General features: G+C 39.0%; 211 protein-coding genes, 2 tRNA genes and 1 pseudogene. 94 read left to right on the plus strand and 120 right to left on the minus strand.

Going from position 1 to position 230,686, the window contains the following annotated elements; translation table 11 throughout:
* Positions 1-68: 68 nt before the first annotated feature.
* The 7 genes from fusA to ACNARN_RS12340 all read right to left on the minus strand — a co-directional run bounded on the left by fusA (position 69) and on the right by ACNARN_RS12340 (position 5,136).
* Positions 69-2,183: an elongation factor G gene (gene fusA / locus ACNARN_RS12310; RefSeq protein WP_198620034.1), complete on the minus strand. Its 2,115-nt coding sequence runs from the start codon at positions 2,181-2,183 to the stop codon at positions 69-71.
* Between the two features lie 78 nt (positions 2,184-2,261).
* Complete coding sequence (gene rpsG / locus ACNARN_RS12315) at positions 2,262-2,732, minus strand: 30S ribosomal protein S7 (protein ID WP_004246897.1); 471 nt, start codon at positions 2,730-2,732, stop codon at positions 2,262-2,264.
* 99 nt (positions 2,733-2,831) lie between these two features.
* Entirely contained in the window at positions 2,832-3,206 is a 375-nt protein-coding gene (gene rpsL / locus ACNARN_RS12320) for a 30S ribosomal protein S12 (protein WP_004236497.1), read from the minus strand.
* A 127-nt stretch (positions 3,207-3,333) separates the two neighbouring features.
* Positions 3,334-3,627, minus strand: a complete 294-nt coding sequence (gene tusB / locus ACNARN_RS12325; protein WP_198626323.1) for a sulfurtransferase complex subunit TusB — start codon at positions 3,625-3,627, stop codon at positions 3,334-3,336.
* Between the two features lie 31 nt (positions 3,628-3,658).
* Positions 3,659-4,027, minus strand: a complete 369-nt coding sequence (gene tusC, locus ACNARN_RS12330) for a sulfurtransferase complex subunit TusC (protein ID WP_198620036.1) — start codon at positions 4,025-4,027, stop codon at positions 3,659-3,661.
* Complete coding sequence (tusD, locus tag ACNARN_RS12335) at positions 4,027-4,422, minus strand: sulfurtransferase complex subunit TusD (RefSeq protein ID WP_109374252.1); 396 nt, start codon at positions 4,420-4,422, stop codon at positions 4,027-4,029. The genes tusC and tusD overlap by 1 nt, the downstream gene beginning before the upstream one ends.
* A 9-nt stretch (positions 4,423-4,431) precedes the next feature.
* Complete coding sequence (locus tag ACNARN_RS12340) at positions 4,432-5,136, minus strand: helix-turn-helix transcriptional regulator (RefSeq protein WP_069369616.1); 705 nt, start codon at positions 5,134-5,136, stop codon at positions 4,432-4,434.
* 347 nt (positions 5,137-5,483) lie between these two features.
* Here ACNARN_RS12340 and ACNARN_RS12345 point away from each other — a divergent pair, with 347 nt between their 5' ends.
* Positions 5,484-5,642, plus strand: a complete 159-nt coding sequence (locus ACNARN_RS12345) for a hypothetical protein (RefSeq protein WP_198620037.1) — start codon at positions 5,484-5,486, stop codon at positions 5,640-5,642.
* A gap of 146 nt (positions 5,643-5,788) precedes the next feature.
* Positions 5,789-6,670 carry a DMT family transporter gene (locus tag ACNARN_RS12350; protein WP_416304512.1) on the plus strand — a complete coding sequence of 294 codons (882 nt, stop codon included), beginning with the start codon at positions 5,789-5,791 and terminating at the stop codon, positions 6,668-6,670.
* Positions 6,671-6,773: 103 nt separating this feature from the next.
* Here the strand turns inward: ACNARN_RS12350 and fkpA are convergent, their stop codons facing one another.
* Positions 6,774-7,526 carry an FKBP-type peptidyl-prolyl cis-trans isomerase gene (gene fkpA / locus ACNARN_RS12355; RefSeq protein WP_198626321.1) on the minus strand — a complete coding sequence of 251 codons (753 nt, stop codon included), beginning with the start codon at positions 7,524-7,526 and terminating at the stop codon, positions 6,774-6,776.
* A gap of 333 nt (positions 7,527-7,859) precedes the next feature.
* Here fkpA and ACNARN_RS12360 point away from each other — a divergent pair, with 333 nt between their 5' ends.
* Positions 7,860-8,078 (plus strand): SlyX family protein, encoded by a 219-nt coding sequence (locus tag ACNARN_RS12360; protein ID WP_023583298.1) that lies wholly within the window; start codon positions 7,860-7,862, stop codon positions 8,076-8,078.
* Positions 8,079-8,158: 80 nt separating this feature from the next.
* Here ACNARN_RS12360 and slyD read toward each other — a convergent pair whose 3' ends face one another.
* From slyD to kefG, 4 genes are all read right to left on the minus strand, one after another.
* Positions 8,159-8,797, minus strand: a complete 639-nt coding sequence (slyD, locus tag ACNARN_RS12365) for a peptidylprolyl isomerase (RefSeq protein ID WP_069369613.1) — start codon at positions 8,795-8,797, stop codon at positions 8,159-8,161.
* 88 nt (positions 8,798-8,885) lie between these two features.
* Positions 8,886-9,089 carry a YheV family putative zinc ribbon protein gene (locus ACNARN_RS12370; RefSeq protein WP_416304513.1) on the minus strand — a complete coding sequence of 68 codons (204 nt, stop codon included), beginning with the start codon at positions 9,087-9,089 and terminating at the stop codon, positions 8,886-8,888.
* A gap of 13 nt (positions 9,090-9,102) precedes the next feature.
* Entirely contained in the window at positions 9,103-10,956 is a 1,854-nt protein-coding gene (gene kefB, locus ACNARN_RS12375) for a glutathione-regulated potassium-efflux system protein KefB (RefSeq protein ID WP_198620040.1), read from the minus strand.
* Positions 10,956-11,507, minus strand: coding sequence for a glutathione-regulated potassium-efflux system ancillary protein KefG (gene kefG, locus ACNARN_RS12380; protein ID WP_109374247.1), 552 nt, complete (start codon positions 11,505-11,507; stop codon positions 10,956-10,958). Before kefG ends, kefB begins: the two co-directional genes overlap by 1 nt.
* A gap of 121 nt (positions 11,508-11,628) precedes the next feature.
* On the opposite strand from kefG, the gene ACNARN_RS12385 reads away from it, so the two are divergent.
* The 3 genes from ACNARN_RS12385 to ACNARN_RS12395 all read left to right on the plus strand — a co-directional run bounded on the left by ACNARN_RS12385 (position 11,629) and on the right by ACNARN_RS12395 (position 17,869).
* The gene (locus ACNARN_RS12385) at positions 11,629-13,563 is read left to right on the plus strand and encodes an ABC transporter ATP-binding protein (RefSeq protein WP_196534030.1); all 1,935 of its coding nucleotides are present in this window, start codon (positions 11,629-11,631) and stop codon (positions 13,561-13,563) included.
* Between the two features lie 331 nt (positions 13,564-13,894).
* Entirely contained in the window at positions 13,895-15,583 is a 1,689-nt protein-coding gene (locus tag ACNARN_RS12390) for a methyl-accepting chemotaxis protein (RefSeq protein WP_198620041.1), read from the plus strand.
* Between the two features lie 540 nt (positions 15,584-16,123).
* Positions 16,124-17,869: a methyl-accepting chemotaxis protein gene (locus ACNARN_RS12395; RefSeq protein WP_416304514.1), complete on the plus strand. Its 1,746-nt coding sequence runs from the start codon at positions 16,124-16,126 to the stop codon at positions 17,867-17,869.
* A gap of 99 nt (positions 17,870-17,968) precedes the next feature.
* Here ACNARN_RS12395 and ACNARN_RS12400 read toward each other — a convergent pair whose 3' ends face one another.
* The 3 genes from ACNARN_RS12400 to ACNARN_RS12410 form a co-directional block, all read right to left on the minus strand.
* The gene (locus ACNARN_RS12400) at positions 17,969-19,513 is read right to left on the minus strand and encodes a methyl-accepting chemotaxis protein (RefSeq protein ID WP_198626320.1); all 1,545 of its coding nucleotides are present in this window, start codon (positions 19,511-19,513) and stop codon (positions 17,969-17,971) included.
* 149 nt (positions 19,514-19,662) lie between these two features.
* On the minus strand, positions 19,663-20,523 hold the full coding sequence (locus ACNARN_RS12405) for an SIS domain-containing protein (protein WP_416304515.1): 861 nt from the start codon (positions 20,521-20,523) through the stop codon (positions 19,663-19,665).
* 716 nt (positions 20,524-21,239) lie between these two features.
* Positions 21,240-21,845 (minus strand): LysE family translocator, encoded by a 606-nt coding sequence (locus ACNARN_RS12410; RefSeq protein ID WP_416304516.1) that lies wholly within the window; start codon positions 21,843-21,845, stop codon positions 21,240-21,242.
* A gap of 99 nt (positions 21,846-21,944) precedes the next feature.
* On the opposite strand from ACNARN_RS12410, the gene ACNARN_RS12415 reads away from it, so the two are divergent.
* From ACNARN_RS12415 to ACNARN_RS12425, 3 genes are all read left to right on the plus strand, one after another.
* Positions 21,945-22,925: a hydrolase gene (locus ACNARN_RS12415; protein ID WP_109374240.1), complete on the plus strand. Its 981-nt coding sequence runs from the start codon at positions 21,945-21,947 to the stop codon at positions 22,923-22,925.
* Positions 22,922-23,143, plus strand: coding sequence for a YheU family protein (locus tag ACNARN_RS12420; RefSeq protein ID WP_023583288.1), 222 nt, complete (start codon positions 22,922-22,924; stop codon positions 23,141-23,143). The genes ACNARN_RS12415 and ACNARN_RS12420 overlap by 4 nt, the downstream gene beginning before the upstream one ends.
* A 65-nt stretch (positions 23,144-23,208) precedes the next feature.
* Positions 23,209-24,078, plus strand: a complete 870-nt coding sequence (locus ACNARN_RS12425) for a phosphoribulokinase (protein WP_198620045.1) — start codon at positions 23,209-23,211, stop codon at positions 24,076-24,078.
* 89 nt (positions 24,079-24,167) lie between these two features.
* Here the strand turns inward: ACNARN_RS12425 and ACNARN_RS12430 are convergent, their stop codons facing one another.
* A complete protein-coding gene (locus tag ACNARN_RS12430) occupies positions 24,168-24,575 on the minus strand; it encodes an OsmC family protein (protein ID WP_023583286.1) in 408 nt (135 codons plus the stop codon).
* A gap of 312 nt (positions 24,576-24,887) precedes the next feature.
* Between ACNARN_RS12430 and crp the strand changes: the two genes are divergently transcribed.
* Positions 24,888-25,520 carry a cAMP-activated global transcriptional regulator CRP gene (gene crp / locus ACNARN_RS12435; protein ID WP_004246872.1) on the plus strand — a complete coding sequence of 211 codons (633 nt, stop codon included), beginning with the start codon at positions 24,888-24,890 and terminating at the stop codon, positions 25,518-25,520.
* A gap of 97 nt (positions 25,521-25,617) precedes the next feature.
* On the opposite strand, the gene argD is transcribed toward crp, so the two are convergent.
* From argD to ppiA, 3 genes are all read right to left on the minus strand, one after another.
* Entirely contained in the window at positions 25,618-26,832 is a 1,215-nt protein-coding gene (gene argD, locus ACNARN_RS12440; RefSeq protein WP_198632398.1) for a bifunctional acetylornithine/succinyldiaminopimelate transaminase, read from the minus strand.
* Between the two features lie 117 nt (positions 26,833-26,949).
* Positions 26,950-27,525 (minus strand): aminodeoxychorismate synthase component II, encoded by a 576-nt coding sequence (locus ACNARN_RS12445; protein ID WP_100159719.1) that lies wholly within the window; start codon positions 27,523-27,525, stop codon positions 26,950-26,952.
* 373 nt (positions 27,526-27,898) lie between these two features.
* Positions 27,899-28,468: a peptidylprolyl isomerase A gene (gene ppiA, locus ACNARN_RS12450; protein ID WP_069369599.1), complete on the minus strand. Its 570-nt coding sequence runs from the start codon at positions 28,466-28,468 to the stop codon at positions 27,899-27,901.
* Positions 28,469-28,738: 270 nt separating this feature from the next.
* Between ppiA and yihA the strand changes: the two genes are divergently transcribed.
* On the plus strand, positions 28,739-29,371 hold the full coding sequence (gene yihA, locus ACNARN_RS12455; RefSeq protein ID WP_099075959.1) for a ribosome biogenesis GTP-binding protein YihA/YsxC: 633 nt from the start codon (positions 28,739-28,741) through the stop codon (positions 29,369-29,371).
* A gap of 485 nt (positions 29,372-29,856) precedes the next feature.
* Complete coding sequence (def, locus tag ACNARN_RS12460) at positions 29,857-30,375, plus strand: peptide deformylase (RefSeq protein ID WP_198630385.1); 519 nt, start codon at positions 29,857-29,859, stop codon at positions 30,373-30,375.
* A gap of 107 nt (positions 30,376-30,482) precedes the next feature.
* Here def and polA read toward each other — a convergent pair whose 3' ends face one another.
* From polA to ACNARN_RS12480, 4 genes are all read right to left on the minus strand, one after another.
* A complete protein-coding gene (polA, locus tag ACNARN_RS12465; protein ID WP_198632399.1) occupies positions 30,483-33,281 on the minus strand; it encodes a DNA polymerase I in 2,799 nt (932 codons plus the stop codon).
* Positions 33,282-33,918: 637 nt separating this feature from the next.
* Positions 33,919-34,542: a thiol:disulfide interchange protein DsbA gene (gene dsbA / locus ACNARN_RS12470; RefSeq protein ID WP_109374234.1), complete on the minus strand. Its 624-nt coding sequence runs from the start codon at positions 34,540-34,542 to the stop codon at positions 33,919-33,921.
* A 20-nt stretch (positions 34,543-34,562) separates the two neighbouring features.
* Complete coding sequence (locus ACNARN_RS12475; RefSeq protein ID WP_198626317.1) at positions 34,563-35,558, minus strand: serine/threonine protein kinase; 996 nt, start codon at positions 35,556-35,558, stop codon at positions 34,563-34,565.
* 14 nt (positions 35,559-35,572) lie between these two features.
* Positions 35,573-35,842, minus strand: a complete 270-nt coding sequence (locus ACNARN_RS12480; protein ID WP_023583277.1) for a YihD family protein — start codon at positions 35,840-35,842, stop codon at positions 35,573-35,575.
* 220 nt (positions 35,843-36,062) lie between these two features.
* Here ACNARN_RS12480 and mobA point away from each other — a divergent pair, with 220 nt between their 5' ends.
* Positions 36,063-36,647 carry a molybdenum cofactor guanylyltransferase MobA gene (gene mobA / locus ACNARN_RS12485; protein WP_198620050.1) on the plus strand — a complete coding sequence of 195 codons (585 nt, stop codon included), beginning with the start codon at positions 36,063-36,065 and terminating at the stop codon, positions 36,645-36,647.
* A gap of 11 nt (positions 36,648-36,658) precedes the next feature.
* Positions 36,659-37,177, plus strand: coding sequence for a molybdopterin-guanine dinucleotide biosynthesis protein MobB (mobB, locus tag ACNARN_RS12490; protein ID WP_198632400.1), 519 nt, complete (start codon positions 36,659-36,661; stop codon positions 37,175-37,177).
* 59 nt (positions 37,178-37,236) lie between these two features.
* On the opposite strand, the gene ACNARN_RS12495 is transcribed toward mobB, so the two are convergent.
* Positions 37,237-38,895 (minus strand): alpha-glucosidase, encoded by a 1,659-nt coding sequence (locus tag ACNARN_RS12495; RefSeq protein WP_416304517.1) that lies wholly within the window; start codon positions 38,893-38,895, stop codon positions 37,237-37,239.
* A gap of 216 nt (positions 38,896-39,111) precedes the next feature.
* Between ACNARN_RS12495 and ACNARN_RS12500 the strand changes: the two genes are divergently transcribed.
* Complete coding sequence (locus tag ACNARN_RS12500) at positions 39,112-40,092, plus strand: LacI family DNA-binding transcriptional regulator (protein WP_198632402.1); 981 nt, start codon at positions 39,112-39,114, stop codon at positions 40,090-40,092.
* A 285-nt stretch (positions 40,093-40,377) separates the two neighbouring features.
* Here the strand turns inward: ACNARN_RS12500 and ACNARN_RS12505 are convergent, their stop codons facing one another.
* From ACNARN_RS12505 to ACNARN_RS12520, 4 genes are all read right to left on the minus strand, one after another.
* Positions 40,378-40,872, minus strand: a complete 495-nt coding sequence (locus ACNARN_RS12505; protein ID WP_198620055.1) for a RidA family protein — start codon at positions 40,870-40,872, stop codon at positions 40,378-40,380.
* Between the two features lie 45 nt (positions 40,873-40,917).
* Positions 40,918-42,339, minus strand: a complete 1,422-nt coding sequence (locus ACNARN_RS12510) for an NAD(P)/FAD-dependent oxidoreductase (protein WP_416304518.1) — start codon at positions 42,337-42,339, stop codon at positions 40,918-40,920.
* Between the two features lie 619 nt (positions 42,340-42,958).
* A complete protein-coding gene (gorA, locus tag ACNARN_RS12515; RefSeq protein WP_416304519.1) occupies positions 42,959-44,314 on the minus strand; it encodes a glutathione-disulfide reductase in 1,356 nt (451 codons plus the stop codon).
* A 144-nt stretch (positions 44,315-44,458) separates the two neighbouring features.
* Positions 44,459-45,301, minus strand: coding sequence for a 23S rRNA (adenine(2030)-N(6))-methyltransferase RlmJ (locus ACNARN_RS12520; RefSeq protein ID WP_109374314.1), 843 nt, complete (start codon positions 45,299-45,301; stop codon positions 44,459-44,461).
* 180 nt (positions 45,302-45,481) lie between these two features.
* Here ACNARN_RS12520 and ACNARN_RS12525 point away from each other — a divergent pair, with 180 nt between their 5' ends.
* The 4 genes from ACNARN_RS12525 (at position 45,482) to ACNARN_RS12540 (ending at position 48,590) form a co-directional block, all read left to right on the plus strand.
* Positions 45,482-45,871 carry a DUF1090 domain-containing protein gene (locus tag ACNARN_RS12525; RefSeq protein WP_198620057.1) on the plus strand — a complete coding sequence of 130 codons (390 nt, stop codon included), beginning with the start codon at positions 45,482-45,484 and terminating at the stop codon, positions 45,869-45,871.
* A 330-nt stretch (positions 45,872-46,201) separates the two neighbouring features.
* Positions 46,202-47,221: an inner membrane protein YhjD gene (gene yhjD, locus ACNARN_RS12530; RefSeq protein WP_196534050.1), complete on the plus strand. Its 1,020-nt coding sequence runs from the start codon at positions 46,202-46,204 to the stop codon at positions 47,219-47,221.
* 69 nt (positions 47,222-47,290) lie between these two features.
* Entirely contained in the window at positions 47,291-47,500 is a 210-nt protein-coding gene (locus ACNARN_RS12535) for a 2-hydroxymuconate tautomerase family protein (RefSeq protein WP_006534633.1), read from the plus strand.
* A gap of 79 nt (positions 47,501-47,579) precedes the next feature.
* Positions 47,580-48,590, plus strand: a complete 1,011-nt coding sequence (locus ACNARN_RS12540; protein ID WP_198620058.1) for a serine hydrolase domain-containing protein — start codon at positions 47,580-47,582, stop codon at positions 48,588-48,590.
* Positions 48,591-48,703: 113 nt separating this feature from the next.
* On the opposite strand, the gene ACNARN_RS12545 is transcribed toward ACNARN_RS12540, so the two are convergent.
* From ACNARN_RS12545 to ACNARN_RS12580, 8 genes are all read right to left on the minus strand, one after another.
* Positions 48,704-50,239 carry an insulinase family protein gene (locus tag ACNARN_RS12545; protein ID WP_232799436.1) on the minus strand — a complete coding sequence of 512 codons (1,536 nt, stop codon included), beginning with the start codon at positions 50,237-50,239 and terminating at the stop codon, positions 48,704-48,706.
* A gap of 173 nt (positions 50,240-50,412) precedes the next feature.
* Positions 50,413-51,123, minus strand: a complete 711-nt coding sequence (locus ACNARN_RS12550; protein WP_416304520.1) for a HAMP domain-containing protein — start codon at positions 51,121-51,123, stop codon at positions 50,413-50,415.
* A gap of 518 nt (positions 51,124-51,641) precedes the next feature.
* Positions 51,642-52,643 carry a dipeptide ABC transporter ATP-binding subunit DppF gene (gene dppF / locus ACNARN_RS12555; protein WP_416304521.1) on the minus strand — a complete coding sequence of 334 codons (1,002 nt, stop codon included), beginning with the start codon at positions 52,641-52,643 and terminating at the stop codon, positions 51,642-51,644.
* The gene (gene dppD / locus ACNARN_RS12560; protein ID WP_196534054.1) at positions 52,636-53,619 is read right to left on the minus strand and encodes a dipeptide ABC transporter ATP-binding protein; all 984 of its coding nucleotides are present in this window, start codon (positions 53,617-53,619) and stop codon (positions 52,636-52,638) included. The genes dppF and dppD overlap by 8 nt, the downstream gene beginning before the upstream one ends.
* Before the next feature lie 12 nt (positions 53,620-53,631).
* Positions 53,632-54,534, minus strand: coding sequence for a dipeptide ABC transporter permease DppC (dppC, locus tag ACNARN_RS12565; RefSeq protein WP_160230778.1), 903 nt, complete (start codon positions 54,532-54,534; stop codon positions 53,632-53,634).
* A 10-nt stretch (positions 54,535-54,544) separates the two neighbouring features.
* Positions 54,545-55,564 carry a dipeptide ABC transporter permease DppB gene (dppB, locus tag ACNARN_RS12570; protein WP_196534055.1) on the minus strand — a complete coding sequence of 340 codons (1,020 nt, stop codon included), beginning with the start codon at positions 55,562-55,564 and terminating at the stop codon, positions 54,545-54,547.
* Between the two features lie 165 nt (positions 55,565-55,729).
* On the minus strand, positions 55,730-57,337 hold the full coding sequence (gene dppA, locus ACNARN_RS12575; RefSeq protein ID WP_100159698.1) for a dipeptide ABC transporter periplasmic-binding protein DppA: 1,608 nt from the start codon (positions 57,335-57,337) through the stop codon (positions 55,730-55,732).
* An 862-nt stretch (positions 57,338-58,199) separates the two neighbouring features.
* Positions 58,200-58,276: transfer RNA gene (locus tag ACNARN_RS12580), tRNA-Pro, on the minus strand.
* A gap of 299 nt (positions 58,277-58,575) precedes the next feature.
* Between ACNARN_RS12580 and ACNARN_RS12585 the strand changes: the two genes are divergently transcribed.
* Complete coding sequence (locus tag ACNARN_RS12585) at positions 58,576-58,881, plus strand: DUF5339 family protein (protein ID WP_198620060.1); 306 nt, start codon at positions 58,576-58,578, stop codon at positions 58,879-58,881.
* 62 nt (positions 58,882-58,943) lie between these two features.
* Here ACNARN_RS12585 and ACNARN_RS12590 read toward each other — a convergent pair whose 3' ends face one another.
* Entirely contained in the window at positions 58,944-59,267 is a 324-nt protein-coding gene (locus ACNARN_RS12590; RefSeq protein ID WP_198630380.1) for a YceK/YidQ family lipoprotein, read from the minus strand.
* A gap of 402 nt (positions 59,268-59,669) precedes the next feature.
* Between ACNARN_RS12590 and ACNARN_RS12595 the strand changes: the two genes are divergently transcribed.
* Positions 59,670-61,328: a putative transporter gene (locus ACNARN_RS12595; RefSeq protein ID WP_416304522.1), complete on the plus strand. Its 1,659-nt coding sequence runs from the start codon at positions 59,670-59,672 to the stop codon at positions 61,326-61,328.
* Between the two features lie 265 nt (positions 61,329-61,593).
* Here the strand turns inward: ACNARN_RS12595 and ACNARN_RS12600 are convergent, their stop codons facing one another.
* Together ACNARN_RS12600 and ACNARN_RS12605 are read right to left on the minus strand one after the other, a co-directional pair.
* Positions 61,594-62,853: a valine--pyruvate transaminase gene (locus ACNARN_RS12600; RefSeq protein ID WP_198630379.1), complete on the minus strand. Its 1,260-nt coding sequence runs from the start codon at positions 62,851-62,853 to the stop codon at positions 61,594-61,596.
* Between the two features lie 170 nt (positions 62,854-63,023).
* Positions 63,024-63,608: a DNA-3-methyladenine glycosylase I gene (locus tag ACNARN_RS12605; protein WP_198620064.1), complete on the minus strand. Its 585-nt coding sequence runs from the start codon at positions 63,606-63,608 to the stop codon at positions 63,024-63,026.
* A gap of 238 nt (positions 63,609-63,846) precedes the next feature.
* Here ACNARN_RS12605 and glyQ point away from each other — a divergent pair, with 238 nt between their 5' ends.
* Both glyQ and glyS read left to right on the plus strand, forming a co-directional pair.
* Positions 63,847-64,752 carry a glycine--tRNA ligase subunit alpha gene (glyQ, locus tag ACNARN_RS12610; RefSeq protein ID WP_004246832.1) on the plus strand — a complete coding sequence of 302 codons (906 nt, stop codon included), beginning with the start codon at positions 63,847-63,849 and terminating at the stop codon, positions 64,750-64,752.
* Between the two features lie 9 nt (positions 64,753-64,761).
* Entirely contained in the window at positions 64,762-66,834 is a 2,073-nt protein-coding gene (gene glyS, locus ACNARN_RS12615; protein ID WP_416304523.1) for a glycine--tRNA ligase subunit beta, read from the plus strand.
* A 56-nt stretch (positions 66,835-66,890) separates the two neighbouring features.
* On the opposite strand, the gene ACNARN_RS12620 is transcribed toward glyS, so the two are convergent.
* The 3 genes from ACNARN_RS12620 to ACNARN_RS12630 form a co-directional block, all read right to left on the minus strand.
* Complete coding sequence (locus tag ACNARN_RS12620) at positions 66,891-67,331, minus strand: hypothetical protein (RefSeq protein ID WP_198620068.1); 441 nt, start codon at positions 67,329-67,331, stop codon at positions 66,891-66,893.
* Entirely contained in the window at positions 67,321-68,208 is an 888-nt protein-coding gene (locus ACNARN_RS12625) for an endonuclease/exonuclease/phosphatase family protein (protein WP_198620069.1), read from the minus strand. The genes ACNARN_RS12620 and ACNARN_RS12625 overlap by 11 nt, the downstream gene beginning before the upstream one ends.
* 216 nt (positions 68,209-68,424) lie before the next feature.
* Positions 68,425-69,711 (minus strand): DUF3748 domain-containing protein, encoded by a 1,287-nt coding sequence (locus ACNARN_RS12630; RefSeq protein WP_416304524.1) that lies wholly within the window; start codon positions 69,709-69,711, stop codon positions 68,425-68,427.
* A 136-nt stretch (positions 69,712-69,847) separates the two neighbouring features.
* Between ACNARN_RS12630 and ACNARN_RS12635 the strand changes: the two genes are divergently transcribed.
* The 6 genes from ACNARN_RS12635 to recG all read left to right on the plus strand — a co-directional run bounded on the left by ACNARN_RS12635 (position 69,848) and on the right by recG (position 76,697).
* Positions 69,848-70,465 carry a trimeric intracellular cation channel family protein gene (locus ACNARN_RS12635; RefSeq protein WP_088494339.1) on the plus strand — a complete coding sequence of 206 codons (618 nt, stop codon included), beginning with the start codon at positions 69,848-69,850 and terminating at the stop codon, positions 70,463-70,465.
* A 305-nt stretch (positions 70,466-70,770) separates the two neighbouring features.
* A complete protein-coding gene (gene gmk, locus ACNARN_RS12640) occupies positions 70,771-71,394 on the plus strand; it encodes a guanylate kinase (protein WP_006534608.1) in 624 nt (207 codons plus the stop codon).
* A gap of 54 nt (positions 71,395-71,448) precedes the next feature.
* Positions 71,449-71,724 carry a DNA-directed RNA polymerase subunit omega gene (rpoZ, locus tag ACNARN_RS12645; RefSeq protein ID WP_006534607.1) on the plus strand — a complete coding sequence of 92 codons (276 nt, stop codon included), beginning with the start codon at positions 71,449-71,451 and terminating at the stop codon, positions 71,722-71,724.
* 29 nt (positions 71,725-71,753) lie between these two features.
* The gene (spoT, locus tag ACNARN_RS12650; protein ID WP_196534064.1) at positions 71,754-73,880 is read left to right on the plus strand and encodes a bifunctional GTP diphosphokinase/guanosine-3',5'-bis pyrophosphate 3'-pyrophosphohydrolase; all 2,127 of its coding nucleotides are present in this window, start codon (positions 71,754-71,756) and stop codon (positions 73,878-73,880) included.
* Between the two features lie 2 nt (positions 73,881-73,882).
* Positions 73,883-74,605 carry a tRNA (guanosine(18)-2'-O)-methyltransferase TrmH gene (trmH, locus tag ACNARN_RS12655; RefSeq protein WP_198626304.1) on the plus strand — a complete coding sequence of 241 codons (723 nt, stop codon included), beginning with the start codon at positions 73,883-73,885 and terminating at the stop codon, positions 74,603-74,605.
* Between the two features lie 4 nt (positions 74,606-74,609).
* Positions 74,610-76,697: an ATP-dependent DNA helicase RecG gene (gene recG, locus ACNARN_RS12660; RefSeq protein ID WP_416304525.1), complete on the plus strand. Its 2,088-nt coding sequence runs from the start codon at positions 74,610-74,612 to the stop codon at positions 76,695-76,697.
* Positions 76,698-76,858: 161 nt separating this feature from the next.
* On the opposite strand, the gene gltS is transcribed toward recG, so the two are convergent.
* Entirely contained in the window at positions 76,859-78,076 is a 1,218-nt protein-coding gene (gltS, locus tag ACNARN_RS12665) for a sodium/glutamate symporter (RefSeq protein WP_109374336.1), read from the minus strand.
* 241 nt (positions 78,077-78,317) lie between these two features.
* On the opposite strand from gltS, the gene ACNARN_RS12670 reads away from it, so the two are divergent.
* From ACNARN_RS12670 to ACNARN_RS12685, 4 genes are all read left to right on the plus strand, one after another.
* Positions 78,318-79,709, plus strand: coding sequence for a uracil-xanthine permease family protein (locus ACNARN_RS12670; RefSeq protein ID WP_198620073.1), 1,392 nt, complete (start codon positions 78,318-78,320; stop codon positions 79,707-79,709).
* A gap of 157 nt (positions 79,710-79,866) precedes the next feature.
* Positions 79,867-80,421: a hypothetical protein gene (locus ACNARN_RS12675; RefSeq protein ID WP_198620074.1), complete on the plus strand. Its 555-nt coding sequence runs from the start codon at positions 79,867-79,869 to the stop codon at positions 80,419-80,421.
* 100 nt (positions 80,422-80,521) lie between these two features.
* Positions 80,522-82,198, plus strand: coding sequence for an AsmA family protein (locus tag ACNARN_RS12680; RefSeq protein WP_198626302.1), 1,677 nt, complete (start codon positions 80,522-80,524; stop codon positions 82,196-82,198).
* Between the two features lie 87 nt (positions 82,199-82,285).
* Entirely contained in the window at positions 82,286-82,525 is a 240-nt protein-coding gene (locus ACNARN_RS12685) for a hypothetical protein (protein ID WP_198620076.1), read from the plus strand.
* Positions 82,526-82,613: 88 nt separating this feature from the next.
* On the opposite strand, the gene rluF is transcribed toward ACNARN_RS12685, so the two are convergent.
* From rluF to typA, 7 genes are all read right to left on the minus strand, one after another.
* A complete protein-coding gene (gene rluF / locus ACNARN_RS12690; RefSeq protein WP_416304526.1) occupies positions 82,614-83,495 on the minus strand; it encodes a 23S rRNA pseudouridine(2604) synthase RluF in 882 nt (293 codons plus the stop codon).
* A gap of 183 nt (positions 83,496-83,678) precedes the next feature.
* Positions 83,679-84,593 carry a fatty acid biosynthesis protein FabY gene (fabY, locus tag ACNARN_RS12695; RefSeq protein ID WP_100159682.1) on the minus strand — a complete coding sequence of 305 codons (915 nt, stop codon included), beginning with the start codon at positions 84,591-84,593 and terminating at the stop codon, positions 83,679-83,681.
* A 36-nt stretch (positions 84,594-84,629) separates the two neighbouring features.
* Positions 84,630-85,067: a D-aminoacyl-tRNA deacylase gene (gene dtd, locus ACNARN_RS12700; RefSeq protein ID WP_072064855.1), complete on the minus strand. Its 438-nt coding sequence runs from the start codon at positions 85,065-85,067 to the stop codon at positions 84,630-84,632.
* A gap of 67 nt (positions 85,068-85,134) precedes the next feature.
* Positions 85,135-85,752 carry a glucose-1-phosphatase gene (gene yihX, locus ACNARN_RS12705; protein ID WP_109373676.1) on the minus strand — a complete coding sequence of 206 codons (618 nt, stop codon included), beginning with the start codon at positions 85,750-85,752 and terminating at the stop codon, positions 85,135-85,137.
* A gap of 210 nt (positions 85,753-85,962) precedes the next feature.
* A complete protein-coding gene (locus ACNARN_RS12710; RefSeq protein ID WP_311747435.1) occupies positions 85,963-87,096 on the minus strand; it encodes a type II toxin-antitoxin system HipA family toxin in 1,134 nt (377 codons plus the stop codon).
* A 119-nt stretch (positions 87,097-87,215) separates the two neighbouring features.
* Entirely contained in the window at positions 87,216-87,524 is a 309-nt protein-coding gene (locus ACNARN_RS12715; protein WP_198626301.1) for a helix-turn-helix domain-containing protein, read from the minus strand.
* A 389-nt stretch (positions 87,525-87,913) separates the two neighbouring features.
* Complete coding sequence (typA, locus tag ACNARN_RS12720) at positions 87,914-89,749, minus strand: ribosome-dependent GTPase TypA (RefSeq protein ID WP_198620077.1); 1,836 nt, start codon at positions 89,747-89,749, stop codon at positions 87,914-87,916.
* A 360-nt stretch (positions 89,750-90,109) separates the two neighbouring features.
* On the opposite strand from typA, the gene glnA reads away from it, so the two are divergent.
* From glnA to glnG, 3 genes are all read left to right on the plus strand, one after another.
* The gene (gene glnA / locus ACNARN_RS12725; RefSeq protein WP_088494326.1) at positions 90,110-91,519 is read left to right on the plus strand and encodes a glutamate--ammonia ligase; all 1,410 of its coding nucleotides are present in this window, start codon (positions 90,110-90,112) and stop codon (positions 91,517-91,519) included.
* Positions 91,520-91,702: 183 nt separating this feature from the next.
* Positions 91,703-92,749: a nitrogen regulation protein NR(II) gene (gene glnL, locus ACNARN_RS12730; protein WP_416304527.1), complete on the plus strand. Its 1,047-nt coding sequence runs from the start codon at positions 91,703-91,705 to the stop codon at positions 92,747-92,749.
* Between the two features lie 10 nt (positions 92,750-92,759).
* Positions 92,760-94,184 carry a nitrogen regulation protein NR(I) gene (glnG, locus tag ACNARN_RS12735; protein ID WP_196534075.1) on the plus strand — a complete coding sequence of 475 codons (1,425 nt, stop codon included), beginning with the start codon at positions 92,760-92,762 and terminating at the stop codon, positions 94,182-94,184.
* Between the two features lie 19 nt (positions 94,185-94,203).
* On the opposite strand, the gene hemN is transcribed toward glnG, so the two are convergent.
* The 5 genes from hemN to ACNARN_RS12760 all read right to left on the minus strand — a co-directional run bounded on the left by hemN (position 94,204) and on the right by ACNARN_RS12760 (position 100,962).
* Positions 94,204-95,577, minus strand: a complete 1,374-nt coding sequence (hemN, locus tag ACNARN_RS12740) for an oxygen-independent coproporphyrinogen III oxidase (protein WP_198626298.1) — start codon at positions 95,575-95,577, stop codon at positions 94,204-94,206.
* 853 nt (positions 95,578-96,430) lie between these two features.
* Positions 96,431-97,087 (minus strand): DUF799 domain-containing protein, encoded by a 657-nt coding sequence (locus ACNARN_RS12745; protein ID WP_416304528.1) that lies wholly within the window; start codon positions 97,085-97,087, stop codon positions 96,431-96,433.
* Positions 97,084-97,437, minus strand: coding sequence for a DUF4810 domain-containing protein (locus tag ACNARN_RS12750; RefSeq protein ID WP_198620082.1), 354 nt, complete (start codon positions 97,435-97,437; stop codon positions 97,084-97,086). The genes ACNARN_RS12745 and ACNARN_RS12750 overlap by 4 nt, the downstream gene beginning before the upstream one ends.
* Before the next feature lie 23 nt (positions 97,438-97,460).
* The gene (locus tag ACNARN_RS12755; RefSeq protein ID WP_100159734.1) at positions 97,461-98,135 is read right to left on the minus strand and encodes a CsgG/HfaB family protein; all 675 of its coding nucleotides are present in this window, start codon (positions 98,133-98,135) and stop codon (positions 97,461-97,463) included.
* Between the two features lie 487 nt (positions 98,136-98,622).
* Positions 98,623-100,962 carry a Tex family protein gene (locus ACNARN_RS12760; RefSeq protein ID WP_416304529.1) on the minus strand — a complete coding sequence of 780 codons (2,340 nt, stop codon included), beginning with the start codon at positions 100,960-100,962 and terminating at the stop codon, positions 98,623-98,625.
* Positions 100,963-101,143: 181 nt separating this feature from the next.
* Between ACNARN_RS12760 and greB the strand changes: the two genes are divergently transcribed.
* The 13 genes from greB to ACNARN_RS12825 all read left to right on the plus strand — a co-directional run bounded on the left by greB (position 101,144) and on the right by ACNARN_RS12825 (position 113,113).
* Positions 101,144-101,623, plus strand: coding sequence for a transcription elongation factor GreB (greB, locus tag ACNARN_RS12765; RefSeq protein ID WP_109373684.1), 480 nt, complete (start codon positions 101,144-101,146; stop codon positions 101,621-101,623).
* 149 nt (positions 101,624-101,772) lie between these two features.
* On the plus strand, positions 101,773-102,495 hold the full coding sequence (ompR, locus tag ACNARN_RS12770; protein ID WP_198620084.1) for a two-component system response regulator OmpR: 723 nt from the start codon (positions 101,773-101,775) through the stop codon (positions 102,493-102,495).
* Complete coding sequence (gene envZ / locus ACNARN_RS12775; protein ID WP_198626295.1) at positions 102,492-103,832, plus strand: two-component system sensor histidine kinase EnvZ; 1,341 nt, start codon at positions 102,492-102,494, stop codon at positions 103,830-103,832. Before ompR ends, envZ begins: the two co-directional genes overlap by 4 nt.
* 213 nt (positions 103,833-104,045) lie before the next feature.
* A complete protein-coding gene (pstS, locus tag ACNARN_RS12780; RefSeq protein WP_109373686.1) occupies positions 104,046-105,086 on the plus strand; it encodes a phosphate ABC transporter substrate-binding protein PstS in 1,041 nt (346 codons plus the stop codon).
* A gap of 76 nt (positions 105,087-105,162) precedes the next feature.
* Complete coding sequence (gene pstC / locus ACNARN_RS12785) at positions 105,163-106,122, plus strand: phosphate ABC transporter permease PstC (protein ID WP_109373687.1); 960 nt, start codon at positions 105,163-105,165, stop codon at positions 106,120-106,122.
* Between the two features lies 1 nt (position 106,123).
* Positions 106,124-107,026 carry a phosphate ABC transporter permease PstA gene (gene pstA / locus ACNARN_RS12790; RefSeq protein ID WP_109373688.1) on the plus strand — a complete coding sequence of 301 codons (903 nt, stop codon included), beginning with the start codon at positions 106,124-106,126 and terminating at the stop codon, positions 107,024-107,026.
* 29 nt (positions 107,027-107,055) lie between these two features.
* The gene (pstB, locus tag ACNARN_RS12795; protein ID WP_006534565.1) at positions 107,056-107,832 is read left to right on the plus strand and encodes a phosphate ABC transporter ATP-binding protein PstB; all 777 of its coding nucleotides are present in this window, start codon (positions 107,056-107,058) and stop codon (positions 107,830-107,832) included.
* A gap of 14 nt (positions 107,833-107,846) precedes the next feature.
* Positions 107,847-108,581 carry a phosphate signaling complex protein PhoU gene (gene phoU, locus ACNARN_RS12800; RefSeq protein WP_198620087.1) on the plus strand — a complete coding sequence of 245 codons (735 nt, stop codon included), beginning with the start codon at positions 107,847-107,849 and terminating at the stop codon, positions 108,579-108,581.
* Positions 108,582-108,795: 214 nt separating this feature from the next.
* The gene (locus tag ACNARN_RS12805) at positions 108,796-109,635 is read left to right on the plus strand and encodes an ABC transporter substrate-binding protein (protein WP_198620088.1); all 840 of its coding nucleotides are present in this window, start codon (positions 108,796-108,798) and stop codon (positions 109,633-109,635) included.
* A 107-nt stretch (positions 109,636-109,742) separates the two neighbouring features.
* On the plus strand, positions 109,743-110,480 hold the full coding sequence (locus ACNARN_RS12810) for an amino acid ABC transporter permease (protein ID WP_198620089.1): 738 nt from the start codon (positions 109,743-109,745) through the stop codon (positions 110,478-110,480).
* Between the two features lie 2 nt (positions 110,481-110,482).
* Complete coding sequence (locus tag ACNARN_RS12815; RefSeq protein ID WP_198632411.1) at positions 110,483-111,235, plus strand: amino acid ABC transporter permease; 753 nt, start codon at positions 110,483-110,485, stop codon at positions 111,233-111,235.
* A gap of 127 nt (positions 111,236-111,362) precedes the next feature.
* The gene (locus ACNARN_RS12820) at positions 111,363-112,721 is read left to right on the plus strand and encodes an NCS2 family permease (RefSeq protein WP_196534089.1); all 1,359 of its coding nucleotides are present in this window, start codon (positions 111,363-111,365) and stop codon (positions 112,719-112,721) included.
* Positions 112,722-112,801: 80 nt separating this feature from the next.
* Positions 112,802-113,113, plus strand: coding sequence for a monooxygenase (locus ACNARN_RS12825; protein ID WP_198620091.1), 312 nt, complete (start codon positions 112,802-112,804; stop codon positions 113,111-113,113).
* 49 nt (positions 113,114-113,162) lie between these two features.
* On the opposite strand, the gene ACNARN_RS12830 is transcribed toward ACNARN_RS12825, so the two are convergent.
* Both ACNARN_RS12830 and ACNARN_RS12835 read right to left on the minus strand, forming a co-directional pair.
* Complete coding sequence (locus ACNARN_RS12830) at positions 113,163-113,711, minus strand: GNAT family N-acetyltransferase (protein ID WP_416304530.1); 549 nt, start codon at positions 113,709-113,711, stop codon at positions 113,163-113,165.
* Between the two features lie 2 nt (positions 113,712-113,713).
* Entirely contained in the window at positions 113,714-115,186 is a 1,473-nt protein-coding gene (locus tag ACNARN_RS12835) for a glycosyltransferase family 39 protein (RefSeq protein ID WP_198632413.1), read from the minus strand.
* Positions 115,187-115,374: 188 nt separating this feature from the next.
* On the opposite strand from ACNARN_RS12835, the gene yihI reads away from it, so the two are divergent.
* From yihI to ACNARN_RS12860, 5 genes are all read left to right on the plus strand, one after another.
* Positions 115,375-115,872 carry a Der GTPase-activating protein YihI gene (gene yihI, locus ACNARN_RS12840; RefSeq protein ID WP_196534093.1) on the plus strand — a complete coding sequence of 166 codons (498 nt, stop codon included), beginning with the start codon at positions 115,375-115,377 and terminating at the stop codon, positions 115,870-115,872.
* A gap of 225 nt (positions 115,873-116,097) precedes the next feature.
* Entirely contained in the window at positions 116,098-117,537 is a 1,440-nt protein-coding gene (locus ACNARN_RS12845; RefSeq protein WP_416304531.1) for a DUF4026 domain-containing protein, read from the plus strand.
* Positions 117,538-117,947: 410 nt separating this feature from the next.
* Positions 117,948-118,184: a ferrous iron transporter A gene (gene feoA / locus ACNARN_RS12850; protein WP_036914344.1), complete on the plus strand. Its 237-nt coding sequence runs from the start codon at positions 117,948-117,950 to the stop codon at positions 118,182-118,184.
* 48 nt (positions 118,185-118,232) lie between these two features.
* Positions 118,233-120,560: a Fe(2+) transporter permease subunit FeoB gene (feoB, locus tag ACNARN_RS12855; RefSeq protein ID WP_198620095.1), complete on the plus strand. Its 2,328-nt coding sequence runs from the start codon at positions 118,233-118,235 to the stop codon at positions 120,558-120,560.
* Positions 120,561-120,579: 19 nt separating this feature from the next.
* A complete protein-coding gene (locus ACNARN_RS12860; RefSeq protein ID WP_100159654.1) occupies positions 120,580-120,810 on the plus strand; it encodes a FeoC-like transcriptional regulator in 231 nt (76 codons plus the stop codon).
* Positions 120,811-120,904: 94 nt separating this feature from the next.
* On the opposite strand, the gene bioH is transcribed toward ACNARN_RS12860, so the two are convergent.
* On the minus strand, positions 120,905-121,672 hold the full coding sequence (bioH, locus tag ACNARN_RS12865) for a pimeloyl-ACP methyl ester esterase BioH (protein ID WP_198620096.1): 768 nt from the start codon (positions 121,670-121,672) through the stop codon (positions 120,905-120,907).
* A 36-nt stretch (positions 121,673-121,708) separates the two neighbouring features.
* On the opposite strand from bioH, the gene gntX reads away from it, so the two are divergent.
* The 6 genes from gntX to glpD all read left to right on the plus strand — a co-directional run bounded on the left by gntX (position 121,709) and on the right by glpD (position 126,986).
* On the plus strand, positions 121,709-122,401 hold the full coding sequence (gene gntX, locus ACNARN_RS12870) for a DNA utilization protein GntX (RefSeq protein ID WP_198626290.1): 693 nt from the start codon (positions 121,709-121,711) through the stop codon (positions 122,399-122,401).
* A gap of 60 nt (positions 122,402-122,461) precedes the next feature.
* The gene (nfuA, locus tag ACNARN_RS12875; RefSeq protein WP_109373704.1) at positions 122,462-123,040 is read left to right on the plus strand and encodes a Fe-S biogenesis protein NfuA; all 579 of its coding nucleotides are present in this window, start codon (positions 122,462-122,464) and stop codon (positions 123,038-123,040) included.
* A 181-nt stretch (positions 123,041-123,221) separates the two neighbouring features.
* Positions 123,222-123,548: a thiosulfate sulfurtransferase GlpE gene (gene glpE / locus ACNARN_RS12880; protein WP_069369522.1), complete on the plus strand. Its 327-nt coding sequence runs from the start codon at positions 123,222-123,224 to the stop codon at positions 123,546-123,548.
* A 19-nt stretch (positions 123,549-123,567) separates the two neighbouring features.
* Entirely contained in the window at positions 123,568-124,407 is an 840-nt protein-coding gene (gene glpG / locus ACNARN_RS12885; protein ID WP_196533936.1) for a rhomboid family intramembrane serine protease GlpG, read from the plus strand.
* Between the two features lie 38 nt (positions 124,408-124,445).
* Complete coding sequence (locus ACNARN_RS12890; protein WP_006534541.1) at positions 124,446-125,204, plus strand: DeoR/GlpR family transcriptional regulator; 759 nt, start codon at positions 124,446-124,448, stop codon at positions 125,202-125,204.
* Between the two features lie 288 nt (positions 125,205-125,492).
* Positions 125,493-126,986 (plus strand): glycerol-3-phosphate dehydrogenase, encoded by a 1,494-nt coding sequence (gene glpD, locus ACNARN_RS12895; protein ID WP_198620098.1) that lies wholly within the window; start codon positions 125,493-125,495, stop codon positions 126,984-126,986.
* A gap of 126 nt (positions 126,987-127,112) precedes the next feature.
* Here the strand turns inward: glpD and ACNARN_RS12900 are convergent, their stop codons facing one another.
* Positions 127,113-127,466 (minus strand): DUF488 domain-containing protein, encoded by a 354-nt coding sequence (locus ACNARN_RS12900; protein WP_198795024.1) that lies wholly within the window; start codon positions 127,464-127,466, stop codon positions 127,113-127,115.
* A gap of 278 nt (positions 127,467-127,744) precedes the next feature.
* On the opposite strand from ACNARN_RS12900, the gene metF reads away from it, so the two are divergent.
* The gene (metF, locus tag ACNARN_RS12905; protein WP_416304532.1) at positions 127,745-128,644 is read left to right on the plus strand and encodes a methylenetetrahydrofolate reductase; all 900 of its coding nucleotides are present in this window, start codon (positions 127,745-127,747) and stop codon (positions 128,642-128,644) included.
* A 50-nt stretch (positions 128,645-128,694) separates the two neighbouring features.
* Here the strand turns inward: metF and ACNARN_RS12910 are convergent, their stop codons facing one another.
* The 10 genes from ACNARN_RS12910 to ACNARN_RS12955 all read right to left on the minus strand — a co-directional run bounded on the left by ACNARN_RS12910 (position 128,695) and on the right by ACNARN_RS12955 (position 140,093).
* Positions 128,695-129,285: a DUF4291 domain-containing protein gene (locus ACNARN_RS12910; RefSeq protein ID WP_198620099.1), complete on the minus strand. Its 591-nt coding sequence runs from the start codon at positions 129,283-129,285 to the stop codon at positions 128,695-128,697.
* A 196-nt stretch (positions 129,286-129,481) separates the two neighbouring features.
* Positions 129,482-130,579, minus strand: coding sequence for a Fic family protein (locus ACNARN_RS12915; protein ID WP_416304533.1), 1,098 nt, complete (start codon positions 130,577-130,579; stop codon positions 129,482-129,484).
* A gap of 108 nt (positions 130,580-130,687) precedes the next feature.
* Positions 130,688-131,689 (minus strand): LacI family DNA-binding transcriptional regulator, encoded by a 1,002-nt coding sequence (locus ACNARN_RS12920; protein ID WP_109373712.1) that lies wholly within the window; start codon positions 131,687-131,689, stop codon positions 130,688-130,690.
* A 54-nt stretch (positions 131,690-131,743) separates the two neighbouring features.
* Entirely contained in the window at positions 131,744-133,261 is a 1,518-nt protein-coding gene (locus tag ACNARN_RS12925; protein WP_109373713.1) for a tripartite tricarboxylate transporter permease, read from the minus strand.
* Positions 133,262-133,280: 19 nt separating this feature from the next.
* Positions 133,281-133,742, minus strand: coding sequence for a tripartite tricarboxylate transporter TctB family protein (locus ACNARN_RS12930; protein WP_109373714.1), 462 nt, complete (start codon positions 133,740-133,742; stop codon positions 133,281-133,283).
* A 57-nt stretch (positions 133,743-133,799) separates the two neighbouring features.
* On the minus strand, positions 133,800-134,774 hold the full coding sequence (locus ACNARN_RS12935; protein ID WP_232797607.1) for a tripartite tricarboxylate transporter substrate binding protein: 975 nt from the start codon (positions 134,772-134,774) through the stop codon (positions 133,800-133,802).
* A gap of 20 nt (positions 134,775-134,794) precedes the next feature.
* Positions 134,795-135,847, minus strand: a complete 1,053-nt coding sequence (locus ACNARN_RS12940; RefSeq protein WP_198620100.1) for a sialidase family protein — start codon at positions 135,845-135,847, stop codon at positions 134,795-134,797.
* Between the two features lie 22 nt (positions 135,848-135,869).
* Positions 135,870-136,799 carry a dihydrodipicolinate synthase family protein gene (locus ACNARN_RS12945; RefSeq protein ID WP_416304534.1) on the minus strand — a complete coding sequence of 310 codons (930 nt, stop codon included), beginning with the start codon at positions 136,797-136,799 and terminating at the stop codon, positions 135,870-135,872.
* Positions 136,800-136,809: 10 nt separating this feature from the next.
* A complete protein-coding gene (locus ACNARN_RS12950; protein WP_198629972.1) occupies positions 136,810-138,456 on the minus strand; it encodes a signal transduction protein in 1,647 nt (548 codons plus the stop codon).
* A gap of 50 nt (positions 138,457-138,506) precedes the next feature.
* On the minus strand, positions 138,507-140,093 hold the full coding sequence (locus ACNARN_RS12955; RefSeq protein WP_109373719.1) for an FGGY-family carbohydrate kinase: 1,587 nt from the start codon (positions 140,091-140,093) through the stop codon (positions 138,507-138,509).
* Positions 140,094-140,533: 440 nt separating this feature from the next.
* On the opposite strand from ACNARN_RS12955, the gene ACNARN_RS12960 reads away from it, so the two are divergent.
* A complete protein-coding gene (locus tag ACNARN_RS12960) occupies positions 140,534-140,962 on the plus strand; it encodes a hypothetical protein (protein ID WP_349443214.1) in 429 nt (142 codons plus the stop codon).
* A gap of 57 nt (positions 140,963-141,019) precedes the next feature.
* Here the strand turns inward: ACNARN_RS12960 and ACNARN_RS12965 are convergent, their stop codons facing one another.
* The 6 genes from ACNARN_RS12965 to ACNARN_RS12990 form a co-directional block, all read right to left on the minus strand.
* Positions 141,020-141,772 (minus strand): ABC transporter ATP-binding protein, encoded by a 753-nt coding sequence (locus tag ACNARN_RS12965; RefSeq protein ID WP_349443215.1) that lies wholly within the window; start codon positions 141,770-141,772, stop codon positions 141,020-141,022.
* Positions 141,773-141,801: 29 nt separating this feature from the next.
* On the minus strand, positions 141,802-142,611 hold the full coding sequence (locus tag ACNARN_RS12970) for an ABC transporter ATP-binding protein (protein WP_198620104.1): 810 nt from the start codon (positions 142,609-142,611) through the stop codon (positions 141,802-141,804).
* Entirely contained in the window at positions 142,589-143,458 is an 870-nt protein-coding gene (gene opp1C, locus ACNARN_RS12975; RefSeq protein ID WP_198620105.1) for a nickel/cobalt ABC transporter permease, read from the minus strand. Before opp1C ends, ACNARN_RS12970 begins: the two co-directional genes overlap by 23 nt.
* A gap of 2 nt (positions 143,459-143,460) precedes the next feature.
* Positions 143,461-144,387: a nickel/cobalt ABC transporter permease gene (gene opp1B, locus ACNARN_RS12980; protein ID WP_416304535.1), complete on the minus strand. Its 927-nt coding sequence runs from the start codon at positions 144,385-144,387 to the stop codon at positions 143,461-143,463.
* Positions 144,388-144,458: 71 nt separating this feature from the next.
* The gene (gene nikA, locus ACNARN_RS12985; protein WP_160230794.1) at positions 144,459-146,033 is read right to left on the minus strand and encodes a nickel ABC transporter substrate-binding protein; all 1,575 of its coding nucleotides are present in this window, start codon (positions 146,031-146,033) and stop codon (positions 144,459-144,461) included.
* 11 nt (positions 146,034-146,044) lie between these two features.
* The gene (locus tag ACNARN_RS12990; protein WP_109373726.1) at positions 146,045-146,830 is read right to left on the minus strand and encodes a class I SAM-dependent methyltransferase; all 786 of its coding nucleotides are present in this window, start codon (positions 146,828-146,830) and stop codon (positions 146,045-146,047) included.
* A gap of 411 nt (positions 146,831-147,241) precedes the next feature.
* Between ACNARN_RS12990 and ACNARN_RS12995 the strand changes: the two genes are divergently transcribed.
* The 12 genes from ACNARN_RS12995 (at position 147,242) to ACNARN_RS13050 (ending at position 165,025) form a co-directional block, all read left to right on the plus strand.
* On the plus strand, positions 147,242-148,747 hold the full coding sequence (locus tag ACNARN_RS12995) for a VWA domain-containing protein (RefSeq protein ID WP_416304536.1): 1,506 nt from the start codon (positions 147,242-147,244) through the stop codon (positions 148,745-148,747).
* Between the two features lie 581 nt (positions 148,748-149,328).
* Positions 149,329-150,804 carry an SrfA family protein gene (locus ACNARN_RS13000; protein ID WP_198626281.1) on the plus strand — a complete coding sequence of 492 codons (1,476 nt, stop codon included), beginning with the start codon at positions 149,329-149,331 and terminating at the stop codon, positions 150,802-150,804.
* A 3-nt stretch (positions 150,805-150,807) separates the two neighbouring features.
* Entirely contained in the window at positions 150,808-153,792 is a 2,985-nt protein-coding gene (locus tag ACNARN_RS13005; protein WP_198626280.1) for a virulence factor SrfB, read from the plus strand.
* A 2-nt stretch (positions 153,793-153,794) separates the two neighbouring features.
* A complete protein-coding gene (locus tag ACNARN_RS13010; protein ID WP_232799437.1) occupies positions 153,795-156,503 on the plus strand; it encodes a putative virulence factor in 2,709 nt (902 codons plus the stop codon).
* 3 nt (positions 156,504-156,506) lie between these two features.
* Positions 156,507-157,523 (plus strand): hypothetical protein, encoded by a 1,017-nt coding sequence (locus tag ACNARN_RS13015; RefSeq protein WP_416304537.1) that lies wholly within the window; start codon positions 156,507-156,509, stop codon positions 157,521-157,523.
* Between the two features lie 9 nt (positions 157,524-157,532).
* Positions 157,533-159,536: a vWA domain-containing protein gene (locus ACNARN_RS13020; protein WP_416304538.1), complete on the plus strand. Its 2,004-nt coding sequence runs from the start codon at positions 157,533-157,535 to the stop codon at positions 159,534-159,536.
* Entirely contained in the window at positions 159,536-160,228 is a 693-nt protein-coding gene (locus ACNARN_RS13025; protein WP_198620112.1) for an ABC transporter ATP-binding protein, read from the plus strand. The genes ACNARN_RS13020 and ACNARN_RS13025 overlap by 1 nt, the downstream gene beginning before the upstream one ends.
* A complete protein-coding gene (locus ACNARN_RS13030) occupies positions 160,209-161,444 on the plus strand; it encodes an ABC transporter permease (protein ID WP_349443219.1) in 1,236 nt (411 codons plus the stop codon). The genes ACNARN_RS13025 and ACNARN_RS13030 overlap by 20 nt, the downstream gene beginning before the upstream one ends.
* The gene (locus ACNARN_RS13035; RefSeq protein ID WP_198620114.1) at positions 161,434-162,990 is read left to right on the plus strand and encodes a formylglycine-generating enzyme family protein; all 1,557 of its coding nucleotides are present in this window, start codon (positions 161,434-161,436) and stop codon (positions 162,988-162,990) included. The genes ACNARN_RS13030 and ACNARN_RS13035 overlap by 11 nt, the downstream gene beginning before the upstream one ends.
* 26 nt (positions 162,991-163,016) lie before the next feature.
* Complete coding sequence (locus ACNARN_RS13040) at positions 163,017-163,700, plus strand: hypothetical protein (RefSeq protein ID WP_109373735.1); 684 nt, start codon at positions 163,017-163,019, stop codon at positions 163,698-163,700.
* 17 nt (positions 163,701-163,717) lie between these two features.
* A complete protein-coding gene (locus ACNARN_RS13045; RefSeq protein ID WP_232797604.1) occupies positions 163,718-164,206 on the plus strand; it encodes a hypothetical protein in 489 nt (162 codons plus the stop codon).
* Positions 164,207-164,461: 255 nt separating this feature from the next.
* Positions 164,462-165,025, plus strand: a complete 564-nt coding sequence (locus ACNARN_RS13050; RefSeq protein WP_198620115.1) for an Ail/Lom family outer membrane beta-barrel protein — start codon at positions 164,462-164,464, stop codon at positions 165,023-165,025.
* Positions 165,026-165,159: 134 nt separating this feature from the next.
* Here ACNARN_RS13050 and chbG read toward each other — a convergent pair whose 3' ends face one another.
* The 6 genes from chbG to ACNARN_RS13080 form a co-directional block, all read right to left on the minus strand.
* Positions 165,160-165,924, minus strand: a complete 765-nt coding sequence (chbG, locus tag ACNARN_RS13055; protein ID WP_349443220.1) for a chitin disaccharide deacetylase — start codon at positions 165,922-165,924, stop codon at positions 165,160-165,162.
* A gap of 36 nt (positions 165,925-165,960) precedes the next feature.
* A complete protein-coding gene (locus ACNARN_RS13060; RefSeq protein WP_198620117.1) occupies positions 165,961-167,316 on the minus strand; it encodes a 6-phospho-beta-glucosidase in 1,356 nt (451 codons plus the stop codon).
* Positions 167,317-167,476: 160 nt separating this feature from the next.
* On the minus strand, positions 167,477-168,334 hold the full coding sequence (chbR, locus tag ACNARN_RS13065) for a transcriptional regulator ChbR (protein ID WP_198620118.1): 858 nt from the start codon (positions 168,332-168,334) through the stop codon (positions 167,477-167,479).
* Between the two features lies 1 nt (position 168,335).
* The gene (gene chbA / locus ACNARN_RS13070; protein ID WP_088494268.1) at positions 168,336-168,683 is read right to left on the minus strand and encodes a PTS N,N'-diacetylchitobiose transporter subunit IIA; all 348 of its coding nucleotides are present in this window, start codon (positions 168,681-168,683) and stop codon (positions 168,336-168,338) included.
* 60 nt (positions 168,684-168,743) lie between these two features.
* Complete coding sequence (gene chbC / locus ACNARN_RS13075) at positions 168,744-170,102, minus strand: PTS N,N'-diacetylchitobiose transporter subunit IIC (RefSeq protein ID WP_416304539.1); 1,359 nt, start codon at positions 170,100-170,102, stop codon at positions 168,744-168,746.
* A gap of 94 nt (positions 170,103-170,196) precedes the next feature.
* Positions 170,197-170,523, minus strand: coding sequence for a PTS sugar transporter subunit IIB (locus ACNARN_RS13080; RefSeq protein ID WP_069369489.1), 327 nt, complete (start codon positions 170,521-170,523; stop codon positions 170,197-170,199).
* A 453-nt stretch (positions 170,524-170,976) separates the two neighbouring features.
* Here ACNARN_RS13080 and ACNARN_RS13085 point away from each other — a divergent pair, with 453 nt between their 5' ends.
* The 4 genes from ACNARN_RS13085 to ACNARN_RS13100 are packed head-to-tail and all read left to right on the plus strand — an operon-like array spanning position 170,977 to position 174,659.
* Positions 170,977-171,936, plus strand: a complete 960-nt coding sequence (locus ACNARN_RS13085; protein ID WP_198620120.1) for a siderophore ABC transporter substrate-binding protein — start codon at positions 170,977-170,979, stop codon at positions 171,934-171,936.
* Positions 171,937-171,945: 9 nt separating this feature from the next.
* On the plus strand, positions 171,946-172,908 hold the full coding sequence (locus tag ACNARN_RS13090; RefSeq protein ID WP_198632427.1) for an ABC transporter permease: 963 nt from the start codon (positions 171,946-171,948) through the stop codon (positions 172,906-172,908).
* Positions 172,895-173,902 carry an iron chelate uptake ABC transporter family permease subunit gene (locus ACNARN_RS13095; protein ID WP_198626275.1) on the plus strand — a complete coding sequence of 336 codons (1,008 nt, stop codon included), beginning with the start codon at positions 172,895-172,897 and terminating at the stop codon, positions 173,900-173,902. The genes ACNARN_RS13090 and ACNARN_RS13095 overlap by 14 nt, the downstream gene beginning before the upstream one ends.
* Position 173,903: 1 nt before the next feature.
* Complete coding sequence (locus ACNARN_RS13100; protein ID WP_196533912.1) at positions 173,904-174,659, plus strand: ABC transporter ATP-binding protein; 756 nt, start codon at positions 173,904-173,906, stop codon at positions 174,657-174,659.
* A gap of 64 nt (positions 174,660-174,723) precedes the next feature.
* Here the strand turns inward: ACNARN_RS13100 and ACNARN_RS13105 are convergent, their stop codons facing one another.
* Positions 174,724-175,278: a TetR/AcrR family transcriptional regulator gene (locus ACNARN_RS13105; protein ID WP_198620121.1), complete on the minus strand. Its 555-nt coding sequence runs from the start codon at positions 175,276-175,278 to the stop codon at positions 174,724-174,726.
* A gap of 87 nt (positions 175,279-175,365) precedes the next feature.
* On the opposite strand from ACNARN_RS13105, the gene ACNARN_RS13110 reads away from it, so the two are divergent.
* Entirely contained in the window at positions 175,366-176,856 is a 1,491-nt protein-coding gene (locus tag ACNARN_RS13110; RefSeq protein ID WP_416304540.1) for an MFS transporter, read from the plus strand.
* A 38-nt stretch (positions 176,857-176,894) separates the two neighbouring features.
* Here the strand turns inward: ACNARN_RS13110 and ACNARN_RS13115 are convergent.
* Together ACNARN_RS13115 and ACNARN_RS13120 are read right to left on the minus strand one after the other, a co-directional pair.
* A pseudogene (locus tag ACNARN_RS13115) lies at positions 176,895-177,095 on the minus strand (hypothetical protein); the annotation flags it as partial.
* Positions 177,096-177,298: 203 nt separating this feature from the next.
* The gene (locus ACNARN_RS13120; RefSeq protein ID WP_198620123.1) at positions 177,299-178,084 is read right to left on the minus strand and encodes an AraC family transcriptional regulator; all 786 of its coding nucleotides are present in this window, start codon (positions 178,082-178,084) and stop codon (positions 177,299-177,301) included.
* Between the two features lie 446 nt (positions 178,085-178,530).
* On the opposite strand from ACNARN_RS13120, the gene ACNARN_RS13125 reads away from it, so the two are divergent.
* The 4 genes from ACNARN_RS13125 (at position 178,531) to ACNARN_RS13140 (ending at position 183,133) form a co-directional block, all read left to right on the plus strand.
* The gene (locus tag ACNARN_RS13125) at positions 178,531-180,951 is read left to right on the plus strand and encodes a DMSO/selenate family reductase complex A subunit (protein ID WP_349443223.1); all 2,421 of its coding nucleotides are present in this window, start codon (positions 178,531-178,533) and stop codon (positions 180,949-180,951) included.
* Entirely contained in the window at positions 180,948-181,589 is a 642-nt protein-coding gene (locus tag ACNARN_RS13130; RefSeq protein ID WP_109406736.1) for a DMSO/selenate family reductase complex B subunit, read from the plus strand. The genes ACNARN_RS13125 and ACNARN_RS13130 overlap by 4 nt, the downstream gene beginning before the upstream one ends.
* The gene (locus ACNARN_RS13135) at positions 181,586-182,485 is read left to right on the plus strand and encodes a dimethyl sulfoxide reductase anchor subunit family protein (RefSeq protein ID WP_416304541.1); all 900 of its coding nucleotides are present in this window, start codon (positions 181,586-181,588) and stop codon (positions 182,483-182,485) included. The genes ACNARN_RS13130 and ACNARN_RS13135 overlap by 4 nt, the downstream gene beginning before the upstream one ends.
* A 78-nt stretch (positions 182,486-182,563) precedes the next feature.
* On the plus strand, positions 182,564-183,133 hold the full coding sequence (locus tag ACNARN_RS13140; RefSeq protein ID WP_198629963.1) for a molecular chaperone TorD family protein: 570 nt from the start codon (positions 182,564-182,566) through the stop codon (positions 183,131-183,133).
* Between the two features lie 98 nt (positions 183,134-183,231).
* On the opposite strand, the gene norR is transcribed toward ACNARN_RS13140, so the two are convergent.
* Positions 183,232-184,749 (minus strand): nitric oxide reductase transcriptional regulator NorR, encoded by a 1,518-nt coding sequence (gene norR / locus ACNARN_RS13145; RefSeq protein ID WP_416304542.1) that lies wholly within the window; start codon positions 184,747-184,749, stop codon positions 183,232-183,234.
* Positions 184,750-184,939: 190 nt separating this feature from the next.
* Here norR and norV point away from each other — a divergent pair, with 190 nt between their 5' ends.
* Together norV and norW are read left to right on the plus strand one after the other, a co-directional pair.
* Entirely contained in the window at positions 184,940-186,388 is a 1,449-nt protein-coding gene (gene norV, locus ACNARN_RS13150) for an anaerobic nitric oxide reductase flavorubredoxin (protein WP_416304543.1), read from the plus strand.
* On the plus strand, positions 186,385-187,539 hold the full coding sequence (gene norW, locus ACNARN_RS13155; RefSeq protein WP_416304544.1) for an NADH:flavorubredoxin reductase NorW: 1,155 nt from the start codon (positions 186,385-186,387) through the stop codon (positions 187,537-187,539). The genes norV and norW overlap by 4 nt, the downstream gene beginning before the upstream one ends.
* 285 nt (positions 187,540-187,824) lie before the next feature.
* Here the strand turns inward: norW and ACNARN_RS13160 are convergent, their stop codons facing one another.
* A complete protein-coding gene (locus ACNARN_RS13160; RefSeq protein WP_416304545.1) occupies positions 187,825-190,032 on the minus strand; it encodes an extracellular solute-binding protein in 2,208 nt (735 codons plus the stop codon).
* A gap of 346 nt (positions 190,033-190,378) precedes the next feature.
* On the opposite strand from ACNARN_RS13160, the gene ACNARN_RS13165 reads away from it, so the two are divergent.
* The 3 genes from ACNARN_RS13165 to ACNARN_RS13175 are packed head-to-tail and all read left to right on the plus strand — an operon-like array spanning position 190,379 to position 193,214.
* Entirely contained in the window at positions 190,379-191,200 is an 822-nt protein-coding gene (locus ACNARN_RS13165) for an MBL fold metallo-hydrolase (protein ID WP_099076083.1), read from the plus strand.
* 13 nt (positions 191,201-191,213) lie between these two features.
* On the plus strand, positions 191,214-192,461 hold the full coding sequence (locus tag ACNARN_RS13170) for an MFS transporter (protein ID WP_198620132.1): 1,248 nt from the start codon (positions 191,214-191,216) through the stop codon (positions 192,459-192,461).
* Positions 192,462-192,500: 39 nt separating this feature from the next.
* Positions 192,501-193,214 carry an MgtC/SapB family protein gene (locus ACNARN_RS13175; protein ID WP_151436438.1) on the plus strand — a complete coding sequence of 238 codons (714 nt, stop codon included), beginning with the start codon at positions 192,501-192,503 and terminating at the stop codon, positions 193,212-193,214.
* Between the two features lie 78 nt (positions 193,215-193,292).
* Here ACNARN_RS13175 and ACNARN_RS13180 read toward each other — a convergent pair whose 3' ends face one another.
* The 12 genes from ACNARN_RS13180 to ACNARN_RS13235 all read right to left on the minus strand — a co-directional run bounded on the left by ACNARN_RS13180 (position 193,293) and on the right by ACNARN_RS13235 (position 203,051).
* Positions 193,293-193,508, minus strand: a complete 216-nt coding sequence (locus tag ACNARN_RS13180; protein ID WP_416304546.1) for an SGNH hydrolase domain-containing protein — start codon at positions 193,506-193,508, stop codon at positions 193,293-193,295.
* Complete coding sequence (locus ACNARN_RS13185; RefSeq protein WP_416304547.1) at positions 193,509-193,790, minus strand: hypothetical protein; 282 nt, start codon at positions 193,788-193,790, stop codon at positions 193,509-193,511. It abuts the gene before it with no gap.
* Complete coding sequence (locus ACNARN_RS13190) at positions 193,787-194,182, minus strand: SGNH hydrolase domain-containing protein (RefSeq protein ID WP_416304548.1); 396 nt, start codon at positions 194,180-194,182, stop codon at positions 193,787-193,789. The genes ACNARN_RS13185 and ACNARN_RS13190 overlap by 4 nt, the downstream gene beginning before the upstream one ends.
* Before the next feature lie 101 nt (positions 194,183-194,283).
* On the minus strand, positions 194,284-195,000 hold the full coding sequence (locus tag ACNARN_RS13195; RefSeq protein WP_416304549.1) for a hypothetical protein: 717 nt from the start codon (positions 194,998-195,000) through the stop codon (positions 194,284-194,286).
* A 175-nt stretch (positions 195,001-195,175) separates the two neighbouring features.
* Positions 195,176-196,066, minus strand: coding sequence for a dihydrodipicolinate synthase family protein (locus ACNARN_RS13200; RefSeq protein WP_100158564.1), 891 nt, complete (start codon positions 196,064-196,066; stop codon positions 195,176-195,178).
* Between the two features lie 172 nt (positions 196,067-196,238).
* Complete coding sequence (locus ACNARN_RS13205; RefSeq protein ID WP_416304550.1) at positions 196,239-197,126, minus strand: MurR/RpiR family transcriptional regulator; 888 nt, start codon at positions 197,124-197,126, stop codon at positions 196,239-196,241.
* A gap of 187 nt (positions 197,127-197,313) precedes the next feature.
* Entirely contained in the window at positions 197,314-197,787 is a 474-nt protein-coding gene (gene nanQ / locus ACNARN_RS13210) for an N-acetylneuraminate anomerase (protein WP_416304551.1), read from the minus strand.
* A gap of 13 nt (positions 197,788-197,800) precedes the next feature.
* Positions 197,801-199,291, minus strand: coding sequence for a sodium:solute symporter (locus ACNARN_RS13215; protein WP_198620137.1), 1,491 nt, complete (start codon positions 199,289-199,291; stop codon positions 197,801-197,803).
* Positions 199,292-199,341: 50 nt separating this feature from the next.
* Positions 199,342-200,211 carry an N-acetylmannosamine kinase gene (nanK, locus tag ACNARN_RS13220; protein ID WP_109373763.1) on the minus strand — a complete coding sequence of 290 codons (870 nt, stop codon included), beginning with the start codon at positions 200,209-200,211 and terminating at the stop codon, positions 199,342-199,344.
* Positions 200,208-200,906 carry an N-acetylmannosamine-6-phosphate 2-epimerase gene (locus ACNARN_RS13225; RefSeq protein WP_109373764.1) on the minus strand — a complete coding sequence of 233 codons (699 nt, stop codon included), beginning with the start codon at positions 200,904-200,906 and terminating at the stop codon, positions 200,208-200,210. Before ACNARN_RS13225 ends, nanK begins: the two co-directional genes overlap by 4 nt.
* 211 nt (positions 200,907-201,117) lie before the next feature.
* Positions 201,118-201,813 carry an oligogalacturonate-specific porin KdgM family protein gene (locus ACNARN_RS13230; RefSeq protein ID WP_109373765.1) on the minus strand — a complete coding sequence of 232 codons (696 nt, stop codon included), beginning with the start codon at positions 201,811-201,813 and terminating at the stop codon, positions 201,118-201,120.
* Between the two features lie 80 nt (positions 201,814-201,893).
* Positions 201,894-203,051, minus strand: coding sequence for an N-acetylneuraminate epimerase (locus ACNARN_RS13235; RefSeq protein ID WP_416304552.1), 1,158 nt, complete (start codon positions 203,049-203,051; stop codon positions 201,894-201,896).
* Between the two features lie 953 nt (positions 203,052-204,004).
* Between ACNARN_RS13235 and ACNARN_RS13240 the strand changes: the two genes are divergently transcribed.
* Positions 204,005-205,321: a sodium-dependent transporter gene (locus ACNARN_RS13240; RefSeq protein ID WP_198620140.1), complete on the plus strand. Its 1,317-nt coding sequence runs from the start codon at positions 204,005-204,007 to the stop codon at positions 205,319-205,321.
* 87 nt (positions 205,322-205,408) lie between these two features.
* On the opposite strand, the gene ACNARN_RS13245 is transcribed toward ACNARN_RS13240, so the two are convergent.
* The 4 genes from ACNARN_RS13245 to ACNARN_RS13260 form a co-directional block, all read right to left on the minus strand.
* Positions 205,409-206,779, minus strand: coding sequence for a class-II fumarase/aspartase family protein (locus ACNARN_RS13245; protein WP_198620141.1), 1,371 nt, complete (start codon positions 206,777-206,779; stop codon positions 205,409-205,411).
* An 11-nt stretch (positions 206,780-206,790) separates the two neighbouring features.
* Positions 206,791-208,347: a PTS transporter subunit EIIC gene (locus ACNARN_RS13250; RefSeq protein ID WP_109374183.1), complete on the minus strand. Its 1,557-nt coding sequence runs from the start codon at positions 208,345-208,347 to the stop codon at positions 206,791-206,793.
* Positions 208,348-208,681: 334 nt separating this feature from the next.
* Positions 208,682-209,422, minus strand: coding sequence for a MurR/RpiR family transcriptional regulator (locus ACNARN_RS13255; protein WP_109374182.1), 741 nt, complete (start codon positions 209,420-209,422; stop codon positions 208,682-208,684).
* 198 nt (positions 209,423-209,620) lie between these two features.
* Positions 209,621-209,866 (minus strand): DUF2543 family protein, encoded by a 246-nt coding sequence (locus ACNARN_RS13260; RefSeq protein ID WP_198620143.1) that lies wholly within the window; start codon positions 209,864-209,866, stop codon positions 209,621-209,623.
* A 125-nt stretch (positions 209,867-209,991) separates the two neighbouring features.
* Between ACNARN_RS13260 and ACNARN_RS13265 the strand changes: the two genes are divergently transcribed.
* The gene (locus ACNARN_RS13265; RefSeq protein ID WP_416304553.1) at positions 209,992-210,708 is read left to right on the plus strand and encodes an RluA family pseudouridine synthase; all 717 of its coding nucleotides are present in this window, start codon (positions 209,992-209,994) and stop codon (positions 210,706-210,708) included.
* 10 nt (positions 210,709-210,718) lie between these two features.
* Here the strand turns inward: ACNARN_RS13265 and ACNARN_RS13270 are convergent, their stop codons facing one another.
* Both ACNARN_RS13270 and ACNARN_RS13275 read right to left on the minus strand, forming a co-directional pair.
* Positions 210,719-211,201, minus strand: coding sequence for a cold-shock protein (locus ACNARN_RS13270; protein WP_109374180.1), 483 nt, complete (start codon positions 211,199-211,201; stop codon positions 210,719-210,721).
* 101 nt (positions 211,202-211,302) lie between these two features.
* Entirely contained in the window at positions 211,303-211,836 is a 534-nt protein-coding gene (locus tag ACNARN_RS13275) for a DUF2058 domain-containing protein (protein ID WP_198626260.1), read from the minus strand.
* A gap of 182 nt (positions 211,837-212,018) precedes the next feature.
* Between ACNARN_RS13275 and yajD the strand changes: the two genes are divergently transcribed.
* Both yajD and ACNARN_RS13285 read left to right on the plus strand, forming a co-directional pair.
* Complete coding sequence (gene yajD, locus ACNARN_RS13280; protein ID WP_006534437.1) at positions 212,019-212,366, plus strand: HNH nuclease YajD; 348 nt, start codon at positions 212,019-212,021, stop codon at positions 212,364-212,366.
* Between the two features lie 97 nt (positions 212,367-212,463).
* Entirely contained in the window at positions 212,464-212,826 is a 363-nt protein-coding gene (locus tag ACNARN_RS13285; RefSeq protein ID WP_198620146.1) for a YibL family ribosome-associated protein, read from the plus strand.
* Between the two features lie 184 nt (positions 212,827-213,010).
* Here ACNARN_RS13285 and ACNARN_RS13290 read toward each other — a convergent pair whose 3' ends face one another.
* The 14 genes from ACNARN_RS13290 to ACNARN_RS13355 form a co-directional block, all read right to left on the minus strand.
* Positions 213,011-214,045 carry a virulence RhuM family protein gene (locus tag ACNARN_RS13290; RefSeq protein WP_416304554.1) on the minus strand — a complete coding sequence of 345 codons (1,035 nt, stop codon included), beginning with the start codon at positions 214,043-214,045 and terminating at the stop codon, positions 213,011-213,013.
* An 816-nt stretch (positions 214,046-214,861) separates the two neighbouring features.
* Positions 214,862-215,080, minus strand: coding sequence for a hypothetical protein (locus ACNARN_RS13295; protein ID WP_135092165.1), 219 nt, complete (start codon positions 215,078-215,080; stop codon positions 214,862-214,864).
* 530 nt (positions 215,081-215,610) lie between these two features.
* Positions 215,611-215,766, minus strand: coding sequence for a hypothetical protein (locus ACNARN_RS13300; RefSeq protein WP_167755263.1), 156 nt, complete (start codon positions 215,764-215,766; stop codon positions 215,611-215,613).
* A complete protein-coding gene (locus ACNARN_RS13305; protein WP_062814241.1) occupies positions 215,756-215,983 on the minus strand; it encodes an ogr/Delta-like zinc finger family protein in 228 nt (75 codons plus the stop codon). Before ACNARN_RS13305 ends, ACNARN_RS13300 begins: the two co-directional genes overlap by 11 nt.
* A 287-nt stretch (positions 215,984-216,270) precedes the next feature.
* Positions 216,271-218,973, minus strand: a complete 2,703-nt coding sequence (locus ACNARN_RS13310) for a DUF927 domain-containing protein (RefSeq protein ID WP_416304555.1) — start codon at positions 218,971-218,973, stop codon at positions 216,271-216,273.
* Complete coding sequence (locus ACNARN_RS13315; protein ID WP_135092161.1) at positions 218,970-219,200, minus strand: hypothetical protein; 231 nt, start codon at positions 219,198-219,200, stop codon at positions 218,970-218,972. Before ACNARN_RS13315 ends, ACNARN_RS13310 begins: the two co-directional genes overlap by 4 nt.
* Positions 219,197-219,706 (minus strand): host cell division inhibitor Icd-like protein, encoded by a 510-nt coding sequence (locus ACNARN_RS13320; RefSeq protein WP_223672666.1) that lies wholly within the window; start codon positions 219,704-219,706, stop codon positions 219,197-219,199. The genes ACNARN_RS13315 and ACNARN_RS13320 overlap by 4 nt, the downstream gene beginning before the upstream one ends.
* A gap of 70 nt (positions 219,707-219,776) precedes the next feature.
* Positions 219,777-220,310 carry a GPO family capsid scaffolding protein gene (locus ACNARN_RS13325; protein ID WP_109849708.1) on the minus strand — a complete coding sequence of 178 codons (534 nt, stop codon included), beginning with the start codon at positions 220,308-220,310 and terminating at the stop codon, positions 219,777-219,779.
* Positions 220,307-221,323, minus strand: coding sequence for a P2 family phage major capsid protein (locus ACNARN_RS13330; RefSeq protein WP_072068656.1), 1,017 nt, complete (start codon positions 221,321-221,323; stop codon positions 220,307-220,309). Before ACNARN_RS13330 ends, ACNARN_RS13325 begins: the two co-directional genes overlap by 4 nt.
* 17 nt (positions 221,324-221,340) lie before the next feature.
* Complete coding sequence (locus ACNARN_RS13335) at positions 221,341-222,207, minus strand: hypothetical protein (protein ID WP_223672668.1); 867 nt, start codon at positions 222,205-222,207, stop codon at positions 221,341-221,343.
* 50 nt (positions 222,208-222,257) lie between these two features.
* Positions 222,258-222,467 (minus strand): helix-turn-helix transcriptional regulator, encoded by a 210-nt coding sequence (locus ACNARN_RS13340; protein ID WP_135092153.1) that lies wholly within the window; start codon positions 222,465-222,467, stop codon positions 222,258-222,260.
* Between the two features lie 115 nt (positions 222,468-222,582).
* On the minus strand, positions 222,583-223,503 hold the full coding sequence (locus tag ACNARN_RS13345) for a hypothetical protein (protein ID WP_198629954.1): 921 nt from the start codon (positions 223,501-223,503) through the stop codon (positions 222,583-222,585).
* 163 nt (positions 223,504-223,666) lie between these two features.
* Positions 223,667-224,878 (minus strand): tyrosine-type recombinase/integrase, encoded by a 1,212-nt coding sequence (locus ACNARN_RS13350; protein ID WP_198620151.1) that lies wholly within the window; start codon positions 224,876-224,878, stop codon positions 223,667-223,669.
* Positions 224,879-225,052: 174 nt separating this feature from the next.
* Positions 225,053-225,147: transfer RNA gene (locus ACNARN_RS13355), tRNA-Sec, on the minus strand.
* 241 nt (positions 225,148-225,388) lie between these two features.
* Here ACNARN_RS13355 and prlC point away from each other — a divergent pair.
* A complete protein-coding gene (gene prlC, locus ACNARN_RS13360) occupies positions 225,389-227,431 on the plus strand; it encodes an oligopeptidase A (protein WP_416304556.1) in 2,043 nt (680 codons plus the stop codon).
* Between the two features lie 3 nt (positions 227,432-227,434).
* Complete coding sequence (rsmJ, locus tag ACNARN_RS13365; protein ID WP_198626259.1) at positions 227,435-228,181, plus strand: 16S rRNA (guanine(1516)-N(2))-methyltransferase RsmJ; 747 nt, start codon at positions 227,435-227,437, stop codon at positions 228,179-228,181.
* Between the two features lie 76 nt (positions 228,182-228,257).
* Here the strand turns inward: rsmJ and gdhA are convergent, their stop codons facing one another.
* On the minus strand, positions 228,258-229,598 hold the full coding sequence (gene gdhA / locus ACNARN_RS13370) for an NADP-specific glutamate dehydrogenase (RefSeq protein ID WP_196533884.1): 1,341 nt from the start codon (positions 229,596-229,598) through the stop codon (positions 228,258-228,260).
* Positions 229,599-229,853: 255 nt separating this feature from the next.
* Complete coding sequence (gene uspA, locus ACNARN_RS13375; protein ID WP_023583131.1) at positions 229,854-230,285, minus strand: universal stress protein UspA; 432 nt, start codon at positions 230,283-230,285, stop codon at positions 229,854-229,856.
* Positions 230,286-230,686: the final 401 nt, after the last annotated feature.

Here is a 230,686-nt window from a genome sequence, read left to right on the forward strand (position 1 = left end):
CGACTATATTCCTTAATATCGCTCCCTCAAATAGAGGGAGCGTAAACTAAATTGAACTCGAAAGGATCTTATTTCGCTTTACGAGCTTCGATAATAGCCTGAGCGACGTTGCTAGGCGCTTCGTTGTACTTCAAGAACTCCATAGAGTAAGAAGCACGACCCTGAGTTTGTGAACGCAGGTCAGTTGCATAACCGAACATCTCAGCCAGTGGTACTTGAGCACGGATGATCTTACCGGTAGGCAGATCGTCCATACCTTCAACCATACCACGACGACGGTTTAAGTCACCGATAACGTCGCCCATGTAATCTTCTGGCGTTTCAATCTCAACTTTCATGACTGGCTCAAGCAGAATTGGCTTAGCTTTCATGAAGCCGTCTTTAAATGCCATTGATGCGGCAATTTTAAACGCGATTTCTGAGGAGTCAACATCATGGTAAGAACCATAATGTAAACGAGCCTGAATATCCACAACAGGGTAACCTGCTAATGGACCAGATTTCAGCTGTTCTTGAATACCTTTATCAACAGCTGGGATGAATTCTTTAGGAATTACACCACCAACGATATCGTTGATAAATACGTAGTTCTCTTCACCACCTGCTGGTAATGGAGACAGGTCGATAACAACATGACCATACTGACCACGACCACCAGATTGTTTCGCGTGCTTACCTTCGATATCAGTTACTGTATCACGAATAGTTTCACGGTAAGCAACCTGTGGTTTACCTACGTTCGCTTCAACTTTAAATTCACGACGCATACGGTCAACTAACACGTCTAAGTGCAGTTCACCCATACCAGCAATGATAGTTTGACCAGTTTCTTCGTCGCTTGATACGCGGAAAGATGGATCTTCTTGAGCCAGACGGTTCAGAGCGATACCCATTTTTTCTTGGTCAACTTTAGTCTTAGGTTCGATAGCAACAGAGATTACTGGCTCTGGGAATTCCATACGTTCTAAGATGATTGGTGCATCAATCGCACACAGAGTATCACCAGTAGTTACGTCTTTCAGACCGATAGCAGCAGCGATGTCGCCCGCACGAACTTCTTTAATTTCTTCACGCTTATTAGCATGCATCTGAACAATACGGCCAAAACGTTCTTTTTTGTCTTTAACCGGGTTCAGAACTGTGTCACCTGAGTTAATCACACCAGAGTACACACGGAAGAATGTTAAGTTACCAACAAATGGGTCAGTTGCGATTTTGAATGCCAGAGATGAGAATGGCTCTTCGTCGCTTGAATGACGTTCTGCTGGAGTATCTTTACCGTCTGGTAAGATACCCTTGATTGCAGGTACATCTGTTGGTGCTGGCAGGTATTCAATTACCGCATCCAGCATTGCCTGAACACCTTTGTTCTTAAATGCAGAACCACAGGTAACCAGGATAATTTCGTTATCTAGAACGCGTTTACGCAGAGCAGCTTTAATTTCTGCTTCTGTCAGTTCTTCACCGCCCAGATATTTGTCCATCAGTTCTTCTGATGCTTCAGCAGCAGATTCAACCAGGTTGTTGTGCCATTCTTCAGCTAAATCTTGCAGATTTGCAGGAATGTCTTCGTATTCGAAAGTAACACCTTGGTCTTCTTCATTCCAACGGATTGCTTTCATTTTAATTAAGTCAACAACACCGGTGAAATCTTCTTCAGCGCCTACTGGGATTTGCAGTGGAACTGGGTTTGCTGCCAGACGTGTTTTGATTTGTTCAACAACACGCAGGAAGTTTGCACCCATACGGTCCATTTTGTTAACGAACGCGATACGTGGTACATGATATTTGTTAGCCTGGCGCCATACTGTTTCTGACTGAGGCTGAACACCACCAACTGCACAGTAAACCATAACCGCGCCATCAAGAACACGCATAGAACGTTCTACTTCGATTGTGAAGTCAACGTGACCTGGGGTGTCGATGATGTTTACACGGTGAGGCTCGAACTGTTTAGCCATACCAGACCAGAATGCAGTAGTTGCTGCGGATGTGATAGTAATACCACGTTCCTGCTCCTGCTCCATCCAGTCCATTGTTGCTGAACCTTCGTGAGTTTCACCAATTTTATGGTTTACACCGGTATAAAACAGAATACGTTCACTTGTAGTGGTTTTACCGGCATCGATGTGCGCACTGATACCGATATTACGGTAGCGTGCTATGGGGGTTTGACGAGCCATTTTTTCCTCTCTCGTGGGCGTTCAATTCAGGTAAAGGACAGCAGAGCTGTCCTGAAAAGAGTTGCAATACTCCGTGGATTACCAACGGTAGTGTGCGAACGCCTTGTTTGCATCTGCCATACGGTGAACGTCTTCACGTTTCTTAACAGCAGCGCCTTTGTTTTCAGCCGCATCAGATAATTCATTTGCCAGGCGAAGAGCCATGGATTTATCACCGCGTTTACGAGCAGCTTCAACAATCCAACGCATTGCTAATGCATTACGACGAACTGGGCGTACTTCAACTGGAACTTGGTAAGTTGAACCACCAACACGGCGGGATTTAACTTCCACAGTAGGACGTACGTTATCTAATGCGATTTCGAACGCTTCCAGTTCAGTTTTGCCTGAACGCTGAGCCAGGGTCTCAAGCGCATTATATACGATAGATTCTGCAGTAGATTTTTTACCGTCTACCATCAGAATGTTTACAAATTTAGCCAGCAGTTCTGATCCGAACTTAGGATCTGGCAGAATTTTACGTTGACCAATTACACGACGACGTGGCATGGAAATACTCCGTTTAAAATTCAGGGTTGTCCAAAACTCAATGAGTTTATTTTGACATTATTTGTGAAAAAATGTTTGGCCTTACTTAACGGAGAACCATTAAGCCTTTGGCTTCTTCACACCGTACTTAGAACGAGCTTGTTTACGGTCTTTAACACCAGAACAGTCCAGCGCGCCGCGAACAGTGTGGTAACGCACACCTGGTAAGTCTTTAACACGACCACCACGGATTAAGATTACGGAGTGCTCCTGCAAGTTGTGGCCTTCACCACCGATGTAGGAAGAAACTTCGAAACCGTTAGTCAAACGCACACGGCATACTTTACGCAGTGCTGAGTTTGGTTTTTTTGGAGTGGTAGTATATACACGAGTACATACGCCACGTTTTTGCGGGCAAGCTTCCAGAGCTGGAACGTTGCTTTTAACAACTTTCGAGCTACGAGATTTGCGTACCAGCTGATTAATAGTTGCCATTTAAAAAAAGCTCCTGGTTTTTGCTTCGTAAACACGGATTTGAACTCTGTCTTGTCAACAAGACAAAACATGAGGACGCAGAATTTTATTGCTGACGGGCTCATGTGTCAAGAATTATACAGCAATTCTACGCTCCCCAATGAATTTGTTGGGGGTGTTTTACCGTTAAATCGACAAAATCACTATAATTGATGAGTTTAATATGATGAGATACTTGATCTTTTAAGCCTCTTGCCAAAACATCTTCAATTAATGCGTAAACTGAAATTTGCTGTTGAAGACAATGTTTTAATAAGGGATTGTCTTCAAGGACTGCCAGTACACCATCTTGTATTAACAAAACATCATCTTCTTTTGTCAATAAAGATAAAAAAGCCTCTAAATCACTTTGATAAATAGAGACAGAATAAGTATACAACATAACCGTTCAACCTTCCTGACTAACTTCTGTATTAAAAGCGCAATACCACATCATATTCACTCAATTTTTGAGTAATATCTTGTTGGGATATCACCTGTGCATCCAACACAAAAGAAGTTTGAGAGGATAATCCACGATGAGCCATGTCTTTCTGTGATATATAGACGTTTGTCACATCATACAAGGGTAGCACTTTAAATGTTGCAGCATGATGACGTGACAAAATCCCTTCAGGCTGTTGATTTTCAACGAGTTGAAACACACCATCAGAGATAAAAAAAACACCAATATCTTCTGTTAATGCAGAGGTTGCGAGTAATGCATCTAAACCTTCTCGCCCTGCACTATTGCCATGAGGTGCTTGAGTAAAAAGGAATGCGATCGAATTCATTTTCTTCATTAAAATTGCACCACACGGGAACAGGTCAACATCGCTTGAGCCAGTGAACCCAAACCACTTAACTCAAATTCGGGCGCCATGTTATAGCTATCCATTTCCTGCTCTTTGGCCTGCTGCTCATCGATAATTCCTCTACGTAATGCGGCAGCAACACAAACATGCAAGGGGATTTGATGTTTTTTCGCCAAGGTAACCCACGCTTTAGGAAGATCAAATTCATCATTTGCAGGCGATACCAATTTATTAGCGTTCACAACACCTTCCCGATAGAAGAAGATTTGTGCAATCTGATGTCCTTTTTCAATAAGGGCATTGGCGAATAAATAGGCACTTGAAGCTTGTTCAGTTCCGTAATGAGGCCCTGTAACCACTAAACAATATGTCAAGGAACTCATAATGTTGCCTTATTCTCCATTTTTAAACTGGCGAATATAGAGATACACAGTATGTTTTGAGATATTTAAGCGGTCTGCAACCTGATTAATGGCATCTTTAATATCAAAAATACCTTTCTCATAAAGGCTTAACACGACTTGTTTATTCTTGGCATTATTCGCGACTTCACGATCATTATTTACTTCTTCAATCGTGAACTCTAATGTTTGAGCCACTAAATCATCAACAGATGAGGCAAAGTTAACATCCGATGCAACTTCATGTGTTTCTTCAGGAATAAAGGTTTTGATTATTTCAGAGAATGGAACATCAAGGTTCATATTAATACACAATAAACCAATGACACGACGTTCACGATTACGAATGGCAATCGTGATTGACTTCATCAATGCACCACTTTTTGCCCTAGTAAAATAAGCCTTTGAAAAACTTGAATCTTCATCTGTGATGTCATGTAACATTTGTAATGCCAAATCGGTAATTGGAGAACCAATCTTACGACCAGTATGTTCTCCATTCGCGATTTTAACCGCTGAACATTTCAAATCTTCCAGAGAGTGCAATACGATTTCGCAATGATTGCCGATGAGCATTGCCAAACCATCCACGGCAGCTTCATAGGACTTTAGTACTTCGTGATCAGTTTGAGTAAAAGGTCGGCTATCTAGTTTTTCAAACTCGCTGCTGTCACCATTAAATAACGGGCTAGACATTTGATTATATAATCCTTAAAGGCTTTAATTATGATAATGACTTGAGGTTCTATTTTTTATAACGATTCGTCATTGCGGATCAATTCAATATTAAAAAAATTTAAATATAAAAACAGAATTAAGAACAATTCTGACGTTAGATCGCCAGAAGATCTACGTCAAGTGACTTAGAATAAGAGCTTTGTGATAGGTCACAGCTTTTTTCATTTTTCTTTATATTTTGTACTCATTCCCACCTTTTATTTTTGCAAACTTCCCTTCTTAGGTGTGGTTAGGATAAAAATTGACACTATTGAATAGATTACCTATATTCCAAATCATTATTATTTTAACGAGTGATTAATCCCATGAATATACTGATGATATGCCAATCTCAGCAAACTTCATCAATAATAGGATTAATTTCTGTTGCTTCTATACCTATTGAGATCCTCGCTTCACCACCTCCGCCTGTGAAAGTGGTTGTAGTCAATACAACGGTTGTTGTTGCAACTCACATCGCTTGATTAACTTGCTTAGCTTAAGAACCTACTTAACCAACATCTATATAATGATATGTTATTTACGTTTATTCATTGATACTTTATCAATTCGCTAATAATCATTAAAAATAATCAAGCTCTCTTATTGCTTGTTTTACAGGTATATCATCATGTACTTAGGTCAATATTGGGCAAAATTCGGCCCGACGACATTATTCGTTTTATTATGGAGCAGTGGTGCTATTTTTTCTCGCTGGGGATTAGATAATGGTAGCTCATTTGCTATTTTAACTTGGCGCTTTATTATCGCTTTAGCATTTCTCTCTTTTTTGTGTATTCAACGCCATCGCTTTTTGCCACCAAAAGGAAGTCGTTTAAAAACGGCATGGATCGGCTTATTGATTATTGGTGGTTATTCCATCTGTTATCTTTTAGCACTCGCTAATAGCATTACACCAGGAATGTTAGCCACAATTATGGGCGTTCAGCCGATTATTACACTATGGATAATAGAACGTAATTTTACCGCGACACGGCTATTAGGGCTTTTAATCGCCCTGGCAGGATTAGTGTTAGTGGTTGCCCAAAGTCTATTTAATACAGCCCTTTCATTAACGGGAATGATTTACGCGTTAGTTGCACTACTTTGTATGAGCTTCGGTGCAATCTCACAGAAAAAACTGCAATTAGCACCAATGGATGCCCTACCGCTACAATATGTTGTTAGCCTTGTATTGTGCTTGTTATTTGTGCCATTCCAGCCTTTTCACGCCTCATTCGACATTGGCTTTGTCATTCCTGTGCTTTGGCTTGCCGTGATTATTTCTGTTGTTGCTCAACTACTACTATACCGCTTACTCACAACAGGTAATTTAGTTAACGTCACGAGCTTATTTTATTTAGTCCCTGGCGTGACAGCATTGATGGATTACATCTTCTTAGGTAATAAAATGTCTTGGCTGAGTTTAGCGGGAATGGGTGCAATCATTGTGGGCTTACTGTTTGTTTTTAAAAAGCCCAAAACCATTATTATAGAAGAGACAGTAGACTAACTCTATGTTCACTATGCATTAATAAGTGGTGAGCTATACATTAGAAATAAAAATGCTGACATCAATGTCAGCATTTTTTTAGTGATATTTAGAGATAAGTAAATTACTTATCGCTTTCAACACTCAGTAATTCAACTTCAAAGACTAATGTTGAGTTAGCTGGAATACCACTTGTTGCACGTTGTCCGTAGCCTAATTCTGGTGGAATAACTAACTTGATTTTACCGCCTTCTTTGATGTACTTCATACCTTCAGTCCAGCCAGGAATAACGCTTTTCAGGCTAATTGTCAGAGGTTCGTTACGATCATAAGAGCTATCAAATTGTTTACCATCAATCAGCATGCCTTTGTAGTTTACAGTAACGCGATCAGCATCTGTTGGTGTCTTACCTTTACCAGGATTTTCAACTAAATACAGTAAACCTGATTTGGTTTTTACCACACCTTTTTCCGCAGCAAACTCTGTACGGAATTTATCACCCGCAGTTTTATTCTCAGTCGCTTCTTTTTCCATTTTTGCTGTTGCAGCAGTACGGACTTGATCTTCAAAAGCAGCTAACGTTAATTCAATTTCAGAGTCTGATAATTTTGATTTACTATTAAATGCATCCTGAACACCTGCTAACAGTTGTTTAGAATCTAAAGTAATACCAATATTTTTTTGTTCTTGTAATGCAGCTTCCATATAGCGACCCATCGACGCGCCTAACGCATAGGCATTTTGCTCATTTTGAGTTTTAAATGCGCTATTTAGTGTTGGCACTTTAGCTGCTGCTTCTTCAGCGAATGCATGAGGTGCACTGAATGCGAAAGCTAAACTGGTTGCCAGCAACGTCGTTTTTAATAAAGATTTCATCCCATTCTCCAGTATATGTTAGTGAGTCGCTACGTTTTGCAAACGATCATCATAGATCTTCGCCAAAACATTTTGCATCACTTCTTGCTGTCGTTGCGGTATATACTCATCCGCGGGTAGCAATTTTATATGAATTTAAAAAATTTGCCGACACTCTTAACAGTTAATGTTAGGATTTTTGTCAGCACAGAGTGTTATCACATTAGCAAAATAGTCTTTTATCTCAAACCAGATTTATGTCTTCCTGTGTATATATCAGTAAATAAGATTAAATTTTACGAGTTTGTTAATCATATTCGTCGTAATAAGACATTTTAAAGGAGGAAAAACACAATGGATATTAAGGAAGTAGAGCGATTGCTCATTCAATTAGAAAGCAAAGTTGCTTTCCAAGACGCGACTATTGAAGAATTAAATCAGGTGGTCACACAGCAGCAAATTGAAATCAGCCGCTTTAAAGAAGCCTTAAAAATTGTTTCTGAGCGCCTAAAAAATTCTCAAACCTCAATACTTGCTAGACCCGAGGATGAAACGCCCCCACCTCACTATTAAGTCGCCATTCGCTGTTAATATCAAAAATGAAAACAAAAAAGGAGCGCTTAAACGCTCCTTTTGATCTTTTCAAAAAAAGATTAGTGCTGGCAACCACAACCGCCATTGCCGTGACCGTGACCACCGTGACCATGACCGCCACCACCGCAGCATCCACCTTCTTCACCGTGTGAATGACCATGACCGTGACCACCGCCACAGCATCCGCCTTCTTCACCGTGACCGTGGCCACCACAACATTCGTGCTCTTCTTCTTCACCGTGTACGTGACCGTGAGCTAATTCTTCTTCAGTCGCTTCACGAATTGCAACGATTTCAACATGAAACTTCAGGTTTTGACCTGCTAACATGTGGTTACCATCAACGATAACTTCGTCACCTTCAATACCTGTGATTTCTACTGGTACTGGACCTTGATCGGTATCAGCAAGAAAACGCATGCCAACTTCTAACTCATCAACACCCACAAAAACATCTTTCGGTACGCGTTGAACTAAGTTTTCGTCGTATTGACCATATGCATCATCAGAAGCAACTTCTACGTCGAATTTTTCACCGACTTCGCGACCTGTTAATGCATTTTCTAAACCACTGATTAAAGAACCACGGCCATGCAGATAGTCTAACGGTGCGCTCACCGTGGACTCATCAACTAAAACACCGTCTTCTGATCTTACTTGATAAGCCAGACTAACTACCAAGTCGTTTGCTACTTTCATGACATCTCCTACATACCCGTGGGCAAAATTTTCCCGATTGTAACGAAAAATAAATCTTATGTATCGGGTTATATCAAAAAACCTACAATTATTGTGGTGTAAAGATCCCAATGACTTGTTCATTTTCACGAACAAATGAGTTAACTTCACCCTCTGTTTGCCGTTGCTGGTGGCCACATTTTGCACATTCCACAATATCCACTTTATCTTCACGCCACATTTTGAGTGTATCTTGAGCTTTACAGTGTGGACACACGGCTCCTGCGATAAAGCGTTTACGGGTTGCAGACATGGGGTCAATTCTCCTATTTATCAATAGATTTTTTTTCTTTATGCATTTGAGGAATATCTTCTGTTAAAGATTCATCCCAAATATCAGGCTGATGGTGCTCTTGACGAATTTCTTCACTAAAGAGCTCCTCAAGTTCTCGTCTCGCTTCTTTCACTCGTGAAACGTTAGAGACTTCTTCAGGAGATTCATCCACCAGCTTTCTCAATAAGTTAATATCCAGACGACGGAAATGCTGTTGTGCCCGATAAGCTTGATGAGGATGCATGCCTAATTCAATTAACGTTTTACGTCCTAATTCTAAGGCGCTAGAAAATGTTTCACGACTAAAATCTGTCACACCCGCTTTGAGCAACTCATGAGCTTCAACACGCCCTCTTGCCCTTGCAATAATATGCAAATTAGGAAAATGGTGTTGGCAAAGATGAACGATTTCCATCGTAGCTTCGGGCTCATTGCAGGTGATAACAATAGTTTTAGCATGCTCAGCACCAGCAGCGCGCAATAGATTGAGATCAGTTGCATCACCGTAATAAACTTTATAGCCATATTTACGCATGGTGCTTATGCTTCCGACATCATGCTCTAATACCGTGACATTAATCTTATTCGCCATTAATAAGCGCCCTACAACCTGCCCCATTCGACCAAATCCAACAAGAATGACCTCTGGGTGGTTATTTTCAACAAAGGGCTGTTCGTCCGTTTTAGCTTCATTATAACGACGAGCAAACACAGCGTCTGTCATTTGCATCACAAGAGGTGTTGTCATCATAGAAAGTGTGACAACAACCAACAATAACGCCATTTGCTGACTATCTAATACGCCCATTGCCATAGATGTTGAGAAAACAACAAACGCAAATTCCCCACCTTGGCTTAACACCGCTGAGAATTGTAAACGCGTGGAAAAGCGCAATCTAGCTAACCAAGCAATACTATAAAGTATCAACGCTTTCACAATAACCAGAACTAAGACGCCCAATAATACTTGTGGAAGATAACGCCATAATATGCCGATATCTAAAGACATACCAACAGAGATAAAAAAGAGTCCTAAAAGTAGACCTTTAAAAGGTTCAATGGAGATCTCTAATTCATGTCGATATTCTGAATCTGCCAATAACACTCCCGCAATAAAGGTTCCCATAGCCATTGAAAAGCCTAGGGTTTCCATAAAAATAGCAGCACCCAATACCACAAGTAACGCAGCAGCTGTAAAAACTTCTCTTACGCCTGATTTCACAACTAAGCGTAAGAATGGGCGTAATAAATAACGACCACAAATCAGTAACCCAGCAAAAGCAGCCACCTTCACGCCAATACGATACCAATCACTGCTTGCCGTTTCTCCAGCTAACAAAGGAATAACGGCAAGGATAGGAATAACCGCCATATCTTGGAAAAGTAAAACAGCAAAACCTAATTGCCCACCTTCATTATGGTTCATTCCTTTCTCGTTCATAAGTTGCAATGCCATCGCAGTAGAAGACATCGCAATACCTAATCCACCAATAACGGCTGCCTGCCACGAGAAAGAAGTGAAAACGAGAATGAGTCCTGAAAAAATAGAGGCGGTTAATACCACCTGCATTGAACCAACACCAAAAATGGCACGCCTCAATTCCCATAATTTGGCTGGATTTAATTCCAAACCAATAAGGAACATTAAAAAGACCACACCTAATTCAGCAAAATGTAAGATGTTATCGACATCTTTAAACAGCCCTAAACCCCAAGGACCAATGGCAATACCAGCAATTAAATAACCGAGTACCGCACCAATTTTAAGGCGCTGTGCAATAGGCACCATAACCACGGCCGCACACAGGAAAAAGAGCACAGCTTTAATCATCCAATTATCTTCCATTAAGCTTGCTCCCCTTCAAGTGGCGCACTTAACCAATGGCGATAAGCTTCACTGATATGAGTCAGTGTTGTTTTAGATTGTTGTCTTGCTGAATACACAATCATTGGTGATAACCAGCGCATACCACACATTTCTGCCATTAATTCAAAGGGGCGTAATAATTCTGTGAGTGTGTAGTGATTTTTCCCATCATGTTGATAAGCCTGCTCAGGCTCTCCCGTTGTAATAACACAACGAAATGACTTACCCTTTAATTGTGCTCTACCTGCTTTGTTAGCAAATGGGCGAGTTAACACTCTATCTTGCCACTCTTTTAATAACGCAGGGCAACTATATGTTTGCAATGGAAATTGAAAAACGATCACTTGATGTTTACACAGCAAAGATTGTTCATGGTGTATATCAATAAAAAAATCAGGATAAATAGCATATAAATCATGGATAGTTATATTCTCTAAATCCCTCACCGCATTTAATAACGCTTTATTGGCGATTGATTGGCGCGGTTCGGGATGAACATACACCAGTAATACATTTGATGCGTTTGACATCATTCCTCCTTACAAAACGTGTCAGAAACCATTTTTTCCGTTACCATGCACGCATTGTGACCAACAGTTACGAACAACTTACTCTATATATTAATTTACATACTCTTAATAGACGATATTTATGATTGTTTTTTCTTCTTTGCAAATTCGCCGTGGTGTCAGAGTGTTACTGGACAATGCCAGTGCAACCATTAATCCAGGGCAAAAAATTGGTCTAGTTGGTAAAAATGGCTGTGGCAAAACCACATTACTTTCTTTATTAAAAGGTGAACTTCAAGCTGAAGCAGGCAATGTCACCTATCCTAGTACATGGTCAATGGCATGGGTTAACCAAGAAACACCTGCACTTGATGTACCAGCTATTGATTATGTTATTGATGGTGATAGAGAATACCGTCAGTTAGAACAACGATTACAAAAAGCTAACGAAATAAACGATGGTCACGCTATTGCACTGATACATGGGCAATTAGATGCAATTAATGCATGGACAATACAATCTCGTGCAGCGACCTTACTGAATGGTTTAGGTTTTAGCCAACAGCAACTTAATGAACCTGTAAAATCATTTTCAGGTGGCTGGAGGATGCGTTTAAACTTAGCACAAGCGCTGATTTGTCGATCTGATTTACTGCTACTCGATGAACCCACCAACCACTTAGATTTAGATGCTGTAATTTGGCTAGAAAAATGGCTAAAAAGCTACACAGGCACACTTATTTTAATTTCCCATGACCGTGATTTTCTTGATCCGATCGTGGATAAAATCTTGCATATTGAGCAAGAAAGAATCTTTGAATATTCAGGTAACTACTCTTCATTTGAAATGCAGCGTGCAACCAAACTCGCGCAACAACAAGCTTTGTTTGAGAATCAACAAGCCAAAATTGCACACTTACAGAGTTTTATAGATAGATTTAAAGCGAAAGCGACAAAAGCAAAACAAGCTCAAAGCCGTGTAAAAATGCTTGAACGAATGGAACGCGTTGCTCCTGCACATTCAGATAACCCATTCCAATTTAGTTTCCGCCAACCTGAAAGCTTACCTAATCCTCTTTTATCAATGGAGAAAGTCAGCGCGGGTTATGGTGAAAAAGTTATTCTTAATGACATCAAACTCAATTTAGTTCCCGGCTCACGCATTGGATTATTAGGGCGCAATGGTGCAGGTAAATCGACACTGATAAAATTACTTGCAGGCGAAATTCAACCGTTACAGGGGAAATTGGCTCTTTCTAAAGGCATTAAACTTGGTTATTTTGCCCAGCATCAATTGGAGTTTTTACGCTCTGATGAATCGGCACTACAGCATTTAGCTCGTTTGGCGCCCAAAGAAACTGAACAAAAACTACGTGATTACTTGGGCGGTTTCGGTTTTCATGGCGATAAAGTCACGGATGCTTGTGGTCAATTTTCTGGCGGTGAAAAGGCACGTTTAGTCTTATCACTCTTAGTTTGGCAACGTCCTAACTTGCTATTAATGGATGAACCAACAAACCACCTTGATTTAGATATGCGCCAAGCACTAACCCAAGCTCTAATTAGCTTTGAAGGGGCAATTGTTGTTGTATCGCATGATAGGCATTTATTACGCTCTACCACTGACGATCTCTATCTTGTACACGATGGTCAAGTTGAACCATTTGATGGCGATCTTGATGATTACCAACAATGGTTAGTTGATCAAAATCGTCAAGAGACACAGGCAAATAAAAGCCAACAAGATAACGACAATACTACGACAACCACCAATTTAAGTGCTCAAGATAAAAAAGAGCAAAAACGTAAAGAAGCTGAGTTTAGACAACAAACCCAGCCTTTACGCAAGAAACTCACAACATTAGAAAGCAAGATGGATAAATTAAGCCAAGAACTTAGTGATATCGAAACTGCTCTTTCTGATAGTGGTATTTATGATACTAGCCGTAAAAATGAGCTTTCTGATTGCTTAAGCCGACAAGGTGTTGCGAAATCTGCACTAGAAGAAGTGGAAATGGAGTGGATGGAGTTACAAGAAACACTGGAAGAAATGACAAACACATTTGAAGCCCAGTAATACAACCCGATTCATTAAAAAAGGAACTATTTTAAGCGAAATAGTTCCTTTCTTTTTGCTCTTCAATTCATTCTGAAAATTTATACAATTCATTTCACTTACAGTATTTATATCATTTTACAATAGCACGATTTACACAAAACATAATCTCACTCTATCTAAAAATAACCCAATCAAAATAATCATCTAACGTTTATTTTCTACCTATTTATATTAAGTAAGGGAAATAAATTCTTTCACGCTAAAGTTTTTAACATTCCAGCCGAATTAATCATTCTGCTAAGTGGACCTCCCACTTACCAACGAAAAGGCAAAGCTAATAGGTAGGGTTATGTTAAAACGAATTAAAATCTCTCAAGGTTTAATGTGTGTCCTGACTCTGTTTTGTATTATTCAGATCATTTCTGGAGTACAAAGCATTCACGATGCCTACCAGACTCAAAATACTCTTAAAAGAATTTCATACAGTTTCGATCAACTACGTACCATGGATAATACCTATGCGGAGTTGAATACATTACGTACTGATATTATTGCACAAGCATTTAGTTATATTTCAAACCCTCAAGCCGAGGATGCGAATATCACTGCATTTATGCAAACTATGCCTGCACGTAAAGCGCAAGTTGATGCATTGATGAATGAATATGTTGAGCTATCTGCGCAAACAGGTTTCGATCAGCAACGTATGGCGCAAATCAAACAGCTCTATCAAAAAAGCCGAGCTGATCTTGATTTACTGGCGCAGTATTTAAGTGAACGTAACACTAACGCGGTTCGTTTAATTTTAAAAAGCCCAGCAAACACTAACTTCACGAATTCCCTGTATGAAGCCACAGACTTTATTACCGATGAAGTTGTTAACCCTTCAGTCATTGAAGCAGAAGATAATTACCACAGCATGTTGTGGGTAGCATCACTCTTTATGGGTATCTTCCTCATCTTTACCACCTTAGTTCTTATTTGGATCCGCAAATACATTATTGTGCGCATTAACCAAATGATCACCTATCAAGAAACGATTGCTAAAGGTGATTTAGTCAGTCGCATTGATAGCGATATTTCAGGTAAGACTGAAATCGATCAGCTCATGCTTGGCTTACAGCAAATGCGTGCTCAATTAAAAGAGATGGTAAGCTCTATTCGCAATACTAGTGCAACTATTTACACTGGCGTACAAGAGATTGCTGCGGGTAATAATGACTTATCAAGCCGAACTGAAGAGCAAGCCAGCGCATTAGAAGAAACGGCATCCAGCATGGAGCAAATGACCGCAACTATTCGTAATAACACGGAAAGCGCTCGTGAAGTAACAGAGCTCGTTATGAGCACTGCTGATATTGCCGTACAAGGCGGTGAGCATAGTAATAAGATGGTTATGACAATGACCGACATTGCCGATCGCTCACAAAAAATTGGTGAAATCACTGCGGTTATTGATGATATTGCTTTCCAAACCAATATATTAGCCCTTAACGCTGCTGTTGAAGCGGCAAGAGCGGGCGAACAAGGTCGTGGTTTCTCTGTTGTTGCCAGTGAAGTTCGCAACTTAGCACAGCGCAGTGCAGAAGCGGCGAAAGAGATCAAAGAGCTTATTGAATCGACAATATTACGTGTTAGACAAGGTAATGATCTCGTCGAACAAGTTAGTTTATCAATGGGGGAGATTGTTACATCTGTTAATCATGTTTCAGGTTCGATGAAGGAAATTTTATCTGCATCAGAAGAGCAAACGCGTGGTATTGCACAAATCAGCCTTGCTGTTAATGAGATGGATAAAGCAACTCAGCAAAATGCGGCGATGGTTGAACAATCAACGGCTGCTTCTGCCACATTAAGTGAACAAGCGAGTATGTTGGATACGATTGTGAATACGTTTAAAGTGGAACACGAAAAAGTCGCACCCGCTAAAGCTAAATTGCCCGCATTTTCAGCTAAATCGCAAGACACTGAAACACTTAAAACCCCCACAATCAAAACCAATAATCACGAAACAGACGATAATTGGGAAAGCTTTTAATTATCTTTCTCACCCAACATCGAGAGAGATAGCGGTGTAAAAAATAGTCCAGAACATATAACAAAACCTCACCCTCCCCTACTCCCAGTCATTTTTCTGGGAGTATTTCTGATCTCACCGCACATAAACACAAAAAAACAGATCGTTTTTCATACGAAATAAAAGCATTTTTTAAGAAATATTAAGAGTATTTATGAAAGCGATAATTTTATTGTGCTTATCATAAGACAAAAAGATAAATAAAAATAAAATACTGCTTATTATCATTTTAATGCTTAATAAATCATTATTAATATTTATATTTTAACAATTAACACAAAAAATAAGTAAGTTAATATACTTATAGTTTTTTCTATTAATCATTAGAAAATTTTAGCCATTAGCTGACAATTAAAGCTAAAAAAAGAAATATAAGTCGTTTTTACTATCAAACAGAGTAGAAAAGGTAAAGTTTTTAAACATTGAGCCGAATAAGTTTAATTGATAAATAGTTATCGCTCCTTGCTGTGTGTCCTACAAACCAATTAAATAGGTAAGGCTATGCTGAAACGAATAAAAATATCTAATGGTTTAATGTTTATCTTAATACTGTTTTGCGCCATTCAACTTTTTTCTGGTGCAATGAGTATCCGTGACGCGAGTTTAACAAATAAGCGGATCTCACAATTAGCAAATGGCTTTGAACAGATAAAAACGATGGATTATGGTTATGCTGAGTTAAATAAATTACGTGAAGATATGCTAAATGTTATGTTTGACGCTCATCTCACACCCGATATTGCAGAAAATAAGATCTCTGACTTTTTTTCCTCTTATCCAAAAAGAAAACAAGAAGTTATACGTATTATTACCGAGTACTTCACTGCTACTGAAGAAGCTAATTTTGATCCCGAAAAAATAGAGGGTATGAAAAAGCTCTTTAATCGTGTGCTTTACGATCTTGACCAACTTGCATCATGTCTAGAGATACGCGATTACTACGGTTTTCAATCTCTTTATGCACATAATACCAATGAACGCTTCACTCAATCCCTTTATGAAGCAACAGATTACCTCAGTGATAACGTTGTTACTCACGCAATAAAAGCAGCTCAAGGTAATTATGAACGTACCTTGGTGTTAGCTTTTGTCTTTATGTTTGTTTTTATTCTTTTCACTGTCCTTGTTGTACTTTGGATACGTCGAAATATTGTTTTACGTATCAATCAAATTGTCGATTATATGTCGGAAATTTCACAAGGAAATTTATTAGAAAATAAAGATGTCACCGCAAAAGGAAATAATGAAATCGACCAATTAATTACAGGTATTCAATATATGCGTACCGAACTGTCATTAATTGTGAATGCGATCCGAGGAACAAGTCATCATATTTATACTGGTGTTCAAGAGTTATCCGCAGGGAATACCGATCTTTCTTGTCGTACCGAAGAGCAAGCGAGCGCATTAGAAGAAACAGCATCAAGTATGGAACAACTCACAGCAACAGTGAGAAATAATACAGAAAGTGCTCGTGAAGTTTCACACCTTATCAGCCAAACTTCCAATATTGCCAGTAAAGGGGGCGATGTCACCAATAGAATGGTGAAAACGATGACTGACATTGCTGATAGCTCACAAAAAATTGGTGAAATCACTGCTGTTATCAATAGCATCGCTTTTCAAACCAATATTTTATCATTAAATGCTGCGGTTGAAGCCGCCAGAGCAGGTGAACAAGGTCGGGGTTTCTCCGTAGTGGCAACAGAAGTAAGAGAATTAGCACAACGCAGTGCCGAAGCTGCAAAGGAAATTAAAGAGTTAATTGATGCCTCTATTAGCCGTGTTCGCCATGGTAATGATCTTGTTGAGCAAGTCAGTATTTCTATGTGCGAAATACTGACATCCGTAAAACATGTTGAAGATTCAATGACTGAAATTTTATCTGCATCAGAAGAACAAACTCGAGGCATTACTCAAGTTTCTCTTGCAGTCACTGAAATGGATAAGGCAACACAGCAAAATGCGGCGATGGTTGAGCAATCTTCCTCTGTTGCCAGCTTATTGACTGAAGAAGCCGGTAATCTTGAACAAATCGTTGAACAGTTTAAAACGGCTGAAAGTGAACAGTTCAATAAAAAGGCACAACACAAAGTCATAGAAAAACCGTTCTCGTCTGAAACATCACTACATACAAAAAATGAGAAGATAAAAAATACAGTCAAAGATGAAGTGAAAGAGAAAAAATCGGCAAAAGGAACCGCAACTGTAAATAACGATGAAGATGATGATTGGACAAGCTTTTAATCCATTGATTTGATCATGATAAAAACGTGATTTAGATAAACACAAAGACACCTATTTTTAGTAGGTGTCTTTTTCTTTTACTTCTTAAATAATGACAAATTAATGGAATACATTGATTGCACTAACTAAGTAGTTAGTTTGTACTTTCATTTCACCTGAAATCATTGAAGCTTTCGAAACATAATTCGCATTTTCATGCGTAATCGATTCCAATTTTTCAACAGCGCGACCAAGCTCTTTTAAACCTGCACTTTGCTCTGTGGATGCGAGACTGATTTCACCAATTAAATCGGTCACATTTTTAACATGTACCACAATATCTTCCATTGTTCCGACAGTTTCATTGACCTGCTTTGAACCAACTTTGATATTGCTACTTGAGGCATTGATCAATGCTTTGATCTCTTTCGCTGCTTCGGCACTACGTTGTGCCAATTCTCTTACTTCTGTTGCCACTACCGAGAAACCTCGACCTTGCTCACCCGCTCTTGCCGCTTCTACAGATGCATTAAGTGCAAGGATATTCGTTTGGAAGGCAATGCTATCAATAACACCAATGATATTACTAATACGATCAGAGCTTTTCGCAATATCATTCATTGTAGTAACGATATTATCCATTGCACTACCTCCTTTTATCGCTGCCTCACAAGTGATATTAGAAAGATTGTTTGCCTGCCCTGCCGTTTCACTATTACTGCTTACCGCCGTGGTTAATTCATTCATTGTTGAAGCGGTTGCTTCAACATTGCTGGCGGTTTGCTCTGTTCTCACATACAGATCGCGATTACCTGCGGCTAATTGATCACAAGAGATATCGACTTGATGAATTTGATGACTCACATCACTAACCAGCCAACGGAACATACGTCCTAATTGATTAACTGAACGCTGTGTCATGCCGACTTCATCGATGCGATTTATATATGTAACATTATGTTCATCGCCAGTTGCAACTCGATTCGCTTGCTCATTAAGTAGTCTAATTGGCTTAACAATTTGAAAATAGAGAACGCGTTCATTAACCATCAGTAATATCAGCAAAATCGCGATATGAATAAAAAGCGCATTACCTGATAAGCCTGCAAACCATGCACTTAACAACATAAAAGGTAAGGGTAAGAGGATAAAAAGACGGAGTCGTTTTTTTAATGAAATTGTTTGATTCCATGAGCGCCAACGTTGCCATCCTTTATAAACAAAAGCGCCTTTTAAAAACGTGTGTGAAGGATATTTACCTTGATTAAATGCGGCATAAAGTGCTGAGGCTTGTGCTATTTCCTCTTTTTTTGCCGCCGTCCTTACTGACATAAAACTTTGAATTTTACCCTGACGTATAATGGGAGTGACGTTTGCCCTTACCCAATAGTGATCCCCATTTTTACGCCGATTTTTAACGATCCCAGTCCAAACCTCGCCTTGCTTTAAAGTTCTCCACATATCCTTAAAGACTTCTGAAGGTATATCTGGATGCCGGACAATATTATGGGGTTTCCCCACCAACTCTTCGACTGAAAACCCACTGGCTTCGACGAAATCCTCGTTGGCATAAATAATATTGCCATCAAGATCTGTCGTCGACATCAGTGTTGCGTTTTCAGATACCGGGTATTCTCGCTGTGTCACCGGTTGATTGTTACGCATTAGTTACTCTCCTCGACATTGAAATTAAAATATCTCAACAAAAAAAGACTGCCTAAATAACTATCGTTTCGGCCGTTAGGAGAATAACTTTAGTAATAAGTGTAAATACCTACATTTAAATATTAGTTTTTTGAATCAGTTCAAAATTTTTAATTATCAAGGCTATTAATTAATGCCTGTGAACTTAGCACTAATGTCTTCGCACACTCATCACGTTTCTTTAATAATGCCATAAAAATAAGGTCAGTGATCGTATTTTGTGCTGTACGTGAAGAGATTGAAGCGCTTCGCCACTCACCTTCATCCGCAATTGTTTCTAATATATAATCAGAAATTCTTCCTAATGGAGAGTGTTTTTCTCCTGTAATAGCAATGATTTTTGCTCCCTGTTTTTTAGCCACAGAGGCCGCAACTAACATATCTTTTCTTTTGCCACTATAAGAAATAACTATCTGTAAATCCTTTGAACTTAACATTTGAGCAACAGATATCTGAACATGATGATCTGTTTCAATCAGAGTGGTTATTCCTATTTTCTGTAATTTATAACTTAAGTCTCTTGCGACTAACCCTGAACCACCAATACCAATAATCTGAACTCGCTGAGCTTCATCAATAAGCTGGATCACCTTTTCAAAATGAAGGTAATTAATTTGGCGAGTGGTATCACTGATAGAATTATTCTTCTCTTGAGCAAGTTTTTGAGCTATTACAACTAAGCTATCTTCAGAGCCAATCTGATTATGTAATATGCTAGGATCCTGCCCAGTATTTGCATTTTTTCGCCCAAGATCTTCGCTAATTGCAAGCTTCAAAGAAGGAAAACCTTTGAATCCAATTTTTTGGCTAAATTTAACAATAGCTGATTGACTCACACCCATTGTTTCAGCAAGTTGCTGTGATGAAAGAGTGACCGTTTTTTCTGGGTTCTCTAAAATATAATCCGCTATTTTACGTTGATTTGTCGCCATACCAAGCTTGATCCACGCAATTTTCGTTAATGTTGGCATAATGACAATATCCACTTCGAGTACAATATAGTTATATATGGAATAATTTTGATAAAACGTTTAATACCTAAAGTAATTAAGTTTTTAGAATAAAATCAATTAGAAACAAAATATGAGATACAATAAATCATAAAAAAAGTAATATTATTATCGAAATACTTGTTCTTATAATAACGTTATATTGACTCTTTTTATTCAATCTCTCACACATTAACCTCTATATTTTATAATACTTAATTTAATTTTTTCCAATTTTAAATAATAATTTATTCTTCTTAGTCAACAACACGATATAAACTGAATATACTTATATTCAGCAAAATTGCGTTTTTAAACATAATAATTAACTAAATGACAATATAAAACACATTTTAAAAACATTAACACAATAAAAAACCTTTAATTACAAACAGTAATAAGGAATAAATAATTCCTTCATAGCGGAATTATTTTTATTTTTAATGATATAAAAATAGGTTAAACGACATATTTAAATAAAAAGACGGATATTAAAACCCCAAAACCAATAAGCCTTTTATATGATTGACACTGTAACATACATAATAAAGATGGCAGATGATCGCAGATCTCTCTTTTGATAGATTAATGCTCTTTTTTTGATACACATTCAAAAAGATCATTTCAACCAAACTTAAAAAAACATCACTTTAATCAAGAAAGTTAATTTATCTATTGATTTATAAATGTTTTTTAATTTATCCTATCCAAATCAAAGGTACACAAAATGCCGTTAATAATCCCATCGAGATATTAAAAATAAACCAAGACTGTCTGCTTTGTAAAAATAGACTAATTAATGTTCCGCCTAATATCCAAACAATACCGGCAACGAAATTAACAATAACCATAACAATACTAATAGCAATAACAGAGCTAAAATAAGCATCGCCCGATAAACTGAAGCTTCCTACTGCACCTAATCCCATCATCCACGCTTTTGGATTTAGAAATTGCAATAATCCGCCCTGAAACCAGCTTACTGCTTGGGGCGTTTTTGCTGGAATATCTAAACGCTGATAAGATGATGTTGCTGTTTTCCAAGCAAGCCAAAGCAGATACGCACTCCCGACTACCTTCAATCCAATATGCAGTGCAGGATAAATTATCAATAATGCGGCAACACCAAATGCAGAACTCAGCAAAACACATTGCATACCTAGCATAATGCCAGCCATCAGCTTTAATGAGCTTTTAAAACCTACATTAGCACCTGATGAAGTAAGCAATAAGTTGTTGGGTCCAGGCGTGATAGCAGCAATAAATAGGAAAATAGCTAACGATGAAATCAGACTAATTGTCATTATAAGTGCTCAAAGATGTGACAGATGTTTTATTTTCACCGAAAATAGCAGTATGTTATTTAGCAAACAAGTGTTAATTCATTTTGATAGACGGAAAATATGTCTCAATACTTTAATCCAATGCGTTGGGCTAAAAATCCACATTTACAAACGCTCTTACCAAGAATTGTACGTAGGACGCCACAACTTACGCCACATTGGCAACGACTCAATCTCCCAGACAACGATTTTGTCGATTTAGCGTGGAGTGAAGATCCGACAACGGCACTCAATAAACCGCGCTTAGTCATTTTTCATGGCTTAGAAGGTGGATTTAGTAGCCCTTATGCTCACGGCATGTTGGCCGCAGCAAAAGAGAGAGGCTGGCTAAGCGTTGTGATGCACTTTAGAGGATGTAGTGGTGAACCCAATAGACAAAAGCGCATTTATCACTCAGGTGAAACGGAAGATGCTCGCTACTTCTTAAATTGGTTGAAAAAGGAATTTGGTGAGCAACCAACAGCCGCCGTTGGCTACTCTCTTGGTGGAAATATGCTTGCCTATTATCTCGCAGAAAGCGGTGAAAATGCGGTTGTAGATGCTGCCGTTATTGTCTCTGCACCATTAATGCTAGAACCATGCTCAACAAAAATTGAACATGGCTTTTCTCGTTTTTATCAATGGTATCTGTTAAAAGAGCTGAAAAATAACGCGACACGCAAGCTTATTCGCTATCCTGAATCATTACCAATCAGCTTATTGACGATAAAATCCATTAAAAAACTACGTCAATTTGACGATCTTATCACGTCTAAAATTCACGGGTTTAAAGATGCGTTAGATTATTATCGCCAATGCAGTGCATTACCTTTATTAAATAAAATAAAGAAAACAACACTGATTATTCACGCGAAAGATGATCCTTTTATGTCTGCGGATGTTATTCCTGATATCACAACCTTACCAAATAACATTGAATATCAACTCACCGAGTTTGGTGGGCATGTCGGTTTTGTAAGTGGAAAACTTTCTAAACCCGTGATGTGGCTTGAAAGCCGAATACCTGACTGGTTATCCGCTTATTTGGAGAAAACCAAATGATAATTCCTTGGAATGAGCTTTCTACAGAGACACTTGATAATCTTATTGAAAGTTTTGTTTTACGAGAAGGCACTGATTATGGTATCCAAGAGAAAACGCTTGAACAAAAAGTCGCCGACGTAAAAAAACAACTTAAATCCGGTGAAGCCGTATTGGTTTGGTCAGAACTTCATGAGAGCGTCAATATTATGCCGGCATCGCAGTTTCGCTCTGGTTAGTTATTCAAAGCAAGCGATGTATCGCCGTCAATAAGGGCCAACCTTATTTAGCAAAAGGATAACCTATGTCAATCAAGCATCCTATCATCGCAGTGACTGGCTCAAGTGGTGCAGGAACTACCACAACAAGCCAAGCTTTTCGTAAGATATTCCAACAACTCAATGCAAATGCTGCATTGATTGATGGAGATAGTTTCCATCGCTATACCCGTCCTGAAATGGATATGGCGATAAGAAAAGCCAGAGAACAAGGTAGACATATCAGTTATTTTGGCCCTGAAGCAAATGATTTTAGCTTACTGAGTAAGACCTTAAGTCAGTATAGTGATACAGGACAAGGTCAATCTCGCAAGTATCTACACTCTTATGATGAAGCCACTCCCTACAACCAATTACCGGGTACATTTACACCTTGGGAGCCTTTGCCAAATAATACCGATGTTCTCTTTTATGAAGGGTTACACGGGGGCGTTGTCACCAATGAGCACAATGTCGCACAACATGTTGATTTACTAGTGGGTGTTGTCCCTATCGTAAACCTAGAGTGGATACAAAAGCTTATTCGAGACACCACAGAAAGAGGACACTCACAAGAGGCGGTAAGAGATTCGGTTGTACGTTCAATGGATGATTATATTAGCTATATTATTCCTCAATTCTCACGCACTCACATTAACTTCCAACGAGTTCCAACGGTTGATACTTCAAACCCTTTTTCTGCCAAAGCAATCCCCACTCTCGATGAAAGCTTTATTGTTATTCGTTTTCGAGGCTTAACCGATATTGATTTTCCCTATTTGCTTGCGATGTTGCATGGCTCATTTATGTCAACAATAAATACTATTGTTGTACCGGGCGGGAAATTAGGATTAGCGATGGAATTAATTATGGCGCCATTAGTCAAAAAATTATTAAATGGCGAAAAGATAAGTTAACCAAAATAAAATTTATCTCTATAAAAATAATATCCCATTAATTAAGGGATATTATTTTTCGAATTAAACTTTATTTTAAAATATCAAAATTAGTCAGCATCTTTTATTTCAAATGAATGCGTAATATTGGCTGCTTTTCCTAGCATTAAAGAAACAGAACAATATTTTTCTGCGGATAATTGAACAGCTCGTTCTACGATTTTATCCGTTAATTCTTTACCTGAAACAATAAAATGTAAATTAATATCAGTAAATAGACGAGGGGCTTCTTCGCGTCTTTCTGATGTTAATTTCACTTCACAATCAGTCACTTGGTGACGACCTTTACGTAAAATGCTCACAACATCAATAGCGCTACACCCACCCGCAGCAATTAATACCATTTCCATTGGGCTTGGTGCTTTATCACCTGAATTTCCATCCATCATGATTTGATGGCCAGAAGAAGACTCACCGACAAAAGATAAATCTTCTACCCACTTAACTCTCGCTTCCATTTATTTTCCCCTAAAGATGACAGAAACTAAAAGAGTACATTCTCATAATTCAACTAGCAATTAGCAAATAGGTTTATTATGCTGACTGCGTAAAACGAGACTTAATGCACTAATTGTGTTAAAAACAATATCTGCTTGATGATAGTGGTTAAGATCAATGCATTATTTTCTCATTTATTATAATCTACTCCATATTAACTTACCGTGTTCTCAGGAAGTTAATAGGTAAAGATAGGATTTTTAAGCACGCTGTATCAAAAGGGAACCTATCCGTTTTGAAAGGCTGCATTTAACGTACAGAGGATAACGCGAATGGTTCTCGGCAAGCCGCAAACAGACCCGACTCTTGAATGGTTTTTGTCACACTGCCATATTCACAAATATCCATCCAAGAGCACGCTGATCCACCAAGGTGAGAAAGCGGAAACACTTTATTATATTGTTAAAGGTTCCGTGGCTGTTCTTATTAAAGATGAAGAAGGAAAAGAAATGATCCTCTCCTACCTAAATCAGGGGGATTTCATCGGTGAACTTGGATTATTTGAAGAAGATCAAGAACGTAGTGCATGGGTTAGAGCAAAAACAGCCTGTGAAGTAGCAGAAATTTCCTATAAAAAATTCCGTCAATTAATTCAGGTTAACCCTGATATTCTGATGCGCCTTTCTGCTCAAATGGCGAACAGATTACAAACAACATCAGAAAAAGTAGGTAACCTTGCTTTCCTTGATGTTACAGGCCGTATTGCACAAACCTTACTAAACTTAGCAAAACAACCCGATGCCATGACGCATCCTGATGGCATGCAAATTAAAATTACACGTCAGGAAATTGGTCAAATCGTTGGTTGTTCACGCGAAACTGTAGGCCGTATTCTCAAAATGCTAGAAGATCAAAACCTGATCTCAGCACACGGTAAAACTATCGTCGTTTACGGGACTCGCTAAGTTTCCCTACCCCGAACAAACAATAGCCCAATAAAAGGGCTATTGATGATACAATCTGTATAAACCCCATCCTTATAGATGGGGTTTATAGTCCGCACTACCCTTTTACAAATTCCGCAATAGCCGCTTTTAATGCCACCATTCCTTCTTGTAATTCTTCTTGGGTAATAATTAACGATGGTGTAAAACGCATCACATCTGCTCCTGCGTTTAACATCATTAAGCCATGTTTGGCCGCAAGACCGAGTAACTCTTTGGCTTTACCTTTATATTGTGGTGCCAATTGCGCACCAATCAATAAACCTTGTCCACGGATTTGCGAAAAGACATCGTACGTTTGATTAATTGCCACCAGTTCATCCACAATCCATTGATAGCGCTTTTCTACACCCTCAAGTACCTCAGGTGTATTAATTAAATCAAATGCGACATTACCCACTGCACAAGCTAATGGATTGCCACCATAAGTTGTACCATGAGTCCCTACGCCCATTACAGAAGCTATTTCATGTGTTGTTAACATCGCACTGAGTGGAAAACCACCTCCTAGCGCTTTTGCAGTGGTAATAATGTCTGGTGTCACATCATAGTTCATATAGGCGAAAAGCTTGCCTGTACGTCCCATACCTGTTTGTACTTCATCAAAGACAAGCAGAGCTTGATACTTATCGCACAATTCACGTAACCCTCTCATAAACTCAGGTGTTGCTGCCGTGACACCACCTTCACCTTGCACAGGTTCCAATACGACAGCACAAGTATGGTCGTCAATAACCGCTTTAACCGCCTCTAAATCATTGAAAGGAATATGCACGATATCTGCTGGCTTAGGGCCAAAACCATCTGCATATTTAGGTTGCCCACCAACAGATACTGTAAACAGTGTTCTGCCGTGGAATGCATGGTGAAAAGCAATAATTTTAGTTTTATAAGGACTATGGCGAGTGATGGCATAATGGCGAGCCAACTTAAATGCTGCCTCATTCGCTTCTGCGCCTGAATTGGCAAAAAAGACACGTTCTGCAAATGTGTTATCTATTAATTTTTGTGCTAAACGCAATGCTGGTTCATTAGTAAAAATATTACTAACATGCCAAAGTTGTTCGCTTTGTTCTTTCAAGGCTTGATTAAGAGCAGGATGAGCATGCCCCAGTGCTAAAACAGCAATACCACCAGCAAAATCAATATACGATTTTCCCTGCTGATCCCAAACACGGCTACCCATCCCTTTGACAGGAATAAATTCTGCGGGTGAATAAATTGGCAACATTACTTGATCGTAAGTTGCCCGGTTGATGCTTTGCTTTGTCATTACCCCACCTGATCGTTATTCATATTCAATATGAAAATATAATCACTAAATATGAATAAAAAATCAAATGTGGTTTTGTATAAAAAGGCTTTATTTCGCTATTTAAATGCTATCCATTTAATATTTAAGGAAATTATTTAATAGCTCATGTCCTTGTTCACTTAAAATACTTTCTGGGTGAAATTGAACCCCTTCAATTGGCAGAGTACGATGGCGAATTCCCATAATTTCATCAACATTTCCATCATGTTGGCTCCATGCCGTCACTTCAAAGGGAACCGGTAATGTCGTCGCATCAATCACTAAAGAGTGGTAACGCGTCACATTTAAAGGCCGATTAAGTCCCTTAAAAACACCTTGTTGATTATGATGTATTAATGAATTTTTACCATGCATCACTTCTCGTGCTCTGATAACTGATGCACCAAAAGCTTGTCCTATCGCTTGATGTCCAAGACAAACGCCAAGAATAGGAATTTCACCGGCAAACCGCTGTATAGCCTCAAGAGAGATCCCAGCTTCATCAGGAGTACAAGGTCCTGGCGAGATAACAAGATGTGCTGGCATCATCTTTTCTATCTCTTTAAGTCCGATCTCATCGTTACGCTTAACAACAACCTCAGCACCCAATTCACAGAAATACTGATAGAGGTTGTAGGTAAACGAGTCGTAATTATCAATAAGTAACAGCATATTAGCCTATCCGACTGATTTTCTTATCATTATCTATTTTATTACTATTTTAAAGCGAGTGTAGATTTGCCAAAATAGCTCGTTGTTTAACCGACTTGGGTACAACAAAGCCGATTATCATAGCACAGGTGTAAAATATGAATAGTAAGCAAGAAAACCTGCTGATTTATTGCGCAATAACAAGAATGACGGTAATTGATGATGAATAGAGTGATTAATAGCGTAGTGAATACTTATTGCAGGAGATCACACGAAAAAAGGAAGGATAAAAAAGATTTTTTTGTACTAAAAATCCCGGAATGAAAATATTCATTCCGGTTTATATGCATTTTATCTTATTAGAATAAGTAAATATCCTATCCTAATAATGCGTTTATTGTTTTACGACTTCCGCAGATAAAATAGTGACCGTTTTTACTGGCACATTTTGGTAAGGTCCAATATTACGAGTTGGAGCTTGTGAAATTTTATCAACTACATCCATTCCTTTCACAACTTTACCAAATACGGCATAGCCAAAATCACGTTGACCGTGATCTAAAAATGCATTGTCAGCCACATTAATAAAGAATTGGCTGGTTGCGCTGTCTTTATCTGATGTGCGAGCCATGGCAATAGAACCTTTTACATTGCGTAATCCATTGTCGGCTTCATTTTTAATTGGCGCTCTGGTTTGTTTTTGCTGTAAATCAGCAGTAAAACCACCACCTTGAACCATAAAGCCAGGAATAACACGATGAAAAGTGGTGCCGTTATAGTACCCATCTTCGACATACTGAATAAAATTTTTCGTTGTAATTGGGGCTTTTTTATTATCCAGTGATATTTCAATATTGCCTTCAGAGGTGACTAATTTAACGAAGGTTTCTCCCGTTGCCATTGCAAAAGTCGCTGTTGTTAAAGTGCAAGCGGTAACGAAGGTGACAAGAAAACGTTTTAACATGCAGGGATCCTTTACTTTAATAGTCTACAACTTACTTAATATGCAGCGATTCTAATTCGCTGAGGTAAATAGTGCCAATCATTTACCTTTATTTACGCTCAATAAGTCTAATTACGTTATAACAGGGTAAATTTTAATTTTTAAGCACTGTTATAAGTCATTAAATTGCGCCAAAATAGAGCAAATAAATATTTTAGATATTCATTTTCATGCAAAATTGAAATGAGTATGCATGAAAAGCCGCATTATTTCAGAGAGGTTTATACCATAATGACCCAATTTAATTACCAAAAAGCACATTTCATCATCAGTGCACCTGATATCCGTCATTTACCACCAGATACAGGAATTGAAATTGCCTTTGCGGGTCGCTCTAATGCCGGTAAATCCAGTGCTTTAAATGCGTTAACCCAACAAAATGGATTAGCCAGAACCAGTAAAACCCCAGGCCGTACGCAATTAATCAACCTTTTTCAAATTGAAGAAGGCTTACGCTTAGTCGATTTACCAGGCTACGGCTATGCCCAAGTTCCTGAAGAAATGAAGCGTAAATGGCAACGCTCTTTAGGTGAATACCTACAAAAAAGAGAGTGCTTAAAAGGTGTGGTTATTTTAATGGATATTCGTCATCCATTAAAAGATCTCGATATGCAAATGATTGACTGGGCTGTGGGCTCAGAGCTTCCTACTCTCGTTTTACTGACTAAAGCGGATAAACTCGCATCAGGCGCGCGTAAAAAGCAGTTAATGAGCGTACGTGAAGAGCTGGCAAATAAAGTAGGCGATATCCGCGTAGAATACTTTTCATCATTGAAAAAAATTGGCATTGATAAGCTACGTAACACACTTAATGAATGGTTTTCAGGCTCAGAAGAACAGCCTACAAATGATGACAACGCTTAATTATCTTCTTTTTTCTCAACGATAGCGTTCTGATCTTCTATTGATAAAAGGGAAATCACTTTTCCCTTTCACTTCTCGCACAAACCACTTCAGTGAGTTTTAGATAAAAAAATGCCCCAGTCGAAATAAAGTCGACTGGGGCAGCTAATATTCAGCTAAATCCGATTACGTGAAGTAAAAGGTCTGAAAGATAGAACATCTTACCTCTGTACCCTACGAGAGATAATGTACTCTATTTTATTGGTTAATAAAAGCCCTTTTGTAATTTTTTTTCACATGCAGACACGATTCAGCTATGTGTTTATGTATTCAAACCATAAATAAATGTAGTTTAATTACATAATTATGAGACTTTAATCACTTACGTGAATATGATTAAAAATAGAACAAATCACACAAAAGGTGCGGTTTATCCTTAATGATTTTGTGATACGCTTATTGCGAGACCGTAGTAAATATGTAATTAGCGATAAAATGAGGTATCCATGGCTGTATTAACGCTCCTGCGTTTTCCAGATGAGCGTCTGCGCAGAGTCGCAGTACCAGTGGAAAAAGTAGATGACGAAATACGCACATTAATCGATGACATGATCGAAACCATGTACGCAGAACGAGGTATTGGCTTAGCAGCACCTCAGATTAATGTATCTAAACGCATTGTTGTAATTGATGTTTCTGAAAACCGAGATCAACCGATTGCACTTATCAATCCTGAAATTATCAGCACTGAAGATGAAGTGATGGATATGATGGATGGGTGTCTATCTATTCCAGATTCTTTTGCCCCAACAGAGCGTTACCGCTTCTTAAAGGTTAAGGCATTGGATAGAAATGGTGATGAAATTGAATTTGAAGCCGCTGATTTGTTTGCAGGCTGCATTCAGCATGAGTTAGACCATCTTGATGGCAAACTTTTTATTGACCATTTATCTCCGTTAAAACGCCAACGGATTGAGAAAAAACAGAAGAAATTAAGCAAGCTGATAGACTCGCAAGTTGCTTAATTATTCACTTATCTCTTTTTCACATGTTGATAAGTTTTGACATAAAAAATAAAGGGCACAATGTATTTCATTGTGCCCTTTTAATATTTAAAAACGATACTTAAAAACTAGTGTGCTTCATCCCAGTTATTACCAATACCCACTTCCACTTTCAACGGAATAGCTAATTCCATACTGCTTTCCATCAATTTATGGATCATGATATTTGCGTTCTCTAGGTAAGACTCTCGCACTTCAAACACTAATTCATCGTGTACTTGCATAATCATATGCACATCAGCAGGACATTCATTGCAAATCCAATTATCCACAGCAATCATAGCTTTTTTGATAATATCCGCAGCGGTACCCTGCATTGGCGCATTAATCGCCTCACGCTCTGAAGCTTTACGACGAATTGCATTCTTTGAATTAATTTCTGGTAAATAGAGGCGACGACCATCTAACGTTTCAACATAGCCTTGTTCAGAAGCTTGTTTACGTGTGCGCTCCATATAGTCCAAGACACCTGGATAACGTTCAAAATAGAGATCCATATAACGCTGAGCTTCTCTTCTCTCAACACCAATCTGTTGCGATAAGCCAAATGCGCTCATGCCATAAATAAGACCAAAGTTGATCGCTTTCGCACTACGACGTTGCTCAGAGGTGACGTCTTCTAAAGGTATACCAAACACTTCAGATGCAGTTGCACGGTGAATATCTTTACCTTGAGCAAAGGCATCTAACAAACCTTTATCTTGCGATAAATGTGCCATGATCCGTAATTCAATTTGTGAATAGTCGGCAGCAACAATTTTAAAACCTTCACGCGCAATAAATGCTTGGCGAATTCGACGCCCTTCTTCATTTCTCACTGGAATATTTTGAAGATTCGGATCACGAGAAGATAAACGCCCCGTTGCCGTCACTGCTTGATGATATGAAGTATGTACACGCTTCGTCTTACTATTTACCATCAATGGTAATTTATCAGTATAGGTAGATTTCAGTTTCGCAAGACCACGATGCTCTAAGATTAAGCGAGGCAATTCATGGCTATGTGCTAATTCTTCTAATACTTCTTCATTGGTAGATGGCGCCCCTTTCGGGGTTTTCTTGATAACTGGCAATTGCAATTTATCAAATAAAATTTCTTGTAACTGCTTAGGTGAAGAGAGATTAAACTCTTGTCCAGCTAACGCAAACGTCTCTTTTTCAATTTCAGCCAAACGTTGTGTAATTTCTTGAGATTGAACAGCTAACACTTGAGCATCAATTAATACTCCCTTGCGTTCCATTCTAGAAAGCACAGGAACTAATGGCATTTCGATATCGCGGTAAACATGCTTAAGAGGCTCAATAGCGTCTATTTGAGGATATAGCGCTTGATGGAGTAATAAAGTGATATCGGCATCTTCAGCCGCATATAACGTCGCTTGCTCAACCTCAATTTGGTTAAAGGTGAGTTGACCTTTACCTTTACCCGCGATCTCTTCAAATGTCGTGGTTTTATGGTTTAAATGTTTTTCAGCCAAAGTATCCATATCATGTCGATTACTCACGCTATTTAATACGTAAGACTCCAACATCGTATCAAAATGAATACCGTTTAATTCGATACCTTCATTTTCCATAATGCCACGATCAAACTTCAAGTTTTGCCCAATTTTTAAAATATTTTTATCTTCTAAAATGGGTTTTAATGCCACTAGCACTTCATTAACAGGAAGTTGGTCTGGCGCATCTAAATACTCATGACGTAGTGGAATATAAGCGGCTTTACCCGGCTCAATAGCAAATGATAATCCCACTAAACGAGCATCAATATTATTTAAGCTATCCGTTTCTGTATCGAATGCAAATGCAGGTGCTTTTTTGAGAAGCTCAACCCATCGCGCCAGACTTTCATGCGTTAAGACAGCTTCATAATTCTCTTGTGTAATAACAGGAAAATTAGCTGATACAGGTGCTTCTTTGGGTTTAACAGCTTCTGAGGTGTAAGGCACTGCAACTTTGTGTGTACTGCGTTGTGCTAACCAGCCACCATTTTGAAGATCACTTATCCAGCGTTTAAATTCATAACGCGTGAACATCTCTAATAATTGATCTAAATTTGGCTCATTAACCACTAAATCATCAAACGTTTTATCGAGTTCAACATCAGTTTTAATCGTTGCCAGCTTATAAGAAAGTTTTGCCACTTTCTCATGCTCTGCCATTTTAGCGCCAAGTGTTTTAGCGCCACGGAAACTCAATGTTGCAATATTATCAAGCTGTTGATAGATATCATCTAAACTACCAAGCCCTTGTAGAAGACCTAGTGCGGTTTTTTCACCAACACCGGGGACACCAGGGATGTTATCCGATGAATCGCCCATCAATGCGAGGAAATCAATAATCAGTTCAGGAGGAACGCCATATTTTTCTTTAACTTCATCAGGACCCAAAATAACGTTGGTCATGGTGTTAATCAGCGTGATCTTTGGCGTCACTAATTGCGCCATATCTTTATCGCCGGTGCTTATTAGGACATCACGCCCATCAGCCGCCGCTTTTAGTGCCAATGTTCCAATAACATCATCCGCTTCCACACCTGAAATAGATAACAAGGGTAAACCCATTGCTTGCACCATCTCATGTAAAGGCGCTATTTGTTCACGCAGATCATCTGGCATTGGAGGACGATTAGATTTGTATTCCTCATACAACTCATCACGGAATGTTTTACCTTTAGCGTCAAACACAACCGCAACATGGCTTGGCTTATACTGTATTATCAAGCTACGCAACATGTTCAACACACCATACATCGCACCCGTTGGCTCACCTTGGCTATTGGTTAGCGGTGGAAAGGCATGATAGGCACGATAAAGGTATGAAGAGCCATCTACAAGGATAAAGGGGTTTTCTGCTATCTGGACCATAATCTGTTCATCATTGTTCTGAGGTTCGTTGATATGACTAGAATGCCACATCACAGCCCAATAGACGAATTTTACCTGTTCTTAAATGCAGAAATTCGGCTTAAATACTCAATTATTTATTATTAACCGAACTTAACAGAAAGAATAAGTATGAATGATAACTTAATATTAATTAAAGTACTTTTTTATCAGAAGCCATATCCATTAATCTGATTTCAATTAAAAACGAAGAATAAAAAGTAAACTTACTGTGTAAATTAGAAAGTATTTAAGATAGAGCTATTTATTCATCATAAATATTAACGTTCATATTAGTATCATCTTTTTTATTAAGGATTTATTTTTTAGACAACACCAGAACAACCTGTGGATAACTCTGTGAGTAGTTTTGTAACTCTCTCTATATTAATAAGTTAGCTTCCTTTTAAATTTATTAACACAATTAAAAAATCAATCACTTAGCGAAATCATTAAGATATTATAAATTAATCTCAATATTTTTTATTAATGTGGATAGTTATATTATGACAAAAATATGAAAGTAAAAAAAATAGCACTCCTATGTCTTGAGTGCTATTTTTCATATAAGAATCTATATACTTTTACTTAGTCTATATAGGAAAAAATTAAGCCTATATTATTTTTTCAGCAATAATTGATTCACAATATCAGAATATGTTTTTGCATACTCTTCTGGTGATTTTGCGCTGATACCATCATTTTTCATTTTATATTTACCACCAATGATCATGGCAGGAACACCATTGATTTGGAAATCAGCGACAGCATTTTGTTGTTGGCTAACTAAAGAATTCACCACAAAGCTATTCATTGCAGCATCATAATCTTCGCCTTTAACGCCAGCCTTAATAAAGGCATTACGGATATCGTCAACAGAGCGAATAGATTGCGTTTCTTGAATACCTTTAAATAAAACTGGAGAAACTTGATCTTCAACACCTAAGGCCATTGCTACAGCCCAAGAACGTGTTAAGTCTTTACCTAAAGGTCCTAAGAAATCAACGTGGTAGCGGACAATATTAGTATTTTCTGGTACATTCTTTTCAACAGTACTATTGACTTTATACACTTCAGAAAATTGATAACAATGTGGGCAATAAAAAGAGAAAAACTCAACAACATCAGGCGCTGATGCAACAGGTTTAGAAAGGTTCGTATACTGTTTTCCTTCAGAAAAATCAGCAGCAGAAACACTGAATGCTAACACCATACTTGCTAACGCCAGCCAAATCTTTTTCATTTCTCATCGTCTCCTAAGAATTAATACATTGGACTAAGTTGTAAAGGAGGCTCATTTAACTGCTCCACTTGTCCCTTGAATAAGGCTAATTGCTTAAACCAAAAATCTTGCTCTTGAAACCAAATAAAAGCACGAGGGAAAGCAGGATCATTCCAGCGTTTTAATACCCACGCGAGATAATGCACCATTCTCATTGCTCTTAGTGGTTCAATTAATGACAATTCACGTAAATCAAAATCTTGGTATTCATAATAAGACTCAAGGATCGTATCTAACTGTATAACCTGCTCTTGCCGTGAGCCATTTAATAACATCCAAAAGTCTTGTACCGCAGGTCCCATTCGGGAATCATCAAAGTCAACCATTACAACTTCATCACGCCACAATATATTACCGGGATGGCAATCACCATGTAGCCGTAATATTTGCCATGCAGAGTCCTCTATTCTAGGACGCACATCATGAATAAGTTTATCTATAACCTCTATAAATTGAGGTTTGAGGTTATTAGGAATTAACGCACTACTTTCAAATTCTAATTTTGGCGCTATCAGATATTCTGCAATAGAAACTGTCGGTCGGTACTCATAACTCTTTTTTCTGCCTATTTGATGAATGCGCCCTAATGTGCGTCCTACTTCTTCTAGCTGAAATAAATTATCAGTTTCATATGCTCTTCCCCCTATGCTAGGGAATATTGCAAAATAAAAGCCATTATCAGAAAAATGAACTGTCTCACTATTGATCATTAAAGGGGCAGCAACGGATACCTCTGCCTCCTTTAATGCTAAAACGAATTCATGTTCTTCTTTTATTTGTTCATACGACCAGCGTTGAGGGCGATAAAATTTCACCACATAACGTTGTCGATGCTCATCCATAAATTGAAAAACACGATTTTCATAGCTATTTAATTCCGTTAACCCTGACTCAGGATAAAAACCGATTTTAACTAACGCGTCCCAAATGTTATCAGGTGAAAGTCCCTGAAAATTAAATGAGGCAGACATTTCCATTTTCTATCCTGAATTTAATCTTTAATCACGCCACGAGCACGTAAAATGGCGGTTTTAAAATCTTCTTCGTAATCTTTTTTCAGTCCTGGTATCACATCTGTTGGCGCTGAACCGCGCATTTTCAGATGGTAAATCAAAATATCATCAGTCAGATCAGATAATTGACCTTTAAAACCCGCTTCATCAGCAAGTTTCTGCAATAATTGAATTAAGTTTAAATCAGAATTTTCTTCCCAAACTGGGTGCAATAATTCCATAACTTCATTAAGACGGTGACATTTCATACAAAAAATCCTTATTATTAATTACAACAACAAAGTACCAATTATTATCCGATAGAAAAAGGAAACCTCTGTCAATATGCGTAAAGATTACGCTTTTTTGATAAAAATTGCTGTCGCTTTACATGAAATCTCACTAAGTCGATATTTTTTATTAGTATATCGTCTTTCCTTGATAAAAATCGTTCGGAAAATTTAGCCAATTTATTCACAAATATTGAATATGAAAATGAAGAATATTACAGGCGGTATACTTGCGGGTGGCCAAGCAACACGAATGGGAGGGGCTGATAAAGGGCTTCAAATTCTACATGGACAGCCTTTATACCGCCATATTGCCCAAAAACTAGCACCGCAAGTTGATAGCATACTGATTAGTGCTAACCGAAATTTAGAACAATATCGCCAAAGCCAATATCCTGTTATTACAGATGAAATAGAAGGATTTTCAGGGCCTTTAGCTGGCATGCTCACGTTATTAAAGCAAGCATCAACACCTTGGGTTGCTTTTGTACCTTGCGATGTCCCCTATTTCCCTCTTAATTTAGTTGAAAAACTCTATGAGCAAAGAGGCGATGCATTAGCCGTTTATGTTGATGATGGTGAAAGAGAACATCCTACCTTAGCACTGCTAAATCGTCGTATTATTCCAATGCTAGAAACTTATTTAGCACAAGGTGATCGAAAATTAATGTTGTTTATGAAACAGATAAATGCGCATTCTGTTTTATTTGCGGATCAAGCAAGTGCTTTTATTAATTTAAATACCCCTGACGATATTGAAAAAGCCAACAAATTAAAAAAATAGGAATGAAAAATATGGCACAAGTAGATTTACCCCTTTTAGGGATCACGGCGTGGAGTGGAACGGGTAAAACGACACTACTAAAACAACTTATTCCAGAATTACGCAAAAGAGAAATTCGTGTAGGCATGATCAAGCACACTCATCATGATATGGATGTGGATAAGCCCGGAAAAGACAGTTACGAACTCAGAAAAGCAGGAGCAGATCAGACATTAGTCGCAAGCCAACAACGTTGGGCATTAATGACAGAGACGCCAGAACTACCAGAATTAGATTTGTATTACCTCGCATCTCGTTTTGATACGAGTAAGCTAGATTTAATCTTAGTCGAAGGCTTTAAAGGCGAAGCTATTCCTAAAATTGCGCTCTATCGCCATATCAACGAACGTAATTTTAATGACTTACTTGATGAGCACGTTATTGCCGTCGCCAGTGATTGTGATTTAAACGTAGATTTCCCACTACTAGATATCAATGCACCCGAGGCTATTGCAGAATTTATTGCAGATTGGCTGAAGCTGACGAAATAAAAATTGCAAAGACTAAAGCGCCTTATAAAGGCGCTTTAGTTTCAATTAAATAGAGAAAATTAAACAAAAATAATCGCTTGATAAGGTTGAAGAATAAGACCACCTTGTGCATCTTCCACTATTGGGCTGTTATGCAAATAAATATCTTTAGCTTTAATGGTAAGTGCTTTTTCTTCACCACTAAAATTACAGTAAATATTGACTGAGTTACCATCATAAGTACGCTTAAAAGCAATCACGTTTTCTGGTGAAACCAATGGCGAGAATTCACCATAGACCAAAATATCACTGATCTTTGAATGTCGTCTTAATGCAATTAATTGTTGATAATAAGCGAAAAGAGAATGTTTATCTTGTGTCTCTTGCTCTGCATTAATATCCACATAATTAGGGTTAACTTTTAGCCATGGCTTTCCAGTACTAAAACCACCATTTATTTCACTATCCCATTGAAAAGGTATTCTTGAATTATCACGGCTACGGTCATTAAAGTATTCAATTATTTGCTCGTCGCTATAACCTAATTTTTTACCCCATTCATATAATTTAAAAACATGCAAATCATCATGTTCTTCTAATGTCATTGGGCAATTAGTCATGCCAATTTCTTGCCCTTGATAAATAAAAGGAGTTCCTCGTTGAGTTAATAAAAATGTCGCTAACATTTTGGCACTAGTTACATTAATCGCCCCTTTAGGAAGAAATTTATTTAATGAACGAGGCTGATCATGATTTTCTAAATAAGGTGCTCCCCAACCTACGCGTTGAGTATCTAGCTGACTTTTAATAAATACAGGTTTTAATCTTTCACCTGTGATTGGATTAATGGTAAATGGTTTCTCATTACGAATATCTAAATCAGCGATACTAAAATCAAATACCATGGAAAAATAACCATTCTCGCCAACATAAGCGCGTAAATCTTTTTCAGGTACATCAATTTCTGCAACCGTCATACTATTTGCAGGCTTAAAAGTATTCTCGACTAATTCAGTTAAAAACTTATCAATACTAGGTTGATTTAATACCCAAGGCACTAAAGACGCTGAACCATCATCTTTATCAGGTTCAAATTGATATTCAGATAAGGCTTCAGGTGATTTTTTTAAATTACCAATCGCATCAATACGAAATCCTGCAACACCTTTTTTGATCCAGACATTTATCATGTTGATAATATCTTTACGTAATTGTGGGTTTTCCCAGTTTAAATCCGGTTGTTCAGGGCCAAAGGAATTGAAATACCAACGATTAGTTTCTCCAACGCGACTCCAAACAGAGCAATCAAAATAAGTGCGTAAATTATTAGGAGGAGTCGGTTTATCCCATTGTTTAAAAATATAATAATCGCTATATGGGCTATTAGGATCTTCAATTGCCGCTTTAAACCAAGGATGCTCATCAGAAGAGTGATTTAATACTAAATCTAATAGAATTTTAATATCACGTTTTTTAGCTTCGCTAATAAGTTTATCTAACGCGTTATTATCGCCAAAGATAGGATCGACAACAGAATAATCAGCAATATCATAACCATTGTCTTTCATTGGTGATTTAAAAATCGGACATAACCAAATAACGTTTGTACCAAGTGACTGAATATAATCTAATTTCTCCGTGATCCCAGCTAAATCGCCGACACCATCCCCGTTACTATCATAATAACTCTTGGGATAAATTTGATAGACCACGGCATCTTTCCACCAAGTATTAGACATATTCACCTCACTAAGGTAATTAGCACATATGGAACTGTTCCATAATTAATATAAGATACTATAGGCACTAAAAGAGAGGGTAAGGTAATTAACATACTAAAATGTGAAATAGCTCATACTAAAAAAACACAATTACCTCAATAAAGATGGGTTTGTCATAATCATATTAAGATATATTAGGTCATCAACTAATTGAAAGGAGCAACAGCATATTCAATGGCCGGGATCCGTGATGTCGCAAAAAAAGCCAATGTCGCAGCAAGCACTGTTTCCAGAGCATTAAATAACAGTGGCTATGTGTCTCAAGCTGCACGAGAAAAAATAAAAAAAGCGGTTGAGGAATTAGATTATATTCCAGATACTTGGCTAAGAAATTTATATCAACAAAAGAGTGCTGTTGTTGGTGTCATTATTAATAGCCTTGAATACCCTTATTTTGCGACAGTGACACGTTTTATTGAAAATAAGCTCGCTGAAAATGGCTATAGCATGATGTTATGTGCAACACAAAATAGCAAAGTACGTGAACGTATATTTTTTGATATGCTTAAACGCGGTCAGATCGACGGTATTATTGCAGAATATCTGTTATTGGATGATAGTGAATATCAGCATATTCAAAGACCAGTGGTAACGCTAGATCGTCATCTTCGTGATATTCCATTAGTGTGTTCCGATCACCATACTGGTGGTCGATTAGCAGCAGAACACCTTATTCAAAAAGGTTGCCAAAAAATCCTCTATATTGAAGATAATTCAAGTTATTTATCATCAACCCCTTCATATCAAAGCTGTTTAGCTTTTAAAGAAACGCTTATTCAGGCAGGTATTAAACCTATTCCTTGTAAAGTAAATTGGAAAGAAGAAGAGAAAGACTATTTTCACTCTTTTGCAACAAAAATACTTTCTTTGCATTCAGAGATCGATGCTATTTTTGCTGCTGATATTCCCGCCATGGCATTATTTAATGAAGCAACAAGACGAAATATTGCCATTCCAGAACAATTAAAAATAGTTGCTTACGATGGCAGTCCTTGGTTAAACCAAACACTGCGCCAATTAACCTGTATTGAACAACCCTTTGAAAAACTGGCTGAAAAAAGCGTAGAAGTGATTAGCGCATTAATTGAAAATAAAGAAACAACAGATAACATCTCTGTTATTCCAGTGAAGTTTATTCAAGGTGAAAGTAGCTAATTATTGATTCAATTCTTATGACAGTTTTGTGTTGAGATATCGCCATAACATGTCGATACCATAAACATGTCACGCGGTTATGTTTATAAAAGCTAGTTTTATCGACATATCGCCATAACATGTCGATACCATAAACATGTCTCGCTATTATGTTTATAAAAACGCATTTTATCGACATATCGCCATAATATGTCGATAAAATAAAAAAACGCCAAAGAAAGTTACCTTTCTCTAGCGTTTTATTTGATTATGTTTTACTTCAAAATTGAGTAAAAGCTATCGTTCTTATTTTGCAGGACGAACTGCGATAACTTCAATTTCTACACGCCATGCTGGATTAGCCAGTTTTGCGATTTGGAAAGTTGAACGAGCTGGCAGTTGGTCAGTTTTAGAAGCATCAAAGTACTTAGAATAACCGTTCATAAAGCCTTTAAAGTCCATCTCACCTTTAGTTTCTTCGCCACCAACTAGGAAGACTTGCATTTTCACAACGTCTTTCATATCTAGGCCAAGTTCATTTAAGTGAGTTTTGATTTGTTCTAATACACTGATAGTTTGTTCTTCAGTATTACCATAAGACGCTAATACGCCTTCTGGTGCATCTGCTGATTTCTTAGCCGGTACTTTACCGCTTAAGAAAACAAGGTTGTTACCTGCACTTACTTCAACAGACTCAGAAATAGGCATACCGTTTAATTTATGGTGTACAACACCTTCCGCATTCGCGCTTGCTACACCAAAAATAAAAGGCAGAGCAACAAGTAAACTTTTATAACGCATGAAAACTCCTTAACATGTTTAATTTACAGTAAAACAAGGGGTTATTTACTTCTTAAAGCGATCCATACTAAATGGTGTTGGATCAATAACTGGTTTCTTACCTGTAACGATATCAGCAGTCACTTCACCAGCAGCAGGGCCTTCGGTCATACCCCATACGGTTGCAGTATTGATAACTAGGCCTGGGTATTCTTTGACTTCAGAAATAATAGGTAATTCATCAAATGTTGGACTAACTACTGCGCCCCAACGTTCAACAACTTGTGATTTTTCAAATACTGGGAATTCAGCTTTCATTCTTTGGAATACAGCATCCAAGTGCTCAGTATTTTGCGTTGCTGTTGCAACACGATATTGTTCAAACGGTGTTTTTTCATCTAATTTCCAAGATGTTGCCATCTTGAATGAGTTGAATAAATCTTCACCGATAGAGAATTCTAATGGCAGCTCACCACCACCTAATAGGTGCATGAACTTAGGCCCTAACAAGAAGCTATCTTTCACGATAGAGCTTGTGAAAATACGAGGTGCGACAGCATAAGTACCATCGGCTTGCTCACGGAAATGGATACCGTTTGGTAAATGCACGTTACCACGAGGTGCACCCGAAACACCTGATACACGTTGCTGTGATAAGTAAACATTCAGCGTTGGAATATCAATGCCCATGTTACCCATAAATAAACGTGACCAAATACCACCAGCAAGAACAACGTGAGATGTTCTAATTGCACCTTTTTCTGTTACAACATCAGAAATTTTACCACCAGCAGTTTCGATGCCTCTTACCGCGCAGTTGGTATAGATTTTTACGCCAATTTGTTTAGCGTAGCGTGCTAATGCAGGTGTGCCCGTTTCTGGATCAACAGAACCTGAGTCTTCTTCAAAAGCGGCCACAGTCCATGGTGTTTGAGCACCAACAAGACGGTTTGATAACTCTTCACCTTTAATAATGCGCGTATTTAATGGTGTATCAAATCCAGCCGTTTCTTTTGCTGTTTTGATCCACGCTTGCGCTTTATCAAATGCTTTTTCATCTGCAAGGGCTTCTACTCGACCTTGTGTACGATAACTAGTATCAGCACCAATCTTTTCGTTCATTCCACGCCATAAGATTTTCCCGTAATGGTGTAATGGGAAAATTTCTGGTGATGTTTGATAACTAATAATTTGGCTGTATGCTCGGCCTGATTGTTCACCGCCAATCTCGCCTTTTTCTAAAATAGTGACACTCATGCCACGTTCTGCAAGGTTGATAGCAGTCATGATACCTTGGATACCACCACCAATAATCACTGCATCAGACTCTTTAGGCAGCGCACCCTCTGTACCTTCAACAAATGATGCTCTAGATTTAGCTTCAACGAATTTGCCATCACGGCGAACCATTGGAACTAACGCAGCACCACCGGCTAAAACACCCGCAGCACCAACACCTAAAAGCAGCTTTCTCCTTGAAATTTTCATCTTCTACCTCAGTAATGGATTTACTATTTATATTTATAATGTTGTTCATTTATTTCTTTAAAACTGAATAATACCATAGTTCATTATATTGTTAATAATTATAATTATTTGTTAACCATTTCTTAGAACAACAATATCCATAGATACAATATGGTTACTTTAACCATTTTTTTTCATAGAAAATCATCATTTAATGAGCTAGAGATGAAAATCTTGCGTTTATTATCAATTGATAAATAAGAATATATTTAGAATGGGATAAATTTTTAATAGAAAAAGCAATTGTTTAAATAATTAACATTTTGATACAAATGACGAGGAGGGCTGTAAAATATTGTTTACAAAACAAGCAAAATCTATCGCACAATTGCATAAAATAAAAAGATGATCTGACTATCTAATAGCCTTATTTTTACAAAATAAGTAATTTTACCTAGTAACTGGTTTATGGGTCAGTTAGTAGACGAATATACTTTTTGGAAAATACGTAGAAAAGAGGATATTCGAGTTCGAAATAAAACTGGGGTAAGTACAAATTCTCAATAAAAAAAGCCAGAGGGTTAACTCTAGCTTTTTACATAATAATAAAAATAAGCTTAAGCGATAAAATGAAAATAGCTTATCTCATCGTAACAAATTCTTCTGCTGCAGTTGGGTGGATTGCCACAGTATCATCAAAGTCTTTTTTCGTTGCGCCCATTTTCAGAGCCACAGCAAAACCTTGTAGTATTTCATCCATACCAAACCCAATACCATGAATACCAACAATTTTTTCGTCTGCGCCAACACAAACTAACTTCATACGACACGGTTGGCGATGACGAGTCACAGCACTATACATTGCTGTGAAAGACGATTTGTACACTTTAACTTGATCAGCACCGTACTGCTCAACCGCTTGAGGCTCTGTTAAACCAACAGTACCAATAGCTGGATGACTAAATACCACTGTTGGGATATTTGAATAGTCTAAATGTTCGTTAGGTTTGTTGTTAAATAAACGCTCTGACAAACGACGCCCTGCGGCAACAGCAACAGGCGTTAATTCAACTGCACCTGTATTATCGCCAACAGCATAAATTCCTTTTACATTGGTATTTTGGAATTTATCGACTTTGATATAGCCTTTTTCATTTAACTCGACCCCCGTTACCGCCAGATTCAGGTTATCCGTTGCTGGCTCACGACCAATTGCCCAGATTAATGTATCAACTGTCTGCTCTGTGCCGTTTTCCAGTTGTAACGTTAAACTTCCATCCGCATTCTTAATTACAGCTTTAGGAATAGCGTGTGTATGTAATTTAGGCCCTTCGGCTTCCATCACTTCTAACAGTGTTTCAACGATTAATGGGTCAAAATTACGCAGTGGCGCATGTTTACGCACAAATAGGTGCGTTTCACTACCCAAAGCATTTAACACACCAGCAAGTTCAACAGCGATATAACCAGCACCAACAACAGCAACACGTTTTGGTAAGGCTTTTAATTCAAAAAAGCCATCAGAATTAATACCATACTCAGCACCTGGAATATTAGGTTGAACAGGGCGACCGCCTGTTGCAATCAGAATATTATCAGCCGTGATCTTTTCGCCATTAACTTCAATCGTATTGGCATCAACAAAACGAGCAAACCCTTGGATAACATCAACTTTGTTATTACCTAAGACACGGTCATAAGATTGATGAATACGGTCAATATAAGCAGAACGGCTACTAATTAGCGTATCCCAATCAAAACGGTTCACTGTGGTATCAAAACCATAATCAGGACCGTATTGATGAATAGCTTCAGCAATTTGCGCTGCATGCCACATCACTTTTTTAGGTACACAACCCACGTTAACACAAGTGCCACCTAACGCTTTCGCTTCAATTAATGCACATTTTTGGCCATACATTGCCGCTCTATTAATTGATGCAATACCGCCACTACCGCCACCGATGGCGATGTAATCGTAATGTTTGCTCGTCATTTCTCTGATCCATTTATCTGTAGAAAAATAGGTAACTCACAGGCTAAGTCTTTCATATCATGATGTCTATTATGACAAAATTTAAAACATAGCACGTCAGATTTTAGCTTTTACAGTAATAGGCAAAAACAATAATAAAGATGCTTATTCTGGTACAACCCACTCAACTAATGTATGTCCAATACCCTCAGGAACTAAGGTTTTATGTAACCAAGGGAGTATTGATTTCATTTGTGATTCTAATTTCCAAGGTGGATTAATCACAATCATGCCTGATGCAGTCATCCCTAGTTGATCACTATCGGGTTTTACTGCTAATTCAATTTGTAAAATCTTACGGATCCCTGTTGCTTCAAGCTCTTTTAACATGCGTTTGATTTGCTGACGGTGAACAACGGGATACCAAATCGCATAAGTTCCTGTCGCAAAGCGCTTATGGCCTTCAACAACACCTTTAACAACAGCAGAATAGTCTTGTTTGAGTTCATAAGGTGGATCAATTAATGCGAATCCACGACGACTTGGCGGAGGTAACTTAGATTTTAATTGGCCAAAACCATCTTCACGAGAAACTCTAACTCGCTCGTCACGAGAGAATTCGGTACGTAATAAAGGAAAATCCGTTGGATGTAATTCTGTTAGCGCTAAGGAATCTTGTTCTCTTAGTAATTTGCTCGCTAATAGAGGTGATCCCGGATAATAACGCAGTTCCCCACTTGCGTTTAATTCTCCAACCGCTTCAAGGTAAGGCAAAATAAGCTCAGGCACTTCTTCTTGCTGCCATAAGCGTGCGATCCCTTCTAAATATTCGCCAGTGCGAGTCGCATGAGCATTGGTTAATTGATAACGTCCAGCGCCAGCATGAGTATCAAGATAAAGAAAAGGTTTCTCTTTCTCTTTTAAAGACTCAATGATGAGTGTTTGAACAATATGTTTTAAAACATCGGCGTGGTTGCCAGCATGGAAACTATGGCGATAGCTCAGCATTCTTTATCTTCCGTTAGAAATAAGTATAGCTTAGTAATTAATTTACTCAGAAATAGTGATTAAACTCAGTGTATCAGAAAAAGCCGAACTTCTTCATTGAAAGCGAAAGAAACGTTGTGTCTTAGTATTCAGCCGTTATGATAAGCCCATATTTCACTTAAGTTTAAATAGGATAGAAAGATGAAAAAATTACTTTTTACTGCCATAACCTTAAGCTTACTCGCAAGTAATGCTTATGCCGATAGATCAACCAATGGTTGTGAAATAAAAAAACAGAATATCCAAAAGCAGATGGAATATGCAAAAGCACATGGTAATCAATATCGTATCCAAGGCTTGGAGCGAGCATTACAAAATGTTGAACGCTATTGCACACCTGAAAAAGTGGTTGAAAACACACGCCTTGAATTACGTGAAAAACAACTTGACGTTAAAGAGCGTGAGCTCGAATTAAAAGAAGCACAACTTAAAGGTGATGCAGATAAAATTGCTAAACAAGAAAGAAAGCTAGCTGAAGAAAAAGCTGATTTAAAAGCAATTGAAGAAGAATTAAATCTACTGACAAAGTAGTTATCATCAATAATTAATGCCTACTCCTTATTTGACTGTGAAATACAGACTAAAACAATAAGTGAGTAGCCATTCTCTTATTAAACTAAACTTAATTTCAGAATTGCTGTATTGGTTTTTTATCCTTTATTAAGTACAAGATTATCTACACCTTTTAATAGAGCATCATCTACACTTAAGCCAGAACAAACAAATACATCTCCTAAATCAGTGGCTAATTACAATAAGCATAAGGTGTGTAATAGAAATTAAGCTATGATATTTTTGAGTGAAAACTATAGTAGTAACATTAATTTATTGAAAATGGACTGATCTAATTAAAGAGGATATATGTCAGAAGAGCAGCAACAAAAAACAGTAAGTGAAAAAACTCAACTGACTCAGCCACTAAAAAAAGGGCTGGAAAAAGGGCTTCATGGTGGGAAAAAAGCCATTGGAATTGGGATAAAAATCAGTAACTTCATCACCAATATCCCTTTTATTGCACACCTTATTCGTGCAGCAGAACGTTTCACTGACAGAATGGGAAATCAGTTCGGCGCAGCTATTACTTACTTTTCATTTTTATCATTAATCCCAGTATTAATGCTTTCTTTTGCCTGTGCGGGTTTTGTTTTGGCCTCAAATCCAGATTTACTCGCTAAATTAATTACAGGTGTCGCAAATAGCATTGACGATCCAACGCTTGCATCCACAGTTCAACAAAGTATTGATACCGCAGTTCGCCAGCGTACAACCGTTGGTTTAACTGGTTTAGCAATTGCACTTTATTCTGGTGTTAATTGGGTGGGTAATTTACGCCAAGCCATTTTGGCTCAATCACGCCCCGTTTGGGAAAGAAATAAAGAAGAGCAAGAGAAAATCTATTTCCGCTACTTTCGCGACTTTTTAGCGCTAATTGGCTTACTTTTTGCGTTAATTGTCACTATTACGCTAACTTCTGTGGCAGGTTCAGCCCAAAGAATGATTGTTCACACATTGGGATTAGACGGTATTGAATGGCTAACGCCAGCATGGACAACCATCGGCTTAACTATTTCCATTACTGCAAACTATTTACTCTTTTTATGGATATTGTGGATCTTACCTCGCCATCAACCAAAACGAATTTCGCTTATTAAAGGCACACTTATCGCTGCCATTGGTTTTGAAATATTGAAATCCGTTATGACATGGATGCTACCCAAAATCGCAAGCTCACCTTCAGGTGCCGCATTTGGTTCAGTGATAGGTTTAATGGCTTTCTTCTACTTTTTTGCCCGATTAACACTCTTTTGTGCCGCGTGGATCGCCACTGATGGCCCAAATATGCGCAAAGAACAGTTGTCTGAAACGCAATCAACATCTTAACTTTATGATAAAACTATATGGTTAATTCCCTGCATTAACCGCCTATAAATAACGTAATAAGGAAAAACAATGCCATACGTTAATATTAAAATTACACGCGAAGGTGCAACCGCAGAGCAAAAAGAGCAGCTCATTGCGGGAGCAACACAACTTTTGGTTGATGTATTAGGCAAAAATCCAGCAACCACGGTTGTGGTAATTGATGAAGTTGAAACAGATAACTGGGGAATAGGTGGTAAAACAGTAACAGAATTACGAGCAGCAACAAAAAGTAAATAAAAAATTTCTGCAATATAATAAAGGGTGCAAAGTACACCCTTTTTGCTGATTTATTTTCCTGACAGATAAGGAAGTAACTATGGTTCAATCAATGACTGATGCTTTTCATGCCTTACCTTCAGCAAGTGCTATCTATATTACAGGTGCAGGCATTCAGTACCCTTTTGGTATGGCGCACGGATTTGCCGATGAAAGTACCCAGAAAAAATTAACTGTAGATACACCTTTTCGAATCGCTAGTAATACAAAAACCTTTCTCGCAGCCGCTTTTTTACGTTTATGGGAACAAGATGCTCTATCCCTTGATGATGATATAACTAAATATTTAAGTGCTCATTATCAACAGACATTATTAGAGCTAGGGTATGATCTTAAAGCCATTACACTACGCCATTTATTAAGCCATAGCAGTGGTTTATTCGATCATGCAAATGAAGCTTATCTTGAAGATGTGATTAAAGATCCCTCTCATAAATGGACACGAGAAGAACAAATAGCGCGCTATGCTCAACAAGGCTTTCCCATTATTCCAGCTGGAAAACGCTTCATTTATTCAGATACAGGATACATCTTGTTAGGTGATATCCTCTCTCAGTTTATGAGAAAAAATATGGCCACCAGCGTTCGTGAATTATTGCATTTCCAAGACTTAGATTTACCACAAACGTGGTGGGAAGATTTAGAACTACAACCTAAGCATCCTAAAGCGCGTGCTAGACAGTTTACAGGTGAGCACGAAGGTACTCATATTGATGCTTCAATGGATGCTTTTGGCGGTGGCGGGCTTGTGATGACAACCCTTGAGTTAGCTAAATTTACAGCTGACCTCTTCGAAGATAGAGTTTACTTGCATCCATCAACCTTAAAAGAGATGAAATGGCAAGGATCACATACAGGTGCTGCAAATTATCGTTTAGGTTTAATGGCCGAAGAAACTGACCTAGGCACACTTTACTATCATCTTGGTTATTGGGGGTCAGTAGCTTATTACTTACCTGAAAAACAAATTGCTATTGCCGGTTTTACAACCCAAAAAAATAACCGTGAAGATCTGATAACCATTGTTAAAGAAGCATTTAAACGCCTTTAAAATCAAAAATCAAAAATCAAAAATCAAAAAGCCAAAAATGTATCAATAACACTTTTGGCTTTTTGTTTATTTTACGGCTGATAAATTTCTAATATCAGCCTATCTCTGTTTTATTACGGTTTCTTCGTCGGTGTTGTGGCTACCGCTGGAGTTGTTACAGCCGGAGTTTCAACTGCTTTATTTGGTGTAGTATTAGTTGCAACAGGCGCAGGTGTATTTGCCGTTTCTGGATGAACTTGCTTTTCAAATTGAATACGCAATTCACCTAAATTCACCGTTGGTGTTTCACCACTTTGCGTTAATACAAAAGTAATATCTTCAGATAAAACTCTTGAAAGCTCCTGATTTAATGTCTCTTTTGTTAAACCAGCTAAAAATGCTTGGCGTAAACGCTGATATTGTTCAGGTGGAATATCAATAATATTGCTTTGTTGTGATAACAGACGCTGATTAATTAAAATTGCCGTACTGGTTTTTGCATAACGGGCAAACAACTGAGTTAATTGAAGTTGTTTTTCTTGTTGAAGCTCTTGGTATAGTTCATCACTAATACCTTGATTACGTAAACGACCTAACTCTTCTCCCACCCATGATGCTAATGCAGGAATATGAGCCGTTGCAGTATCAATATTTAAAGAACAACTTGCACGCTGATATTGTACCCGGCAATCAATGTTAATTTGAGTACTGTCGTTTTCCTTACGTTGTTCAAGGCTACGACCCAAATGCACAAAAATGACTTCACGAGCTAAATCACTTAACCAATATTTATTTAATGTGTCAGAGTCTTTTACTGGCGACCAGTCTAAATCCCAAATTAAAGCAATTTGGTCTTTTGCACGCATAGGCTCTTGCACATATAACGTTTCAGGTTTCATATCGGCAAGAACAGGCACTGGAACAGGTGTTACACGCTTTCCTGATAGAGTTGAAAATGCCTGATTAATACTTTCAGTCAATACTCGATTATCAACATTACCTGCAACATAAAGTGTCATCATATCTGGGGTATACCAACGTTGTTGGTAATCTGACAGCTCTTTAGTATTTACAGATTGATTAACCGGTTTTCCTGGATTGTGGCCTTTTAGATTTGAGCCTTCAAGGCGTGTGCGCCAAATAGGATCTTCAATATTGAGAGGAAATGTTGCAATAGGAAGTGGTGATTGAACCGCATTACGAACCGCATCTTCGGTATATTCAGCAGGTTTAGCAATACCTGCTAATAATGCAAAAGCATCCTTTAATAGCTCAGGCTGGTTGTTCGGTAAACTTAGATTATAAACAGTAAAATCGTATGAAACGATCATTGGAGGTAACGGATAGTCAGGATCTAACGCATTTTTCCATAGATTATCGCGTTTCTCTGGCGTTAAGCCTGTATTTTCCAAAACGTTGAGTTTGGACACTAAGGATGAAAAACCCGTTTCACTGCTTTTTTCTGATAAAGAACCTGTATTGACTAATAAACGGATCTGTATTCTATCATTTGGGCGTTGCGGTGTTTGTAAGATTTGCCACTGAAAACCATTTGCTAGTCGCCCTTCTTGCCAAGCCGGATCAGGCTGCAAAGCTTCCGCTTGAACTTGGCAAATAACAGCGCCGAACATAACGCTTCCCAATAAAATTCGTGTCATTACACCCTGCATGTGAACCTCTGTTGTATTAATCCTTGGTATTAAACCACTTATGAGGTTTAACAATAAGTGCCAAAAGACATGTTAGATGTTGGATGTCTATTTTTTGTATTATCATCTTTATCACCACAGAAACATGAAATGAAATCACTATAGTGATTAGACTCATTATGGCGTAAGAAGGTTCAGACCTTCGGCAATTTTTGATCAGATTTTTGATGATTATATCCTTTAACCAGCAAACCAATCTCATCATCACAATGTGATTTTGGACAAGATAACGCTGAAACTTGGCTATCTTTATTGAGGGTGACGGCGATTTGGCGTAAAGGTTTTACAACAATACGATTAATACACCAGCTAATAGCAACCGTCAGAATAAGCCCCATCAACAGATATGTTGTTAGCATCAAGGCAACTGTATTACTGGCAAAACGATAAAAACGATTTGTGTCAGCCTGTAAAATGAGATGACCACTATAGGACTTATCATCTGTTGAAGTAATACCTAATGGCTGTAAAGGAATAACAGCTTCAACGGGAATACCAAAAAGCCAACTTGAGAATTCAGAGACTTCTTTCTTAGGTGCGAAATCTAAACTCATCACTTGTACATTTTCGGGTTGCATGACAATCGCTTTACCTAAAATACCCGCCGCTTTTAGTGTAACAATCTGTTGTTTAGCATCGTTCAAATCTGATCGTAACAATGCATCAGCGAGTGGTTGCTGGATACTTACACCAGCATTAAAAAGCTGATTTTGATAATCTTCACGGCGTTGATCTATCAAATAAACAAGTTGAATACTGATAAAAATAGCAATAGTCACCAACGTAACGCCCGCAACAGCGGCCATCTGTTTTATTGTTAATGAATGTTTAAGATGAGGTTTCATCGTTGCTATTTCCAATATACATGTCTGATCAGAGCGATTATACTGTATTTTTGTGATTATGTATCACTCTCAATAAAGAAAATAGCGTTATAAAAAGCGCTTATCCATTAAAATGAAAGTAGATAAATATATAACTATTATTATTTGAGTATAGTTATAAGATAAAAATAGTAAAATAAAAATTAAATATTATTTTTTCTTGGTTATCTACAATAAATCTACTTTATTTTAATAAAAAGATACAATTCACTAAAAAATATAAAATTAAATGCTATTAAAACCTTAACTTCAAGTTAAAGTGCAATGCTAACCGCAGTATATTTCTTAGTAAAAAATATTATTTTCCTTTAATATCATTGAAGTTTATATTTTAAAAAACTCATATAAATATAATATTTGATATCTATAAAATCATTATTAGATTATTTAGTTAAGATTGATTAAATATTATTAATAAAAAAATAAGAACAATATAAATCAGTATATTGTTCTTATTTTATGAGATAAATTTATTTTATTTAAACTATCGCGTTATCTTGCTCCACCGCAAAACAAGCAATAAGCTGACCATTATACTCTTTTAATGTTGGCTGTAATTGACTACATGGCCCAAATGCACGACGGCAACGAGCAGCGAAAGCACAACCCGGTGGCGGATTTAATGGGCTCGGTAATTCTCCCGTTAATTTAATACGCTCTCGTCTTAATTCAGGCGTCAATCTTGGTGTGGCTGATAATAATGCCTGTGTATAAGGATGTTGTGGATTTTCAAAAATTTGAGCTTTTGTTCCTTTTTCTACACAACGCCCTAAATACATTACAATAACTTCATCTGCAATATGCTCAACAACCGAGAGATCATGAGAAATAAAAACATAAGAGAGCCCCATATCTTGTTGTAGATCCATCATCAAATTCAGTACTTGGGCACGAACGGATACATCCAGCGCAGAAACAGGCTCATCGGCTACCACAATGTCTGGATCAAGCATCAAACCACGCGCAATAGCAATACGCTGACGTTGACCACCAGAAAACATATGAGGATATCGGCTATAGTGCTCTGTTTTTAACCCCACTTTTGCCATCATTGATAATACTTTTTCTTTACGCTCAGAGGCATTCAGTGTTGTATTAATCAATAAAGGCTCTTCTAAAATTTGCCCTACTTTTTTACGCGGATTCAATGATCCATAAGGATTTTGAAACACAATTTGGATCTTTTGGCGACGTAGCTTCTCAGCCGATTTATCTTTAATTAACAGATTTTGCCCACGATAAGCAAGCTCGCCTGAAGTAGGAACCTCAATCATCGTGAGTAATCGACCTAATGTGGATTTACCGCATCCTGACTCACCAACAACAGCCAAAGTTTTACCACGTTCTAACTCAAAAGAGACACCATCAAGGGCTTTAACTGTTCTCTCTTTTGAAAAAAACCCGCCTTTTACGCTGTAATACTTCGCTAAATTAACCGCTTTTAATAAAGGAGTTGATACATTTAGATTAACTTCAGCCATGGGTAGGTTCCCCTGCATTATCTAACGGTGTATGACACTTCACACGATGCGTTCCTAATTCTTTTAATTCAGGCTCAACCTTATAACATTCATCATGAGCATATGGGCAACGAGGATTGAGTAAGCAACCTGTTGGTCGATCATAGCGCCCTGGTACAACGCCCGGTAGCGATGCTAATCGCGCTTTATTACTCGCGAACTCAGGGAGTGCTCTTAATAATGCTTGAGTATAAGGATGACGAGGCGCTTTAAAAATTTCTGATGATTTTCCAGATTCCACCACTTGCCCCGCATACATCACAATAATGGTGTCTGCGGCTTCTGCCACTAATGCAAGATCATGGGTAATCAACACTAGCGCCATATTTTCTTGTTTTTGTAAATCGAGCAAAAGCTCTATGATTTGAGCCTGAATAGTCACATCCAGTGCTGTGGTAGGTTCATCTGCAATCAATAATTTAGGGCGACAAGCGATCGCCATTGCGATCATCACACGCTGGCTCATTCCCCCTGAAAGCTGGTGTGGATAGACATCTAAGCGAGAAGCAGGATCAGGAATACCCACCAGCGTTAAGAGATCGATAGCACGTTGTTTACGTGTTTTACGACTTCCTCCCTGATGGACTTTTAATGCTTCCATAATTTGATAGCCAACCGTAAAACAAGGATTCAAGCTTGTCATCGGATCTTGGAAAATCATTGCAACCTCTGCACCCACCAAATTTCGTCGCTCTGATTCAGAGATTTTCATCAGATCTCTGCCATCAAAATAAAGCTCTTGTGCTGTCACTCGTCCCGGAAAATCAATAAGTCCCATAATTGCCAATGAACTGACTGATTTACCAGAGCCAGACTCACCGACAATACCCACAACTTGCCCTTCTTCAACCTGATAGCTTATTCGGTCTACCGCTTTAAACGGAGTATCTTCATCACCAAAGTGAACAGATAATTGATTAATATTTAGTAATGCCATGTTCTTACTCCGTTACTGCTTTAATTTCGGATCAAGTGCATCTCGTAAACCATCACCCATTAAGTTAAAGGCTAATACGGTAAACAAAATAGCAAGACCAGGAAACGTCACAACCCACCACGCACTCTGTGTAAACTGCAATACATCAGATAACATGGTTCCCCATTCAGGTGTCGGTGGCTGCGCGCCCATTCCTAAAAAGCCTAATGCTGCCATATCTAAGATGGCATTAGAAAAACCTAAAGAGGCTTGAACAATTAAAGGGGCAAGACAGTTAGGTAAGATATTGATAAACATTTGACGCATTGAGCCCGCCCCCGCAACACGAGAAGCAATAACGTAATCGCGGTTAACTTCAATTAAAACAGCGGCTCGCGTTAATCGAACATAGTGAGGTAAAGCAACAAAGGTCAGTGCGATAGAAGCATTAACAATAGAAGGACCAAAAATAGCTACCAACACTAATGCCAATAATAAACTTGGTAATGCCAACATGATATCGACGACACGCATAATGCCGATATCTACAAGACCACCGAAATAACCCGCGGCCAATCCTAGAATAATTCCTAAGATAAGTGATAGCACGACAACAATACAGCCCACCAATAATGAAAGTCGAGCACCAAACATTAAGCGAGAAAGAATATCGCGACCAACATCATCAGTACCGAGAATAAATTGCCAGCTTCCCCCTTCTTGCCAAACAGGAGGCACTAATAAGAAATCACGAAATTGCTCATTAGGGGCATGAGGTGCAAGAAAGCCTGCCAGTAATGCAATAAGCAACATAATTACAATATAGATTAACCCAACAACAGCACCTTTATTTTGTTTAAAGTAGTGCCAAAATTCTTGGAAGGGCGTCATGGGAGCCGGTGCACTGATGACCGGTGTTACTTTATTTTCAGTCATTATGCATTCCTTATTTTTTATGGCGAATACGAGGATTCACAATGCCATAAAGAACATCAACCAACAGATTGACAAAGATAATCATCGTTGCAATTAAAAGCACACCACCTTGAACAACTGGGTAATCGCGTCGCTGTAAGGCATCAATCAACCAGCGTCCTAATCCCGGCCATGAGAAAATAGTTTCTGTTAAAATTGCACCAGCCAGCATTGTTCCAACTTGTAATCCAATAACGGTGACAACAGGCAACATCGCATTGCGTAATGCGTGGATAAGAATGACGCGAGCACGGCTCAAACCTTTTGCTCTAGCAGTACGAATATAATCTTCGCCTAATACTTCAAGCATCGAAGAACGCGTCATACGCACGATAACAGCTAAAGGAATGGTTCCTAATACAATAGCAGGTAAAATGATGTGGTGAACTGCATCTAAGAAATCCCCTTCCTCCCCCCAAATAAAGGTATCAATCAGCATAAATCCAGTGAGTGGGTTGCTGTCATCTAAAAAGACACTATCAGCCAAGCGCCCAGAGACTGGGGTTAGGTCTAATTTTACAGACACTAGCATGATTAACATGATCCCCCACCAGAAAATTGGCATGGAGTAACCTGCTAATGACACACTAATCGCGGTATGATCAAAAATAGAACCACGTTTTACCGCAGCCAAAACACCAACAGGGATCCCAACTGAAACCGCAAAAATCATGGCGCAAACGCCAAGTTCTAAAGTAGCTTTAAAGCGAGGTAAAAATTCATCCCATACAGGAATGCGGCTTTTTAATGAGATACCTAAATCACCGTGGAGAATACCATTTAGATAATTGAGATATTGTTGCCATAAAGGCTTATCCAGTCCCAATTCAGCCATTAAATAAGCATGTCGTTCTGGAGAAAGTCCACGCTCACCCGCCATAATCATTACCGGATCACCGGGAATAAGATGAACGAAAATAAACGTCAGTAATGTAATTCCGATAAACGTAGGGATCACAAGTCCCAAACGTTGAAGGATAAATTGCAGCATATCCTAATTCTCTTTTCAAACATCAGCTAAAAGATAGCGCTGATAAATCAGGGGAAAGTCCCCTGCGCCCACAGTGTACTGAATGTATTCGTTATTATTGAATAGCGGTGCCTTTCATAAAGAAAGACACCGTACTTAAGACAACCCAACGATTAGGTATTGCTATTATTTAAGAGAGACATTCTCGAAGTGATGTTTACCTAATGGGTCAACCACGTAGTTTTCTACTTTTTTACTCACAGGCTCATAAACAGTCGAGTGAGCAATAATCAGAGCAGGCGCTTGATCATGCATAACAACTTGAGCTTGTTTGTAGAGTTCAACACGTTTTTCGTGATCGGCGGCTACTCGTGCAGGCTGGATCAGATCTTCAAATGGCTTATAGCACCATTTTGAATAGTTCGATCCTTGCTCTTTTGCTGCACAACTAAATAGCGTAGCGAAGAAGTTATCAGGGTCCCCGTTATCACCAGTCCAACCCATCATGACTGCTTGGTGTTCGCCAGATTTAGCGCGCTTGAGATATTCGCCCCACTCGTAACTTACAATTTTGGTTTTAACGCCAATTTTTTCCCAATCCGCTTGTACCATTTCAGCCATACGGCGGGCATTTGGGTTATAAGGACGCTGTACTGGCATTGCCCATAAATCGATAGTAAAACCATCTGCAAGACCAGCTTCTTTTAGCAATGCTTTCGCTTTTTCAGGGTTATATTCGTAATCAACGATGTCATCGTTATAACCCCACATTGTAGGAGGGATGAGGTTTTTCGCCTTCTGACCTGCACCTTGATAAACCGCTTCAATAATGGCGTCTTTATTCACCGCCATACTTAATGCTTGGCGAACTTTTTGGTTATCCAATGGTTTTTTCTCAACGTTAAAAGAGATATAACCCACGTTTAAGCCTGGTTGTTCTAATAGATTGATATCGCTATTTTGTTTCATCTTCGCAATATCAGCAGGATTTGGGAAAGGCATTGCCTGACACTCACCTTTTTGCAGTTTTGCATATCGTACAGAGGCATCAGGTGTGATAGAGAAGACTAAACGGTCAATATCTGGTTTTTTACCCCAATATTGGTCATTGGCTTTATAAAGAATACGAGAATCTTTTTGATATTGCTGTAATTGAAAAGGCCCTGTACCGATAGGATCTAGATCCACTTTCTCAGGTGTACCTGCTTTCATCATATTATCCGCATATTCAGCAGATAATATGGATGCAAAGTCCATTGCCATATCAGCAATAAAAGGTGCTTCTGAACGAGTTAAAACAAAACGAACGGTATGATCATCAACTTTCTCGATTTTCTCGATCATGTTGTTCATATCCATGCCGGAGAAGTATTCATAACTTCCGCCAGAGACTTTATGGTAAGGATGTTTTGGATCCATTTGACGCATAAACGTGTACATCACGTCATCCGCATTAAATTCACGCGTTGGCTTAAAGGTTTTACTACTATGCCAATTCACGCCTTTACGTAAATGAAAGGTATACACTTTGCCATCATCGCTTACATCCCAGCTTTCAGCTAAGCCCGGAATAATTTCTGTTGTACCCAGTTTAAATTCAACTAAACGGTCATAGATAGGTACTGAACTTGCGTCATAGGTTGTTCCAGAGGTAAATAACTGAGGGTTAAATCCTTCAGGCGAACCTTCAGAGCAATACACCAATGTTTTGGCCTGCACACCCGCAGAAACAGCTAATGCGAGCAATCCAATTGTAGCGGTCAAAATTCCTGTCTGTTTTTTGGAGCTTTTCATCATTACTCTCCGAAATTGTTCTGTTGTGTTTTGGTTTCCTGTTTAAAAACGGAATACCTTTTTATTTTGTCATTGTTCAATTAACCAACTGTATTCCCTTACGTCAATAAGGTGTTAGAAGGTAAAAAGAACCTGTTATAAACACAAATGAAACAAATATCGAACAAACTCAGAATAAAAAAATAAGTCTCTGACTAATATCTAGTCAATAAAACCACACATTAAGAAATCCTTAAGTGAAATGACTATTTTAAAAAAAGCCATAATTTGTGATTAACCGCTTAAATATTGAACGAATATTTTGAAATGAAACAAAGAACTTGGTGCTTTATTCTGTTATGGAAGAAAAATAATCACCTTGCTAGACGATCCTGATTTTAGTTTTAATCAGGCAAATAGAGTGAAAAGTATCAATTTTTGGCTCTTAACAAACCACTTAACTAGATAAGCCGATTAGATTCAGTCTGTTATTAATGATTTTCATGCTTTTATAGTGAAAAATTTATGTTCGTTCAACATTCTCAGACGTTCCATCCTCAATAAAAAGAGAGTTAAACGAAAAACTGAGAGGTTTCTTTAGATTATTAATAGGGCTTTTATAAAATCATTTAAGGATAAAACAACTTTATTGAGCTGGATAAATCCAAAGCTATTTCTAGCCAATATTTCTCTTAATTTGGAAAATATTTCCACGGTTCTCTGCTTCTGAGCAGAATGCGTGTTTGGAATGCAAGATAGAGATGAGATAGAAGTGAGATGATCGAGAGAAAACACCATTTATGGCGAAATCAAAAATAAGAGCAAGGTATTTTGGTAAGACTAAAACGACAAAACCCCGCTTTAAAAGCGGGGTTTCTTAATATGGTCGGCGAGAGAGGATTCGAACCTCCGACCCACTGGTCCCAAACCAGTTGCGCTACCAGGCTGCGCTACTCGCCGAAAACGAGGTGCATCTTACTGCCAGAAACCCACTCCGTCAATACTTTTTTAGTATCTCCTGACTGTTCGTATGGTTTTCAACCAAAACGGTTGATTTTTAACTTTTTTATCATAAAAACGAGGTGAGTTTTAGCTTTATTGTAACAAGCTCACCTTTCTTTCCTCGTTTTACTATGGCTTTCTTTACGTTGTCCATAAAACATGAAAAAAAATAACAAATTTATTCTTAATTATTGTCGTCTAATTAGTGTGCTTTTTATATAATTACCTTATGTCAAATAAGGTAGGTAGTTTAGAGAATGAAACAATGTTGGTGGGGTGTCGCACTACTTTTATTGTCAACCACACTTCCAGCTCAAGCATCTACAGCTCATGCTTGCCGAGTGTACTTTAAAGAAGCGGATAAATTTATTCAGTACATTTCTCAAAGAGAAGATCTAAAACATAATATACCGGAGATTAAGGCTAACTTCGAGCAAAGCAAAAAGCAGATAATGACAGCGCCTTTGGCAAACCAAAAAGTAATATGTGACAAGGAAATGCAAGAGCTTAATAGTTTGAATAAGATGTTTGGCCCTAAAGAAGAAACAGTGCTAAATAAATAATTAAATAAACAGATAATGACTAAATATAACTACTTATTTATTATTTAGTCATTAACTTGATATTAATTCTTATTTTCATGACTATTATTCACAGTTGTGCTTTCCAATCTTTTTATGCGCTCTTTAGGTGAATTATCACTTTTATCATCACCCTGAGTATAATAATCATAAGGTAATAATAAAGTATCTAATACGGCACTAAAAGGGAGATCGAGAATAACCAATGGTTTCATTGCCCATCCAGTTTCATCATCTTTTAGCATTGTCATGTTATTTTTTGTCCCTGAATAAAGTTCTTTATTCGGGCCTGCATGAGTCATAACACTTGAGCAACCTGTCAGTAATGTCGTCAAAAATGTGACTAATGTTAAATTTTTACTTGTCATTCTGAATATCATAGGGCACCTATAAAACGAGATCTGTAGTCAACGCTTTTTATCATATAGTTAAACCTGTTTTCTCTTATAGGACAAGAGAAAGATGATATAAAAAAGCTTAATTTTTCAGTCATTAAATAAATAATTCTAGTATAAGAAAGTTTCACTTTATCCAATAAAAAAAAGCATAATAATATTATTAATTATTATGTTTCGATGATATTAAAATTCAACCTTCATTATTTTAAATAAATACTTTCACTCTATATTTATCTTTCTTGTTTTTTTGATCTCTATATATGTTGAATCTGTGCGATAAGACACAGCGACTTTCATCGTTTTTTGCCAAAATAGGTTTATCGTTTTAGCTCAAATTTTCTCATTTTTGTTTTTGGGTACAGGATCTTTTTTATGAGTGATATTGCATTAACAATGGTGATGTTGTCATTAGCAGGCGCTCTAGGTCTTTGGATTGGCAATATCAAAATTTATCGGGTCAGCCTAGGGATAGGTGGTGTTCTTTTCGGTGGAATTATTATTGGCCACTTTGCTCAACACTATAACTTATCTCTTAATGCACAGACCCTTCATTTTATTCAAGAATTTGGGCTTATTCTTTTCGTTTATACTATTGGTATCCAAGTCGGCCCTGGTTTTTTTTCCTCACTACGTGTTTCGGGCTTAAAACTAAACGCCTTTGCCATATTAATTATTCTTCTTGGCTCAATCATAACCGCGTCTATTTATCGTCTATTTGAGGTTCCTTTGCCTATCATTTTGGGTATTTTCTCGGGCGCTGTTACCAACACCCCTTCTTTAGGTGCAGGACAACAAATACTGACAGATCTACATGTTGACCCAACATCTGTGGGGCAAATGGGGATGGGCTATGCCATGGCTTATCCTATGGGGATCTGTGGCATTCTGCTAGTAATGTGGCTTATTCGTGTGTTCTTTAAAATCAACATTGATGAAGAAGCAAAAGCTTTTAGCAACCAACAACACAGCACTAAAGATGCACTACATACCATTAATATTGCGATTAAAAACCCCAATTTAGATGGCTTATTAATGCAAGATATTCCTCTGCTCAATGAAGACGCCATCGTCTGCTCCCGTTTAAAGCGTGGAGATAATATTATGGTACCTATGCCATCAACGATTATTCAGTTGGGAGATTTACTGCATATTGTGGGTTCAAAAGAAGATCTCAATAAAGTACGCCTAGTACTTGGTGAAGAGGTCGACGCTTCACTTTCAACATCAACAAATTTACTGCAATCAGTGCGGGTCGTTGTAACGAATGATTCTGTACTCAGTAAGCGTTTAAAAGATCTGGATCTGAAAAGAAAATACGATGTTGTAGTGACTCGATTGAACCGCGCAGGTATCGAACTTATTCCAAGCAATAATAGTATGTTGCAATTCGGGGATATTCTTAATGTCGTTGGACGTCCTGAATCTATTGAAGCTATTACAATCCTGTTAGGTAACGCTCGTCAGAAATTAGAACAAGTTCAAATGCTCCCTGTCTTTATTGGTATCGGCTTAGGGGTTTTACTTGGCTCTATTCCTATTTTTATTCCCGGCATTCCTGTGGCACTTAAACTGGGATTAGCCGGTGGTCCCCTTGTTGTTGCCTTAATTTTAGGGCGTATTGGTACATTTGGTAAGCTCTATTGGTTTATGCCTCCAAGTGCAAACTTGGCATTGCGAGAACTGGGTATTGTCATGTTTCTTGCGGTGGTAGGGCTAAACTCTGGCGGTGAATTTGTTGAAACGTTAATTAATGGTCAAGGCTTGAGTTGGATTGGCTACGGTATTTTGATTACGTTATTACCGTTATTAATTGTTGGTGTGCTCGCCAGAGTCTTCTTTAAGCTTAATTATTTAAGTCTCTGCGGAATGTTAGCAGGCTCAATGACCGATCCCCCTGCATTAGCCTTCGCAAACTCAATTCATAGCTCAAGTGGAGCTGCCGCGCTTTCCTATGCCACAGTTTACCCTTTAGCCATGTTTTTACGCATCATAACACCACAATTGATGGCACTTATCATATGGACTTTGTAGTAAAAATAATAAATATATTAAATAGTTGAGCCAAGTTTGTTATCAAAATCCACATTTAGCTTAGCAGAGGGATAATTAAGGCAATGAATGGCTCTTATTTAAGCCATAGATTTTATAAATATCTGTTTTAATAGTTCTCGTGCTAAGAAATTTAGATTGAGACGGATTGCTAAATTTTTAGTAATCAATTTCTTTCCGTCAAACTTATGCTCAAAAGTCCTCGTTATTGTCTTTGCCCCTTCTTCTCGCTGAAGGGGCATTTTTATTAGATATTCACTGGCTGATAGATATTCTCGATTTCTTCAGCCAGAATTTTTATTCCTTCCTCAATCAATTCAGGCTCAGGTACGTAATTCATTCGCATACATTGATGAGCGTGATCCCATGAATCTTCTAATCCTGGAAAGAAGTAATGTCCCGGCACCATTAATACGCCACGTTTTTTCAAACGACGATAAAGCTCTTCACAAGAAACAGGTAAGTCTTTAAACCAAAGCCATAAAAAGATTGCACCTTCAGGCTTATGAATAAGACAACGTTCTTCAGGTAAATAGCGGCGAATAATATGAATAGTTTCAAGTACTCGTTGATGATAGAAAGGCCCTATCACGTCTTGGGATAACCGCATTAAATCATCGCGTTTTAGCATTTCTAATGCCATTGCAGGCCCAATTCCACCGGGTGCGAGGCTAATAATGCCGTTAACATTTGTAATGGCTGAAATCAGCTCTTCACTGGCAATAATAATGCCACAACGCGCTCCTGGTAAGCCTAACTTAGATAGACTCATACAAAGGATAGTGTTGTCATTCCAACGAGGTGTTGCTTGAGTAAAAATAATACCTGGAAAAGGAACACCATAAGCATTATCTATAATCAGAGGGATATTGTGCCGTTTAGCTAAAGCCTCTAGCTTTTCAACTTCGTCATCTGTAATAACATTACCCGTTGGGTTTGTTGGTCTCGAAACACAAATAGCCGCAATATCATCACTGATTTCAAGATGAGCAAAATCAACATGATATTTAAATTGCCCATTCGGCAACATTTCTATTGTTGGCTTATTCGCAACAAACAGATCTTCTTCTAATCCAGAATCAGTATAACCAATGTATTCAGGGGCGATTGGGAAAAGAATTTTACGTTTTTTCCCATCCTTGGTTGTGCCACCTAATAAATTAAACAGATAGAAAAAAGCACTTTGGCTGCCATTAGTTAGTGCAATATTTTTCGCCGAAATATTCCAGCCTAGCTTCTCTTTTAAACATGCCGCCAGCGCTTGTAACATGGCATCTTTACCTTGCGGGCCATCATAGTTACAAACCGCATCACTTAATGAGCCATTTTCTGTCATCTCTTTAAGTAATTGACGAAAATAATTATCCATTTCAGGAATATGAGCAGGATTTCCCCCCCCGAGCATCACTGCGCCAGGTGTGCGAATACCTTCATTTAAGTCTTGCATCAAGCGAGCAATGCCTGAATGCTGGGCAAACTTTTGCCCAAATTGTGATAGTTGAGTCATCTTTGCAGGTATCTTCTATGTTGTTTTCTCGTTAAGAAACACCATACCGCGAGCTTTAATCTGCATCAATAGTTATAATCAAAATCATAAAACAACAATATTAATACAGATGAAAATATTGAAATATAAATCCAATTACATCTCAAATTAAAGATAACTCAACTCATATTTTACTTTTTATTGGTGTTTTTATTCTCTTCTTGGCGACAAAAACAAGAGAGAATATGGTCATTTACCATACCAACGGCTTGCATAAAAGCGTAGCAAGTTGTTGTGCCAACAAATTTGAAGCCTTTTTTCTTTAAGGCTTTAGCCATTTTATCTGAGATGTCAGTTGATGCGGGTACCTGAGAAATATCGTTCCACTGATTAATAATGGGTTTATTATCAATAAATTGCCAAATAAACTGACTAAAGTCTTCACCTTGTTCTTCCATTGCCATAAAAATACGTGCGTTGTTAATAATGGCGTTAATTTTTCCTTGATGACGAATAATTGCGGGATTTTGTAATAAGGTCTCAACATCCTTATCTGTCATTTTGGCAATTTTTTCAGGCGAAAAATCAAAAAAACAACGACGAAAACCTTCTCTTTTCTTAAGCACGGTATACCAAGATAGCCCTGCTTGTTGACCTTCAAGGCAGATCATTTCAAAAAGCTTGTACTTATCTCGTTCAGGTTTACCCCATTCTTCGTCATGATATGCCAAATATTCAGGATCACTGGTTACCCAATCGCAACGCCGCTTATTCATTTTTTCATTCCTTGTTACCAATAACTTTTAATAGTACCATTTTATATACTGTATAAATATACATGTAAATAGGTGAAAAAAAATTCAATCTAATTCTTTGAGCATAGTCATAAACTCAATTAAGGGATTATTTTTTTGATCGAGGGAAAATTGCCCGCATTCCTTGCTGTATATCTTTCGTCTAGAAGGTATACTGAAACCTTTCTTTTTATTCTATGTATCGCCATGCGGATATAACATGCAAAAGTTTGATACCAAAACCTTTCAAGGTCTTATCCTGACACTGCAGGATTACTGGGCTCGCCAGGGCTGTACCATTGTCCAACCATTAGATATGGAAGTGGGCGCAGGCACATCGCACCCAATGACTTGTTTACGAGCATTAGGTCCAGAGCCTATCGCTGCGGCTTATGTACAGCCTTCTCGTCGTCCAACAGATGGACGTTACGGTGAAAACCCTAACCGCTTACAGCACTATTACCAATTCCAAGTTATCATTAAGCCATCACCTGATAATATTCAGGAACTTTATCTTGGCTCATTAAGAGAATTAGGTTTAGACCCAACAATTCATGATATTCGTTTTGTTGAAGATAACTGGGAAAACCCAACTTTAGGTGCTTGGGGCTTAGGCTGGGAAGTTTGGCTCAACGGCATGGAAGTGACGCAGTTTACCTATTTCCAACAAGTTGGTGGATTAGAGTGCAAACCTGTTACGGGTGAAATCACTTACGGTTTAGAACGTCTTGCCATGTATATTCAAGGTGTTGATAGCGTTTATGACTTAGTTTGGTGTGATGGCCCATTAGGTAAAACCACCTATGGTGATATCTATCATCAAAACGAAGTTGAGCAATCAACCTATAACTTTGAATACGCAGACGTAGACTTCCTGTTCTCTTGCTTTGAGCAATATGAAAAAGAAGCTCGTGAGTTGTTAGAGTTAGAAAAACCTCTGCCTTTACCTGCCTATGAACGTATTTTAAAAGCAGGACACACCTTTAACCTATTGGATGCACGTAAAGCTATCTCTGTGACAGAGCGCCAGCGTTATATTTTACGTATCCGTACTTTAACCAAGGCAGTTGCTGAAGCATATTATGCTTCTCGTGAAGCGCTTGGTTTCCCTATGTGTAAAAAGTAAGAGGCTATCATGACAACTGAGACTTTCCTCGTGGAAATCGGCACAGAAGAATTACCGCCGAAAGCGCTTCGTTCTTTAGCCGAATCTTTTGCTGCTAATTTTACTGCTGAACTGGATAACGCAAATATCACTCATGGTGATGTATCTTGGTTTGCAGCTCCTCGCCGTTTAGCCATTAAAGTGGCCAATATAGCAAAATCACAAGCAGATAGAACCATTGAAAAACGTGGTCCTGCGATTGCTCAAGCATTTGATGCTGATGGTAAACCAACAAAAGCAGCTGAAGGTTGGGCAAGAGGTAATGGCATTACTGTTGATCAAGCAGAGCGCTTATCAACAGATAAAGGCGAATGGTTATTTTATCGTGCAGAAGTAAAAGGTGAAGCGGTTAACCAATTACTGATTGGCATGGTAAGCAATGCATTATCAAAATTACCAATTCCAAAATTAATGCGCTGGGGCGATAAAGAAACTCACTTTGTACGCCCTGTTCATACTGTCACCTTATTATTAGGTGATACTGTTATTGATGGTGAAATTTTAGGTATCCAAAGCGATCGCGTTATTCGTGGTCACCGCTTTATGGGTGAAGCTGAATTCACTATTGATAATGCGGATCAATATCCTGAAATTCTGTATGAGCGCGGAAAAGTGATTGCTGATTACGAAACGCGTAAATCAATTATTCTTCATGATGCTCGCCTTGCGGCTGAAAAACTTGGCGGTATTGCAGATTTAAGCGATAGCTTAGTCGAAGAAGTCACTTCATTGGTTGAATGGCCGGTTGTGTTAACAGCAAAATTTGAGGAAAAATTCCTTGAAGTTCCTGCTGAAGCACTGGTTTATACCATGAAAGGTGACCAAAAATACTTCCCTGTTTATGACAAACAAGGTGGATTATTACCAAACTTTATTTTCGTCACTAATATTGAATCTTCTGATCCACAGCAGATCATTAGCGGTAACGAAAAAGTGGTACGTCCTCGCTTAGCTGATGCCGAGTTCTTCTTTAAAACTGACCGTAAACAACGTTTAGAAGATAACTTACCACGCCTTGAAACCGTATTATTCCAAAAAGATTTAGGCACACTGCGTGATAAAACTGACCGTATTCAAGCATTAGCTGGCTTTATTGCGGGCAAAATGGGTGCTGATGTTAATAAAGCAACCCGTGCAGGTTTACTGTCAAAATGTGACTTAATGACCAATATGGTGTTCGAATTCACAGATACCCAAGGTGTTATGGGTATGCATTATGCGCGTCATGATGGTGAAGCCGAAGAAGTCGCAGTTGCATTGAAAGAACAATATCAGCCTCGTTTCGCGGGTGATGAATTACCTTCTAATCCTGTTGCTAGCGCCCTCGCTATTGCAGAGAAGATGGATACACTTGCGGGTATTTTCGGTATTGGTCAACATCCTAAAGGGGATAAAGACCCATTTGCTCTACGTCGTGCATCACTGGGTGTTTTACGTATTATCGTTGAGCAAGATTTACCGTTAGATATTGAAGAGCTGACTCAAGAAGCGGTTCGCCTTTACGGTGACAAACTGACTAATAAAAATGTGGTCAGTGATGTGGTCGAATTTATGTTAGGTCGTTTCCGTTCTTGGTATCAAGAACTGGGTTACAGCATTGACACTATTCAAGCTGTATTGGCACGTCGTCCAACACAGCCAGCTGACTTCAATGCTCGCGTTAAAGCAGTAACTTATTTCCGCACATTAGAGGAAGCCTCTGCATTAGCAGAAGCCAATAAACGGGTTTCCAATATCTTAGCTAAATCAGCTGATGTAAAACTAAATGACACCGTTTTAGCTTCCGTCTTAAAAGCACCAGAAGAAGTTCAATTAGCGGCTAATCTTTCTGTATTACAAGATAAATTGGCACCTTTATTTGCAGAACGCCAATATCAAGAAGCATTAGTTGAACTGGCCTCATTACGTGATGTGGTCAATAACTTCTTTGATAAAGTCATGGTAATGGATGAAGACGAGGCTGTTCGTATCAACCGTTTAACCATGTTAAGTCAATTGCGTGAACTGTTCTTAAAAGTCGCAGATATTTCTGTTTTACAATAAGTTGTAAAGCTCAGAAAGTGTAAACCGGCATTGTGAAAACAATGCCGGTTTTTTTATCAAATATCATTATTTTTACTTGAGTTATCTTTGAGCGGATGATGAACAAGCTCCATAATTCTTATCGATTCTCTATCAATGATATTCACAATAATATGTAATAAATCATCGATATCTTCCGCATGAAAAGATTCCATTTCAGTTTCTATTTCAATAGGAAAACCATTAATTTTACTAAAACTATAACCAAATAGTATAAATCCAGACTCATCACTTACATTTACTTTATCGATATAAATAAGCCTTTCACTATTAATAAATTTAGGGCAATAATGATGATTATCTTTAAATAATATTTTAATTTTATTATTAGTGATCATTTCTAGTTTTTCGATAACTATGCTTATTTTATTTTCTATTTGTTTTTTTATATCAATGATAGATGATGCTCTATCCAATGAAGCCTTTATCTTTTCAAAAAAATTATTTTCATCGTTCATGTGAAATCCTACAAAATATTGGATAATGATCAAACTTTTTAAAGAAAATATCATCAAGGCAGTGATTGTCATCATTGAGTATCCGATAAAAATCAATCTGCTCGAGATCTAACTTAAAACAATCTTCTTTTCCATATAAAAATGATGAAGAGAAGATCATTTGATCAAAAACATACCATCGACTCATTGAAGCTGAATTATAATAATACGTACCTAAATTATTTGTTTTCTTATCAGACAAAAGATACCAAAATGGATTAAATAATAACTCTCTTTTCTTTTTTATTATGTGGTAATCTCTCGTTGCATATAATGTATTAATCATCGAATCAGAATAAGGCTCTGTATTATAATCTCCCATACAAATAATTTGAGCATCTTTTCCTTGGTTTTCAAATAGCTTATCAATACTATTCCTCAACTCTTGGGCGGCTATACGCCTGATTTTATCATCAGCACTAAGTACTGATGGCCAGTGAGATAAAAAGAATGTGATTATTTTTTGATTTTCAATCTCTTTAAATACAACACTTACACCTACTCTTATTGTTCTATTATCAGGTTGAAGCTTAGTTAAAAATTTACTTGAGATAAACTCTAATTTACTCATCTTATACATTATAGATATATCAATAAATATACGCCCTATTCTTCCTGATAAATCAATGTATTCCATATTTAATTCACAAGCTAATTGTTTAAAATCTAGGTTTTCTTTTTTAGAAATCTCACAAAGTGCAACTATATCCAGTGCTCTTTTTTTTATCATTTTTCCAAGGTATTGTTTTGCTAATCCAATATCTTCTATATTTATTTTCTTACTTGATCTTATTGGTGGAGATAATCCCATATTCCACCAGCATAAATTCAATTCCATTTTATATATCATTCCATTAATAATAAATTACTTTTAAATATTACTAGTTATTATCTCACTAAAGTTTATTAACTTAGCACAACAAATAAAAATAGGAAAAACAATAAAATAAATCAAAACAAATAAATATTTTAATTCATGTTTAAATTATTAGTTTTTTATTAAATACGAAGGTATCTTATTATTTAAGATACCTTCTCAATATATTGTAAAGTTTTACAACCCAGTCTCTACTGTAAATATCTGACGATAACCATCAACATCACGCATAAATGCAATATATTGGTCATTTGGAGAGAATACGACAGCATCACTACTCGGTGCTTGTGCTGTTTTTTCTGTTAATCGAGTTAACTCACCCGTTTTCGCATTACATAGCATCACGCGATTATCACAAATAAAAGTGAGATATTGTCCGTTACTATTCCACGTAAAGGCAGACTGAATATCCCATGGTTGTGAGGTGATTTGTTTCACTTCCTTGGTACTTGGCGAAACAGTATATAACTGCACAATACCGTTATCATCTTTCATTAAAAAAGCAATCGCATCGCCTTGCGGCGAGCTTCTTAACCAGTGACGAGGCTGATTTAAAACACCTGCATATTTTCTATTTGCGGTATTTGTTAGGCGAACTTGGTAAATATCTTTAGCCACTGCTGGCATTGTTGTGTCGGTTCCTGCTAGTGGTTTATCACCTTCAATACTAAAAGCATGATTATCATCGGGTAAATCCACTAAGAAAATATCAGAAACTTTATCACCATTTTCACTCACGGTATCGCCGATAAATGCAATAGCCCAACGTTGTTGTGAACCATCCGCTTTTGTATAACCTTGAGTACCAATCCAACACTCTTCATAAGCTTTATTAATTTCGTCGCTTCCCTTTTGTGGATGCGCCACGGTTTGGCTTATCACTGTACAGAAGTATTCACCATCATATTCACGAGGGTGTTTCTTAATGACGTTAACCGCTTTGAGAGGCACAGCGACAGCTACATTACGTTGATCATATTCACTACCAAGTTCATGCATAATATGATCATTGTAAGTAAAACTTAAACGAGTGCCATCAGGGCTAAAAACATGAACATGCGTACCGCCACGCAATGCACCCGCTTGATAAGGTGAAGTCAATGAACACGCATCAATATTAAATGCACGATTATTTTCTGACTCATCAACAATCACACCACGACGATGATGGAAGTCATAATGCCATTCATTATCTGGATTTTCTGGCCCATGAATAAAGGCATAACGTACGGGCTCTGTTGGGCTTACTGTCGCAACCCCTGCATGTGCCCCTTGTGTTGCTGTGTAAATGATCTGTTGCTGTTTTGTTTTCGCATGAATTTTTTCTATGGTTAGACCTGTAAAAGATCCCCCATTGGGACGTACATCATAGACTAACCACTGGCTATCTGGCGTCCAAACATTTATATTAGTTAGCTGATGGTGACGGCTATCAAACGTAATCTGGTGTTCCTGAAAAGACATATTTATCCTTATCGGGAAATAAATTTCCACATTATAAAAACTAATTAATTTTACCTGGCACTAAAAAAATTCAGTCGAGACTTTTTCGCAAGGTAATTATTCTATCCTCACTAAATAGTCAGAAAATTAGAAAATCATGTTACTTAGTGTTCTCTATATTATTGGTATTACAGCAGAAGCCATGACGGGTGCACTCGCTGCTGGTCGTCGTAAAATGGATGTTTTTGGCGTAATTATTATCGCCTCTGCAACTGCCATTGGTGGTGGATCTGTCAGAGACATTCTACTCGGCCATTACCCGCTGGGTTGGGTAAAACACCCCGAATATATCGTCACTGTTGCATGTGCTGCTGTTATCACCATGTGGGTTGCACCTATGATGAAACACTTACAGCGACTCTTTCTTATCTTAGATGCCATTGGCCTAATGGTTTTCTCTATTATCGGCGCACAAATCGCACTCGATATGGACTATGGCCCAATTATTGCTGCTATTGCTGCGGTGATTACGGGTGCTTTTGGTGGTGTATTAAGAGATATGCTTTGTAATACCATTCCTCTGGTTTTCCAAAAAGAGATTTATGCCGGTATCGCTTTTGGTGCTGCGTGGCTTTATATGGGATTACTGTTTTATACACCGTTACCAAGAGACGTCATTATCATCATTACCCTAATTGCTGGGTTAACAGCTCGACTTCTCGCTATTCGTTATAAATTGGGCTTACCTGTCTTTAATTACGAGAATCAAGATTAACGAATCGCTGTTTTAACGACAGCGGTTCTTTTTGATTCTGTGGGGTATCTCAAAATATAATCTCTTTTCGCTATTGTGATAAAAGGTAATTCCTATCACTGAGCCTTTAATTGTATGTTAATATTGACATAGTTTAATTTTTCTCTTGTTTCTATATTAAGAAAATAGAATGTAATAAGAAAAAAATGGCCCTGTATTAAACATGGGCACTGTATGTCATTCATTGTATGTGTATACTATATGGGGGATTTGCTCCCTAAACATGTATTTATACTTAATTCTCCAGTCAAATTCAGAAAGTCATCATGATCCAAGGAACACTTTATATTGTTTCCGCTCCAAGCGGTGCGGGTAAATCAAGTCTTATTCAAGCGCTGTTAAAAACACAGCCTTTATATGACACGCAGGTTTCTGTCTCTCATACAACCCGCCCAATGCGACCGGGAGAGAGCCATGGTGAACATTACTTCTTTGTTACTGAAGAAGAATTTAAAAGCATGATAGACAGCGGGGATTTCCTCGAACATGCTTGTGTTTTTGGTAATTATTACGGAACTTCCGGCAAAGTTATCAAAGAAATCTTAGCCAGTGGTGTCGATGTCTTTTTAGATATTGACTGGCAAGGCGCACAGCAAGTGCGTAAAGCGATGCCTGAAGCTCGCAGTATTTTTATTCTGCCACCGTCAAAAGAAGAGCTTTACCGCCGACTTCGTGGACGTGGGCAAGATAGCGAAGAAGTGATTACAAAACGTATGTCACAAGCTGTATCGGAAATGGAACATTTTAATGAGTATGATTATTTGCTGATTAATGATGATTTCAATACCGCGCTTGCTGATTTACAATCAATTATTCGTTCAGAAAAATTACGCCTTGATCGTCAAACGCTACGACATGGTGATTTAATCAGCAAATTATTGGCAGACTGAGTTAACTTTCAGTATTATGCCCAGTCATTTCGTTAATGGTGGAGTAACACAAATATGGCACGCGTAACCGTTCAAGACGCTGTAGAGAAAATTGGTAACCGTTTTGACCTCGTTCTGGTCGCAGCACGTCGTGCGCGTCAGTTACAAGTTGGCGCTAAAGATCCTTTAGTTCCAGAAGAAAATGATAAAATGACTGTTGTCGCGCTACGTGAAATCGAAGAAGGCCTGATTAACGGTAAAATTCTTGATGCTCGTGAACGTCAAGAGCAGCAAGAGCAAGAAGCAGCAGAATTACAAGCTGTTTCAGCGATTGCGGAAGGTCGTCGTTAATCGTTTTATAAAATAGGGGTAGGTCTGCCTTGTACCTGTTTGAAAGCCTGAATCAAATCGTTCAAAAATACTTGCCATCGGAGCAAGTCGAACAACTTAAAAAAGCCTTTATCGTCGCCCGAAATGCCCACGAGGGGCAAACTCGTTCAAGTGGTGAGCCTTATATTACTCACCCTGTTGCGGTTGCGTGTATTCTTGCAGATATGCGATTAGACCACCAAACGCTGATGGCGGCGCTGTTGCATGATGTTATCGAAGATACACCTGCAACCTTCCAAGATATCGAAAGCCTCTTTGGTAGTACGGTCGCCGATCTTGTTGAAGGAGTCTCTAAACTTGATAAATTGAAGTTTAGAGATAAAAAAGAGGCTCAGGCTGAAAACTTCCGTAAGATGATTATGGCGATGGTAAAAGATATCCGCGTCATTTTGATCAAGCTGGCAGACCGAACTCACAATATGCGCACACTGGGATCATTACGCCCAGATAAACGTCGCCGTATTGCTCGAGAAACACTCGAAATTTACAGTCCTCTTGCACACCGTTTAGGTATACACCATATCAAAACAGAGCTTGAAGAGCTGGGTTTCGAGGCGCTACATCCTAATCGCTACCGTGTAATCAAAGAAGTCGTTAAAGCAGCTCGAGGTAACCGTAAAGAGATGATTAATAAAATCCTCTCTGAAATTGAAGGTCGCCTGACAGAAGCGCATATCGAATGCAAAGTTAACGGTCGCGAAAAACACCTTTACTCTATCTATCGGAAAATGTTGTTAAAAGAGCAACGTTTTCACTCGATCATGGATATTTACGCCTTTCGCGTTATCGTGAAAGAAGTCGATACCTGTTATCGCGTTTTAGGTCAAATGCACAGTCTTTATAAGCCTCGTCCCGGTCGAGTTAAAGACTATATTGCAATCCCAAAAGCCAACGGCTATCAATCTCTTCATACCTCACTAATTGGCCCTCATGGAGTGCCAGTTGAAGTACAAATTCGTACTGAAGATATGGATCAAATGGCAGAAATGGGGGTTGCAGCACATTGGGCTTATAAAGAGCAAGGTGAACAACCGGGCACAACTGCACAAGTTAGAGCCCAACGCTGGATGCAAAGTTTACTTGAATTGCAACAAAGCGCAGGTAGCTCATTTGAATTTATTGAGAACGTAAAATCAGATCTCTTTCCTGATGAAATCTACGTTTTCACGCCAGAAGGTCGCATTGTTGAATTACCAACAAGTGCAACCCCTGTCGATTTTGCTTATGCCGTACACACAGATATCGGTCATGCCTGTGTGGGTGCTAGGGTTGATAGACAACCTTATCCACTTTCACAATCGCTACGTACTGGACAAACGGTTGAAATTATTACTGCTCCGGGTGCAAGACCGAATGCAGCTTGGCTAAACTTTGTCGTCAGTTCAAGAGCTCGCTCTAAAATCCGACAACTTCTAAAAAACCTAAAACGTGAAGACTCTATTAATTTAGGTCGTCGTTTACTCAATCACGCATTAGGTGAGCACAAGCTTGCTGATATTTCAGCTGAAAATATTGAGCGCGAGTTGAAGCGTATGAAGCTTCATTCAATCGACGACTTAATGGCTGAAATTGGTTTAGGTAATACTATGAGCGTTGTTGTTGCGCGTAATTTATTGATTGATAGTCAAAATCAAGATGAGAACGCACCAACAGAAACATCTAATGATGAAACACCTAAACTCCCAATTAAAGGTGCTGATGGTGTATTGATCTCCTTCGCTAAATGTTGTCGCCCTATTCCGGGTGATCCTATCATTGCACATATTAGCCCAGGTAAAGGTTTGGTTATTCACCATGAATCTTGTCGTAATATACGTGGTTACCAAAAAGAGCCTGAAAAATTCATGCCTGTCGAGTGGGATAAAGAGATCAACAGTGATTTCATCACTGAAATTAAAGTTGATATGATTAACCACCAAGGCGCTTTAGCAAACTTAACCGCAGCTATTAATGATGCAAACTCGAGTATTCAAAGTATGAATACCGAAGAGAAAGATGGTCGCGTGTATTGTGCTTTTATTCGCTTAACCGCGAAAGACAGAATTCAATTAGCCAATATCATGCGTAAACTTCGCATCATGCCAGACGTTCTGCGCGTTAGCCGTAATAAAAACTAGTCATGAATTCAATTCGATATGCCCGCATCTGCCAAATGATGGCGATGCGGCAGCCTGATCTTACCGTTTGCCTTGAAGAAGTGCATAAATCCCATAATGTTGCTGCTGTTATAAGAACAGCTGATGCTGTGGGTATTCCTAAAATTCATGCTATTTGGCCTGAAGAAAAAATGCGGATGTTAGTTTCACCTGCGGCTGGGAGTAACAGTTGGGTCAATGTAGAAACTCATCCTACGATTACAGATGCAGTTAGCGCCTTTCGCACCCAAGGTATGCAAGTTCTTGCGACTCATCTCTCAGATAAAGCGGTTGATTTCCGTGAGATTGATTACACACGCCCGACTTGTATTATTATGGGGCAAGAAAAAACGGGTATCTCACAAGATGCTATCGCGCTTGCAGATCAAGATATTATTGTGCCGATGATGGGAATGGTACAATCCCTAAATGTTTCTGTCGCCAGTGCACTAATTTTATATGAAGCACAACGCCAACGTCAGGCTGCGGGTATGTATAATCGAACAGAAAGCACCTTAACGGAAGAAGAACAACAAATTCTTCTCTTTGAAGGCGGATACCCAGTATTGGCAGAAGTTTCTCGTCGAAAAGGACTGCCTCGCCCTTATATTAATGGTAACGGTGAGATTGAAGCACCTGAGTCATGGTGGGCAGAAATGCAAATGACGCAAAAACAACTTAGGAAATTAAAAAAGACGGAGTATTGATCCCATGAAAGGAAAACTGCTTGATGCAATCCCCTTAACCACTCTTCACGGCGTAGGTGCAAGTCAGGCAGACAAGCTGGCAAAAATAGGGCTTGTGACTATTGAGGATTTGTTACTCCACCTTCCTTTGCGTTATGAAGATCAAACACACCTCTATGCTATCAGCGATCTGCTTCCCGGCATTCCGGCCACTGTTTCAGGTGAAATTCTAAGAACCGAAGTCACTTTTGGTCGACGAAAAATGATGACCTGCCAAATTTCTGATGGCTCTGGCATTTTAACCCTTCGCTTTTTTAACTTTACTGCCGCAATGAAAAATAACCTTGCTCAAGGTAAACAAGTCACTGCTTATGGCGAAGTTAAACGGGGAAGCCGTGGACCAGAAATTATTCACCCTGAATACAAAATCAAAGTTGCAGGTTCGGAAGTTAAACTGCAAGAAACGCTCACGCCCATCTATTCAACAACAGAAGGCTTACGCCAAACATCACTACGCAAATTAATAGAGCAAGCCTTAGAATTACTCGATACCTGTGCTATTAACGAATTATTGCCCGAACAATTTATTCATGGTTTACCTCCGTTAGCCACGGCATTACGCACTCTGCATAATCCTCCACCTGATATCGCTTTTGCGGAGCTTGAGAAAGGACAGCACCCTGCGCAAAAAAGGCTAATTATTGAAGAATTACTCGCCCACAATCTAGGTATGCTCAATGCAAGAGCTGGCGCACAATCTTATCGTGCAGAGCCATTGTTTATGCCAAGTACCTCTACGTTACGCCAACAATTTCTATCATCACTCCCCTTTACCCCTACGAATGCACAACAACGTGTCGTCCATGAAATAGAAATAGATTTAGAAAAAGACTATCCGATGATGCGGTTGATCCAAGGGGATGTAGGTTCAGGTAAGACTTTAGTTGCAGCACTAAGTGCATTGCGTGCTGTTGCTAATGGCAAACAAGTGGCTTTAATGGCACCAACAGAATTGTTGGCAGAGCAACACGCATTAACCTTTAAAAAATGGTTTGAGCCTTTTGGTATTCAAGTGGGTTGGTTAGCAGGAAAACAGAAAGGAAAAGCGCGTGAAACACAGCAAAATGCCATTGCTAATGGTGACGTTTCCATCATTATTGGAACGCATGCTATATTCCAAGAACAAGTTAAGTTTCACTCTCTAGCCTTAGTGATTATTGATGAGCAACACCGCTTTGGCGTACATCAACGTCTCGCGTTGTGGAAAAAAGGCGAAGAGCAAGGCTTTCATCCCCATCAATTAGTGATGACAGCAACGCCGATCCCTCGAACATTAGCGATGACAGCCTACGCTGATATGGACACGTCTATCATCGACGAATTACCGCCGGGGCGCACACCTGTTACTACTGTCGCTATCCCTGATACTCGCCGTAATGACATTATTGAACGCATCAGGCTGTCTTGCACAGAAGAAAAGCGACAAGCCTATTGGGTATGTACCTTAATTGAAGATTCTGATGTTCTTGAAGCGCAAGCAGCTCAAGTTATCTATGATGAGCTTACAATTGCACTCCCTGAAATCAAAGTGGGATTGGTACACGGGCGAATGAAACCCGCAGAGAAACAAGCTGTAATGGCCGCATTTAAAGAAAATGAGCTTCAACTTTTAGTCGCGACAACAGTGATTGAAGTCGGTGTTGACGTACCTAATGCAAGTTTAATGATCATTGATAACCCAGAACGACTGGGACTCGCACAGTTACACCAATTACGCGGACGTGTAGGCCGAGGCGCTATCGCCTCTCATTGTGTCTTGTTATATAAAACACCACTCACTCAAACAGCACGTTTGCGATTGCAGGTATTAAGAGATAGCAATGATGGTTTTGTGATTGCACAAAAAGATCTCGAAATTCGTGGTCCTGGTGAGCTTTTAGGCACTAAGCAAACGGGTAATGCACAATTTAAAGTCGCTGACTTGTTACGCGACCAAGGACTTGTTCCTGAAGTTCAACGTATCGCTCGTTACCTGCATCAACACTACCCTAAGCATTCTCAAGCCTTAATCGAACGCTGGCTGCCTGCCAAGACACAATATAGCCAAGCTTAAGGTTACTTTTTTGCATGGCTTAGCGTGCGTTTCATCTCGCTTTGGGTTGATCTTGAAATATTCGTAAGTTAAATACACATAGAAAAACACCTCAATGTCGATATTCAACATTGAGGTGCTCTTTAACGTTTTTGAAACTCTTTTAATTTATAGCAACCAAACTACCCTGCAACTATAGGCGTAAAAAACGGTAGCATCAGATACAGTTTAATCACTATTGCATTCACAATATCAATAAAGAATGCACCGACCATAGGTACGACCAAGAACGCAAGATGAGACGGTCCAAAACGGTCTGTTACAGCTTGCATATTTGCAATCGCCGTTGGTGTAGCACCTAAACCAAAACCACAGTGACCTGCTGCTAAAATCGCGGCATCGTAGTTTTTTCCCATGACACGGAAAGTTACAAAAATGGCATACAGTGCCATTACACCTGCTTGAACACCAAGGATAACCAGCATTGGTATCGCCAGTGACGCAAGCTCCCATAATTTCAAGCTCATTAATGCCATCGCTAAGAATAACGATAAACTCACGTTACCTAAGACTGATACCGCTCTATCAAAAACACGGTAGAACCCAAGCATTGAAAGGCTATTACTTAAAATAACACCAATAAACAGAACGCACACAAAGGTCGGTAATGAGAATGCTGTACCTTCTAACAGTTGAGAAAGGAACGTACCTGCCATTAAACAGATAGAGATCATCGCAATAGTTTCTAATAAAACCATTGAAGTGATCATTCGGCCTGTTGTCGGCTTCTCAAACGCTGTTGGCATTTCATGGTCGTCAGCACCTAATCCTGGCGTTGGGATATTTTTGATTAAGTAGCGTGCAACTGGGCCACCAATCAATCCACCTAACACTAAACCAAAAGTAGCACAAGCCATCGCCACTTCAGACGCGCTCATAAAACCATAATTTTCAACAAAGGTTTTACCCCAAGCAGCCCCTGTACCATGACCACCCGATAATGTAATCGAGCCAGCAAGTAATCCCATTAATGGATCAAGACCTAACATTTCTGCTAATGCAATACCGACTGTGTTTTGTACTAACAACAGTCCAACAACAACAAAGATGAAAATAAAAAGCGCTTTTCCTCCCGCTTTTAAGCTTGCGAGGTTTGCGTTTAAACCAATTGTTGCAAAGAATGCCAGCATTAATGGATCTTTTAATGAGAGGTCAAAACTCACTTCCCAGTCCATAAAAGATTTGAATGCTAATAGAAGAACAGCAACAAGTAGCCCACCTGCAACGGGCTCTGGGATCGTATACCGTTCTAAAAAAGGAACAGATTTCACTAACTTACGTCCGATCAAGAGAACCAAAGTGGCCGCAACCAGCGTGCCATAAACATCAAGATGATACATTTATGTACCCCGTCTTATTTGTTAATTTTATATAAAAATACTACGACGCTAAGTTCATCCATAAACAACGCCAAAAGCAGGTATCCCCGATTAGAAAAAAAAACGGAGACAAACACAAGTTAAAACATATAAAAATGTGAGCACCTCTTATGCATTTTGATAACATCATTTTTACGCAAACGATTGCTTTTGTGGCGCAGATCATTAAAATACCGTTTTTGTCGAATAAGAAATTCACACCATGGTTACTTCAGAAAATCAAAATTTGCCTAAAAATAGTGACGTTTCAATTAAAAAAAATAGCGAACTTCTTTTTGCTTTAGAAGAGAAACCGCCATTACCACAAACACTTTTTGCTGCTTGCCAACATCTCTTAGCCATGTTTGTTGCGGTTATCACACCTGCGATCCTCATTTGCCAAGCATTAGGATTACCTGCACACGATACTCAACGCATTATCAGCATGTCTTTATTTGCATCAGGCATTGCCTCTCTTATTCAAATTCGGGCATGGGGACCGATAGGTTCAGGATTGTTATCAATTCAAGGTACTAGCTTTAATTTTGTCGCACCTTTGATTATGGGCGGATTAGCGCTAAAAAATGGAGGGGCGGATATTCCAACAATGATGGCGGCACTTTTTGGTACATTAATGGTTGCCTCATTAACCGAAATCGTCCTTTCTCGCGTCCTTCATTTAGCAAGACGCATCATTACACCGTTAGTTTCAGGTGTCGTAGTGATGATAATCGGTCTCTCTTTAATTCAAGTTGGATTAACCTCTATTGGTGGTGGTTATGCAGCCATTGAAAATAATACCTTCGGTTCACCACAAAACCTGTTATTAGCAGGCTCTGTACTTATTGTTATTATTTTACTTAATCGACAAAAAAATCCTTATTTACGCGTTGCTTCTTTGGTCATTGCAATGGCTGTGGGTTATGTTCTTGCTTGGGCTTTAGATATGTTGCCCACACCAGCAGAACATCAAGAAACACCTTTCATGACTATTCCTGAACCCTTTTATTATGGGTTGTCATTTGATTGGCATTTGCTTATTCCTTTAATGCTGGTGTTTATGATCACATCACTAGAAACCATTGGGGATATTACAGCAACTTCAGATGTTTCAGAGCAACCCGTTAGTGGTCCTTTGTATATGAAACGTATTAAAGGGGGCGTATTGGCTAATGGAATTAACTCTATGGTTTCGGCATTTTTCAATACCTTCCCAAATTCTTGTTTTGGTCAAAATAATGGCGTTATTCAATTAACAGGCGTTGCAAGTCGCTATGTAGGTTATGTTGTTGCCGCAATGCTCGTTATCTTAGGCTTATTTCCATTCGTTGCAGAATTTGTGCAAAGAATTCCTGAACCCGTATTAGGTGGAGCCACATTAGTTATGTTCGGTACGATAGCTGCATCTGGTGTACGTATTGTTTCCAAAGAAGCACTAAACCGCCGAGCCATCATGATCCTTGCGATTTCACTTGCAGTAGGATTGGGCGTTTCACAGCAGCCTCAAATCTTGCAGTTTGCACCGGATTGGCTAAAAACATTGCTGTCCTCAGGTATTGCTGCTGGTGGTTTAACTGCCATTATTTTAAATCTTATTTTTCCACCAGAAAAATAATCATTAATTAGCAACATAATAATAAAGCGCTATCTTCATAATAAAAAATAGCGTTTTATTTATTACTTTTAGGCTAATGGCATTTTTATAAAAGCCTTTTCCTTTTAATTACAGTAATTAATATTCATCTTCTTACTAAAATTCAAAGGAAAATAAGATGCCAATACCTCTTACCCCAATGACAAACACTGCACTTGAATACTTAAAAAATCACCCATCTACTAAAGATTTTCATATACAAACTATTGGGCAATTTTTTACTTATCTCAAAGATTCCATTCTTTCATTGTTTAATAGTGACCATAAATTTGCTTATTTAGGAAATAAGTCTGTTGCTGAATTTAACTTAAAGCATATCAACATAGATTTACACACGTTTTTAATAAATCCATGCCTGAATAATCCTGCCAATAAAGACAAAGCAGATGCCCTTCAATATTCATTTAATTACTTACAAAATCAATCCAGTACTACACCTAATCTCTACGATGTTTATCGCTCCGGAAATATCGAGCCTAATGAGTTAATATCTCAACTTATTAATTACGGTAATAAGTTACATCAAAGAAAATTAACCGTCGAAGAAACCCAGTACTCTCAATCCGTTATAGAAATACTTAAAGAAGTGAATAAGTGTTTAGAAAAATTACCTAAGCCGTCACCACATACACAAAGCTTGATCACGAGGATATCCGAGATAACTAATAAGTAGGCAAAATCTCTTTGATTTATCCGATGATGACTTGAGCATCGCTCAGTTTTCAGGCATAACTGTATACTGTTTTGATGGAGTATAAAACAGGAGAAAGGTTATGCGCTGGCTGATGAAAAGTTTGGTATCTCTGATACTTATCGTTATTTTATTTATTATTATAATTTACGCTTTTATTCAGACTCAGTGGGGCGCACAAAAAACCAGTGAATGGCTGACACAATACACTGACTATGATATTCGCTTCTCAGGTATTGAGCATGATCTTATGCAACCCGAACAAGTCATTGTTCATGATCTCCTCGTTAATCCTAAACAAGATAAAGCCACAGTATCGGCAAAATCAGCGCAAATTAGATTGAATTGGCAATTTTTTACCACACCATCTCATCTACAAAAAATCACCTTAGAAAACGGTTCAATTAAGCTCACTGGTAAATCGCCAGCCATGCCACTAAGTGCTGATATTTTGCAATTTAAAAATATGGCATTGAGCAACAATACTGTGGATATCACGTTTAATGCTGACAAAATAACAGGTGGTATTACACCTTGGAAACCAACATTAAATGATGTTATTGGTGCGGGTCATTTCCAATTTTCGATTGCAGAAGGCTCAATAAACAACAATCATTTTAGTAACTTTATTATTTCCGGTGAATACCAACCCGATAATATTCAAATAGAGAAACTAGGCACCCGCTTACTCAGTGGTTCACTTTCATTAAGTGGTCAATATCAAGATAATCAATGGAAATTTGATGAAGTTTATATGAATGGCTTGCGCTGGCAATCCTCGCAAACCTTTAACGAATTAATTCAGTCTCTCTCTGAATATCCCCGTATTAGCATAAGAGCACTCAATATTGTTGATTTTACTGCTGAAGGAAAACAGTGGGCAATCAGTGGATTTGATGGGCAATTTTCTCAGTTTAGTTGGGATAACGCTCTTTCATTTACAACTGGTGAACTCAATACAAATGACGTTGTTTTTCAAGATGAACACTTCACTGATCTTATCGCAAAACTCAACCAGCAAAACAATCAACTTAATCTAGATAACCTCAGTCTACGCTATGAAAAAGGCTTAATTAAGCTTGCTGGTCATTGGAATAAAGACAATAAAACCATCACTATCCAAGACGCCACACTATCAGGCATTTTATATACGCTACCTGAAAATTGGCTCAACTTTTTAGCTAAACCAATAGATAACAAGAGTAATATTCAAAATATCACTATCGAACAGTTATCTATCAATCAATCTATCTTGATTGATATCACACCAGAATTTCCATTCCAATTCACCAACTTAACAGGAAAACTGCGAAATTTAGTGGTTGCAAAAGAAGGTGAATGGGGATTATGGCAAGGTTCAGCCATATTAAATGCCGATAGTGGTACGTTAAATCGCATTGAATTACGTCGCCCTGATTTAAAAATTGTCACTCAACAAGATAACGCTATTGTTGAGCAATATTCAGCATTTATTGGTAATGGCATTGTTCGAGGTTCAGCAGGTTTAGTGCAATCTAACCAACAGCGCCAATTTTCACTTATTGCTAATGGTCTAAATGTACCTTTATCAACGCCTTATACATTAGGTTTAAAAACAACCTACTCTGATGAAATAGGCCAGTTCACACTAAAATTGAAAGGTGATTTACGTTCAAACCCAGTGGCATCAACACTTAATGGCACATTAACGGGAAGTAAAGATGAACAACAAATACTCAACTCAGTGATACAAAATGGCGAGATAATTAATCACCTATAATATTGATCTTTCGCAGGAGCACGGATTGCTCCCTTTATAAAAAGCGTTACAATGCGCTAATGCCCTTTTCTTTATTGTGGAGTTTTCATGTCTGACGAAGATTTTTCCCCTGAAAAAATATCTTTAAATATGTTTCAACAATCTCCTTTAACTGCACTTGAAGACAACAGCACACTGCTTGTGTGTGATGACAATAAAACTCCGTTGTTCTATTGCCTTTCTAAAGAAGACTATGATGTATTAATTGAGCGAGTTATGGATGCAGAACTTGCAGCGATCGTACTTGAACGTCGCCAAAATAAATTAAATGAGCTTAATTTAGACTAATTTTATCGATGCAATAATTTGTCTTAAATAGAACAAACAAAAAAACACCCTTTCAGGTGTTTTTTTTATCGCATTTTCACAGATAAAATTAACGTTTTTTCTTTTTACGACCAGGCTGAACAAAACGCTTACGGGAATTATTTTCCGTTTCTTTGGTTTTTGTTTGAGGAATATGAATACCCAATGCTTTCGCATTACTACTAATTTGTTTTTTCGGCTTATTTTGCTTTGGTTTTGGTGACGCTTCAGAAGTCGATTTTTCAATCGCTTCAAATAAGGTAATGAGTTCATCATCGGTCAGATCACGCCATTCGCCAACAGGTAATCCCGATAAGCTTACATTCATAATGCGAATGCGTTCAAGCTTAGTGACTTCATAACCAAAATATTCACACATACGGCGAATTTGGCGATTTAATCCTTGAACTAAGGTAATACGAAACACCATCGGCGCTTCTTTCTTGACCTTACATTTCTTGGTTTTTTGTCCCATGATAGGAACACCCGCACCCATTCCATGAATAAATTCATCTGTGATCGGCTTATTCACTGTCACAAGGTACTCTTTTTCGTGATCATTACCTGCACGTAGGATTTTATTGACTAAATCACCGTGGTTGGTCAGAAAAATCAATCCTTGTGAATCTTTATCTAAACGCCCAATTGGGAAAATACGGGTACTGTGGTTAACATAGTCAACAATATTATCTTTTTCGCCATCATCTGTGGTACTCACAATACCCACAGGCTTATTCAGCGCAATCAAAACCAGCTCAGAGTTATCCTGTGCTTCAATCAATCGACCATTGACTTTGACTTCATCGCCAGCAAATACTTGATCGCCAATACCAGCGCGTTTGCCATTAATAAGGACAAGTCCTTGCTCAATATAACGGTCAGCCTCACGACGTGAGCAGATCCCGCTTTCACTGATATATTTATTAAGACGAGTAGATAAATTGGTGTCCATGCTTCCCTCCGTAAACTGCGAAATATACATCAATTGGATAGCGATAGAAACTCTATAACACCAGCATTCAAGAATAGATTTTTTATACTCTGTTTTTTTAATAAAAAACGCAGAAAATAGAAAAGGTAACCCAAAAGAAAATAGTGATTTCCCTTTAAGTTACTCTAAAGATAGATAGCTGAATTAGCACTGCTTATTTTGTGAAGGTAAAACAATATAAGTGCCGCTAAAAACAGCACCGACACCTTCATCACCACAAATATCGACGTCCAACTTAATACGTGCCTTGCTTCCCTTCGCTAGTCGCCCTAAATCCCCACTTAAATTTTCCATATCAGCAACGGCAGCAGGACGCCCTGATACAGGTTTGCGGTAACGAATATGTGCATCCACCAGCACAATATCACCTTGCAACTTATGTTCTTGCATTAATAGCCAAATCAATCCCCAACCTGTTAATGTTGCGAGTGAAAATTGGCTACCTGCAAAAATAGTGTGATGAGGATTTTGATTTCCTGCTTCAGGGATAGTGGTATAAAAACGGGTTCCTGTGTATTGAGTAATACGTAATCCCATTTTTTCACTTAAAGGAATATGTTGATGCCATTGTTTTTGTAATTCTGCACACCAATCTGGTCGATGAAGAATATCATCCAAAGACTCAATACTTTTTTTCATAAAAAAGTGCTTAATGGGTGTCGTTTGAGGACCTGTCACTAAACCACAATTTTCATAACCTAACTTTTCAAAGAAGCTTACAGACTCTTCTCGTGCACTACACACGATCCGTTTTATACCTTCTTGGCGAGCAAGCGACTCTAGCGCCATAGCCACTAATGTGCCTAAACCTTTACCTTGTGCATCTGTACGCACCGCCATAAAGCGAATAGCACCTTCATTGTCGGCATTAATATAGAGTCGCCCAATCGCAACGGGTTGTCCTGTTTCATCAACAACCATTTGATGATGAGCAAGAGTGTCATAACCGTCTTTTTCAGAGCCTTCAGGTTGATGTAGAGGTTTACGAAGCATTTCCCAGCGAAAAGCATAATAGGCATCAAATTCTGCCTCTGTCTTTGGGGTCCGTAAATGGTACATATCTGAGCTCCTTTTAACACGACTGTACGTTTGACGTTATACTTGCAGCCAAAAGGTGACTGGGCCGTCATTAGTCAGTGTGATTTGCATATCAGCAGCAAATTGACCTGTTTGCGTTTCTAAGCCTTGTTGCTGACATTGTTCAATAAAGTAGTGATAGAGATTTTTCGCTAATTCTGGGGGCGCACCGTTCGAAAACCCTGGACGCATTCCTTTTTGTGTTTCCGCGGCAAGTGTGAATTGAGATACAACTAATAGACTACCACCTGCTTGTTGCACATTTAGGTTCATTTTGTCGTTTTCATCACTAAATATACGATAGCCGCATACTTTCTCACATAATCTTTTGGCTTTCTGTTCGTTGTCGTCTTTCTCTACACCTAATAAAACCAATAAACCTTGATTAATAGCGCCGACAGTTTCACCTGCAATATCCACTTTTGCCTGTGTCACTCGTTGAATTAACGCGATCATGCTCTCTCCAAAATAAATCAATAAAAAAGGATAACAAATTCAATCTATTGTTATCCTTACAATAGCATTATTCTTCTACTGGGAGAGAAAAATCATAATCTTTGAAGTAGTCAATGATGGTCTGTTTATCAATGACATGTACACCCTTTATACCCACAGCAATAGCAGCATCAACATTGGCTTTTACATCATCAAAGAAAACGGCATCTTGTGCTTCAACATCTTCAGATTCTAAAACATACTTAAAGAGTTCAGGATCGGGTTTTCTCATGCCAAGATCTTGCGACAAGTAGAGAAAATCAGCAGAAGCCGCGATTTCAGGATAGTGTTCTGGCCAGTAATCTTGGTGTAAACGATTAGTATTTGATAACACCACAACCCGATGTCCTTGCTCTCTTAATTTATTCATTATATCAATGACTTCAGGTCTTACTGCGATAAAAATAGCCTGCCATCCTTCAGCGAATTGCTCAAAGCTTAAGCTCATGCCAAGTTCTGAGTTAATTTCTTCAGCAAATTCGATATCTGTAATATTACCGCGCTCATGTAATTTAAAAACTTCACCGGCGGTGAAATCCTTTTTTATGCTTGCTAATGGAACACCACTCAGCTTACTCCATACTGCGAATACTCGGTTAAAATCGATATCAATAATCACATTACCCATATCAAAGATATAAAGCATAAATCCTCTCCATAATAGAAAACTCATTTTACTTTAATCATAAATCGCTTTACTGAACAGGCTTAAACACCAAAAAAGTACAATAATCACACTTAATTTTTTTGTAAAACAGAAAACCAGAAGAGGGAGAACGGAAAAATGAGACTAGAAGCATCATTATCTAGAATGGAATTATGAGGTGATGATAAAACGTTCTCTCCTCGTTTATGTTTATACAATTTTAAAATCATCATGCAACTGCGCCCAATGTAATGATAATTTTTCTTTATGCTCATCAAGCATTGGAAGCTGTTGTAATAATGAAGGCCATTGCGTTCTTGCTGTTATAACAACATCAAGTAAATGAGGCTTAATAGCGACCCAAGGTAAATCGGCTTTTTCAGCCCAACGCTCAAAATGCCCCATTGATATATCAAACCAGTGCTTTGTTCCGGCCATATTCAAAGCTAGTTTATCCTCTTTGATATAGGGTTCTGTAAATACAACATCATATAAAGGTGATAACTGAGGTGAAATACGATTGTGATAGATTAATGTCCAGTTTTTTAAATGAGCATCACCATTACCCAATAAAATATTAATGAGTAATCTTCTAGCCATTTGCTGAATATCTTTTAAACGTTCCGAGCTTGTTTCATAAATAACTTTGCCTATTTGCTCATAATTAATTTTTTGATATTTATCTGACGGAAATAACCCGAATACTTGAGCAAAATCTTCTGTATGAATACGCCCTTCTCCACTACGGTCAAAACGTTTAATGCCATAGGCATATGGCTCATTTGGTAATTGAATATCAGGTAAGTTTTTTAACTGATTTAATTCAATAAGCCTTATTTCAGGGATATCAGCACCGACACTTTCCGCTAATTTCATACAAGTATATTCATTAACAGGAACACCTTTATGAATGGTAGGCGGTGTTTTTATAATCCACATATCTTGTAAAGTATCTTCATCAATATGGTATCGACCTTTAATGAAAGATGAAGAGAATTTAACCTGTACTCCCGCTAATGAAAATTTTTTATCAACATGTTTAATATCGATTTGTAGAGGTTCTGTCGATAAACGATGCTCAAGTGCCCAATCAGGCACACCACCTGCTTTTATAGGAGTTACTAAAATGGCTCCTGGTAAATTTGCACCTAAATAAGCAAGAATAGCAAACTCATTATCAACGTGGCATTTTAATGCATTCGCGGTGTATTCCCTTAATACACCTTCAGGTAACAAATTAGATAGTACAGGCGAGATTTTCTGTGTTCGAATTTGAGGCTTATTTAAATAATCAGGATCAGATAGCTGCCTTAATGTGAAAGTCGGTCGAGTTTCTTTTGGCATCCTGACAAAATGGGGATTAAATGTCAGTATATTTTTACATAATGAGCAATAACCGCAACATCAATTCCATACAGCTGAATCTTAAGACCTTCCACTTTCTCTATCTACTTATTCATACCTTATTCCTTTGTTTTAAACCAAAAGTCGAGATCATCCCCATCATCTTTCAAATCAATTTCGCTTTTATTCGCTATTGCAGTACTTGCAATCATAGGGTTTACATGAGAATTTTTAGTTCTGATTGATAACTCTAAATCTAGTCCTTCTAATACTCTTAGTAAGGTTGATAGTTTTAAATCACTTCCTGATTCTATACGTTGGTATTGCTGCTGTTTCATACCGATACGTAAATACATATCTTTTTGTTCAATACCTAATTTTTTACGTTGCTCTGTAATTAAATTAGCAATTTCATTAATAGTTTTCATGATTAGCTCTAAACCATTTTAGTGATTACATTGGCAATGTATACAACACTCTAGTTGTATGACAACCAAAAAAACAACTCATAAATTGTATGTAGCAACAAAAACAACTTTAAAGTTGTATTTAAGGCAATAAACAATACTTAAGTTGTAAATAAAAAGAGTGGGATACAAAGGGGAAATAAAGGCGTGATTAAGAGAAAACTTATGCGGTGGCAAATTTCCCACCGCATTCGTCTGATAGTACAACTAGTACCACATACTCTAAATAATTTAAGTTACAGATAGGCGACTAGTTGAACGCAGTCAACCCTGTAACTTAAAGTATGACGAGTATAAACTCAGGGCGCTAAACGCGCCCTAAGAATTATGTTATCAGAATAAATAACGAATTAGTCTTTGCTACGGTAAGCACGACGACGATCGTTTTCTGACAGATAACGCTTACGCAGACGAATAGACTGCGGAGTTACTTCAACTAACTCATCGTCATCAATAAATTCTAATGCTTGTTCTAATGTTTGTTTCAGGTGTGGAGTCAGCGTTGTCGCCTCATCTGTACCAGAAGCACGCATGTTAGTCAGCTTTTTACCCGTTAAACAGTTTACTGTTAAGTCATTAGAGCGAGTATGAATACCAATCACTTGGCCTTCGTAAACTTCTGCACCATGAGTCACAAATAATTTACCGCGGTCTTGTAAGCTATACAGTGCGTAAGCAACGGCTTTACCTTGGCCATTAGAGATCATAACACCGTTATTACGGCGACCGATTTCACCTGGACGAACATCATCATAGTGACTGAATGTTGCATACAGTAAACCAGTACCTGATGTCATGGTCATAAATTCAGTACGGAAACCAATCAGACCACGGCTAGGGATAATGTAGTCTAAACGTACACGTCCTTTACCATCTGGTTGCATATCACGCATTTCGCCTTTACGTTCACCCATCGCTTGCATCACATCACCTTGGTGCTGTTCTTCAATATCGATAGTGACTTGTTCGAAAGGCTCTTGTTTACGGCCGTCAATATCACGGAAGATAACTTTAGGACGAGATACACCTAATTCGTAACCTTCACGACGCATATTTTCAATCAGAACTGACAGGTGAAGCTCACCACGACCTGATACACGGAATGCATCTGGATCTTCAGTTTCTTCTACACGTAATGCTACGTTATGGACTAACTCTTTTTTCAGACGATCTAAAATCTGACGAGAAGTCACAAACTTACCTTCACGACCACAGAAAGGTGAAGTATTAACACAGAAATACATGCTAACAGTTGGTTCATCAACGGCTAATGCAGGTAATGCTTCAACAGCACCTGTTTCGCAGATCGTATCAGAAATATTCAGTTCGCCTAAACCTGTGATTGCGATGATATCGCCAGCTTCTGCGACTTCAACTTCAATACGTTCTAAGCCTAAGTGACCTAACACTTTACCGACTTTACCGTTACGAGTTTTACCTTCGCTATCGATGATAGTCACTTGCTGGTTAGGTTTAACCTTACCACGCTTAATACGACCGATACCGATAACACCTAGGTAGTTGTTGTAGTCCAACTGAGAAATTTGCATCTGGAATGTGCCGTCCAGATCAACTTTTGGTGGCTCTACATATTTGACAATAGCTTCATATAACGGAGTCATATCTTCAGCCATGTCATTGTAATCTGTTCCCGCAATACCGTTTAATGCAGATGCATAGATAATTGGGAAATCAAGTTGTTCGTCAGTTGCGCCTAAGTTTACGAACAGGTCAAATACCTGATCAACAACCCAGTCTGGACGCGCACCAGGGCGGTCAACTTTATTGATAACAACAATTGGTTTTAAGTTGTTAGCAAACGCTTTTTGTGTCACAAAACGAGTTTGTGGCATTGGGCCATCCATCGCGTCAACCAGCAATAGAACGCTGTCTACCATAGACATAACGCGTTCTACCTCACCACCGAAGTCGGCGTGTCCTGGGGTATCTACGATATTGATACGATAGTCATTCCATTTAATCGCTGTATTTTTCGCAAGAATAGTAATTCCGCGCTCTCTTTCGAGATCATTTGAGTCCATCACGCGCTCAGCAACGGTTTCACGTTCACCGAACGTACCAGATTGCTGTAGTAATTTATCGACGATAGTTGTTTTACCATGGTCAACGTGGGCGATGATGGCGATATTACGCAAGTTTTCGATCACAAAATTTGCCTCAGGCATTGTAGAAATAAGCGCAGTATTGTACACGCTTTAGACGAGAGACTAAACAAGATCACAATAATGATTGCTTAACAATATGCAATTAATTGAATTGTGATCCTTTTCACGCCTCAGAATTTAGTAGTATCCGTTCGCTTGCACCAAAACAGTGCAATTAATTAGGCTTAATTTGCACCAACTTTGTGCAATAATTAAAAAATCACAGGAGATATTCTACACTAAACTTCATCAATACAGTATATATCCCTTTTTAGATAAGTTGGCATGCTTTTCGCAATAGAATTTAGGTGAGCAAAAAATTCACCGAAAAAATGTGTAAGGCCACTGCACTCAATAAAACCATTCGCCAGGAGAGTTCCTATGTCCCTTGAACATGTATTATCCATGATTGAAGAACATAAAGTTAGATATATTGACTTACGTTTCACTGATACCCGCGGTAAAGAACAACATCTTACTATTCCGGCTCATCAGGTTAACGATGATTTCTTTGAAGAAGGAAAAATGTTCGATGGCTCTTCTATTGGTGGCTGGAAAGGCATTAACGAATCAGATATGGTGCTGATGCCAGATGCAACAACCGCAATGCTTGATCCATTTTTCCAAGATCCAACCCTGATTATTCGTTGTGACGTTTTAGAACCAGGCACAATGCAAGGTTATGATCGCGACCCACGCTCTATCTCAAAACGTGCTGAAGACTATTTAAAATCAAGTGGTATCGCAGACACAGTACTGTTTGGACCTGAGCCAGAGTTCTTCCTATTTGATGATATTCGTTTCAAAAACGATATTTCTGGCGCATCTTACGCTATCAACGATATTGAAGCGGCATGGAACACCAATACCAAATATGAAGACGGCAACAAAGGTCACCGCCCGATGGTTAAAGGTGGTTACTTCCCATTGCCACCCGTCGATTCATCACAAGATATTCGTTCTACTATGTGTAACATCATGGAAGAAATGGGCTTAGTCGTTGAAGCTCATCACCATGAAGTCGCAACTGCGGGTCAAAATGAAGTGGCTACTCGCTTTAATACCATGACCAAAAAAGCAGATGAAACCCAAATTTATAAATACGTGGTACAAAACGTAGCTCACGTATTTGGCAAAACAGCGACCTTTATGCCAAAACCATTAGTGGGTGATAACGGCTCAGGTATGCACTGCCATATGTCACTGTCTAAAAACGGTGTAAACCTATTTGCAGGTGACAAATACGGCGGATTATCTGAAATGGCGCTGTATTACATCGGCGGTATTATCAAACACGCTCGTGCGCTAAATGCATTTACTAACCCAACGACTAACTCTTACAAACGTTTAGTCCCAGGTTTTGAAGCACCTGTAATGCTTGCTTACTCTGCACGTAACCGCTCAGCGTCAATTCGTATTCCTGTGGTTGCCAGCATGAAAGCGCGCCGTATAGAAGTCCGTTTCCCAGATCCTTTAGCAAACCCTTATTTAGCGTTTGCGGCTCAGTTAATGGCTGGTCTTGATGGCATTATCAATAAAATTCACCCAGGTGATGCTATGGATAAAAACCTCTATGACTTACCGCCAGAAGAAGCAAAAGAGATCCCAACTGTCGCAGGTTCATTAGAAGAAGCATTAAATACATTAAATGCAGATCGTGAATTCTTAACCCGCGGTGGTGTATTTACTGATGATGCTATTGATGCTTATTTAGAATTATTACGTGCTGATGTTCAACGTGTACGTATGGCTCCGCATCCTCTTGAATTTGAAATGTATTACAGCGCTTAAGACCTTTTATTGATAAAAACTTAAGCCTAGATGTAAAACTGTTTTTTTTGCCGTGAAGCTATTTTGCCCATCTTCGGATGGGCACTTTTCTCCCCTTTAAGGAGTCAGTCTTTTCACTTACGCATTGGTTCATTAATGTAATAAAGGTAAGATGCACTAAAATGGTGCAACGGGGTATTGAATATGGAAACGGCAGACTTACCTGACAACACATTAATTTTAAACTCATTGATACACTCTGTATTGGTTATCAACAAAGAGTTTATTATTTGCTACGCAAATCATTCCGCGTTACAGGTTTTAGCACAAAGCCGTCGAAAATTATTTGAAACGCCTTTCACTGCCCTTTTCAGCTATTACTCTTTTGATGCTGATTTAATGCGTGAAACATTAGCGAATGGACAAAGCTTTACCGACAATGAAGTGATATTGGTTGTAAATAACCAATCACACACAATGTCGCTCAGTGCCCAACCTATTTCCGAGCAACACATTTTGCTGGAGCTGGCGCCTATGGATAGTCAACGCCGGTTAAGCCAAGAGCAGATACAACAAGCACAGCAAATGGCAGCGAGGGAATTGGTTAGGGGGCTGGCACATGAAATTAAAAATCCGTTGGGAGGATTACGGGGCGCGGCTCAATTGCTAGCAAAATCCTTACCTGATCCAGCTTTAATGGAATATACACAAGTCATTATTGAACAAGCTGATCGCCTACGTGTGCTGGTGGACAGATTACTCGGTCCCCAACATCCAGGGACAAAAATACATCAGAGTATTCACCATGTTGTTGAGCGTGTTGCTCAGCTTATTTCGCTCGAATGCCCTGAAAATGTCACCTTACTAAAAGACTACGATCCCAGCTTACCTGAGTTATCACATTACCCAGATCAAATAGAACAAGTACTCCTAAATATTACACGCAACGCCTTACAAGCCGTCGAAAAAACAGGGGGAACGATTATTTTGCGTACCCGTACAGCTTTTCAAATCACACTTCATGGCGAACGTCACCGCCTTGCTGCGCGTATAGATGTGATTGATACTGGTGATGGTATTCCTCCTCATCTACAAGATACGCTTTTTTACCCCATGGTGAGTGGTAGAGAAGGTGGTAATGGATTAGGGCTCTCTATTGCGCGTAATTTAGTAGATCAACATGCAGGTAAAATTGAATTTACCAGTTGGCCCGGAAATACTGAATTTTCTATTTATTTACCAATTAAGTAGGAGATAACCAATGCAAAAAGGAAATGTATGGGTTGTTGATGATGACAGCTCCATTCGCTGGGTACTTGAACGTGCCATTTCTCGTGAAGGTATGTCTTGTAAAGCCTTTGAACATGCGAATGATGTGCTTAATGCACTCAATACAGAACAACCTGATGTATTGTTATCAGACATTCGTATGCCTGATATCGACGGTTTATCTCTTTTAAAAATAATTAAAGAACAATATCCAACTCTGCCCGTTATTATTATGACGGCACATTCTGATCTCGACGCTGCCGTTAATGCCTATCAACAAGGGGCATTTGATTACTTACCAAAACCGTTCGATATCGACGAAACATTGGCATTAATTGACCGCGCCATTACTCATTATCGCGAACAAAAACAACCGAATACCGATGAAACCTTGCTACAATCAGTTACAGATATGATTGGTGAAGCACCTGCAATGCAAGAGGTTTACCGTATTATTGGTCGGCTTTCTCGCTCCTCAATTAGTGTACTTATTAATGGGGAATCGGGTACAGGCAAAGAGTTAGTGGCACATGCATTACATCGCCACAGTCCAAGAGCGTCCTCTCCTTTTATCGCGCTAAATATGGCGGCAATTCCTAAAGACTTGATTGAATCAGAGCTTTTTGGTCACGAAAAAGGGGCATTTACAGGCGCCTCTCAAGTACGCCAAGGTCGATTTGAACAAGCAAATGGCGGTTCACTGTTTCTTGATGAAATTGGTGATATGCCTCTTGATATTCAAACACGTTTACTGCGAGTCCTTGCTGAAGGGCAATTTTATCGAGTAGGCGGTTATGCCCCAGTAAAAGTCGATGTACGTATTATTGCCGCAACTCATCAAGACTTAGAAAGGCGAGTTCAAGCCGGTGATTTTCGTGAAGATCTCTATCATCGCCTCAATGTCATACGCATTCAGTTACCACCATTACGCGATAGAACCGAAGATATTCCTAGCTTAGCACGCTATTTTCTGCAAAAAACAGCAAAAGAATTGGGTGTCGAAGCCAAAGTTCTTCATCAGCAAAGTTTACAAATAATGATGGAATACAACTGGTCAGGTAACGTCAGACAATTAGAAAATGTGTGTCGCTGGTTAACGGTAATGACGGCAAGCCAAGAGATTATGCCTCAAGATTTACCACAAGAAATTCGCCAACCTGATGAGAAAGCAAAAAATATCAGTCGAATTGCTGCTTCTCAACATTGGTCACAGCATCTTTCATTATGGGCAGATGAAGCATTAGGAGAAGGGAAAGAAAACATCTTAACAGATGCATTACCTCAATTTGAGCGTACTCTTTTACTAAGCGCCTTAGCATATACGCAAGGGCATAAACAAGATGCAGCACGATTATTAGGTTGGGGCAGAAATACATTAACCCGTAAATTAAAAGAGTTGGGGATAGAGGAATATTGATCCCCTAACCCTTCATCAATTAAATTACACGCGAGAATTGACGTTGGCGCATTTGATTTCGTAAATACGTATCGAAACACATACAAATATTACGAATAAGCAGGCGCCCTCTTGGTGTTACTTGAATACCATCTTTTGTTATTTCAACTAAACCGTCATTCTTCATTGGCACAAGTAATTCTAAATCTTCTTTAAAATAGTCATGGAAGACAATATTGTGCATTTTTTCAATATCAGAAAAACGCAGACTAAAATTACAAATTAAGGTTTTAATCACATCGCGGCGAATACAATCATCATTAGTCAGAGATAAACCTCGCCATAGTGCATTTCCTTCACTATTAACGCGCGCATAATACTCTTTCAATACTTTTTCATTTTGCGCATAGTTATCACCTAACATACTTATTGCAGAAACTCCCATGCCTAATAAATCACACTCTTCATGAGTGGTATAGCCTTGGAAATTACGGTGTAAAATACCTTTACGCTGAGCAACCGCTAATTCATCATCCGGTTTAGCAAAGTGATCCATACCAATAAACTGATAGCCGTTTGTTGTCAGCGTAGAAATTGTCTCTTGTAATATTTCTAACTTCTCTTCTGCTAAAGGGAGATCTTCATCTTTAATTTTACGCTGAGCCGCGAATAAATTAGGTAAGTGCGCATAATTGAAAACACTCAATCTATCTGGTGATAGTTCAATAACGCGTTTTAATGTAAAGGCAAAACTCTCTTTGGTTTGCTTAGGTAAGCCGTAAATTAAGTCAATGCTGGTGGAGTGAAAACCCACTTCACGCGCACGCTCTACCAATGCAAAAATAAATGCTTCGTCTTGCTCACGATTTACTTTTTGTTGCACTTCTTTATTGAAATCTTGCACCCCCATACTTAGGCGATTAAATCCTTCATAACGTAGATGGTCGATAACATCTAGCTCAATTTCACGAGGATCAATCTCAATAGAGAGTTCTGCATTATCAACAAAATGAAAATGGTGACGTAATAGCGAAACCAATCGACTAATTTGTTGCTTATCCAGAAAAGTAGGTGTACCCCCGCCCCAATGCATTTGAGTCACTTTTCTGTCTTTAAAATAGCGTGCTCTGTTAATAATTTCTTTTTCTAAAACATCAAGATATTCATCTGCTTTATGTTTATGGCGCGTAATAATTTTATTACAGCCGCAGAAATAGCACAGCTTATGGCAGAAAGGAATATGAACATAAAGCGATAAAGGGCGCTCATGATAGCGTTGAGTCGCTTTGATAAAATCATCATCGCCATATTGCTGATTAAACTCTAATGCTGTTGGGTATGATGTATAGCGAGGACCTGAATAATTATACTTATGGATCAGGTCAAGATCCCAAATAATTGTTTGTTCTGACATGCCTCTACCTTCCAAAAGTGAACCGCTGATATCTCATACCAGCAAACAGACATTATGAATATCTGAAAGAATAGTGTAACCAATAAATCGGGAACTGAATATGATCGAAAGAGGTATCGTATAAATCCCTATCTTCTTATTGATAGGCAATAACACTCAAATATATGACGTGATGCAAATCACATTATGTAAAAATAGTCTTATCCATTAAAGATATTCATAAATAAATTAAGTTTATTCAATATGTTAGTGGTTTTAATTCATCGTGAAATATCAGAGGAGAACTTTTACGCCGAGTTTAAAACGATATATTACTCAAAATACGATTTAAATTAATTAAATATCTCGTTATATTAGTTTTATTATTCTTTTATTCCCTCTTAATTCGATGATTATAATAATAGTAACAATTATATCTTTACCTAAATTATAATATTACATATCCTAGAGACAAACATTGATTAATATCCAACTAGGTCGTGTTTTGATTTAAATTTGAGGACTATTTAAAGAATAAAGGTCGCTATATTACAAGGAAAGATAGCATCCCCCATACCTTATCTTATTCTCTTTGACGTTTCTCTTATTTAATCAGTCTCTTTTATATACCCGAATTATGGATTATTAACCACGGAAGGAAACGGACTGGCAACCAAGGATGGTTTATCTTTTCAATGACAACTCCTCTTTTTTATTTACTCTCTATTTCATACTTATTCTGTGATAAATATAGGTAGTATTACCCAACATCAAATAAGAATAATTATTATTTCGCAAATAAAATAAGGCTCTGCTTATTTTAAATTAATTAAACAGAGCCTTTTCATTCTTATGCTTATTTTATTGCATTTGCTTATTCTGCTTCTTTACCATAACTAGGAGAGCGAGGACCATATAGAATACCGTTCGCATTTCCTGCTGAAAGTAAACGTACACTTGTTATACCTGCAATTTGGTAGCTTTTGTCTGATACTGTATTCACAATTTGATTCACAACAGCTGAGACCAACATCCCTACTAAACTACCTGATGAACCGTCTGTTTCCGTACTTGATGCCGTTGCAGAACTACTCCACAACACACCACCATTACGAAGGTCAACAAGCTTAGCAGTAACGGTAACTCGCGTATCACTAGAAATAATTTGATATGTCGTTCCGAACTCTGTGATATCTAAGTATAAAACAGCATCAGCACCAAAGATTTCACGTAGTTTATTAGGACTTACTGCATGAATATCCCCAGCCATGGATAAACCATTTTGCTTAAATGTCTCTTCAACGACAGCAACAGGGAAAACATAATATCCCGCTTCTGCCAAAGGATATGTTACTTGAGATAAGAAACTGTGCCCCGCTCCAACTTCCGTTGTATGGTTTTGAGGTACTAATACAAGAATACTTTTTGGCTTACTCTGTTTAAAGACAGTGTAATCTGTTTTGATAGGTTGGGCGCAACCCGTTAATACCAACGCAAAAGCCAAGCATATTAAAGCGAATAAGCGACTCATTTTTGCATTCCTTTGTTTTTCATCAGACGATCCATAAATTCCGCTGATTCAGGGTAAAGTACTTTTTCTTCATTAAATTCGGCCATTGCTAAATCTAATGCACCCGTCGCACCATATAACATCCCTAAATGTGCATGTAATCCTGGCGGAATACCCAATGATTTAGCACGAGAAAGCTCAATACTTTTCTTCAATGCATCAATTTGCGCTTGAGGATCACTTTCACTTTGTTGGTAGTGCTGATATACCACTTGTTGATAACTGTCCCAGTTATAAAGTGGTTTAGGGCCACTTGCACAGCCCGTCAGTAATAAAGCCCCAAAAATAAGGCCTATTAATGATTTAGACATCGTTATATCCTTATAAATGCACATTATTTTGAAGGCTGCCAAGCATTGCTCTCAATACCTGCAACTAAGTTATTAACTGCTTCACGAATAGCTAAATCAAGCACTTTACCGTTCAGTGTTGAGTCATAGCTTGCTGTTCCACCAAACCCAATGATTTCACGGTTAGAAAGCTCGTATTCACCCGCACCTTGAGATGAGAACACGACTTCTGATGTATTCACATTCACAACGTTTAAATTCACTTTTGCGTAAGCAACCTGTGTTTTACCGCGACCTAAAATACCGAATAATTGACGATCACCGACTTCTTTACGACCAAATTCTGTCACATCGCCAGTGATCACATAAGTAGCGCCTTTCAATTGTTGGCTTTGCCCTTTAATGCCGGCTTCTTCTTTTAATTCAGATAAATTGGCTCTGTCTAATACATTAAAACGCCCTGTTTGTTGTAAGTGCGTCATTAAAATAGTTTTGGATTGATTTCCTAATCTATCAACTCCATCAGAGAAGATCCCATTCATATAACTAGAACGGTTATCAAACTTACCGATAGAAATCGCGCTTTTTGCACCTGTGTAAGTCGTGTTATAGGTTGCTACTTTAGCCACTTCTAAAGAGCGTGAAGATTCTGATGCACACCCTGCTAGTAATGAAGCAGAAATCATGATCAAACCAAACGATAATTTATTTAAATTCATATTAATAACCCAATAAAGGTGAAATAAACCCATAGATATTCATTCTATTAATTGAAGTAGAGTTGATATAAACAGAAATAATACTTTTCAGTTTTAGCTCAAGGAGTCACCCTTAAAAACCTCAGTAATAATAAGGTTAAAAGGCTATCAACCCTTATTTGATAATATAAAGGCAATCGGCGATGGGGAGAATAGATGATGGATGATAAAAATAATAACAAATAAATATAGAGATAAAACAGAGAATGCTTTATCTATTATTTTTTCAATATCCCTTAAGTCAGTTTAAAATTAAACCTATAAAAAAATGGAAGAGAATTTATATTACTTTGCTATTTAATTAGTTCTTATAAATATTTTCATCTAAAGAAAACATCTAAATCATATGTAATAAAAAACGCGATATAACCAATATTGATTATATCACGCTCATTATTTTCGTTCTTTTTACTCACTAATGCGATAGCAATAAATGCACTATTAGCGATTAGCGTTTTTTCCCAAAAGCTGCTGCTAAAGCATCACCCATTGCGCTATTTCCTGCATTATTACCATTATTCATTGGCTGACGGTTATTACGAGCTGGTTTTTGCCCTTTGTTATTTCTAACAGAATTCGTGGTATTTGATGATGATGGTTTTTTATCACTATCACCCGCGACTTCATCTAAACGCATAGTCAGTGCGATGCGCTTACGAGCTAAATCAACCTCAAGAACTTTAACTTTAACAATATCTCCAGTTTTCACCACAGTATGTGGATCTTCAATAAATCGATCTGCTAAAGAAGAGATATGAACCAAGCCATCTTGGTGTACACCGATATCAACGAATGCACCGAAATTAGTCACGTTGGTCACAGTCCCTTCAAGGATCATGCCACTAACTAAGTCATTCATCGTTTCGACACCTTCAGCGAAAGTCGCCGTTTTAAACTCTGGACGTGGGTCGCGCCCTGGTTTTGCTAACTCTTTTAAAATGTCATTAATCGTTGGCAGACCAAACTGCTCTGTAATAAATGCTCTTGCATCTATTTGTGAAATTAAAGCGCTATTACCCATTAAATCATCAATTTTCTGATGGGTAGATTGCAGAATATTTTCAACAATAGGATACGCTTCAGGGTGAACCGTTGAAGCATCAAGCGGGTTTTTACCATCTCGAATACGTAGGAAACCGGCACATTGTTCAAAGGCTTTCGGCCCTAAACGTGCCACTTTGAGTAACTGTTTTCTATCAACAAAACGACCGTTTTCATCGCGCCAGCTAATAATATTTTGAGCAATAGATTGGCTAAGTCCTGCAACACGCGTTAGTAACGGTACTGATGCTGTATTTAAGTCAACACCAACACCATTCACACAGTCTTCAACGACAGTATCAAGTTTTCTCGCTAATAATGTTTGGCTAACATCATGCTGATATTGACCCACACCAATTGATTTAGGATCAATTTTTACAAGTTCAGCCAGAGGATCTTGTAAACGACGCGCGATAGAAACCGCACCACGGATAGAAACATCTAAATCAGGGAATTCATTAGCAGCAAGCTCTGACGCTGAATATACCGATGCGCCCGCTTCACTAACAATCACTTTTTGCGCTTTCACTTCTGGATAGCGTTTTACTGTTTCAGCAAAAAATCGCTCTGTTTCACGAGACGCCGTACCATTACCAATCGCCACTAATTCAACATTATGCTTAATACATAACGCAGCTACACTTGCCGCCGCTTTATCCGTTTGTCCTGTATGTGGATAAATTGTATCTGTAGCAATTAATTTGCCGGTGCTATCAACAACTGCAACTTTAACACCTGTACGTAAACCTGGATCAAGCCCCATTGTGGCACGCATGCCAGCAGGCGCTGCCATCAACAAATCATTAAGATTACGTGCAAAAACATTAATTGCTTCTTCTTCCGCTTTTTCGCGTAGTTGGCTCATTAATTCGGTTTCAATATGCATTAAAACTTTTATACGCCAAGTCCAGCTTACGACAGCTTTACGCCAACTATCCGCAGGTTGATTATTTAAACGTAACCCTAAATGCTCTGTAACCAGTTGTTCACCGTAGCTCTCTTTGGGTGCTTCTTCAAATTGCGGATCTGGATTAAGTGATAATTGAAGAATACCTTCGTTACGACCACGAAACATAGCTAATGCGCGGTGAGAGGGAACATTAGCGATAGGCTCATGGTGATCAAAATAATCACTAAACTTCGCCCCTTCAGCTTCTTTACCCTCAATCACTTTGGCAACAAGATGCGCATTTTTCCATAAATATTGGCGAACTTTTGCTAATAATCCCGCATCTTCTGAAAAACGTTCCATCAAAATATAACGTGCGCCATCTAAAGCGGCTTTGGTGTCATCAACACCTTTTTCTGCGTTGATATAAGCGGTTGCCGCTTCTTCTGGATTATTTTGTGGTTCATTCCACAGTAAATCCGCTAAGGGTTCTAATCCATTTTCAATCGCTATCTGACCACGAGTACGGCGCTTAGGCTTATAAGGAAGATAGAGATCTTCCAGTTCTGTTTTACTTTGAGTTTCATTAATTGAAGAGCGCAGTTCTGGTGTCAGTTTTCCTTGTTCTTCAATTGATTTTAAAATTGTTTGGCGGCGATCGTTGAGTTCCCGTAAGTAACTGAGGCGAGTTTCTAATTGACGTAATTGCGTATCATCTAATCCGCCTGTGACCTCTTTACGATAACGGGCAACAAATGGCACCGTATTCCCTTCATCCAGTAACGTTATAGCCGAAAGGACTTGCTGGGGCTTAACAGAGAGCTCATCTGCAATAATTCGGCTTAATGATTCATTCATAAAATATTTACCTACCGAGAGGAATAGTTAAAAAAGATGGCTATTATACACGCAGAGCATTAAAAAAATTTGGCAAATTTCCTATCTAGCTCGACAATTATGAGGAAATTAACAGATTATTTTAACATTCACGCTATAGTACCTTTATGAAATTCAATGTTGATGATAGTTTTTATTCGTAATGGCAAAAAGTAACTATATTACTCGTGATGGCTGGTATGCCTTAGACAAAGAGCTAAAATATCTTTGGAAAGAAGAGCGCCCGCGTGTCACACAATCGGTTTCAGAAGCAGCGGCACAAGGTGACCGTTCAGAAAATGCTGAATATATTTATGGAAAGAAGCGATTACGTGAAATTGATAGGCGTGTTCGTTTTTTATCAAAGCGTCTTGATGAACTAAAAATTGTTGACCCAGATCCTCGCCAAGAAGGAAAAGTCTATTTCGGTGCTTGGGTCACGCTTGAAGATAATGACGAAAATGTCAAAACCTTTAGGCTTGTGGGCCCCGATGAATTTGATCCAGCAAAACAGTGGATTTCTATTGATTCCCCTGTTGCCAGAGCGCTTATTGGTAAGCAAGTTGATGATGAAATTAGCGTGCAGACACCAGGTGGTGAAGTTAATTACTGCGTATTATCTATCAAATATCATTCAGAATAAGATAAATAAATAGTTTTATCCCCTTTACTAGAGCTAATGAACAAGTTTTATCTATAAATTATTAACATTTATTCTTTGGTTTTGGTTTAATATTCTTATCAATGATAGAATTCGCTAATAAAAGCATTTGCACTTCGGGAGCTTAAAAAATGCAAGAAAGTTATAAAGTGCTAATCGTGGATGATGATTTACGTCTGCGTTCACTCTTAGAGCGCTATTTGACAGAGCAGGGTTTTCAAATCCGTACTGCTGCAAACGCCGATCAGATGGATCGTCTGCTCACTCGCGAATCTATCCATCTTATTGTGCTCGATTTAATGCTTCCTGGTGAAGATGGCCTATCTATTTGCCGCCGCTTAAGAAGCCAAAACAACCCTATTCCTATTATTATGGTTACTGCGAAAGGGGAAGAGGTTGATAGAATTGTTGGACTTGAAATCGGTGCTGATGATTACATCTCAAAACCCTTTAATCCAAGAGAACTACTAGCACGTATTCGCGCAGTTCTTCGTCGTCAAGCAAATGAATTGCCTGGCGCACCTTCACAAGATAACACCATTATCTCTTTTGGTAAGTTCAAGCTAAACCTTGGTACGCGTGAAATGTTCCACGAAGAAGAGCATATGCCTCTGACAAGTGGTGAATTCGCCGTATTGAAAGTACTGGTATCTCACCCTCGTGAACCACTTTCTCGTGATAAATTAATGAGCCTTGCTCGTGGTCGTGAATACAGTGCGATGGAGCGTTCAATCGATGTCCAAATTTCACGTTTACGTCGCATGATTGAAGAGGACCCAACACATCCTCGCTATATTCAAACAGTTTGGGGACTCGGCTACGTCTTCGTTCCTGATGGAACCAGCGTTCAATGAGAAGGCTGAGGCTTTCACCCCACAATAAACTGACACGCTCGTTATTTCTGGTTATCTCGCTACTTTTTTTTAGCTTGATAGCCAGTTATATCGTTGTGCAACACCTTATTGTTGGGCCAAGCCTTCAGCAATTTAATAAAGTTTTAGCGTATGAAATACGCACTTTAATGCCTGAAGAACTGATCCTAGTAGACGGCACCCCGCTAAAAATCTCCCCTGCTTTACGCAATAAAATCTATACCGAACTCGGTATCTCTTTTTTTGATAAAGAAGCCGCGCTTGAGGAAGGGCTCTATTGGGCCAAAATCAATGATGAATTAAGTGAACAGATGTCTGAATATCTGGGAGGAAAAACAGAGATCTGGGTTGAAAACACGCTAGAATACCCTGTGCTATGGGTTAATACGCATATGTCCCCCTCACTTTGGATCCGTGTTCCACTCACTGAATTAGGGCAAAACTTCTTACTGCCTGTTTACCGACAAGCGATTATTTTCATTATTATCGTTGTCGCTTTTTTCTGGCTTTATAATCGTTTTCAAAATCGCCCACTTAATGAAGTAGAGTACGCTGCGCGCCGTATCGGAAAAGGCGTTATTCCTCCTCCTATTCCTGAATCTGGCTCTTCTGAAATGCGCTCAATTATTCGTGCTTTTAACCAGATGTCATCAGGTATTCGCTCGCTGGATAATGATAGAACGCTTGTTATGGCAGGTGTTAGCCATGACTTACGTACACCACTGACTCGAATTCGTCTAGCAACTGAAATGATGAGTCCCGAAGATAGTTACCTCGCAGACTCTATCAATAAAGATATCGAAGATTGTGATGCCATTATTGGGCAATTCTTAGACTATATGCGCACAGGTAAAGAGATGTCTTTAGAACTGTGTGATATGAATAATCTATTACAAGAAGTCATTTCAGCTGAATCTAATTTAGGAAAAATCAGTGAAGAACATCTTCATCCTGAACCCATTAATATCACCGCCAACCCTATTGCAGTAAAACGCGCCCTTGCCAATATGATTGTCAATGCCAATCGCTATGGTAATGGTTGGGTCAGTGTTTCGAGTGGGAAAAATGAAGAATATGCATGGTTTCAAGTAGAAGATGATGGCCCTGGTATTCCACAAGAAGATAGACAACGTCTTTTCCAACCTTTTGTTCAGGGCGAACAAGCTCGAAGCTCAACGGGTGCGGGTTTAGGATTATCCATTATTCGCCGTATCATGGATGCCCACGGCGGCTATGTTGAACTTGATGATAGCGTTAAAGGCGGATTATTAATTCGAGCTAACTTCCCATTAAAAGAACGTGAAGACGAGAATGATTAGCCCACTCTATTTCAAATATTGAAGTGCATTTTATTACACCATTTCTATTCTCATTTCTCTCCTCCTATAAATATTTCATCATTTTTTCGCTTTGTCATAAAACTGTCACAATTAAGACATTTAATTGTCATCAAACTGACCTATTGTCTGTGCGTACCGTAACCGAAGTTGATAGATGTCGAAAATTATTCTACCTATCCCACAGGAGGGATTATGAAACTGATGCGTACCACCCTGACTAGTGTCATTGCCGCTGCGTTTTCAATGACCGCTCTTTCTGCACAGGCAACGACCTCACTGACTGGTGCTGGCGCAACGTTCCCTGCCCCAGTTTATGCTAAATGGGCAGATTCCTATCAGAAAGAAACGGGTAACAAAATTAACTACCAAGGCATTGGCTCCTCTGGTGGTGTTAAACAAATCATTGCAAATACCGTTGATTTTGGTGCTTCTGATGCGCCATTAGCAGACGACAAATTACAAGCTGACGGTTTATTCCAATTCCCTACCGTGATTGGTGGCGTTGTTATGGCAGTCAATATTCCTGGTATCAAATCAGGTGAACTGACCTTAGATGGCGACACTATCGGTAATATCTATCTAGGCAAGATCCAGAAATGGAATGACCCTGCCATTACAAAACTCAATCCAGGCGTAAAATTACCAGACCAAAATATCGCGGTTATTCGCCGTGCTGATGGTTCAGGTACATCATTCGTTTTCACTAGCTACTTATCAAAAGTAAATAGTGCATGGAAAGATGAAGTCGGCGCAGGCTCTACCGTAAAATGGCCGACAGGCTTAGGTGGAAAAGGGAATGATGGTATCGCGGCATTCGTTCAACGTGTACCAGGTTCAATTGGTTATGTTGAATATGCTTACGCGAAACAAAACAATCTTGCTTATACTAAATTAGTCACAGCTGATGGCGAGGCAATCGCACCAACAGCTGACAGTTTTAGTGCCGCAGCAAGAAAAATTGATTGGAGCAAAAGCTTTGCACAAGACCTGACTAACCAGAAAGGTGAAAACGCATGGCCGATTACTTCAACCACCTTTATCTTAGTGCATCAAACACAAAAAGATGCCGTAAAAGGTAAAGAAGTACTGAATTTCTTCAACTGGGCTTACGACAAAGGTAATCAGGAAGCGAAAAACCTAGATTACGCAGTATTGCCAACCGAAGTTGTAGAGCAAATTCGTGCAGCATGGAAAACAAGTATCAAAGACAGTAATGGTAAACCGATTTACTAATAAAACGGCAACCATTAAGAGATAAGTTAACGTTCACCCCCTGACAAACAGGGGGTAATAAATTAAAAGAGGCTTTATGGCCGAGCACACAACGGTAATAAAGGCCCCTAGTAAACGAGGGGACGTTATTTTCAGCGCACTAGTTCGCCTAGCTGCGTTGATTACGCTTTTGCTTTTAACAGGTATCATTGTTTCACTGATTTTCGCCTCATGGCCAAGTATTCAACAATTCGGCCTTTCATTCTTATGGTCGAAAGAGTGGGATCCTCCTGCACAGGAATTTGGTGCATTAGTGCCTATTTACGGCACCATTGTGACCTCGATAATCGCATTGGTTATTGCGGTGCCTGTCAGTTTTGGTATCGCCCTTTTCTTAACCGAATTAGCGCCTAACTGGTTAAAACGCCCATTAGGTATTGCTATCGAGTTACTCGCCGCTATTCCTAGTATTGTTTATGGTATGTGGGGGCTGTTTGTCTTCGCACCACTCTTTGCAACCTATTTCCAAGAGCCTGTAGGTAATGTGATGTCCTCCATTCCTATCGTTGGCGAGCTTTTCTCTGGCCCTGCTTTTGGTATTGGTATCTTAGCTGCAGGTGTTATCCTCGCTATCATGATCATTCCTTATATTGCTTCTGTGATGCGTGATGTGTTTGAACAGACTCCCGTTATGATGAAAGAATCTGCCTACGGCATTGGCTGTACAACATGGGAAGTGATTTGGAATATCGTTCTGCCTTATACCCGTAATGGGGTGATTGGTGGTGTTATGTTGGGATTAGGTCGCGCCTTAGGTGAAACCATGGCGGTAACCTTTATCATCGGTAATACCTACCAATTAGATTCAGCCTCACTGTTTATGCCAGGTAACAGTATTACCTCTGCATTAGCCAACGAATTTGCGGAAGCCGAAACGGGGTTACATACTGCGGCATTGATGGAATTAGGGCTTATCTTGTTTGTCATTACCTTTATCGTCCTTGCGATTTCTAAGTTTATGACATTACGTTTATCTAAGAATGAAGGAGCGCGTTAATATGTCCAAAACATCCTCTTCTTCATTACAAGTTCAAACAGAAAGTGAATTGCGTGTACGCCATAAACGCCAACTTTGGCGCCGTCAAAAAAACCGTATCGCGCTGTTTTTATCAGTCTCTACCATGGCATTTGGTCTTTTTTGGTTAACGTGGATTTTATTCTCTACGTTCACAAAAGGCTTTGATGGCATGTCGTTAGCCCTTTTTACTGAAATGACGCCTCCGCCAAATACTGATGGTGGTGGATTGGCGAACGCCATTGTCGGTAGTGGATTACTAATTTTATGGGCGACAGTTATTGGAACACCGTTAGGTATTCTTGCAGGGATTTATCTTGCTGAATATGGTCGTCGTTCATGGCTTGCTGAAACTACCCGTTTTATTAACGATATTTTGCTGTCAGCACCATCAATCGTTGTCGGACTCTTTGTCTACACCATTGTTGTTGCACAGATGCAGCACTTTTCAGGATGGGCTGGAATTATCGCATTAGCGTTACTGCAAATTCCTATTGTTATTCGTACCACTGAAAATATGTTGAAGTTAGTGCCAGATAGCTTGCGTGAAGCCGCTTACGCATTAGGCACACCAAAGTGGAAGATGATCTCTAAAATCACCTTAAAAGCCTCGGTATCAGGCATTATCACAGGTGTGTTATTAGCGATTGCACGTATTGCAGGTGAAACTGCCCCACTGTTATTTACTTCACTATCAAATCAATTCTGGAGCACAGACTTAAACGAACCGATAGCTAACTTACCTGTGACTATCTTTAAGTTCGCCATGAGTCCTTTTGCACAATGGCAAGAGCTTGCTTGGGCTGGCGTATTACTTATCACCCTCTGTGTTCTATTTATCAATATTATTGCGCGCGTGCTGTTTGCTAAACGCAAGCACGGTTAACGCAGAAAGTTAAGCAAGAGAGACGTTGAATGATTATGGCTAATGATAACGCAGGAAATAAAATTCAAGTTCGTGATTTGAACTTCTACTACGGTAAATTCCATGCGCTGAAAAATATCTCTTTAGATATTGCCAAAAATAAGGTGACGGCATTTATCGGCCCTTCTGGCTGTGGTAAATCGACCTTACTGCGTACTTTTAATAAAATGTATGAGCTTTATGGTGAACAACGTGCTGAAGGTGAAATTCTGTTAGATGGCAACAATATCCTGACAGATAAGCAAGATATCGCACTATTACGCGCCAAAGTTGGGATGGTATTCCAAAAGCCAACACCATTCCCAATGTCGATTTATGACAATATTGCCTTTGGTGTCCGCTTATTTGAAAAGCTCTCTCGTGCTGATATGGATGAGCGCGTTCAATGGGCGTTGACCAAAGCCGCATTATGGAACGAAACCAAAGATAAATTACATCAGAGTGGATATAGTCTCTCTGGTGGTCAGCAACAGCGTTTATGCATCGCTCGTGGTATCGCAATCCGTCCTGAAGTTTTATTACTGGATGAACCTTGTTCTGCTCTCGACCCTATCTCTACTGGTCGTATAGAGGAGCTGATTAGTGAACTCAAATCAGAATATACCGTGGTTATCGTGACACATAACATGCAACAAGCCGCACGTTGTTCTGATTACACTGCATTTATGTATTTAGGCGAATTAATCGAGTTTAGCGATACGGATACGTTATTTACGCGTCCTGCGAAAAAACAAACTGAAGATTACATCACTGGGCGTTATGGCTGATAACGAGGCAATTAATGGATAATTTAAATCACAATAAGCATATTTCTGGTCAATTTAATGCTGAGTTAGAGCATATCCGCACTGAGCTTATGGTTATGGGGGGGCTTGTTGAAGAGCAACTGAAAAAAGCCATTATGGCAATGCATAACCAAGATCAAGCCTTGGCAAATGAAGTGATCCAAGGTGACCATAACGTTAATATGATGGAAGTCGCCATTGATGATGCGTGTATGCGAATTATTGCTAAGCGTCAGCCAACAGCGAGTGACTTACGTTTAATTATGGCAATATCAAAAACGATCGCTGAATTAGAACGTATTGGTGATGTTGCTGAAAAAATCTGTAAAACTGCGCTTGAAAAGTTTTCACACCAGCATCAACCTCTGCTTGTGAGCTTAGAATCGTTAGGTCAACACGCCATACAAATGCTGCACGATGTTCTTGATGCTTTTGCCCGTATGGATGTCGATGAAGCAGTGCGTATCTATCGTGAAGATGAAAAAATTGATAATGAGTATGAAGGTATCGTCCGCCAGTTAATGACTTATATGATGGAAGATCCTCGCACCATTCCAAGTGTGCTAACCGCTTTATTTTGTGCTCGTTCTATTGAACGTATTGGCGATCGTTGCCAGAACATTTGTGAATTTATTTTCTATTACGTGAAAGGTCATGATTTCCGCCATCTTGGTGGTGATCAAGTAGAAAGAATGCTGACAAAAAACGACGACAACAACACCTCTAAATAAATTTCTCCCTCTTTTTCTTCTCTTCAAAACAGCGACGTTTATGTCGCTGTTTTTTTATTCTCTCATAAATTAATACCGTTCTAGCTCAACGCTTTTTCTCACCTTATTCCTTAAAAGCATATCGATATCAATTTTTATTATTTTATGAACTTAGATCAACTTGATAGCGTGATATCCAACATAACGATGATAATTCTTTTTCTTTGGGGTGAATATGAAATTACGTGTTTTGGCAACTGCATTAATTGCAGGCTCTGTGCTTTTCTCTGGTATTGCAAAAGCAGATAAACTCGATGATATAAAAAAAGCAGGTGTAGTACGTATCGCGATTTTTGATAGCAATCCTCCTTTTGGCTTTATTGATCCTCAAACCAAAAAACTCGCAGGTTATGACGCGGATATCGCCAACGAGATCGCCAAAGATTTAGGTGTAAAACTGGAACTACGTCCAACTAATCCAGCAAACCGTATTCCACTGTTAAGCTCAAAAAAAGTCGATTTGATCGCGGCTAACTTCACCATCACGGATGAACGCGCTAAACAAGTCGATTTCTCTGTACCTTACTTTGCAACAGGGCAAAAATTCATTGCACGCAAAGGTGTTTTAACCAAACCTGAACAAATCCACTCACTGCGTATTGGTGCTGATAAAGGTACCGTACAAGAAATCACTTTACGTGAACGCTATCCTGACACCAAAGTTATCTCTTATGACGATACACCACTCGCTTTCGCTGCATTACGCAATGGTAACGTACAAGCTATCACGCAAGATGATGCAAAACTCGTGGGTTTATTAGCAAATTTACCTGATGCTGTAAAAACTGACTTTGAAATCTCACCGTTTAGCATTACGCGTGAATACCAAGCGGTAGCCGCCGCTAAAGGCGAAGATCGCTTAATCAACGAAATCAACAACACGCTATTAAGATTAGAAAAAGAAGGCAAAGCAGGCGAAATCTACAATCGTTGGTTTGGCCCTGAAACAAAATCAGCGCAACCTCGTGGCGATTTCAAATTTGCTCCATTATCAGAGCAAACACCACAATCTTGATCCTTAAAGCGTAATAACTTTCTTCTCTCATTAAAAACAAAGTTATTCCTTTATTAAAACACCTACCCCGCTTCTGCGGGGTTTGGTGTCTGCAATAGGTTTATTATATGTTTGAGCAATTTCTTTCACATTACCTTCTTGAGCCACACTATTTAAGCTGGCTTTGGAACGGTTTTCTAATCACCTTGCTTATCTCTTTTTGGACTATTGTCATTGCAACATTAATGAGCTTTGCCCTCAGTGCTGCAAGAGATAGCGCTTTTGTACCATTACGCTGGTTGGCCACTGCTTATACTTCACTGTTCCGTAATACACCACTGTTAGTGCAGTTGTTCTTCTGGTATTTCGCATCAGGAGAAATTCTGCCGCAAAGTGCCATGATGTGGCTAAATACGCCTCATGAAATTTCCTTTCTAGGATTAACGCTTGCTTGGCCTTCTTTTGAGTTTTTAGCTGGCATTGTAGGTCTGACATTTTACTCAACCCCATTTATTGCCGAAGAGCTAAGAGCCGGTATTCAAGGTGTTAAACAAGGGCAAAAATATGCCTCTTTAGCACTAGGGTTAACACAGTGGCAATCTATGCGTTATGTGATTTTACCTCAAGCCTTTCGTATTGCTCTGCCTCCTTTGCTGGGTCAATACATGAATGTGATAAAAAACTCATCACTGACTATGGCTATTGGTGTTGCGGAGCTTTCTTACGCATCAAGACAAGTTGAAACCGAATCATTACGTACCTTTGAAGCCTTTGGTGTCGCAACCATTCTTTATATTGCAGCAATAGCCTTGATGGAAGCGTGGGGACAATGGCATCAGCAACGTAAATTAGCACAAGGGTATTAAATATGGACTTTACTGTTATTGCTGATAACTGGCAGTACCTACTCTTCGGCGCTTATCCTGACGGGCCTTTAGAAGGCGCAGCGCTGACCGTCTTTATCAGTATCATTGCGGGTATTGCATCTATTATTTTGGGTACATTGGGTGGTATTGCACTGGCTATGCTCAGAGGTGTATGGGTTAACCTTTTTGCGGCTTTTTTAGGCTTTTTCCGTGCTATTCCTGTGATTATGTTGATATTTTGGGTCTATTTTCTATTGCCCGTTGTATTGGGAATGGAAATTCCTGAAATCACGACCGTGATTTGTGCTCTCGCGTTGATTACATCGTCTTATATTGCGCACGGTGTCAAAGCGGGTATTTTGGCAATAGGGAAAGGGCAATGGCAGGCAGGATTATCTTTAGGATTTAATCGTTGGCAAGTCCTATGGCATATCGTATTACCGCAAGCATTGCGAATGATGGTGCCTTCATTTATAAATCAGTGGATAGCCTTAATCAAAGATACTTCATTAGCCTATGTGGTGGGTGTGGGTGAACTTTCTTTCTTAGCGACACAGGTCAATAACCGCAGTATGGTTTATCCAATGGAAGTCTTTTTATTTGTGGCCTTCGTCTATTTTGTTCTCTGTTTCTCATTAGAAATTATTGCCAATAGAGTGGCTAAATTATTCTCAACACAAAAAGAGAAACGCCCTTTTTGGCAAATAATCTTTCCTGTTAAAAAACAGAAATTCATTGAGAAACGTTTAGGTTAATCACTCAAAAGCACTCATTTTCTAGATTTCATCCCTTACAGACGCAATCGATTACTTTTTTAGGTGCGGTTCTGGTTTTATTTGTGTAGGATAAAGCGAAAAACATTTTTTTTGGGATCTTTTGTCTATGAGCATGTCATCACCAAATTCTGGTTCACAGGGTTTGCTCCAACGTGTGTTTAAGCTACAAGAACACGGTACAAACGCTCGCACTGAACTAATTGCGGGTATCACGACTTTCTTAACGATGGTTTATATTATCTTCGTTAACCCTCAAATCCTCGCTGCTGCGAATATGGATATCAAAGCCGTCTTCGTGACGACCTGCTTAATTGCAGCTTTCGGCAGTATTTTAATGGGACTCGTTGCAAATTTACCTATTGCGGTTGCCCCTGCAATGGGTCTAAACGCCTTCTTTGCCTTTGTCGTTGTTGGCGCAATGGGCTATTCATGGGAAGTCGCGATGGGTGCGATTTTCTGGGGTGCAGTAGGACTGTTTTTACTGACCCTCTTTCGTATTCGTTATTGGATAATTGCCCATATCCCATTGAGTTTACGTGTTGGTATTACGAGCGGTATCGGGCTGTTTATCGCCATGATGGGGCTAAAAAATTCGGGTATTATTATTCCGAATAATGACACCATCGTCACTATTGGTAACTTTGCCTCTCATAACGTGTTATTAGGTGCCTTAGGCTTTTTTATTATCGCCATTCTTGCCGCACGTAATATTCACGCCGCAATTCTTATCTCAATTGTTATCACCACTGTTATTGGTCTTCTCTTAGGGGATGTTCAATATCAAGGCATCTTTGCTATGCCGCCTTCTATCACCACTGTTGTTGGCAAAGTGGATATTGTCGGTGCTTTAGATATTGGTCTTTCTGGTGTTATTTTTGCCTTTATGTTGGTTAACTTATTTGACTCATCAGGCACATTAATTGGTGTAACAGATAAAGCGGGTCTAACCGATGACAAAGGCAAATTTCCACGCATGAAACAAGCGTTATACGTCGATAGCTTAAGTTCTGTTGCAGGCTCTGCAATGGGTACATCTTCTGTCACTGCCTTTATCGAAAGCACTTCAGGGGTTTCTGTTGGTGGCCGTACAGGCTTAACCGCGGTTGTTGTTGGTATTCTTTTCCTACTCGCTATCTTCCTATCACCACTTGCAGGCATGGTGCCAAGCTACGCAACGGCTGGTGCATTGATTTATGTGGGTGTGTTAATGACATCAAGTTTAACGCGCGTGAAATGGGATGATTTAACAGAATCTGTTCCTGCCTTTATCACTGCGGTAATGATGCCATTTAGCTTCTCAATCACCGAAGGTATTGCGCTTGGTTTTATTGCCTATTGTGTGATGAAAATAGGGACTTTCCGCTGGAAAGAAATTAACCTGTGTGTTGTGATTGTTTCACTACTGTTTATTTTAAAAATATTACTGATTGATACTCATGTTATTGATTTGAATAATTTATTCTAACACTCAATAAATTAAGATCATTATGATACAGACAAAACGGCACCAATAACGTGCCGTTTTTTATAAGAAAAGAGGTGATTATGCACGTGCTTCTACAAGTAGATTTCCCGTATCATGGCCCTTTCGGTGATGAAATGACACAAGCCATGGATACATTATCTGCATCAATCAACCAAGAGCCTGGCTTTATTTGGAAAATTTGGACTGAAAATAAAGAAACACAAAAAGCGGGAGGTATTTATCTTTTTGATTCAAAAGAAAACGCTCAAGCTTATTTAGATAAACACAGTGCTCGATTAAAATCTTTTGGTATTCCAGAAGTACGTGGTGATATTTTTTCAGTAAATCAGGCGTTAAGCTTAAAAAATCAAGCCTCTTTTTTGGCTAAGTAGCGACAAGCACAAGTGTTATATCTCACTTGTGCCTTTCTATTTTCTGCAATTACTCTACTTTGGTGGGCAATAACAACCCAAAAATAGCAGAATCAGACACTTCATCACCCACAATCCAACGCTGTTTAAGATACCCTTCTTGTTCAAAACCTAATTTCGCTAACAACGCAGCTGATGCTTTATTATCTGGGTGGATATCCACTTCTAAACGGCGAACAGATAGATGTGTATGGAGATACTCAATAAACGCCACCATAGCTTCTTTCATCATGCCTTTTCCTTGATAAATTGTATCAAGGCAATACCCTATTTCGCCACGTCGTGAATTAGGATAATGGTTAAAGAAAACACACATTCCCATTAATGTATGTGTTGCCTTATCAATTACCGCTAAGCGCAGATACTCTTTTCTTTCCATATGAGTGATATCTTGAATAATATCTTCCTGCGCTTCTTGCAGTGATTGCCAAGGGAGATGGCTCCAGTAGCGCGTCACTTCAGGTGAACTCATGATCTTAAACCAATCTTCAGCATCCCCCATTTCAAAGGGACGCAATATCAATCTTTCTGTTTCGACCCGAATATCAGCGTAACGCATCTCTACTTTTCCTTATGTGTTTTTGGAGCCACAAAAGCAATACAAACTGGCTCAGTAATGGCATCTGGTTCAGCACGGAACATTATCTCTTGAGTATCGGCTATTTTTAAACTCGGCCAGTGCTTTAATCCTTCATCAAAATGTGCTTTTTCACAGTAATAACCAACTTCACTCACCAATACGACACCTTTTTCTTCTAATTGTTGAAGTGTAATATGTCGATTATAAATATTAGGAGGTTGCACATTCTCTTCTAACACCCAAGGCTGTGAAGATAATGGTCTATCTTTACCATAAAAAGTCACCCATTCATGCATATACTCACCGCCCACATACGCAAGTGGCGTGTGATAATGTTGATGCCAAGCTTGTTCAACATCTTGCACAAAGTTTTTTACGCCAATAAATTTTTGTCCTGCATTACGCACATTAGCGGCTTGAACGACTGTATAACCAGAAACAACCAACATACCAAAAGCACCTAAACCATACAGTGCGCCACGTAATGAACGTTTAGGCATTACACTAATTGAGCCCACAAAAAGTGCAGTCGCAATCGACATAAAGGGTTGTAACCACTCGCTGATACGCCCCCCTTCATGAAAACTAAACCAGATAAAAATAATCGTTAATGGAAACAGAAAAATAAAATTGAGTAATTGGCTATCTTTAGAAGCAGACCAACTTACACGTCCACCATAAAAACGTAAAATTCCCCACATTAAAACCACAGGGTAAAAAACGGTCAGCGCAGCACGCGTTGTACGTAAATTAAAACGATTTTCAATTTGTGAGTCGACCCACTTAAACGCTGCAAAGTCGGTTTGCCATAACCAAATAAAATTGGGAATAACAAAAGCAAACCAAATAGCTAATGCTAAATAGAAATAAGGAGAACAATAGCTTGCTCGAACTTTAGGCACAAAAAGGCTTGATAAAAACACAGAACCGATAAAAGCTAATGATGAATACTTCCCCATTGTGGCAATGCCCATAGCGATAGCGAAGCCAATCCAATACTTTTGATTATCATTAATCGCACAAAGGAAAAAATAGAACGCCCATGCCCAACAACCAACTAGAATATAGTTATCGTTATAAGGGATAATATCAAAGTTGATAACACCAGATAAATTAAGCGCCAACATAGCAAACCAAGCTAAGTTCGTATTTTGTGTCAACTTGTAGGCTAAGTTCCAAACGCCTAGTAGCCCAACAGCAATGACAATAAAGTGGATAAAATACCAATAAAAGCTAAAATCGATACCGCCGTAAATAGCGGGTGTCATTATAAAACCCACAAACCAAGGATTTTTGGGGGAGCCCCACCCTCCGTTAGTGCCCCAATTGACAGCCTCAACGGCATCATAAGGCACGGTAGGGTCAAAGAGATAACTCACTAAGATCCAAAGAGTCGCATAACCAATAACCCACCAATATACTGGTTTACGTAATTGTGCAGATGATAATGTCATAATAAATAGAAATTTAAGTTAATTAATTTAATTTAGTCGTTAATTGACGTCACAACACAGTAAAGTATAGTGAAATGAACCGCACATTGTACGTGAGCAAAAATTAAATTGTCTTAAATTTGCGCTTTTATTGAAATTTTGTTTCTGATAGATTGCGCAACCAAGAAGATCACTATCGAGTTACCATTATGAATATGATTAAAAGAAAGCCCGCAGCTAAAGCACGTAAGAAATCGCGTGAAGAGCTGAACGCGGAAGGACGTGAACGTAAACGTCAAAAGAAACACCGTGGCAATCCTGCCGGTAACCGTCAGCAGGAAGCGGAAAATAAACAGCAAGCGAACAATACAGCGCCGAAAGATCCACGTATTGGTAGCAAAAAACCGATCCCTCTGATTGTGGGCGATGCACCAAAAGTTGCGAAGAAAAAACCTGCGCCAGTTAAAGCAGAGCCCGTTCGTTTAACGCCTGAGCAAGAGTTAGACCTATTAGAAAACGATGCACGCTTAGATGAATTACTGTCTCGTCTTGAAAACGGTGAAAAACTCAATGCAGAAGAGCAGGCTTATACTGAGAAAACCCTTGATCGCATTGATGAATTAATGGTTGAGCTAGGTATTGAGTTTGAAGATGATGACGATGAAGAAAAAACTGAAGACATCATGCAATTATTGAAAGGTAAATAATCAAAAGGCTAATCATTTGCCTTGATTAGCTTACATCTAACGGATATCAATAACTTATTGATATCCGTTATTTTTTATAGCTCGCTCTCTCTTTTACTTTTCATTAATACTCATTATTAACAATAGATTAAATAACCCTCTCAAGCTCAGATAACTCCATCTATTCCTCTCTTGTTATCCCTGATATCCTATTTTTCTATCTTTAATATACGAGTGATAAAAAATATGGATAACAGACAGCAGTACTTAGATATCGCAGCTGGGCAAGGAGAAAAAGTGCCCTCTCGTATAGTGGCCTTCCCTGCACAGCCACTAAACTATGCGCTTATTGAACAACGCTTAGAAGAACAGACCGATTACACTGATGGCGAGATAAATTATCTAAGTGAAAATATTGACGATGGTTTTTTCTATCGCTGCCAACATGGTGATGACGAGTTACATTTTTTTGTCTGTCTTTACCCTCGTGATAAAGATTACGAAATACGTCCAATGTATTCGACTGATGAACTTACACCACAACTACTCGCGCATGCGAATTCGACAACTCAAGATTTATTATTAGAAACACTTTTTACTGAAACTTTGCATCCTTTAGCAAGCTATCGCCATCAACTGAATTTTCTTAATATCATCGCACCTGAAATGGTCTTAGTATTAGATGAATCAGCGGCAGGTAAGGCATTAACACCTGAGTGGATACGCTTCCAATTAGAAACGCCCGATCTCTATCCTGAAGTAGAAAGCTTATATGTTATTCATGCTGTCTATGACACAGAAAATGATCCACCAACGATGTTCTGGTTTCATACGCATGGATTAGCGCGCTGCGGTTTAACCGAAGTCGATTTAGTTATTCCAAGTATGCTTGAATCTTACTATGGTATTCCTGAGCTCTTCCGCTGCTTTGTTAACAACAGTATTAATCATCGTCAAATTGAATTTGGTGAACCAATGCTTTGTGGTCAAACATCATCAGGTTTGGAGTATCTTGTTGCATTACCTTTTGAAGAAGGTATTCGCCATATTAATCAATCAACACCTCTCGAAAATCTTAGACCTTTAGAAGAGATGCGTTATGACACAGAAGGCGCACCAAATGGTGTTTTCTTGGGTGATTTAGCCGATCGTGATGAATATCATCAACATCCTTCCTCTATGCTATTTAGAACCAATGAAGAAAATCCGGTTTTAGAAACCTTCTTTAAAGGTTATGAAGAGCAGCAAGCGATGATGCTACTGCGTAGCAATGAAGAAACCTATGAGATGTCTGAAAAAGCCAAGCGACGCTGGGAATACTTCGTTTCTATGTTTGATAACTACAATCAACCACCTGTTGAGAAAAAAAGTGGTTTTCTCTCCAAATTATTAGGAAAAGACAAACCCGAAGAGACTGAAAACCCGTGGCAGTTTATGATCAAATTCGGTATTCCTTATGGTGAAGAGGAAGAGCTAGAGCATATGTGGTTTGTGCCACAGTCTCGTGATGGAGACACCATTTATGCAAAATTACTCAACGTGCCATTTTATGTTGAGGATATGCAAGAAGGTGAAATCTATCCTATCAACACCGCATTAATAACTGATTGGGTCGTTTCATACGAAGACAATAGTTATACCCCGAACAATATTTACCAACTTTTTAGCCACCAACAAACTCACTAATTAGCGGGTATTCACAATAACAACGCGAGCTTTTCATTTAAAAAACGATGAAGAGCTCGCCATGCTAATCGCCTTAAAATCTGCTGTCATATTGTGACCCGTTAATATTATCAATTGATTGTTATATTGTTGCTACATTGACATTTCAAATCTTCACATTCTGTTTTTGTCTAGTAACAGATAAGGTAAACAGTCTATTTTCATCTCAATATCTTTTCTCTGGTTGATTTAAATCAAGTGCAGATATGCATAGACTAGGCTAAATTATACCCAATAAGGATAATTATAATTCTCATTAGCATTAAAAATATTTATTATAATTAACCTTAATATTATTATGTGAATTCTCATACACGTTAATAATTATCAGTATCATTATTCTTTGTATCAATATTCGTGGAAGGACAATCATGTCTCTGATCCCAAATCACAGTTATAAAATCTTGAGCTACTCACCTCAGATTAGCCCAGCATACAGACAAAAATTATTATCTTTAGGTATGTTACCTGGCGCTGTGTTTAACGTTATTCGTATCGCACCACTGGGTGATCCTATTCAAATAGAAACGCACCGAGTATCCCTAATTTTGAGAAAAAAAGATCTCGCACTCATTAATCTTAGCGAAGTGGTTCATAACGAAAAATAATCGTTATTTCTCATTCAACCAGGCAAGACAACTATTGGCATCACTATTATGACTCCTCTCACTATAGGCCTTATCGGTAATCCCAATGCTGGTAAAACAACACTCTTTAATCAGTTAACAGGCTCTCGCCAGCGTGTAGGTAACTGGGCGGGTGTAACGGTCGAACGCAAAGTTGGTCGTTTCACAACTGCAAATCATAAAATTGAGCTCGTCGATTTACCCGGAACTTACTCTTTAACGACAATCTCAGAGCAGACATCGCTTGATGAGCAAATTGCCTGCCATTTCATTTTAAGTAATGAAGCAGATATGCTGATTAACGTGGTTGATGCATCAAATCTTGAGCGTAACCTCTATTTGACATTGCAACTACTTGAGCTTGGTATTCCGTGTATCGTGGCATTAAATATGCTCGACATTGCAGAACACCAAGATATGCAAATTGATATCAAGGCACTTTCAGAGCAACTGGGTTGCCCTGTTATTCCAATGGTTTCAACCAAAGCATCAGGTATTGATAAACTCAAAGAAGCCATTGATACCTTCCCTGCTGAAAAGAAAAAACCACAAGAATTACTGACGTCTTATCCGATATGGTTACTTAATGAAGTCGAGGCACTTGCTGAAAAAATTAATCACGATGAGTTTAATTTACAGCAACGTCGTTGGATGGCATTACAGTGTTTAGAGGGTGATATCTATACTCACCAACGTGCTCAAGTCACTAGTGAAGATATCAAAACCATTCGCCAACGAATTCAAGACGAACATAACAATGAACCCGAATTAGTCATTGCAGATGCCCGTTATCAAAATATTGAGCGTATCTGCCATACCGTGATTAATATGGAAGCCATTAAGCCGAATATTCTGACGCAAAATATCGATAAAGTGATATTAAACCGTTGGTTAGGTGTTCCTATCTTCCTGTTTGTTATGTACTTAATGTTTGTGCTCGCAATTAACATTGGTGGTGCTTTACAGCCTGCTTTTGAAGGTGGCTCTGAAGCTATCTTTATCCATGGTATTCAATGGATTGGTGCAACCTTTAACTTCCCTGAGTGGCTAACGATTTTCCTTGCTCAAGGTGTCGGTGGTGGTATCAATACCGTTCTGCCATTAGTGCCACAAATCGGGATGATGTACCTGTTCTTATCTATTCTTGAAGATTCAGGTTATATGGCGCGAGCTGCCTTTGTGATGGATAGATTGATGCAGGCTCTGGGTTTACCAGGTAAATCATTTGTACCACTTATTGTCGGTTTTGGCTGTAACGTACCTTCCATTATGGGTGCGCGTACACTGGATGCACCAAGAGAACGTCTGATCACTGTATTAATGGCACCGTTTATGTCCTGTGGTGCTCGCTTAGCAATCTTTGCGGTTTTTGCCGCTGCATTCTTTGGCAAAAATGGCGCGAGTGTTGTTTTCTCGCTCTACCTTCTCGGTATTGTCGTCGCCATTCTCACTGGTTTACTGTTAAAACACACCATTATGCGTGGTGAAGCCTCACCTTTCGTAATGGAACTGCCGGTTTATCACGTTCCTCACCTAAAAACGTTACTGATGCAAACATGGCAACGTCTAAAAGGCTTCGTGGTACGTGCAGGTAAAGTCATTATTATCGCCAGTATGTTTATTGGTGCGTTAAACAGCTTTACCTTCTCAGGTAAACCTGCGGATAACATCAATGATTCTGCATTAGCGTCTGTCAGTAAAGTGATCACACCATTACTTCAACCTATTGGTGTTCACAGTGATAACTGGCAAGCAACGGTTGGTTTAGTCACTGGTGCAATGGCGAAAGAAGTGGTAGTAGGAACATTAAATACCCTCTATACCGCAGAAAGTATTGTTAATGAGCCTTTTGATCCTGAAGAATTCGACCTGTGGGGCGAAATTGGTGACGCCTTTGGTGAAACATGGGATAGCTTAAAAGAAACCTTCACGCTAGCTGCGCTTTCTAACCCAATTGAAGCCAGTAAAGGTGATGGCGAAATGGATACCGGTACAATGGGCACCATGGGCGCTAAATTTGGTTCAGGCATTGCGGCATACAGCTACTTAATCTTTGTTTTACTGTATGTACCTTGCGTTTCAGTCATGGGTGCTATTGCCCGTGAAACAAGCCGTGGATGGATGACTTTCTCTATTCTTTGGGGATTAAATATTGCTTACTCATTGGCAGCCCTGTTCTATCAAGTGGCAACCTTCAGTGAACATCCACAAAGCAGTGGCATAACGATTGCTGCTGTGGTTATCTTCAACTTAATTTTATTTATCTTGTTGCGTAATGCGCGTAGTCGCCTAACAATTAACTTAAGCAATAAGCCTTCATTGTCTAAACAATGTTGTTCAAAAGGTAGTTGTCACTAAGTGACAAAGGAAAAGTAAGATGGCAAGTCTGATAGAAGTACGTGATTGTATCGCCCTTAATGGTCGAGCCGATGCCCGTCTTATCAGCCATCAACTCAATATGCCTGAACCTTTGGTGCAAGCAATGTTAGAGCGGCTCACATTGATGGGTAAGCTTGAAGAGGTGGATGTAGAAGATTGTCTCACAGGCAGTTGTAAAAGTTGCCCTGAAGCCACCGCATGCCAAACAAAGCTTTATCAATTACGCTGATACGTTATAAAAAAACTAAACCCCTATTTATTGTAGGGGTTTAGTTTTTCTCCAAGAAAAACAATATTCGGGTTCTATCTTGACGGATCTGAAATCATTTTTTACATGCGTTAATAAGTACATCACTAAATTCATCAGGGTGCGAAATAAACGGAGCATGTGCAGCATTACGGAAAATAACAGAAGGCGATTGAGGATAAATAGCATCTAATAATCCAGCCACTTTTCGAGGCACTAACCCATCTAAATAACCATAGAAACGAATAAAAGGGCAACGCAAAGCTTTCAACTCTTCTCGTAAATCTTCAGTACGCAAAATTTCTAGCCCCCCATTAAGAACCTCAACAGAAGGCAGTGGTTGATCTAATACCACGGATTTTAACGCTTTCATATCCTCACGCGCACTCTGGGTGCCTAACGTTTGTAGCGCTAAAAAGCGCTCAACGGTGCGATGAAAATTCTCATTTAATTGCTGCTCAAAGCCTTTTAAAACCTCAGGTTTGATACCTGGCCAATCATCATGGGCGCCAAAGCAAGGCGAAGATGCCACCGTAACCAAGGCTTGTACATGATTGGGATTATCTAAAACCACACGGCTCGCCACTAATCCACCTAAAGACCAACCTAACCAAATTGCATTTTCAGGGGCGTTGGCAAAAACAATCTCTGCCATCTCTTTTAATGTAAGAGCAAGAAAACCTTGGCTACGACCATATCCAGGGAGATCAACGAGATGCAGTGTAAAATGCGAGTTTAATCGCGGTATTAATGATTGCCAAACCTGTGCATTCAATCCCCATCCGTGTAATAGCACAAGATGCGTTTTTCCTTCACCTATTGTCTGCCAATACAATTTATTCATTGTTATGCTCTCTTTTCTTTTACAAGGATGTTCATTATGTGGATAACAATAGCAGGATATTGTTGGTTATGTCGTCAACCCTTACATTATGATACTAAAGGTATTTGCTCGAGTTGTATTCGCTATTTACCTAAACAGCATAATCGTTGCCCATGCTGTTTATATCCCTCATCCCACTCTATGATGCTATGTGGACGCTGCTTACAATCGCCTCCACCATGGAAACAGATGTTGACAGTCACTGACTATCAACCACCATTAAATAAATTATTACACCTTTATAAATACCAACCTCGCCCTCAAATAGCGTTATGTCTTGCACGACTTTTTCTATTGCGATGGCTTTCACATCGGCGAGAAAATTTGGTGCAGAAACCCGATAGAATTATTAGCGTTCCTTCACATCGTCATCGCCGTTGGTCTAGGGGCTTTGAGCAAGTAGAAGCTATCGCTAAGCCTTTGGCAAGGTGGCTAAATTGTGCTTATCAACCGGATACCCTGATAAGAACTCGTGCTACACTGGTGCAAACGCATCTTAATGCCAAGCAAAGGCAACAAAATTTAAAGAATGCATTTGTATTAAATAACACAGTGTCGGTATCAGGGAAAAATCTGGCACTAATTGATGATGTTATCACTACAGGTGCGACATTAAAGAGCATTATACCTTTGTTATTTCGTGCGGGAGCACGCTCTGTTGAGGTATGGGCGATTTGTCGAACCTTGTAGTTAACCGCCAATTGGGCGTATGATAACCAACCAGAACAGTCAACTATTGAGCAAGACGATATGATTATTATTACTGATGCCGCACAGGCGCATTTTGCCAAACTACTGGCTAACCAAGAACCCAACACCCAAATTCGTGTATTCGTTATCAATCCAGGCACACCTAATGCTGAATGTGGCGTTTCATATTGCCCACCTGATGCCGTAGAGCCAAACGACACTGAAATTAAATTCGAAAAACTTTCTGCGTATGTTGATAACATCAGCGCACCTTTCTTAGAAGATGCGGAAATTGACTTTGTCACTGACCAACTGGGCTCACAATTAACCCTAAAAGCACCTAACGCAAAAATGCGTAAAGTCGATGCTGATGCACCGTTAATTGAACGCGTAGAATACGTACTACAATCACAAATTAACCCGCAATTAGCGGGTCATGGTGGTCGTGTTAGTCTGATGGAAATCACTGAAGACGGTTATGCTATCTTACAATTCGGTGGTGGTTGTAACGGTTGTTCCATGATTGATGTCACCTTAAAAGATGGTATCGAAAAAGAACTGTTAAACCTGTTCCCAGAAGAGTTAAAAGGTGTGAAAGATTTAACTGAACACCAACGCGGTGAACACTCCTACTACTGATATCCCTCAGTATCACATCCCCTATGGTACTCACCTGCACTGATATCATGGGGGATTTGTTTATTAAAATAATCATTTACAAAGTGTAACGTCATCTTTACCGATTTGACGTTATGATAAATGTATCGTTCTCTCGCTCAGAACAAATAAATCAATTAACAATATAATAAATAAGACAATTATGGATAAGTTTCAATTTCTCAGCATTGAACAAGCCTATCAATTCTGGACATCTCAATCGGCGATATTAGTTGATGTAAGAGATCCCCAGAGTTATCGCATAGGTCATGCTACCGGCGCATTTCATCTCACTAATGATACGCTAAACCAATTTTTACAAGATGCTGATTTTGATGTGCCTGTTATGGTGATGTGTTATCACGGTCATAGCAGCCAAGGTGCAGCTCAATATCTGGTCAATATGGGCTTTGAAACCGTTTATAGTATTAATGGTGGTTTTGAAGCATGGCTAAGAGAGTTTCCACAAGCGATAACTTCTCTGCAATAACTACAGATGAGTTTTATTAATGATCCACATTATTACGCTTTCTAACCCTCAAGCGGCTGATTTATTTGTCAATTATATGGCAACGAAAGGTGTGCGAATTCACGCAAAAAATGAAAATCAGCAAATCTCACTTTGGTTAGAAGACCAACATCAGTTGGATATGGTTGAAAAAGAACTAAACACTTTTCTACGTGAGCCTTTTCACCCACGCTATCAAGCTGCAAGTTGGCAAACTGGTGATCCGCAAAAAACAGGCATAAAATATCGTCCTGCATTTTCGATAAAAAATATGGTGCAACGATCAGGCCCTTTAACGGTACTGGTGATTATTTTATGTATCCTCGTTTTTATCTGGCAACAAGTGGTGGGTGACTATAATGTTATGCTCCACCTCGCATGGCCTTATGAAGAGAGTCTAGACTTTGAAGTCTGGCGCTATATCACACCAGCTTTTGTTCATTTTTCATTGATGCATATCGCCTTTAATCTCGCCATGTGGTGGTATCTCGCCAGCCAAACAGAACAGCAACTCGGCACCAGTAAATTATTTGTGATTATGCTCGTTTCTGCGCTATTTAGTAATTGGGCACAATCACTGTTTACAGACTCCAACTTCGGTGGACTTTCTGGTGTTGTGTACGCATTAATCGGCTATGTAGGCTTAACGGGCATACGTAATCCAGAAAAAGGTATTGGTGCGCCAACAGGCTTAATCGTCTTTTCGATTTTGTGGATTGTAGCGGGTTATATGGGCGTTTTAGGTGACTCTATCGGAAATGCCGCACATTTTGCAGGCTTCCTTATCGGCTTATTGATGGCTTTGTGGGATAATCGACATCAATTATCTCGTGGATCATAATAAAATTAACATGATATTTTTAACATTAGGGGACACCTGTGAAGCAAACGCAACGACATGATGCCATCATTGAACTGGTACGCCTACAGGGCTATGTCAGCACTGAAGAATTGGTGGAGCATTTTGAAGTCAGCCCACAGACAATCCGACGTGATTTAAATGAATTAGCGGAAAAGAACAAAATCCAACGTCATCACGGTGGTGCAGCATTACCTTCAAGCTCCGTGAATACGGCTTATCATGATCGTAAAATTATGTGGTCTGATGAAAAATCACGTATCGCACAACGAGTAGCAAGCTTAATTCCAGATGGTGCAACACTGTTTATTGATATCGGCACAACACCTGAAGCTGTCGCACATGCATTAATTAACCACAAAAACCTACGTATCGTGACCAACAACCTCAATGTGGCAACGTTACTGATGGGCAAAGAAGACTTTCGCTTAATTCTTGCGGGTGGTGAAGTGCGTACACGAGATGGTGGTATTGTCGGTGAAGCTACGCTTGATTTTATCTCTCAATTCCGTCTTGATTACGGTATTTTGGGGATAAGCGGTATTGATATGGATGGTTCTCTACTTGAGTTTGATTACCATGAAGTTCGCACTAAACGCGCAATTATCGAAAACTCACGCTGTGTAATGTTGGTGACTGACCATTCTAAGTTTGGTCGTAATGCAATGGTTAATTTAGGTAATATGAATCTGATCGATTACTTATTTACCGATCAAGAACCACCAGCGGGGATCCAAAAAATTGTTGAGCAGCACAACGTTCAACTCGAATTATGTTAATTTAGCAATTCTCCTAAAAAGTACCTCTCGAGGTACTTTTTTTTCGTCTATTCTCAATAAAAACCTGATTAACTTATTCTATTTTCTCTCTTTTTTGTTAACACATTAACAATGTTGTTTATTTCTAATAAACACACAGTTTATGTGGATATGATAATAAATTGTTATCCATATCACGCGGTTATGTTTTTTATCAGTTATATAGTTGGCATTTTCATCAAACTTCATTACAATTATGAGCGAAAACGAACATTAAAGAATTGTTTCGCGCATTCGTAGGAGGATGTTATGAAAACTCAAGACTTGATTGTCATCGGCGGCGGAATAAACGGCGCTGGAATTGCGGCGGATGCAGCTGGCCGAGGCCTTTCAGTACTTATGCTGGAAGCTCAAGACTTAGCAAGTGCGACATCTTCCGCAAGCTCTAAACTTATTCATGGTGGTTTACGTTATCTCGAACACTACGAGTTTCGCTTAGTGAGCGAAGCACTGGCAGAGCGTGAAGTATTATTACGCTTAGCGCCACATATCGCATTTCCAATGCGCTTTCGTCTGCCACACCAACCCCATTTGCGTCCAGCTTGGATGATCCGCATTGGTTTATTCCTTTATGATCATTTAGGAAAACGCGTGAGCTTACCAAGCAGTAAAGGCATTAAATTCGGCGCAAACTCTGTTTTAAAACCTGAATTAACACGCGGTTTTGAATATTCAGACTGTTGGGTTGATGATGCACGTTTAGTGGTACTCAACGCACAAGAAATCGTTCGTCGTGGCGGTGAAGTACGCACACGAACTAAAGTCACTCGTGCTTGGCGTGAAAATAATTTATGGATGGTAGAAGCACAGGATTTACGTACTGGCGAAACCTCGCTCTATCAAGCAAAAGCACTTGTCAACGCAGCTGGCCCTTGGGTTAAAACACTGTTTGATGAAGGCTTAAAACTGAAATCACCTTATGGTATCCGTTTAATTAAAGGTAGCCATATTGTTATTCCTCGTGCTCATAACGAACCACAAGCGTACATCTTACAAAATGAAGATAATCGTATTGTCTTTGTTATTCCTTGGATGGATGAGTTCTCTATCATCGGTACTACGGATGTTGAATATAAAGGCGATCCTAAAGACGTAGCGATTGATGACAATGAAGTTCAGTACTTACTGAAAGTCTACAATGATCACTTCAAGAAACAACTGACCAAAGAAGATGTGGTTTGGGATTACTCTGGTGTGCGTCCATTATGTGATGATGAATCTGATTCACCACAAGCGATCACGCGTGACTATACCTTAGATGTTCACGATGATAATGGCCAAACTCCTCTGCTATCGGTATTTGGCGGTAAATTAACCACTTATCGTAAATTGGGTGAACACGCCGTTGATAAACTCATTGCTTATTTTCCTAATATGGGTAAAGCATGGACTAAAAATGGTCAATTACCGGGCGGTAATTTAGAAGGCTGTGATCGTGATGGTTATTCACGTTTAATTCGCCAACGTCACCCTTGGTTACCAGAAGCACTGGCACTGCGTTTTGCACGTACTTATGGTAGCAATACCGAATTACTGCTCGAAGGCATTACTGATTTAGCGGGTATGGGCGAAAACTTCGGTCATAACCTGTATGAAGCAGAATTACGTTATTTAGTGAAACATGAGTGGGTTATCGAAGTTGATGATGCAATTTGGCGTCGTACTAAACTCGGCATGTGGCTCAATGACGAACAAAAACAACGTATTACCCAATGGTTAGCAGCAAATACTCAAAATTCATAAGAGTAGTCATACTATTCTCTGACTCTGTTCGATGTTTTTATTAGCAATTTTTGTGGCGCCTAATACCGCGCCACTTTTTTTTTGCTTTTTTCATATCAAAATCATCGAAATACCCTAAATTAACCACTATTTAAGCTGTTTTTCTAGAAAGGCTTTTAACACGGTAGCATTGTTTTGTTGCTCATCTTTTCCTGAATAAAGTAATACCAAAGGCTTCTCTTTTGCTATCGCAACAAGCGATTGCCAATGTTCTGGTGCCGCCATTAATTCTTGGAGATAACGTTGTGTGAATTCAGCAAAATCACCGCTGCCTCCATGAAACCATTTTCGCAATTCGGTCGAAGGCGCAACGCCTTTATTCCACTCGTCATAATGAAAATCGGTCTTTTTCACACCTCTCGGCCACAGCCTATCGACTAATACGCGATAACCTTCATGCATTCCGTCTTTATCACCATAAACACGTTTACAAGTGATCATTTCGCCTCCCATCAATCAGTTAGTTCGTTTTATTGTAGAAGAAAAATCACCCAACTTATCAGGTGATACACTCACTTTTCTCACAAATACGTCTTACAACATGAATTTTTCTCTTATTGTGACTGAATTATCCTCATCAAAAATAGGGTGAATAGTTGTTGACTAAATAACCTAATTAAGAGAATCTACATCTAGACGTCTAAATGGTTAGATGGGCAAATAAGTAGTGATACTTAATAGAAATAACAACACAGTGACACGATTGATGAGGTACAGGTATGAGCTTTTATCACGCAAGCCAACATGAAGCGCTAAACCAAAATCTTGCTGAACTTGATGGCCAGATCCAAGTTTCCTTTGAATTTTTTCCACCTCAAACTGAGGAGATGGAAAACACCCTTTGGCAATCTCTTGCGCACTTAAATACCTTAAAACCGAGCTTTGTCTCTGTCACTTATGGCGCAAATTCAGGTGAACGTGATAGAACACACTCCATTATTAAAAGCATCAAAGAACGTACAGGACTAGAAGCGGCTCCTCATTTGACCTGTATTGATGCCAGCCGTGAAGAGTTACAGCATATCGCACAAGATTATTGGCAAAGTGGTATTCGCCACATTGTGGCATTACGGGGCGATTTACCTGATAACACTCAAAAACCTGATATGTACGCCACCGATTTAGTGCATTTACTTAAAGGGGTGGGCGATTTTGATATTTCTGTGGCGGCTTATCCTGAAGTGCATCCTGAAGCCAAAAGTGCGCAAGCAGATTTAATCAATTTAAAAAGAAAAGTCGATGCCGGAGCCAACCGTGCGATCACCCAATTTTTCTTTGATGTCGAAAGCTATTTACGTTTTCGTGACCGCTGCGTTTCAACAGGTATTGATGTTGAAATTGTGCCAGGAATTTTACCTGTCACTAATTTTAAACAGCTAAAACGCTTTGCTGGTTTAACCAATGTAAAAATTCCGGGTTGGATGCATAAAATGTTTGATGGGTTAGATAACGATCCTGAAACCCGTAGTCTAGTAGGCGCTTCTATTGCCATTGATATGGTGAAGATTTTAAGCCGTGAAGGAGTCAAAGATTTTCACTTTTATACACTTAATCGTTCAGAATTAACGTATGCTATTTGCCATACGCTGGGTGTTCGCCCTGAACTTATCAAAGCATGATCCTATAACACAATTACCCCGCCAATTAAGCGGGGTGACATTTTGATGAATTATTCACCAAAGTGATAAGGCTTTTCTACGGGTAATAGGCTGTATGCGGTGTCTAAATCACCATTAGCAATACAAGTATCTATTTTACGTACCTTATCGGTAATATCTGTAATATTCACAATCCACTCTTTGCAATATTTTTCAACGGCTTGATTACGCAAGCCAATTTGAATGGTGCGATAGCTGAGTCGATTAAGATAAATATCACGTTCAGGATCCCACTGAATGCGAATATTACTGGTTTCTGATGCCTCTTTCCACGCGTCTGCACTGGCGTAACGGTCTGGATCAAAATGACTCACAACACCTTGTGTCAGCATCTCTTGAAAACCTTCATGCGTAATATCAACCGCAAGAATAGATGCCTGATTAGCATCTTTGCGTCCCCAGCCAGAACGGTACATCATCCAAAGAAAGGAAGGTTTTACCCACGTCATGCGGGTCATACTAAAAGGGGGCGAAACAAAAGTTCCGTTTGCGACTGCGCTCTGAGCAATAGTATTAGAATAGGCTTGGTAAACACGAACAAAATCATCCGTATAATATGCCCTTACTTCGCACTCAGGACATCGGTCAACATCATCGTTCATCTTTCTTTAATATCCTTTTATATTAATAAAATGGAACTATACGCTTAAATTATGAGCCTCTGATCACAGATAATCAAGAGCCCCTATTTTTGTTAAGACTCTATAAATAGAGTAACGCGCGTTCACAAAAATAAAAAAAAGAATAACAGTAAAACAAACAGACTCATGTCGCGATTGTGGTTTAATAATAACAAACCTAGTCTTGCAAAATATATCTCACACTCCGTCCACCAGCACCGCTATCCGCTAAAAATCCGTGTTCAACCAGAAATGCTAAATGCCTTGTCGCACTGGCTCGGCTAACTTTTGCTACACTTTTATATTGGCTATTATTAATTCCATCAACAAAATCCCCACCAAGCATTCTATTAATCACTTTTGATTGCTCTGATGATAACAACGCTTGATCGTGAGTTTGCCAATATTTTGTTGCCCTTACTGTATTATCAATTTCATGGGTCGCATCCAAAATCGATAATTGAAGCATTTGTAAAAACCATTGAAGCCATAATGTAATATCGCCATCACCTTTTTGCATATTTTCGATGACGTCATAATATTCTTGGTGATGCTCATTAATCGTTTTTGACATTGCATATAGCCTTACTGTTTTATTCTCAGCTTGAGCCAATGCTAAATCCATAATTAATCTGCCTATCCGACCATTTCCATCTTCAAATGGATGAATAGTTAAAAACCAAAAATGTGCAATAGCCGCTCGAATAATTAAATCAGGTTCATAATGAGTTCTCGTTTCATTAAACCAGTCTAAAAATAAAGCCATTTCTGTTTCTATTGATTTTGGTGGTGGTGCTTCAAAATGAACAATGGGCTTATCAATTCTTTTACCCGAAACAACCTGCACAATACCTGTTCGATATTGCCCTGAAGTAATCGGATTTAAAATAGAGTGTCCCTGAGGAAATAAGAGGTTATGCCACTGAAATAACCGCTCATGCGTTAATGGCTCATCTAAATTATTAATCGCATCTAATGCCGCTTGAACAAAACCTTCTGATTTTTCATCAGTAGGATATGTTTTTTCCTCTACAATGCCTAATCGAGTTGCTAATGAAGAGCGAACAGAAAAAGCATTTAACTTTTCACCTTCAATATCACTCGAATAAATAATATTCGCCAAAATAGAATCTAATGCTGAAGTGCTATTTTCAGGCAACATTTGGCTTTGCCCATAAAGCATCCCTTGAATAAAACGGGTATCAATAAGCAACGGTATGATTGTATTGCTTTTAAATCTGAAATGAGTCCAGTTTGAATGTTGCCAAATCCACATAAATCACCCCATGAGTCAAATACAAACTCTATTCTACTCACAAAGTGAGGCGAATAGAAAGCTTAATCTACTCACAAAGTGAGGCGAATAAGTTTGCTAATTGACTCATTAGGCTGGAATGAGACGTTCAATAAGCTGTGTTTTGATAAGTGCAGGCGCTTTCACAACAGTGCCTGAAATTTTTGCCGTCATGATTTCAAAGGCTTTTTCTACCAATAACGCTTCGTCCTGCTTCATGGACCACACATTATTCGGTAAAAAGCTGAGCATCACATGATCATCGAATGTACCAATATGAAGATGAGCAGGGATACTCCCTTCACGTTGACGGATAACACTCAATAAACCTTCAAGAATAGGCAACGATGAAGCAATAAAATGAGAAGGTATTTGCTGATGTTGTTCCAAATACTGTTTCATCATCCGCTCACCATCTTTGGTCGTATTATGTTCAGCATAAGAGACAGTGACGCGGTTATCATCACCATAATGCCCTTTTATGGCTTGCACATAACCGCGCAAACGAGCGGCAATAGTTGGTAATAATGCATCACCCGCAAAAAAGTGGATTGGCGCATCTTGCTTTATCATCGCTCTTGTCAGCTGAGCACCACTGTCACAGTTATCTGAAGCGACACAAATAGCTTCACTAACAGAGAAATCTCTATCTAAAAAAACCAATGGTTTTTGACGATGCTTAACATGATGTAGCTGATTTTTGCGGCTAGACGAAACAATAAAAATGCCATCAACATTGCGCTCGTCCATTGATTTAACGAGCTTATTTTCATTTTTGATATCACCATAAGTACAGCTAATCGTTAGCTGACAACCAATTTGGTGACAATGCATCTCTAATTTTTCAGCTAAAGCGGCAAAGAATGGGTTAGAAAGGCGAGGAATAACCAATCCGTAGGTATCTGTTTTATTAAGCTTTAAGCTTCTAGCCGCATGATTGACGGTATAACCAAACACCTCAACATAGTCTGCTATCTTCTTTTGCGTTTTTGCACTGATCCGGTATTGATCACCTTTGCCATTTAATACCAATCTGACTGTGGTAATAGACAAATTCAGGTCATTTGCAATCTGTTCAACTGTTTTTGCCATTAATATTCCATCATTGATATAGCCCTCATCTTAATGATGAGGGCTGATTAACCTTTATTGAGCAGGCTTAGCTCGGTATTTCTTCCACATCGCTTTTAACGAAGGTCCAATAATGGGTAGGATCAACGTCAGTATCGCAATACCTAAGAATGTCGCTGTAATTGGGCGTGTATACAGGATAGATAAATCACCCTGAGACATCATTAAAGCACGGCGTAAGTTTGATTCTGCCATCGGCCCTAAGATAATCCCGATAACCACAGGAGACATGGAGAAATCAAGCTTAATCATAATGTAAGCGAGTAACCCTGCCCCCATCATCACAAACACATCGATGATGCTATGGTTCACAGAATAAGCACCTACACTACATAATACAAAGATAATTGGTACTAATACGCGACGCGGAACATCCATCACTCGAACGAAGAGTTTCATACATAAGAAACCTAAGATACCGAGGAAAATATTCGCCATCATCAAACCAATAAAGATACTGTTAACTTCAACTGGATTGTCAGTAAAGAGCTGAGGCCCTAATGCCAATCCTTGAACCATAAATGCACCCATGATAATAGCAGTTGCACCATCACCTGGAATACCTAAGGTCATTAAAGGCACCATGGTTCCGCCTGTCACTGAGTTTGCACCGGCTTCTGGTGCAGACACACCTTCTGGTGAACCATGACCAAACTCTTCAGGGTGTTTAGACCAACGTTTTGCTTCGTTATAAGAGATAAATGATGAGATATCTCCACCTGTACCCGGAATAGCTCCAATCGTTGTACCAATAGCAGAAGAGCGTAAATATGTTGGTAATACGCGTTTAAAATCTGCCCACGTTGGTAATACACGGTGAATACGTGCATTAATTTTTTCGTTTTTCTTCTGCTTACGCTCACGGTACTCTTCTTCGAAGCTAATAAGTCCTTGAGAGAAAGCAAACAGGCCAACTAGGATAGGAATAAATGAAACACCACCCATTAAATACACAGTATCAAAGGTAAAACGAGGTCCTGATGTCATCGGATCAAGTCCAATGGTTGCGATTGCTAAACCAATTGCCCCGCCCATTAATCCTTTCACAATCGATTGCGATGATACACTGGTAATAATACTTATGCCAAATACAGCGAGTGCAAAATACTCAGCAGCAGAGAAACCCGTCGCTACTTTTGCCAATTGAGGCGCAATAACAATCAGGGCAATCGTACTAAAGATCCCCCCAAACATAGAGCCCATCGTAGATAAACCCAGTGCTCTTCCTGCTTCACCTTTTTTCGCCATTGGATAACCATCCAATACCGTAGCAGCAGAAGCGGGTGTTCCTGGTGTACTTATTAGTATTGCGGTAATTGAGCCACCATATACGGCACCACAATACATCCCCAATAATAATAAGATCCCTGTCATTCCTTGGAAGGAGTAAGTTAATGGGAGAAGCAATGCAATCCCCATATTCACTGTTAGGCCTGGTAATGCGCCGATAATAATACCCGCGAATACCCCCAACAGGATCATCGTTATCGTTTCCAGACTGAAAACGACCATTAAAGCGTCTAGTATTTCCATCTCAAAGCTCCTTTACCGCTTACTCAAAAAAGACGGAGGTTGGCAGAGGTGAATTAAAGATAATGTCAAAGAAGACATAAACGGCGGCAACCATTACGACTGGAATAATAACCAGCGCAATAGGCTTTCTTTCATTCATCAACCACATAATGATTGGGATAAGAAGCAATGACGGAATAATAAAACCAAAAAAATACAAGCCAGTTGCATATAGCAGCATAAAAATGCCTAAGCCATAAGCACGCTTAACCGCAGTCGAACTTAAGTCAACAGATTGGTGAACGTGTTTTACTTTTTGCACAATCACACCTATCCATTGAAAAATCCCCAGTAAAACAAATAAGATGGCTAAACCATAAGGCCAGAAGCGCTCTCCTGGTACACCATATTCATCAAACATACTCATATCACGGGAGAGATAGATAATAAGTAGCCCAAAAGCTACTGAAATCGCACCGATGATTGTATTGATTTTAGTCATGTCGGGATCTCCCCGACCCTATCCAGCTTGCGGATAGGGTGGTTTATCATAGAAAGGTTATTTTTTCAGAGTTGCTGAAATTAACTCAGCATACATTTCGTGGTCTTCTTTCATCATTTGGTAAGCATCGTCACCTGTGATGTAAACAGGCATAATACCTTGTTTTTTCAGTGCTTCTTGATATTCAGGTTTTTGAACCACTTCAGAGAATGCACCGACTAACTCTTTCTTCACGTTATCAGGGACATTAGCTGTTGTTGCTAATACAGCCCAAGCACGCATTTTCACGTTAGTGTCTAATTTCAATGCTTCTTTGAAAGTAGGTACGGCTGGGAATAATGGGAAGCGACGCTCATCCATTACACCAAGAACACGTAGAATACCAGCATCAACTTGAGATTTAACTGCACCCGGCGTTGTTAATACGCCATCAAGGTGGTTACCCACTAAAGCAGCGATTGAAGGGCCTGTACCTTCGTTATAAGGGATATGGTTAAATTTAGCCCCCGTGGTACGTTCGATATTAACACCCGCTAAGTGATAAATAGCACCCATCCCTGAGTTACCCACTTTCAGTTTACCTGGGTTCGCTTTCGCGCCATCGATAAACTCTTGTAACGTGGTGTAAGGTGATTCTGCATTAACAACTAGCACCACTGGATCAGCGATAGTTGTTGCGATTGGGGTGAAGTCTTTATAAGTAACTGGTGATTTTCCTTGGTGTGGGAACATCGCAAGTTCAACGGTTGTCATTACTAATTTCGTGCCATCTGGACGCGCATTAGCAACTTCAATCAGCCCCGTTAAACCATTACCCGCAGGCTTATTCACAGGAACGAAAATACGTCCAGCCGGCATCACATCTTTTGCAAATTCAATGATAGTACGTGCAGAAGTATCAGTACCACCGCCTGGATTTTTCGGGATGACAACATCAATATTTTTTGTAGGATACGTTAACTGTTGGGCAACTGCGTTCCCCATGCCCAGTGTCATCGTAATCGCCAACGCTGCGAGTAGACTCTTTTTCATAAAACCCTTTCTCCACATTTTTATTGAGTAGCCATTAACTGCTGATAAACAATGTTTTTTCGGTTCCAAGTAAAGGTCACGTGTAGGGTATTGTTTTCAGCAATAATAGCCGGATATGAAAATTCGCCTTCCCCATCGAGTAAATCGAATGGTTCAGACCAAGTACTGCCATTATCGGATGAAAGACTGACAGAGATGGGATAACGACGACTCCAGTTACCTGAATTCGGGTTATACACCAATGCCAGTTGACCATCTGCGAAGGAGACGACATCAATGCCGCTATTATTATTTGGTAATATTGTTGCATAAGCTGGACACCAACTGCGCCCATAATCCGTTGAATCGCTACGATAAATCGTACCGCGCGTACTCCGCATCATGGCATGCACATGCCCAAGCTGGGATTCCCATAGTGTTGGCTGTATCACGCCATCCCATTGAAAAACGCGTTGTAGATCAGTCTCCCATAAGGCATCGTCCTTTAAACCCTGCCAGATTTCATGTTCCGTCTGTTCACCTTTATGATGTTCAATTGGAATATCTACTCGCAACCAGTGTTGACCGTTGTCACTCGAAATATCGACAAACGCATCCCAGAATTGGTCATCCTCAACCGATCCTGGTGCCAACCACTCGCCATTCGACATCACTAACACTTTATTTTTCACAGGACCTCTAGGTGCTACATCACCAGAAACCAATTCACTCGGTAAACTCCAGCTATTTCCGCCATCCTTCGAGATAACGTATTGGGTCGTCCAACTATGTACATCGGGACCCGTTTTATAAAACAGCCAGATATTACCTGTTGATGGGTCAACATGTAAAACTGGATTCCAGTGCGCAACACCCGGATTTTTAACAACAGGCTGAGCATGTTGCCAATGATCACCCTCTTTCATCACTAGCCAGATAGCGGTATTACCGCTACCTTCTTTATCACCAGCGAAAAAAGCGGTTAACAAACGCTCAGAGTTAGGCACACGCACAATCGTTGAAGCATGGCAGTGATTAAAAAGTGAATGTGCATTATCAAGCACAAACTGGGTTTCCTTCATCACGAAAGGCATATTCCTACTCCTGTGTCCTAAATTAATCTAACGAAAGCCACTTCTTCATATTTTCACCCAATGCAGTCATGCTATTGACGGCAGAAGGGAAAAATGAGTTTTCAAACTGACTGCTGTTACGGGAACGACAGACCAGTGTGCTGAAGTTACCAATCAGGCGCTGATGATATTTAGCGCATGCTGGATAATCCAGTGTTTCGGTCATCGCTGCTGTTGATAAATAATCAGCTAACACCGCAGCCTGCTCTGGTTTATCTTTCCAATTCTCATAAAGCCAAACATAAAGCTCTGGATGGAAGTTTGCCATAACACCGCTATATGCCTGACATCCAGCTTGGAATGAAGCTAATAGCGTTTGACTGTTAGCGTTTGCAAGATGCAAACGAGTTCCTTTTGATAATGCCAAACGACGTTCTATCATCGAAAGAGAACAGCACGTATCTTTGATAAAGGTAAAGCGATTACTTTGTGCACACCACTCTACAATCTCTTCAGATAACAAGCGCTTGTAAGGATAAGGGCATTCATAGATACCCAAATCAATCTCTTTTGGTACCACATTGGTTAAGACTTGCAGTGTTTCCATCGCTTTATCATCTGACTCCCCGACAAGAGCCAAGCGATTACTGATCATAATGACGCCATCGACGCCAGTACCCGCCATTGCCTGCAATTGTTCTTTTTGCTGACTTAATGCGGTTGCAGTATGACCAGAAGCAACTACAGGTACTCTTCCATCTGCTTTTTCAACGATAAAACGGGTAAGTGCTTGAGTTTCCTCATCACTTAAATAAAACATTTCGCTTGATTGGCAGGCGGCAAATAGTCCATGTACACCAGAATCGATATACCAGTCTACAAGGCGCTCTAATGACGCCCAATCAATCTCCCCTTTGGCATCAAAAGGGGTTAGCATAACAGGCCAAACACCGACGTATTTTTGCTGACTCATCATCAATTCCTTACAGTAAGTTAATGGCATCGCCTGCCACTTTCACTTGGATACCTTGAGTCAGTGCTTGAGCAACGAATGCTTTTAGCACAAACGCCAATTTATCTTCATCAACATAAGCCACAGTAATGTGGTTACTTTGATGTCCCGCCATAAGGTCATCACGAGTTACGCCATCTAACGTACAGTTCAGTAATGGCCATTCGTAGTTAGTTGCTCTACGGCGACGTTCAAATTCTGCTTCAGGTAATTCTACCGCCACACCTGTACCGATATGCATAATCACATCAGTACCTTCATAGTGTGCACGACTCCATAACAAGCGTCCTGCCTTGCCTTGACCCGCGATAGTTGAACCCCCTTTAGGGAAGAACATCGGAGGCTGGCGATAACCTGTTGCACCTTTTAGGCCACCTTTGAGGTGTTCAAAAGGAACAGAGCCTGAAATTTCCATATCCCAGTAGAATGTTCCTTCATACTCACTACCCCAACGAATATCATGTAGTGTAGTTTCAGCCGGTAATCCTAATGATGTTAATAAACGCCATAACATCGTTTGAGGAATAGCCGTACCCATATCCACTTCGTTGATACAAGGAATTGGCGTGTTAGGGCAGATAATCTCGCCGTTTTCATCTGGTAATGGGAAACGCGCGGTCGAACCAATCGCACCTTCAGCAAAGTCAGATGCAGGGCAACAATCTTTTAAGCCCTGCTGATATTGCACACCCACCGCCGTTAAACCAAAACGTTTTACGAAACGCGCCATTGCAATCATCATGGCGCACTGCTCCATCACTTGTTCACGAGTGAGTTCAGTTTTGTCATCTTGACCAAACATAAACGTCATCCCGTTATCTTCGTACCACTGTAAACATGCCTCTCTTAATTCTGTCGGTACTTTCGCCATTTCGACCAGTAACGCAGACTGAGAAAGGGATTCAATTGGCATACCAATATTGATCATTGCCTGTTGTGGGAAGACCCCGTTAATCATTCCCATACAGAATGTATCGAACAAACCGATTATTTCTTTATTTTTAATTATATATTCGCCGACTTTGCGACCTACTTCGCCGGCTTCTGTCGCCATTACCCTGTGTGTTGGCGCAATATCTGTAAGATAGTTAAGCTTATGATTTACATAGCCATATTTTAACCAAGTAGCTAAACCATCTACAAAGAATTCATCATCAAACTCTTCTGACCATAAACGTGAATAATTTTTACCTAAACTGGTCATCGTACCCGCTAAACACAACATGCCCACCAGACCCGGCCATGTACCATCAAAGTTAGCCAGCAGTAAAATAGGGCCACGATGGTGTGCTAAAGAAGAGGCAATATGGTGTGAATATTGCCATGCGGTTAATAACACAATCACTGGTGCATCAGGATCGATTGCAGCAAACATATCGCAACCTTCACGCTGACTGCTGATAAAACCATGACCGCGAGCTTCATTAATCTCATGAGCACGCTTCATTTTGTAACCTTGAGCTTCTAATGCTGTAGCCAGTTTATCTTCAAATTTTTTCTGTACAGGCCAGCAAGTTACGTTTGCAGGCTCACGTAAGTCTGCGTTGGTGACCATCAGGATCTCTTTAGAACCTGCTGTAATGGTCGTTGGTAATTTTGGTAGATTTAAGTTCAACATAAGGTATCCCTGGTAAGGTAAACTCGGTTCATAATCGGAAAAATTAGTGGTCAACAATCTGACATCATTTCGTTATAACGCTGCTGATCTTGATACATCTGCAAATAAACTTGATATTTGGCCTGATGGAAGGCAAACGTGTCGCTATCTGGTGCGATAATGCCACCTTCTCGTACCATTGCGCTGGCAGCTTTAGAGAAATCATCAAAGGCTTTACACGCTACGGCACCTAATAATGCAGCCCCTAAATTCACTGCATCTTCTTCTTGCGCTAAATGAATTTCACGGCCTGTCGCATTAGCATATTCGCGTAGCCACAATGGATTTTTCGTTGCACCACCACACATCACGATGCGATTAATTTGATGTCCAGCATCTTCAAGTGTGTCGATAATATGACGTGTGCCATAAGCAATAGATTGCAGTGTTGCAAGATAATAACGAGCCAATGCAACACGACCACTTTCCAACGTTAATCCGCTTACCATACCTTTTGCGGCAGGATTAGCGCGTGGAGAGCGATTACCATGGTGATCAGCTAAAACATGAAACTGTGCGGTTGGATATTGTTCTGTTTCTTCCAATTCAGCGACAGCTTCATTTAATAAGGCGTAGTAATTCACCCCTTTTTCATTCGCTTCTTGTTCTAATTCAGCCCATGACTCATGACGACGAATAGACCACTCGACTAACGCACCAGCAGCACTTTGACCGCCTTCATTTAGCCATAAGTCTGGTAACATCGCGCCAAAGTAAGGTCCCCAAACACCAGGTACCATAATGGGATATTGACTTACGATCATATGGCAGTTAGACGTACCACTGATAATTGCCAAACTACCTTCAGGTTGTGATGCCGTTAATGCCAACCCACCCGCATGTGCGTCAATAATGCCTGAAGCAACAATGACACCCGTGTGCAAGCCAAACGCATTAGCAACTGACTCATCTAAACAACCCGCTTGTTCACCTAACGCAAGGATGGTTTGTGGTACTTTTTCTAATAATTCATCCAAACCTACATCGGCTAACAAGCTCTCACTAAATTGTCCTTGATGTGCTAAATAGTTCCATTTACAGGTTAATGTACAGGTACTTGCTACATCCCCTGATGTTGCTTTCCAAACTAAAAAGTCAGCTAAATCAAAGAATCGCCATACGTTTTGATAACGCTCTGGATAATGATTTTTTAACCAGAGAATTTTTGGCAACTCCATTTCAATACTCACTTCACCACCGACATATCGCAGTGAAGGATCATTGGTCAGATTGATGGTAACCGTTTCTTGTACAGCACGGTGATCCATCCACATGATGATATCTTGTTCCGCTTTGCCACTCGGTGAAACAGAAAGCCCTTTGCCATCCTTATCCACAGCAACTAAAGAACAAGTGGCATCAAAGCCAATAGATTTCACATGGATAGGATCAATAGCTGATAACGCCACCGACTCTTTTACAGTCGTGCAAACCTGCTGCCAAATATCGGTAGACGATTGCTCAACGAAATCCGTTTTTGGGCGGAATTGAGCAATAGGGCGGACAGAAAAGCCCAAACGCTTTCCATTGCTATCAAATACCGCTGCACGGACACTGGCTGAGCCAACATCAACGCCAATAAAATATTGTTGTTCCATGCGAACCCTCATCATTTGCTAACGCTATGCTAATTTTTGCTACTTCGAGTTAGCAAGTTAATTCGAGCATGCTGAAAAAACAATCACAATAAGATTAGTTTGTGATGCAGATCTACATGGATAATTTAATATCATGATTTTATTGATAATTTATTTATTTGGCTTTATGCGTTATTTAGATGACATACTGAATCGATTATGTTCGTTATGAAGCTAACGAACATTTAATTAATAAGATAAGTAAAAACACTTATAAAAATAGCAATATTTCGACAATAAATACCCTTTTATAAAAAGATATCTCTCTAATAATAAGAGATATTATTCAAAAAATAATAAAACAAACAAAAACAATAATATTCCTATTGCTATAACGCTCTATTACTTTACTTTTAATAAGTTAATTTAAATTTATATATTCTTTTTTGGAGCATTTAATTATGTTGAAAAATATTGCTATTAGTCTTTCTCTACTGCTTATTTCCTCTTCTACCTTTGCAGCGACATTAGCTGAAAAAGAATTACAACAAAAATTCGAGGAGAATATTCAATCTCGTATTGTTGATTTAAATAAAAGCTGTGATGCCAATATAAAAGTCATGTTTGATTGGTCTGCATTTACTGCTGATGATTTAAAAACAACAGGTATTGATAGTTATTGTAGCGAAGGATTAAAAGGCGTAATTAATACTTGTGAGAGCTCAAAAATAGCACAAGAAACGGTAAAAGAAAAAATACAGAATATTACCTGCTCTAAAGCAACACCACGTAGTATTGATCTCAAAGAAGGCACGCTGAATTTTGGTATTGATTTCAATGCTGCAAACGATGCAAAAGCGGTTCAAGAACATTTAATGAATAATCTTTAATTTTTGCCAATAAAAGACAGCAGTATTTTACTGCTGTCTTTTATTACTATTTATTGATTAAATAACGGATTGAATTAATTTTTTTGAATAATCCTGCGTGACTTTACCTAGGTTATTTATCTCACACAATTCAATATTTTTACCTTGTAAAAAGAACATCACTTTATCGCAGAAATAAGCCACTGTTTGAATATCATGACTAATAAAAAGATAAGAGAGTGTAAATTCTTCTTTTAACTGTTTTAATAAATCTAATATTTGAACTTGAGTGGGAATATCTAAAGAGCTAAGCGCTTCATCTAATACAATAAGTTTTGGATAAGATGCTAATGCACGACATAAACATACCCGTTGAGCCTGCCCTCCAGAAAGTTCAAATATATAACGTGTATAGCAGCTTTTAGATAATTCTACTTTATCTAAAAAAGCAAAAATAAGTGTTTTCAGTGCTTGATTGCTAATACTTGGATTAATGATTTTAATCGGCTCAGCAATAATTTCGCCTACCGTTAATGTTGGATTAACAGACGTCATATAATCTTGAAAAACGATACTAATTATACCTTGGCGATGAAGTCGTTTTGTAACGGGCTTATTATTTAAAAAGATGGCACCACTATCAGGTAACTCTAATCCACAAATTAAACGCGCTAACGTACTTTTACCACTGCCACTTTCACCCACTAAACCAAAAGCTTCACTCGAATTAATATTAAAAGAGAGTGAGTCGATAACCTTCACTTTTTCACCAAATAGTGTGTTATTTTTTTGAGTATAGTACTTACTAATATTCTCAACGCTTAATAACATAAACCCTCTTTTATTTGGATAATATTAATCTATTTTTTATTAATCAATTGTTCGAAACGTAATGAAAGCTGTCGGCGTGCATTAATTAAATAACGCGTATATTCTTGTGTTGGATGCGATAAAACGGTTATTTTCTCACCACATTCAACCATTTTTCCTTTTTGCATCACTAATATATCGTCAGCAATTTCATTGACTATCCCTAAGTCATGAGAAATAAAAATCAGTGTTGAATGATAAGTTGTGACGACATGCTGGAGTAGTTTTAAAATATCTTGGCGAAGAGGTGCATCAAGCGCCGTTGTCGGTTCATCTGCAATTAATAACTTTGGTGATAAGGCAAGTGCAATCGCAATCATCACACGTTGTAATTGTCCACCACTTAATTGATGAGGAAATGCTTGCATAATAGATTGAAATTGATGAGGAAATACATGAGATAATGCCAACTCAGTTTCTTCTACGGCTTGCTTTTTAGAATAGGAAAAATGGTAGATTAAAGTTTGGCAAAATTGCTTTCCTATTCTCATTAGAGGATCAAAGGCACTCATGCCATTTTGCACAATCACACCTAAAGATGTCCCCAATAAAGCTCGACGTTGAGAAAGCGCCTCATGACTGATTTTCTTTCCATTCAAGAAAATCTCCCCTGACATGACTAATTGTTCAGGTAGTAATCCCATAATGGCTTTACTAATCAAACTCTTGCCACTACCACTTTCGCCTACAATCGCTAATGTACGCCCTTGCTTTATCGAGAAAGAGATATCATCAATCAGTTTTTTTCCGCTTTCTTGATGAGTAATAGAAACGTGCTCAAGCGTCAGTAAGTTGTTCATGCTGTTCTCCTACTGACTGACGATTATCCGGATCAAACACATCACGTAAGAAATCACCCCAAAAATTAAATGCAGTAACAACAAGGGTAATTGCAATGCCTGCGGGTAACATTTGCTCTGGGTGTAATACCATGACATTTTTTGCTTCACTCAACATATTTCCCCATTCTGGCGTTGGTGGTTGTACACCTAACCCTAAAAAGGAGAGCGCCGAGATCATTAAAACAACACTACCAATATCCGTTGATGCTAAGACAATAGTTTCAGCAAATGTTACTGGCAATAAATGACGTCGTAAAATATGACTAGAAGGTGCACCAATCACCTGTGCATATGCAATGTAATTACGATGGGAATATTGGCGAACAACCCCTCTGATCATTCTGGCATACCATGCCCATTTCACTAAAATAACGGCAATTAAGATATTACCAATACCCGGCCCCATTATTCCCACTAACGCTAAGATCATAATTTCTGCAGGGAATGACAAAACCACATCACATAATCGCATAATTAATGTGTCTGTCTTACCATGAAAAAATCCGGCTAACATTCCCATTAACCAACCAATCATTAATGTCACACTCATGGCTAATAAGGCATAAAATACCGTCGTTCTTACACCAAACAATAACCTTGAAAAGATACAGCGCCCTAAATTATCCGTACCCAGCGGGTAATCAAAGCTTATAGGCTTAAATTTCAAACGTATTGAGGTTAATGTGGGATCATGCGGAGCTAACCAAGGGGCGAATATTCCTGCAATAACCACAATCATAATCACCAATAAACACAGTTGCGCACTTTTATCTTTTCCGAGTCGTTGCCAAAAAATCCGCCACATCATTATCTCCTTAGCCGTGGATCTGCCATCATTTGAATGACGTCCATCAGAAAATTAAAAAAGAGAAATAACAGTGACATCAATAAAATATAAGCTTGTATCATCGGATAATCACGACCAAATATAGCGCTGATACATAGTCGCCCTATTCCCGGCCAAGCAAAAATATTCTCAATCACCACCGTACCAGCAATAAGCTTTGGAATACTCATCCCTAAAGCCGTTAAACTGGAATACAGCGAATTACGTAAAATATGGCGACGCAAAATAAGATTATCAGGTAATCCACGCGCTTTGGCATAAAAGACATAAGTCTGATGCCATTGATTTAACATCGCACCGCGTAATAACCGTAAATAAGTGCCGATATACCCTAAAGAGAGCGCCAGAGCAGGCAAAATAACAGACTGAGGCGATAGCATCCCGCTGACAGGCAACCAATCCAAATAAACAGCGACTCCCCAAATTAATAGCAATCCTAACCAATAATTAGGAATAGCCGTTAAAATAAACACAATGAAACGGATGCATTTATCCGTAAAACTTTGAGGTTTAGCCACACACCATAATGCTAAAGGGAGTGTCAGAATAATCGTAAAGAATAGCGCGGTTGAAGCTAGCCAAAGTGTTGGAGGTAACGCCCTTAACATCTCTTGAATAACAGGGGTTCTTGTAAGAAAAGAGGTACCAAAATCGAGTTGCAAACCCGCCATTAACCACAAAAAGTAACGCGTAAAAAAAGGCTTATCTAACCCTAATTCATGGCGCATGCCTTCAATGGCTTCGGGTGTGGGGACTATTTCATTGACGCGTAGCGCGACTTCCGCAGGATCAGACGGAGCTAATTCCAACAGAATAAAGGCAATAAATGAAATGATCAGTGCCAGTGGGAAGATAGCCAGCACTCTCCAGAATATATAACGTAGCATAAGATTTGATCAGTGAAGCACATTGATATTACGTGCCTCACTTATTTTGGTTAATCTCATTGATGCATTAATTAAGGCTTAAAGCGCATCTTTTCAAACGGTATTTCATATTGAGATGGATTAAAGCCCACATTTTCTAATTCACTACGATGGATAGCCTTAGTACGTGAATAGGTTAACGGAATATAGACCGCTTGCTCGGCTAATGACGTAAACAAGTTTTTATAGAGTTCCTGACGGCGCGCTTCATTAGGTGTAATTAATAACTCGCCAATCATTGCATCCAATTGGACTTTATTTGCCAACCCTTTTTGCCCTTGATAATCTGCGTGAGCTGGTATTCTAAATGATGAAACAAAAGAAGCGGGATCGTAAGGCGTTCCCCATGACAGTGAATATTGTAAATCAAAATCACCATTTTTTTGTCTATCTAAATAGGCTTGTTTCTCTTCACCTAAAATCGTTAAACCGACACCAATCTTTTTAAAATCATCTTGAATAAGTTCAGCTATCTCTTTCTCAACGGCATTATTCACATTATAAGAGAGCAATAGCTGTAATTTCTCACCTTGTTTCTCACGAATAGCTTTACCTTTTGGTAATACCCAGCCTTCGGCTTCTAATAGTTCAATCGCTTTTGTTGGTTGATAAGCATAAGTTGGAGAATCAAAATCACAGTAAGGCACACTGCGCGCCATTAAAGTATCAGCGATTTTTTCGCTACCCGCTAAAATACCTTGTGCAATCCCTTCTTTATCAACCGCATATTGTAATGCTTGGCGGACTTTTTGGCTGGATGTCATTGCACGACTACTATTGAGCACAATTGCGCGAGAAGCGATCGGTGCGCTCATTTCAGTTTTGAATTTATCTGACGCCATAAGAGCTTCAAATGAATCCATATCTAACATGTCGCCATCTGCACCAAAAATAAGCTGAATATCCCCTTTTTGTAGAGAAAGTAACATGGTTTGTCTATCGGGGATCACTCGCCACATCACGCCATTTAATACCGGCTTCTCTCCCCAATAATTTGGGTTAACTTTAAACTCAGCATATTGGTCTTTTTTATGCTCAGTTAATACCCAAGGCCCTGTACCAATATAATTCGCAACACCCGTTTTTGTTTTGCCATTAATAAAAGAATTTGGCGAAATAAAGCGGAATGGGCGAGTTAAACCTAATTCGGTTAATGTTGGGTAGTAAGGGTTTTTTAGATTTAATTTAACCGTGAATTCATCAACAATTTCAACACTATCAATCTGACGAACTAACTCTAACCACGCATGTCGTTCATAGTTGTCTAGCACAGCTTCAATATTTAATTTTACTGCTTTAGCATTAAAAGGTTCACCATCGCTAAAAGTCACATCATGACGTAAAAAGAAGGTGTAGCTCTTTCCATCAGGAGAAATGTCCCAACGCTCCGCTAAATAAGGTGCAACACCTTTTTCGGTATTTAATACAAGGGATTCAAATACCATGTTTTGAGCCGCCATCTCACCAGAGTAGAGATGCGGGTTAATATCACGAATGTCTTTTGTGCTGGCATAATCCAACATATTATTACTTTTATCTGCTAACGCAGGAAAAGCACATGCAAGTGTTAATAATAGTGTTGGGAACACTGAAAATAAGGGCTTCACGTTGTTCTCCTTTAATTATCTATTCTTTGTTTTTGTGCGTGGATCATAAACATCGGTGTGGAGCCATAATTAATCTTTTCTTCTTCGTTCCACACAAAATCACCAATGCGAGTATCTATCATATATCGACTAAAACCGACTTCTAACAGGGTATTAATATCCCATTGAGGGCGTTTAATTTGACTTAACGGTAATTGGCGAGCAATTCGTTCCATCTCTTTGGTATCTGTATTGACGTAGTGATCTTCAACTTGCTTTTCAATTGAACGCTCTCTATCTGCCACAAAACCTTGCCAGTAATTTTCATCAAAAAGATGTAAATACCAATTAGCATCAAAATTAATCAAACTACCACCTGGTTTTAATACACGAAACCACTCTGAATACGCTTTTTGAGGCGCTTTTAAATTCCATGTCACGTTGCGACTCACCACTAAATCGAATTGTTCACTGGCAAAAGGCAGTTGGTGTACATCACCGCGAATAAATTGAATATTTGCCTGATGCGTTTGCGCATTTTGTTTGGCTTCCAGCAACATGCCCTCAGTTGCATCAATTGCCGTGACATCATGGCCTGATAACGCTAATAAAATGGCAAAAAAACCAGGCCCCGTACCAATATCAAGCACTTTTAAGGTTTCACCTTCTTTGATATGCCCCAATAACAGATGACGCCATTTCTGTTGTTTCTCGCTCAGCAATTCCTGTTGATTAGACTCACTATAACTTTCAGCTCTGATATTCCAGTAGCGAGTTACATCATTAAGTAATTGGTTATTATTTATTTTATTTGTCATCAGAAACCTGCTGTTATATCAACGTAAAAAGAGGAATGAATTCCCCTAAAAGCGAATGATTTGGCTATTTTTTAGTGTGGGTAACATACCTTGTAACGCCTTGATGCTCTATGTGCTATATCAATATTCACCAGTACTCAATAAGAGAGATCGGCCAATTTGCGATCTTTATCTTTAACATAAATGCGCATCCTAATGGGAGTGAAGATAAATAAGCAAATGAATTATTTCCCCTGTTAAAATAGAGAAATAAATTGAGCGGATTTAGAAATAAAATTTAATTTTGTCTTATATTAAAAAAGTGAACGCTTTAATTTCACCTTTTTTATAAAACCGTTATAGTCAATAATATTGCTATCTTAATTTGCTTTCTTTAACCGAATATAGCCGTCACATAAGGCTCTCTAAAATATGAATCGAATCTCACGATTAACGGCTGATATTACCCGCGCCGATTTTGCCTTAACGCACCAACAGCAATTACTTCAATTGCTAACTCAACACTTTCCGACTAAGTATCGTTCTCTATTTGCGACGCCAGAGAAAAAGTCGGATGACGTGATTGAGTGGTATTCTCCTGTTTCTGGTAATCCTATCGCCTTAACGTCGTTACAAGGACAAGAGCAGCAAGAAATAAGACGTATTTTAGATGAACGCCTTAACGATATTAAAACGCAAACGGCGCTATTAGCATCGCAAAATAGAATTACGGATGAAGAGCGCCATCTTTTAGATACAGCATCGACGCTACCTGATAGCGAAAGTGTCTATATTATTAATGGGCAACCCGTTATTACATGGTGGCCACGCACAACACCATTACCGCCACCTATTGCACAAGTCACCGCAGGCGCAAGTGCCGCAGCTGCGGGTGCCGCGCTTGCCGATGTACCCGCCAAAACACGTAATCGCTGGTTACGTTGGCTATTACTCTTCTTATTCTTGCTGTTTTTAATTTTATTGGCGTCTTGGTTAAAAGGCTGTTTTGATCCGAAAGCGGTTCCTCCTGTGGTTGAAGAGAAACCTGCCGTTGTCATACCGCCAAAACCAGAGCCTGTTCCTAAGCCAGAGCCAATCCCTGAACCCGTTCCAGAACCTGTACCGGAGCCTATTCCTGAGCCTGTACCAGAACCTGCACCAGTGCCCAAGCCTGTGCCAGTGAAAAAACTCACTCCATTAGAAGCTTGTGTACAAGATGAATTGAAAAAAGCGGGTGTGACAGAGAAAGCCGCAAATACAACCTGTGAAAATCGCTTAGCCAGTAAAATTAAACAAATGTGCCCCGCAGATCGCCCAGCGGAACTTGCACCTCAAGTGATCCTTATCTTTGATGCCTCTGGTTCTATGGCGCTGAGCATGAATTTAACGGAGAGTGATTTAGACTATATCGCTTCAACTGGACAACTTTTCCCAGGTTATGATGCCGAACCTCGACGGATCACAACCGCAAGAAACGCAGCAATAAAAATCATTAATAACATTCCGTCAGATATGAAAATTACCACCGTTGTGGCATCTGACTGTGGTGTTGTTAAATCAAGCCCTGCTTATGGTGGTAATGAGAGATCAAAATTACTCAGTTACATTAAACGTATTGAGCCCGATAGTGGCACACCATTAGCCGAGTCTATCAAGCGTGCAGGTAATTTAATTAAAGGCAATAATCGTGACACCATTATTGTATTGTTATCAGACGGTTTAGAGTCTTGCGATCAAGACCCTTGTGCCGCAGCCAGAACCTTAAAGCGCGCTCACCCTCGCGCCGTCATTAATGTGGTGGATATTTTAGGTACTGGTGCAGGTAACTGTGTGGCAAATGCCACTGGCGGTAAAGTCTTCACGGCGCGTAATGCGAATGAAGTCAGTTTAATGACTCGAAAAGCGATTGAAGATTATATTCCAAAGAACTGTAAATAATGATTGATTACTGTTTCTAATATTTAACTCACCCTCTTTGGTTTCACATTGAGGGTGAATTTTTTTCACGTATTACGTGTATTTTATTATTATATTGAAGTTCACAAGCTCTATATCTTATCTATTTAAGAGCATTCCTTAATTAGGTATTTTTTTCCTTTTTTATTTCCTCATTATTCAGAATAAACCTATTTTGTGATTATTATCACAACAGTTAGATGATCATTAATAGTTTATTCTTTTATATTTTGTCTTTTTTTTCTTCTATTTCATTATTTTTTAATGTAAAACTCAATATCTCGGTGATTTAATCCATATATTTAAGAAAATATAGCGCAACCTGTAACATCATTATTTAATTATCATAATCGTTACCTTAATATTCCCTCTTTCACTCAAGAAAAATAAAAAAACCTTTAATAATAATCAGTTAATCAACCCTAAATAATCCGCTAGATAGACACCCAATTTCTGATAATATAAAATGTATATCAATTTTATATCTTTATTTTTAGCCTTAAAGCCTATTTACGGATAAGCCAACTTACCCATAGATAATCTTGCCTAGCGGAATGATCGTCGTGAATAAAGCATTCTTACGAAGTGGTAAATTAGAAAATTACCTCCCTATGGGAGAAAATGGACAGGCTGTTTATATCTCGGCACTGCAACTACGTGAAACTCTACGTTTAAGAGGAAAGGCACATATTTCTCAATGCCTTGCTATTCCTCAGCCCAATGAAACAGGCGAGCGTATTGACTGGTATTCACCGATTGACGGCTCTGTTATTCCTTGGTCTGCGGCTTCAGAAGAAGAGCGCACTGCCGCTTATGCTCTACTGAAAAAGAATCAAGATGATTTAATCGCCTTTAGTGAACAAGAACAGCAAAGAGCTGGAAATAAAGAAAGCCAGCTTTTTGGCGCCCTGCTCAGTAAAACTATCCAATTTCCTGACGAAAACCATATTTTTATTGTTGATGGACAACCGATTATTACCTTTTGGGGGTTTGTCAGCGCCAATCAGCAACTTAGAGTTGATCCTGTTGCTTGCTTAAAGCCAGCGGTTGCGCCAATCGCACCAACATCACCAGCGGTTCCACCAGCCCAAGAAAATATCATCATTACTGACACTAAGCGTCCTTGGTGGCGTTTTTTATGGTGGCTGTTACCTTTATTATTACTTCTACTCGCTATTTTCTTCTTAAGAGGCTGTTTTTCAACGCCAGCGTTACCTACGGTCGATATTAAAACGCCAGATATTGAAGCGCCTAAATTGCCAGAACCTACGCTTGAAAAACCGAAAATCCCCACAGTGGTAACTAACGGTCACACCGTCGGTGTGCCAACAGGCACTGTTCACACTGGAACATTAGGCACTGTAGATACGAATGGAAATGTGATTAATGGCACTGACGGTAACGGTGCAGTGGTTGATCCTAATACGGGTTTACCTGTGGTTGATCCTCAAACAGACAATAACCAAGGTGCCTTACCTGAAGGAACATTGCCCGAAGATGCACAACAACCGAATGTACCACCCGTTGATCCTGCGGCACAAAATGAGCAACCGAAAACAGATAACAACCCAAATACAGGAAATGAGAGCAACACGCCTAACCCTCCTGTTGATCCCAATGCTCCACCCGATGTTACACCGCCTACGACAGTTGATAACACAACACCACTGACCATTCCTGCGAATGCATTAGCGAATGGCTCAACCCAATTCCTAAATGGCCAATGGAAAGCAGGGGCGGGGATCCAAGATCAAAAAACAGGTAAGCCACTGAGCCTAAATTACCAACTCGATAATGGCAAAGGACAAGTCGTAATGACTCGCAGTGATGGCGTGACCTGCAAAGCACCTGTCAACGCAGCCGTTAATCAAGGCGGATTAAATATTAATAACCAAGGTCAGGCTCTGTGTAGTGATGGCTCAAACTATTTGATGCCAAACATTATTTGCCAGCCAGGAAGCCAAAATATTGCTGATTGCCAAGGAAAATATGAGAACAGTCAGCCATTCCCATTATCAATGAAGCGGGAGAATAACTAATTCATGTTAGCGCCACTGACCGATTATAAAGATAAAATTACCCTTATCCGAGACAGTAATATTCAGTTTCTGGATTTCGGTTTTAAGCTACCACAGCGCAAAGAGTACGGTGAGTTTGTTAAAAAAGGCGAAAACGGCCCGTTAATGCGACTCATCTATAATGAACGAGATGATAACTATCTTTATCCTGCACCTAAAAATCAGCCTCAAACACCGAGAGAAGCTGAATTTAGTTTCTCCCTTGAAGAGTCATTAACACTATTAAATGACACATGGCTACCAGTGCCATTTTTCCGTTTTAATCCACCACGCGCATTCTCTCAAGGCCCTGATAACTGGGTAAGAATGATGTTCCATCAACTGCCAGAGCCCGATGAAGATGGACATACACACCGTGTTGTTGTGGCATTTGATACCCGTATTGAGCCTAATCGCGCCAATACTGCTTATCTTGCACCAAACGAAGAAGATGTTCGCTCTGGTGTTGCTTTTGCGCTGGCCTATTTAGGTTATGAAGTTGAGAACTTCCTTGAAACACCGTGGATTGATGGTTGGTTAAAGGAAGTCTTTAGCGAAAGAGCGCTGGCTGTCACCAAAATGTACCATGATGAACTTGAAGAGGCGCTCAAAGAGTTTCAACATCAAGCACATTACCTCAATTTACTCAATATATTAGGTGAGAAACTACACTTACCTGAAATCAAAATTAACGAAACTAAACCACAAGAGCCTGCGATTGAAGTTGATCTTATTCTTGATGTGGGTAACTCACGCACTTGTGGGATCTTAATTGAAGATCATATCAATGATAACAAAGGGTTAACGCAACTCTATGAAATGACACTGCGTGATCTAAGCCATCCTTATCAAATCTATAATGAGCCATTTGAAAGCCGTGTTGAATTTGCGCAAGCTGAATTTGGTAAACAAGATTTTTCAGTTAATAGCGGTCGCAACAATGCCTTTATGTGGCCCACCATTGGTCGCGTTGGCCCAGAAGCCAATCGCATGGCAGCGCAACGCTTAGGAACTGAAGGTTCAACAGGTATTTCAAGCCCTAAACGCTATTTATGGGACGACTCGCCTTATTCGCCGGGTTGGCGCTTTAGTCGTTCTTTTGGTCAAACAGACAGAGAGCCACTGGCGACTGCTGTGCCGATGACTTATCTTCTAAACGATCACGGTGAACCGTTATTCCGTTTAGAGCCTGATGATCGCATGCCAGTATTTACGCCAAACTATACTCGCAGTTCATTAATGACCATGATGTTAACCGAAGTGTTAGCGCAGGCATTAACACAAATGAACAGCCCAGCTCAACGCCTTAAAATGAGTCACGCAAGTGCGCCTCGTCAATTGCGCAATATCATTTTGACTATTCCACCTGCAATGCCAAAACCAGAGCGCGCTATTTTTGAGACGTGCATGGAAAACGCATTAGGGCTAATTTGGAAAGCCATGAATTGGGACCCGACTGACGAAAAATTGCGTTTTGACGGTAAAGATGAACAATGTCGTATACCGATGCCAAACATCCATGTGAAATGGGATGAAGCCACTTGTGGCCAGTTAGTTTATCTCTACAACGAAACTCAAATTAAATTTGGTGAGCGTACTGAAGCCTTTTTTGCCAGCCAAGTGCGTGAAGATAACCGCACATTAACGGGTGATAGTACATTAAAGATTGCCTCAATTGATATTGGCGGCGGAACAACCGATCTCGTTATCACACGCTATAAATTGGATACGGGTACAGGTAGCAACGTCAAAATTATTCCAACACAGTTATTCCGTGAAGGATTCAAAATTGCAGGTGATGATATTTTATTAGATATCATCCAAATTTGTGTGTTGCCTGCATTACGCACAGCATTAACGGATGCGGGTATTTCTGATGCTGATGCTCTGATGTCTTCTCTTTTTGGCAGTGAAGGTTTAGATGCAGGGCAACAAGTGTTGCGCCAACAGCTTACCCTACAAATCTTTAATCCGATTGGGTTAAAGATTTTAAGCCAATACGAAAACTACGATCCCTTAGTTCCTCATGAAGGCATTAACAGTACTTTTGGTGAATTACTTAACGTTCTACCGACAGAACATGTACGTCGTTATATTGATGACGCAACCAATAAAGAGCTTGGTGGTGGCGACAGTTTCTCCATTTTAAATGTGCCTGTACAAATTAACTTTGCGCAATTGCACGCTGAATTTATTTCAGGTGAACGTATTAATATCACACGTAGTTTAAAAGCACTGTGTGAAGTACTTTATTACTACTCCTGTGATGTTTTACTGCTGACAGGCCGCCCTTCTCGTTTACCGGGAATTCAAGCGCTATTAAAAGTATTACAGCCTGTACCGCCTTCTCGTATTCTGCCATTACACGGCTACAAAACAGGGGGTTGGTATCCATTCAACAAAAAAGGCCGTATTGACGATCCAAAATCAACAGCGGCAGTCGGTGCAATGTTGTGTTTAATGGCTGAAAATGCACGTTTACTCAACTTCTACTTCTCGACAGGTAACTTTAAGACTTACTCAACAGTACGTTATTTAGGGATGTTGGATAACAACAACACTATTTCCGATAATGACGTTTACTACCGTGATATTCAGGATAAATTTGAGCCTGATCCTGATACCTATTTTGAAGTCAGAGGCGGAATACGCTTAGGTTTCCGTCAATTGGATAATGCCCGTTGGCCTGCGTCTCCACTTTATACCTTACGCATTAAAAATCCGAAATTGGCACAGCAACTTAGCCAAGAAGACAGCGTATTGCATATCAAGTTGGGAGAAGAAAGAGGTGCCTCCGGCCATAATGATGACAATAAATCTGAAAAATTACGTATTGAAGAGATGGAGCTTATTAATGGCAAAGGTGGCGTTAATAAGAACGGTTTAAGCTTCAAACTCAATACGTTAGCAGATAGTGGTATTGGTGAAACATCCTATTGGCTGGATAGCGGGAGTGTATTAGGTAAATGAATATGATGGATGAAAAACAGTTAACAGCCAAATGGGATGCCATTTATCAAGGCGCAGGTAAAGCCATTGATTGGGTAACGGCCGTAAGAGGTAATGCACCTCGTTTAAATACCGAAGCCGATAGCCTTATCTATCGTCTGCGCCGTAGCCGTAATATGGCGAAAAATCTCAGTTTAGCGACACAACGACCAATGTCTGTGGGCTTTTTTGGTCTGTCTCAGGCAGGAAAATCGTACCTGATTTCAGCACTTGCCGCAGGACAAGAAGGCCGATTAAGAACGAGCATGTCAGGTAAAACCCTTGATTTTATCGACCACATCAACCCACCGGGTGGCGGTAAAGAAGCCACTGGCTTAGTGACTCGCTTTAGTCGCAATGCCACAAAAGGTACGCAAGAGTTTCCTGTCGAGCTACATCTTTTCAGCGAAATTGAGATTGTTAAAATTCTCGCCAATGCTTATCTGTATGACTTTAATCAGGAAAAAATTGAATTTGAATTAGATGATGAGAAAATTTCTCGTTTAATCAATTCATTAAGCACACAACGCAGTGCGACACCTGTTGCGGGTATTACTCATGATGATGTTGTTTCATTATGGGATTATCTGCAACGCCATGCGGAAAAAAGCCAGAAAAAACTGGCGACAACCTATTGGCCTAAAGCGATTGAATTAGCGCCTTATCTCAGCATTGCGCAACGCGCTAAACTCTTTTCTGTGTTATGGGGCGATATTGCAGAGCTGACATCCGCTTATCAACGTTTTAGCACCACACTGGCTTCTTTAGGTAATGCATCTCTTGTTTTGGCTCCGCTCTCTTCTTTAGTCAAAGAACAAGACGGCGTGTTAGTACAAGCAGACAGTATTATGAATGTGGATATGTTAGAGCGTCTCAATACTGCCAATGATAGCCAGATCAGCATTTGTCCTGTTCATGGCGATCGTATTGATGCCCCTGTCACATTGTCATTAGCCGAATTAACTGCACTGACGGTTGAATTAGTCGTCCCATTATTAGATGCACCGAGTAAGGCTCTATTTGAACACGTTGAACTGCTTGATTTTCCGGGCTATCGCGGTCGTTTAGGCGTTGAAACTATGGCGGATGTACGTCGTCAGGTCAACGATGACAGCGCTAATCCTCTGGCACAGCTTATTCTTCGGGGTAAAGTTGCCTATCTGTTTGAACGTTATACCGATAACCAAGAGATGAATGTACTTGTGGTATGTACCGCATCAAACAAGCAATCAGACGTAAAAGAAGTCGGTGCAGTTCTCACAGAGTGGATCAATAACACGCAAGGTAAAGATGCATTAACACGCGCTAAACGCCCTTCTGGTTTAATTTGGGCAATGACCATGTTTGATATGCGTATTACCAACTCATTAACCCTGAATGAAGCGTTATTGCGTCAATCATGGGGTAAAGGTGGCATGATCAAAATGGCCATGTTAGAGCGCTTTGGTCAATATGAATGGATGTCATCAGATTGGATCAATGGTGAAGCCTTCAATAACACCTTCTTAGTGCGTAAACCAGGTGTACCTACCCCATTTATTCAAATCAGTAATGGCAAAGAGACTGTCTTAAACGAGGACAGTGTTTCACAATTACATCTGATGAAAAAAACCTTTGCTGAAGACGAAACTGTCCAACGCTATATTCGTGAGCCAGACCAAGCATGGGATGCTATGTTGTCGCTTAACGATGGCGGTATGCAACGCCTTGCCGACTACCTTGAAACCGTTGCGTTAAAATCACTGAAACTTGAACGTATTAGTGAGCAATTGCAAGAAATTCAACGTGATTTAATCGGTCATCATCTTGAAAAATGGTATCAATCAGGCGGTGAAGAAGAGCTCCAAGTCAAACGCCGTAACGCAGCCACTATTTTACGCTTTATGCAAAGTCGCCCTTATTTGCAAGGTGCTTTACTGGATTACCTGTTGCCTTCTCGCAAATCACTCTACGATCTATATATGCAAGAAAAAGAGGTTATCGATACGCTTTCAGATAACAAAAAAGCGACTCAAGCGCCAGTTTCTGCCTTTGCAGCTATAGAGCAACCGACTTTTGATCTCTTTAGCGATGCCCCGATTTCTCTAGAGCCTGAAGAAGATGAAGCCCCTAAAGGTCACGGCAATGAGGTTACCTATCCTAAAAAAGTGATGGCATTATGGATAAATCATCTGCGTAGCCTGCCTGATAACAGTACCTTGTTAACCTATTTAGGCATTGACCAAGAAATTATGGTGCTGTTAGTTGATGAGCTTATCACGGCTATTAATCGCCTAGGTGTTGAACAACGCATGTTGAAAACCCTTGCAGGGACAGAAGCCATTGCCCGTCGTGATGACTTAGCCGAACAGCAGTCATCTCGTGTTTATAATGTGCTGGGTGATTTTATTACTTGGTTTAATTTCAAAGATAACGGTGTTGAGAAGCCAGATAGTAAAATCAATGTCGGTCATAAAATCTTTGAAAAACCCGATAACACTAGCGTGCAATGGGGTGAGGATGAGCGCTTAGTTCGCTTACCTACCAACCCTGTTAACTACACCCTTTTATTTGTAATTGATTGGCTTATCGCTTTATCAGCGATTATTACTGAGAATGCGGGGCATTCTGCGGGAAGAGAGATCAGTGCTGAACAAAACGCACTATTAGGCCAAATAATTCAAACCATGAAATCATCCGTCGTGGAGTCATAATTCGTGTTTAATCCAGAATTAAAACCCGTACAACCTGCTCGTCCTGGCTTTGCGGTATTAAGTATTCGTAATTGGGAAGGTGACGCTTCCCCTGTTTATTTAAGCATTCAGCGTAACCAAGATCGCTATTTCTTAAATGATAAAGGGGAATGGGTAGGTAATGCCTTTTTCCACCAGCTTTCACTTGAAGATGCTGATGACGGTTATCAAATCGTTCTTGATAAAACGTTGGTTGATCCCCTCGTTAGCAACTTACAAATGGCGTATCAATTTACGTTGAAAGACGATAATGAAACACAAGATATCGGGCGATTACGTATTCGTGATGGCGTATTAGCCTCACAAGCGCAAGGTCAAAGTGAAGCATTAAAATCAACGGCAACATTAGATAATCAGCTTGTTCCACCGGCTCCTATTGTTGAAGAAGCGCCACAGGAGCCAGAGCCAGAACCTATCAAAATTGGATCTGAAGAACCAGAGCCAATTATCTCTGAAATCAAAGTAGATGAACCGCCACAGCGCCCAATACCACCCGCGCCGAAAAAATCAAAAATTGGCTTAATTTTAGCCATTATCTTGATTTTAATTTTAGCAGGTGTCTTAACATGGTTCTTCTTACTAAGAGGTAATCCTGCTGGCGAGCCTGCGCCACAGCCGACACCAGAACCTACAACCCCAAGTGTGTGTAGTGTTGAAAACATGAAATCTGGTACTGCATTAGCCTTTGTACAAAGCTGCATACAGAGCCAACCAGATAGCAAAACTATCCTTGCAACGATTGAACAAGCAAAACAGAACAATCAATGTGATGTTGCTCAACGTTTATATGCTTATAAAGCACAATCAGGTGATGTTGATATCGCACTGAATTACGCTCGTGAATACGATCCAGAAACCGCATCAGCACAAGGTTGCTTTAGTGCAGACAAAGAAACAGCTATTTATTGGTACGAAGCGGTTCTAAATCATGACTCACAAAACAGTGACGCAAAAGCGCGTCTTGAAGCTTTGAAAAAATAGGAAAGTCGCATGAAAAAGGCGCATTGGCTTACTCTTATTCTCAGCGGTTTAATTCTAACAGCACCAACAAGTGCTGAAGAGAAAAAGCCGCTATTACAAGAGGGTAAAAAAACCCTCTATCAACGTGTATTAACTTATCCAGGTTGCCAAGTTGCTGACAAGATTGGCGCAACAGGGAAAGAGCAACCTGCATTTAGCCGTTTTTATGTTTATCAGCGTCAAAAACAAGGCGCCAATGAGTGGCTACAAGTTGGCCCTGATAGCTTAGGTCATATTAGCGGTTGGATGAATGCAAGTTGTACATCAGAGTGGAAAATGCAGTTAACTCTCGCATTTACTAACCCTGCGGGTCGTAACCCAATGCTGTTTTTCAAAGATAAGCAAACGGTTGAAAGCTTACTTGAAAGTCCAACCCCTGAAAAACAGTACAAGCCCTTTTTAGCAGATATCAAAAACCAAAAAGTGAATCCGGCTGTTTTAGCAAAAGAGCCTGATTATATGATTGATCAGAAAAGTAATTTCTATCTACTGCCTGTATTAGGCTCAGATGAAGTCTTTACTGATGCTGGCTATAAAGTGCGAGTGCTCAATGTGGCTTCTGTCTCTTCACAAACCAAAGACAGCAAAGACGCACAGAATGCGAATGCTACTGCAAACAGTGCAAAACCAGCAACACCTAACAGCAAAGATGCTGACAATATGATGCAAGGTTTTTCTGCCGCAGTAGTGTTTGTTATCGACTCAACAATATCAATGGATCCTTACATTGATAGAACCAAAGAAGCGATTCAAAAGGTTTACGCACAAGTCGAAAAAGACAACATGTTGGATAAGGTCAAATTTGGTTTAGTGGCATTTCGCTCTAATATCAAAGCCGTTCCTGCATTGGAATACGACAGCAAAATGTTTGTTAATCCCAATGATGTCAAAGATGGCCCTGACTTCCTCAATAAAGTAAAAGAATTACGCCAAGCGAAAGTCTCAAGTAGCCGTTTTGATGAAGATGCTTATGCGGGTGTAATGCAAGCCCTTGATGATGTTGATTGGACACGCTTTGGTGCGCGTTACGTTATTTTAATCACCGATGCAGGCGCATTAACGGGAGATGATCCTCTTTCATCAACTAAGCTCGATGCTGAACAAATTCGCCAAGAAGCCGCTTATCGCGGTGTTGCACTTTATACACTGCATTTAAAAACGCCATCAGGTGCAAAAAATCACGCTTCTGCACAAGCACAATATGAGGCGCTAACGCTCAATCCTTTCTTACACAAATCGCTTTACTACCCGATTAATTCAGGGGATATCAATAGCTTTGGTCGGATGGTCGATAGCCTAGCAACCGCTGTAACCACTCAAATTCAAACGGCTTATCGTGGTGAAGCGGCTGTGGGTAGCGCACTAAATGCTGATCCTGCTTATAGCAAAGACAAAGAAACAAACACCTTACTTAACGATGCGCACGATTTAGGGTATGCCATGCGTTTAGCCTATTTAGGTGAAAAACAAGGCACTAAAGCACCACCTGTGTTTAAAGCATGGATAAGCGACCGTGATTTATTGCAGCAAAATATCCCAACTACAGAAGTACAGGTCTTATTGACTAAAAGTGAGTTGAGTGATTTAAGCGATGTCATGAAAAAAATCGTTAATGCTGCTAATGAAGGTTTGATCTCTCCAGACAATATGTTTGCCGATTTGCGTTCGATTGCCGCCACAATGGGTAACGATCCAAATCAAATCAAACAAGGTTCAGCAACCAAATTAGGCGAAATGGGCTTACTCGGTGAATACATCGAAAACCTCCCTTACTTAAGTGAGGTGCTTGGTTTAGATGAAGAAACGTGGAAAAGCTGGGATGGCCTTGAGCAAGAGAAATTTATCCGCCGACTCAATACGAAGTTGCAATATTATCAACGCTATAACGAAGATGTTGATCGTTGGATATCCCTTGCACCACAAAGCGATCCTCGCGATCACGTTTATCCTGTTCCACTGGAAAACCTGCCTTAATGATCCAGATTGAAGGCATGGCAATTACGCGTGGTGATGCGCAACACGGCTTTCGTGTTGCGCTTCCTTCATTGACCCTTGAGAAAGGGGAAATCGGCGCACTAACTGGCTTAAGCGGTTGCGGTAAAAGCACCTTATTGGAAATGTTCGGGCTGATTTTACGTCCCGATGAATTAACCCATTTTCAACTCAGTGATGATTTAATTATCACGCAAGCGGTGTTGAATAATGAACAAGCGCAACTCTCATCATTACGTGCTGAGAAATTGGGTTTTATGCTCCAAAGTGGCGGGTTACTTCCCTTTTTAACCGTCATGCAAAATATCCAATTACCTCGTAAAATGTTGGGATTAACACTGCACTCTTCTTGGCTTGATCACGCTATTGATCATCTGCAATTACGCCCCTTGCTTAATCGCCTTCCTCGCCAGCTCTCCATTGGTGAACGTCAACGCGCTGCGTTTATTCGCGCAATCGCCCATGAGCCAGCTTTATTACTTGCCGATGAGCCAACGGCCGCTCTCGATCCCCATAATGCACAAGCGCTATATGCATTGATTGTGGAGATGGTAAAACAACTCGATATCTCTGCGCTGGTTGTTAGTCACGATTGGTCTTTAGTCGAGCGTTTTGGCTTCAGCCACTATCACGCACAACTAGAAGGAGGCGGTAGTGTCTTTATCAAACAATAGCGCCAATCCTAATCGCCTTGGCTTACTCAGTTCACTCGCTTGGCGAGACTTAATTTATGATCGCAAAGTCGCTCTCTGTATTGTGTTCTCTTTAGTCTCAGTTATTGCACCACTGTTACTGCTATTTGGACTAAAAAACGGCATTGTGACGCAGCTTCACAACCAACTGCTAAATGATCCTCGTAACCTTGAAATACGTATGTTAGGCAATGGTAATTATCCACAAAGTTGGTTTAATGAGATTGCACACAAAGAAGAGGTTCGTTTTGTTATCCCATTAACTCGTAGCTTAAACACACAAGCCGATATTGTGATTGATGGGCAACATTTTATTGATAATGCGGAAATTATTCCGACAGCAGAAAACGATCCGTTATTAGAAGGTGTGGCTATTCCCAAAAATGCAGACACCTTAGTACTTTCGTCCAATGCCGCTCAAAAACTACAAGCAAATGTCGGCGATAGTGTGCGCTTATTTATCAGCCGTAAACTTAATGGCGTTAATGAGCGCGCCAAACGCACCTTTACTGTTGGCGCCATTATCAGCGATAGCAAATTTCCAAGAGCGGCCGCTTTTGTTTCTCTTGATGTTTTAGTGGCAATGGAAGATTACCGAGATGGTTATCAAACGCCGCTTTTTGGCATAACACAAGGCACTGAAGCGAAACCAAGAACTCAATTTGCTAAAGCTCGCCTTTATGCAAAAAATTTAGATGCCATTGCACCACTAGATGATTGGTTTAGACAACAACACATTGATGTGATGACACAAAAAAGCCAAATAGAGTCTGTAAAAGCCATCAGCTACGTTCTTAACGTTATTTTTTCCGTGATTGCTTGGGTATCACTATTAGGCTGTATTGCCTCATTAATTGGCGCCTTCCTTGCCAATATTGATCGCAAACGTAAAGACATGGCAGTACTACGCCTATTGGGTTTTCGTCAATTTGCAGTTTCTTTATATATTGTGTTGCAAGCGCTGTTATTAACGAGTGTTGCCTTTATTTTAGCCCTTGGGCTTTATGGTATCGGTAGCACCTTATTTACCACATTATTAGGCACACATTTACCTGAACAATCCTTTGTCTGTCAGTTAACATTATGGGATTTATTGATTGCCATGTGCAGTGCCTTACTTGTGGCTTTAGTGGTGGCAAGCATTGGTGCATTACGTGCCGTTTCGATTGAACCTGCGGAGAGCTTACGTGAAATTTAATTTATCACTTCTAACTTTATCATTCGCGCTGTTATCTAGCAGTTTTACCGCATCTGCCAAATGGGATGATAAATTCGTTAACCCAAAAGCTTTGCCTGATGATGTGATCTTGCCTTTTCCTTGTGAAGGTTCAATGGTCTTTCGCCAAGTCACTATTCCATTAAGCCAACCGCTACAAGACTACAGTGTGACATTAGGGCAAGAAGGCGATGAATGGGGTTATTTGGAACAATCACGAGCAGAACATATTGCGGGTAGCTTTCCATTAAAAGGTAAAGAGAAAGGCCGTTACTACCTTATGGCAAAATACCCCGTTACCGATCTGCAATATAACGCCATGCAGAGCGTGATTAACGGTAAAGAGTGCCCTGTTGCGTCAAATAAATTACGTTTACCAAAAGTGAATATCAGTTGGTATGAAGCAATGCAATTTGCAGACCAATATAACCAATGGTTAAGAAGCAAACATCCCGAAGCACTACCTGTTGAAGATGGCGCAAAAGGTTTTGCAAGATTACCGACAGAAACGGAGTGGGAATTTGCGGCGCGTGGTGGCTTAAAAGTGTCTGCCTCAGAATTTCGTGATATGCGCTTCCCGATGCCAGAAGGCACCAAAAACTATATTTGGTCTGCGGGCAGTCAATCTGCGAATGGCTCTTTACAGTTAACCGGTTTGTTATCGCCTAATCCACTAGGCTTACATGACATGCTCGGTAATGTCGCTGAAATGATGTTTGAACCCTTTAGATTAAACAAACTCGACCGCTTACATGGGCAAGCTGGTGGCTTTATTGTGCGTGGTGGTAGTTATCTCACCCCAGAAAGCGATATGCGCAGTTCATGGCGTCAAGAAGAGCCTTATTACACCAATACCGGTGCAAATAAAAACAAATACACAGGCTTTCGTTTAGCGATTGTCGCGCCAGCATTGACATCGAGAGACAAAATCAAAGAGATCGAAAAAGAGTGGCAACAACTGGGCAATGAGAAGCCCGCTAACGATAAATCAAAAACCAATAGCGATAACTCGATTAATAGCCTAAATACGCTCTCAACCCAGGTGCAAGATGAAGCACTGAAAAAGCAGTTAGCTGAATTGAAAAATACATTACGCGCAAATGCCCAACTGCGTGATGAGCAACGAGATCAAGCTATCCGCACATCACTGCAATTGGGTGCATTTTTATGTACCAAATTAAAAGATGATGGCGAGTTCTACGACAGATTAATTGCATTACATGAAAAAAATTGTCCTGCGGGCACAAAAGATGCCACTTGCGAACGACGCCAAGAGCAAGTTAACGAACATAAGAAAACCCTCGACTTTGTCGTGAGTTATTACGCAGACACATTAGTGGATATGGCAACAACTTATGATGCCTCTTTGGTGAAACCACAAATTGACGTTGTACGCCAATTGATGGAAGCCAGAGGAAAATCAAATTTAAATACGTACCTTTCAACGTATATGCAGGGACTCCAAGGATATTGGGCTAACGGTAAAGTTTCACGGAACGAATGGCTTGAAGCGTGCAAAAAACAATAACAGAGACTTGGGATAATAGGTGTGGTATGAACAAACAACTTATGGCAGTACTTGGCATTAGTGCTGTGCTTGCCCTATCAGGATGTCAAAGTAATAGCGGTACTGACCCTCGTTTGAAAAATAACAGTGATATGGAGTTTTTCAGCAAATCAGGCATTACGGCTTGTGCGGGTGGTGCGGCGATTGGTGCATTAGGCTGTTTAGTCTCAAACTCCAGCAATAAAGGCGCATGTATGCTTATTGCTGCAGTTGCGGGTTGTGGTGTCGGTATTGGTGCAAATGCCTATTTAGACAATAAACGCCAAAACTATGCGACGAAAGAAGAGATGCTCAATTCAATGATTGCTGATATTCGAAATGAAAATCAGCGTTTACAGAGTGCCTCTAACACAGCGAAAGCGGTTATTGCTGATGATAAAAAAGCCATTGCAAAAATTCAGCAAGAAATGAAACAACAACGTTTAAATAAAGAAGCTGCAGAGAAACAACTGAAAGGTATTGATGCCAATATTGCAGCACTGCGTTCTCGTTTAGCAGATATGAAAAAACGTGAAGGTGAGTGGCGAGATATTGCAGCGCAGAGTCGTCAAGATGGCTTAAAAACAGCGCAACTTGATAAACAAATCGATGGGATGAAGAAGCAAGTGACCTCTTTACAAGAAGAACTTGATAGTCTTTATACTCAACGGACAGCAATAAAGCTTAGTTAACGTTAAAAAGGATGATAATGAAATTTTTACCTCTTTCCCTTGTTGGCATGACCTTACTATTAAGCGGTTGTGTCACCAATCCCGCTGATTGTGATCCAACAACGGGTGATGTCAGTATAATTACTAAGTTTAACTGTAATTATTCAGGGACTTACGACAATCGTGTCGAGCAAAAAAAAGCTATTCTCGCTAATGAGAAAGCATTAAATACAGAGTTTAAAGCCGTTCTTGCTGCCATTGAGAAAGAAAAGCAACAAACCAATGCCTCTCTCAAAAGTCAGCAAGCTAGCCAACAAGCATTAAACCAATCAATGAATAATCTGTTAAATCAAATTCGCCAAAAAACGAAAGGGCAAAATGATATTCAAAAACAGATCAATGAAATTGACAAACAAATGAAAGCGGCACAAAACAATCCATCAAAATCAGTGATGGAAAAACAACTTGAATTAGAGAACTTACAAAATCAAGTCATTAACCTACAAAGTGATTTAGGTCTTAAATAAGCCTAAAAAGGCTCTCTATTATTATTTAGAGAGCCTTTTTATTTAATTCCATTCTTATTTTTTATTTATTTTCATAGTGATTTATATTATCAAAATATTATTTATATAATCTTAATAACAACTAATAGACCTCTTTAATAAAACAACCGCATTTAAGCTAACGTGTTATTTTTTATTCCATTTGAAATGGACTCATCATTATAATTCCATCGCTTAATAATACATTCTTATTATTTAAATTATGGGATATAACTAATGAAAACAAAATTACTATCAACTTTATTTATTACTGGTTTATTGGCTACATCTTCGGCTTATGCTCAAAATGAGATTAAATTAGATAAAACAACACTTTCAGCGGGTTACGCACAACTTAAAATGGAAGGCCAAAACCCTATGCATGGTGGTTCTCTCTCTTTACGCCAAGAGCTGAATCAGCAGGTTGGTATTTTAGCCACCGCAACTTATGCACAAAATGAATATGACTTAGATAAGCCAGTTAAAAAAGTACTGCGTGATATTAATGCCCGCTATTATTCTGTTATGGCTGGCCCTACATTACGTTTAAATGATTTTTTCAGTGTCTATGGTGTTGCAGGTATTAGCCAAATACAATTTAAGAATATCGCTGACAAAGATATCGCACAAAACAAAATCAAGAAGAATGCCTTTAGTTGGGGTGCGGGTATCATTATTAATCCTACTGAAATGCTATCTATGTCTGTGGGTTATGAGAATAGCCGCTATAAAATGAATGAATTAAGCAGTAACCGTTTAGTCATGGATGGTTTTATTGCCAATATTGGTTATCGCTTTTAATTAAATTATTATGACTTAATAAAAACACTTAAAAACAAAAAGCCTCTGCTTTATAAAAACAGAGGCAAATTAACGCAAAAAAGATCCACACTAGGGAATAACACAGACACCGATTGTCTAAACAACTTTCTAAATCATTTTATTAAATCTTGATAAGTGCCTAGCTGATAACCTCGTTCCACAATCGCTTGTTTTAACGTGATATCTGTTAATACTTCAAGCTCCGTTAAGCGCTGAAAGCAATAACCACTTGCACGTAACGAATTATCAATAAAAGCAGGATGTGTCATCACTTCAAGAGAGTGCTCACGACGTGCTTTTGATTCATCAAGCACCTTTAAAAATAAAGCCTGTGTGATTTCATCACCATAAAACTGGCTATCGAAACCCTCACTACTGATCACACCTTGAGTATCAATGCCCTCTTTTTGCGCTAAAGGTCTATCAACGCGCATTGGTAACGATTTTTCTTTGGCAAATTCCGCCACAATAGGAAAAATTTGCTTGAACATATGCACATGATGATGGCTATCAATATGGTCTGGTTCACAACCAAAGATCTCAATAAAACGCTGATATTGAGCGCTAAGCTCAACACGTATTTCATCAAGTGGCAAATTGCCCTCTTCTGCCATTTGCCAGACCCATTTCCCTAGCACACCTTCACGCGTTAAAGAAGATAAAGGAGACAGCGGTTTACCCATCGTCAACGTAAAATGAAGCCCAACACCTAATCCAGGCAACTCATGACGCAATTGTGCTGCATGTTTAATTCCTTCAGCATTGACAAGTGCCGTTGTTGAGCTAACCACGCCATGACGAAAACACTCTGCAATACCGTAGTTTTGACCTTTACTTAGCCCGAAATCATCCGCATTCACAATTAATAAACCAGCCATTCTGTCTCCTTATTACTTATTTTTATCTACTGACAATTAATGAGAGGCTTTTTCTAACTCAGCAATTGCTTTGGCAAAATTAGGTAGATGTGCTTTATGTGCTAATAACATTTCACGCGTAAGTACTTCTGCATCTTTATCTGAAAGTACTAACGGTGTTAAGTTCATCGCTAATAAAGCATCATTTAATTCGCCACTAATAGCCGCTTTGCTGGCCGCGATTTCAAAGGCTTTGATGGTATGAATTAATCCCATCACTTTTTCATCAAAATGTGTTAAACGAGGATGAGGTTTAGCGCCATCACGCCCTAAAATAGCAGTCACTTCAATTGACCAATCTGCTGGAATATTATCGATATGACCATGATGTGGAATATTCACATAATGCTCAGCTTGTTTATCATTATAAATAGCATTAATCACTTCACAGGCTGCATCAGAATAATAAGCACCACCACGTAATTCCAACTCTTTCGGTTTGATATTTAAATCAGGATCTTTATACAATTCAAACAATTGCTTTTCGACTTTTTGTACTACTTTAGCGCGAGCACCGCCTTTATAGTATTCACCCATTTCAATAGCTAACATCTCTTTTTGCTTGAAGTAATACAGCAAATAAGAGCACGGCAGCATATTAAGAGAGCGGATCAAGCCTTCACTAAATGGTAGATCAAAAATATTTTTCACAGAGCCCGCGGTTAATGTTCCTGAAGCCACACCATCTAATAATTCAGGGAAGCGAGACTGACCATTTACAATAACGTCTTTAATAAACACCATATGATTTAAGCCAAATAAATCAATGGAGAGTTCATCTTTATCCGTCAGGTTAAGAACATCTGTAATAAACATCTTCATACCGATTGGAATATTACAAACCCCAATAAACTTCTTAAAATTGGTATGGCGATAAACGGCTTCTGTCACCATGCCAGCTGGATTCGTAAAGTTGATGATCCACGCATTAGGGCAAATCTCTTCAACATCCTTAATAATATCGAAAATAACAGGGATAGTGCGTAAACCTTTAAATAGCCCACCAGCACCATTGGTTTCTTGCCCTAAATAACCATGACTTAAAGGAATTGATTCATCAAGCTCTCTTGCTTTCAATTGACCAACACGCAATTGTGTCGTGACAAAATCAGCGTCTTTTAATGCTTCACGACGATTAAGTGTTTTATAAATGGTTAAAGGAATATCCGCCTTTTTTACCATGCGTTGGCAAAGCTCAAAAATAATATCAAGCTTCTCTTGCCCTTCTTCAACATCCACTAACCATAATTCAGTGATGGGTAGTTCATGATAACGCTTAATAAAACCTTCTAGTAATTCAGGCGTATAACTGCTTCCACCACCAATGGTAACTACTTTTAATTTATGACTCATAAAATACTCCCATACAGCGTAATAGTGCTGTTATTTGTGTATTAATGGCGAAATTAAGGCGTAAAGAGCCATGAAGAAAATAAGCTTATTTTCTTCTTTCTCTCTATTTTCGATAAAATTAATCTTTATTGTTGATTAATTTCTTACGCTTAATAATGAATTAGTTTGTTTCTTTAATACTGTATAAATTTTTTCGATAACTATTTGGAGTCAGCGAAGTTATTTTCTTAAATGTCTTAATAAATAAACTTGGGCTGCTGTAACCTGCATCAAAAGCAATATCTGTTATCGAATAGTTTGTAATTTCCAATTGTTTTTTCGCAAAATTAATTCGAATATCATGAATAATTTGCATGGGTGTTTTATCGTAATAACGCCGAGTTGCTCGGGTTAAATATTCTTGTGATTTCCCTGATAACATCACCATATTCGCCAATGCATTTTCACCAAATTTTTGTTTGTCATGCATCTCGCTTACCGTGTCTTTCAGCCATAAGGGAATATCGTCTTGTGTTCTATTTTCTCGATGGTGTCGTAATCTATTCACCACATTAAAGGTGATAATTTCAATAAACTCATTAAATTCGGTATGGCGGAAATTCAGTGATCCAACAACCGATTCAATATAGGAAAGAAACTCATTTTTTAATTCATAAACTTGTGAGGCAACAAAATAAGAAGGCAGTAATGAGAGATAATGTTTATCAAAAAAGGCTTTGCTAATACCCACATTGAGAATACGAGTTGCACCAAATTCATAAAAACTTTGATGATGAGAACCAATGGGAATAAAAACAAAATCACCACGTTCGAGTAAAATCTTTTTACCATTTATCTCTTGATAATAGCGCCCTGTTAATACAATGGTGAATTCATAATAGTCATGCTGATGCAATCCACTAACACTTTCTGTTTTATTATAAATAAAGACATGAAAGTTTTTGCCATTAAATAGCTGATCTTCATAGACCATGCGTATTTCGCTTTGCGCTCTCAATGACTCCACCACGGTATTCATCTTATTTTATCTTCTCATGTAACTCGATTAATTCTGTCACCAACTCTCTGGCTAACATTGATGTCATTAAATGATCTTGCGCGTGAACTAATACCAAACTGACTTTCGTTTTTCCTACACCTTGGTCATCACCAATTAAACGAGTCTGTATTTTATGTGCTTCATTTAATGCTTCGCGAGATTGTTCCATTAATTTTCTCGCGCCATCAAAATCACCTTCTTTGGCTTTTTTTAACGCGCCATAAGCCACACTACGAGCTTGGCCTGAGTTAATGATAAGCCCCATAATGATCTCTTCAAATTCATCATCGGTTGCACTGCTATCAACAGCATTTTCAATATCTAACATCATATTTCCTCTTTGACACTGCAAGTGCAGAGAAGCCTCTGCACTTGTGTTTTCTATCACTTAAAATTTCAACGCATTGGCAATATCTTCTTCACTTTCTTCTTTTTCAATTTCAGTTTGCGCTTTATTTGAAATAATCACGAAAGGCAGATAAATCAGTGTGGCAACACCCAAGTTAAACAGTGCTAATAACAGTGCCGCAATACTACCGTTGGTATTAAAGAAAGCACCTAGTCCGGTTGGCATTGTCCACGGCGCAATATTTGTCACTGGTGGGATTATCCCTAAGTAATAAGCCGTCACCGTAATCGCAGCAAGAATAGGCTGAATAAGAATAAATGGAATAAACATCACTGGGTTCATAATCACAGGCAGACCAAAAATAATCGGTTCGTTAATTTGGAATAAACCTGCTGGTAATGCCAGTTTTGCCACTTGGCGATGATCGGCACGACGAGATGCGATAAAGATAGCCAGAATAAGTCCCAGTGTTGCCCCTGTACCGCCTAAGAAGATAAAGGAGTCTAACATTGGTTTTGCCCAGAGGTGGAACGTCTTACCCGCTGCCAGTGCCGCTTCCACTGAACCGTATTCGGTGTAAATTGACACGTTCTCTAACGCCCAAGGCGTCATAATGCCACTATCAAGTGCAGCAAGAGCGAGTGATCCATGAATACCAAAGAACCACAGTAGAGAAGTGAAGATAACATAAGCCCAACCAACCACAGATCCCATTGATGCTAATGGTGTTGAGATAGAATCTAAAATAATTTGATGGAAGTTCGTTTCATACGTTGCTAATCCCCACGAAACAATCCCCATGACTGATAAAATAATAAAGCCTGGAATTAATGCAGAGAATGAACGTGAAACAGATGCGGGTACGCTATCTGGTAAACGGATTACCCAGTTACGACGCACAATAAAGGTAAACATTTCAACCACAACAAGACCAATAATGATACCTGAAATGATATTTGCCCCGCCTAACCAATTAGCGCCGACTGCATAAGCACCACCTGCGTTATAAGGTGTTACTGTCATAAAGGCTGCAATGGAAAGTAAACCTGCTGCAATCGGGTCAACTTTACGCTCTTCTGCTAATGCCATTCCGATAAAGAACGGTGCCATCAACGACATTATACCCAATGTACCATTATAGACATTTCCCCCGATGGCTTTAAAACCATTGAGCGTTTCTATTGTTGATGCATCAAGGCGGATACCTAAAGAATAAAAGAAGGAGCCATCACCAAAACTAAGAAAAACGTTATTGATAAGTACAAACATTGCCCCTGCAAGGGTTAATGGCATTAAACGAATAAAGCCATTTTTAATCGCATTAACGTGAGGTTGCTTTCCAATTTTAACCGCAAAAGGAAGGAGTACCTTTTCAAGTGAACCAATAAACTTACTCATAGAAAAATACCCTTAAAATGCCGCTAATTGCTCGGCTTGCTGAAAAATTCGCTCTTTGACTGGAATAGAAATAATAAAAAAATAAAAAATAGAATTAATTTGTTGTTGCAGATGCTTTTTTAATAGAGGCGACAGCGGCTTTTAACACACCTAAGCCATCTACTTTTCCGTATAACAAAGAATCGATCACTTCGACCGGTTTATTAGGGAGTAATTTTTGGATATCAGGCAACATCCAGCTAATTTGTGGACCCAGTAAAATCAGATCCGCATCCTGTCCTTTTTGTGCTGCTAAGGTTTCAGGAAATGCTTCAATGACCACAGGCACCTCATATTTTTCTGCTTGTGCTCGCATTTTGGTCACGAGAAGAGATGTTGACATGCCAGCAGAACAAAATAAGTAAATATATTTCTTTTGCATAAAACCCTCTTGAGTTGGCAACGATTTACCCTAGAGATAACAAGGCTTTCTCTTGTGCATTCATTACTGTGTCAGTACAGAAACCGAAGTAAGATTAAAATAAGGATTGTTTCTGCTTGAATGAAGTATACGCAATGATACTGGTTAACGATATTTCTTATAGGTTCAGAATTGTCTCTCCTTGACCTACTCTTTTGACACTCTTCACAAATTGAGCAAATAATCTTAAGAGTTCTTTCACGTCACGAAATTTGTCTTTCTGATTAACACTTATGACTACTCGCAAAATTTCGCCATTTTAGTCAAGTTAATTCTTTATTATTATGAGAATGTGAATTAGTATCATTACTCTTTATGTTTTTGATGGTATTATCGTCTTCTTTGTGGATCGATATTTAGGCCACTGCTGTAAAGATCCGTGTTATTTCGTGTTGCAACAATATGGGAAAGAGAATGTTTAAAAAGTCATTAAGCCCACTGTTCTTACTGCTTTCTTCACTTGTTATCGCAGGTTGTGATAACGCTCAAGACACATCAACAACACAATCAGCAGAGAAACAAACTCTCACGATTGAACATTTCCAAGGGACAACTGAAATTCCTGCACACCCACAAAAAGTGGTTGTGATGAATATGGAAACCCTCGATATTATTGATGCATTAGGTGTTTCTATTGTTGGTCTTCCACAAACGAATGTTCATTTACCAAAATTCTTAGAGAAGTACACCAATCCGAACGATTACATCAATGAAGGTGCCTTATTTGAGCCAAACTATGAAAAGCTCAGCACAACAGCGCCTGATTTAATTTTAAGTGGTAGCCGTGCGCGTGATGCTTATCCTAAATTAAGTGAAATTGCACCTGCGATTTCAATGGATATCGATCCTAAGCGTTTTATTGAAAGCCTTGCTGAACGCACAACCACATTAGGTCAAATTTTTGGTAAAGAAGAGCAAGCTAAAAAATTATTGGCTGATTTCAATAGCAAAATTGCTACCGTAAAATCAAAAACCCCAGATGCGGGTAAAGCAATGGTGGTTTTAGTCAGTGGCGGTAAAATTTCAGCTTATGGGCCAGGCTCTCGCTTTGGCTTTATCTATGATGTATTAGGTTTTGAACCCGCTTATGTTTTTGATAGCCCAGGTTCACACGGCAACATCGTTAACTCTGAATTACTGTTAAAACTTAACCCAGATTGGCTGTTTGTCATTGATCGTGATGCAGCAATTGGTCGTGAAGATTCACAACCTGCCCAACAAGTTCTCGATAACGCACTGGTAAGAAAAGTAAACGCTTGGAACAAAGACCAAGTTATCTATCTTGATTCAAGCTCTATTTACATTTCAGGCGGGATCCAAACTTACTCTCGCTTAATGGATACCATTAATCAGGCGTTGGATCAGAAAAAATAAAATAATCGAATGAAAACGTTCCATTTATCATTGGGGATAGGGATTGTTGCTATCCTCTCAATGATCAGTCTATTTGTCGGCGCAGGAGATATTACTCCTGCTTCGCTTTTTTCTGATCCCGATATGCGCGATATCTTCTTTATCAGCCGTGTGCCAAGAACCCTATCATTATTACTCGCTGGTGGTGCCATTAGTGTTGCAGGTTTAATCATGCAACTACTCACTCAAAACCGCTTCGTTGAACCTTCTCTTGCAGGAACAACACAATCTGCAAGTCTTGGCTTATTAGTTGTCATGTTGCTCTTTCCAGCCGCTGGCATCTTTACCAAAATGATGGTTGCAACTATTTTTGCCCTTCTTGGTACTTTGTTATTTATGTTGCTTTTGCAAAGGATCACCTTAAAAACAACACTAATAGTACCTTTAGTGGGCATTATGCTCAGTGCAGTTATTGGCGCACTCACCATCTTCTTAGCGGTATATTTCGATTTACTGCAATCATTAGATGCATGGACAAGTGGCGATTTCTCAAGTGTGTTACAAGGCCGTTATGAGCTGTTATGGCTTGTCGGTGCGCTAGCAATCATGGCGTGTTGGGTAGCTGATAGCTTTACTGTTGCCGGAATGGGGCGTGAATTTTCCATTAACGTGGGACTCAATTACCGCAAAGTGATGATCATTGGGTTATCCATTATTGCACTGATTAGTGGTGTTGTGGTTTCCGTTGTCGGCGCATTACCTTTCCTCGGCTTAATTGTGCCCAATCTGGTGAGCTTAGTAATGGGCGATAACATCCGCAAAACCATTCCTTGGGTTTGCTTGAGTGGTGGTGCAATTGTTTTACTGTGTGATGTGATTGGTCGCCTTATTCGCTACCCATTTGAAATTCCTGCCAGCGTTATTTTAGGCGCAGTGGGTGCCGTTATTTTCCTTTTCTTAATATTAAAGCAGCAACGTTATGCAAAAAGTTAATTCATCCATAATTAGCAAATGTACTGGCGCTGTCGAACATAAGAAAACGCGCCTCTCACCTATGTCTCGTATTTGGTTATTATTAGGGGCATCGTTATTATCCATTGTGTTATTTATGACGATAAACCTAAACGGCAATATCTCTTATATTCTGACTCACCGTGCTTATATTGTACTTACAATGATTGTGGTAGCGTTTGCCGCAGGTGTTTCCACGATATTGTTTCAAACCATCGCGAATAACCGTATTTTGACACCCTCACTTATGGGGTTAGAAGCCCTGTTTGTATTACTACAAACTGTGTTTATTTTCTTTGAAGGGGATATGCCTGCCTCGTGGATGTTGAACCTATCAAAGTTCTTCTTAGAATCGACATTGCTGGTGCTATTTTCTGTTGTGCTCTATCGTTGGTTGTTTAGTTCGGTACGCTTTAACATTAACTTAGTCCTGATGATCGGGATTATTTTAGGCACTTTATTTCGTAGTTCAGCTACGCTATTACAACGTTTGATGGATCCCAATGAGTTTTCCGTCTTACAAAGTCGTATGTTTGCCACTTTCACCCGTGCAACGCCTGATCTTATCTTTTGTGCCTTAGCCATGATTGTGGTTGTCGGCGTTTTACTTTGGCGTATGCGTTATAGCTTTGATGTCATGGCATTAGGACAAGCCAATGCCATTAACCTCGGTATTAATTACCGCAAACAAACCACTTATATTCTGTTACTGATTTCTATTCTAGTGGCTGTATCAACAGCGTTAGTGGGTCCGTTAACCTTCTTAGGGTTAATTGTCGCTAACCTCGCTTATCATATCAGTGGCAGTAGCCAGCACCGTTTCTTGATGCCCGTAGCCTTCCTACTGGGCACTATTGCCTTAATCGGTGGGCAACTGGTTTTAGAATATGGCTTAAAAATGACAGGAACACTTTCTGTTGTGATTGAGTTTGTCGGTGGGATGTTCTTTATCTATTTGGTGTTAAGAAGACTTTAATATGATTGAAATCAGCAAAATATCAAAACGTTATCAAGACACGACCGTTCTCGATAATATTACAACAACAATTCAACGTGGCGGTATTACTTCGATCATAGGCCCTAATGGCGCAGGTAAATCCACACTACTTTCTGTTATTGGACGTCTATTACTTCCTGAAAGTGGCATGGTGAGCGTTAATGGTATGGATGTTGCTGCAACTGATAGCGATGTTCTTGCTAGAAATCTTTCAATACTGCGCCAAGAAAACCAGTTTGTTAGCCGTTTAACCGTAGAAGAATTAGTTGGCTTTGGTCGCTATCCTTACAGCAAAGGTCGTTTAACGCTCGATGATAAAAAAGTCATTGATGAGTCATTAGACTTTTTAAATTTGACTGAATTTCGTCACCGTTATCTAGATGAATTATCGGGTGGGCAACGTCAACGTACCTATGTTGCGATGGTGCTATGCCAAGACACAGAATATGTCATGCTTGATGAACCACTGAATAATCTTGATATGAAGCATGCGGTAATCATGATGAAACTTCTGCGAAAAGCAGCAGATGAATTAGGAAAAACCATTATTATCGTTATTCATGATATCAATTTTGCCTCTGTTTATTCTGACTATATTTTAGCCATGCGTAACGGACAACTGTATTATCACGGTTCACCAAAAGAGATCATGAAAGCAGAGATTATCGAAGATATTTTCGATACACCCGTTGACGTTAAAGAGCTAGATAATAAGCTAATTGCTATGTATTACTAATTCCATTTAGCCCTATTATCTTCAATAAAAAGCATGTTGTTCTTCTCATTAACAACATGCTTTTTTATTGCCTTTTCCCTTGCTGAAGTAACTCTGAATCAATATCTTCAAAGATAGATTGCCATTCGTTATCATCAATATCCATTAATCCAAAATAGCGCAGTAAAAAAGTGCCTTCTGTCGCTAAAAATGCCAATCTTGCCCGTTTTCCAGCTTCTGTTGTCATATCTACACCTGCTAATCGTTGCTGATACCACTCTTTTGTACTTTGTAGATATTCAGGCGTTTGCAGCAATGCTGCCATCAAACTCGCTCCTTTAGCAAAAGAGACTTTGTCATGATTATGAGTGGCATGAATATGTGCAGTGACTCGATTTTCAGGTGAGTTATCGTTTTCAACGATTTTTTTAAATTGCGTTTCATAACTGCCTTCCCAGTGCTCAAACATCGCATCAATCATTGCTTCTTTGCTACTAAAACAGTATTGAACGCCCCCTTTTGAGATCCCCATTTTTTTTGCAACAGTATCAATCGTTAATGCTGCCGCTCCTTGCTCCATGACAATGTCGAAGATAGCTTCTAACAGTTTTTCTCTATCAATGGTTCTTTGACGTCCCATAAAAAAAACCTCTTTTCAATACGTTCGTATGGATTTATATTATAGCCGCTAGTAAAAATAATACACATAAAAATAACTGAGATTTCTATGATAAAAGATTATAAACGTTGGATAGTATTACTTTTGGTATCTAGCATGCTGTTTCTCATTGTTGTTGATGTAACCGTGCTTTATACCGCATTGCCACGTTTAACTTATGATTTAAACGCAAGTGCTTCAGAAAAACTTTGGATAATGAATGCTTATCCATTAATTGTTGCTGGATTATTACCCGCAGCAGGTATGCTAACCGATAGAATTGGTCATAAAACGCTGTTTATCTGTGGTCTTCCTCTTTTTGCGATTGCCTCTCTATGTGCTGCTTTCTCACCGACAGCAACCACTTTAATTGCTTCTCGAGCTTTTTTAGCCGTGGGTGCCGCAATGAGTATGCCTGCAACACTATCAATCGTGCGCCAAGTTTTTAGCGATCCACAAGAACGAGCTATTGCGATTGGTATTTGGTCTGCGGTTGCTTCTGGCGGAGCTGCTTTAGGGCCTTTAATTGGTGGCATGTTACTTGAACATTTTTGGTGGGGTTCTGTCTTTTTAATTAACGTCCCTATTGTGCTTATTGTCTTGCCGTTCTCTATTTGGCTTATTCCTAAGTTTTCGGGATATGGTGATCATAAAATTGATTACTTAAGCTCAGTACTCATTTTAGTGGGTTTGGTCAGTGCTATTTATGCCTTAAAAGAGATAGGAAAACCTTATACACAGTGGAATGAAGCGACGATTGCCGCCATTATTGCCGTAGTTTTCCTCACTCTATTTACTCTACGCCAACGTAAACAGACTCACCCGATGATTGACTTTAGGTTATTTAAAAACCGCTTTTTTAGTATCGGTATTTTAATGGCCGTACTTTCTATGGTGATCATTGTAGGCATTGAATTATTGCTTAGCCAGCGTTTACAGCTTGTTGCGGGTTTTACTCCACTGAATGCAGCGCTGGTCATTTTACCTATTCCTATTGGCTCTGTACTTGCTTCTCCCTTGGCAGGTTATTTCTTGGTGCGTTTAGGTGAAGTTCGCTTAATTATTGCTGGATTTATGCTTACTTTGGTGGGAAATCTGTGGTTAATTGCTGTTTATCAAACAACATCTCCAATGGTGTTAATCGGTAGCTTATTCTTAATCGGCTTTGGTTTAGGTATTATCTTTACCTCGGCATCTACGTCAATTATGTTGAGTGTCGCAGATAGGCAAGCGGGAATGGCGGCATCAATTGAAGATGTAGCTTATGAGCTCGGTAGTGTGATTGGTGTGACATTTATGGGCAGTTTGATGAGTACCGTGTACACCTTAAAACTGATATTACCTGACTCATTAACAATTGATGATGCGGTATATGACAGTTTAGATGAGGCTCTTATTGTGGCAGAAAAATTGCCAAATGACATGGCTTCTCTTGTGATATCTCAAGCAAATATCGCCTTTGAAAATGCCTTTTTTGTCGTGCTAACCGCGGCCGCAATTATTACGGCACTTAGCTTAGTGGTTCTACCTTATTGTTTACGGAATGAGGTGCGAAAGTAAAATTGTTTTGATAATAGCTATTTGCACATTTTTGTAGAAATTAAAGGACAGTTATCTCCTAGGTGACGTTGTTTTCTGTCACGACTTTGTTTATCTGAAAGAAACTGTCGTTTAAAAATTGCATAAATTTTTAAACCATTCGAATATTCAATAGTTGGATTTTCTTCAGACTGAGTTGTTAACCAATCAGAGCAATCATGTTCCACAATAACACATTGTTCTTTAAGAATTAATCCCACAAACATATCTCTATACTAAAAGAGAGCAAAGTATAAAAGAGATAAAATAATAGAACTATCTTCTAAAGAAAATATTTATTAAGAATACTATTCCTACTTATTTAAATAAAATTAACATCTAACTTAAAATAAGAGTATATCTATTTTTAAACTCAAAAATTATCTATATTTAATTTAATTAGAGAATTATTTTATTATTCATATTAAAACCGATCAATATCCAATGCATCCATACTAAAATGAGAAGGCGATTGTCCCATCTGTTTTTTAAACATTGTTGAGAATGAGCCAGCGCTGTTATAACCCAAATCAAAGGCAATCTCGGTAATACCGCGTCCTGATAAGATTTGTGTTAATGAATTTAATAAACAGACTTGCTGTCGCCATTGTGAAAATGACATTCCTGTTTGCTGACGAAAAAATCGGCTAAAAGAGCGCTCACTTTTATGTAATTTATCTGCCCACTGTTGCGGTAAAGAATCTATTTTAGGATTACGGATAAAATCACGGCATAATTTAGCTAATTTACTGTCTTGTGGAATAGGCGCAAAAAACGGTAATGGTTTTGCTTTCGATAATTCACATAGGATTAACTGCATTAAAAGACCATCTCGCCCTTTTTTGTCATATTCCGCAGGTACATCAACAGCTTCAAGTAACAACTGACGAAAGAGAGGAGAAACACTTAACACTTCACACTGTTTACTATGACGAGGAGCAGCAGAAGGCTCGATATACAAGCTTCGCGTACTCACATCTAACATACGAGTTTCATGCCCTGTTTCTGGCGGTATCCATACGCCACAAGACGGTGGAATAACCCACTCACCATCATTGGTACTCACTTCAATTAAGCCTGTGGCAGGATATAAAAATTGAGCTCGACGATGTTGATGCGTTTCTAACAACGTATTAGGCAGATAGTCTGTACCTAGCGCAATAACATCTCGGTCAAGTGAATCAACGCTTTTTAAAGGTACATTTCTCACAATTTAAACCACTCTCTTTTTATTTTCTTCCTTTTAATATAGCAGTTATCCCACGCTCTACACACTGGCAAATAATAACCTATATAATTAAAATCGTTATATATTTAAATATATAGCTAAAATACCTTATGCGAAATTTCAACCTTCTTGATATCTATTTAACAAACCCTATTAACAATCAAAAAACGAGCTTTTAACACCTCTCGTAAATAGGCTGAAATTCAAATGTCATTGTCTGGTTTTAGAATGTTGGCAAAAGATTAATCAACTACTATCCCTCTCGCAGAGGTTATTTCGAGCATTCTGCAATTATCTATGCATTCAATAATAATGCAGCGGATACCAGACATTCCCTTTATTCATAGCCTAGAAAAAACACGCACATTCTTTATATCAAGTATCGGGTATATCGGGATCCGCCTATTATGTTTAAGGTAGAGTTCATTATGAGCAATCAGTCCGATCACGATAGTGATACAAAGAGCATTCTCAACGATGTTAGCCGCCGTCACTTTATTCAAGCGAGCTCAGCATTAGTTACCCTTCCTTTTCTCGCATCAAACTCTTTTGCTGCGACAACAGATAACGCTATCCCAGTAAAATCAATAACAACCGAAGATGGAGAGCGCGTTGTTTCAACCTGTAGTAGCTTTGACTGTGGAGGTAAATGTGACATTCGTGCCCATGTAAAAGATGGCAAAGTCACCCGTATTAGCACACGCCCAGATGCTGATTTAGATGAAGAGATGCCCATTATGCGTGCCTGTGTACGAGGCCGTGGTTATCGTAAATTTGTCTATCACCCAGACCGTTTAAAATACCCAATGAAACGCGTTGGAAAACGTGGCGAAGGCAAATTTGAGCGCATCAGTTGGGAAGAAGCCACCACGCTTATCGCACAAAATATGCAACGCATTAACCAGCAATATGGTCCAGCGTCTCGCTTTGTGAGTTTAAGTACGGGCGTTACTGGCGGTATTTTCTCAGGTGCGAATATGTTACGTCGCCTATTTAATATCACTGGCGGTTTTCTGGAAAACTATCACTCTGTCAGTAACGGCAATACCCTTGCGGTCACGCCTTATACATACGGCACCGCAGCCAGTGGCAGTACATTAGATACGTTAGAAAATACCCCTCTCGTGATTTTATGGGGTCATAATCCTAACGAAACTATTTTTGGTCATTCAAACCATTTTTTCCAAAAAATGAAGAAAAACGGCACTAAATTTATTGTTGTTGACCCTCGTTATTCTGATACCGCCTCTTCTTTAGCTGATCAGTGGATCCCTTTATTACCCACGACAGATAACGCGATGATGGATGCGATGATGTATGTCATCGTCAGCGAAAACCTGCATGACCAAGCCTTTATTGATAAATACACAATCGGCTTTGATGAGCACCAAATGCCAGAAGGTGTGGGTGAAAATGAGTCTTTAGTTGCCTATTTAATGGGTAAAAAAGATGGCATTAAGAAAACCCCTGAATGGGCTGAAACCATCACTAAAGTACCTGCCGATACTATTAAAAAATTAGCGCGTGAATACGCATCGACAAAACCTGCTGCATTAATGCAAGGCTGGGGGCCTCAACGTCATATTTGTGGTGAACGGACGGCGCGTGGCGCTACTTTACTCGCCACTATCACGGGGAATGTGGGAGTGCGTGGTGGTTGGGCTGCGGGTTATGGAATGGCATTAAATTCTGAACTGCGTAAAACCATCGCAGGGCCAAGCCTATTAATCAACCCAGTAAAAGCGAAAATCAATATCACCAACTGGGTACAAGCGTGTGAAGATAAAAGTTTAGTCACACCACAAAATGGGTTACTGAATGCAGAGAAACTTGATACTGAAATCAAGATGATTTTCTCAATGGCCGGTAACTACATGACAAATCAAAATACCGATATTCTTCATGCTGCGAAAGTACTTGAAGATGAATCGAAAGTCGAGTTTATCGTCTGTAGTGATCTCTATCTTACGCCAAGTGCAAAATACGCCGATATTTTACTACCAGAAACCAGCTTCCTAGAACGTTGGAACATCGGTGGTACATGGAGTTATGGCGACTACATTATTCTTTCTGAAAAAGTAATTGAACCTGAGTTTGAGCGTCGCACTGACTACGATTGGTTACGTGAAGTTGCCGATAAATTAGGGGTAGGCGAACAATTTAGCGAAGGCAAAGAGACTGACCGTGATTGGATTGAATATTTAGTTAATGACGCGAGTGTTAAACGTCCTGAAGACGGTATTCCAACCTTTCAAGAGCTATTGGTTAAACGCCGTCATCTCTTAAAACATCGTCCTCATACGCAAAATGTGGCATTTGAGAAAAATATCCAAGATATCGAGAATAACCCATTCCCAACACCATCAGGAAAAATTGAGATCTTCTCTAAGCGTTTATATGACATGAATAATGTCGATATTCCTGCGCTTTCTCATTATGTACCCGCAATTGAGGGCCCCGAAGATACGTTAACGGATAAATTCCCTCTGCAACTTATCACATGGAAAGGGCGTAACCGCGCAAACTCAACACAATTTGCTAACCCTTGGTTGCAAGAAGTCCAACGCCAAGAACTGTGGATTAATCCGTTAGATGCCCAAGATAGAAACATCAAAGAGGGCGAGAAAGTCAAAGTGTATAACGATCGCGGGGTAACCATGGTTCCCGTCAAATTAACACAACGAATTATGCCTGGTGTTGTCGCCTTGCAAGCAGGTGCTTGGTGGCAACCTGATGCAAAAGGCATAGATCAAGGTGGATGTGCCAACGTATTAACATCATCTCGTAGCACCGCAATGGCACACGGCAATGCTCACCAAACATTATTGGTCGAGGTAGCAAAAGCATGAGTAAATTTATCGTTTATCCCGCAGTGAGTAGTAAACAGTTAGGATTTTATATCGATAGCGCTCGCTGTTCAGGTTGTAAAGCGTGTCAGGTTGCGTGCAAAGATAAAAATAACCTCGATGTCGGGCGCAAATTTCGTCGTGTCTATGAAATTACGGGTGGCGGGTATACCCGAAATCCTAAAGGCGCACTGATTAATAATGTCTTTGCTTACACCTTATCTATCTCTTGTAACCATTGTGACGATCCTATTTGCGTTAAAAATTGCCCAACAACCGCAATGCATAAGCGTGAAGGTGATGGCATTGTGATGGTAGATACAGACAAATGTGTCGGTTGTGGTGCTTGTGCGTGGTCTTGCCCTTATGGCGCACCACAAATGAACCCAGAAACCAAACAGATGTCAAAATGCGATTTTTGCATCGATTTACAGCAAAAAGGTGAACAACCCGTTTGTGTCGCTACTTGTCCGTTAGGTGCAATCCAATTTGGCCCTATTGATGAACTACGTGAACGCTATGGCGATTTAGATTATGTCACGGGTTTACCTTCCCCTGAAATAACGCATCCAAACCTTGTTATTAACCCACATCAGGGTGCCAATAATGACGGAATTAATAATAAGGGAGAAAGAAAATGAATGAATGGTCATTATTAATCTTCACATTTATGATGAATGCGGCCATTGGTCTTGCGCTAACAACAGGGCTTTTGGCTCGCCGCCTTTCTCATTATCTCAATGCAGAAAGCTACTATCGCTTTATGCTATTGGCCTTATTTGTTATTTGCGGACTAGCAGGTTTAGGCTCTATTGCCTCAATCACTCACTTAGGTGTGCCATTAAATGCCCCAAATGCGATTAGAAATGTTTTTTCCGCTTGGCTAAGTCGTGAAGTTGCTATCACAGCTATTTTTGTCGGTTGTCTAGGCTTAACCTTTTTATGGCTCTGGCGCACTCGCAAACTCTCAATGCTGTTATTAAGTACCAGTATTCTGATTGGGTTATTTGATATTTATTGCATGGCATCAATTTATCGCCACACCTCCATTTTGACATGGATGGATAACAACACGTATGTGATGTTCTTCGGGGCAATGTTAACGCTAGGTGCTGCAATTTTCTTTTTATTGTTCAAAATAGTGCAACGTGTCGGAAATAAGTTAGGTATTGAAATACCACAAACCTCTTTCCCAATGCGTTGGAAATGGCAACTATGGGGAATAATAGCAGTTAGCTTAATGGGTCGATTATTGTATCAACCTTTTTATGAGCAATATTTAACTAGCACTCTATATAGCCAAAATTCGGTGACATTCCCGTTATCGCCTATTCAAGTCTATTACTCCATTGGTTCGTTACGGACTACATGCTGGATCTTAGCAACCTTTGCAGTATTGGCTTGTGGTTATAGTTTAGTGAAATTCCTAGCCCCTAAAAATCAAGAGAAATCCACTGAGTCTATTTTTGCACTTGGCTGTGTTATCGCAATTATCGCTGACTTTATGTTGCGCTATGTTTTCTACTCAATTCACTAATTGCCATTGAGTATGTCGTTTAAATAATAAAAAAACAAACCTCATTAATCGGGGTTTGTTTAAGGAAATATCAAAATTATGAGCAGACTCTCTTATTATGCGGCTGCATTTAATTTATTGGGAATTTGTTATTTGTTCCCACCTGATGATGACACCAATAAAACTGCACTCAACTTTTTTAAAACTGGGGATTTTGTAGCACAGTGGCCTTGTAAAATTGAAAACCGTCTGTGTGAACGTTTAATTGATTCTGTGTCTATCGATACAGAGCAATTAAAAACCCAATGGCAAAATCTTTTTGTTGGCCCTAATGCATTGCCTGCCCCACCTTGGGGTTCGGTCTATTTAGACCCTGAAGGTTTATTACAAGGGGATTCTACCCTTGCGCTGAGTGAATTTTTAAAACGGGAACGTTTAAAAGTAAACACGCCTTTTCCAGAGCCTGTTGATCATATCGGTTTGATGCTATTTCAAGCGGCGGTATTGGCATCGGAAAAAAAAGAAGAAGCAGTTAATGAATTATTTTCCCTTCATTTAACCACATGGCTACCTCACTATTTAAATAAATTAAAAATGAGTGGGTATAGCCAATTTTATAGCACATTAACAGAACTGGTAACCATCACGGTGAACGCATTCAGAAAATAGAAATTTATTAACAACTTATCATCCTAACATAATTATTTAAGGTAATTTGGACCACGCACCCAAATTACCTTTTTTCATTAAGAACATCCCTTTTAAAATTATGATGATTTTAATCCCAAGCGTTTTGTTAAACGACGTAAATTAGCCGGATCAAGTGATAATTCTCGCGCGGTTGCTGCCCAATTTTGGTTATTACGCAGTAATGCTTGTTTGATTAAGTCTCGCTGAAATTCGTCCGTTGCTTCTTTTAGATTTTTTTCTTCTGAAGGTAACATTTGAGAACCAGAGTGAACTGGATTTTCAGCCCCTAAAGCAAAATGGCTCACTTGTAAAATAAGGCTATCAGTTTTATTTCCCGCTCTGGCTAAAACAATCGCTCGATGAATGGTGTGTTCTAATTCTCGCACATTACCTGGCCAAGAATAGTGTAATAAATAAAGGCGTAATTCTGGGCTAATAATCACTTGAGTAAGATTAAAACGTTGACGATATTGCTCACAAAAATAACCTACTAATAGCAGAATATTTTCGTCTCTTTCTCGTAATGGAGGCACATGCAGAGGGAAAATACTTAAACGATGAAATAAATCAGCACGGAAATTCCCCGCTAATACTTCTTCCCATAAATCACGATTTGTTGCTGCTAATACACGCACATTGACGCGTAAATTACGATCATCACCAATACGTTGAATATCACCATATTGTAAGACACGCAGTAATTTGGCTTGCAGTGATAATGATAACTCCCCTATTTCATCAAGAAATAACGTTCCGTTATCTGCCATTTCAAATTTACCACTACGATGACTAATTGCTCCTGTAAAAGCCCCTTTCACATGACCAAATAATTCACTTTCCGCCACGCTCTCAGGCAGTGCGGCGCAATTTAAATAGACTAACGGATTATCTGCACGATTAGACATTTCATGAATGGCTTTTACCACCAGCTCTTTACCCGTTCCCGTTTCGCCACTCACTAAAATATTCATATCTGCGGGTGCAACAATTTCTATCTCTTTTTTCAGTTGCATCATTGAAGGCGATAAACCAATAATTTCTGTTTTTACTGTGGGCTTAAACGTATTGGTTGGCGTAAATAACATATTTTGATTTTCAAGTTGCTCAATCAATAATGCATTATTTAATGCTCCTGCGGTTAATGCAGCAATTAAACGTAATTCTTCATCACTAAAGGTATCAAACTGATTAGGGTCCATTCCATCAAGCGTTAACGTACCAATTAAGTCTTGTCCCGCAAATAACGGCAATCCCACACAAGCATGCACTTTTAAATGCTCTCTATCCGGAATAAGCCCATCATAAGGATCGGGTAAATCACTATCCGCAGGAAAACGAACAACATCCCCAGCACGCGCAATAGTTTCAAGGCGTGGATGCCCTTCAAGTAAAAAGCGTCGCCCTAATACATCAGGCACAAGACCATCTATCGCCAATGGAATAAACTGATGAGGCTCATAACGAAGCAGAGCGGCTGCATCGCAATTTAGCACTTGCCGAAGCGTGGTCACAAGGCGTTGAAACCTATCTTGATGACCCACATCTTTTTGTAATTCAATGGCAATTTTAGCCAGCACATCAACAGAAAAGCCCATAAAAACACCTCATAGTCATTATGACTGTTATTATGGTCATTTTGACATGATAAAGATAGTCATATTGACAATATATAAATAGCCAACAAAATAAAAAACGTTATAAAACAACAAATTAAAAAATGGCACGCTTCTTGATTATATCAATACATATCCCTATGAAAAGATTAATGAGAAGGAACAATATAAAATGGCTATTCATGTTAAAAATAATGTTAATTGGGTTGGACAACGTGACTGGGAAGTTCGTGATTTTCATGGCACTGAATACAAAACATTATTAGGCAGTAGCTACAACAGTTACCTAATACGTGAAGAAAAGAATGTGCTTATTGATACGGTTGATCATAAATTCAGCCGTGAATTTGTGCAAAATTTACGCACGCAAATTGCTCTAGAAGAGATTGATTACATTATTATTAATCATGCAGAAGAAGATCACGCTGGCGCACTCACTGAGCTGATGTCTTTTATACCTAATACCCCGATTTATTGCACAGCAAATGCCATTGATTCAATCAATGGTCATCACCATCATCCTGAATGGAATTTTAATATCGTTAAAACAGGCGATAGCCTAGATATTGGTAATGGTAAGCAACTCATTTTTGTTGAAACGCCAATGTTACATTGGCCTGACAGCATGATGACCTATTTAACGGGAGATGCGATTTTATTTAGTAATGATGCCTTTGGTCAGCACTATTGTGATGAACGATTATTTAACGATGAAGTTGACCAAACTGAATTATTTGAACAATGCCAACGCTATTATGCCAATATTTTGACGCCATTTAGTCGCCTTGTAACACCCAAAATTAATGAAATTTTAGGCTTTAACTTACCTGTTGATATGATTGCTACTTCTCACGGTGTGGTATGGCGTGACACCCCAACGCAAATCGTTGAATTATATCTAAAATGGGCAGCAGACTATCAAGAAGATCGCATCACTATTTTCTATGACACCATGTCAAACAATACACGAATGATGGCAGATGCGATTGCACAAGGTATTAACGAAATTGACCCTAACGTATTTGTAAAAAGCTATAACGTCGCCAAAAGTGATAAAAATGACATCATCACTAGTGCTTTTCGTTCTAAGGGTGTGCTAGTCGGTTCATCGACAATGAATAATGTCATGATGCCAAAAATTGCCGCCATGCTGGAAGAGATGACTGGCTTACGTTTTCGTAATAAAAAAGCCGCTGCTTTTGGCAGTTATGGTTGGAATGGCGGTGCCGTAGATCGCATTCAAACTCGCTTAATGGATGCCGGATTTGAAACCACATTAGCGCTAAAAACCAAATGGCGCCCAGATATGCAAGCACAAGAAATTTGTCGTGAATATGGTCGTGAAATTGCACGCCAATGGGCTTTAGCACCACTTCCTGCAACCCAATCTTGTTGTACAGTCTCATCACAACCTGAAGTTGCCACAAATGTTGAAGCTGTCGATTTAGGTCCTTGTATGCAATGCAGTGTGTGTCAATGGATTTACGATCCTGCAATTGGTGAACCGATACAAAATGTTCAACCTAATACGCCGTGGAGTGAAGTACCTGATAACTTCTTATGCCCTGAATGTTCATTAGGAAAAGATGTCTTTGATGCACTTGCCAAGGAGGCAAAATGAGTAAAGACCTTCTCAGTAATGGGATTGTCATTATTGGCGCGGGCTTTGCTTCGCGCCAATTAGTGAAAAATATTCGCAAATTTAATGCAGATATTCCTATTATCCTAATTGCATCAGACAGTATTGATGAATATAACAAACCCGATTTAAGCCATGTAATCAGTCAGGCACAAAGTGCCGATGATTTAACGAAACAAACGGCTCAAGACTTTGCACAACAATATCAATTAGCAATTCATCCTTATACGCAAATTACGGATATTAATACGGATGAAAAACGTATTCAGAGCATGCAAGGCGAACAATGGTATTACGATAAATTAATATTAGCCACTGGTGCCAAAACCTATTGTCCGCCAATTTCAGGGCATGAGTTAATGTTAACGCTCAATAGCCAACAAGAGTACCGAGCTTATGAAACGCAAATTCATCACGCTAAACGTATATTAATTTTAGGTGCTGGGTTAATTGGTACTGAATTAGCGATGGATTTTAGTCGAGCAGGTAAAGAAGTGATCCTTGCTGATATTTCTGGGCAATTATTATCGTCGCTGATCCCATCTGATCTCAGTGGTCGTTTACAATCAAGCCTAACAGAAATTGGTGTGCGTTTAATGCTCAAATCACCGTTACAGTCATTAACACAAACCGATAACGGAATTTTAGCGACATTTAATCAACATCATCAATTAACCGTTGATTGTGTTATTGCCGCGACTGGGCTTACACCAAATATAGAGCTTGCTTATCTTGCAGGTTTACATACTGACCGTGGGATTATTGTGAATGAATATCTGCAAAGCAGTGATAAAGATATTTATGCCTTAGGTGACTGTGCACAAATCAACGGTAGCTTATTGCCATTTTTACAGCCAATACAATTGAGTGCGATGCATTTAGCAAAATCACTTGTAGGTGAAAATAATGCGCCACTTAATCTACCGCCAATGATTATTCGGGTAAAAACGCCTTTAATGCCACTGCACCTTGCCGGTGAAACCGCACGTAAAGATTTAACGTGGAATATTAGTACAACACAATCGGGCATTATCGCTAAAGGCTTTGATAAAAATGATGTATTACGTGCCTTTGTGGTAACAGAAGAGCAGGTAAAAGAAGCGTTTGCTTTATTAAGAGCACTGTCCGCTTAATTTAAATCTCTTCTCTAATTTTGACCTCTTAAACGACAAAAAGCACCTCAAGAGGTGCTTTTTGCTGAAACAATACAAATTCGAATTTGCAATATTTTACAACCTTGCTTGTTGCCTTATCCGCTCTCTAAGGAATATACATTTTGATCCTTACGATCTGACCGTATATCAGAGTGCAGCGCGGGCGACGTTCGATAATTTATAGAGCAGAGCCACTCATACCAGCTCTAGCGCAAGTAATATACGGATAATAAATACAATGCAAGTCGCCTAATAAAAACTGATTTACCGCTCACCTTGAGTATCTATCAACAAACGCTGATTTATATAATCGATAGTCTCGTCTATCGTCATAATATTATTAACGACATTCGTAATACCTTGTCCGATAATAATTTCGGCTTGGCGTAAATTAAATAACTTACCATTAGGTACCGAAGATTCTCGTATTCCCTTATTAATTTCTTGATAAGCCAATGTCATCCATGGGTAACGATGGCTAATTTCTTGGTTATGGCTGAAATTTTGATGATTACTGTTTCCACCTAATAAAATTAGGTGATCCATCACCATTGGGGAATAAAGCCAACGATAAAATTGCTCTGCATATTGTGATTTTTGGCTATAACGTGAAACGCCTAATACGCCACCGCCTAATTGTGGAATACTTCCGGGCACAGGTGCAAAACCTGTTTTAGGTAAAATATTGCTATGAGCGACATCGTTAAATAAATTCATATAAGCGATAAGCATAGCAAGATGACCTTGCTCAAATTGTCTAACTGATTCACTCCACCATTTATTATCAATATTTTCGGTGATCGACAATTGCTGTAGATATTCTTCTAATATTTCACCCGCTAACGGCATTGCTAATCTAGGAATATTATTACTTCCTATTAAACGCCCACCTTTTGCGTAGTAACGTAATAAATATTCTGTTGCAATGAGCCCTGCACTCCCTAATGTTGTTGAAGCGCCCATTGGACGATTTAATTGCCCTTCTTCATGCTGTTCAGTAAAAAACTGCGTTACATTATCGTATTCTTCGAACGTCGCAGGCACCGTTAATTCATTACCGGTTTTTTCGTAATACATTCTTTTTAGAATAGGATCTTCAAACAAGTCTTTTCGATAAAACAGAAGTTGCGCACTGGCATCAAAAGGCATGGCATAAGCAACATTATTGACTAAACTAAATTTCTGTTGAGTGGGCAATGAGAAATTATTTAATAAATCCGTTAGTCCATTAGCGATCTTATCTAATGGCTGCAATATTCTTTCCGCAAACCAAGGAAAACACGCCATATCAATACGCAGCAAATCATAATATGGATGTAAATGTAGCTGACTCAATATTTGATAAACTTCATCATAAGGGTGTATCGCCAAATTAACTTTAATTCCTGTCTGGCGATAAAAATGGGGCAATAGTTTTTTTAATGCACTGGTTGAAGGACTAGGCAGAATAAGCAAATTAAGATTTATATCTGCTTTATCCTCACATATAACCGCAGCGGTTTGCGTATAAAGATGATCACTTTGATTACGCACATAAATGGCATTATTTGCTGTTATCTCTCCCTCATCGGCATCTTGCATTAGCGCATCAATTACTTCTAACCCAAGTTGGGCATAGTTCATTGGAAAGTAATACAACCCTTTTAATACAGGTGGAATATTATCGCTCAATGCAAAAATAGGCGGGCAATCATTATGGCTACCGAAATAACTGGCTTGTGTTAAATAACGTGCTTTTTCTATATCTTGAGCAATAAATATGTCTGGAATTTGCTCCATAGAAAAGAAATCAAACGCAATTTTATAGCTCTCTTCATCTGACGCGCAAAGCACCACATTTTTTTTATTTGGTGCGTACTTCAAAAGTTGATTTTGTAATTCATTAACAAAAATCTGATTATTTAAATAATCACTATTGCCAATAAAAATGCCGACCAATTTACCGACAGTTTTTGCTACCTGTTGGCAAATAGCCTCTGCCGCTTGAGCAAAATCGAGTGTAAAAAAACGTTGTGTATTGAGTGGTTGGCGATAAATAAATGCAATTTGAGAAGGGGACAATTTTAACGTGTCAAAATAGATATTCGCATCATTAAGGCAACTCACGGTGATCACTTGCTTATAACCACCTGCTGCAATTTTCTGTAATAGCTCTAACTCTGTGGTTTCAAGGTCATCCGTTAAAAAAAGATCGTAAGTAACCTCAGGAAAATGAGCGATAGATTGTCTTAAAGAATTAAAGAAAACAGCATATTTTTCAGAAACTAATTGAGGTAAAAGTATCGCAATTTTATGGCTTTTATTGGTTCTTAACAGTTGAGCCTGTGTATTTAATTGATAACCCATTTGTTTGGCGGCTTGATACACAGCTTCAATTTTCTCAACGCTTACATTTCCACGCTTGTTCAATACGTTAGAAACAGTACCATGAGAAACACCTGCTAATTTTGCAATATCTTTTATCGTTGCCATAGACCTTTTTCCATCTCAATTTCCGCTTTCACTAGCATACCTGAATTATTTATCTCGACTACCGATAATTAATTTGAACGTTCCATTTAATAATTGTTTATAAAACAATCTTTTATTACTTGTCTCAAATAAATAATTATCAATATCAATTAAAAACTCATATTCATATTAATCAATAAGATAATAAAATTAATTTGAATAAGATCACTGATCTGATCTTCATTTATTGGCAAAGACTCTTCATCACTTTATTATTGGAACGTTCAAATTTATCTATATCTTATAGATAGCCAACACCAGATAATTAATAAAATCATAATAAAACAATAGGATAAGGGGATTTCTTATGAAACTTCATTTTTTAGGGACGGCTGCCTCAGAAGGCATACCCAATCCCTTCTGCCGTTGTGAACACTGTCTAAAAGCAAGAGAACTTGGTGGGAAAGATATCCGAACTCACTCGTCTGCCATTGTCGATGACATTATGTTAATCGACGTATCACCTACATTTAGCTACCAGTTAATGCGTGATGGAATGGATGCTACCCATTTTGAAAGTCTTCTATTCACTCACACGCATCCTGATCATTTCAATGTTGGCGATCTGTTTAGCCGAATGGAAGGTTATGGTTTTGAAATTAACCATCCCCTTCATATTTTTGGCAATGATCGCGCCATTAATGGTTGTATCGAAGTTTTACCTGGTTACAGCAAAGAGCGTTTCGCTTTTCACTGCTTAATTCCTTTTGTTACTGTCGAAAGAAACGGTTATAAAATTACGCCATTACTTGCTAATCATGCGAAATGGGAACTTTGCTATGTTTATCATATTGAGAAGGATGGCAAGGTGATTTTCTATGGTCATGATTCTGGTTGGTTCCCTGAATTAACGTGGAAATGGTTAGAAAACAAACCACTTGATATCGTTGTTTTTGAATGTACTTATGGACTCAATGGTAAAGATCGTACTGATAATCATATGAGCTTAGAAACCGTATTTGCAGCAAAAGAAAAACTGCAACAACAAGGTTGTTTACATCAAGATACACAAATTGCCGTTTCGCATATTTCACATAGCGGTAAATTGCTTCACCACGAATTAGAAGCTGTTTGTGCTCCTCATAATATCCGCGTTGCCTACGACGGATTAACGTTAGAAACAAATTAAGAGGAGAACGATGATGGATATGAAAATAACCTCTCGCTTACTAATTATGATGTTTGTGCAATATTTCATGCAAGGTGCGTGGAATATGACTATGGGGCTAGTATTAAGTACCTATGGTATGGCAAGCATTATTGGTAATGCCTATGCTTTATTAGGTGTAGCAACAATTATCTCCCCATTATTTATTGGTATGGTGGCTGACCGTTTCTTTGCTTCACAAAAAGTGATGGGCATCCTTCATTTAATTAATGCCGCAGTCATTATTTGTGTTCCTCAATTTATTGAAGCACAAAACAGTGGTATGACTTTATTCTTAATTTTCATTATTGGATTATTGTTTTATCCAACCACTGCGCTTTCAAATAGTATTAGTTTCTCCCACATTAATGGTGTGAAATATTTCCCTATTATTCGTGTATTCGGTACGTTCGGTTTTATGGCTATCGGATTTATATTAGGAGAAATGGGCTTCTCTGGTAGCACAATGACTTGGTATATTGCTTCTGCTGTGGGCGTATTACTGGGTTTCTATTGCTTTACTTTACCTAATACACCACCGAAAGCGAAAGGCAAACCGTTCTCTGCTCGTGATATTTTATGTTTGGATGCACTGTCATTATTTAAAGATCGCTATTTTGCTATCTTAATGTTTAGTATCTTTATTTTAATGATCCCTAAAACAGCTTATTCTGCTTATATTCCTGTCTTTATTAAAGCATTAGGTTTTAATAATGCAGCGTCTATTATGCAAATAGGGATCGCCTGTGAAGTGCTGTTTATGTTTGTCTTGTCATTCTTCTTAATGAAATTTGGCTTCAAAATTACACTTCTTTTAGGTGCTGTTAGCTGGATCATTCGCTCAATATTCTTTTCTTATGCTGCGGTAAATACAGAATTCTATTTTATCGTTATCGGATTAATGCTACAGGGATTATGTTGGGACTTCTTCTTTACCGCTGGTGATATCTATGTTGACCGCAAAGCAAAACCTGAAATCCGCGCTCAAGCACAAGGTTTACGTTTTATTGTCTCTAATGGTTTCGGCTTATTATTTGCTTCCACTATTTGTGGTCAAATCTTTAATTCAACCGTAACAGAAACAGGTGATGCAGCCTTACCACAATGGTCAACATTCTGGATATACCCAGCGATTGTTGCCGCCGTTGTGACGATATTCTTTATCTTCTTCTTTAAAGATGATGTGAGTAAAAAGAAAAGTAACGAAGATAAAAAAGCACAAGAAAGTATTGCAACACCGTAGTTTTAAAATAAAGGAATAAGCCAACGTTAGGAGCAAACCATGGACGCATTAATACAGTTTGTTGACAGCATTGGCCCTTTATCACTTTCAAGTATCGCTAAATTACTGGCCGCCTTTATTTTAGGCGGCCTTATTGGCTTAGAGCGTGAATCAAAGGGAAAGCCTGTCGGTTTTAAAACCTGTGTCATTATTGCTGTTGCCAGTTGTTTATTAACCATTGTCTCTATTCAATCCGCAGAATATTACGCCAATATCTCCGACAATATTCGTAGCGATCCCATGAGGTTAGCAGCACAAATTATCAGTGGTGTCGGCTTTCTTGGCGCAGGTGTTATATTGCATCGACGTGATGACGCAATTTCAGGTCTAACAACAGCAGCGATAGTATGGGCTTCAGCGGGTGTGGGGATTGCTTGTGGTTCAGGGTTTTATTGGCATGCCATGATTGTGACTTTTCTCTTTTTTATGGCTATTCAACTCAGCCCACAAGTGGTGCTATTCCAAATGAAAAACCAACGTTTAGGTAAGATAAAAGTACGTATGTTATTTACTCATGAAAGCGGTGTTCCTCTTTTAATTGAGTATTTAAAAAGTCATAAAGACGTAATTGAAAATCTGACTATTCGTGATATTAAAAAAGAGCGCGTTGAAGTAAATTTGAAGCTGTTAGTTAGGCAAAAAATTACCTTACCTGAATTTTATTGCTCATTAAAACAGCTTGAACATGTTCATTCTGTTTCTTTGGATCATTAATATATTCAAAAATAAAAAGGGCGGTTATCTAAGATAAAGCGCCCTTTTTATTATTTTGATGACCGATTGATGGTCATATTAAGGATTTTTGATGACTAGCGGATTACCAAAACGTTCTAGATACATCATGCCGAAGATTGTTGAAGCATAATCTGTAATATGCCCTACATCACGATAAACCGGCACACCTTCTATATAGGTTAAGCAGATATTTTTATCACACTGCACATCTTTAGGATCGATGATAATTAAAGTTGGATAATCCTGTTTTAATTTAACGAATAATTGATCCATTCATGTATTCCCCTCACCTTTATAGTTTTTGGGATTACAGTTATTATCTGCAAAGTCTTTTCTTAATTTTGCATTTTCATAAAAACAGGTCATAAAACCACTTGGCATAAAATTGACTGTTTTAATAAAAACGGGTTTAGCGCCTGTGGTAATAATAAGATCAAGCGCTTCACGCATCGCTTTCTCAACGCGTTTACGAGGCTCTTCGACGGTTCTAACATCACCTATTTTATTAATGACATGGTTTGACGCGTAGTTATTCCAAACCTGCCCAAATATCACATAATCAAAGTGATTGTTCTTGATGAGTTGATAATATTTCGCCGTTTGATCGAACAACGCTGATAAACCGCATTTTTATGATTAGACCAATCATAAAGGTAAATATTAGGAAGAGTAATGCATGATAACGTGGCTTGTGCATATACATCTATTTTGGCGTCTTTACCTAAAATATCCATAAAGCCCCAATAATGATTTGCATAAGAATCACCAAATAAAAACGCTTTTCTCTGGCTTCCCACTTCACCAATATGGCACATTTTATCTGGATCAGAGGCTTCAAAATTCATACATTTGGTTCGATTAGGATAATCAAACTGATTCAACTTAGCTTCTAAATTAACGTAATTTTGCCCAAGCCTTGCGCCAACACCGCGATATTTTACATTCATAATTCAAGTACATTATCCAGATGAAAAGAATTGCCGGATTATATACCAATTAGCCATATCGCTTTAGTCACAAAAAGAAAAAGGCTATTTAATATTTATTATTAATAACACCTAAATGGCCATAACTGATTAAACTCCATCGTTAAACCTAATTGCACTTCAGATGAAAGAGAACCTTTACTCACCACAAATTTTGGATGTCGAATAACGATAGAGGTATTAATATCATAAAACATTAATGATGATCGGCTCTGTTCTAACTCATCATAAAGCGTCCTCATTTCTGCTGATGACCTATTTTCACATAATCGCCCAAGCGTGATATGAATAATATTTTTATGAAGGGTGTTATCAATGGGGATCTGCTGATAAACCTTTTGTCTGAATTGTTCTAATTCCTTTGAAACGCCCGTTAATATCACACTACCATTAGACGTTAACACAACGTTATTAAATGAAATTTCAATTCGTTTTGTTTGATTAAAGATTTGGGCAATCTCTTGGCACCACGCCAATAATCCGGGTCGTTGCAGTTTAAACTGTTCATTTTGTTGATTAAAAATCGTTAATAATGTGGAATGAAATTCTTGTGGCTGAGCAAATTCAATAAATGGAAACTTAAGTGCAAGCGGTTCACAATAAGCCATTAGCTTCTGGCTAAAGGGAATAAAGCTTTCCTCAATTTCAGGCTGACAAATCATTAATTGCCCCGCATTTAAGCTGACATCAAAAATACTTTCATCATTGATTTGTCGTTGCCAAATTTCACCTGTTGACAATTTTTTGAGTGTTGCTTGTGTCAGGAATTCGCATGCCATAAATGCACCTAAGTAAAGAATATAATTATTGCTATTACTTTGGTTGGAGTGAAATTTAAAATCAAGTTGCAGAGTGAATAATAAAAAGTGGCTTTCATCTAAAAGCCACTGTCACATCAATGGGGGAGATGTTAAAAATGGGCTATCTATAAATACTCAATCAAAATCAAATCAATTACAGAAAATTAGCAGCTTTAAACTTCGCGAGAGCATCTGCTGTTTGCTCTGCGGTCATTGGGCGTAATGGGCGACGAGGAGAGCCCACATCAATACCATGCAGTTGCATTGCCACTTTTCCTGCCGCAACGCCGCCGTATTCGACTAACACACGAATAATCGCAATCACTTTATCCATGCAAGCGGTCACTCCTTCATGATCACCCGCTTTAAATTTTTCAATAATTTCAAGGTATAATGGCGCAGCATAGTTATAAGTACTGCCGACTGCACTTAATGCACCACAGGCTAATCCAGCAGGAATAAATTCATCAACACCAAATGGGATGTCATATTTTCCACCATCTACACGTAAGCAACGCTGGAATTCATACATATCAGGAGAGTTAAATTTCATACCTGATAGATTTGGGATAGCTTTACCCGCAGCTTGTAAGAATTTTTCCATATCAATGCTTAAGCCTGACATCGTGGAATGATAATAATAAAAACCTTTTGATGGCGCACTGGCGGCGGCTAAACGGCAATATTCAACCAAGTCATCAACATTGCCTGGCTTAAAGAAACAAGGACCAATCACTGATGTTGCTTTGATATCTAATGTCTCAGCATGGCGAGCAAGTTCTAGTGTATCCGCAATGCTTAATGCACCCGTGTGAATAATAAGGTCTAGTTTACCCTGACTGGCATCAACCCAGCGTTCGGCTACCTTCTTACGTTCTTCAACAGAGCAATGAATACCTTCACCCGTTGTTCCTAATACATAAGCACCCGTCACACCGCTTGCTATAAGGTGTTTTGCTATCTCATCAATGACAGGATAATTAACGCTACCGTCAGTCGCAAATGGGGTATGAGGCGCGGCAATCAGTCCAGAGAGTTTGTTCATGATCACTTCCTTTGGAGGTTAATTTCTTTATTGTTTAACTTATGGAGTTTGACTCTATATTAGAGAGCTATACTTCAGAACGCAATAACGAAATGAGCGTTAAAGGAAGAGAAAAATGAAAGTGTGATCTTTCGCCAATTTTCGCAAAAAATCACACAATGCAGAAATGAGCTTACGCGGAATGAGTCTGTTTTAACGCATTCAGTGTTCGTAGTTTTTGCTCCTTGACCATTTCTGGTTGAGCTTGAACTAACAAGGTATAGAGGAGATCCAACACAAAGAGTTGTGCTGTTTTTGTACCAATAGAGTCGCCTTGCAATTTCCCTTGTCGATTACCATTAATCAAATGATAGTCCGCATGTTCCATAATTTGTGAACCCAAATTATGAGTCAGTGCAATGGTATAGGCTCCCGCTTCTTTTGCCAATTTAAGGGAATGAACCGTTTCTGGTGAATTACCTGAGTGGCTAATACCAATAGCAACATCACCCGGTTTTAATAACGAGGCTTGCATATACATAAAATGGTTATTTGTCACCGCATCAACACGATAACCAATTCGCATTAATTTATTTTTTAGATCTTCCGCCGTTATACCTGAAGAACCAACACCACAGATAAAAATATAATTTGCTGACAATAAAGCATCTACAGCGCCTTGAACTTGCTTCATATCGAGCAGATTCAATGTCTCTGATAGTACGTTATTAATCGTTGCTTGAAGTTTTAAACCAATGGTATGGATATCGTCTTGATGAGTGACTTCTGCATCAAGAATAGGTGACTCTTCATTATCAGAGGTCGCCATTTCAATCGCCAAATCCATTTTAAAATCTTGAAACCCTTTATAACCCAATGTGCGACAAAAACGCACAACCGTCGCTTCACCCGCTTTTGTCGCTTGTGACAGTTGAGCAATAGAGAGCTGAGTAACTTCTGTAGGATGGAACAGGATATAGTCTGCAATACGCTGTGATACTCGCGTTAGACTATTTTTCATTGCGCCTAGCGTATCAAGTATTTTACCCGGCTTTAATCGGGTCGTTGCCTGTTCTGTCATGGAGATTATCCTTGGTTGCAGCGGATACACGGAAAAAATTCTGCTAACAAGAGTACCAATTCCAACAGGTTAAAAAAAGCCTTGCTCATACAATAATGTGATAATAAAAAACGCTTTATTCCTTATATCATCAGAATACAACTTACTGATACATCAGAAATAAAGCGCTTAATAAAAACAGTAATTGTTAGTCAGTCAATGCGGCGACATCCAACTTAACGACTACTTTCTTCAGTGTATTTGCACCCTTTTCAGCCGAAATTCCCGGTTTATGAGGTTCATAAGGCATAAAAACAGCAAACATGCTTGGTGTAAGCATTAAGGTCTGTTGACCTATTATTGTATCGGTTAGTTGATAATCATCAGCCTCATTATAAGGCGTCACATCTTGAGCTGAGCCCTGTATACCAAAATCAATAATTTCCTCACCAGATAGCAATATCTGAATATCAATATAACGCTGATGTAACTCTGCACGTTTTTGCTCACGAGGCTGCGTGTCAAACGTCATCACATTCATAAACAACGTTTCACCGTCAATTTTATAACTACCCGGTGCGAGAGATGCAGGATCAAGTGCGAGTGCTTTTTCCATCGCGTTACGCAGTGCTGAATTCATTTCTGGCATCAAAGCCAAATCTGACATGTGTCCAAATAACATAGGTTATCCCCTATTAATTCCCTGATGTTTCATTGTCATCTAATGAAATTTGTTTTGCTGAGGCGAAAAGAGGCGCTGTGATTGTTCCTGCTATTACCACAGACATTGCACCGATCACACCGTAGAAGAAGAAGTTAAGATCACTGCCATAACGAGCCGCTAATACCGCAATAATACTGACGATAATACCCACCACGGCACTGCCTGCATTGGCACGTTTAACAAAAATACCCAACATAAACAGACCTGTCATTGGGCCACCCATTAAGCCAATCAGGCTGTTAAAGGCATCCCAAATTTCAGACTCATCAGATAAAACTAACCAAATTGCGGCAAGGCTACTGAACACACCCGCTACGATAATCACTAATCTTGCGACTTTCATTTTTTGTTCAGCACGGCGTTCTACTTTACTTAAACGAGTATAAATATCTGAGTTAAAGCAACTTGAAATACTGTTTAAGCTACTCGAAATACTCGATTGAGCCGCAGCAAAAATAGCAGCGATAATTAATCCAGCAATACCGACAGGCATTTCGGTCACAATAAATAGAGGTAGAATACCACCTGTATTAAAGCCTTCAGGTAAGAAACTAGGATTCTGTTTGTAATACACAAACAAGGCCGAGCCAATAGCGAAGAAGAAAATAGGAATAATGGCAACTAATTTAGCGTTTGTTATCAGTGTACGCTTAGTTTCTTCAATGGAATCCGTCACAATATAACGCTGTACGACATCCTGACTTGCGGTAAATTGCTGAATATTCGCGAATAAAAATCCGATCATCAAAACAGGAATGGTGCTATCAGTCCAACTCCAACGTAATTGTGTCGCAGGGAAGAATTTATCTGCCTGTGATGTTGCAGTGAAAATTTCACTAATTCCGCCATCAACTTTAAAGCAGATCATAATAAAGATAAGCACTGCGCCACCTGATAGTAATAACCCTTGAATAACGTCAGTCCAAATAACGCCTTCAATGCCGCCCATCCAAGTATAAACAATACATAGCAAGCTAATCAGCACAATTAATACAACGGGATCGATACCCATAAAAGGACGCAAAGCAAGTACAGTTAAATAAGTAATAATTGCCACTCGACCAATATGGAATAACATAAATGAAAGGCTGGCAAATAAACGGCTGCGTATATCAAAACGCGCTTCTAAATATTCATAAGCCGAGGTGATTTTTAATTTTCTAAAAAACGGAATATAGAAATAAAAGACTAATGGCAAAATAGCGATCGCTAAATATTGCCCAATAATGAAAGTCCAGTCTGAGGTATAAGCCTTTGCAGGAATAGACATAAACGTAATCGAGCTTAATGTGGTTGCAAAGACGGAAACACCCGCAGCCCAACCTGGAACACGACCTCCGCCACGGAAATAATCATCCGCGGTTTTTTGACGTTTAGAGAAATAAACACCAACGAGTAGCATTGCTGCTAAATAACCAAACAGCACTGCATAATTAATGAAACCAAAATCATGTAATTGCATTTTTTAGTCCTGCCATATGTAGGGTAAAAGGTAAGTTTTACGACAGTTTTTTATTGCTCTCTAGCCCACAGGACAGCGCCCCAGAGCCCGGCATCATGATGGTAGTGAGCCGATAATATCGGCACTTGTAATGCTAATGGCTGTTGTGTCATGGCTGCTTGAACGAGTTCTATATACCCTTTCGCTAGCCCAACACTACCGCCAAGAACGACACAATCGGCATCGGTTGTGGCTTTAATATCTGTCACCAAATTTGCAATTGTGTTTGCTGAGTGCTCAATAATTGATTTTGCTTGTGAATTTCCCTGATGAAAGGCAGCAAAAATCGCTTTAGCATCTTTTCCTGCAAGCTCTCCAGTTGCCTGTGCGGCAATCGCACGACCTGAAGCGATGGCTTCAACGCAACCATAGCGACCACAGCCACAACGTGGGCCATGAGGATCTGCTAAGGTGTGACCTAAATGGCCTGCAATACCTCGTTTTCCTGTAAAAAGTTGTCCTTGTTGAATAACGCCACCGCCAACACCTGTCGATACAGTGATAAACGCCATATCAGAAATAGTTTCACGACGATAATCATATTCAGCCCATGTTGCGGCTTGAGCATCATTCAGTAACCAACATGGCAACCCCGTGATCGCAGATAACGTTTCTTTTAAAGGAAAATCCTTTAATCCGCCTAAGTTATCCGGATTCAGAGCCGTTAAAATGCCATTACAAATAATGCCTGTTGATGCCACGGCAACACTATCAGCATGGTTTTTTAGTGGTGTCGTAATAGCAACGAGTGCTTCATAAAGTTGTGTTGGTGATGCACTTGCGGGTGTGGTGATCTGCGTATGTTGTGTCAATTGGTTATCTCGGCTAATTAATGCTGCCGAAATTTTTGTTCCTCCAATATCAATGGCTAATGTATTCATTTATCTAACTCCTGCTGCCACTTTAATGCTTGAGTGAACCAATCACAGACATGCTCAAGACGTGTTAATGCAGAGCCTACAGTGACAGCCCAAGCACCCGCATGCATACCTCTTGCTGCCATCATCGGTGTGTTATAACGCCCTTCAGCAATCACTCGGCATCCTTTTTCAGCCAATGCAGTGACCAGCTGTAAATCAGGCAGCTTTGGTATTTCGCCACCGGTATAGCCCGACATCGTTGAACCAATAAATTCGGTGCCCAACTCTTGGCAATACATGCCTTCGTCAAAGGTGGCGCAATCCGCCATCGCCAATTTTCCTAAACGATGAATATGAGCTAATAACGTTTTCACGGGTACAGGACGCACACGATCAGTACCATCAAAAGCAATAATATCTGCACCTGCGGTGGCTAATTCTTCAATATCACTGAGCCACGGTGTGATCCTTACAGGGCTATCAGGCAAATCACGCTTCACAATGCCAATAATCGGCACATCAATAAGAGGACGCGTTGCTTTTAAATTATCAATTCCCTCAATACGTACTGCGATTGCACCTGCATTTACTGCGGCTTGAGCCATAGCAGCGACAATTTCGGGCTTATCCATTGGACTATTATCAACTGGCTGGCAAGACACGATTAATCCGCCTTTTTGCTGAATATCCTTAGTCATTTTTTCAATTAGCGCCATTTTGAACTCACTGTTCTCTTTTTTTGAAATACAACTCCAAATTATAATATTTTACGGAGTTTAATTTCTCAATCAAAAAAATAACAATTTGTGAAGAAGATCAAACAATAACCACAGCCATATAACCAACTGATAAATAAACAAAATAAAAAGGAAGAATGATGTCTCCACCATTCTTCCTGTTTTTTTACTTTGTTTTCATTAAGTAAAATCAGAAATGGAACTGTAACCCAACACGATAACGCGTCTGACGAGCATCACTAAGTGGGCTTACTGCCATGTTGCCAATTTCAATATAAGGCGTGAATGTGCTGTTGATTTGATAAGAGAAAGCGACGTTATGCTCATAATTACGTTTTTTATTATCGTATTTTATGGCATCGCTATACATTTGCGTGTAGTCATATTCCACTTTAAATTTGTTATATTTATAACCAATAAAACCATCAAAACGATTTGTCTTTTCGTCATCAACACCCTGTTTTGTTTTACGGGCATAATCAAAACGATAACGCCCTGCAATATATAAACCACTATCAAAATTATATTGTGCTTTTAAATAAGGTTTATATATAGAAGTATCGGTAACTGTTTCGAAAATAAGACCAGGTTGTAATGTGACATTATTATTTAATTTATGATTGTAGCTTAACCCCATTTCAATGGCATTATTAACAACATCACTAAATAATTTATCTTTTTCACCATCAACACCACCTGATTTGACACTCGCATCAATATAAAAACCAATACCATTTGAAAAAGAATGAATAAATGCAATTCTATCTTTATTAATTCGTGTCGAATCTGCATATTCATGACGGAAGTCTAATGTAGTCGCATATAATTGAGATGACATTAATAAAGTACAGCATGCCAATAAAAGTTTTTTCTTTTTATTTGCCATAATATTTACCTAAATAGGTAAGACTCCCTGAATAAATCAGGGGTCTTAATGGGTTATTTTAATTTATATGTAGGGAGAGATTATTCAATAATTAATTGTTTATCTTTCATCGTTAAAGTAATAACTGAATTAACAGCTTCACCTTTATTTGTTTCACCTCCGATTAAATAAAGTGAATTATCATGTGAGATAGTGACACCATAGCCAAGAGGAAGCGGTAATTCGCCAATGACTTTCCATTGATTATTAATAAAGCCATAAATTTCTTTATGCCATGTTTTTTCTAGTCCTTGGTGTGCAAAATAATGTTGCTGTGCATAGTTTGCCTGAGAACCCGGAAAATTAGCCCCTCCAGCAACCAGCAAGGTGTGCATGCTGTAACCCGCAAATGCACCTGCTAAGCCGTCTTGTTGCTGATCAGGTGTAGGATTTGGTAGCTTTTGTGCTACCGTGTCCCATTGTAATTGGTTGTTTTTAAATGTCGCTGTTTGTACTTCACTGGTTCGTAATCCCGGTTTTATTTCACCATTTATTAAGGTGATTTTATTACCATCATAAGCTAATGCCGAACCCGCCGTTCCATTAAATGGCATAACACCTAATAATCGCCATTGATTACTTTCAGCGTTATATTCCATTATATTTCGATTAAAGAAGTAACCTTCCGCAGGTTTATTAAAATAATCACTGATGACTTTTTCATTTTCAGATCCATTCTCTTTGGTGCGGTTTAAATCAACAAAGTAACCATCAAAAATTTGTTGATTAACACCACCAAGAATAATAGCTTCATGGTTGTTAATATTGATAGCAGCATGCCCAACTAATCCGTAAGGCGCTCGCGTATTCACTTTTTCCCATTTATTTTCTTTAGGTAAATAACGATAAACTTCTGTGAGTGCACTAATAGTTTCACTCTCTTTATTTTCTTTTCCCGCACCACCAAATACATAAATATCGTTATTTAATGCTAGTGCAATGGCCTGGTCTCTTTGTGTACCAGGAAAGTCTGCTATTTTTTCCCATTGTTTTGTTTGATTATTAAGATCAAGCTTATACCAAGATTTTCCTGCTGTGCCTAAACCAATATAAATAACATTTTTGTTGATTGTTCCTGCCCCACTTTTAAATGTGACAGGTAAGTTAGGAAGTTTTTCTGCAAAGCTAGTAGAGGTGAATATTGCTGACACTAGCATTACAGAGAGACAGGCGTAAGATATTTTCTTTATTCTGTTCATACTTATTAGCTCTTATTATTGTCATCAAGTAGGGTGTTTTTTGTATATTGAAGATCACTCCAATATATAATTATTTTCGGAGTTAAACTTCAAATCGATCTTTTCTGAATTGTGAAGACGATCAAAATGTCTATTTTTTAGCCTTATATTTTTATAACTTTCCTTAAATCAAATTTAGGAATAAAAATCTGACATTGGAATAAAAAGTAGTCACAATAATTTATTGTTGAGATTTTATGCAGAATATAATGTTACTTCTTTTACAGTAAAATTTTTTTATAAAAGAGATAAGAATGGAGTTTTATTTCAAGAGCCTTTTTAATCGATTTAATCCCCATTTTCACCTTGTGTGCTAACTAGGGAGTAAAAGAGTCATAAAGAACTTTCAATTAATCAGGAATTATTCCAATTAAATTTTTTAAATATAATCAATAAGATATAAAAATAAAATAATGTTTAATAACCGTTTCGACATTTTTGCTGATGCTCACCTTACACAAATAAGGTTAATTCCATGACTTATTACGACATTTATCTATTGGCATCAGAAAAACATTTAGAAATAAAAATTAACACTGAATTCCAATAAAATTTATTTCTTTAGTTTGAACTTATGATATAAATAACAAATACGCACTTTGAAAAACAATATTTCATATTGCATTGCGATGATATCCATTTCAATAAAGAGCAAAAAGATGAATATGAACACTAACAACCGACTTTTAGGCCTAAACCTACTACTACTTCGTTAGGTGGCCGCGCTTATTCATCTTTTGCAAAAGCCACCAGTAAGGTGGTTTTTTTGTTTGTAACCTACTGGTGGAACTGATTTTTTAGGGGAGTTCTATGATGTTTAGTTTCACCACAAAGGTTATGAATTACAATGTTTTATCTGCAATTCGTTGTTTGCCAGCTACCTCCATCACTAAAATAATTAAATCGGAGGCAAAATGAGCCAGCAATGGACATCACGAGTCGGCCATATCTTAGCAGCCGCAGGCTCTGCAATCGGTATTGGCGCAATCTGGAAGTTTTCTTATGTCGCTGCCAATAATGGTGGTGGTGCATTCTTAATCGTCTTCTTATTATTTAGTTTTATTATCGGGCTTGCGGTATTACTGGCTGAAAATATATTAGGCAGTAGCACACACGCCGAAGCAGTTAATGCATTTAAGAAAATGATGGGGCGCAATTGGGTCATCATTGGCGTTATTGGTGTATTCAGTTCATGGTGTATTTATAGCTTCTATAGTGTTGTCGGTGGTTGGACAATTGGCTATACCGTTATGGCGGCAACAGGTCAGTTGAATATTACAGATAGCGCTGAATTAACGGGTATTTTTACCCGCTTTATTAGTGATCCTTTATGGCCTATTTTGGCTCACCTTGCTTTTGCTGGATTAACCTGTTTTGTGGTTTTAGCAGGTGTACAACGCGGATTAGAAAAAGCCGTTAAAATCATGATGCCAATGTTATTTATCATTATGATTTTATTGATTATTGTTGGTATTAGCTTACCTGGTTCTTCTGAAGGCTTAAAATTATTTTTATACCCTGATTTCAGCAAATTAACCCCTCAAGGCGTATTAGATGCGTTAGGGTTAGCCTTCTTCTCACTGTCTATCGGTTTAGGTATTCACATCACTTACAGTGCTTATTTAGCGGATAATAAAGGTATCGCTAACTCCAGTATGTGGGTGGTTATTCTGTCTTGTATGGTATGTGTACTTGCCGGATTAATGATTTTCCCTGCATTATCTGCCGCAGGCTTAGAGCCTAATGCGGGCCCAGGTTTAACCTTTATGACCATGCCAGTTTACTTTGCTAACTTACCTGGTGGCAATATTTTAGCCGTGACGTTCTTTGTCTTGTTATTAATGGCAGCGTTAACTTCTGCAATTTCATTACTGGAACATATCGTCGCTTACGTACAGATGCGTTTTCAGTGGACACGCCGTCGTGCAGGGTTAGTCGTAACCGCATCGATTATGTTGATGGGTATTCCAGTGTCATTATCTTTTGGACCGATGAGTGACGTGACGCTGGGGGGCAAAACAGTCTTCGATTTGTTGGATTACCTGACTTCTAATATTTTGATGCCACTGTTTGGTATTGCAATGTGTTTAATCTTTGGTTGGTCACGTAGAGCGAATGCCTTTATTCCTGAAAATATCACAGGATTAAAACGTCAAAGCTTATTATTGGTATGGCGTTATATTGGGCCAATTTGTATCGGGATTATTTTAGTACATGGTTTGATTGGTTAGTCATCAGCAAAAAGAGCCACTCAAAATGAGTGGCTCTCGACTTAACTGATAATGATTTATTGATGGATACTTGATAACTTTTACGACTTATTTATAGCTTTGCTTAATTTCTTGAGCCGCCACTAATCCACGTTTTGCTTCTTTTTCAGCAAGTTCAACAGATAAACCGATATAAGAACGAGGATCAAGCATTGCCTTAATTTCATCTGCATTAAATGCCGCTGTAATGGTTTCATTCTTCATCAGATTAGTGTAAAAATCTTCACCATCTGCCGCCGTTTTAATGGCTTCTTCATATAACAATGAATGCGCTTTATCTTTGCCTAATTTTTCTGCCATTTTCATCATAACGTATTCGGTATTATCTAAACCCTTATTTCTCATCACGTTATGTAGCATTCTCTCTTCATGAGGAACGATGGTTCTTGAAAGCTCTTCCGTTCTTAGCAAAATTTCTGTTGTTAATTCTAATGCTTCTTCAATTAAGCCATCGAATAACATATAAGAGCTGCTATCGCCCTCGTATGGTCTTACTGCGGAATACATGCCCACATTCGGTAATGAGTAAAGCTTTTGTGAGTTAGCGATAATTCCTTTGGCTAATTTTGGATTAATTTTATGAGGCATCGTGCTACTACCCACAGTGCCTTTTGTAAATCCTTCAGAAACTTCAGCAATTTCTTCTAACGTGGTGCTATACACTTCTTCACCCATTTTATGGCAGATATTTGCCATCAATGCCAAGTTCATCATGTACTCTAATTTATGCGTACTTAGGTTACGTGATGGGACTTCCATTGCTTGCATACCCACTAATTCAGCAACGCGTTTTTGTACTTTCATCCCCACTTCAGGCATGGAGTTAAAAGCACCTACTGCGCCCCCCATCATGATAGTGAATACACGCTTTTCACACTCTTTCATACGCTGGTAGCAATCAATAAAATCACTGATCCAAACAGACACTTTATAACCATAAGTAATTGGAATAGCATGGCGACCGTGTGTTCTACCTGCCATCACCATATGTTTGGTTCTTTCAGCGAGATTTGATAAGTTTTCGATGATCTCGCTTAACAACAACATAAATTTGTTGTGTACCGTTTTCATCATATACAGCTGTGAACTTTGCTGTATATTTTGAGTGGTAATGCCGTAGTGCACATATTTACCACTCTCTTCAGAGCATGCATTCACCAGTACTTTTAAGAAAGGCACAAAGCCATGACCGATTTTTTGATAAATACGGTTCATCTCTTCGAAATCGATATTCTCAATAATCGCCTTTTCTTTAATTTCATCTGCGGCAGACTGTGGAATAAAACCGTATTCAGCTTGTGCTTGCGCTAACATGGCTTCAAACATCAACCAAGTTGAATATTTCGCTTCATTGGACAGCAGATTTTTTATACCGCGATCGTCGATTGTTTTACTTTTAGAATCGTATAACGCTCTCATCATGTATCCTTTTATTTCTTCATTGCTTCATCAACAGCATTGCGAACAAATTCGACTTTAGGGCCATAAACGACATGGACATGGTTTGCTGCCGGAAAGAAGAATGCTGTACAGCCAGACTCTAACATTAACTCTTTATCTATTTGATTAACTTCATTAATATCGATACGTAATCGTGTAATACAGTTATCAACATTACGAATATTTTGTTTGCCACCTAACGCTTGAATAAGAATTTCTGCAATTTCGCCATAACGTTTTTCTTTGATTAACGTATTTTTCATATTGCTTGATTCTTCTCTACCTGGTGTTTTGATATCAAATTTGACGATAGCCCAGTAGAAAATAAAGTAGGTCACAACAGCCAGTGCGCTACCAATCAACACTAAGAAGATCCAGTTAGTATGTTCGTACAGCAAACCAAAGATGGTGAAATCAAAGACTGTGCCTCGAATATAACCAATCGCAACTCCCGCAAAAGAGAGCAGAACAGCGCCAATACCGACGATAATCGCGTAAATTAAGTAGAGTAACGGCGCGATAAAGACGAAAGTAAATTCAAGTGGCTCAGTAACGTTACCTAACATTGCCGTTAAGACCATCGTCACCAGCATCGATTTAACTTCAGCGCGATTTTCTTTCTTCGAGGTTTTATAAATTGCTAATGCAATCGCAGGGAATAGGAACAACGTAACCAACATTTGTTGTTGAGCCATAAAGCGCGTTAGGCTTGGCATCATTGCCCAATATTCACTACTTGGCCCTTGATTAAACAATACTTCGGTCATTGCTGGCACAACACCCACATAGGTTTGACCTTCAATAACATAAGAGCCACCCGCTTCGGTAAATCTAAACAGAACGTTCCAAACATGGTGTAAACCAAATGGAATAAATAGACGTTCACCACCCGCGGTAAAGAAAGGCCCGACAGGGCTTAAGAAGACAGCCGAGAGCTTAGTTAAGCCCATGACTAATACTTCCCAAATAAATGGCAATAATGCGCCTACGCCTATCATCAATCCGACCATAATAATGGCGACAGATTTTTTCCCTGAGAAGAAAGCAAATGCAGTTGGTAATTCCAGGTTATAGAATTTATCCGTTGCCCATGCGGCGATTAATCCCGTGATAATCCCCCCTGCTGCACTGATATTCATGGTTTGGATACCAAGCACCTTGATTTGCCCCACTTGCGTCATAATCGCAGGATCAGCCAATTTTCCTGTCAATACCAGCCAGATATTGATAGTACTTATCAAGGTTAAATAGCCGACAACAGAGGCAAAGACCGCTATCCCCTTATCTTTGTGGCTCATACCATATGCCACACCCATTGCAAATAAGAGAGGGATATTGTCAAACACAACGCCCGCAATAGAACGGATACTCACTAACAATGCGTTGACGGTTTCATTTCCTAAGAAAGGAAAGCGTGCAATCATATAAGACTGAACTAAAGCACCACTGATCCCCAATATCATACCGATTGGTGCCAATACGCCGATAGGTAGAAGTAGGGTTCTACCAAAGCGCTGAATAGATTCGCTGAACTTTTTCCTGGCCATATTTTTTTCCTTATGACTTCTCGAATATAAAAGAATTACAGAGGTACTCTATCTTAGGGATTATAGGAAATGAATGACGCGCTGGTTTTAAATATTATCTCAGGTCATATTTTATGACTTAGGTCTTTTTGTTAATTATCGATGTAATAAAGAACAATGAATAAATCCTTTTATTCTATTAAATAATATTTATTTTAGGGTTGAGAAGTAAGATTGAAAAGAAAAGCTATTTTAGAATAAATAACGATTAATCTAACAAGATATATTAATATTATTCACGCTTTAATAATTAAAAATAGTATTTAATAAATCATATAAGCTCTATTATCCCTTTTTAAAGTAGATTTTCTAACTCATTAATCAGTAAATCCACCAGCATAAAAAATCCAATTCGTGATTTGGTATCATCTTTTTTAGTATCATGATTATCAGCAAAACAAAATAGAGCATGAGTTGCATAAGTGGTTAATTCATTGGTATTAAATGCTGTCATACTAATGATGTTAGCATCTTTTAGCTGCACGATTTTTGCTGTCTCGATGATTTTCTTAGTGCCACCAGAAAGAGAGATAAAGATAACCGTGTCATCTTCATTAACAAGACGTGTAAACGAATCAGATAAGTTGTAATCATTAATAAAAAAGCAATGCAGACCTAATGCAAACAATAGGTGTTCAAGGTAATACCCTACGGCTTTGCTTGTACCTCTTGCAACAATAAAAATATTCCTAGAATGGCGTAAGGTTTTTGCACACTCCTGAATTTGTTCTTCATTAATTAAGGTAAATGTTTTATGAATATTTTTTTCTAATTGTTTTTTATAAGATGCCGCATTCGTTTTTTCGACTTTATTTTTCGTCAAAATATAATTATTAATTTGGAATTTAAGCTCTTTAAATCCACTAAATCCTAATTTTTGCGATAAATTAATGATAACCGTTTTTGATACAAAGGTTTTGGCGACTAAATCATTAATATTTAAATACGGAATATCCGCAATATTATCGGTGAGATATTTTAATACTTTCTTTTCGCTGATCGTCAAATTGTCATAATTTTTTAAAAAATCCAGCATATCTCACCCAATAAATTAATCTAAAATATCTAATGAAAACAGCAAACATCAAAAAAGCAGTTCGGTTATTTTTTACGAGTTTATGTGAAATAAAGTGCATAACGAGTATACGTTAAATCATACAGTTATGTAGGATCAGAGTGACATTTTGTGAATTAGGATAATATTGAGCCCATTTTTTAATGAGCCCAATACGTATTATTCGTTACCCCAGCGATTAAGAAACATGGCGATATCATCAATGCGTTTTTTATCAATACCCGCTTCTTTTGCCATCTCTTGCTGTGCGTTTTCGCTAATTTCTTCGTTATTCATTAATCGTGTAAGTAGTAACTGGAAGTAGAGAGCCAGCGCATCTGCTTCAGCCTCAGCAACAGGCTCTATCGATTCCATCGCATACTCTTCTACCATGTCATAATATTTAAAATGAATGTCATTGTTCATCGGTTGTCCTCAGGGATTAACGTTTATACTCGTCGTATTCAAATTACTAAGAGTATATCTCTACATTCGCCTGTTAACCTAAAATTCGCTATCATCCATTTCCTTCTTTTTCTGCGGATAAGCTGATGTCTACGATTATCGATACTTTTATTGCCCCACCTTGCCATGATGAAATCGAGATCCTTTATCAAGACGAGCACTTAGTGCTTATCAATAAGCCAACAGGGCTACTCAGTCTGTCAGGAAAGAATCCACAAAACATCGACTCAGTACACTATCGATTAGTGAAGCTATTTCCGGGTTGTACGCTTGTTCATCGACTTGATTTTGGTACATCTGGATTGATGGTTGTGGCACGCAATAAAACAATCAATGCTCTTTTGTGTCAGCAATTTAGCCAGCGCAGTGTAACCAAAGTATACAGCGCGCTACTGTGCGGGCATTTAGATGATAATGAAGGAATAATCGATGCGCCGATTGCAAAAGATACGGCTCTGTTCCCACGTATGTCGATTAGCCCCATTAATGGCAAACCCGCGCGCTCTCGCTACCACGTTATTGAACGTTTTTATCATACGTTAGAAGATGGAACGTTATTGCCTTTAACGCGAGTACAATTTATGCCTGAAACAGGGAGAACTCATCAACTTCGTATTCACAGCCAGTTTATAGGGCATCCTATTTTAGGTTGTGATTTATATGGTGGGTGCGACGGAGATTTAATTAAAGGAATAGAAGGAACTGAACGGACTCCGCGACTTATGCTTCATGCGAGTGAACTTCATTTTGTTCATCCCATTAGCCAAGCACCCATAAAAGCGCGCTGCGAGAGCCCGTTTTAAATATCGATATTTACAGTTTAAGTGCTTTTACTGTTTCATCGATATCAAGTTCATCTTCAGTAAAAACAATTTCTGTTCCATGCATAGTGGTGATCGCAAGCTTTCTCAACGTGCGCATATTATTGGCGTCATCCGCTGATTTTGGTCTGATGCTATTCATTAAAGTACCGACAGAAAGTACGGTGTTTTCTTTATTGATATGCGTATCTGCGGGCACATCTTCACTATAAATTCGAAATGATTTAATGGATGTCAGTTTAACTCGCTCACCTGCAATATAGACATATTTGCTGTCTGGGATCACTTTCACAGCGTAAGCAGATAGACCTTTAGTATTTGTGGTTGGTTCAAACGTGACATTTGCATCTGTTTTTATCAAAGCAGGGTTGGCAACTTTAATCACATGAAAATAACGGTTATCACCGTTTTCATCTTTAATAAATCCAAAACCTTTATCTTCAAACCACTTTGTGATTATTCCGTTCATTGCCATTATCGCCTACTTAATCGTTTATCTACAAAAATTTCCAGATGCAGTATAAAGCACAATGCTTATACAGACTATGTCTTTGAGGTAATAAGCTACTTTGCTTATTACCACATCAAATCATCTGGGATTTTAAAATCAGCATAAGGATCGTCTTCATCTTGTTCTGTTTCGCTAAGTGCGTTATTTAACAAGATACAGTCCACATCTCTTTGTGTAATTTTATCCGCAACACTTGCTGGAATAATCGCATATTCAGTTTTATCTGCACTATCCAGACGAGCAATGGCGAGACGTCCATTAATCAATTGAGATTGTGTCAGTTTATCCACTACGATATTTTTAATCACATTATTGTCAGTGAAGTTAAAATCAATATCGCCTGTTGCTGGCGTAATTCTATTCATCTCAATAAGTTGCTTAACTTGCGCTTTATACTCTTTAGATAAAGTTGCTTGTTTTTGTTGCTCACTAAGCAGTTTATCGCGCTCAAGTTGGGCTTTTTTATTTTCTTCCACGGCTTCTCTTGCTTCTCGTGCCTGAACGCGTGATTTTTTCGCCGTTCTTTGAACTTTCGCCATTTTTTTACTGGTCACAAGCCCTGCTTTTAACATTTGCTCTTGTAAGGTAAGTTTTGCCATTTTTATGCCTAAGTCTGCTCAATAAGTTATGAAATTATACCTGTAATTTCCAAGAGTGCATCAGATTGTGAGTGTGGTAGTTTATTAGAGGAAATAGGCCTTGTGAGATTTGAACCAATGAGTGCATTCAGAGTATATTGGAAAAACTATCGTCAAACTTTCTCTTATAACAGGTAATAACAATGGCTCTGATCCCCAAAAACTATGCACGGTTGGAAAGTGGCTACCGTGAAAAAGCGCTGAAAATCTATCCGTGGGTATGTGGGCGTTGCGCTCGTGAGTTCGTTTATTCCAATCTACGTGAATTAACCGTTCATCATATTGATCACGACCATACCAATAACCCAGAAGATGGCAGTAACTGGGAGTTATTGTGTCTGTTTTGCCATGATCATGAACACTCGAAATATACAGAAGCAGACCAATACGGTACAACCGTTGTCGCGGGTGAAGATGCACAAGACGATGTAGGCGCAGCCACTTATAATCCGTTTGCTGATTTAAAATCGATGCTGAACAAGAAAAAATAATGAATGTGATGTCTGCTTTAATTCGTCCCCCTTTTCATGCTCCTATGCAGAATGGTGTATACTTGCCAACAAGAAATTTGTTCACGGTTAATTAATAATGAAAGAAATCGAAAAAGCAAAAATCAAACTCCTTAGCGACCGTTTAGATCTTATTCGTCACAAAATGGCAAATATCTCGCTGACAGACGAAGCAGAAAAATACGCAGAGTTTGAGAAAGAAAAAGTAGAACTGGAAACTGAAATCGTTCGTTTGAAAGAAGTACGTAGCAATAAACTAAGTAAAGAAGCGCAGAAATTAGAAGATATGCCATTCAAACGCCCCATTACTAAGAAAGAACAAGCTGATATTGGCAAGCTGAAGAAAGCCGTACGAGGCTTGATCATTGTCCATCCAATGACAGCATTAGGCAGAGAAATGGGGCTAGATAGTATGACTGGTTTTTCTAAGACTGATTTCTAGTTAGAAAATTACTCCGGCTAAAACCTGCAAAGATCGACTAATACTGGCTGGTTCTTAATATACTTTTCGTTGTTATGAACCGTCAGTAAATAATTCGCCTTCAATATTTGCTACCTCATCTTCTGCCATAAAACTGATCCTGACAATTTAGTTAATATAAAAAATTAATAGAATGACTACTTTTTTATTTACCTCTTTTTAGCAAATCTTTCAGTGCCGCAATATTCGCTCTTGCCCCTTCGATTTCTTTTAATCGACGACGTTTTTGGGCAACAATATCAAATACTTCTTTGGCTTTTTCATCAGCGACTTTTTTACTTATTTCACCTGCACCTTGTAATACTTCACGGTCGTTGAAACTTAAAAACTGATCCAGCTTAGTATCCCAATCTTGTAAGAAAATTTGCTTACGGCGCAGTGCTTGGTCTTCAGCAAAATCGAGCCACATATTGACGATACGGTTTAATTCTTTAAGTTCATTTTCACGCAGATAGTTCTTCGCAATCGTTACATCCGTTTTACGTACTTCATCAAATTTATAGCTGGTTAATCCCATATCTGGCTGACTCGCATCTGCACGGCTGGCAATAAGCTCTGCGGCAGTCATTCCCGTACAGGCAAAATGCAATTTGTTTTGGATGGTTTGGAAGAATCGATTGGTTTCTTTATTGGAAGGTTCGTAGTCTGCTGCCATAGTGAATATCTCTTTCACCCGTAGATAAACTCGTCGCTCACTGGCACGAATATCACGGATACGTTCGAGTATCTCATCAAAGTAATCTGGCACGACAGACTGACCAATAGGCGGGTTTTTCAGCCGTTCATCATCCATCACAAACCCTTTGATCAGATACTGCTCTAAGGTTTGTGTTGCCCACTGACGAAACTGAGTACCGCGAACTGAACGGACGCGGTAACCAATAGCAAGGATCATTGAAAGGTTGTAATGCAGCGTATTGCGATTAACCTGCCGATTGCCTTCTTGTCGAACTTGTAAGAAAGACTTACAAGTTGAATTTTGTACAAGCTCGCCTTCTTCGTAGACAGCTTTAATATGTTGAGTTATTGCCTGAGGTGTTACCTGATAAAGATTGGCAATTTCAGCCTGAGATAACCACAGAGTATCCGACTCAAAGCGGCATTCGACGTGAGTCTGACCATCTTCACTACGGAACAAAATAAATTCGCCCTGTGGTGCTTCAGGAAGATTTTCGCTCATCAAATTGCCCTCACTCTCTATACATTACGAATAAACTGTGAACAACAATATACCATGTTTAACAAAAAAATAAGGGCATCAGTAAATAGATAACAAACGTACTATTTTGCTGAAAAACAATATGATAAGAGAGTAAAAAAAGGTTTTATTGGAAGATCAGTTAATACAAAGTGGCGATCACAGGAGTCCACATTGACTCTTATTATATGATTTTAAATGAAATATAAAATTTAAAGATAAGACTTACACACATTTCTACTCACAGCTTTCATTTTTAAATGATTTGTTTACAAATTATTGATGATTATTTGTAATCTAAAACCACCAAATATACATATAAAGAATAAAAATATATTTATATAGAACGATCTATATAGTTTCCTATACCTAAACCATCCAACGCTAAATCATTGAAATAAAAATTTATTATCTAAGTAAATCCTATAACACGATGCTATCGACACATCGATAAAAATAACGAGCTAAGCATTGAAAAAATATAACGCAACAGATTGGACAACAGAAAATTCAATTAAAGGAAATATCGCAGGTAAAATAAGGTGTGACAATCCATTTTACGTGAAACCCATTAAAAAATACAAATTAATCATTAATTAATGAGTACACCAGCTTTTATAAAAAAACTAACCAAACACATCCATATACATACCCACAACGATACAAATGAACAATTTTATGTTATTTTTAGCTATAAAAAATACTGATACAAAATCTGACAACTAAAAATTTCCTCAAAATTCGCCCACTCATTGTGGGCTTTTATTAAAGTTAATTTTCAAGTTAATTAACAAAAATTTATTTATCTAATTTATTTTCGAAAATTCTTTTTGTTTCTCGTACAAGTTCTAATATTCTATATAAATTAGATTCTTCCTTTGTGAGGTTTTTAATTTCAGTTGTTTTTGAATTTATAACTCCAGAATACTGCTTACTGCCAAGTAATTTGCTCTCAATATAAGAAACCTCTTGCTCAACTTTATCTAATAAATCAATAATATCTTTGTTGTTTAGCATATTGAGTATCCTCATGTTAAATTATATCTATAAGACCCGACGGTATTATAGCATATATCAACAGCAAATTAATCGTAGGCTCATCAAATGGACTTTTTATACCTAAGGCTTAGTTCAACATAGTGCGCTCTGATAATCATGTCACATCTGAAACAAAGTAAAGTTAATTAACTACTCACACCCGAAATAAAATAAAATCCCACGTAAAATGCACTACACCGCACCCGCCTGCACAATTTGGATCTTAAAATTATTTCAGTTTGAATTTTTTACAAAACATATCGCGAGAGCGCATGGTGACTGGGTTCTTTGCGTCAGAGTCAAACTGAAATGATTGAAAAGGATTTCAGGTTATTTCAGTTTGACGAAAAAAAGAGAGAAGCAAGTAGACTTGTAATGCCATGAAAATAAAAGAGTTTTCATACTTTACGTGAGAATTATTTTTAATGTAAACCCCACATGAAAAACTGAAAAGCCCAATTCATGCGGGTTCACAGAAAATTCAAACTGAAATCGAATGAAAAAATAAATCAAGGGTGAGGCGGTAACAATGGATGCTTTACTTGTTCTGATACGAGAGCCTGAATAATTTTTATTGCATCCTCAGCACTAAATCCAGATAAATTAATCACCATTGAATTTTGATTTACTTCGACAGAAATAGACGGTGTTGTTTTAAATAACATGACTATTTTCTCCTTGTTCAATGGAAGGACGAGATTGCGTTAATTTACTGGGATTCAATGTGTGTGAAAAAGTGACATCTAAAACAAACGTCATGCCACACTCCAAGTCATTACAAGCACAATACAATTCAGGGTCATTGTTTTCGCCTTTCATTTTAATGTAATGGATCTTCGCTTTTGCTGAACATGCAGGACAAAGCACTTTTATTAATTTCACCTTGTTTCTCCTTATCGGGCGTTATGCCCGCCAGAAAAAAGCCAATTAAATACATCTCTTGCTATTTTGAGGTGTAACAGGTGTAACAGGTGTTACACCGTTGAATTATAAGACTTTCCTTTGTTACACTTTTAAAAAACAGAGGTGTAACAGGTGTAACAAATCGGCTGTGTTACACCTTGTTACCCATTTAAAAGCAAAAGGTGTAACAGATAAAAACCTTTAAAATCAATCTTGTAACACCTGTTACACCTGTTACACCAAAAACATAAGACGGTCAGTTTTTCTTACTCTATTTCGGAACAGCCTAAAACGTCGCTATTAAAGACATAAACCCGTTTAACGCCTATTTCTGGCAGGCGAATACTGGTTTGCGTTTTTCCATCCTTACCCGTTTCAAGCCACCCTTTTTCAACACACAAACGCACCACTTTACGGGCATCAAATCCCTTGCAAATTTCTTTCCATGCAGTGGGTAATACATAAAAGGTGATACTGCTTTCACCGTTACCCGTGTCTTTTTCAACACGCCTAAAACCCATCATGCTTGCAGGTCGGCTGTATTCATCGTACCAATCCGCAAAACGGCTAAATTGATGACGAGAAATAAAATCACTGACTTGCTCCAATGCGGTCATATCTTCCTGATTTGCGGTGTGCCCGCGTTCTTTCATCCATGCGGATAAGCATTTCTTCGCCGATATAAACGCTTCGCCTTCTTTCCAGCCTGTAATACCTGCACGCGTGGCCATTTCTCCCGCCATAGCGACTAACGCAAAGCGTGTAATAGCGCGCCCCACTTGATTCCCTGCATTTTCAGGCATCAATTTTGTGGTGTACTCTTTTAATAAGGCTTTAGCGGTATTTGACACATCAGACAAATTGTTAGTGATGTATTTAAGCCAGTCGCGAAAGGGGGTTCCGTGATAACGTGTGACAGCATGTTCAAGGTATTCAGCAATCGCTTTACCACTGGTAAAGTGGTGTAAGTCTTCAAAAACACCGTATTTACCGGAGTCACTCGGAATTTGTATCATCCGCACTTCAACCCCCGCATAAGTGCGTTCGCCTGCGTTTGAAGCGTGTTCAACAAGCGAGAGTTCCCCTGTTGATAGGAATAAGAGATTCCAACGGTTAGTCTCTCGGACACTGCCGTCTGTTTTGGCGCGCGCTTTTCCTTGTCCGTTTGCCAGCATATAAGCAATGTTACCCGCTTCGCGTCCGTCTACTTCCCTGATTTCATCTAACATCAACGTGGCATCATTACGACGGCAAGCCGTTCCTTCAAGGGCATTCCCCGTAGCACGCCATGTATACCAATAATCCGTACCGCCACACACTGACGATGCCACTTTCATTGTGGTTGTTTTACCGTCTGTGGATTCACCTTTTAAGTGATAACCGCCACCGCCTACACCTGCTAACCGTAATAAAGGGGAAGCAAAGGCAAGGCTCACCGAAAAGGCAAGGCGGGCATTACCGACACAATATTTACCAATATGCTCACGCCATTGTTCGCTTGTGCCTGAGACTCTAAAGTCTTTACCCTGAACGCTAGACGTTTGTAAAATTACCGAGTCCGCCCCGTTGCCGACCACTTCATCTTGCAGAACGTATACATTGCCATGCCAACCCGTTTTATTTACACAGGTGACTTTTCTTTCTGGACGACAAAGGGAGATATACTCCATTAAATGGGCGCGTGCCTGTCCTGAGATATTGATATAAGATAATCCATTCACCAAAAGCACACGGCGCAATTCTTCTCCACTTCCGCTTAACATCTCCATGGGCATTGCCCATTTACGGCAATTACCGTAAGTGTCTTCCCATTCCAATAAGCGCCCGTAGTTACTCCCATCTGCATCACACGTAATCGCGGTAACTTTTATTGGACTGCTGATTTTGATGTTTCTGACTTCGATATCACCGTCTGATTTAGTGATTTGTTTATCAAACCACAGATATTCTTGCGTGAGACGAAAACCTTGCGGTAAACGGGTACGGTCTTTGCCGTAATACGTCATTTCCTCAAAGAACGCTTCTTTGAGTTTTTCAAGGCTATTTTCTTGTCGGAAATCATCCCAATCGGCTTTATAGTGCGTTGGCGGTAATGTTACCCATCCATCAACGGCTTTCCCTGCACGTTCTGCCCACATTTTACCCGTGTTATCTTTACCATCCACAAAGTCATTATCCCCTGCGATAATTATCTTCGTTTCAGGGTATTGCGCTCGTAGCTGTTGAGCGACTTTCACTAAGTTAGTCGCGGAAACACTTGCTACAATGAGCGCATCAAGGCATTTTGAGAGACTTAATCCCGTGGCAAAGCCTTCTGTAATAACAATTTGTTCTAAAGGCTTCTTCTCTGGCTGGCGAACGACAATAAAAGAGCCTGAAAGGGTTGAGCCTGACAACAGACTTTTTTCACCGTTTAGGCTAATCAGTTGCCCGCCTTTAATCACTGAATCAGTATCAACCAACGGAAGCAGTAAAGAGCCCACTGGAAAGCTAAACTCACCCTGTGTATACTGTTGGCGAGTTATTAAGCATTGATGGTTGGCTAACCCTTTATTGATTAAATATTGGCTTTCGCCCAAAGAACAAAAGGCTTTTATTTTTTCATAATGTTCAATGCCTTTCTTAGCGCTAACTTTTTTAATCGGGGTTGGCGCTATTTCTTTAAATGCGGGTAATAAAATAATTTTATTCACTTCCTGACACGCTGTTTTCGTCTCTTTCCCTGTTACCAATTTGACTAAATCTAACCCGTCACCGTGCCCACATTGGTTACAAAACCATGTGCCTTTGCCGTTCTTATCATCAAAACGAAATCGGTCTTTACCGCCACATTTAGGACATGCACCGTGTTTATGATTATCAGGTACGGTAATACCGAGATTCGCTAGGATATAGAGCCAGCGCCCTTGTGACGCTTTCACAATGTCGCTGACAGAGGGAGTTTCTACTGAAAAATGAGTCTGAGTCATGACTTGATCTCCTCCGTCATTAAACTGCTTTCTTGAATAATGGATTCCATTTGCTCAGAAAGGCATTCCATCAGTGCGCCCATACCTTCACAAGACACAACTTCGCTTCCTGTCATGCTGTGGCTGACTAAAAGTTCAGAAATAAATGCGGTAACTTGTGCCGTGCGAATGAGTTGCTTTTCACCCGCAGAAGACAGCGTAGTCAATTGAGATAAGCCGTTTTTCATTGTGCATTCCCTCTTGTGTCATGTAAGGGAATTTGTCCTGCAAAATACAAGGCATAATCGGAAGAATATTGTGCGCGGGCCTCTTGCTCGTTAACCGCTGTAATTTCAAGACGACAAGGTTTAGCCTTGCTATCTGTTCGATTAACGCTCAAAAATAAGAATTTGATTTGAATAGAGGTAGGGATAGCCATCATCATGATGATCTCCAGTAACTTAGTTAAGGAGTCACCACCAGAGTTCTCACGCTCTAAAGGGGTGGTGACGCTGACAGGGGTGAGAATACTGGAGTTACTGGAATCCAGCCAACCTTGCGGTTGCCCTATCAACGCCACCATTGAATCAGGACGGTATAATACCGTATTTTTTATCGGTGCGCAGATATGGACACAAAAAAAGACGCTTGGCGCGTCATGTGTCGCCAGTAACTGATTCAGGTTCTCACGCCTGACGTTAGATTTTGCTAACGCGCCAACAATATAGCCCATCCATTTGAAGAGATGCAACACTTTTATGCTCCTTAGAAAATAACCCAAGACGAGTAGAGGGGATATTGCCCAGCCGAAACTGGGCATCGTATTAACCCGCAGAGATAGCGGAAAACCAGAGGTTTTTGGCTTGCTTCAAGTCTTTATCTAAATGAAAAACGGAAGGTGAACTTAAACTCAACTTACGTTTTCTTCGGGAAAAATGTGCCCGATTGATACTAAATTGAAGCCTATCCGTTCCTACACTGGCGGGGCTATCAGTGACGGCAAGTCCACCTAAATAAAAAATCCCTCTGCCTTGAAAATCGTCTTCTACTTCGATTGAACAAAATAGCTTTTGTCCTTTTTCGTTGTAATTCAGTAGTTTTCCATTTGGTCTTAAACGAACATAGAGTTTTGTTTCACCGTCAACGATATCCACTTTGGCATCGAGCACTTCGCCTAGATTATCCAGATTACGGTTATGCTCTTCCCAAATTAACGCGGTGTAATAACTGGGATCGTAATACTCGGCAATATCAGTTAGCCATTCCGCCTCAATTTCACGGTCATCCATACTCGTGAGTCCCGCTGTTGCGACACAAATCCAACCTGTTGTTAATTGTGATGTGCTTTTATCACTCATAAGGAATAGACTCCTTCCTCAATCTCAATGGCACTTTCATCAATCGAAGCATACAAATTGATATCACCTAAGCCATAACCCTCGTTACGTAAATAGCTATGCTCATAGGCTGAACGGTCATCAACAAACTCAGCTCTAAAGCGACGGCTTCCTGTTTGTGTGTAGATATGCAAATTATCAAGACGAGTAACAACAATGCGTCGCCCAGGCATAAAGGGGGGAACAATAGCAAGACGACCTGCAACGGTACTGAGCATTTTTTGACTGGCATTTAAATCGGATGGGCTGTTAGCACCATTAAATAAGGATGTGCGATACATGCCTGCTAATTCAGCGCCCACAAGTACCACTAAGCGAGGGTCTTCGCGGTATTCTTCGGGAATTTTTTGCATAATGAGGTAATTCACCAACGCATCTAAATTAGGAAATTTTCCATCCTTACCTAAGGTAATTTTATCAGTAATAATTTGAGCACCATCATTCGTGGTTTTGGCGATTTCATGCCAACCGATATTGACATCTTGCCCTTTAGGGAATTTTTGCGGATTGGTCGGATAGTTACAAAAGTGACCATTAAAGCCAATACGTAACATATCTAAAGCAACCGCTTTTGACATATAATCGGACATGGATTTATTGATATGGTCATCATCTCCACTGCCACTATTGCAAATTAAAGATAATTGTTGATACGTGAGCGAACAGCAGGTATCCACTTCTTCTAACGCAAAAGGTGTTCCCGCAAAGGCGACATTTTTATAGAAACGGCTTTCAACTTCTCGCCCCGTATGCAGTGAATTATCCCCTAAATTAACGGTATCCCCTTTAGCTTCATCAACATCAGCAAGCGTTAATTGATTAATTAACCAATTGGAATCCATTAACGCCACACGAATTAAATTCGTTGACGGTTCTGATAATGAAAAATAACGACGTGATGAAGATAAATACTTTACGCCACGGGTAAAATTCTCGTGAAAAACCCTTGCGCCTTGAGGTACAATATAAGACATAATTAATTTCCTTATTATTAAATAAATGATTTAGTCATTAAGTATTTTTTATCGTGAACTTCTTTCTCTTGAGTTAGAATATAATTCACATAATCATCTGCACTCAAAATAGTTTTTATAATCCAATCCGTCTGACTGTAATAATATTGATATAACTCAACGCCTCGTTGGTTCTCCCACATTCGCAGTTTGTATCTATCATTAGAGGGTGTGCAGGAATTAAGAATGCGTAAGATATTTTCATTCAGTTTTTCAAAAGATGATTCAATATATTGATACGCATCTTTATATTTCATCGGTTTTCCATAATATACATTTATACGAAATTTATTCCCTTTATATATTTCATCAGGAATGATATTCATCTGTTTTTTGTTAATGTTTTTTATATTTTCTTGTGGAAGAGATTGAATGATTATTCTCAACAATCCAAAAATGCCATTAAAATCATTTAATTGCTCTTTCGCAACAAGTAAATTACTTTCATGCTGACTTACTCTAGCAGAAAGACTTTCTTTCCAAGCCTTTACTGATGGGGCGCTATCAGGTTTTTTAAGTCCACCTTCTTCGGCTTTTTCTTTTATATTTTTAGCTAAATCATAATTCTTTGATAATTCAGTAACGATTTCTTCATTCCGCTTTGAAATAGCGTCCCCTCGTTCAATTAATGCAATAACTTCATCTATTGAGGGTTCGATATTATCTAACGTTAACCCTGTAAGCTTTTGCAATTGTATTAATTGATTTTTAATTTGAGTAAACTTAAATAGTTCAATAACACGAATAATAAAACCATTGTCCTCATGTTTTTCATTAAATGGAATGGCTTTGTAATTTGCAATGGCGTGTAAGCTTTCATCTTTATAAAAAGAAATATTATCCATAATATTTACCTAACATAATTTAATTAATAATAGAATTAATTGAAAAATAATTAATTCATTCTCGAATCAGCAATTTTATTGGCTACCCATGTATCTATTTCTGATTCAATAAAAGCAACCGCACGAATACCTGTTTTTACCTGCTTTGGAAATTGACCACGTTTAATTAATCGGTATATCCACGCCTTGCCGTAACCAGTACGACGTTGAACTTCTGGTAATCGAATGAGGGTTTCTTTTTGTGTTTGGTGAGTAGACACATTTCCTCCTGTTATTCATTCCTTAATACGCCTTAGTAGACGTTCGTAGATGACAGGAGCAATGTACCGATATTTGATAGGCTATATTGTAATATTACAAAAATAGTTCGTAATATTACGAAATAATATCTTTTATCCAGCCAGAAACAGTATTCCCACTCGGCAAAGATAATCCTTCTTTCTCAAAAGCGAGACGTATCACGCCTGCTTTCCCTTCAATATGTCTTCTAGGATTTTCTGCAACATCAATACCGTATTGAGTACGGATTAATCCATAAATAAACTCAGATTGAGCATTTGCTGTTTTAGATGATATTTTCTTCTCTGGCTGGCACCATGAATGAATAAAATCATTAATATCTTCTCTTTTTAATGCTAAATAAGCATTAGGAGGTAATGAAATGCAGGGCATCAGTGATTCATAAGCGCTATTTGCTTCTAATTTATCCCTAATCTCTTTCAATTTAGCAATATGACCATTCAAAAAACCATTATCCGTGATATTTTGCGCTTTAGTCAGTTGGACGAGTTCCATCAATTCTCGCTGAACATCAAAAGGCGTGACGATTTGATAGTATTTATCTAAATCACTCACAATGATCCCTTTTACATCGTAAAGAGAACGACAAGGGGATGATAACTGCTCTTCTTCGCTATATATTCTCTCTGCTTCATGAAGCGTAATACCTACGGGTAATACTGACCATACATCTTTTATACGGATAATATTTTGATTAATAGGTGTGGCGTGTGTGACCAGCGTTTCCGCAATAATGGTTTCTTCACTCAACAAATGGCGATTGCAGGATAATGCCGTTTCTATTTCGGCTAATAAATAGGAAAGAGGTTTTTCTTCCAGTTTGACTTCTCTGGCAAAAACAGGTGTACGGAAGAAAATAGAGGGCTTTATATCCTTATCTGCAATTAACCTTGCCACATCAGATAAGCGGATTGACGCATCCACTTTTTTTTGAAGTAATCGAACAGTTTCCTTTAAATTTAGCCACTTCCTATTTTCTAAAATATCTAAACTCATACCCTTGAGTATCCTCCAGTCCATTGACGTCTACAAAAGCTATTTTAAAATAACTAAGTCAAATAAACAAATAGAAGATAATCATATTTTGATTGAGTTATTGTCACGCAAACAAGAAAAACCAACTATTTACTAACTTACTCTGATTATAAATACTGGTGACTTAAGCACGTTTAAAATTACCATGAACAATATTCTCACCATTCTCTAACGCATCCATATAATCCGCATACCATTGAAGCATCTCTCTGCGACCTTCAATATACTGAGCATGATTATATGTTCCTCTAATCGAGTTTTTATCTATATGAGCAAGTTGGGTTTCAATCCACGAACTATTATAACCTTGTTCATGTAATATTGTGCTCATGGTATGCCTAAATCCATGCCCTGTTAATCTTCCTTTATATCCTAATAATTCAATAACTTGATTAATACTTTCTTTACTAATAGGCTTATTGTGATCGTTCCTACCAATAAATACTAATGGGTAACTTCCACTGATTGGTTTTAGGGATTGAAAAAGTTCAATACATTGAAATGAGAGAGGTACTACATGTGGGCGTTTCATCTTCATAATTTCAGCAGGAATTTCCCATATTCCATTTTCTAAATCTATATATTCCCACTTAGCAAATCTGAGTTCCTGCGTTCTCACAGCAGTTAACATTAATATTTTTGTGGCAGTCTTAGTAATAAAACTCCCCGTATAACCAGATAGATCACGTAAAAAGAAAGGTAGCTCTTTAGCGCTTAAAAAAGGGAAATGTTTTTTCTTTGGCGGGGTAAGTACACTTGCTAAATCTGGTGCAGGATTATACTTTGCACGTCCAGTCACTATGGCAAATTTAAAGACTTCACCGCATCGCTGACGCACTTTTCTCATTTTTTCTAGCGCCCCTCTTGCTTCAATTTTTTTGAGCACTTCCAGTAATTCCAAAGGCTCTATTTCTGCAATTTCTTTGCCACCAATAAATGGAAAAATATCTTTTTCAAATGTATCTATTATTTCATCACGGTACTTTAACGACCATCTATCAGATTTTGCTTTATGCCATTCCCTAGCTACGTTTTCAAAAGAATGAGTTACTTTCCTTTCAATTTTTTCTTTTTTAGCTTTTCTTTCATCGCTGGGATTAATACCTTCCATAAGTAACTTTCTAGCAGCTTCACGTTTTTCTCTAGCCATCAATAAAGTCACTTCTGGATAAATGCCAAAAGAAAGCATTTTAGCCTTACTCTCAAAACGATAACGAAAACGCCAACCTTTAGAACCATTAGGCTCAATTAATAATGATAACCCTTTTCCATCAGCAAGAGAGTATGCCCTATCCTTAGGCTTCGCCTTCTTGATTACCATATCCGTAAGCTTCATAAATACCTCAATTGTGTATAGGAAAAAGTGTATAGAAAATTCTACTCACAAAATTATACACAAATGGTCGTATATTTGGGTAGTCCTCAGAATACCTTAGTATACTTGAATTAGACTAATAACATTGATTTTAAAGGAGAAAGTAGACTTTAATAGACATTGGTAAACTAGGCGTGGCGGAAGATCACAGGAGTCGAACCTGCCAAGGACCGCTGGCGGCCCCATCTGGATTTGAAGTCCAGCCGCCCCACCGGGGACGATGATCTTCCATTTTTGAATGGGTCAAAAGGAAATAACGGGATGATTATACGCTGAATTATTTTTAATCCCAAGTGCATCAAATCAATAAAAGCTCTTTCAAATAAAATAATCCCATTTTTGAGTAAAACCTCGGATAATTACCGCGATACTATTGAACTTATGCGGTTTCATCCTCATCTTACTCTCTATAACGAATAAACTCAGTGGTGTGTTTTACGCCGCTGCAAACCTAAATACAGGATGTTTTTTATGTCAAATCCATTACTTAGCACAACGGGATTACCTGCATTTTCCCTTATCAAACCAGAACACGTTGTTCCCGCTCTTAAAGAAGTCTTAGCAACTTACCGTGAAACAGTTGAAAAATTATTGGCTGATAATACTCAATTTAACTGGGATAACCTTTGCCAACCGTTAGCAGAAGCTGGCGATAAACTGTCTCGAGTTTGGTCTCCTGTTAGCCATTTAAACTCAGTTAAAAATAGTGCAGAACTGCGTGAAGCCTATGAACAAAGCTTACCGCTATTGTCTGAATTTAGTACTTGGATGGGGCAACACGAAGGTTTATATCAAGCTTATAAATCCATTAAAGAAAGTGCAGATTTCAACACATTAACTCAACCTCAGAAAAAAGCGGTTGAAAATGCACTGCGTGATTTTGAATTATCAGGTATCGGTTTACCAAAAGAGAAACAACAGCGTTTTGGTGAAATTAGTGCGCGTATGTCAGAATTAGGTGCGAAATACGGCAATAACGTATTAGATGCCACAATGGGTTGGTCTAAATTAATTACCAATGTAGACGATCTATCTGGTATGCCACAAAGTGCGATTGATGCAGCAAAAGCAATTGCACAAGCTAAAGAGCAAGAAGGCTATCTGTTAACACTTGATATGCCAAGCTATCTACCAGTTATGACTTACGCAGATAACCGTGAACTGCGAAAAGAGATGAGCATTGCTTATAGTACTCGCGCCTCTGATCAAGGTCCAAATGCTGGTCAGTGGGATAACAGTGAAATTATGGCGGAAATCTTAGCGTTACGTCATGAACTCGCTCAACTGCTAGGCTTTAAAAATTACGCTGAAAAATCCCTTGCTACTAAAATGGCAGAGTCTCCTGAGCAAGTAATTAGCTTCTTAACTGATTTAGCCCAACGCGCTCATCCACAAGGTGAAGAAGAATTAGCAGAACTCACTCAATTTGCAAAAGAACACTATGGTGTTGATAAACTCGAATCGTGGGATCTGGCTTATTACAGCGAAAAGCAAAAACAACACCTATTCTCAATCGATGATGAACAGTTACGCCCTTATTTCCCTGAACAACGTGCTTTAAGTGGTTTATTTGAAGTCGTTTATCGTATCTATGGTTTAACAGCCAAAGAACGTAACGACATCGAAACTTGGCATGACGACGTCCGTTTCTTTGAGCTTTATGATGAAAGCAACACTTTACGTGGTAGCTTCTATCTTGATTTATATGCACGCGAGCACAAACGTGGTGGCGCTTGGATGGATGATTGCGTAGGAAGAATGCGTCATGCTGACGGTTCACTACAAAACCCCGTTGCTTACCTCACTTGTAACTTCAATAAGCCAGTAGGCGATAAACCAGCACTGTTTACTCATAATGAAGTAACCACTCTATTCCATGAGTTTGGTCACGGCTTACATCACATGTTAACTCAGATTGATACGGCAGATGTTGCAGGCATTAATGGCGTGCCTTGGGATGCTGTTGAATTACCAAGCCAATTTATGGAAAATTGGTGTTGGGAGCCAGAAGCGTTAGCCTTTATTTCGGGTCATTATGAAACTGGTGAACCATTACCACAGGCAATGCTTGATAATATGCTTAAAGCAAAAAATTATCAGTCAGCGATGTTTGTGTTACGTCAACTGGAATTTGGTCTGTTTGATTTCCGTTTACACGCTGAATATGATCCATCGAAAGGAGCGCGTATTATGGAAATCTTAAACAGTGTGAAAGAGAAAGTTTCCGTGGTTCCTTCTACACCTTGGGCGCGTTTTCCTCACGCCTTTAGCCATATTTTTGCAGGTGGATATGCAGCAGGTTATTACAGCTATTTATGGGCTGATGTACTGGCAGCAGATGCATTCTCTCGCTTCTCTGAAGAAGGCATTTTTAACCGCGAAACGGGTCAATCATTCCTTGATAATATTTTAACTCGTGGTGGTTCAGAAGAGCCAATGGAGCTGTTCAAACGCTTCCGTGGTCGTGAGCCGAAACTTGATGCTATGCTCAAAGGCTACGGCATTAAAGGATGATATGTGAATATCTGTTTACTTTGTGAAGAAGGCGCTGATAACAGCGCCTTATCTGATTTAGCGCAACGTTGGGGCTTAGTTCACGATGAAACGCAAATTATGGCATTAGTGTTAACACCTACTCACCTTGAATTACGCAAACAAGATGAACCTAAATTGGGTGGTATTTATGTCGATTTTGTGGAAGGCACCATGGCGCATCGTCGTAAATTTGGCGGTGGTCGAGGTGAAGCTGTGGCAAAAGCGGTCGGCATTAAAAAAGACTACCTACCTGATGTAGTTGATGCAACAGCGGGACTTGGTCGTGATGCGTTTGTATTGGCCTCTATTGGTTGTAAGGTGAGAATGGTTGAACGCCACCCTGTTGTCGCGGCGTTGCTTGAAGACGGCTTAAAACGAGCTTATCTTGATCCTGATATTGGTGAATGGATGCAAGAACGTATGACACTGATCCACGCCTCTTCAGCTCAAGCACTGACAGAAATCACACCAGCACCCGATGTAGTTTATCTTGATCCTATGTATCCACATAAAGCGAAAAGCGCATTAGTGAAAAAAGAGATGCGAGTATTTCAGTCTTTAGTAGGTGCCGATGAAGATGCAGATGCACTATTAGAACCAGCAATGACGTTAGCTAAAAAAAGGGTTGTGGTAAAACGCCCTGATTATGCAGAACCATTAAATAATCAGCCCGCACACGCCAATGTAACTACAAAAAATCACCGTTTTGATATTTATCCTTGTGTGTAATCACTTACACATTAGGAAAAAATAAATAAATTTTAAATCTAACGGGTGTTAAACACCCGTTCAGAATAGATAAAATTTACAGAACGCCTTGTGCCAGCATTGCATCAGCGACTTTAACAAAGCCTGCGATGTTCGCGCCTTGGATATAATTAGTTTGCTTACCTTCACCACCGTAATTCACGCAAGCATGGTGAATATCTAACATAATGTGATGTAAGCGAGCATCCACTTTCTCTGCTTTCCAGCTTAAACGTGCCGCATTCTGTGCCATCTCTAAACCAGAGGTTGCAACACCACCAGCATTAGCAGCTTTACCTGGCGCAAACAGGACACCCGCTTCAGTAAAGGCATCCGTTGCTGCAATCGTTGTTGGCATATTCGCGCCTTCAGCAACGGCTTTCACACCATTTTTGATAAGTATTTTAGCCGCTTCCAAATCTAACTCATTTTGTGTTGCACAAGGCAAAGCAATATCAACAGGAACAGCCCAAGGTTGTTGCCCTTCAAGATACGTTAAGCCAAATTCTTTTGCGTACTCTTCAACACGACCATAATTATTTTTAATTTCAGTGAGTCGAGCGAGTTTTTCAGTAGTAAATCCAGCTTCATCAACCACAGTACCACCTGAATCCGATGCTGTTATTACTTTAGCGCCTAACTCTAAACATTTTTCGATAGTGAACTGTGCAACGTTACCCGCGCCAGAAACCGCTACACGCATTCCCTCAAGAGACATACCATGACGTTTAAGCATCGCATTAGTAAAGTAAACTAAACCATACCCAGTAGCTTCTGGGCGGATTAAACTACCACCAAATGAAAGACCTTTACCTGTAAATACACATTCATTGCTATTAGACAGCTTTTTCATCATGCCTGCCATAAAGCCGACTTCTCGAGCACCTACACCAATGTCACCAGCAGGAACATCCGTATTAGCGCCTAAATGGCGATAGAGTTCCGTCATCAGAGCCTGACAAAAACGCATGACTTCCCCATGACTTTTACCTTTAGGATTAAAATCGGAACCGCCTTTGGCTCCTCCCATTGGCAATGTAGTTAATGCATTTTTAAATGTTTGCTCAAAACCTAAGAATTTTAGGATAGAAAGATTTACTGATGGATGAAAACGCATACCACCTTTGTAAGGTCCAATGGCTGAGTTAAATTGGATACGCCATGCACGGTTAACTTGCACTTGTCCTTTATCATCTAACCAACAGACGCGAAACTGGATAATACGTTCAGGCTCAACTAAGCGCTCAAGTAATGATTGTTCACGATATTGTGGGTTTTTCTCTAAAAAAGGCCACAAAGTGGTAAAAACTTCACGAACCGCCTGATGATACTCAGGTTGATGAGCGTTATATTTTTCTACCCCTTCTAAAAACGAAGATAATGAGCCAGATATATTCATTCAGCTATTCCTTTTTTGTGTAATGTGATGTTGGCATAACCTCATTTATTCGGAATATTTTTGGGTTTTGTGAGGTTGATGTTGTTTTGCTTCTTGAATATATCATTAAAATACATTCACACTTCAAGACATTTTTTTCATAATTAGACAAAAAAAAAAGGTTGACTCGGTTTAAAAGCAGGAAAAATAGGAATTTTAGGCAAAAAAATACCTGCATAAGCAGGCATTTTTTTTGCTTAAACAAGCAATCGATTATTATTCATCATCTTTCAGAGGAACAATTAGCATATCAACATGCACAGTATTAATTAGTTGACGTGCTGATGACATCAATTTGCTCCAGAAGTCTTGGTGATGACCACAAACGACTAAATCCATATCGTATTTCTTAATCGCATCAACCAGAACTTGGCCTAAATCACCACTACCACTCAGGGTTTCCTGAATTTCATAACCTGATTTATCAGAGAGGTCTTTTAACGCGTTACGGGTTTCATCAGTAATACGTTGCTGCATATCACCGAGGTTGACATCAATTAGACCGGTATAAAGATCAGAGTAGTTAACATCAACGTGAATTAAGGAAACTTTGGCATTATAGGGTTTTGCCATAGATACAGCTTTCTGTACTAAGACGTTACTCTCAGGGGATAAATCAACTGCCACTAGAATATGCTTATAAGCCATCGTGAACTCCTTCCATAAGCTGATTAATCGGTTGGAAAGGCTGTTAAGCCTAAATCCTATGTATTAAATATAACGTTTTAAGATGAAAATTAGATGTCGCCTTGATCACAACTTATGTCAAATTCATCAAGAAAGCATCTATCGATAAATAACAATATACACCATTTTACATTAGCACGATGTCATTCACCGACAATATCATCATAATAATGAGAATTGAGTATAAAAAACAACAAAAACACCCTTTTAGAGTTATTTTTTATCTTTTTTTCTGAAAAAGGAAACAACTTGAAAAAGTCACTTTTGTTTATTGCTTAATTTCACCTAAACTTAAATTAGAGAAAAAAGTAACCTTTATTGGTAAAGGTTTTCTCATCTCAGAATCTATTATTCTAGGGAGG

The sequence above is a fragment of the Proteus sp. TSJ240517 genome, assembly GCF_047921575.1.
GTDB lineage: Bacteria > Pseudomonadota > Gammaproteobacteria > Enterobacterales > Enterobacteriaceae > Proteus.

Excerpts from the sequence above, each read along its gene's own strand:
- ACNARN_RS12915 (WP_416304533.1), bottom strand. The coding sequence starts at position 130,579 with ATGTGGATTTGGCAACATTCAAACTGGACTCATTTCAGATTTAAAAGC.
- ACNARN_RS12815 (WP_198632411.1), top strand. The coding sequence starts at position 110,483 with ATGGACTTTACTGTTATTGCTGATAACTGGCAGTACCTACTCTTCGGC.
- ACNARN_RS12605 (WP_198620064.1), bottom strand. The coding sequence starts at position 63,608 with ATGAATAAGCGGCGTTGCGATTGGGTAACCAGTGATCCTGAATATTTG.
- ACNARN_RS12805 (WP_198620088.1), top strand. The coding sequence starts at position 108,796 with ATGAAATTACGTGTTTTGGCAACTGCATTAATTGCAGGCTCTGTGCTT.
- ACNARN_RS12860 (WP_100159654.1), top strand. The coding sequence starts at position 120,580 with ATGGCAAGTCTGATAGAAGTACGTGATTGTATCGCCCTTAATGGTCGA.
- ACNARN_RS13060 (WP_198620117.1), bottom strand. The coding sequence starts at position 167,316 with ATGAGTCATAAATTAAAAGTAGTTACCATTGGTGGTGGAAGCAGTTAT.
- ACNARN_RS13105 (WP_198620121.1), bottom strand. The coding sequence starts at position 175,278 with ATGGGACGTCAAAGAACCATTGATAGAGAAAAACTGTTAGAAGCTATC.
- ACNARN_RS12965 (WP_349443215.1), bottom strand. The coding sequence starts at position 141,772 with ATGTTATTAAGCGTTGAGAATATTAGTAAGTACTATACTCAAAAAAAT.
- ACNARN_RS12495 (WP_416304517.1), bottom strand. The coding sequence starts at position 38,895 with ATGTCTAATACTTGGTGGAAAGATGCCGTGGTCTATCAAATTTATCCC.
- yihI (WP_196534093.1), top strand. The coding sequence starts at position 115,375 with ATGAATATGATTAAAAGAAAGCCCGCAGCTAAAGCACGTAAGAAATCG.
- ACNARN_RS13330 (WP_072068656.1), bottom strand. The coding sequence starts at position 221,323 with ATGTCTTATATTGTACCTCAAGGCGCAAGGGTTTTTCACGAGAATTTT.
- rluF (WP_416304526.1), bottom strand. The coding sequence starts at position 83,495 with ATGGACACCAATTTATCTACTCGTCTTAATAAATATATCAGTGAAAGC.
- glpD (WP_198620098.1), top strand. The coding sequence starts at position 125,493 with ATGAAAACTCAAGACTTGATTGTCATCGGCGGCGGAATAAACGGCGCT.
- uspA (WP_023583131.1), bottom strand. The coding sequence starts at position 230,285 with ATGGCTTATAAGCATATTCTAGTGGCAGTTGATTTATCCCCTGAGAGT.
- ACNARN_RS12415 (WP_109374240.1), top strand. The coding sequence starts at position 21,945 with ATGTCTCAATACTTTAATCCAATGCGTTGGGCTAAAAATCCACATTTA.
- ACNARN_RS12345 (WP_198620037.1), top strand. The coding sequence starts at position 5,484 with ATGAATATACTGATGATATGCCAATCTCAGCAAACTTCATCAATAATA.
- ACNARN_RS13095 (WP_198626275.1), top strand. The coding sequence starts at position 172,895 with ATGCAAAAAGTTAATTCATCCATAATTAGCAAATGTACTGGCGCTGTC.
- nfuA (WP_109373704.1), top strand. The coding sequence starts at position 122,462 with ATGATTATTATTACTGATGCCGCACAGGCGCATTTTGCCAAACTACTG.
- ACNARN_RS13080 (WP_069369489.1), bottom strand. The coding sequence starts at position 170,523 with ATGCAAAAGAAATATATTTACTTATTTTGTTCTGCTGGCATGTCAACA.
- mobA (WP_198620050.1), top strand. The coding sequence starts at position 36,063 with ATGAAAATGAAGAATATTACAGGCGGTATACTTGCGGGTGGCCAAGCA.
- ACNARN_RS13215 (WP_198620137.1), bottom strand. The coding sequence starts at position 199,291 with ATGCAATTACATGATTTTGGTTTCATTAATTATGCAGTGCTGTTTGGT.
- ACNARN_RS13200 (WP_100158564.1), bottom strand. The coding sequence starts at position 196,066 with ATGAACAAACTCTCTGGACTGATTGCCGCGCCTCATACCCCATTTGCG.
- ACNARN_RS12340 (WP_069369616.1), bottom strand. The coding sequence starts at position 5,136 with ATGTCTAGCCCGTTATTTAATGGTGACAGCAGCGAGTTTGAAAAACTA.
- chbG (WP_349443220.1), bottom strand. The coding sequence starts at position 165,924 with ATGGCTGGTTTATTAATTGTGAATGCGGATGATTTCGGGCTAAGTAAA.
- ACNARN_RS13160 (WP_416304545.1), bottom strand. The coding sequence starts at position 190,032 with ATGGCAACGATAAAAGATATTGCAAAATTAGCAGGTGTTTCTCATGGT.
- trmH (WP_198626304.1), top strand. The coding sequence starts at position 73,883 with ATGAATTCAATTCGATATGCCCGCATCTGCCAAATGATGGCGATGCGG.
- glpE (WP_069369522.1), top strand. The coding sequence starts at position 123,222 with ATGGATAAGTTTCAATTTCTCAGCATTGAACAAGCCTATCAATTCTGG.
- ACNARN_RS12670 (WP_198620073.1), top strand. The coding sequence starts at position 78,318 with ATGGTTACTTCAGAAAATCAAAATTTGCCTAAAAATAGTGACGTTTCA.
- ACNARN_RS12930 (WP_109373714.1), bottom strand. The coding sequence starts at position 133,742 with ATGACTAAAATCAATACAATCATCGGTGCGATTTCAGTAGCTTTTGGG.
- ACNARN_RS12995 (WP_416304536.1), top strand. The coding sequence starts at position 147,242 with ATGAATCGAATCTCACGATTAACGGCTGATATTACCCGCGCCGATTTT.
- ACNARN_RS13260 (WP_198620143.1), bottom strand. The coding sequence starts at position 209,866 with ATGAACAATGACATTCATTTTAAATATTATGACATGGTAGAAGAGTAT.
- dsbA (WP_109374234.1), bottom strand. The coding sequence starts at position 34,542 with ATGAAAAAGATTTGGCTGGCGTTAGCAAGTATGGTGTTAGCATTCAGT.
- ACNARN_RS13225 (WP_109373764.1), bottom strand. The coding sequence starts at position 200,906 with ATGGCGCTAATTGAAAAAATGACTAAGGATATTCAGCAAAAAGGCGGA.
- ACNARN_RS12945 (WP_416304534.1), bottom strand. The coding sequence starts at position 136,799 with ATGAGTCAGCAAAAATACGTCGGTGTTTGGCCTGTTATGCTAACCCCT.
- ppiA (WP_069369599.1), bottom strand. The coding sequence starts at position 28,468 with ATGTTAAAACGTTTTCTTGTCACCTTCGTTACCGCTTGCACTTTAACA.
- ACNARN_RS12350 (WP_416304512.1), top strand. The coding sequence starts at position 5,789 with ATGTACTTAGGTCAATATTGGGCAAAATTCGGCCCGACGACATTATTC.
- ACNARN_RS12830 (WP_416304530.1), bottom strand. The coding sequence starts at position 113,711 with ATGCGTTACGCTGATATTCGGGTCGAAACAGAAAGATTGATATTGCGT.
- ACNARN_RS12810 (WP_198620089.1), top strand. The coding sequence starts at position 109,743 with ATGTTTGAGCAATTTCTTTCACATTACCTTCTTGAGCCACACTATTTA.
- ACNARN_RS12630 (WP_416304524.1), bottom strand. The coding sequence starts at position 69,711 with ATGTCTTTTCAGGAACACCAGATTACGTTTGATAGCCGTCACCATCAG.
- ACNARN_RS12635 (WP_088494339.1), top strand. The coding sequence starts at position 69,848 with ATGTTACTTAGTGTTCTCTATATTATTGGTATTACAGCAGAAGCCATG.
- ACNARN_RS12525 (WP_198620057.1), top strand. The coding sequence starts at position 45,482 with ATGAAAAAATTACTTTTTACTGCCATAACCTTAAGCTTACTCGCAAGT.
- ACNARN_RS12760 (WP_416304529.1), bottom strand. The coding sequence starts at position 100,962 with ATGAATGAATCATTAAGCCGAATTATTGCAGATGAGCTCTCTGTTAAG.
- ACNARN_RS13275 (WP_198626260.1), bottom strand. The coding sequence starts at position 211,836 with ATGGCAAAACTTACCTTACAAGAGCAAATGTTAAAAGCAGGGCTTGTG.
- ACNARN_RS12620 (WP_198620068.1), bottom strand. The coding sequence starts at position 67,331 with ATGAACGATGAAAATAATTTTTTTGAAAAGATAAAGGCTTCATTGGAT.
- dtd (WP_072064855.1), bottom strand. The coding sequence starts at position 85,067 with ATGATCGCGTTAATTCAACGAGTGACACAGGCAAAAGTGGATATTGCA.
- ACNARN_RS13025 (WP_198620112.1), top strand. The coding sequence starts at position 159,536 with ATGATCCAGATTGAAGGCATGGCAATTACGCGTGGTGATGCGCAACAC.
- ACNARN_RS12540 (WP_198620058.1), top strand. The coding sequence starts at position 47,580 with ATGGTTCAATCAATGACTGATGCTTTTCATGCCTTACCTTCAGCAAGT.
- ACNARN_RS12445 (WP_100159719.1), bottom strand. The coding sequence starts at position 27,525 with ATGCTGTTACTTATTGATAATTACGACTCGTTTACCTACAACCTCTAT.
- ACNARN_RS13040 (WP_109373735.1), top strand. The coding sequence starts at position 163,017 with ATGAACAAACAACTTATGGCAGTACTTGGCATTAGTGCTGTGCTTGCC.
- ACNARN_RS12900 (WP_198795024.1), bottom strand. The coding sequence starts at position 127,466 with ATGATCACTTGTAAACGTGTTTATGGTGATAAAGACGGAATGCATGAA.
- typA (WP_198620077.1), bottom strand. The coding sequence starts at position 89,749 with ATGCCTGAGGCAAATTTTGTGATCGAAAACTTGCGTAATATCGCCATC.
- metF (WP_416304532.1), top strand. The coding sequence starts at position 127,745 with ATGAGCTTTTATCACGCAAGCCAACATGAAGCGCTAAACCAAAATCTT.
- ACNARN_RS12585 (WP_198620060.1), top strand. The coding sequence starts at position 58,576 with ATGAAACAATGTTGGTGGGGTGTCGCACTACTTTTATTGTCAACCACA.
- gltS (WP_109374336.1), bottom strand. The coding sequence starts at position 78,076 with ATGTATCATCTTGATGTTTATGGCACGCTGGTTGCGGCCACTTTGGTT.
- ACNARN_RS12395 (WP_416304514.1), top strand. The coding sequence starts at position 16,124 with ATGCTGAAACGAATAAAAATATCTAATGGTTTAATGTTTATCTTAATA.
- ACNARN_RS12685 (WP_198620076.1), top strand. The coding sequence starts at position 82,286 with ATGTCTGACGAAGATTTTTCCCCTGAAAAAATATCTTTAAATATGTTT.
- glyQ (WP_004246832.1), top strand. The coding sequence starts at position 63,847 with ATGCAAAAGTTTGATACCAAAACCTTTCAAGGTCTTATCCTGACACTG.
- ACNARN_RS12510 (WP_416304518.1), bottom strand. The coding sequence starts at position 42,339 with ATGAAAATTTCAAGGAGAAAGCTGCTTTTAGGTGTTGGTGCTGCGGGT.
- ACNARN_RS13335 (WP_223672668.1), bottom strand. The coding sequence starts at position 222,207 with ATGGATAATATTTCTTTTTATAAAGATGAAAGCTTACACGCCATTGCA.
- ACNARN_RS12680 (WP_198626302.1), top strand. The coding sequence starts at position 80,522 with ATGCGCTGGCTGATGAAAAGTTTGGTATCTCTGATACTTATCGTTATT.
- ACNARN_RS12385 (WP_196534030.1), top strand. The coding sequence starts at position 11,629 with ATGATTGTTTTTTCTTCTTTGCAAATTCGCCGTGGTGTCAGAGTGTTA.
- ACNARN_RS13050 (WP_198620115.1), top strand. The coding sequence starts at position 164,462 with ATGAAAACAAAATTACTATCAACTTTATTTATTACTGGTTTATTGGCT.
- ACNARN_RS13175 (WP_151436438.1), top strand. The coding sequence starts at position 192,501 with ATGGACGCATTAATACAGTTTGTTGACAGCATTGGCCCTTTATCACTT.
- ACNARN_RS12590 (WP_198630380.1), bottom strand. The coding sequence starts at position 59,267 with ATGACAAGTAAAAATTTAACATTAGTCACATTTTTGACGACATTACTG.
- ACNARN_RS12935 (WP_232797607.1), bottom strand. The coding sequence starts at position 134,774 with ATGAAAAAGAGTCTACTCGCAGCGTTGGCGATTACGATGACACTGGGC.
- bioH (WP_198620096.1), bottom strand. The coding sequence starts at position 121,672 with ATGAATAAATTGTATTGGCAGACAATAGGTGAAGGAAAAACGCATCTT.
- ACNARN_RS12425 (WP_198620045.1), top strand. The coding sequence starts at position 23,209 with ATGTCAATCAAGCATCCTATCATCGCAGTGACTGGCTCAAGTGGTGCA.
- glyS (WP_416304523.1), top strand. The coding sequence starts at position 64,762 with ATGACAACTGAGACTTTCCTCGTGGAAATCGGCACAGAAGAATTACCG.
- ACNARN_RS12400 (WP_198626320.1), bottom strand. The coding sequence starts at position 19,513 with ATGCGTAACAATCAACCGGTGACACAGCGAGAATACCCGGTATCTGAA.
- nanQ (WP_416304551.1), bottom strand. The coding sequence starts at position 197,787 with ATGTTATTTGGACACATGTCAGATTTGGCTTTGATGCCAGAAATGAAT.
- kefG (WP_109374247.1), bottom strand. The coding sequence starts at position 11,507 with ATGTCAAACGCATCAAATGTATTACTGGTGTATGTTCATCCCGAACCG.
- ACNARN_RS12750 (WP_198620082.1), bottom strand. The coding sequence starts at position 97,437 with ATGTCTAAATCATTAATAGGCCTTATTTTTGGGGCTTTATTACTGACG.
- mobB (WP_198632400.1), top strand. The coding sequence starts at position 36,659 with ATGGCACAAGTAGATTTACCCCTTTTAGGGATCACGGCGTGGAGTGGA.
- rpoZ (WP_006534607.1), top strand. The coding sequence starts at position 71,449 with ATGGCACGCGTAACCGTTCAAGACGCTGTAGAGAAAATTGGTAACCGT.
- ACNARN_RS13090 (WP_198632427.1), top strand. The coding sequence starts at position 171,946 with ATGAAAACGTTCCATTTATCATTGGGGATAGGGATTGTTGCTATCCTC.
- ACNARN_RS13240 (WP_198620140.1), top strand. The coding sequence starts at position 204,005 with ATGAGCCAGCAATGGACATCACGAGTCGGCCATATCTTAGCAGCCGCA.
- ACNARN_RS13180 (WP_416304546.1), bottom strand. The coding sequence starts at position 193,508 with ATGGATCAATTATTCGTTAAATTAAAACAGGATTATCCAACTTTAATT.
- ACNARN_RS12820 (WP_196534089.1), top strand. The coding sequence starts at position 111,363 with ATGAGCATGTCATCACCAAATTCTGGTTCACAGGGTTTGCTCCAACGT.
- recG (WP_416304525.1), top strand. The coding sequence starts at position 74,610 with ATGAAAGGAAAACTGCTTGATGCAATCCCCTTAACCACTCTTCACGGC.
- ACNARN_RS12520 (WP_109374314.1), bottom strand. The coding sequence starts at position 45,301 with ATGCTGAGCTATCGCCATAGTTTCCATGCTGGCAACCACGCCGATGTT.
- norR (WP_416304542.1), bottom strand. The coding sequence starts at position 184,749 with ATGGGCTTTTCTGTTGATGTGCTGGCTAAAATTGCCATTGAATTACAA.
- ACNARN_RS12600 (WP_198630379.1), bottom strand. The coding sequence starts at position 62,853 with ATGACTCAACTATCACAATTTGGGCAAAAGTTTGCCCAGCATTCAGGC.
- ACNARN_RS12835 (WP_198632413.1), bottom strand. The coding sequence starts at position 115,186 with ATGACATTATCATCTGCACAATTACGTAAACCAGTATATTGGTGGGTT.
- ACNARN_RS12950 (WP_198629972.1), bottom strand. The coding sequence starts at position 138,456 with ATGTTGAACTTAAATCTACCAAAATTACCAACGACCATTACAGCAGGT.
- glnL (WP_416304527.1), top strand. The coding sequence starts at position 91,703 with ATGGAAACGGCAGACTTACCTGACAACACATTAATTTTAAACTCATTG.
- fusA (WP_198620034.1), bottom strand. The coding sequence starts at position 2,183 with ATGGCTCGTCAAACCCCCATAGCACGCTACCGTAATATCGGTATCAGT.
- glnG (WP_196534075.1), top strand. The coding sequence starts at position 92,760 with ATGCAAAAAGGAAATGTATGGGTTGTTGATGATGACAGCTCCATTCGC.
- ACNARN_RS12545 (WP_232799436.1), bottom strand. The coding sequence starts at position 50,239 with ATGCAGGGTGTAATGACACGAATTTTATTGGGAAGCGTTATGTTCGGC.
- chbC (WP_416304539.1), bottom strand. The coding sequence starts at position 170,102 with ATGAGTAAGTTTATTGGTTCACTTGAAAAGGTACTCCTTCCTTTTGCG.
- yhjD (WP_196534050.1), top strand. The coding sequence starts at position 46,202 with ATGTCAGAAGAGCAGCAACAAAAAACAGTAAGTGAAAAAACTCAACTG.
- ACNARN_RS12675 (WP_198620074.1), top strand. The coding sequence starts at position 79,867 with ATGCCAATACCTCTTACCCCAATGACAAACACTGCACTTGAATACTTA.
- ACNARN_RS12990 (WP_109373726.1), bottom strand. The coding sequence starts at position 146,830 with ATGACAAATAAAATAAATAATAACCAATTACTTAATGATGTAACTCGC.
- ACNARN_RS13315 (WP_135092161.1), bottom strand. The coding sequence starts at position 219,200 with ATGAAAAACGGCTTATCTCAATTGACTACGCTGTCTTCTGCGGGTGAA.
- ACNARN_RS12955 (WP_109373719.1), bottom strand. The coding sequence starts at position 140,093 with ATGGAACAACAATATTTTATTGGCGTTGATGTTGGCTCAGCCAGTGTC.
- ACNARN_RS12910 (WP_198620099.1), bottom strand. The coding sequence starts at position 129,285 with ATGAACGATGATGTTGACCGATGTCCTGAGTGCGAAGTAAGGGCATAT.
- argD (WP_198632398.1), bottom strand. The coding sequence starts at position 26,832 with ATGACAAAGCAAAGCATCAACCGGGCAACTTACGATCAAGTAATGTTG.
- ACNARN_RS12535 (WP_006534633.1), top strand. The coding sequence starts at position 47,291 with ATGCCATACGTTAATATTAAAATTACACGCGAAGGTGCAACCGCAGAG.
- ACNARN_RS12480 (WP_023583277.1), bottom strand. The coding sequence starts at position 35,842 with ATGAAATGTCACCGTCTTAATGAAGTTATGGAATTATTGCACCCAGTT.
- glpG (WP_196533936.1), top strand. The coding sequence starts at position 123,568 with ATGATCCACATTATTACGCTTTCTAACCCTCAAGCGGCTGATTTATTT.
- ACNARN_RS12745 (WP_416304528.1), bottom strand. The coding sequence starts at position 97,087 with ATGAGTCGCTTATTCGCTTTAATATGCTTGGCTTTTGCGTTGGTATTA.
- polA (WP_198632399.1), bottom strand. The coding sequence starts at position 33,281 with ATGGTCCAGATAGCAGAAAACCCCTTTATCCTTGTAGATGGCTCTTCA.
- rpsL (WP_004236497.1), bottom strand. The coding sequence starts at position 3,206 with ATGGCAACTATTAATCAGCTGGTACGCAAATCTCGTAGCTCGAAAGTT.
- ACNARN_RS13205 (WP_416304550.1), bottom strand. The coding sequence starts at position 197,126 with ATGACAGAACAGGCAACGACCCGATTAAAGCCGGGTAAAATACTTGAT.
- gorA (WP_416304519.1), bottom strand. The coding sequence starts at position 44,314 with ATGACGAGCAAACATTACGATTACATCGCCATCGGTGGCGGTAGTGGC.
- ACNARN_RS13100 (WP_196533912.1), top strand. The coding sequence starts at position 173,904 with ATGATTGAAATCAGCAAAATATCAAAACGTTATCAAGACACGACCGTT.
- ACNARN_RS13135 (WP_416304541.1), top strand. The coding sequence starts at position 181,586 with ATGAATGAATGGTCATTATTAATCTTCACATTTATGATGAATGCGGCC.
- ACNARN_RS13345 (WP_198629954.1), bottom strand. The coding sequence starts at position 223,503 with ATGAGTTTAGATATTTTAGAAAATAGGAAGTGGCTAAATTTAAAGGAA.
- ACNARN_RS12825 (WP_198620091.1), top strand. The coding sequence starts at position 112,802 with ATGCACGTGCTTCTACAAGTAGATTTCCCGTATCATGGCCCTTTCGGT.
- slyD (WP_069369613.1), bottom strand. The coding sequence starts at position 8,797 with ATGAAAGTAGCAAACGACTTGGTAGTTAGTCTGGCTTATCAAGTAAGA.
- kefB (WP_198620040.1), bottom strand. The coding sequence starts at position 10,956 with ATGGAAGATAATTGGATGATTAAAGCTGTGCTCTTTTTCCTGTGTGCG.
- ACNARN_RS12755 (WP_100159734.1), bottom strand. The coding sequence starts at position 98,135 with ATGAATTTAAATAAATTATCGTTTGGTTTGATCATGATTTCTGCTTCA.
- feoB (WP_198620095.1), top strand. The coding sequence starts at position 118,233 with ATGACTCCTCTCACTATAGGCCTTATCGGTAATCCCAATGCTGGTAAA.
- ACNARN_RS13140 (WP_198629963.1), top strand. The coding sequence starts at position 182,564 with ATGAGCAGACTCTCTTATTATGCGGCTGCATTTAATTTATTGGGAATT.
- yajD (WP_006534437.1), top strand. The coding sequence starts at position 212,019 with ATGGCTCTGATCCCCAAAAACTATGCACGGTTGGAAAGTGGCTACCGT.
- ACNARN_RS13300 (WP_167755263.1), bottom strand. The coding sequence starts at position 215,766 with ATGTTATTTAAAACAACACCGTCTATTTCTGTCGAAGTAAATCAAAAT.
- ACNARN_RS13230 (WP_109373765.1), bottom strand. The coding sequence starts at position 201,813 with ATGGCAAATAAAAAGAAAAAACTTTTATTGGCATGCTGTACTTTATTA.
- crp (WP_004246872.1), top strand. The coding sequence starts at position 24,888 with ATGGTTCTCGGCAAGCCGCAAACAGACCCGACTCTTGAATGGTTTTTG.
- dppF (WP_416304521.1), bottom strand. The coding sequence starts at position 52,643 with ATGGCTGAAGTTAATCTAAATGTATCAACTCCTTTATTAAAAGCGGTT.
- tusD (WP_109374252.1), bottom strand. The coding sequence starts at position 4,422 with ATGAGTTCCTTGACATATTGTTTAGTGGTTACAGGGCCTCATTACGGA.
- ACNARN_RS13085 (WP_198620120.1), top strand. The coding sequence starts at position 170,977 with ATGTTTAAAAAGTCATTAAGCCCACTGTTCTTACTGCTTTCTTCACTT.
- ACNARN_RS13265 (WP_416304553.1), top strand. The coding sequence starts at position 209,992 with ATGTCTACGATTATCGATACTTTTATTGCCCCACCTTGCCATGATGAA.
- dppB (WP_196534055.1), bottom strand. The coding sequence starts at position 55,564 with ATGCTGCAATTTATCCTTCAACGTTTGGGACTTGTGATCCCTACGTTT.
- ACNARN_RS13195 (WP_416304549.1), bottom strand. The coding sequence starts at position 195,000 with ATGGCATGCGAATTCCTGACACAAGCAACACTCAAAAAATTGTCAACA.
- ACNARN_RS13310 (WP_416304555.1), bottom strand. The coding sequence starts at position 218,973 with ATGACTCAGACTCATTTTTCAGTAGAAACTCCCTCTGTCAGCGACATT.
- ACNARN_RS12710 (WP_311747435.1), bottom strand. The coding sequence starts at position 87,096 with ATGCCAAAAGAAACTCGACCGACTTTCACATTAAGGCAGCTATCTGAT.
- ACNARN_RS12845 (WP_416304531.1), top strand. The coding sequence starts at position 116,098 with ATGGATAACAGACAGCAGTACTTAGATATCGCAGCTGGGCAAGGAGAA.
- ACNARN_RS12430 (WP_023583286.1), bottom strand. The coding sequence starts at position 24,575 with ATGGAAGCGAGAGTTAAGTGGGTAGAAGATTTATCTTTTGTCGGTGAG.
- opp1C (WP_198620105.1), bottom strand. The coding sequence starts at position 143,458 with ATGTGGCGGATTTTTTGGCAACGACTCGGAAAAGATAAAAGTGCGCAA.
- ACNARN_RS12360 (WP_023583298.1), top strand. The coding sequence starts at position 7,860 with ATGGATATTAAGGAAGTAGAGCGATTGCTCATTCAATTAGAAAGCAAA.
- ACNARN_RS12420 (WP_023583288.1), top strand. The coding sequence starts at position 22,922 with ATGATAATTCCTTGGAATGAGCTTTCTACAGAGACACTTGATAATCTT.
- nanK (WP_109373763.1), bottom strand. The coding sequence starts at position 200,211 with ATGAATACATTAGCCATTGATATTGGAGGAACAAAAATTTCGGCAGCA.
- ACNARN_RS13325 (WP_109849708.1), bottom strand. The coding sequence starts at position 220,310 with ATGAGTGATAAAAGCACATCACAATTAACAACAGGTTGGATTTGTGTC.
- ACNARN_RS12405 (WP_416304515.1), bottom strand. The coding sequence starts at position 20,523 with ATGCCAACATTAACGAAAATTGCGTGGATCAAGCTTGGTATGGCGACA.
- fabY (WP_100159682.1), bottom strand. The coding sequence starts at position 84,593 with ATGTACCATTTACGGACCCCAAAGACAGAGGCAGAATTTGATGCCTAT.
- ACNARN_RS12390 (WP_198620041.1), top strand. The coding sequence starts at position 13,895 with ATGTTAAAACGAATTAAAATCTCTCAAGGTTTAATGTGTGTCCTGACT.
- ACNARN_RS12475 (WP_198626317.1), bottom strand. The coding sequence starts at position 35,558 with ATGGAAATGTCTGCCTCATTTAATTTTCAGGGACTTTCACCTGATAAC.
- hemN (WP_198626298.1), bottom strand. The coding sequence starts at position 95,577 with ATGTCAGAACAAACAATTATTTGGGATCTTGACCTGATCCATAAGTAT.
- gntX (WP_198626290.1), top strand. The coding sequence starts at position 121,709 with ATGTGGATAACAATAGCAGGATATTGTTGGTTATGTCGTCAACCCTTA.
- pstA (WP_109373688.1), top strand. The coding sequence starts at position 106,124 with ATGTCCAAAACATCCTCTTCTTCATTACAAGTTCAAACAGAAAGTGAA.
- ACNARN_RS12970 (WP_198620104.1), bottom strand. The coding sequence starts at position 142,611 with ATGAACAACTTACTGACGCTTGAGCACGTTTCTATTACTCATCAAGAA.
- def (WP_198630385.1), top strand. The coding sequence starts at position 29,857 with ATGGCTGTATTAACGCTCCTGCGTTTTCCAGATGAGCGTCTGCGCAGA.
- norW (WP_416304544.1), top strand. The coding sequence starts at position 186,385 with ATGAGTAAAGACCTTCTCAGTAATGGGATTGTCATTATTGGCGCGGGC.
- phoU (WP_198620087.1), top strand. The coding sequence starts at position 107,847 with ATGGATAATTTAAATCACAATAAGCATATTTCTGGTCAATTTAATGCT.
- ACNARN_RS13165 (WP_099076083.1), top strand. The coding sequence starts at position 190,379 with ATGAAACTTCATTTTTTAGGGACGGCTGCCTCAGAAGGCATACCCAAT.
- dppD (WP_196534054.1), bottom strand. The coding sequence starts at position 53,619 with ATGGCATTACTAAATATTAATCAATTATCTGTTCACTTTGGTGATGAA.
- feoA (WP_036914344.1), top strand. The coding sequence starts at position 117,948 with ATGTCTCTGATCCCAAATCACAGTTATAAAATCTTGAGCTACTCACCT.
- ACNARN_RS12715 (WP_198626301.1), bottom strand. The coding sequence starts at position 87,524 with ATGAAAACTATTAATGAAATTGCTAATTTAATTACAGAGCAACGTAAA.
- ACNARN_RS13110 (WP_416304540.1), top strand. The coding sequence starts at position 175,366 with ATGATAAAAGATTATAAACGTTGGATAGTATTACTTTTGGTATCTAGC.
- ACNARN_RS12625 (WP_198620069.1), bottom strand. The coding sequence starts at position 68,208 with ATGGAATTGAATTTATGCTGGTGGAATATGGGATTATCTCCACCAATA.
- fkpA (WP_198626321.1), bottom strand. The coding sequence starts at position 7,526 with ATGAAATCTTTATTAAAAACGACGTTGCTGGCAACCAGTTTAGCTTTC.
- ACNARN_RS13190 (WP_416304548.1), bottom strand. The coding sequence starts at position 194,182 with ATGAATGTAAAATATCGCGGTGTTGGCGCAAGGCTTGGGCAAAATTAC.
- ACNARN_RS13170 (WP_198620132.1), top strand. The coding sequence starts at position 191,214 with ATGGATATGAAAATAACCTCTCGCTTACTAATTATGATGTTTGTGCAA.
- envZ (WP_198626295.1), top strand. The coding sequence starts at position 102,492 with ATGAGAAGGCTGAGGCTTTCACCCCACAATAAACTGACACGCTCGTTA.
- ACNARN_RS13255 (WP_109374182.1), bottom strand. The coding sequence starts at position 209,422 with ATGCTGGATTTTTTAAAAAATTATGACAATTTGACGATCAGCGAAAAG.
- ACNARN_RS13125 (WP_349443223.1), top strand. The coding sequence starts at position 178,531 with ATGAGCAATCAGTCCGATCACGATAGTGATACAAAGAGCATTCTCAAC.
- ACNARN_RS12920 (WP_109373712.1), bottom strand. The coding sequence starts at position 131,689 with ATGGCAAAAACAGTTGAACAGATTGCAAATGACCTGAATTTGTCTATT.
- tusB (WP_198626323.1), bottom strand. The coding sequence starts at position 3,627 with ATGTTGTATACTTATTCTGTCTCTATTTATCAAAGTGATTTAGAGGCT.
- ACNARN_RS12505 (WP_198620055.1), bottom strand. The coding sequence starts at position 40,872 with ATGCGTTATAAAAGTTTACTTGTTGCTCTGCCTTTTATTTTTGGTGTA.
- ACNARN_RS13010 (WP_232799437.1), top strand. The coding sequence starts at position 153,795 with ATGATGGATGAAAAACAGTTAACAGCCAAATGGGATGCCATTTATCAA.
- ACNARN_RS12550 (WP_416304520.1), bottom strand. The coding sequence starts at position 51,123 with ATGAAACCTCATCTTAAACATTCATTAACAATAAAACAGATGGCCGCT.
- ACNARN_RS13045 (WP_232797604.1), top strand. The coding sequence starts at position 163,718 with ATGAAATTTTTACCTCTTTCCCTTGTTGGCATGACCTTACTATTAAGC.
- ACNARN_RS12960 (WP_349443214.1), top strand. The coding sequence starts at position 140,534 with ATGTTGAAAAATATTGCTATTAGTCTTTCTCTACTGCTTATTTCCTCT.
- ompR (WP_198620084.1), top strand. The coding sequence starts at position 101,773 with ATGCAAGAAAGTTATAAAGTGCTAATCGTGGATGATGATTTACGTCTG.
- norV (WP_416304543.1), top strand. The coding sequence starts at position 184,940 with ATGGCTATTCATGTTAAAAATAATGTTAATTGGGTTGGACAACGTGAC.
- opp1B (WP_416304535.1), bottom strand. The coding sequence starts at position 144,387 with ATGCTACGTTATATATTCTGGAGAGTGCTGGCTATCTTCCCACTGGCA.
- ACNARN_RS13250 (WP_109374183.1), bottom strand. The coding sequence starts at position 208,347 with ATGGCCAGGAAAAAGTTCAGCGAATCTATTCAGCGCTTTGGTAGAACC.
- ACNARN_RS13285 (WP_198620146.1), top strand. The coding sequence starts at position 212,464 with ATGAAAGAAATCGAAAAAGCAAAAATCAAACTCCTTAGCGACCGTTTA.
- ACNARN_RS12925 (WP_109373713.1), bottom strand. The coding sequence starts at position 133,261 with ATGGAAATACTAGACGCTTTAATGGTCGTTTTCAGTCTGGAAACGATA.
- pstC (WP_109373687.1), top strand. The coding sequence starts at position 105,163 with ATGGCCGAGCACACAACGGTAATAAAGGCCCCTAGTAAACGAGGGGAC.
- pstS (WP_109373686.1), top strand. The coding sequence starts at position 104,046 with ATGAAACTGATGCGTACCACCCTGACTAGTGTCATTGCCGCTGCGTTT.
- ACNARN_RS13295 (WP_135092165.1), bottom strand. The coding sequence starts at position 215,080 with ATGCTAAACAACAAAGATATTATTGATTTATTAGATAAAGTTGAGCAA.
- ACNARN_RS13020 (WP_416304538.1), top strand. The coding sequence starts at position 157,533 with ATGAAAAAGGCGCATTGGCTTACTCTTATTCTCAGCGGTTTAATTCTA.
- ACNARN_RS13350 (WP_198620151.1), bottom strand. The coding sequence starts at position 224,878 with ATGAAGCTTACGGATATGGTAATCAAGAAGGCGAAGCCTAAGGATAGG.
- dppA (WP_100159698.1), bottom strand. The coding sequence starts at position 57,337 with ATGAAAAGCTCCAAAAAACAGACAGGAATTTTGACCGCTACAATTGGA.
- gdhA (WP_196533884.1), bottom strand. The coding sequence starts at position 229,598 with ATGAATATATCTGGCTCATTATCTTCGTTTTTAGAAGGGGTAGAAAAA.
- ACNARN_RS13245 (WP_198620141.1), bottom strand. The coding sequence starts at position 206,779 with ATGAGAGCGTTATACGATTCTAAAAGTAAAACAATCGACGATCGCGGT.
- ACNARN_RS13130 (WP_109406736.1), top strand. The coding sequence starts at position 180,948 with ATGAGTAAATTTATCGTTTATCCCGCAGTGAGTAGTAAACAGTTAGGA.
- yihA (WP_099075959.1), top strand. The coding sequence starts at position 28,739 with ATGACCCAATTTAATTACCAAAAAGCACATTTCATCATCAGTGCACCT.
- prlC (WP_416304556.1), top strand. The coding sequence starts at position 225,389 with ATGTCAAATCCATTACTTAGCACAACGGGATTACCTGCATTTTCCCTT.
- ACNARN_RS13005 (WP_198626280.1), top strand. The coding sequence starts at position 150,808 with ATGTTAGCGCCACTGACCGATTATAAAGATAAAATTACCCTTATCCGA.
- ACNARN_RS12940 (WP_198620100.1), bottom strand. The coding sequence starts at position 135,847 with ATGCCTTTCGTGATGAAGGAAACCCAGTTTGTGCTTGATAATGCACAT.
- ACNARN_RS12500 (WP_198632402.1), top strand. The coding sequence starts at position 39,112 with ATGGCCGGGATCCGTGATGTCGCAAAAAAAGCCAATGTCGCAGCAAGC.
- yihX (WP_109373676.1), bottom strand. The coding sequence starts at position 85,752 with ATGCTTTATATCTTTGATATGGGTAATGTGATTATTGATATCGATTTT.
- glnA (WP_088494326.1), top strand. The coding sequence starts at position 90,110 with ATGTCCCTTGAACATGTATTATCCATGATTGAAGAACATAAAGTTAGA.
- ACNARN_RS13235 (WP_416304552.1), bottom strand. The coding sequence starts at position 203,051 with ATGAACAGAATAAAGAAAATATCTTACGCCTGTCTCTCTGTAATGCTA.
- pstB (WP_006534565.1), top strand. The coding sequence starts at position 107,056 with ATGATTATGGCTAATGATAACGCAGGAAATAAAATTCAAGTTCGTGAT.
- rpsG (WP_004246897.1), bottom strand. The coding sequence starts at position 2,732 with ATGCCACGTCGTCGTGTAATTGGTCAACGTAAAATTCTGCCAGATCCT.
- tusC (WP_198620036.1), bottom strand. The coding sequence starts at position 4,027 with ATGAAGAAAATGAATTCGATCGCATTCCTTTTTACTCAAGCACCTCAT.
- chbR (WP_198620118.1), bottom strand. The coding sequence starts at position 168,334 with ATGAATACCGTGGTGGAGTCATTGAGAGCGCAAAGCGAAATACGCATG.
- ACNARN_RS12595 (WP_416304522.1), top strand. The coding sequence starts at position 59,670 with ATGAGTGATATTGCATTAACAATGGTGATGTTGTCATTAGCAGGCGCT.
- ACNARN_RS13290 (WP_416304554.1), bottom strand. The coding sequence starts at position 214,045 with ATGAGCGAAAATCTTCCTGAAGCACCACAGGGCGAATTTATTTTGTTC.
- greB (WP_109373684.1), top strand. The coding sequence starts at position 101,144 with ATGGCAAAAAGTAACTATATTACTCGTGATGGCTGGTATGCCTTAGAC.
- ACNARN_RS12370 (WP_416304513.1), bottom strand. The coding sequence starts at position 9,089 with ATGTCTGCAACCCGTAAACGCTTTATCGCAGGAGCCGTGTGTCCACAC.
- ACNARN_RS12410 (WP_416304516.1), bottom strand. The coding sequence starts at position 21,845 with ATGACAATTAGTCTGATTTCATCGTTAGCTATTTTCCTATTTATTGCT.
- dppC (WP_160230778.1), bottom strand. The coding sequence starts at position 54,534 with ATGACTGAAAATAAAGTAACACCGGTCATCAGTGCACCGGCTCCCATG.
- chbA (WP_088494268.1), bottom strand. The coding sequence starts at position 168,683 with ATGTTAGATATTGAAAATGCTGTTGATAGCAGTGCAACCGATGATGAA.
- gmk (WP_006534608.1), top strand. The coding sequence starts at position 70,771 with ATGATCCAAGGAACACTTTATATTGTTTCCGCTCCAAGCGGTGCGGGT.
- ACNARN_RS13270 (WP_109374180.1), bottom strand. The coding sequence starts at position 211,201 with ATGGCAATGAACGGAATAATCACAAAGTGGTTTGAAGATAAAGGTTTT.